The following is a 225,635-nucleotide window of genomic DNA, read 5'->3' as shown; positions in this document are numbered from 1 at the left end:
TCGGCCGGATCAGGGCCGCTCTCAACAAGTCCTGCGCTCGAAAGGGCGGAGATGATGGCTCCCATGGACTGGGGCCGCATTCCCTCCGCGCGGGCCAGCGCTGACAACGTGGCCCGGCCGTCGCGCTCCAAGTGGATCAACACAGCCTTTTGCGCATTCGTCAGGTTGTCCACTTGGGACTGCTCACGCAGCCGCCGAGTCAACTGGCCAATAAGGACACGAAGCTCGGCGGCAGCTTCGAGCATGCCCGCCGCGTCTGCATCCGGGTGAGGGTTCATGACGACGACGCTACCAGATAGTAAGGCAAACTGAAAAGGTTGCCTTACTATCTATATTTGCCGGGCCTAGACAGGTGGCGGGTTACGAGGGTTCAGCAATCTCCACGGCTTCACCGCTCACGACAATCCCGCCCAGCGGAGGAATGTCGACAGTAAGGACACTTGCGCGGCCGACGTGGCTACCTTGATGGACAATGACCCGGCTTGGCGTCTCCACGAGCGAAAGCAACCTGAGGTATGCGCCGAAGGCCGCGGCAGCCGAACCCGTCGCCGGATCTTCAGTGATGGTTCCCACAGGGAAAAGGTTGCGAGAGTCGAACTCGCCGGTACCGATCTCGCAGAGCGTCGTTACGGTGCCGGCCCAACCCTGGGCATCCATCAGCGCACGCATGGCATCCGGGTCGAAAACGAACGAGTCAAAGGTCTTCCGTTCGGCGAAGACAAGAATGGGGTGCCAGTTTCCGGCAAAAGCAACCATCGGAGGGTAGCCCGGGTGCAGTTCGCTTTGGCCCACGCCGAGCAATCCGAGCAGGGAGTCCAGAACACCGTCCGCGAACTCGGCAACTCGGGGCTCCACGCTCGTGAAGCTTGCCGTAACCGTAGCGCCGCGACCTGCAGTCTCAATCACAACGGGCCCTACCTCCGTATCGAACACAAAGGTTCCCGCACCATCACGCCCTGACAGCGCGACAGCCAAAGCGATAGTGGCATGGCCGCAAAACGGCACCTCGGCGATGGGGGAGAAGTACCGCACACGGTTTCGGCGGGCGTCCCCGTCAACACCCTTCTCGGTGACAAAGACCGTTTCCGCGTAACCGATGTCAGCAGCGATGGCCTGCATCCCGGCGTCGTCGAGGCTGCTTGCGTCGAGGACGACGCCCGCCGGATTTCCGCCGTCGGGCGTGACGGTAAAGGCGGCATAGCGGAGTACATCCGGTGTCTGTTCCATCCGGTTATCGTCGCACGGAGTCGCCGTCATGATCGAACAGCGATGGAACGGACTGGGCAGTATTTAGCGTTCGACGGCGGGGGTGGACCATGCCACTTCTCGAGACCGATACCGGGGACTACCCGATCGCGGAGTCGGGGGGTCGTTCGAGCCCCCCCATGACTCCGCTCCGATCAGTGCTTGTCATGCAGGAGCAGTCCCTCGGCGTCCACCATCCGCCGTTCCTTGTCGAGGTCGAGGCTGCGGCACAGCACGAAGTAAAGGATGCCGGCGACGGGCAGCCCGACGAAGATCGAGTAGTCGACGCTGCCCAGCCCCTGGGCGATCGAGCCCACGAACGGAGCCGTGACCATGAACGGGATCATGGCGGCGATGCCGACGACGTATGCAGTGGTGCCGCGCCAGCCCCATCGACCGTAGATACCGCCGGGGTTGAAGATCTCGCCAATGACGTACTTGCCCTTACGCACGAAGAAGAAGTCGACAAGGTTGATGGCGGTCCACGGCGTGAAGACGTAGGCGATGAAGATCAACACATTGCCGTAGAAGGCGTTGAACCCGTCGATCCCGACCACCTGCGAGATGACGAACACCAGCACGAACATCAGCCCAATCGTGATGGCCCGAAGCTTCAGGGTCGGCTTGACAGGCCGGAACGAGTCCAGGATCGAGATCATCGTGAGGCTGCCGCCGTACTGGTTGATGCCCATGACTGAGAGCAGGCCGACGAGCAGGGCTGCGATCACGATCCAGCCGAAGACGGGGCCGCCAAAGTTCACCGCGGCGGCAAGGAATCCGGTCACCGGATCGGCGTCGGGCGATGCGGCCGCCATGATTGCACCGAGCACAAACACCCAGATACCGGAGATCGCGCTCGGCAGGTAGGTCCACCAGAAGCTCGCCTTGACGCCGATCGACGAGGGAAGGTAGCGGGAGTAGTCAGACACGTAGGGCGCCCAGCCGAGCTGGAATCCGGCCATAATGACGAAGACTGTCATGAACGCCGGGCCGTTAAAAGCACCGAGTTCGAAGGCGCCGATCGGGAGCGCACCATTGGTCAATGCGGCCACGGTCAGGGTGCCCATGAGACCGATCAGCGGAAAGGTCAGCCACTTGTTCACCCTGTGGATCCAGTCGTAGCCGAAGAGGGCAAGCATGGCAGCAAGGACGGCGGCGACCGTGTAACCGATCCGAGGCGGCACCGCGAAAAGCAGATTCGTCGCAGAGCCGGACAGCAGCGCGTCGCTCGTGTTGAAGGTGACGTAGTTGACCAAGGCAGCGATGAAGACCGTGATGGCTGCACCGATGTATCCGAACTGAGGACGCGACTGCACTAGTTGCGGTAGCCCAAGCTGGGGGCCTTGCGCGCTGTGGAAGGCCATGAAGAACGTGCCGAAGAGAGAGCCGAGCACGGTTGCTATGATCGTCCACATCAATCCGGCTCCCACTGCAAGCGCAGCTGTTCCCGTCGCCATCGCGGTCAGGTTGATGTTTCCGACGAACCAGATGGCCCCGACTCCGCGCAGCTTACCGTGCCGCTCATTGTTCGGGACCCAATCAATCGACCTCTTTTCCATTCCTCTCGCGACCCGGGGAGCTGTCGACGTCGCCTCAGGCAGGGGGAGAGGGGCGACACTGCCCGGTAGCGGCTTCACCGGGACCGGAGCGCCTGACGGTGGACCTTGGTTAGCGGTTTGGCTCATGTTAGGGGCCTTTCTAGAGAAACAGAGGTTCCTGCGCGGAGACGTATAGTCCTGGCGGGCATGAGGGAGGGGTTCCGGCCTGGACCGTTCAATCGCAAACACTGCATTGAGATGTGCATCACAAAATGAATAGGGTTCATTTATTATGAACTCGAGACCTTCGGAGCGCAAGCAAAAACGAGAACCATTCGTTTAAATTTCGCTCCAACCGACACTGGAGGCGCTCACCGTTGACCATGAGGCACCCCTTGTCGCCATGGCGCGCCACAGGGGTCTGTTTCTTCGGGCGAAACGACATTACGTCGGCGCATCCAACGCCTCAGTCTCAAGCCTCCAGGTCGTGGATCGCTGCGGCCAAAAACGGACATTGCCGCAGGTCAGAGCAGTTTTCGGCGGGACGGCGCTGTCCCGTCTCAAATAAGTTGAACCACGTCGCCCAGGAAATGCGCGGTTGGGTCAACTCAAGTGAGACACGTTTCCCCTGCTTTGTCTCACTTGAGTTGACCCAAATCGTTTAATCCCGACCTGCGCGGTATCGACGCTCATCGACGCATTCTCGGACTCAGTCCCCGCGAACGCTTTCTGGTTTCTCCCAGCCTTCGCCGGCCGGCAGTGGGACGAGCTTCCTGGCAGCGTCGTTCTTCCGGTTGCTCCCCAGTCCGACTCTGAGTTGTTCAAGCCGCCTGTGGCCGGCCAAGACACCCACATCCTCTGGCTGCAGATGGGCCATGTCGAAAACCGCGACGCGGCGAAGAGACGGTGCAGTCAGCAGGGGCGACAGATCGGTGAGCCCCTTCATGGTTTCGAGCCAAACTGTCTCCAGCTTGGAAAGGCGCGTGAGATCAGGAAGTTGTGTGACCTGCTTCAGGGACTGGAGGAAGAGGTAGCGGAGATGCTTCAGTTCGGCGACAGGCGAGAGATCACTTAGGCCTCTGACCATCCATAGTTCTAGATAGTCAAGCCGCCCGATGGTGGGGAGGAGGGCGAGATCGCGCGTGCCACCGAGCTTGAGGTCTAGCGCTCGTAGTTGCGCAAGAGGCTGAAGGATTGACAGGTCGGGCAAAGTGATTGATCGGAGGGTGATGCTCCGCAAGGTCCGAAGCCCGGAGATAGTATCGATGTCTTTCGTCTGGCCCTCGAGGTAGAGCCGTTGGAGGCTGGTGAAGCGCCCCAAAGGTTTGAGTGAAAGTTTCTTTTTCGTCTGTCCGAGTCCGATCATCGTGGCCGACGACGGGAGGTAACCAAGACCTTCGATTGACTCGAGTGAGTGGTAGAGCGCATCAGCCGAGAACTTGTCAAGGTTCGGGAAGAACCTGAGGAAGTCTAGGTCGCGGATGGAACCGTCGCTGGAACTGTATGCTCGAAGGCTGACCGAGGGATATTGTGCAATCCACTCTGCAAGCACCCTGTAGTCGGTTTCGGTGAGTGCCCGGCGGAACTGTACTACTCGACAGCGCGGGTCAAGTGGGCGCAGCATATCTCCCGTGAGCGGGGACTCGACGTCTCGTATGAGCGGATAATCCCTGCCCAGGGCCAGCGTTTCAGCCACCTTTCCCCCTATCTATCGGTAGCCCAATGTTCCTTGGAAACCTTCGAAGTGGACTTGTTTGTCTATCTTTTGAAGATCACGGATCCCATAGTGCCAGAAGCTGGTACGGCGCCGCGGCCAGGCTTTCTGTTAAACACGGATCGGGCGGCGTACCGTGGTGGTGCCTCTTCATGGCGCAGGTCATCGAGGGGCAGACGGACGAATCGTGTCTGACCCTCGAAATCCTGGGAGCCAGTCTTCGGTCATCCAGTGGCGAAGCGGGTCGGAGGCTCCGCGCGGGTGCCATCCGTCGGTGATTTCAGCGCTGATCCGGTCCAGGAAGAGATCGGGGCGGCGTGAGTGTGCGATTTCAGCCCAGTGGGGCGAAGCCATGGCCGCGGTGAGGTTGACGATGGACGGGTAGAGCGAGGCTGCCACGATTGCGTGACTGTTGGCATGCCGCGGCTGTTTGGCTGCCAAGGCGTCGTATGTGTCCGTGGCGGCAGTGAAGTGGTGGAACCGGTCGTACCAGCGCCAGTTGATGACAGAGGCGATATGGAAGGCTTTGCGGACTCCGGAGCGTCCGTGCCGTGTGATGAGGTTTTTGTGATGGTGCCAGGCCGTGGTGATCTCGGGGGTATCGCGGATGGACAACTGGTCGGTGACCCCTGTGACACCGTCTCCAAGCCAGAGGCGATGGCGCGGGCAGATGACCTGTTCGTGGGTGCTGTAGATCTGCACGAAGCGGCCGGCGCCGCGGGCAAGGGTGCAGCGGTTGCAGGCGACGGTGTGGGTTGTGCGGGTGGGACGTCCGGCTAGTTTCCACCTCAGTGATGGATCCAGGTCGGGCTGGACAAACTGTGGCATCGCCAGCTCCAGTACGTCCGGGTCGCAGTTCGTCCATGCCGCAAGGCTTTCGATCCATGGGCGTCGGTTGCGCTTCAAGAGGGTTCTGAGCTGACCGGGCCGGAGGATGTTGGCGGTTTCGAGCCGCCAGATGAAGGAGGGCGTGGTCTCGTCCTTGTAAGGATGGACGGGGCGGGGTAGTGGTCGGGGTGTCATCGTGCGGACGGGGTGGTCGTGGCGGGTCGGGGTGCTAGGGATTCGGCTGCGTGGTCGATGCTCGTCTCGTTGAGTAGTTCGCGGTCTATCTTCTCGGTGCCGGTGAGGATGGCCATGATGGCGGCTTGGCGGATCAGGTGGGAGAGGCTGCTGATGCTGCCGCCGGTGCGGTAGTGCAGATGCTGGGCTTGGGCGGTGAGGGTGCCGGGTTCGTGGTGGTGCAGGCGCAGGCCGTTTTCGAGGGTGGCGACCAGGGCCTGCCATTCATCGGTGAACGGGAACGGGCCGGTGGTCTTGAGAACGGAGCGGGCGGAGATCTGCCGTCCGCGGAGACCGGTGAACAGTCCGGAGTTTTCGACGTTGATGCCGGCGTAGACGAAGGTGGCAGGCATGTGTTCGGTGAAGTATTTGAGGTGGTCGGACATGTCTTCCCCGGCGCTGGTGGCCAGGTTCAGGTTGTGGATCTCGTCCACGATCACGAGGTCTGTCTTGGCGTCCGTGAGGACCTGGCAGACGGCGTCGGCGATGTCGGTGACGTTCTGGCGGGGGCGTTGGGGCAGTCCGAGGAAGTTGGCGAATTCGCTGGCCAGTTTCCGCGGGGAGCCTTTCGGCGGGGTGGTGATGTAGACGACAGGGATGCGGTCCTGTCTGGGGTATTTGCGCCGGATGAGCAGCTCGTGAGTTTTGCCCAGGAGTTTGATAGCCGTGGTTTTGCCGGAGGCCCAGGGGCCGGAGACGACCAGTCCGCGCCGGGCGCTGATTTCACGCTGGTTAAGCATCATCAACAGCCGCCCCTGGTTGGTGATGGAGCGCACGGTTGAGGTTTCCACGATCACCAGTTCGGAGTGGTAGCTGATCCGCTGCTCGTCGTAGCGTTCCCGCGCAGCAGCATTCATAGCCGCCCGGGTTGCGGGATCGGGCGGGTCGATCGTGGGCGCGACGGAGGTAACGAAACTCCGCCATCCCTGCAGTGTGGTGGTCGGCGCCCGGCTGGCGCTGGGGACTTCTGCTGCTTCTACCACCATTCGTCGGCCCTTTCCTGGGGGTTATAGATTCTCAGCGGAATGATCTTGGCCAGCTTTTCGGGCCGGTCCGACTGTTCGTCTGGCGCCTTGGAGGACTCTGTTTCAAGACCGGGGGCCGTGCCGGTGCGGGATTGTGTAGCCTCGGGGGCGGGCACGGGCCGAGAAGGCGCTTCGACTGCCCTGCTCCGGGCGATGGCGCGGCGCACCTTCTTGGCTGTCTTGTGGGACTTCGGGGCTTCGGGAGATGCGCGGTCAAGAAGATTGTCGACCGCGGCCTTGATCGTTGCCTCGGACGGACTATCGGTCCCGCGCCCGGCAACCATTTGCCGTCCGAGCTCCCAGATCGTGTCGCCGAACGGCTGCGGACTGGCGTGGAGTTGCCGCCAAAACGCGGTGATCCAGCCACCGCCATGGTGGTTGCGGACCCAAACGCGGGTGACGTCGTAGGGGTCGTAGCGGATTTCCCAGAGCTGTCTAAGTGCCTTCATACCGGACTCCTGACCCCGGTAGGGATTGAGCTCTGCGCTGTCGTAGATCCGGTGGCGGATCTTGACACCGTAGCTGTTGATGACCCGTGTCACGGCTGGGAGCAGCTGGATATAGTGCTCCGCGTCCAATGGGACCGGCACGTAACCGGCGACATTGAGCAGGGCAGCGTATTTTTCATTCGGGCTGAGGATTCTGCCCGGGGTCAGCGGGTCGCGCAGCCCTTCGTGGGGCCGGTTTTGCCATGCGGTGATGATCCATTCGTCCAGGAGGTCCTGCAGCTCGAGCAGGGAGAAAACGGCCTGGAGGTCGGCGTTCTTGCCGCGGCGTTCAACGGAGGAACCAAGGTATCCGGTGACGTACTGGGCAAACAGCGTCCCCACGGATTGCAGGGTCCGCTCCACGATCGGTTTGTCCGTAGGGGTGTCGGGGTGGGCCGGTTGGAAGCTGATACCCAGACTTCTGCAGGCGTTCTTGAAGGTGTGGGATATGTAGGCCTTGCCGTGGTCGCAGACGATGGTTTCGGGCATGATGATCGGCTTCGCTGCCGCGTTTTGCAACCTGGCATCGATGGAGCGCATGGCCTGGTAGGGGAGTGCCGAGGCGGCCATGGACACCGCCTCGGACCAACCGGGCCGCATCGTTTCCGGGGTGACGCAGCGGGCCAGCAGCAAGGCAGCGTCGACCGCCTTCGTGGATGGTCTCAGCACGGCGGCGGGTATGCTGCGGGTGGCCACGTCGACGAGTGCGGTGAGCTCAACGCGGCCGGTAATTCCGTCCTCGAACTCGACGGCGATGTCCAAGGGAGTGGAATCGATCTGCATCAGTTCACCGGGACGGACGGGGTGGACGGCTCCGAACGGTCCATCGGGTTGCTGGGACAGCGTTCGTCGGGTGCGTGCCGAGCCGGTGGCATGGCGGCCCTGCGCCAGTTTCTTGACCAGGCGGTGGAAGGTTGCCCGGGACGGGATTTCCACGTCGCTCCCGTGTTCAGCCTGAACGTGCTTTTCCACATCCCGCCGGATCCGGTCCATGGACCCGGAGGACTGGTCCGTGTTGTGTTGCAGCACGATGGTGAGTGCATCGATGAAGCGTTGGTCCACCTGTCCGGCAGTCGGTGTCCGGCGGACGAGGCGCTGATCAACCAGGCCAACGATGCCCTGGGTTTCATAGGCGCGGGTCAGCCGCTTGAGGGTGCTGAGGCTTAGAGGATTTCCCGTCTCCTGGAGTTCGGCTTCCTTGGCCAGCAGCCGTTGCCGCAGAGATCGCGAGGTCACGTCGTAGTCCCGGCGGGGCCGGGTCCCTGGCTCGGATCCGGCTGAAACGCCGTCGAGGACCTCCGTGATGTGGTTCTCCAACCAGTGAGCCCGATCCTTGGCCGGGGCGCGCAGAGCCCCGAAGATCTTGGATTCGCCGAGACCTCTGCGGCGAATCCCGTCAACGCCGATCAGCTTGAATGACTTGTCGGTAAGGAGCGTCGTCATCAGGACGTTCAGTGGTGTTTCCTGGCCGGCCCTGAGTTCCGCGACCTCTCCGTTCAAGGCGGCGAAAACGTAATCTTTGCCGTCGAATTCGACCCGATCTCCGAGGCGGAGCATTCCCGTCTTGTGTGTCGTCACAGCTTTGCTTTCATAGTCACTTCGGAGTCCTGCCCGAGCGTCCGGGTGCTCAGCTCCGTGGTGAACGTGCCGGTCCAGAGCAGATGAAACAGAGTCGGCAACACGGTCACAGGGTGGCCGACGGCAGCGGTCAAGTGGTCGATTGTCCTCGGACCGTTGTACAGGCATTCCTGCATCGCCTGGGCATGGGCAGGATCCAGGCAACGCGGATGTCTGTAGCCAGACAACCAACGAAGGTTGGCAACGAAGGCCCGGGGGAGTCCGCCGACTCTTGTGTAGCCCCAGCCGACTGAGGCGCAAGCGGACTCCGTGGCCGTGAACACCTCCTGATCACGCTCACGAATGCGCTCATCCGGGCGCACATCAACGACGAGGCCAGTGCCATCACTCAGCCGTGCGAAGTAATCCGGTATGTGCCAGCGGTGCCCGCCGTCGAGCTCAAAATCGAGGCGGAATGGTTGTGAGGCGATGCCCACAACGGCGGGATCGAAGTCAAGGGCAAGTAGATGGTCCCGTTCCAACCAGGACTCGTAGCCAACCAGGCGGGCATTGGTGGCGCACCAGAGCAGACCGGTGAAATTGCGCTGTCCTTTGAAAGAAGGGAACACTCGGGCAGGCGAATAATCCTGGAACGGCAACCACCACGCCGCGTCAAGCGGTTGAGTCGTCAAGGAATCGGATTCGTACTCGCGCGCCGAGACATGGCACACGCTGGAAACGTAGCCCAAATCCTGCCTGACCGCTGACGAAGAAGCCGTCATGGGCCAACTGTAATGAGACAGAAACCACTAATGGCTCAACTGTAGTGAGACACGCCGAATAGATGGACTGACTGTGGTGAGACAGATTCATCTAATGGTCCATCTGTAGTGAGACTGGGCAACGTTAGATGAGACAGGACAGGCGCGAAGATCCCGCACGCGACATTGGGGGATGGGCGATCATGCAGCAGATGCAATAATCACGACTTTACTTTACATAATGTAGATTATCGGCGTTAAAAGTACGGGAGTAGAAGTGGTTGCGAGAACTCCTGTCCCATGACGAATCCGGCGTTTCCGCAGGTCACCATCGTTCCGCACCGCCGAGGCACCAGCCCAAGACTCGCCAAGCCCGGACAAGACCAAGCGCTCAAACAAGTCATCCACGACAACGGACTAGAAACACGCGACCGGGCCGCCGCGATCCTCATCCTCGTCTTCGGACAACAGGCTGAAAAAATCGCACGGCTGACCTGGGACGACGTCGCAGTCACCGACGAACTAGTCACCATTCAACTCGGAACCATCAAGATCTCGTTACCGGACCCGTTAGCCCAGCCATGGCGGGAGCTCGCCGCAAATCCGGGCCACGACCTCACCGCAGCACACCCGAACACCAAGTGGGTATTCCGCGGAGCATCACCCGGGCGTCACATCAATCCAAGCCACCTCACAACCCGCCTCAGTAAGCTTTTCAGCACCCGCGCCGCACGCCTGGGAACCCTCCCCGAACTCACCAAACTCGCACCAGTGGCCATTATCGCCGAAACCCTCGGCTACTCCCCCACAACCATCGAACGCCACGCCACCGACTTGGCCGCCGCCTACGCGCAATACATCGCGGCAGCCAGAGCGGCTCGCCGCCTTGGTCCGCCAGTGGCAGACTCTCACGCATGAGAAAAGATAGCCACGTCGTTCCATTCGATCTCGACGGCGGCTGGCCCATGGCCTTATCTGGTCAGTCTGTGATTGCTTGTGAGGCCGGAATCACGCTCGGATCCGTTGACCTCTGTGACGAGACTTGGCAAGTGTTGCAGGGGCGCGGCCTGGTCAGCCTTCGCGTAGACGAACATCCCGAGTCTTATGCATGGACGGTCACACACCCCGATGGCCGTAGTGAAACTCGAAACTTCGTCATTCCAACGACTCCGGTCGAAATACCCGACACGGCACTTCAAGACCAACGGTCTTTGACCGAGTGGGTGATGGACAGGCACGGCGATCTAGGTCGGCTTTTGATTTGGGATCACGTCGCAGACTGGTGGATCGTCAATGAACCGGATCTTGAGCTAACCCTGATCTGTTCAAAGCGATCCCAGTTTCAAGGCGAGTTCGATCAATGGGCCACAAGACCGTTCGCGTGGGTAAATGACGCGTTCTGGACCAACGAAGGAATCCGCACCGCGGTGGTCCTCTCTCGGAAATACTCGCTCGGTTGGAAACGGTAGCCAATCAACACCAACGTGGCTTGGTCCAAGGATGTTTGCGCTACGGGATCAGTCGCCTGAAGTTCGCGCCTTCATTTGCGAAGCTGCCGCTGCAGGCACTTCGACACCTGCGCATGCCAGTCTCAATCCCGGTCGGAAGACAGCGACCGGTGGCCAAAATACGATGGTAGACGAGCGAGAAATTCCTGAAGGGCCGGACCCAAGGAACGAGCGAGAAAATCCGCCCAGATTGCCGCATCACGTTCGTCGTAGTATGCGAACCAGACATCGCTTGAGTCGACCGTGGCTGTAGTCGGTGCAAAAGATCGGAGGTAGTGCTCCCGCACGTTAGCAGGGAGTTGGAATAGGAACTGCTCATCTGGATCCGGTAACGAGACGGCGACCCGGCTAATAATGTCGAGTGCCTCTCGCCGCCTGAGCTCATCAAGAAGGGACCACACGCGGGCCCGATTGAAGCCGGTTGCGCGCCTGGGCGTCTTTGATTGCTCAAACTCGACTACAAAACGGTTGCCTGCGCGAGGATCCCAGCCGCTTTGGCTGCATTGCACAGCAATGATGAGATGATGATCAGCCAAGGGCCGGGTCCAGCCGTTGCTGCCGAGCCGCTTGAACCCCTCGTCCTTCAACCAGGCTCCGAGACCCGCGCGAAGAACGTCAACCAAGTCACGCGATTTGAAGGTGTCTGCACGGGGCGCACGACGAACCAACTCGCCTTGACTCGCTCTTTTGAATCTCACGATGTAACGATACGGCGCCGGACGGTTTTCCGGCCAGCACGGCCGTTAGGAACCGGGCGGATCCGCCGCGGACCTGTCACTCCGATACTGCAGTACTCCCGGCCCATGAATACCCGCGCATGCCAGTTAAAGTACGGGAGTAGAAGTGGTTGCGAGAACTCCTGTGGATTCATAACTGTCCTTTTCCATCTAAGGTGTCGCAGGTCCACCTAATTTGACGCATTGTCCGTCGCTCCGGTCCGGTCGACCGCCTCATACAAGGGTCAGCGTAATTTCTCCGGCGAATGGTGGTGCTCAACCAACGGACGGATGGTTCCGTATGAATCGTGGCTTGAACGCGACCATCTGATGAGCATGGACCGCGCCCCGAAAATCATCGGCATCGCCTCCCAGCCGTTCAGGATCGATTTCAAGCTCGCGAAATCTTTGAGGCGACCGGTTCCCTCTGCGGTGGACTTGGTTGGAGGTACAAGCGTGTGGGTGGACTCCCCCGTGTCTATCTGGCAAATCTGAGATGGCTCTCGGGCTACCGACACGACGTGTCTGCTTAACCCCGCCCGTTCGTCGTCGGGAGATACTCGAATCTTGACGCGACTGGAGTTCTGGCGGGATTACGGTTCGGGACCGTTATGGACCGAGGAAGGCAAGCCTGTCGATTTGGAATCGCTCGCAAAGGCGGTGGCTTTAGTGCGGGCTACTCCCGTCCCACGAATACCCGTGCATGCCGGTTATCGATGTTCGGGACCATCTCGAAATTCCGTTTCGTGAGATGCCCCTCGTATGTCCGTTTTCGTGATGCTCCTTTGCGCCGTTCACGCTGAAACCTCGCACTCGCTCACCGTGAGTTCTGCCAGCACATCCACGTCCACGTCAACGCCAAGCCCTGGTTTTTCTGTGATCTGGACCTCTGGAATGTCGTACTGCAAATCGCCCGGCTCTTTAGCGAACCTCATCGGGCCGGACAGCTCCGTCGAAACGATATTCGGATGGCTCAGCGCCAGATGGAAGCCCGCGGAGGAGGCAATGCTTGTCTCCAGCATCGAACCGATCTGGACCTTGAGTCCCCCGAGTTCCGCTTGCGTTGCCAGCCGATGGCACGGCGTGATGCCGCCGCTCTTCATCAGCTTGAGGTTGACCATATCCACGGAACGGTCCCGGACGAAGTGCGCAAGATCGTGGGCATCCACCACCGCCTCGTCGGCCATCAGCCTCATCCCCGTGTTCTGCCGCACCAGGAGGAAGCCATCAATATCATCGGCAAGGATCGGCTGTTCCACCCAGTCAACGTCAAACGGTTCCAACGCCTTGATCATGGTGCGTGCCATGGCTGGGTCCGCCCAGCCTTGGTTGGCATCAACACGGATTCTCAGGTCGTTCCCGATGGCAGCCCGCACGGCCCGCACCCGCTCGATGTCCTGCCCGTCTCCCCCACCGAGCTTCATCTTGAGGTGGCGGTAGCCCTCGTGCTTGGCGTGGATTGCCTGCTCGGCGAGAACTTCCGGGGCCAGAATGCTCATGACGCGAGCGATGGTTGGCTGTTCGGGCCGGCGCCCACCCAGCAATGAGTAAATGGGACGCCCCGCGGCTTTGCCGGCAAGATCCCAACAGGCGATGTCGATTGCCGCTTTGGCGGCGCCACAGCCCTTGAGGGCTGCGTTGAGGCGCTGGTGAATGGCGGTGATGTCCCGCGGATCCAGACCAAGAACTGCAGGCAGCAGTTCTGTTTTGAGGGCTTCGACGGCGCCGGTCGGTGTCTCGCCGGTGATATGTCCGTCAGGCACGCTCTCGCCGTAGCCAACCAGCCCGTCATCGGTCTCCAAGGTGAGGATGACGCTGGGCATCGACGCGTAAGACGCGTAGGAGACCACAAAGGGCTCCAGCAACGGAACATCGATCAGAGTGATGGTGGCGCGAGAGATCTTCATGGGTGGCTCCTATCCACTAGTAAAAAATGCACAGCCAAACGCTCCTGTTTGACGAGGTCACGCGGAGCGGAGGGCCAGGATGCAGAGCTGGAGTGTGGCAGCAAAACGTATCTTTGGAGCGTCCAGGAAAGTCCGCCCACCCGGGCAAGGCGACGAAGCCGATAATGTCTCACGAGTAACTGAGCTGAAGTAACCACGTTGCTCTGACCGGGTGCCCTGCAAGACCGTGGATCTTGAGGAATGACGCCGTGACCAGAATCCAGAGTGAAACAACAACGCGCACAAGCCTTCGCGCCGCGTAGCCGGTCCATGGGCTATCGGTATTGACCGCCATGAAATCATGGTGGCACGAACATGAACCCCGACTGGGACATCCAAAAATTCCCCCGGCTCCGGGTCAAGGTCCTCATGAATTGGATTGTTTATAGCTGTTATTCGGCTACTGGGTGGTGGTTGAAGCAGGTGTGAGCTTGTACCAGCCAGTCCGGGTCACTCCCGAAGCGGCATAGCCGGATGCGAAAGCGGCCTCCAAAATTTCGCGGAGCTGCAACCGCCACAACGCTGCTTCCTGGGCGTCGGATCCCCTCAGCGCGACAATGTCGTGTGGCGCCCGGCACCAAAGGTTACCTTCCGATTGCAGGAGCGCCGGCTTTGAGTCAGGCCCGTATTCCAGAACACTGCTCAACGCACCCTGCGGCACGCTCACGTCGTCGGCCAGGCCTTCGCTGCACTTGATGCTCCGCGCCGAGGACAGCGGCCAGACCGCCACGAGCCTGTCCGATTCATCGTTGGCGTTGATGTCGTCCTGCATTGCGCCGTAGAAGTTCCTCTTGTACACGGAAGTAACAGCACCAAGTTTGGACAGATTGAAGCGCGCGTTCCGGCTGACCAGAGGATCGAAGGTCCATGTCATGGTTTCGATTCCGCGTGCCAGCGACCAAGCCCGTTGGTGTTGTTTGAGGGCGAAACCCACACCTTTGTCTGCAATGCCGGGAAGCACCCCGGCTATCAGCGAATACGTGGACCCCTCGGGAGAGATAATGGCCGCCGCGGCCCCGCACAGTGCTCCGTCCGGGGTGTAGGCCGCGGATACATTGCACCCGGCGTGGGAAATGCTGCGGAGCAGGTCAAACGGAATCGGGGCTCCATGGGGAGACCTCCCCCAGATGGCCACCAACAGCCCTTCGATGTCTTGGAGCCTTTCACGGTGGTGCTCGTCGACGATTCGGACGTTGGCCTTGGCCGCCGCAGAGGCAGCAGTGAACGTGGCCCGCTCGGCCAAAGAGCGGGCGTCGAGATTGAGTGACATGACTCCATCTTTGTTCGAATAGGGGCTTCTGGCTTTGGCCGTCCGGACCAACAGTTGCCGTACTGCTAGTCCGTGAGAACAACGCACCGTCGGCCTAGACCAAATTGTTGCTACTGCCGGTCGAAGTCCCGCTGACCTAATGACATGGTTGTTCCTTGGTGTGAGGGGACGAATTTGTGTCCAGAACCAGCTAAGCCAGTGCCTGGGTTAAGCCGGTTCTACTTTTCCCGGCGATCTCAACAATGAAGGCGAAGGACCGGCTGGCCGCTACTGTGCGCACAGAGCCGAATGACTTCCGAAAGGTGCCTTCCCCATGAACCCCGTCGTTATGGACCTGGCACTGGCACAGAGGCCAAGACTGGCGACACCGTGTCCACCCACGACGTCGGCGTTGGCCCACGGCTCCCGTGATTGCAGCGGAGTAGATCAAGTCCAACGAGGCATTGATTCTTCGTAGTTGTCCGCTAAGACACAAGCTTCAGCGCAAGGCACTCCCGACAGGTACCTTTGCGCCCGACAGGGTGGAAGGGCGGAGCAGTATCCGCCGACCATCAGGTGGTTTGGCGTCGCAGATCGAGTTGCTCTGTGTAACCAAAGGGGACAGCATTGCTGAGACCGACGACGAAGTGCCCGTCTCCGAGCCGGGTCACCAGGATGCCGCGCGTCTGTTGCCGTCCAGCGCTCTCGATCATCCGGTCGACCGCCGCAGTGATGCAGTAGTCCATGGAGGCCCTGTCATGGACCTTGATTTCGATGTGTTCAACCTCCTGCATGTTCATACCGTGCCGAGCTCGCTGGGTCGGATAGGTAGGACAACATAGCCGTGCGCTTTTTCATACAGGGTTCGAGGTTCGACGCCGCAGGCTTCCAGCCAGAGAGCGTCCGCAGCAGCGACGACGTCCTTGACGTACCCGGTCCGGATAGTTCGACCCTCTTTCTGAACTTGGACGTACTCCCCGGCCAAAGCCGCCCAAGCTGGATGCTCTCCCATGGAGATGCCCTTCTTATCGCAATTCTCTGAATTGATTGTGCCTGTGGCCTATTGGCCGGGAATTCCCAACCATCGCTCGACCCGGACCAGCATCTGCGGTCCGAGCCAAGAAGTATCTCGCTGTCACTACCGGCAGGTCGCGCTCCATGGCGCGACCCAGCCACGCCGCCAATTGGAAGACACGCTCTAGCGCGATAGCCGCTCGTCTGACAAGAGCATCGGGGTGGGAAGGTCTAATGTCCTTCCCACCCCGATGCTCCTTTACGGGTGGTCGCCTGTCCGTCCCCCAAATGCTAGTCGGACAGATTTAGACCTGCCGGCACACCAACCGGGACCGTATCGTCGCTCTGCCGCTGGTACCGCAGCCGGCCGGCGCCGTTACTGCTGACCAACAGGTCATCGCCATCCGGTCGAAGGACGATGCCTGCCGCGGAAAACGTACCAGCCGGTCCTGGCTCAACAGAAGCGACGAGATCCAATCCGATCTCAGCCATATCGTTCCCAGCCACCGTGATCAACGTCCCCAGTTCCGGGCTCCGGTAGACCGCGGGCGCTAAGGATGTATTGGCGAGGGGCGGCTCGCAGCGACGGTAACTACGATCGCGCCAAGGCGACGACAATATTCCCAACGTGAATGACTCCCCAGACCGCGACAGCCGCAAGCTTGCACCGTTACCTTGTCCGTACCACGTGCCATCTGCCGCCAACACAAACTCACCGCCCATGTGCCCGTTCGAGAGTCGGATACGCCCATTCTCGGCTTCGACCCGGACAAAGGCATCGGCGCCCACGTCCTGCCAGTAGCCGACCACGCCAGCCGCAGCGTTCGATCCGTCCAAAAACTCTTTCGGCTCGTCCGCAGACAGGCCAGTAGCCAGCAGCAGCAGTTCAATACCGATCCTCTCTGGGTCCACTGAAGAATTGTTGGTCAACAGCGCAACACCCAGGTTCCTGCTGGGCATAAAGAACAACTGTGACTTATAGCCCTGCACGCCACCGGCGTGGCCGAACACCGCTTCGCCGCCGATCACACTATGAATCAGGCCATGGGCGTACTCCCGAGGCTTCGATCCAGTTGGCCCCACCTGTGCCAGCAACCCGTCGCGGATCTCAACACCGAGTACCCGGCCGTCCTGCAGGAACCCGAACCACGGCCCGAGGTCGGCAATGCTGGTCACCAGGGCGCCGTCGCCAACCAGAGATTCCTCAGAATCTGCCCTGCGCACACCATGGTCGGTGACCTCATATCCATAGGCGAAGTCCCGCAACACCTCCCGGCTGTCATCCCGGAAGAACGTCTCGGCCATCCCCAGGGGCCCGAAGATCCGCTCGGCGGCAAATTCCCGCAACGACTTCCCGCTGATCCGGTGTATCAGCGAGGCGATCAGCACATAACCCGAATTGGAGTACGAGATGTCGGTCTCAGGCTCGAAGTTGATCTCAGTGAGCTCCGCGATGAAGGCAAGCACCTGATTCTGGGTGATCCGGGTCATCGTCCGGCCAGCCAACCGGCTCAGCGCCAGGTAGTCCGGCACGCCGCCCGTGTGACGCAAGCACTGCCCCACAGTCACTTTCGAGGTCAGCTTGAGCTCCGGCAAATAGGTACGGATGTCATCATCGAGTGAGAGCTGCCCGTCCCGGCACAACAACAACACCGCGGTGGCCGCAAAATGCTTACTCATCGAGGCAATATCAAACCGGGTGGTCGCCGCGACGGGTACGTCAAATTCAACACAAGCCAGCCCGGCCTCGGCATGCTCCAGGAGCTTGCCATCGGAGTAAACACCGACGGCCACCCCCGGCCAACCCGGTCGAACAACAGTGTCTAACAATTGGGATAACTGCGTCGTAAGAGTCATATCCCGATGTTCCCAGAGCTCCACGCCAGCCCGATTGTCCTAAGCTGCAACATTCAGCCCGACCACATTGTGCCGCACCACATCCCAACCGCCGCCCCAGCCAAGAAACGAGTCCCTGAATCTGGACAGGACCCCGTACTCCGAGGCCACCCGACGTAGATTTGCCAGACAGCACCGTCGCCCACCTTGGCAGGAAACATGCCAGCCACCTCGTCACAGTTGACCATCAGCGTGCTGTAGCTGCCGCCGTGGTACCTGAGGATTTTCGGTGACCTCGTACCGGAAAGCTGCTGGAAAAGGAACTCGTGCTGCACGAGTTCCTCCGGTTGGTGTCAGCCAATCCTCTTTGTATTGATCTCCTGCATCCGCAACTGCAAAGCCAGTGCCAGCCGCACATCGGGATCTTCGATGTCTACCACCTCGGCCATTCGGCGCAGCCGGTGCCGCAGGGTGTTCGGGTGCAGCACCAGCACCTCCGCCGCGCGGGGGATATCGCAGTGCGCCGCGATCCAACTGCGCAGCGTCTTGACGTAATCGGTGCCCTGCCGATGGTCGTGATCCGCGACCACGGACAGCGGTTCGGCGTCCAAGGCTGAACGGAATTGCAGGGCCTCAAACGCCTCCAAGAGGAACAACGACGCCCCCAAGTCCTTGTGCTGGCCGATCTCGCCCCGGCCGAATGGCCCGGACACGACTTCGTGGGCCTGTTTGGCCTGGGTGAATCCGACGGGCACGTCCGCCACGCTGTTCAGAGTGCGGCTGATTCCGGCCCGCCAACCACCTCCAACGCTCTCTGCAGAGCGGGCCAGCACCGTGGCAATAATCGTTTGCAGCACCGGAGAGTCAGCTGCTGTGCCGATGACAACAACCGCCTGACCCTCGAGTGATCCAGCGGCGGCCCGAAGCCGGTACGAAGACAACACCATCCTCAACAGATCGCTGACATTCTCCGCAGCTGATTCCGCCGACATCCCCCGCGAGTGGGACGGCAGGTTCTCAACCCGGCCGATCACCACCACCGTGGCCGGGGCGTCGAAGCGCAGCCCGAACGACTCCGCGACCCGCCGGTTCGGCCCTGTTCCTCGGAACAGCTGCCCCAACCGTTCCGCTCGCTGTCGGCGGTCGGTGTCCGCAGCGGCTTTCAGTCTGGCCAAGTGCGGAGCAGCCAGACGAGCGCCTTCGGCCAGCACCTCTGAGGCTTTCCCGGACAACGGCTTCTCGCCCTGCAGCAGCCAGATGCTGCCCAGTGCTTCGCCGCCGTCCCGGACCGCGATGGCCAGCCGAGGCCGGAACTCGGGCTGTTCTACGCTCCAAATCGCAGTTTCAGCGCGCAGTATGGAGGCGTAGTCCTCGGCATTGGCTGGGTGGTCCGGCACCCGTCGCCCAAGGATCCCGTCCCGCCGCAGATCGTCAACTTCCTGGCCTGGAATCGTCGAGTACGCCAGAACCCGCATCGACAGGTCCTCGATGGCAATCGCACCGCCTGCGCGCAAAGCGATGTCGTTGGCCAGTGTGAACAAGTCGGCCGCCCGCCGATCATCTTGTTCGAGCCCTGGATCACTGATCGCCCGCAGCGCGTCGATCAGCACATACAGCTGGCCCCAAGAAAGCTCCTCACTGCACTGCAACAGCGTCATACCGACGCGATTGGCCGCCGTCGTCAGCTGCTCCGGGTCGACCGCCCCGGCACGCACCACCACTGCAGCGACGTGCGCGTCCACAGCCAAATCCAGCAGGTCGGCGCTCGGGCGGCCCGGCACCAGCAACACAGTATCGCTCAACTCCACGTGAGTCTGGTCCGTGTCATGGATCGACGGCGACCCGATCGGCACCGAGGTGCCGTGTGGCAATGCCAAGGGCCGCACCATGTCCGGGCCCAAGCTATCGAGCAATACCCCCACCGTGATGCCTGCGGATGCCATCGATGCCTTCCTTGTTGACCTGCTCAAACGATTTCATCGACGGCCCGACCTCAGTATCTGGCCGCGTCGAGCTCCGGTGAACTCCCCGTCGACAATCACCGGCTCGCCATTCAAGAGCACGTGCACCATCCCAGTCGGGCGCACATCGGGCTCCTCGTAGGTACCCTCGTGGCCGATCCGCTCTGGGTCGAAGACCACCACATCGGCTGCTGCTCCGCGTCCGAGCCAACCTCGGTCCGTGAGGCCGAACTGGCCAGCTGTCGCCGAGCTCACCTTTCGGATCGCCTCCGCCAAGGTCACCACACCACGGTCACGGACATAGGCGCCGAGGAACTTCGGGAAGGTCCCGAAGGCACGTGGGTGGCTTGGCCCAATCGGCGAACCGTTGTCAGAACCAATGGCCACCAACGGATCGGCCATGATGGCCAGTACATCGTCCTCGTTCATGCTGTGACAGACCGTCCCGGCGTCGGGATCTTCCATCAGTACATCGCACAAGGCATCCCACGGTTTCCGGCCGGCCAGGACCTCGGAGAGCCGGCGGCCGGCTATTTCTGTATTGCCATGGGTCAAGATTTGTACATCCTCGGGATGTACTTCCCGCCACAAACCGACGCCGGTACCGTTGTCGGGGTTCTCGGCGATGGCTTGCAGCGAAGCACGGATCGCTGGGTCCGCCAGCCTCGCGCGCATCGCCTCGACGCCGCCTTCAAGGGCCTCAGGCGGCAGCATCGCAACAAGGCCAGTAGCGAAAGCCCGGTATGGATACTGGTCTCCGCGGACATCGACACCGCTTCGACGGCCAGCAGCCAGCTTGTCCAGGATCAACTGCGACGATCCGTGCATGGCCCGACCGGATGCCTTGCAGTGTGAGTACTGCAGCCGGATCCCCGCTGAGCGGGCAACATCAATGGCTTCGTCCATCGCTTCGGCCAGCCCCTCGCTCTCACTGCGGCTGTGGGTGGCGTACGTACCGCCGTATCGCCGGGCCACCCGTGCCATCGCAATAAGCTCCGCACTCTCGGAGTACGCACCAGGCACGTATTCCAGTCCACTCGAGAAACCAACCGCGCCAGCCTCAAACGCTTCTTCGAGAAGCTCGCACATCCGGTCAAGAGCACTCTCCGGTAGCTCCCGCTCCACACCCACCACCGTCTCCCGCACAGAGTTATGGCCAACCAGCCCGGCCAGATGGTTGGTGGGTCCCGCCGCAGCAGCCGCATTCAGATAGTCGCCAAAGCTCAGAAAGCGCTGCTCATCCGGCTCAGAGCTTTCGTCTGCATCTTTCGGATTGCTGGGGCCAAGGGAAAATCCGCAATTGCCAATGATTTCGGTGGTAACACCCTGGAACAGCTTGAATGGCTGTGCATCCGGCAGAAAAGGGACACCATCGGAGTGGCTGTGCGCGTCCACAAACCCGGGGGCAACCACCAAACCGGTGGCGTCGATGGTCCGCCGCCCGGGACCTAGATCGCTGCCCACCGCCACGATTCGTCCGTCGGCGACGGCAACATCTGCGATGACCGGCGGCGAACCGAACCCGTCGTGCACCTGTCCGTGCAAAATGATCAGATCGTGCATTCGGTGGATACCTCTCCATGATGAATAGCAATTTGCGCTGCGGGGGCCGGTGGTACTGAAGCCACCAACCGACGGCTGTAGCTGTGTTGGGGGTTGTCGAGAATATCTGCCGTGTCTCCAGTCTCCACAATTTCCCCGTGCAACAAAACGATAATGCGGTCCGTGATCTGGCGGACTACTGCGAGATCGTGGGTGACAAACAGCAGTGCGGTGCCGGATTCGGAACTAATGGTTCGCAGCAGTTCCAAGACGTTGGCCTGTACCGAAACGTCCAGGGAGGCTGTGGGTTCGTCGCAGATCAACAGGGCAGGCCGCACGGCCAATGCCCGGGCGATCGCAACTCGTTGTTTCTCACCGCCGGACAACTTGTTTGGCAGCAGTTTTGCGTAGCTGACCGGCAGCCCGACTAGCTCCAGCAATTCGTCGACGGTCCGACGATCGGCCGGCGCAGCTTGCCTTGCTGCCTCCCCGAGGGTGGCTCCGACAGTCATGGCCGGGTTCAGCGAGGTCGATGGATCCTGGAAAACGCACTGCACCAGGGTCCGCACCCGTCGGCGATCTGCTGCCGCAGACGTCCGGAGATTGGTGATGTCCATGCCGTCCAGGACGATCTGGCCCGCGCTGGAATCAACAAGACCGAGCAGACACCTGGCCAGTGTCGTCTTTCCGGAGCCCGACTCGCCTACCAGACCGATCCGCTCCCCGGGGCGGATGGTCAGGTCAATGCCGCCCAGCGCCGTCACCGGCCCGTAGCTCTTGCGCAGGCGGGTGACCTGCAGCAGTGGCTCTTCGGTGGCCACGGCGCGTGGCTCGATTGTTGTTGTTATCGCTGGATTTTCGGCCACTGTGAGTGGCAGCAACTCATAACGGCACGCGGTGAAGTGTCCCTCGGTCAATTCGCGCAACGCTGGCCGGCCAGTGGTGCAACCGTCCTCACGCTGCTGGCAGCGAGCGGCGAACGCGCACGTGTCCACGACGTCGGCTGCGCGCGGCACGGATCCTGGGATGCCCACCAATTTGGTGGCTGCACGCTCCACAGCGGGCAGTGCGCCGATGAGCCTGGCGGTGTACGGGTGCCCGGGCCGGGACGCGAGATCCTTGCTGACGCCCGATTCAAGCACCCTGCCTGCGTACATCACCTGTACACGGTCACACAGCGCAAACGCCACCCGCAGGTCGTGGGTGATCAGCAGGACTGCCATTCCGCGGGAAGCCTGGATTCGGCTGAGCAGCTGCATAATCTCATGTTGGATGGTTGCATCCAGCGCTGTTGTCGGCTCGTCTGCAATGAGCAGCTCCGGATCCCCTGCCAATGCCGCTGCGATCGCCACCCGCTGCCGCATTCCGCCGGAGAGCTGAAAAGGATACTTCTTAGCCACCAACGGATCTGTGATCCCCACCTCAGCAAGCCGACGAAGTACCTCCGAGCGATCTTTGCGCCGACCATGGGGCAACGACTCGGCGATATGCGCGCCTGCCGTCTGCAAGGGATTCAACATCGCGAACGGATCCTGCATCAGCAGTCCGATTTGCCGGCCACGTACCTTGCGCAGAACCGATTCCCGCGCACCAATCAGTTCCGTTCCAGCCACTTGCACGCTGCCTCCGGCAACCAGGGGTTGTGGCAGCAACCCGGCCACTGCCCGGGCGGTGAGCGACTTTCCACTGCCGGATTCGCCCACCAAACCGACTGTTTCACCGGGCGCAAGAGTCAGATCTATTTCGTCGACGATCCGCCGACCACCCAAGGACACCGACAATCCCTGGACTCGAAGCAGTTCCGTCATTGTGATACCGACTTTCCGGCACTGAGCCGCTCGAAGACTGCGTCACCGAGGACGGTGGCCGCAGTGGCAGTGATGGTGATGAGCACCGCTGGGGCGACTGAAGCCCATGGGTTGACATGAAGCAGTTTGAAGTTCTCTTGGATCATCAGCCCCCAGTCTGCGGTACCGGCCGGTAGCCCGATCCCCAGGAACGACAGCCCGGCCAGCGCCCCCAAGGCATAAACGAAGCTGAGTAGCAGATTGGCCGTCACCGTTGGCGCCAAGTTAGGCAGCAGATGCCGCAACATGATCCGGCGGTTCGTTAATCCGAGAGTGCGGGCTGCATCTACGTAGGCGAGTTCCCGCTGCCCCATCGCGAGGCTTCGGATCACTCGTATATCGGCAGGTGATCCGAGCACGATCAGCGCGATGATGGCCACCGCGTAACTGCTGCCGGCAACGCCCACGATGACAATAAGGATGAGCAGGCCAGGCAATGCGTACATCAGGTCAGTCAACCGCATCAGTATGGCATCGGGCCACCCTCGGCGATACCCTGCCAAAAGCCCAAGCGAGGTACCAATCACGGTGGTTCCCAGGGCGATGAGGACCGGAGCAAGCAAAGCAATGCGGGTAGCGACCATCAGCCGGGACAGCACATCCCGGCCCAGCGCGTCCGTGCCAAGCCAATGTGCACCGCTGGGTGAGGTCGATCCCAGTTTCACGTCTTGGGCTGTTGGATCGTAGGGAGCCATCCAGTGGCCGGTGAGGGCCACCAGTACGATGATCGCCAGTACCGCCAGACTTATTGTCGTGACCAACCGCCCGCCCGCCAGCTTGGGTCGTCGACCGCCCCTGACGGTCGACCGCGTCTCAGTGACAGTCATACGGATCCTCCGGACATTGGTTTGGTTCCTGTGGTCATTACTTCGATCGGATGTGGCCTCTGATACATGGTCATGCCGCCGTAGCGTGTCTGACGCGGGGGTCAACAATCATGTAGGCCACATCCACCAGCAAGTTCGCCAAGATCATCACCACCCCACCGAGCAGGACAAGTGCCTGCACCAAGGGGATGTCCTTCTGTCCCACTGCCTGGACCAGCAACGAGCCCAGGCCCGGCAGGCTGAAGGTCTGCTCCACAAACACCGCTCCGGTCAAGTTGCCTGCGGCGATAAGTCCGGCCACCGTCAGCACCGGAAGTGCGGAGTTGCGCAGTGAGTAGCGACCCCAAATCGGGCTCCTGCCAAGTCCTCTGGCTCGGGCAAAGGTGATGTAGTCCTGGCCGCCAATGTCCAGCGCGGCAGCCCGGGTTTGGCGCACCAGCACCGCAGCCTGGCCAAGTGCCAGCGCGATCGCCGGCAACGTGAAGTGGTTGAGGTCGCCAATGCCGTAGACCGGGAACCAGTTCAACGCGACCGCAAACACGTATAGCAGCAGCAGGGCCAGCGCAAAGGCCGGGGCAGACATGAAAACCAGCGACACCAAGGTGATGGTCTTGTCCACCAGCTTCCCTCGGCGCAACCCCGCGGCGAGTCCTGCGGGAATGCCGATGAGCACCGTTAATACGAGTGCGTAGAAACCCAGCGTGGCGGTGATCGGAAATCGCTGACCAATCATGGTCATGACCGGCTGGCGGGCCGTGATGGAGGTACCGAAGTCACCAGTGATGGCGTGGGTGAACCAGTTCCAATACTGCATGAGGAAAGGCTCATTCAGCAGGTACTTGGCGCGGATCGCTGCCAACACCTCAGGAGTGGAGGGTCTATTGCCCAGCAGGGCCCTTTCCGGCCCTCCCTCGGGCAATGCAAGCAGGGCAAAGGTGATGACTGAGAGCACAAACAGCACCACCACTGCCGCTGCCAGGCGGCGAACCACCAGTTTGGCGATGATCACCTAAACCACCGTTCCTTTACAAGGTGCCGACAGCACTCAGGATCCCGCGGGTCGGAGCGTTGTGAACGGATCCAAGGTCCAGACGTTCTGTGTTCCGATGAACTTCTTGCTCACTGCGTAGGCGTAGTCCGGGTAGGCAATCGGAATGTAGGGCACCTGATCGGCGGCGGTCTCCATCACCGAAGTAGTTGCGGCCTTGCGCGCCTCGCCGGTGGTTCCCAGGACGTCGTCGATTTTCGCGTCCATCGCCGGATTGGCGAACTGGGAGAAGTTGAAGCCCTGGGGCTGGGCAGCGACGCTACCGAGCTGGTCAGGCAGTACTTCACCCACGTCGGCGGTAACGTAGCCAAGGCTGGACAGGCCGAGGGTGAGGTCCTCGTGTCGCATCCTTCCCGCCCAAAACTTGTCCGCCGGAAGGGGATTGAGGGTGATGTTGATTCCGATCTTGGCCAGGTCGGCCTTGATCGCCTGCAGGGCATTGATTAGCGGATCAGCGGCGTCGTGGTTGACGGTAATGTCGAAACCGTTCGGGAATTTCGACTTCGCCAGCTCTGCCTTTGCAGCCTCGAGATTGTAGTCGTAGTGCGGTAGTCCATCGACGACCTGCTGGTATCCGTCGCCGTAGAGGTTCGTCAGCTGCGGTAACGGGACTATGGTGTCGGCTAGTTGGCCGTGACCATCAGTGGACAGACGCAGCGCGGCCTCACGGTCCACGGCATGGGCAATCGCCCGCCGGACATGGAGATCGGAAAGGTGCGGATCGGTCACATTCATCCAGAGTGACTCGATGCCGATACTGTGGATTTTCTGGAGGTTGAAGTTGGTCACGGACTCCCAATTCTGGAAATCCGTAGCTAGCACCGGCGCGTAGTCCACGTCCCCAGAGGTCGCGGCCAGCCGTAACGCATCCGGGCTGGTGATCGTGGTAGTTTTCACCTTGGCGATCGGCGCTTTTGTTCCCCAGTACTTGTCGTTGCGTTCCAAGGTCACCCCGTCCACAAGGGAGAAGTGCGTGATCTTGTAGGGGCCGGTTCCGATCGGGGGGACCTCGGGTGTTCCCAGGTCCTGTGGATGAGCTTCGGCGAGCTTCTTCGGAAGTACCTGCCACACGACGGGAACGTTGGCCAGGAAGGTCTGCGCTCCCTTGCTCAGGACCACCGTGACCTCGTCCGGGCCCGTGGCTTTCACCGATTGCACGGTTGCCACGATACTGGCCACCTGCGACGCCACCTTCGGATCGGTGTGCCGCTGCAACGAGAACGCCACATCCTCAGCGGTCATCGGCGTCCCGTCGGAAAACACCACGCCCTGGCGCAATTTGAACACCAAGGTATTCGGCGTTGGCTCACTCCATGACTCCGCGAGCCTGGGGATCAGTTTGCCGTCCGAATCGCGGCCCAGGACGGTGTCCATCACGGCGTTTTGCAAGGAGACATCCCAGCCGCCGGATATGACCAGAACCTGCGGGGCCGCGGACGTTGCAACCACGAGGGTGTCCGCTGGACTTCCGTTTGGATCACTGGCGGAGGACCCGCCACTACAGCCAGCCAGTAACAGCGCGCTGACCAGTACAACACCCAGACGGGTCCTATATCCGGTGAAGTGTTTCACCTTTGATGACGACATTGAGCTCTCCTAAGAGGACATAGTGAGTGGGAGAGGCCCCTCGGGGTTACCAGCGGCCACACGCGGCGGCAAACATCAACGCTGCGGAAAAGTTCTCTACACAATCCTGCGGCGGATGACCGAGATCGTGTGCTTCAGAACACAATCCCACATCAGCACAGTGAGGCTTTTGTCCGGTTCTTCAATCAATCCCGCTGACTCTTGAACATTTCTACAACACATCCCAGCCTGCACGGGGCGTAACGTCCACAGTGAGAGGTTGACTCGTGTCCGGCCACCGCCGTGATCAACCACGAAAGTGGAGCAGAACGGCTACCGTACCCCCGCTAGCTCCTGAAGCATGGGTGAAATCCCATCGCTCACTACGCATGCATTACGTACACTCACCCCTCATCGAAGGAGAATGATGCTGAAGAATTCATTGCCCGCCCATGCCTACGACAGGGCAGAGCGACTGTTGGGACACCACCGCCCGGAGTTGGTGTTGCGATCCAAGGTTTCCCCGGAGTGGATCGGTGACACGGGCCGGTTCACCTACCGGGTAGATACCGAGCGGGGCGGCGAGTTCGTCCTCATCGATCCTGCTACCGCGACCAAGTCCCCGGCGTTCGATCACGAACGCCTGGCCGCCGCGTTATCCGCGGCAGCCGATCAGGTGGTGAAGCCATATGCGCTTCCGTTCTGGTCCGTCGACGGCACGGACGACGCCATCGAATTCGGCGCATTCGACAGCCGCTGGCGCTATCAGCCGGCGGACGGATCGTGCACGCGGAAAACGGGGCCGGCCCAGTCGGACGAGTCTGGAGTGGCCTCGCCCGACGGTAAATGGGTTGCCTTCCGGCGCGATCACAACGTCTGGGTCCGTTCAGTCGACACCGACGAAGAGATAGCGATCACTACCGACGGGTCCGCAGACCTGAGCTATGCCTGCGACGCTGACTCCATCGGATCGCGCTTCCGACTGGCTAAATTGGGCTTGCGCGAACGTCCTCGCCTGACGTGGTCCCCCGACTCCTCCCGGATTCTGACTCATCAAATCGACCAACGCCAGATCGAGTGGATGCATCTGGTGGAGTCGGTGCCCGCCGATGGCAGCCGTCCCCGGTTGCACAGCTACCGGTACGCACTCCCCGGCGAACCCCTGCCACAGGCTGAATGGGTGGTGCTGGATGTCGCGGCCCGGTCTGTAGTTCGAGGTGCCGGGACGTTCAATCTGGAGTACGCCAGCCCGCTTCTTACCGCCGTGGCGTGGTGGGCAGCGGACGGCGCGACTGTGTACCACCTTGACACCGCACGTGATCAACTCACCTTGCGGCTGGTTGCCTTGGACCCAGCCACAGGCGAGTTGCGCACGCTGATCACTGAGTCAGACAGCACCCGGGTGGAGCCCGCCCAAGTCGGGCCTCCGTTGGTGAAGGTTCTGGCCGGCGGGCAGGAGGCTTTGTGGTACTCACAACGCGACGGATGGGGACACCTCTACCGCTACGACCTCGCCACCGGCGAACCGGTAGAGCAGCTCACCAAAGGCGAACTCGCGGTCCAGCAGATCCTGCACGTTGATGAGACAGAACGCGTTGTGTACCTTACTGTCTCAGGGCTGGTCCCGAGCGATCCGTACTGCCGGACGCTGGTCAAGGTCAGCCTGGACGGCGGTGAGCTCACCCGACTTACCGACGATCATCTCGATCACGAGGTATCGACGGACCCCACCGGCCACTGGTTCGTGGACTCCGCCTCAACCGTGAACACCCCACCAACGATCACCCTGCGGGACCGGATGGGCACAGTGGTGATGGAACTGGAACGAGCTGACATCACCCGGCTGTTGGCCGCCGGCTGGACCGCGCCCGAGCGGGTCCGGGCCCTCGCCGCGGACGGAGTCACCGAGATCTTCGGAATCCTGCACAAGCCCTACGGATTCGACGCGACCAAGAGCTACCCCGTGATCGACCACCCCTATCCCGGTCCCCAGGTTCATCGGGTCCGTCCAAGTTTCGACCAAGGCGGCTATGCCAGCGAGTCAGAAGCCATGGTTGCCTTGGGCTTCGCCGTTTTTGCCATCGATGGCCGCGGAACTCCCGGGCGGGACAAAGCTTTTCACGATTACTCTTGGAGAAATATGGGGGGTGCAGGCGGTCTCGAGGACCACGTTGCCGCGCTGAAACAGCTCGGAACCGAGCGGCCCTGGCTCGATCTGGATCGGGTCGGCATCTTCGGACTCTCCGGCGGCGGCTTCGCGACGGCGCGCGCGTTGCTGACGTTCCCTGATTTTTACCGGGTTGGGGTGGCCGAAGCCGGAAACCACGACAATCGGTTCTACATTGCTGGCTGGGCCGAAATCTATGATGGCCCTTATGACCCGGAAGCTGGTGCCCGGCTATCCAATACCGAACTCGCAGCCAACCTCACCGGCAAACTCATGCTGGTGCACGGCGACATGGACGACAATGTCACTCCTCATTTGACCATGCGACTCGTTGATGCCCTGATCGAGGCGAACAGGGACTTCGACCTGCTCATCGTTCCGGGAGTTGAACACACCTTCTATGGCCGCCGCCAGTACGTGACGCGGCGTCGATGGGACTATTTCGTCCGGCATCTGATGAACGTCGAACCGCCCACAAACTATCGCATACCCGAGGCTGCACTGTCCGCCGAAGAACTCGCTGCTGCGGCCAGCTGATACGGAGAATTTGATGACTAACTTTACTGCTGCGGATCTGCAGGACCTGTGCGACCGCCTGCGCCCGGAACAGGACGTCACCGGTGCGCAGATCGCTATCGCCCAAGGCGAGCAAATGGTGCAGGCCAGTTCCGGTGTTGCCAATGCCGAGCTCGGGCTTCCGGTCACGGAGCATACGGTCTTCCAGATCGGCTCAACCACTAAGGTCTACACCGCTGTGTTGGTGATGCAGCTGGTCGATGCCGGGCTGATCGACCTGGACACCCCGGTGACCGAGTACCTCCCCGACGTCCGGTTGGCCGCCGGAGAAGAATGGCGGAAGATCACCCCGCGGCACCTGATGTCCATGACCAGCGGCCTGGACAACGGACCATACTCGGATACTTCCCGCAATGACGACAGTGCTTCCGAGTACATCAATTTCATCGGCGACATTCCGTTGACCTTCCCACCCGGCACCGCATACGGATATAGCAACGCCTCGACGACGGTGTCCGGGCTGCTGGTGGAGCGAATGACCGGACAATGCTGGGATGAGGCCCTGCGCGACAGGCTGCTCCGACCCGCCGGTTTGACCGAATCAGTGTCCTTGTTCGAGGAACTGCCTTACCACCCGGTATCCGTCGGCCACACCCCCGAAGTGGCGCGCCCCTGGTGCCCGTACCGGGGCCTGGGCCCGGCTGGCACTACCCTGGCCACCACCGCCCGGGATCTGGCCCGGTTCGGGCAGATCTTCCTTCGCGGTGGCAAGTCTGCCGACGGCACCACGTTGATCTCGGAACAAGCCGTGGCCACCATGCAGACACCCCAGGTGTCCGTACCGTCAAAGGTGTTTGCTGACTCCTGGTGCGTCGGTCCCTACCGGAAGATCTGGGACGGGATCGAGATCTTCGGGCATTCCGGAACCACCACCCACGGATCATCCACCCTGCTCTGGGTCCCGGAACTGGGTCTGTCGGTGGCAACCGTAGTGAATACCCCACACCGCGGCTACCCGTTCGCCGATGCCGCTTTCTCCACGATCTTCCGTGACTGGCTCGGCGTCGCCAAACCGGCCCGCCCGGTCGCTGATCCGTCCCTGGCAGTGGACGCATCGCTATACGTCGGCGAATACGAACAACACGACACCAGCTACGTCGTCGGTACCAACGACGCCGGGCTGTTCCTGGAAATGAATCAGGGTGGTGAGATCCTGCGTACTGCCCTGGCACCAATCGCCGAGCATCGGTTCCTGCCAATCGATGACTCCGTCACCGGCAACCACACCTGGGACATCGCCTTCGGGCTCGGCCCGGGCGGACGATCCACGTTGCTGCATAACGGCGCATTCGCAGCTCGCCGCCGCTGACCATACCGCAATCTCTCGGATAACCGAGAGATTGCGGTATCAAACTGATATGGAGAATTTGATGACCAACTTTACCGCCTCAGACCTGCAGGATCTGTGCGACCGCCTTCGCCCGGAATACGACGTCATGGGGGCGCAGATCGCTATCGCCCAAGGCGAGCAAGTAGTGCAGGCCAGTTCCGGTGTTGCCAATGCCGAGCTCGGGCTTCCGGTCACGGAGCATACGGTCTTCCAGATCGGCTCAACCACTAAGGTCTACACCGCTGTGTTGGTGATGCAGTTGGTCGATGCCGGGCTGATCGACTTGGACACCCCGGTGACCGAGTACCTCCCCGACGCCCGGTTGGCCGCCGGGGAAGAATGGCGGCGCATCACCCCGCGGCACCTGATGTCCATGACCAGCGGCCTGGACAACGGACCGTACGCGCACACGTCCCGCAATGACGACAGTGTTGCCGAATACGTCAGTTTCATCGGCGACATTCCGTTGACCTTCCCACCCGGCACGGCCTACGGATACAGCAACGCCTCGACGACGGTGTCCGGGCTGCTGGTGGAGCGAATGACCGGGCAATCCTGGGATGACGCCCTACGCGACAGGTTGCTCCGGCCCGCCGCTTTGACCGAATCAGTATCCTTGTTCGAGGAACTCGCCTACCACCCGGTGGCTGTCGGCCACACCCCCGAGATGGTGCGCCCTTGGAGCCAGTACCGGGGCTCGGGGCCGGACGGCGGCACTCTTGCCACCAGCGCCCGGGATCTGGCCCGGTTCGGACAGATCTTCCTTCGCAGTGGCAAAGCTGCCGACGGCACCACCCTGCTCTCGGAACAGGCCGTGGCCACTATGCAAACACCCCAGGTCTCAGTACCGTCAAAGGTGTTCGCTGACTCCTGGTGCGTCGGCCCCTACCAGAAGATCTGGGACGGGATCGAGATCTTCGGGCATTCCGGGACCACCGAACACGGATCATCCACCCTGCTCTGGGTCCCGGAACTGGACGTGTCGGTGGCGACCGTAGTGAATACCGCGCACCGCGGCTACCCGTTCGCCGACGCCGCTTTCTCCACGGTCTTCCGTGACTGGCTCGGCGTCGCCAAACCGGCCCGCCCGGTGGGCGATCCGACCCTGACAGTGGACGCATCCCTCTACGTCGGCGAATACGAACAGCACGACACCAGCTACGTCGTCGGTACCGACGACACCGGGCTGTTCCTGGAAGCGAACCACAGTGGCGAGATCCTGCGGACGGCCCTAGCCCCCATCGCCGAGCACCGCTTCCTGCCAACCGATGACTCCATCACTGGAAACCACGCCTGGGACATCGCCTTCGCCCTCGGTGCGGATGGACGATCCACTTTGCTGCACAACGGCGCATTCGCAGCCCGGCGAGTGTAGTCCTGCATAGCGCCGGGCTCCCAAACGACCGGGCGCCCCAACCTTTCGATCCCGATTGGTTGGGGCGCCCCCAAGCCAGGCCCCGCACAGCGCAACTCATTGATCAGGAGACCCACACTGCCATCGCCCACAGCGCGGACACGATCACCGAGCTCGGGGAGCAGCCGAGCAGCTGCTCGGCTGCTCCCCGAGCGGATCGTGATCGAGGGACGCACCCACCTGCGCTGGCATTCGGCACCCCCGTGTTCTCGTACTCTGCCACCACTGACACGGTCTGGCCGAGCCAATCATTCTCGTCGTTCAACTGAAGGCGTCTCTCCACCCTGTCTGGTTCCTCGGTTGTGGAGGCGGCACAAAGCCCGCCAGCCTCCGACGTTCCACCTCCGACACCGGATTCGGTCCAAGAATGACCGGATCCCGCAAAAGCAGGCCGACGCAGCAGCCCTCTACCTGCCGACAGCGGCGCTTGCCTCCGTCATCGCTTCGCCATACTGGGAACAGATCGCCCATTTCAGGCACCCCCAACCGTTCCTCGACAGAATCGGGGACGTAGTCACCGCCACGGCCGTTCCTCAATGATCCATTCATATAGGGGACCAACCAGCCTTGTCATCGCCGGTGCCCGCGTTCATGATCGTTGTACCTAGCGGCGAACCAGGGAAGGACCGGCCATGGATCCCGAGGCCGACATGCGCAGCGACAGTCCCAGGCTGAGGATCCTGTGCGGGGCCGCAATGCTAGTCCTGGCGCTCGTTTCGGTCCTCGTCACCTGGCCGTACCTCCGGGAGGCGCCGGGGCTCAATCTGGTCGGACTGGGGATCATGGAAACGATGACCGTCCCGCTGGCCCTCATGTTGATGTCAGGCCGGGCCGGCCGGAAGAAAATCAGGCTGACCCTGACCCGGTCGCGCTGGAAGATCTACACCCTCATCGGAGCGGCCGCTGTTTTCCTCCCCTTGACCGTTCTGGAACTTGGATCGCCCCGTATGCTCCCGGTCGTCGGCCTGGGCCCGCTCTTGGTGGCCCTATGGCTGGCGCTCATACTTGAACAGCCGCGCAGCAGCGCGTCCGTCGGGCGGCCGACAGCAGAACAGATAGCGGCTTCGAAGAGGCTATTTATACCCCTGCTGGTCCTTGGAGCTGGGGTGTTGGCTGTGGGCATAGTGCTCGGGTTGACCGCCGGCACCAGCGATCCCCTCATCCTCATTCCCGTCGGGGTGGCCTTCCTGGCCGTGGGCATCGCTCCGTGGATGAGATCCGGAAAAGAGTTCCTGATCTTGGTCTTCAGCCTCGGGGTAGTGGGGGTGGTCGGGGGCATAGTCCTTGGGCTGGCCGTCGGCGCGTTTTACGCCCCCTTGCTCATCCCCATCGGGGCGACCTTCCTGGTCATGGGCGTCGCCGTGCAGATTGCGGCAGCGAAGCAGAGGAAGAACCATCCGGCCACCAAGCCCGATACAGGCATCGTTCCGCCCTGACGGCCTGTCTGGGCGAACGTCGGCACCGCGGCGCCGTGCAGGACTAGCCGATTTGCGTCAGGTGTAATGAACATTTCTCGCTGATCTGGTTTCAGTACAGTTGACGCACCGCTCCTCAAGCCGCCGATCTGCGCCAACTTAGGTGACACAGGACAGGAATCCAACTAACCGCCGAGGGCAACCGCTGCGGGGTTGCGTCCCGACCGAAGTAGTACCGTTCTGGGAAGCAGGCGTCCACCCTGATGTTGAACACACTCACACGGGGCTTGCGGCACCGAGGGTGATCTCTCGATCGCTTCGTCCGGATACAGAGTCGTCATGTGTCACGACGATGACGGCTTTTCCGGCCTCGGCCAGGGTTCTGGTGAGGGCCAGGACATGGTCTCGGTTGACGTTGTCGAGGGAACCTGTTGGTTCGTCGGCGAGGATCATCTGGCAGGGTTTGAGTATGAGTCGGGCGATGGCGAGACGCTGTTGTTCTCCGCCTGAAAGTTCATAGACTTTGCGATCCGGGTCAAGGTCGAGGCCTACCAGTTCCATCGCGCTTGCCCGGGATTCGCTTTTTTCCTTGCGCGTGCCCGGGGTGTACGTTTGTGCGATCTTGAGGTTTTCAGTCACGGTCGCGTTGTCGATCAGGGCGTAGTTCTGAAAGAGATATCCAAGGCGCAGCCTCAGGAGTAAGCGAGCGCTGCGGCTACCCGGACGAGGGGCACGGCGGCCGAATAACTTGATCTCGCCCTTGTCAGGGTGATCAAGCAGGCCAAGCATGTTAAGGACGGTTGTCTTCCCACTTCCGCTTGGACCTGTAATGGCGACGATCTCGCCTGAGTGCACCTTCAGACTCAGGTCCGAGATGATTTCATGGCCGCGGAAGCCTTTGTGGACGTTCAGGAGTTCGCATACAACGTCGGACATTAGAGTTCCCCTTTCAGGATGTTCGGAGTGCGCCGCCGTTCCGTGAGCCACAGGACGCCGACAGCGACGAGGCCCTGAACGGCGCTGACGGCGACAGCCGCGGTGAGCGTGGAGAGCGGCCCGGTGCCGGCATAGGAGAACGGCCGGAAACCGGCCAATACCAGCCCGGAACCGAGCCCGGCCTGGACAGCCCCCACAATTGCTCCAAGCTTGATGAACTCGTGGAAGCGCCTCCATGTTGACAGGCCGAACAGGCCACGGACAATGATCTTGCGCGCGAATCGCTCAAACGCGATCGTCAATGTCTGCGCGGTGACAATGACGAGCAATACCGCCAGAGCGGCCAGCACGATCGTGGTGTTGCGGAGGCTCTCCTGGAGGTGGCCGATCCTGGCGAGCTGATATTCGTTGATGGTCACCAGATGACGCAGGTTGTCGTCCAGGCTCAGTCGTTTGAGGAGTGGCTGGAGAGCGGTGATCGTGGCCTGGGAACTCCCTTCTACCAGCGGGACCTTCAATCCGGCGCTGGCGTCACCCGTGACGGCGTTGAGCCGGTCCACGCCCAGGCTGTTTGCCCGGGTGATGACTTCAACGATGGGGTCCTTTACCGAGCCGCCGGAGGATGCGGCGACGTCGGGGTTGAATGTGAAAATTCGCTGGCCGTTGTCCGTCCAGATGATCCGCACGCGGAGATCCTGCGCTGTCGCCCTAATGTCCCGGTGGAAGATCGCCTTCTCGGCAGAGAGCGCACTATCGCGTTGGGCCCGGAAATATGCAGTGACCTCGTGTTCCTGGGAGCGGAATTGCTCGGGCACGAGCAACACCCACGACGCTTCGCCCTCATTGACCGTGACCGGCTGGCCGTTTGTGTCACGGATCGGGTATGTGTGGAGGTAGGCAGGATTTACCTGCATCGATCGGTATTGTCCGGCCTGTTGACTTTGCTGGAGCGCTGTCTTTGAGAACGCGCCGGCGTAGACATACAGGGCCCCGCGGGCGCTGAGTGCGTCGTAGAGGTCTGTGGCTTGAACGATGGATGAACCGGGTTGGCCGGTCTGCAGGTCCACTGCATCGTTTCCGTTGCTCACCGGAGCGAAAACACCGTACCCGGTTGTCGAGGTCCAACGTTGCAGGGTTTCGCGTTCATTGTTGATCACATCAACGTTTGACCAGGCGCCCGCAGCTACCACCACGAGGGCCGCCGACGTCACAACGGACAGCGCGATTCCTGCACCAAACAATGCTCTGGTGTCACGTCGGTTCTTCAACGCGTCCGAGACCCGCATCCTTGCCACGTAGGGTATGGTCAGCAAGCTGGCGGCAGCGAGCAAACCCACGGCAAATATCTGGTCGAAGACAACAACTGCTACGAATCCGCTGTCCGCGCCAGACAGAAGTGCCGAGACGGAAACGACAGCAACACCGGAAGCAGTCCCGACGATGATCACCGGGCGCCCTGTGATCGTCCACCACACTCTGGTCGCACCACAGCCAAGCAAGCGCATCGCTCCAGCTCTCTTTGCCTCATACAACTGTCGGTAGACAGCAAGCACCGCGGTGAGGAGAAGCCCGGCGAGAACCGCGAGTTGCAAGTAGACCGGCGGGACATTTGTCGGGACAACCAACTGCTGATTCGATGCGTTCAAATCCGAGGCGATGAAGGTCCGTCCGGCAATGTGAGTGGTGAGCGCGGCAGCTGCTGCACCCACAAAGGCCGCGCACCCGGCGGGCCCGCACTCGGCATAGTAGGTTCCCGGCGCAGGCATCGTGTCGAACGCTGTGGGTAGTGGACGGAATGAGAAACGCTCCCCCTCCCCGAGGACCCGCAGAACACCAACCGTGTTCGGGCTGGTGTCCGATGACGCGACCCAAGCGACGTCTTCCTGCGACTCTTGGACGGTAAGGAATCTCCCTGATGAGAGGGCGGCCCCGTCGAAGACGCGAGTATCCGGCTGAGTCAAAAGCACGTACTGAGTCACGAACGCGTGGTCGTTTCCATCCACCCCGACCACCGTCCTGAAAACGTTGCTGCCGGTGGCTTCGGCTGCGCTTCTCAACGCGGACAGCACTGCATCAGGGTCCGATGCATCGCTCGGGACCGAAAACGCCTGTCCGGCATCAGCTGCCGCGCGCGCCATGGCCGTGCGTTCTTCGTTGATTCCGCTGACGAAGCTCACGCCAAATGTTGCAGCACACACTGCGATCACCAGTCCCAGCAGGACATGTTTCATCGGCATACCACACCTTCAACTCTTCGACATTTCCGTTCGCCGCGGACAAACAAAGGGGCCGGCGGGCCCGAAGAGGACCCGCCGACCGACAACCGATGTAACGGCATCTGCACATCGGGGATGGCTGTTGCTCAGTAGGTATTCCAATATTGGGCGGCATTCTCGCCGACGCCGCACTGGGTATCAGCGTTGGCCCAGTTATTGGCATTGGCATAGACCTTGACATTGTTCGGTCCGCCAATAGCCGTAGCGGAGTGGTACGCGGTTGGATGAACGTAGTGAGACCAGACGTTCTTGAACCACGGTGCTTGGAACGAGGTCCCGTAACTCCAGGTGCCGCCACCGACGTTGGTGATCGTTCCTGCAAGTGCGGGAGCTGCTGCACCGATCGTCAACACACCGACCAGGGCTCCCCCGGCCAGCAGACGCTTAACTTTCATCACAAATCCCCATTCTTCTAGCGACCGGAGTTGGCCCTTGCGGAGTAATGATTCGGCTCAGCCTTACCGAAGGATGGGCCCCAAGAGTACAAAGGACCACCCCCGTTTGCCCTTCAGCCGTTCGGAGAAACGGTTAAATGGGCTGCTACTAGATCTAGTGGCCCGCCGCCTCGGTTTATGACGCAGAAGCTCCGGAAATCCCCCGGGGCCGGTCGAGGTGCGGTTCCCCGGAAAACCGCCGATGCCCGTCCACATTTCCACGCTCTGACATTTTCAACTTCACCTGGGCGCACCAACTGTCAAATTCTTGACAGTTGAAGGCACTGAAAGCGTCTCGCTCAAACCCCCGAAAGCTTGAACCAAGCCCTTCTCACGGACTGCGATTTGTCCGGCTCTCTACAAACAGGACCACCCAAGGTGTGGTCATCGCGTATCAGGCGCGGTTGAAGAGAAGGGAAGATAAGTGAGTCAAAGAGGATTAGCACGAGACCTCGCCACAGCGCCGGGACAGACAAAGGGCTGGCGGGCGTTCGCCAAGACAAGGGCTCTGGCAGCCGCCGGCGCCCTGGCACTCTCCGCTATCGGGACCGGCGGCATCTTGGCAGCGCCTGCGGCGCATGCCGCAACCGATCTGCCGGGCATGCACCAATCGGGCATCACGGTCAAGGCTCCGCCGCCCCGGGCGTTTGGAGATTGGTCGATGTGGCTGGGATCCCTGAACCTAAACGGTGTCGCCGGAGGTCCCACGGCGTTCTGCTTTGATGTCGGGATTCCGGCCGGCCCGGCCGGATCCGGGGTGGTGGGTTCACTCGGCAACCCGCAGCTTAACTACGCGATCCAGAAGTACCAGGGTGACCCTGCTTACCATGCCGCCTTGGCTTACCTGGCGCACGAGCTCGCGGATCCTAGGTTCAATGTGCCGTGGAACGGCATCGGGGCTCCCTACCCTAACCTCCGGGACTCATCTGATCCGCAACTGCCCGGTGTCCGCGCCCAGGCCGCGGCGATGCTCGCCGACGCCCGGGCCAATTCCGGTCCGTACTCGACGCAACCTAAACTCTCGATGGACGCGAACGGTCGCGGCGGCACAGTCACCTCGACGGAACTGATTTCCGCAGCCGGGAACAAGCTGAGCGGCTTCTCGGCCCGCGCCATCCTGAACGGCCCCGCCGAGTGGGCAGGAACGAACTCCCAGGCAGTCAACCTCCACACCGGAGATCAGCTCGGCTTCGCGGCTACCGGAAACGGAACGGTGTCCGTCACGCTGACGATCGACGCGCCCGGGGTGTCGGCTACAACCTATTCGGTGTCGGGGTTCCAGAACCTTCTCGTTGCCGGCGGGGCTCAACCCGTCGCGGGAACATCGGCCGACGCCAAAGTGGTCTTCGACTTCCAGCCCGTGGCGACCTCGACTGCTGGCCGGTTTGTCGAGGGCGGCCAGCCACTGGTGGACGTCCTGCACATCAACACGTCCACGGGAAACACCAATGACTGGGCGTTCGTGAACGGCGGCCGCGTTCCGGCCCGCTTCGACGTCGACTGGTACTACAGCCCGGTCAAACTCGCCCCGACCGCCCAGATCCCGGCAGCTGTCGTGAAGGTTGCCTCCGGAACGGGCACCGCAACGGGACCGGGTGACGTCACGGTGACCGCAGACAAACCGGCGGACAAGGCCGGCTACTACTACCCGGTGGCCCGCTTCTCCAAGGCGGCCCAGCCCGCCGAGCTGCAGCAGTACTTCCGTGCTGACTGGACCGCCGGTTTCAACGATCCTAATGAGGAGACGATCCAGAAGTACCAGCCGGAGGTGGTGACCAAGGCATCGGTCATTGAAAACGGCAAGCTCTACGACGTCATCACCGTGACCGGCAACGAGCCCGGCAAGGAACTCTCTGTGACCACGGATCTGGTTCTGACCTCCGCTGCCCCGGTTGCCGGCGGCACCGACACCGCTCCGGCTGATGCCGAGGTCATCGGTACGGTCACCACGAAGGTCAGCGGCAACGGCGAGTTCAAGACCGCGACAATTGACGTTCCGTGGGAGAAGATCGTCGCCGAAAAGTGGGCCAAAGGCCTGAAAGCCAACCTGTACTTCTCCGAGAAGATCGACGGTACCGAGTCCACCAAGGCGTGGGACGGCAAGGAACTGCTGCCCGGCGAAACCGTCCCGGTCGAGAAGCCTTCCATCGTCACCAAGGCCTCCGAGAGCGGCGTCGTGCCTCTCGTCGCTCACGATATCGGCATTGTCACCGGCACCATCCCGTCAGGGAGCGGCGTCAAAGTCACGACGAAGGTGAGCCAGTACAAGTTCGACGACTCGACCGACGGTTCCGCCCAGGCCGTCTGCGCCAACCCGTCCTGGACCTCCACGGATCAGGACGTCACCACAACAGGTGAAATCACCTACCCGAGCCACACCATCGCACACAAAGGCACCTACGGGTACGTCGAGGAACTTAGCCTGACCATCGACAAGGGCCAGGACAAGGAACCATTCACCGCGCAGTTGCACAAGGGCAACTGCGGCGAAAAGAACGAAACTGTCATCGCCTTTCCCGAAGTCGTCATTGTCCCCGCGGACAAGCCGGCCCTGATGGTCAACGCCGGATTCGCGCCCACCACCGGCACGGCACAAGAAGCTGGAGCGAACATGCCGCTGCTGATTACAGGCGCCATCACCTTCGCATTGGCTCTCCTCGCCGGGGCAGGGCTGTTCTACCGCAAACGCTTCGCCAACCGCGGACTTGACGCGGCCAACGTCCACGCGGACGAACACGCCGACTAGAAACCCCTACCCGGCACGACTAAATAGATGCGGGGCACCCGGATCCAGCTATCCCGGCAGATCGGCCGGGTGCCCCGCCTCACACCCAAGGAAAGTCCAATGATCGAAACCCACAGCTATCCCTGCGATCGGTGGAACCGCGTTGCACTGACTGTGGTGGTCCTTTTTGGCGCGGCCGGAGCCACCGCCGGCGTCTTGGCTTTCTTAGCACCGCCCGCTCCCCCGCCGGCTCAGCAGGCAGCTGTCCTGGCGCCGTTTACTGCCGCAGGTCCGGACACCTACACAGGCCCGGCCGAGATCCCTAGCCTTCCGCCTGCCATGCTCTCCATCCCGGGCGTGGACCTCAATGTAGGGCTTGTGGACGAAGACCGTGACGGTTCCGGCTACTTGGCGATTCCGGAACCCTCCAAAGCCGCCCGCTACACAGGGTCCGCGGCTGTCTGTGCCGCGAAGGGATCGACCCTGCTGGCAGGGCACGTGAACTTCCCGGATGGGTCCCCGGCACCGATGGCTTCCCTCGTCCGGGTGACGAAGGGCATGCCCCTCTATGTATCCGACAAGGCCGGCGTGACTTGCCGGTACAAGGTCACTGGCCTGGAATCGCTGGCCAAAACGTCCCTGCCGGCAGATACCTTTGCTATCGAGGGCCCACCCCTACTGCGGGTCATCACGTGCGATCCAAGCAGCCCATTCGTTCCAGTCATCGGCCGAGCGCAGTTCGCCAACAACACGGTGGCCACTGCGATTCCTTGGCCATGACCCACCACGTCAGTCCGGAGCGAACTAGCTCACGCCGGGATGTCCTCACAGGAATGCATGTTTCGAGACGTGTAGCTCCTAGTCCGGGCGTTCTTGGGTCTCGTCTTGTTCCAGACCAGCGATGCCAACGCCTCCCGGACCCCGGGCAGGGCAAGGGCGTTGACAGGGGAAATTCCGTGGAGGCGGCCCCAGAGATATCCGCGGTCGCTGCACACGAAGTCCACAAGCGCCCTCTTGTGGCCCTTGGGCACGCAGCTCAACGCCCTGTTCGTTTCCAACCGGGATAGCGCGGCCCCAGGCTCTGAGCGGAATTCACCCTCCTCGACGTGCCGGGATGCTCGATGTTCGATCACCTGCAGACCCTGCTCTGCGACGTCGCGATCCCAGCCAGCCCTGATCAACAACGCCTTTAGTTCCTCCCAAAGAGGCGATGAACCGGCGGGCATGGGAGGCATGGCCAGCGGAATCTGAGCCCCATCGCACTCATGGCCGTACATCGCTACCAGCGGCGCCCCCTCCCCCAGGGCGTGGCTCTTCTTCACATCTGCCCAAACGCCGTCCCGCACATCACGCTCTGAGAGCCAGTGGCGATTGGTGATAGTCCAGGTTCGGAGCCCGTTGCGGACAACCGCAAGCAGCCATGCGCAGGCCGGCACGTCCGCGGGGATCCCGCTGTCGCAAAGAACTTCTGTGGCGTAGAACAGCGGATCTTCAGGGTCAATCAGGGGGAACTCGTACTGAAATCGAGACAACAGCGCCGGAAGAAATGAACCGAACAACTCCCGGGTCGATGGACCGTTTTGCCCTTCTCGCCGCCACCCCGCCACCAGGTCGCGCAGAACGACGTCGCGTTCGGCCGAACCCGAAAACTGGCCAAGGGTTCCGGGACTCACGCGGCAACACCCCACTGCCTCGCCACATCCCTCATCAGTTCCGCGGCCGCGTGGAACTGGGCGGCCAGCCGGCGCCGTCGTGCAGGATCCGCCTCGGGCAGGCGCTGGACGACAAGCTCAGAGGCCCCCATATTCCGGATGGAATCCATCAGCTCCCGCAGCTGGAGTTCCGCCAGCACAGCCGCGTCGGAAGGACCGTGATCCACACCCAAGGCGCCGACATCCGCAAGGAACCCTTCCACGTCAAAGATTCCCTCGTCGGAATCAGAGTGAACCAGTTCGCCTGCGATCACGTTCGTCGGTGCTGGGGGTGCACTGCGGCGCGTTTTACCGTCCAGTGACAATCTCACGGACGGCAGCGTTCCACCCTCTGCAACGCCCTTTGCGAGCAGGTTTTTCACGGTCTCGTGGGATACGCCCAGGACCGGGGCGATGGCACGAAGCGACAAATTTCCGGCCGCCAACTCCATGGCGACATTCACCCGTGCATGGCCTCTCAGGCGCGGAAGGACCAACCCCTCAGCCTCCACCAACTCAGCCCACGTACTCAGGCCGTAGGCCTTCCACGCCCTCGCCTCATACAGCTCCAAAGCAAGCTTCACGACCTGGCCGAGCAAACGGTCAACCACACCCACTTGGCGGTCAAGCTCAGCCAAACGCACGCGCAACCGGTTCACCCTGACACGCGCTCCCCCGACATCCAGCTCCCGCTGCATACCTGCGCACCTCCCCAAAAGTACTAAGGACCACTCTATTTGCCGGCCAGCCGCTTGGTGAACCCGTCAAATGAGCTGTTATTAGAACTAGTGGCTCGCCGCTTCAATTTGTGTCGCAGAAGCGTTGGAAGCCCTAAATGCGGTAAAGTCCGGGGCCACACCGGAAACAGGGGCAGCCGGCCCGAGACTCCTCAAAACGTCCACATTTCCACGCTCTCCCATTGTCAACGGCATCTTCGTCGCCAACAATGAAGCATGCCGGTCTACGTGAGGTCTCTGGAAACTGCCGTACCGCCCACAGTACTTGTGCAACAACAGGCACGCGACGTTTTTGCATCTCAACCCGGCCTGACACGGCTCGGATCCCGACTAGTGCGAACCTGCTTTGATTCAGCAGCGATCGACACCCGGTTCACCGCCGTCGCCGAATTGTCCTTGGATAACCACTCCGAGAATCCGTCGTTCTTTGACCCCGCTACGGGCCATGTACTAAGCCCCAGCACCAAGGTCCGCAACGAAATCTTTGCCGTCGAAGCCACCAAATTGTTCATTGAGGCCGCCAAAGCCGCCGTCGGAAAATGTCCCGATATCGATTTGCTTGACATAACCCATGTCATCACTGTTTCCTGCACCGGATTCTTCAATCCCGGCCCCGACTACAAAGTAGTCCGGGCACTCGGACTCAGCCCGGCCGTGCAGCGCTACCACCTTGGCTTCATGGGTTGCTACGCCGCATTCCCCGCCCTCCGTGCGGCCCGGCAGTTTTGCCAGGCCGATCCCTCTGCCGTCGTCCTCGTTATCTGCGTGGAGCTTTGCTCACTCCACGTCCGGACCTCAAATGATCCGGACACCATCATGGGATCGGCGATCTTTGCGGACGGCGCGGCGGCCGCCGTCGTAACCGCTCGTGAACCTGAGGGGCCGGACCCGGTGATCAGGCTGGATCATTTCGAGACTGTCCTGACGCCGGTCGGGGAAGAAGCCATGGCCTGGAATATCGGGGACGAAGGCTTCGAGATGGTTCTCGGCACGTACGTGCCGCACATCATCGAGGAACACATCACCGGCGCGCTTGAGCCGCTGCTTGCGCGGGACCCCTCCCTGGCCGGACTCCCCTACCGCGACATTACACATTGGGCCATCCATCCCGGCGGCCGCAGTATCCTCGACAAAGTCGAGTCGAAGCTTGAACTCACCGAAGAACAGCTGATTCCCGCGCGCGAAGTCCTTCGCGACTACGGCAACATGAGCAGCGCCACCGTACTCTTCGTCCTGAAGCACATCCTGGGACAAACTCCGGCACAGCGGGAGGAACGCATCTGTTCCATGGCATTCGGGCCCGGCCTCACCGTTGAGACGGGACTGTTCACCCGGGTTTCCCCGGATCTATGATGCCGGATTTGTGATGCTTGCCTTCCCCCGCCCAGGCAGCTTTCTCGGCGCACGGGACGTGGCCGCCGTGGAAGACATGGACCGCCCCGATTGCGAACTTGACCGGCTCAACCGGAGTTACGCGCGTTTTCCGGTCGTCAACGCTGTGGTGTCTGGCTGGCGGGACACCTACAGCTCACGGATCAAGCCATTACTCACGACGGCGGAGCCCACCACTGTCCTAGACATCGGTTGCGGCGGTGGAGACGTCGCCCGTAGCCTCGCCCGCCGGGCCGCGGCAGACGGTTACCGGCTGGAAGTCACCGGAATCGACCCGGACGAGCGGGCCTTCCAATTCGCGAACTCCGCGCCGCCCGTGGAGGGCGTGAGCTACCGAAAGGCCCTCAGCTCAGAGCTCGTGTCAGAAGGGCGCAAATTCGACGTCGTTATTTCCAACCACGTCCTGCACCACTTGACCGCCCCGGAACTCGCCTCGTTCCTTCACGATTCCGAACGCTTGTGCCGCCGGATTGCCCTGCACAACGACCTCACGCGCAGCCGCGTGGCATACGCACTTTTCTGGGCCGGATCCTGGCCGCTCGGCATTGGTTCCTATATCCACGGTGACGGCCTGACGTCCATCAGGCGGAGCTACACAGCGGCGGAACTCCGTGCCGCCACTCCCCCGGCTTGGACGGTAGAACCGAGCGGCTTGTGGCACAACCTCCTGGTCTACCGGCCCGGCGAAGCCCCCGATGTTTGACGTCGTGGTGGTTGGAGCCGGGCCCGTCGGGCTATTTATGGCAGCCCTGCTGCTGCAAAATGGGCACCGCGTCGCAGTCCTGGAAAGGCGCGCGACGTCGAGCCACCAGACCCGCGCCATAGGAATCCACCCTCCCGCCCTGGCGGCTTTGGACGCAGTAGGTGCCGCCCATCCGCTGCTCTCTTCAGGTATCCGGATCACCCATGGTGCCGCGTACAGCGGCGGCAGGAAAGTCGCCGACATGGACTTCGCCCGCCCCTCGGCTGAGTACCCCTTCATCCTTTCCGTTCCGCAATATCTCACCACCCACGCCCTTGAGTCCAGGGTGATCGACCTCGATCCGGACGCCCTTCACCGCGGGGTGCAGGTTGAGGAAGTCGTCGACGAAGGCGGGCACCTGCGTTTGCGGGGGCAGCAAGAGGGGGCTCCAGTGGAGTTTCTGGGCCGCTTCGTGGTGGCGGCCGACGGCGTCCATTCGGCAGTGCGCGAGGGGCTTGGACTGGAGCCACGCCTGCGAGCTTATCCCGACTACTATGTGATGGGCGATTTCCGGGATGAATCGATGTACGGCAACCACGCTGTCCTTTTCCTCGAGACGGGAGGAATCGTGGAGTCCTTTCCCCTGCCTGGCGGCATCCGCCGATGGGTGGTCCGGCTTGGCTCCCCGTGTCACGAACCCACTCCCCATGCGCTCGCTGCCCTCATCAAAAACCGGACCGGCAGCGTGGTGGACTCCGCAAGCAATACGATGATCAGTTCGTTCGGCGTGACCTCGCGACTGGTCTCACGGATGGTTCACGGACGGGTCGCCTTGCTTGGTGATGCCGCACACGAGATCAGCCCGATCGGCGGTCAAGGGATGAACCTGGGCTGGTTGGACGCCGTCGCCCTGGCGCCGATCATCAGCGAAGCATTGCGGACATCCGCGAGAGGCCCTGCCAGCAAGGAACTCGCGGGCTTCGAGCGGGACCGGCAGCGTGCGGCAAAGAAAGCCATCTGGCAGGCCAGCCTGAATATGGCGCTGGGCCGCCCCCTACCCCCGAAAGTCCTCAGCGCACGGAACGCCCTGATCGGCCGAGCCATCACCTTGCCGATGTTCTCGGAGCTTGTCGCCCGCAGATTCACGATGCACTGACACTAAGCTCAATCCATGGACTTTGAGACCCGCCCCCTGCCTGCCGGCCCGGACACGACGTTGACTGCCTCCGAAATCCGCAGCACAGTTCAGGATCTACTCGTTCTCGACGGCCTCCCGCCGATCGTGCAGGTCGGCCATCCCGTGCTGCGCCAACGGGCCGCGCCCTACGATGGCCAGCTCGAGGACACCGAATTGGCGCAGCTGATCGAGCGGATGCGGGATGTCATGCATGCCGCGCCTGGCGTGGGCCTCGCCGCTCCGCAGCTCGGCATCCCCTTGCAGCTGGCTGTGCTCGAAGACCATTTCGATGTTGATCCTGTTGCCTCGGAAATCCGGCAAAGGACGCCGCTGGGCTTCTTCGCGGTGCTGAATCCCAGTTATGAGCCCGTGGGGACTTCCACGGCGTCGTTCTATGAGGGCTGCCTATCGATGCGCGGATTCCAGGCCGTGGTCACGCGGCACCGCGATGTTCGGCTGCAGTACCAGCGTCCTGATGGCAGTGCGACCTCGGCCGAATTCTCCGGATGGCAGGCCCGGATAGTCCAGCACGAAACCGACCACCTGCACGGCGGACTCTATTTGGACCGCGCTGAGCTACGGTCGCTGGCAAACGATGGAGAGTACTCCGCCCATTGGGCGTACCCCGGAATCGACGAGGCACGGCGCGGGCTGGGTTTCCTCAGCCCGTAGCCGAACTGGTTTCGCGCTGCGGGTTTGCGGCGGAAGGCAGGTGCTTAGCCCACCACGCGAGGATCTGCTCGAAACGTTGGCGCCGGTGGTGTGGCGTGCCCGACCGCGATAGTTCGTGGTCTTCACCCGGGAAGAGGAGCAAAGCCGCCTCCACGCCCTGGGCCTTGAGGGCGGCAAAGTAGCGCTGGCCCTGTTCAACCGGGCATCGGAGATCGTTTTCGCTGTGGATCACCAAGGTAGGCGTCCGGACCGCAGTCACTACGGCCATGGGACTTTGGGCAGCCATCTGCTTCAGCGAGCCGCCCGTGTATTGGCCACCGAAGCACCATCCGATATCCGAGGAACCCGCAAAGCTGACCGGGTCAAGGAATCCGCGCTCCACAATGGCTGCCTTGAAGCGGTGTTCGTGGCCGATAACCCAGGCAGTCAGATATCCGCCGTAGGACCCGCCCATGATGCCGATCGAATCCCTGTCCATCGCAGGGAAGGCTTCCAAGGCACCGTCCAGGAAGGTGAGTACATCCGCCATGTCCACGGTGCCCATCTTTTCCTTGATGGCCCCACCGTGCGCCTGGCCGTACCCGGCAGAACCGCGCGGGTTGCACATCAGCACGGCGTATCCCGCCTCGGCGTACACCTGGGCTTCGTCGAAGAAGGCTGCCGTGTACTGGGCGAAAGGGCCGCCGTGGATGGTGAGCAGCACGGGATGGGGGCCACGCCCCTCCGGTAGGACTGCCCAGCCATGGACCGGGTAGCCATCAGTGCCGGTGGCAGTGAATTCATGCGGTTCAAGGATGGTTGCTTCGCCTCGGAGCGCCTTGGTGAAGTCGGTGAGCGATCGAAGTTTGCCATTCTCGAGGACGCCGACCTCGCCATTGCTGAAAGCGTCGCTGAAACTGACAGCCACGATGTCTCCCGCCGCGGAAGCCCCGATCGCCACCCGGGGTCCCTCGACGAGGACCTCGGGCGCCTCGCCGTCGGCCGTCCACTGGATCAGCTGCACGCTCCCACGGCTCGTGTTGAGCGCGAGCATCCCGTCCGCTCCAAAAGCTTCGAGGCGGCCGCTGATGTCCTGGGTTTCGACGTCGCTGAGCATCGTTGCTTTGCCGCCCCGGACCGGCATTGCGTACAGCGCCGTGTTCCTCGCGACGAAGTCCAGTCCGTCGTCGCCGAGGTCCTGTGCCGTAAAGAACAGCCACTCACCGTTCCCCGATTCGCAGACCTCTTGCACGGACTGCAGGGCAGCGTCCGGACGCAGGGCCGCGATCTCGCCGCCCCCAACCGGGACACGATAGAACCCCGAGGCGAGATCGCCGTCGTGCCCGTCGTGGAGCGACGCGACAAAGTAGATACTCTCGCCATTGCGGCTGAAGGACGGCGACGTGTGATCGGCTTCGCCGAACGTCAACTGCGCTGCCAGCGGCACCAGGCTCGCCGCATCAGCCCCGCTGGCTTTGGCGGCCCTCCCCACAGGAACCACGGGAGGTTCCGCTCCGAGCTCGGGGACGTCGACGACGAACAGTTGGGCGGGCTTGTCCGCGGTGTAGCCCAGTCCATTGAGCCTGTACTGGTTGTCGCTGATCAATCGGGGGTCCTCGCTGCCCGCCCCGACGCCGTCAACCGTTCCGTAACGGCCTTCTTCGGGAACCCGCGAGGAGAACACGATCCTGCGCGAATCGGGGGCCCAGGAAAACTCCGAGACGCCCAATTTCTGTTCCGTCATTGCTTGCGGCTCCCCGCCCCCGGCCTCCACCAGGTGCAGTTGTGGCTTGCCGTCCGGGGTCGCCCGGAGGAATGCCAGCACGGTGCCGTCGGGCGAGAAGGCGGGGGCGGTGTCCCGGAAGCCACGGGTGATCCGTCGGGGTGGTATCGCATGGTCAAAAGGAACACTCCAGAGCTGCCCGACGTAGGCATCGGCGTCGAAATCGGGCCGCGTGACGGACACGACGGCGCGTGTGCCGTCTGGATGGGTGGCGGGAGCGGAGACGGAATTCAGCAGTGGGAGTTGTTCGGCTTTCACGCTGGTGAGCCTAGCGGCCGTCACGGCATGACGATATGTGCCACTCCGGCCGCCGTAGGATTGTCCATATGCTTTCCGACGCCGTCTCATCCCTGCGCTGCCCGGTCTGCCAGGGTCCTTTCGGCCTGAGCGGGACGGCGCCGTTCTCGCTGAGTTGCGTCGCCGGCCACAGTTTCGACGCCGCCAAACAGGGCTACTTCAACCTACTCACCGGCAAAGGCACGGTATTCGAGGCCGACACGGCCGAAATGGTCGCAGCGCGCAACGACTTCCTGGGCGCGGGCCATTACGTTCCCCTCGCCGACGCCATCGCGGAGCTGGCGGCACCGGTCCTGTCCGCGCCAGGATCCCTCGTCCTGGATTCGGGCACCGGCACCGGCCACTATCTACGCACAGTGCTGGACCGCACGCCCGCGGCAGCCATTGGCATCGATATCTCGAAGTTCGCCCTCCGCCGGGCAGCACGGTTGAATCCCGGCGCCATCAATCTCGTGTGGGATATCTGGCGTCCCCTGCCGCTCGCGGACCATGCCGTGGATGCCCTCATCGTGGTCTTTGCGCCGCGGAATCCCCTGGAGTTTGCCCGCGTACTGCGTCCAGGCGGCCGGGCGATCGTGGTGACTCCCCGCGACGGACACCTTGGGGAGATTGCGGAACGGACTGGAATGTTGAGCATTGAGCCGGGCAAGGACGAGCGCCTTGCCGAGTCCATGCAGGAATTCTTCAATCTTGCGGACACCATTCAACTCGACGTAGACCTAAAGCTTGATGGGCGGGACATTGCCGATGTCGCGTTCATGGGACCAGCAGGCCACCACCTTGAGCGCTCCGCCCTCCTCGCGTCGACGGCCGCGGAGACGTCAGTGCATGCCACCGCGAAGTTCACCATCAGCGTTTTCACTGCGCCGGAGAAAGGCTCCTAACGGGAAACTTCGCACCGGGCTAGGATGGAAAAACAGCGACTGTGATCTTGCCGACGCTGCAGTCCGGATCAGGCCGGCTGCCGCCGCAAGTCCGGAAACAGGGGGAACGATGTTTGAATGGCTTGGCAGCAATTGGTGGGCTCTCTGGCTCACGGTGTTTCTCGCTTTCGCCGTGGTGGAGATGCTGACGCTCAGCTTCTTCTTCATCATGCTCGGGGCCGGCGCGCTGGCTGCCCTCGTCGCCGACTTTGCCGGAGCCGATCTCTGGTTGCAGATAGTCGTCCTGTGCATCGTGTCCCTCCTGATGATCGCGTTCGTTCGCCCTATAGCCCTGAAGCATCTGCGCAAGGGTCCCGCCGAGCAACGTACCAACGTGGACCGCCTGATCGGCCAATCGGCACTCGTCATGGAGCCCGTCAGTGCGACGGCGGGACTGGTCAAGATCGGTGGCGACGTGTGGAGCGCCCGCAGCGCGGCGGGAATCATCGACGCCGGCCAGACAGTGCAAGTCACCAGGATTGACGGCGCGACGGCGGTAGTCGCCTCCGCTGAAGAGTAATCGGCCCATTGCCGCACATAACCGCATCAAATACGTAACTGGGGAATGAAGGAGATGTATGGACAGCTTGGGAGGAACTGCAGCCGCGATTGTGCTGCTAGTTCTCGTCATATTCGTGATTATCGTTTTGGTCCGCTCGATCAGGATCATCCCGCAAGCGCGTGCCGGCGTCGTAGAACGCCTCGGTAAGTATCAGCGCACGCTCAACCCCGGGCTCACCATCCTGATCCCCTTCGTCGACCGCCTTCTGCCCCTCTTGGATCTTCGCGAACAAGTGGTCTCCTTCCCGCCGCAGCCGGTGATTACCGAGGACAACCTGGTTGTCTCGATCGATACCGTGGTCTACTTCCAGGTAACGGATCCCCGGGCCGCGACCTACGAGATCGCCAATTACATCCAGGCTGTTGAACAGCTGACCACCACAACGCTCCGCAACGTCGTGGGCGGCTTGAATCTTGAAGAAGCGCTCACCTCGCGCGACCAGATCAACGGCCAGCTCCGCGGGGTCTTGGACGAAGCCACCGGACGCTGGGGAATCCGCGTTTCACGCGTGGAGCTCAAGGCAATCGATCCGCCGCACTCCATCCAGGACTCGATGGAGAAGCAGATGCGCGCCGAGCGCGACCGGCGTGCTGCGATTCTGACCGCCGAAGGCACCAAGCAGTCGCAGATCCTCACGGCCGAAGGCCAACGGCAGGCGGCGATCCTCGCCGCAGAGGGTGACGCCAAGGCAGCCATCCTCCGCGCCGATGGCGAAGCCCAGGCCATCCAGAAGGTCTTCGACGCCATCCACAAGGGCAACCCGGATCAAAAGCTGCTGGCCTACCAGTACCTTCAGACCTTGCCGAAGATTGCGGAGGGATCATCCAACAAACTGTGGATTATCCCCAGCGAGGTCGGTGAGGCCCTCAAGGGTATCGGCGGTGCACTGGGTGGCGTCAACGGCGGATCAGGCGTCGCAGACTTGTTCAGCGATTCCGGGAAGCCGTCGGCTACACAAGAACCGTCACCTACACACGAACCGTCACCGTAATTGCGGACAGTTTGCTGCAGGGGGACCGGCCGGATTCCTGGCCGGTCCCCCTCGCTTTGTCCTGTTCGCTTCGATCCGCGTATAATGGTGTATTTGTCCGGCCGGTTCAGTCCGAACGGAACATTAACGCTTGGTCAGGCGTTTCATCTAGTGATGCAACGTGTGCAGACAGTAGTCCGGGCGACGCCATTGCGTCGTCCGGCTAGCGCGGAGCCTGGTTCCGCGAACAGACAGAGGGAGTAATCATGAGCGATCGCAGCCTGCGGGGCATGCGTCTTGGCGCCCAGAGCATGGAAACCGAATCCGGTGTGGAGCCGGCGCCGCGTCAGCGGGTTGAATACCGCTGCGCGGACGGAGAGCAGGTCTTCGTTACCTTCTCCTCCGAAGCCGAGATCCCTCCTGTCTGGGTTTCCAAGACCGGCAAGGAAGCGCTCCTGGTTGATGGCGAACGCCCCGTTGACACCAACGAGAAGGCCGTCCGCACGCACTGGGATATGCTGCTGGAACGCCGCAGCCTTCCCGAGCTTGAGCAGATCCTCGAAGACCGCCTGAACATCCTGCGCGAACGTCGTGGGGAACGCCGCTCGGCATAAGGGCATATTTCTACGACAATGGCCGGGACTCAAAAGAGTCCCGGCCATTTCCATTGCGCTTAGTACGTCTTCACCGCTGACGGCCGAGTTCGAATGTCCCGGCGCCTGGCGGCTGAGTGGTCCAGTCGGTCTCTGTGGCCCGCATCCAGGGATAGGGCAGGAGTTCCTCGAGACTGACGGTTCCCACCTCTCCCCCGGCATCAACCAGGACAGTCGCCTCGGCCCCATAGTTCCTCAGCAGCTCGCGGCAAACGCCACAAGGATTGGTGACCTGGGGCTCGCCGTGTGCGTCCATGCTGACTGCAACGGTCGATTCGATCGATGTTTCCTGCGCAATGCGGGCGTTGGCAAGAGCGCTGGATTCGGCACACACATTGATTCGCTTGGAGCCAATGTGAAGGCCCAGGTAGATGGCGCCGGAAGCGCCCCGCATGGCAGCGGCGACACGATGGTTCTCGGTGTGATGAGCCGTGAGGAGCAGTTGACGGGCCGCGGTGTAGAGCTCCACATCGGAATGACTGAGGTCAAACGAGATCACAAGTACCTCCGGAACCACATCGGCCTTGACGGAAGGTATCCATGCACGTTCCTAGCTTCCAATGAAGATGCCGTTTTTCCGCCGTGCCAGCACATAGAACACAATGCTCAAGGCGGACAGGACGGCGACGTAGACCGGGAAGATCCACGATGCATTCAGGGACTGGAGCCAGACCAGGAGGTAAGAGTCCGTGCCACCGAAGATGGCCACACCAATTCCGTACCCGAGGGAAGTTCCTGCGCCGCGGCAGGATTTAGGCATCAGGGAACTGGTGACGACGTTGTACAGGGTCATGTTCAGGACCAGGACAACCGAGCCGCCCAGGAGGACCGCGGCGAATCCGCCGATGCCCGGACGGACGTACATCAGCATCAGGAAGACCGAAGGAATGGACAGGGCGCGGGTGATCAGGAACCACTTGGAAATCGACTTGCCATCGGCGAGCTTGCCGACCACCAGGCTGCCGACGACCAGCACCACTCCAAGAATGGTGGTCAGCGCGAAGACAGCGGTCGCGTCTTCTTTGAAGCCGCTGCGGGCCGCGGTGGGCAGTCCCGTATTCCAGGCGTAGTTGTAGGCCTGCGCCGCTCCGACAACGAAGGTAATGGCCAGCACGCTCAGCCAATGTTTGCGTACCCCGCCCCAAACCGCTTTCGAGGAGTTCTCCGCAAGCTCTTCCGGCCGCATGGTTTCCGGGAGGGTCCGGCGAAGGTAGACGACGATGAAACCGAAGATTGCTCCCACAATGAAGGGAACGCGCCAACCCCAGTCGGCCATGACAGCCCCGCTCAGAATCAGGCTGCACAGGTAGCTGACCAGCGAGGCGAGGAGAATGCCCGAGTTGACGAAGAAGGAGATGATGCCTGCGACGAACCCTTCGCGTCCCACAGGAACCAGTTCGACGGCGTGTGCGGTGGAAAGCGGAGCCTCAACACCGGTGGAGATGCCCTGCACGATGCGGCAGACCAGGAGGATGACGCCGGCAGCGCCGCCGATCTGCTGGTACGTCGGACACAGGGCGATGATCAGCGTGGTGACTGCCATCATCATGATGGACCAGAGCATCACTTTTCGGCGGCCGATCCTGTCGGCGAAAGTACCGAGCAGGACGCCGCCCAGCGGGCGGAACGCGAAACCGACGGCGAAGACCGCCAAGGCGTTAAGGGTTGCGGCGGTGGGGTCCTGCGAGGGGAAGAACTTTGGCCCGATGAAGGCCGACAGGAGTCCGAAGACCATCCAGTCATACCACTCAAGGGTGTTCCCGAGTCCGAGGCCCAGCAGCCCACGGCGGATTTCCGGAGAGAGCCGGGATTTCCGGGCGCTCTCCGGGCCATTCTTGACGACAGTGTCAGTCATGATTCTTTCCTTCCTCCGCACCTTCGCGGTGCGTGAGGGTACGGATCACCGTTGACACCCAGGGGTGTGGACGGTGATCGAAACTATCATTTTGGCTTGGTCCGGCATGGCCGTACCAACTCACCTCATGGGAAGCGAGTTAGCCCAGATAGCTACGCGTGCCTCTTCGTAGCGCTTTGAAGCAAACGGGGACATCCAGTCCGGAAAAAGGGAGCATGGATGGCTTGCTTGGGTGTCGCAGGATCAGTATGGGAAACACGAGGGTGGACGTGGGGCTGGGCTGGGCCTTCCGCCAGAAGGCTGAAGCGCCCACGTCTGGCGATCGTGCTGCAAACTTCCCCACGTGATGCGACTCACTTAACTATATTGAAGATATTCACCAGGTCAATGCTTTTTGATAAATACCCCTCGCTACCCCGCCGGCAAGGGAGAGTCCGCTACCGCGAGGACGTCACTGAACCGGGAAGACAGAAAAATTTCACCAAACCATTGATTCGCTAAAATTTTTCACTATAGTTATGTGAGTCAGCTCACCGAGAGAAAGCTGGATCATGACCAACGAGATCATTGCGGCATCCTCACCGGCCGGCACGAGCGCGCTTCTTGCGACTGTCGGCAACAAGGTCCGCACGATGCGCAAGGACAAGGGGATGACCCTGTCCAAACTCTCGGAGATCACCGGTCTCAGCCCGGCGATCGTCAGCCAGATCGAACGTGGGCTGGCCAATCCGTCATTCACCACCTTGGCACAGCTGGCTCACGGCCTGGACATTCCCGTGGGGAAATTCTTCCTCGGCCAGGAAGAAACCAGGTCGCCGGTTGTCCGTAAGTCCGAGCGGCGAAACCTCAAAGGCGTCACCAAAAAGTCCGTGGGAGAGGCAGTCTATGAGCTCCTGACCCCGGATCTCAATGGCGCGTTGGAGGCTCAATGGATCGTGAGTCCGCCAGGCCACGACACCAGCGCCACTCCTTTTCGCCATAGCGGCGAGGAATTCGGCATCATCCTCTCGGGAAAGAAAGACATCTTCCTCGACGGTGAGTGCTACACGCTTGAGGCGGGCGATTCGATCACTTTCTCGTCGGATACGCCTCACTGGTACAAAAACAGCTACGAAGAGGTATGCGTAGCAATCTGGGTCAACGCCCCTCACGTGTGGTGATCAGCCGGCGCTAGCCGCCGCTCGCTGCCATGCACGTACGGACCCTTGGACGTCCGTTCGCAAACATCTCTCTTTCCGTGTCCAGGTCCCTTAGGACCTCTACTCGTCATGCCCTCCGCCAGGCCTGGTTCGCTGCGTGCTTCGCAGCGGGCTCCTCCTGAGCACCTCTTCTACACCCCGGCAACCGTTCCAACGGCATGCCTGCCGGGAAGTAAGGATCCTCCACCATGAACTCCTTTGCCACCACATCGTCACTGGAACTCAGTACGACGACGGCGGATCTCACCGCACCCGTCATCTCCCGCTCCGACGTCCTCGTGGTCGGCGGTGGGCCCGCCGGCGTGGCCGCCGCGGTCACCGCAGCACGATCCGGCGCATCCGTCACGCTCCTGGAGCGCTACTCCTCGCTCGGTGGCCTTGCCTCCGGCGGTATGGTCCTGGTGCTCGATGACATGATCAACGGCCAGGAAATCACGGTCACCGGCATCGTTTCGGAGTACGTGGAACGGCTGCAGAAGCTCGGCCTGGCGATTGTCCCGCCTGCCGATGACCGTAAGACCTCCGAGGAACTCTGGAACAAATGGGGCCGCTACGGCACCTTCGACTTCCACTCCCACACCACCCCCAAGCCGATCTGCTACGCCGCAGCCTTCGACCCCGACGGCTGGAAGCGGGTCTCCAACGACCTCGTCCGCGAAGCCAGCGTCAACCTCCGCCTGCACTCGTGGTTCTCCCGCCCGATCGTGGACAACGGCGTCATCAAGGGCGTCATTTGCGAAACCAAGTCCGGCCCGCAGGCGTTCATGGCGGACATCGTCATCGACACGACCGGAGACATCGACGTCGCCTCCCGTGCCGGCGCCAGCCACATCAAGGACAGCTACCTCACCACCCTCGTCTTCCGCCTCGGCAACGTGGACACTGCCGCAGCAGAGGCTTTCGAGCAGGCCAACCCGAAGGAAGCCCGTGCCATCAACCGCACCATCAAGCGCCTCCTCGGCGGCGCCTGGGAACTGTGGTGGCTCAAGACACCCATCGACGGCGTCGTCTGGTGCAACGCTCCCCACATGACCGGGTACGACGGCGTGGACCCGGCGGACATGACCGCCGCCGAGTTTGCCGCGCGGGACCGGATCAGCGAGGCCGTGGAGTACGTCCGCGCCCACCTGCCGGGCTTTGAGAACTGCTACATGCTCGACGTCGCCTCCCAGATGGGCGTACGGCAAACCCGCCTGCTCGAGGGCGAATACGTCATGACGAAGGACGACGTCACCTCCCGCCGCCACTTCGCGGACACCGTCGCCCGCGGCCGCGACTACTACTACCCGTACCGCTCGCTGCTTCCCAAGGAAGTGGACCAGTTGCTCGTCGCCGGCCGCCACTACTCGGCCACCCCGGAAGCACAGAAGATGTCCCGCGAGATCCCGCCCTGCATGGCCATGGGCCAGGCAGTCGGCGTCGCCGCCGCGCTGGCGGTCCAAAACGGTACCCTCGTCCGCGAAGTCTCCGCGCTGGACATCCAGCAGGGCATGCGCCGGCATGGTGCAGACCCGGGCGACGTCCCGTCGTCGAACGCTACCCTCGACAACGAAGCTGTGGTGGGGGCATGAGCACCGACATTCTTCTCGATGAGTTTGAGGAAACCACGACGGCGGTGGTCGCCGGCGCTGCCGCTCCCCAGACCGATGTCCAGCCCAATGCCATCCCGCTCCCCCTCCATGGCATCAAGATCGTGGACTTCACCCAGGTGTTCATGGGACCGTCCTGCACCCAGCTCCTGGGCGACTACGGCGCGGACATCATCAAGGTAGAGCGTCCGGGGGCCGGCGACATCTCGCGCAACTCGTTCCCGGACAAGGATGGCCAGGACAATCCCATCTTCCTGTCCATCAACCGGAACAAGCGGAGCGTTTCCGTGGACACCCGCACCGACGAGGGTAAGGCCGTCCTCCGCCGGGTCATGGCCGACGCCGACGTCGTCGTCAGCAATTTCCGTTCCGGCGTGATGGAGCGGATGGGCTTCGGCTACGAGGAGCTCAAAGCCGGGAACCCGGGCATCATCTGGGCCTCCGGCACGGGCTTCGGCCCGGTTGGACCCTACTCCCACAAGGGCGGCCAGGACGCGATCGCACAGGCTTACTCGGGCGTGATGTGGCGGCGCGAGTCGGACGACATGAAGCCGGCCATCTACCCCACCACCCTGTGCGACTACATCACGGGCATGCACCTCATGCAGGGCATCCTGCTGGCATTGCGTACCCGGGAGGCTTCCGGCGTCGGGCAAAAGGTCGAGGTGACGATGTACGACTCCATGCTCCACCTGCAGATGCAGGAGGCCTGCATGCAGCTCAACCGCGGCTATGAGGTCAATTGGGGCGCCATGCCGCTGAGCGGCGTCTTTGAAACCACCGACGGCGCCGTCTGCATGGTGGGCGGCTTCACCCCGGACCCGCTCGCACGGATTTCCGAGGCATTGGGACTGGACGAGGACCTTACCCAGCGGCCGGAGTTCGCCAACCTGGAGCAGCAGTTCAAGCACAAGCCAGCCCTGCAGGCGATCTTCCGGGAGCGCATCGCCACGAACACCACCGAGTACTGGACCAACCAGCTGGAAAGCCAAGGCCTGCTCAACGCGCCCGTCCACACCCTGGAACAAGCCCTGGCAGATGCCCAGACTGAGGCCAACGGGATGATCGTGGAAGCCGAGCACCCCGGCGTCGGCACAGTGAAGATGCTCAATGCCCCCATTCGCTTGTCCGCTACCCCGCCTTCCATCCGGCGCGTGGCGCCGCGGCTCGGCGAGCACAACGTGGAGGTCCTGCTGGAGAACGGTTTCGATGCCGAAACCATCGAGCGCCTGCAGAAGTTGGGGGTCCTCCGGTGACTGCTTCAACAGTAGAGAAGGTCGACCAGGTCACGCTGACCATCGAGAACCACGTGGCCACGGTGGTCATCGACCGCCAGCACGTGCTCAACGCGGTGGACGGGAGCGCCCAGGCCCGGCTCAATGACATCTGGAACCAGGTCGAAGCCGATCCTGACGTGCGCGCCGTCGTCATCACCGGGGCCGGCACGCGGGCGTTCTGCGTTGGGGCGGACATGTCCGCCTCTGCCGTGGACAAGACCGGCCTGCAGTACTGGGCGGAGCTTGACCCCAACGGGTTCGGCGGACTGAGCCTGCGGACGAGCCTGGACATTCCGGTGATTGCCCGAGTGAACGGCTATGCGCTTGGCGGCGGCATGGAGATCGTGCTCGGCGCCGACATCGTCGTTGCCGCGGACACGGCCCGCTTCGGCCTCACCGAACCGCGCGTCGGGCGCTTGGCGCTCGACGGCGGCATCCACCAACTGGTGCGCCGCGTCCCCTACACCCAAGCGATGAGCATGCTCCTCACCGGCCGGAAGGCCGAGGCTGCAGAGATGCAGTCGATGGGCCTGGTCAACGAAGTGGTTCCCACAGAAGAGCTCGACGCCGCGGTGCAGCGCTGGGTGGACCAGATCCTCGCCTGCGCGCCCAGCTCGGTCCGGGCTGTCAAGCAAATGGTCAGCAGGACCAGCCACCTGAGCGCCGCGGAAGCCCGCGGCCTCAGGTTGCCGGCCCTCATGGCCGCACTCGACAGCAAGGACTCCGCCGAAGGCGTGCGCGCCTTCCAGGAAAAGCGCCCGCCAGTGTGGCCGGGCCGCTGAATGCAGCACGAACAGATGCAAGACACCGAACCTCAGCACGAACGGAAGGACAATCCAATGCGGGAATCACTGGCACCCGGCGTGTGGGGCGTCGTCGCCACGCCATTCCAGGGCAGCACCCTCGATCTGGACACCGACAGCCTGGCCCAGTTAGTGGAGCACTATGAATCCATCGGCGCCACAGGGCTGACTGTCCTGGGTGTCTTCGGCGAGGCCGCTGCCCTGACCGCAGCGGAGCGCAGCCTGGCGTTGGAAGTTGTCGTGGAAGAGACCCGTTTGCCTCTCGTGGTCGGTGTAACCTCGCTCTTCACGGGCACGGCAGTCGAAGAAATCCGCGCTGCCCAGGCCGTAGCGGGAGACCGGATCGCGGCAGTCATGGTGCAGGCCAATTCGGCCCGGCCGGAGGTGGTCATCGCGCACCTGAATGCCATCCACCAATCCACCGGCGCCAAGGTTGTCCTGCAGGACTACCCGGTGGCCAGCGGTGTCAGCATCAGCACGGATGCACTCATTTACGTGGTCCAGGCGTGCAAGTTCGTTATCGCGGTCAAGGCCGAGGCCCCGCCCACCAGTGTGGCCATCGCCCAACTCGCGGTGGCCGTCGACGTCTCCGTATTCGGTGGGCTGGGAGGTCAAGGGCTTCTTGACGAGCTGGTGGCCGGCGCTGCCGGCGCCATGACCGGGTTCTCCTACCCGGAAGCGCTCGTTGCCTGCGTCCGCGGCTGGCAGTCGAGCGGTTACGACGCCGCCCGGGACGCACTGCTCCCGTACCTGCCGCTCATCAACTTCGAGCAGCAGGCCGGGATCGCCTTGGCGGTCCGGAAGGAGTGCTTCCGCGAGCGGGGCCTCATCAAGGACTCCGGCGTCCGCCCTCCAGCGGCTCCTTTCCCGGAGGTCCTCAGGAACGGAATGCTGGCGCATCTGGCTGAAGCGGCCCGCGCTTTGGATCTCTCGCTTACCCCAACCGCCCACACGGCAGGAGCGCTCTGATGGACTTCGGAATCAGCGGAAAGACCGCCTTCGTCGCCGCCTCCACAGGAGGGCTGGGACTAGCCGTTGCCCGCGGACTCGCGGCCGAGGGCGTCCGGGTGGCCATCACTGGCCGGCGTGGCGAACTGGCCGAGAAGATCGCGGCGGAGCTGCAGGCTGACGGCCACAGCGCCGTGGCTGTCGAGGCCGACCTGAGCACCCCGGACGGAGTGACCGCCGCCGTCGAACGCGCCGTGGACCTGCTTGGCCCCATCGATATCCTCGTGCTCAACGGCCCCGGCCCCAAGCCCGGGGCGGCCGCCAGCCTTGGCGCCGACGACATCGCGGCGGCGTTCGAGTTGCTGGTGAAACCGCACCACGCCCTTGTCACGAAGATCCTGCCGGGGATGCGGGAGCGGCGCTGGGGACGGATCCTGGCCATTGGATCCAGCGGAGTTGTGGCACCCTTGCCCAACCTCGCCGTCTCCAACACGGGCCGTGCAGCATTGGCCGGTTACCTCAAGACGCTTGCGGCGGAAGTGGCCCTCGACGCCGTCACGGTCAACATGCTCTTGCCAGGACGCATCGCTACCGACCGCGTCGCCGAACTGGACCGGACGGCGGCCAAACGCCGCGGCACCACACCGGAGGAAATCCAACTCGAATCGCGCAAGACCATCCCGGCCCGACGCTACGGCGAACCGGAGGAGTTCGGCGCCGCCGGCGCCTTCCTCTGCAGCGCCCCCGCTTCCTACATCACCGGCGTCGCGCTTCGCTGCGACGGAGGCCTGATCAGGAGCCTGTAGGCCCTGATCTCCTCCCGACCCGCCCTACAGCCCAATCCCAACTGCAAAGCCAAAAGGATTACCATGACTTCCACCGCCACTGAATCCGCAACATCCACCCACCAGGATGTTGCCGTAGCGCAGCACCTGATCAACGGCGAATGGGCCGGAGAGCCAGAAATCCAGCGAATCAACCCGGCCCGCCCGGATGAACTCGCTGCCCTCTCCCCCAGCGGCACCGCCGCCGACGTCGACGCGGCCATCACAGCCGCCGTCGCCGCCCAGCCGGCTTGGGCAGCCCTGCCAGCACCCGCCCGCGGCGCCATCCTCATGACCGCCGGCAACCTGCTCGCAGAACGCCAAAGCGCGATCGCCGAAAACCTCGTCCGCGAGGAAGGCAAGACCCTCGCCGAAGCCAAGGGAGAGGTCAAGCGCGCCTCGGACGTGCTGCGCTTCTTCGGCTCCCTCGGCTGGGCCGCCACCGGCGAAGTACTTCCCAGCGGCCTCCCGGACACCACCATCACCACCCGGCGCGAACCGCTCGGCGTCGTCGGGCTGATCACCCCCTGGAACTTCCCCATCGCCATCCCTGCTTGGAAGGCCGCCCCCGCACTCATCAGCGGTAACGCCGTGGTCATCAAGCCGGCCGAACTCACCCCGCTCTCCGCGACGCACCTTGCCCGCGCCCTTAAGGACGCAGGGCTTCCCGCCGGTGTCTTCAACGTGGTTCACGGCAAGGGCCGCGTGGTCGGAGACGCTTTGGCACGCGATCCCCGCATCGCCGGGCTGTCCTTCACCGGATCCACCAAAGTGGGGCTCGGACTCCAGGAAATCCTGAATGCCCGCCGCGCCCGCGTCCAGCTTGAAATGGGCGGCAAGAACGGCGTCCTGGTGCTCGACGACGCCGATCCGCAGAAAGCCGCCGCCGTAGTCGCAGCCGGCGCGTTCGGACTCACGGGCCAGGCGTGCACGGCAACCTCCCGCGTCTACGTCACGCCTGGCATCCGCGACGCGTTCCTCGAAGCCCTTGTTGCAGAGGCCGCCAGCTACACCGCCGGTGACGGGCTCGACGGCGCCAAGATGGGCGCTGTGGTGAGCAGCCAGCAGTTCGAGCAGGACCAGGCCGCGGTGCGCACCGCCGTCGAACGCGGCGCCACCCTCCTGCACGGAGAGTACGACGGCGACCCCTCCGGTGCGCTGCTCTTCCCTGCCGCTGTCCTCACCGACATTGCGTTTGACGACGCCGCCGTGACGGAGGAAATCTTCGGTCCGGTGGTTGCTGTCCTGCAGGTCCCCGATTACGAGGCAGGCCTGGCCGCGATCAACGACTCGCGCTACGGCCTCACCGCCGGCATCTGCACCGACTCTTTGGCCCTGGCCACGGACTTCGCCGCGCGGGCGCAGGCCGGCGTTATCAAGGTCAACCGGCCCACGGCGGGCTTGGACCTGAACGTGCCGTTCGGCGGCGTGAAGGACTCCTCCACCAACACCTTCCGCGAGCAGGGCAAGTCCGCACTGGACTTCTTCACCTGGGGCAAGACCGTTTACACCGGTGTGTAGCGCGCCATGACCTACGTGATCGCGCAGCCCTGCGTGGACGTCAAGGACAAAGCCTGTATCGACGAATGCCCGGTGGATTGCATCTACGAAGGTGAACGCTCGCTCTACATCCACCCGTCCGAATGCGTGGACTGCGGCGCCTGCGACCCCGTCTGCCCGGTCGAGGCGATCTACTACTCGGACGACGTACCGGACGAGTGGGCAGACTATGTCAGGGCCAACGTGGAGTTCTTCGAGGAACTCGGATCGCCGCAAGGAGCATCGGCGCTGGGGAACCTCGGGCGGGACCACCCGGTGGTTGCAGAAGTGCCCGTCTCAAGCTGAGGCTAGGCAACCAGCCTGGCCTGGATCGCCTGTCGAAGCGACTCCAGGCTGGGCAGGCCCGAGAGGCCCCCGGCCGTTCGGTAGACGCGACAACTCATGGCCGGCTCCGCCGTCGACGGGAAGAGGTCGATTCCGTCCACCATGAATGTCGGGGATCCGTGGAATCCGGAGGCTTCGGCCTCTTCGTCGCTCAGGATCTCCCTGGCCGCGATCAAGGCTGGATCGTTCCCTTCCAATTCCACGGCCCGGGAGAATAGTTCCCGGGCCGCGGAGCCGTGCGGACAATCCTGGATGGTGAGCAATTCGAAGTCCATAGCCCCATTATCCGGCCCCGTACCGTCAGTCTCACAGCAGGTCGGCGGCTTGAGGACCGATGCCCTGACTGAGCCGCCGTCCGTGTTTGGCGGCTAGTGGGCCTGTGTCCAGGTAGTTCCTCCGTCCGATGTGGTGTAGGTACTGCTGACGGTGATGCAGTTGTTCTTCCCGTTGGAGCATGTTGTGGCCGTGGTGTTGGCAGTCCCGTTGGCGCCGTCGCGGAAGTCGATTCCAATTGTGGTGAGACCGGCCGGTAGCCCGGTCATCGCGATGGTCTTTTGCTGGCCGTCGGCGGTGATTTCGAGGAGCTGGTCTCGGGCGGTCATGATGACGGCGTTGCCTCCGTAGGTGCTGGTGAGACCGTCGAGGGCCCCGGGCTGCATGCCTGTTAAGTTAACGGACACCGCCTTGGTGAAGGTGTTCCCGTCCCGGGCGGTGTAGACGGTTGCAGTGCTTGCGGTCCCGTTCTGTGCCAGCAGGACAGGCGCAGCCGCACCATTGAACTGGAGCACGGCGCCGATCACGGGAGCGTAGGAGTTCGCGGTTGGAGGAATACTGCCTTGGACTCTATCGCTGATGTCGTTGAACGACTGCCCGTCGTCGGTGCTGGACCACAGGCGGCCTCCATGCGCGCCTCCGCTCACGAGCAGAGTCGACCCGGCCCAGGCTGCGTGAGCGGCCGGCCCGGGTAGCGTGATGGGCTGGAGTTCGCCGCCGCCTGCCGGGACGTACGCCTTCGTGTAGCTTGCCGCTGCTCCTGGGCTGCCTTCATGCGGCGGTCCCACGAGCCAGTGCTCGCCGTCCCCTGAAAGGGCGACGTCTAGAGCATCTGGCGCAGGTGACCCGAGAGCGTGCTGGTGGGTCGCCCACGTTCTTCCCGAGTCGGCGCTGCTGGCGACGACGAGGTTGGCTCCCTGGACGCCGGCCGCGACTATCACTGTTCCTTCTTGGGCGATGGAGTGCCCTTTTGCGGGCTGGACTGGCACGGTGACGTTCGACCAAAGCGCGGACGTTTCGGTGCTGACCCCAACTCCGGTTAGTTTGAGGTCGTCCGCCGCGCCAGCGGTAGCCTGCCCGGTTGGAGCTGGGCTGCCGGATTGGCTCCCGGGTCCTGGAGTTCCGGCGGCCCCGCAGCCGGTGACCGTGAGTAGGATCAGGCCTGCAGCGCCGATGAGCATCTTCGATCGGGCAGTCCCCCAATCCGGCCTGTCTGGCGTGTTCACGACGAACAGTCTCACAACAGGTCTGCGTGATGCTCTGCGACGACGTTCGGGTGGGCCCGAAGCCGGTAACGGAGGGCGTTGTCCCCGTAGGTTTCCAGAATCGGGCTGTTCGTGGGGTCAACAGACAAGCCACGGGCTTTTGCCTGGAACTCCGGGCTCACGGCAAGCTGCGGCATGGTCGCATCAAGTGCAGGGTTATAGAAGAAGGGAAGGGAAATCCGATCCGTGCCTCGAAGCGGCGAGATGACGCGGTGCAGGGTCGCCTTGAGGTAGCCGTTTGTGGCGAGTTCCAGCATTTCGCCGATGTTGACCACGAAAGTCCCCGGCACTTGTGGAGCGTCGATCCACTTCCCCAGATATTCGACCTGGAGACCGCCCTTCCCGGGCTCAACCAGGAGAAGCGTGAGCACTCCCCCGTCACGGTGGGACCCCACGCCCTGTTTGGGTTCCGGGTTCGACTCCCCCGGATATCTCACAATCTTGAGGACAGGGAAAGCCCGTGCGTCGAATGCCGCATCAAAGGTGTCCTCGGGCGCGCCGAGGGAAACTGCGAGGGCGCGCAGCAAGGCCAGCGAGATGGTGCTCAGCCGTTCGGTCCATTCCGAGACAATCTCCCGCATTTCCGGCAGCGCGGCCGGCCAAAGGTTGGGCCCCTCCAGGCGCCAATATTCCGCGACACCCGGGCCCGGCTCAACAGCGTCACGCTCGACGCCGACGTCGATCTGCTCGCGCCAGTCGATCGCGCCGTCCGTAAGCTCGCCGCCAACGCGGGTGTAGCCGCGGAACTGGGGGCTGCGGACATTCTCGATGGCGAGTTTTTCTTCCTCCGGAAGCTCGAAAAAGCGGCGCGACACGTCGAGAATGGCGTCCGTCAACTCCTGCGGGATGCCGTGGCCGGCAAGGTAGAGAAAGCCAACCTCATGCATGGCATCGCGCAGTTCGTCACGGAACCGGGAGGCCTCGTCCGGGCCTGCATTCAGACGGGAGAAATCGATCACGGGCAATGTCTCGAGTGTCAATGCACTTCGTCCTTTTCATCGAATGTCGCAAGCGTGCGCAATATCCTGTCGCTTCAGCCCGGCTGTTTGGGACGCCACACGCCGAAACGGTTGCCGTGCGGGTCCAGGAGGTGCGCGAACTCGATCGCGCCGTTGTCGACGAACGGGATGGCTACACTCGCACCGAGCGACTCGGCCCTGGCAATTGCGGCTTTCACATCGTCGACTTGCACGTAGAAGATCGCCCACGATGTTCCCTCGAGCGAGGAAGTATCCCACAGCCCACCCTTGTCGCCATTCACCATCTGGTAGCTGGCAGGCGAGGATTCACCGAAAGTCCAGTCGAAGAGTGAGCCGTAAAAGGCCCGCGCGCTCTCGGGATCGGGCGAACCGACTTCGAAGTAGTTCACTGTGGAGGCCAAGACTGTTTCCTTTCCACTTCCGCGAGAATGGACGGAGGCCGCCCGCGAGACCTGGGGGCGGCCTTTTCGAATAGTTAAGGCATGACGTTGTAGAGATCGACTCCTGTCTCTTCAGGGGCCGACTCGAATCCTCCCTCTATGCCCGCCTGCATGCGCGGCATGAGAATGCCGTCGCGGAATTTCTCCCAACTTTCCTTCGACTCGTGGACAGCCATGATCGTCCAACCGCCGGCCGACGGGCCTGCGGCATGGAAAGTCTGACCGTCGGGCAGGAGCCCCTCTCCTGGGTGAACAGCGGCAATTGACGCCTCGTATTGGTCCTTGGTGCCTCCTGGGAAGAAGTGCACGACTCCGTAGGGCGCGGCTTCCATCTCTGCTCCTTGCTGGTGTGGATGGGTGTGGACATGCCAAGCAATAGACCCCGTTACTCGGGATGTCAATGAGTTTTCATTGCCGGGATCCAAATCCGATATTCAGGTCCAGAATTCGTCTGCCTTAGCCGTGTCCTCGAAGAACTCCCGGCCCTCAACAACCTTTCCGTCGCGGAGCACGAAGGAGATGGCGGTTGCAACGTCCAGGGTCTTTCCGTCACTTTCAGCGCGGCTTTGCTGAAGCCCCACAGTGTGGTTTTCTCCGCCGACGATGTCTAGGACCGTCGCTTGGAAGGAACCTTGGGAACGCGCTCCCAGCTCGCCGAAATACGCCAGGATGGCGTCGCGTCCTTGCTTCGTCCCGGACAGCACTCCATTTCCAGCTGCGTACCAGACTGCGTCCTCCGCGAACAGTTCGCTGAGTGTCGCCAAATCACCTGCGTTAAAGGCCTCATATCCCCGCCGGACCAATTCAGCGTTTTCCGTAGCTCCCATGTTCGGATACCTCTCCGTCATCCTCGTCGGTCAATGGGACGGCTTAAGGCTATTCCTGGCCAGGGTGCCTGTCGATGGGAAATGCCTCGAGTTCGGGGAACATGCCAAGGGCCGCTACCGGCAATTCAGTGGCAAGCTTGACCACAAGTGGCCGCAGCCAATTGGAGGGTAAGCCGTGATTGACACCGCTGAGGCCGTTCTTCACGACGGCACAACGATCCCCCTAACCATCCACGGAAACGGACGCGCCCTGATGGTACCTGCCCGCTTCGCCGCCTATCTGCCGGAAGAGGCCGAAACGATGCGCCGCTGGGGCGCTGATCCGGATCTGGGACCCAACTTGGTCAACGGACTCGCGCGATCACACCGGGTGGTCGTTGCCGATTACGAAGGTCACCGGATGGCACACCCCGCACCGGACACCCTTACTCCGGCGAATGTCACGGCTGACCTCCTTGCCATCGCCGATGCCGCTGAGGCCGGCACCTTCGCCTACTATGGCTACTCCTGGCTGGCACTCTGTGGCTTGCAGCTCGCAATCCGCACTGACCGGCTCTGGGCACTGGTGATGGGCGGATACCCACCCCTCGATGGGCCTTACGAGAGCATGTTGGCGGTCACCCGGGCAGCGCACTCGATGTCCACCCAATCTGCCGATCTGGTTCCTTCACCCACCACTGAAGTTGAGCCCGGAGACTGGGACTCCGTGCCCGTACAAACGAACGAAGCACAAACCCGCCAATTCGTCACCCTCTACGAAGCCCTTCAAGACTTCTACGATTCCTCCGCCGAAGTCCCGCCGGGTTTGCCCCGTCTTGCCTTCGCAGGGGCGGACGACCGGATCGATTACGGCCCGGCCTGGGGCAACGTTCAGGTAAAGATCGGTGAGCCCCTGACGACACACAAGCAAGCCCTGCTTGACACCGGGTGGGATGTCCAAGTGCTTCCTGGCCTCGATCACATCGGGGCGATGCATAGCTCCGTCGTCTTGCCTATCCTGACGGACTGGCTCCGGAAGGTCGGCTAAGCTTCCTTCTCATCAACGAGCCCGTCCCAGGACCACGCCGGGATGCGAAGTCCCTCCGGGACGTCGTCTGCGGAGCGGTGGTACCTGGACATGGTGGTGGTGGTCGCCCAGGCGAAGTAGTCGTGCAGCACTTCCCAGAGGAGGCTGCTTCCGGTGAGTCCTACATCCGCCAGTGCCTGATCGAAGCAGGCGATCGCCCTGCGGTCCATGTCCTCATGTGGCCCGTTGCCGCTGTGCATCCGCACCACTGATGTCTCGTCACCGTAAGCGCCGGTATACGCCTTGGGGCCGCCCAACGCCTCCACCCAATAGGCGGCCAGACGCCTCGTGTGCTCGGGATGGAACCCATGGCTGAACGCATGCCCTACTACCTCGTCCGCCATGACCCTGGCATGCCAAGCGTCCGCCAGCTCGAAGAAGAAGTCGGCACCGCCCGCCGCCTCGAATACCGTCTGCATGCTGCAACGATGGCACGCTCCTCCCCCAAATGCCACGGGAACGGAAGCACGTCCGCCCCCGGAAATATTCCACTCAGCACAAGCTCAGGCCCTGCCGGCCGCGGCCTCTTGAGACACGTCCGGACCGGTGGGACGATAAAGCGGTGAATCCCTTCCTCGATTTCGTCAGCCACTTCTGGTGGCTGGTCTTTCCGCTGAGCGGATTGGCTGGCGGTTGGGCGCGGTCCTGGTCCAGAGCCAGCGAACGGCGGCACCGCCGTCGGGTGGAGCTCTATCAGCTCCAGAACCGCGCGGCGCAAGCGGAGCAGGCCAGCCAGGCCGAGGTCCTGCGGCTGCAAGAGGCACACGACGCCGTGAACCGGCGATGGCTCGAATACGAACTTGACGTCGGTAAACTCATTGATTTTCCGGTCATGTCAGACGTCCGCGAGCCGCTCACCGTGGCGTTTCTTCGGACCAAACGGGAGGCTGACGGCTTGCGCCCGGCAACTCCGGGAGAAATTACGACGACGGCACGGCTAGCGGAATATCGCACGGCCGTCCGCAGCTTCGAACTGGCGTTCGACGTGGCAGAACGGGAAGCCAAACGCATCAAGGACAGCAATTTCACTGAGCCCGAGCGCCAGCGGCTGGCAACCGCCAGGAAGCTGCTCAGGATCGCTTCGGACAGCGCAGCGACGCCGGCAGAACGGCAGACAGCGTACAAGCGCGCCCGGCGCGAATTGGATGGTCTGATTGTCCTGCCCGAAGCGACCATCGCAGCCCTGGAAGAGAAGATCGCGGGAATACTCGACGCCCCAAAGGCTCCGGACTTCCATCAAAGCTGAGACGCGCAATCGTCCTGCCGAGGGGCTATCCACGGGACGGGCTATCCATGGGACCGTGCTAGGCGTAGCTTTCTTCTCATCCCGGCAAGTCTGTATTGACTGGCAGCCGGTACCTACCAGGAGGTCATCATGGACAACCTATTCGGACGCGGCGGACTCGAAGTCCCGGAACCCCTCCGACGATTCCTTCAAGGCGAATCTGATCCTTCGCTCCGCATCGAACAGTACCAGGACGGGGACACGCTCGTCGTCAGAGTGGATCTGCCGGGAATCGACCCCGAGACCGACGTCGACATCAGCGTCGCCGACGACACGCTGCATATCCAGGCGCGGCGCGAGGAGGATGCCGAACGCGTGGACATGAAGGGTTACCGCACCGAGCTCCGCTACGGGGAACGGTCCCGCAGCATCCCGCTGCCCCGCGGAGTGAGCCAAGACGGCATCCTTGCCACATACGAGGATGGGGTCCTCGAAATCCGTATCCAGCTCCCGGAACATTCAGAGCGGCAGACCACGAAAATCCGCGTTGTCCGTACGGGTGGCAGTGAAACCAATCAGTCTCCGGAGGAGCCGGGAAACTAGCCCAGCCGGGGGACACAACCCTAAGGGCCCCCATTCCGCCCGTTTGGTCGCCGCACTTTTTGGAGCCGCGAGCCCGGCCCCTTGCCTTGGGGAGCGGTAACCTCCAGGGCGGTGGCGGGCATTGCGATGACAGCGACGACGGTGAGCGCGGCGCTCACAAGCACGGCGAGAAATACCGCAGCAGAGGCGAATACGATCGCCTGCGAATTCTTCCCGCCACCGGGGCTGCCGGCGTAGATTGCGTTGGCCACGGCTCCGAAAACTGCTACGCCCAGCGAACTGCCGATGGATCGCGCGAAGAGGTTGGTGCCCGTCACTACTCCTCGTTCGTGCCATTCGACACTGGACTGGGCTGCGATCAGGCTCGGGGTTGCAAGTAGCCCGAGTCCGAGCCCGGCGACAAAGCAGCTGCCTGCGACGAACCCGAGGTTCGGCGTGTAGGCCGTGATGGCGAGGGCCGCCGAACCGATGAGGGTGACCGTGATCCCGATCAAGGCTGTTGCCCTGAAGCCGATCCGAAGGTAGAAGCGGCCCGACTGCGAGGCGCTGATCGGCCAGCCGATTGTCAGGGCTGCCAGGGATAGGCCCGCCGTGACCGGCGACACCGAAAGCGCGCCTTGAAGGAAAGTGGGAACGTAGGAGGTGAGGCCAAGCACGATTGCTCCGGCGCCGAAGGAGATCAGCGCGGTCGTGCCGAGAAGGCGCCTCGAAACGACCCACGGCGGAAGGACAGGTTCAGCTGCTCGCCGCTCGACCAGGACGAAGGCAACGAGCAAAAGTGAACCAATCGCGAACACAGCAATGCTGATCGGAGAGTCCCAGGCCCATGCCTGCCCACCCTCCAGGGCCCCGAGGATGGTCAAGGTCAGCGTGACCGTGAGGAGGGCGGCTCCAAGATAGTCGATGCGGTGCTTTACCCGTTCGATGTTCTCGTGGAACCTTTGAACCAGCATCCACGCAGCCACAAGGCACAGTGGAATGTTGACCAGGAAGATTCCGCGCCAAACTCCCAGCGAAGAGAACACCCCACCCAGTGTTGGACCGACAACAGATGAGGTTGCCCACACGCTGGCGAGGTAGCCTTGCACCTTTGCGCGCTCGGCCAGGGTGTAAATGTCGCCAGCGATGGTTATGGCAACAGGCAGGACCGCGCCGGCACCCAGGCCCTGCACCACGCGAAAGGCAATGAGCGTGGGCATGCTCCACGCCAGCCCGCAAAGAATCGATCCGAGCAGGAAGAGTCCAATGCCAGTGAGAATGATCGGCTTACGGCCTGCCATGTCGGAGAGTTTCGCGTAGACCGGAACCGAGACGGCCTGCGCGAGCAGGTACGCGGAGAAGAGCCACGGGAACGAAGCGAACCCACCGATTTCATGCACAATCGAAGGCACCGCGGTCGCCACGATGGTGGCATCGATCGCGACGAGGCCGCTCGAGAGCATCAGCGCTATGAGTACCGGGCCCCGTTTGGAACGGAAGCCTACGCCGTCGCTTTGAGTTGCCATGTCATGGCCCCCGCTTGGAAACACTCTTCGCATCGTTTCTTGTCTGATCACGCTAGGCGCATCCGCAGCGAGACGCAATCACCAGCGGAACCCCTGAGCCGGCGTGGCCGTCGTCGCGACAGGGTCCGGATCTTCTCATAAGCGCATCCAAGCCCTAGCGTGGAATGAGTACCCTTCGGAAATGACCAGAGAGGGCCCCCGGCCACTCAACAGAACCGAGACCCAGGAGGCGCAGTATGAGTCTGTACCAGCCCGAACCAGTAGAAATCTCGACCAGAATACGTCCCGGTGAGTGGACCGAAGAAAGTCTCGGCGTCTTGGTAGCTTCTTATCGCGAAGACCTGCTCGGCATGGGGGCGTCAGCTTCCGAGATTGAAATCGTGACTGAACGGGACGCGCGTGGCGGGGTCAACGTCGTCGCCACATGGAACAAATCCCCGAACGCTGATCTACCCCGGGCACCCGGGGACGAGGACAGCTAACCCGCGAACGGACCCTGTCATTCCCCTATGCCCGGGCGTATCCTGATGACGTTTCCGGCACCGGCCTCGGCCGGCTTTTTTCTCTGCCCCCACTCAGTTAGGCGTCATCCATGGAGATGAATATCAGGGATCACTGGGACATGCTCAGCCCCGAAACGCGGCATTGGCTAACCGACAACCCTGGATGCGTGGTCTTGCCGCGAACCATCACGGAAATAATCCACCAGGAAACGGGCATCACTCCGGATGCCGACCGGCACAGCCAGGTCAGCCTCTCCCCCGAAGATCTGAGCTTCATCCGGGCCAAGGCTGAAGAAGCCCCGGCCCGGCCGAAGTAAAGGACCCAGTCAGTCGTCGCCGTCTTCATCCGGTGGCGCTGGTTGATCGCCTTCGGGTCGATCGGCTGCCTCACGTAGCGGTCCCACTGCGCCGTCCGCGCCGTAGTCCCCCTCGGCGTACTGACCGATTTCCGACTCTGCTGTGCGCCCCGGAACCGCTCCCGCCTCGCCGAGGTCGGCTTTTGCGTAGCGCCCGGATTCCTTGGCTTTCTCACCCAGGGGTTCGGGCAAGCCTCCTTGACTGCCGGCCGTGCCGTAGTCGCCTTCGCTGTATTGGCCTTCTTCGTCTTCGGAATGCCGCCCGGCCTGCGTTCCCGTCTTCCCGTAGTCTCCCTCGACGTACCGGCCCCGGAGTTCCGGTTCCTCGGGAGCTCCGCTTTTCTCTTCTTCAGTGGGTTCTTCGACGCCGCTGCTGTCGGTCATGATCTTGCCTTTCCCGCAACCAACCTTGCGTCTCTTCGGCGCCTTCTAAGTCTATCGAGGGGCTTTACGGCACAACAGGGCGCCTCCCGAACACTGTCGCGTCCGGACCAGAGGTGTAGGCGTTCAGCCCTAAGGATTGTGAAGTACAGCCGCCAGTTTCGGCTCGTAGCTTTCAAGCCCGACGCTTGCCCTCACGAGCGCCCGTAGTTCGGACCGGCCACCCGTAACGGCTCCTGCCGCTCTGGCCTGAACCAGCACGTTCCCGAGCGCCGTGGCTTCCACGGGGCCGGCAACAACCGTCTTGCCGGTGGCATCCGCGGTGAGCTGGCACAGCAGCCTGTTCTGCGAACCGCCGCCCACGATGTGGACCACGGACGTCGGCTTGCCGGACAGTTCTTCGGCGCGCGCCAGGGTCCTGGCGTAGGCGGCCGCGAGGCTGTCCAGGATGCAGCGCACGACGGCGGCCGGCCGGTCCGGGAGGATGGCACCGCCGGCGCGCACCGCGGCTCGGATGCGGTCCGGCATGTTGTCCGGGGCGATGAACGCCGGATCGTCGGCGTTGATTTGGGGGCCGCCGGCGGGAAGTGCCGCCGCGGACTCCAGGAGCGCGGCGAGTTCCTGCCGGTGGCCTTCGGCGGCCCAGGTGCGTTGGCATTCGCTGAGCAACCACAGCCCACCCACGTTGCGCAGGTACCTGATGGTGCCGTCGACGCCCCGCTCGTTGGTGAAGTTCGCCAAGCGGCTTGCCTCACCCAGGACCGGGGTGTCCAACTCAACGCCCACGAGGGACCAGGTGCCGGAGGAAATATAGGCGAAGTCTTCCTGCCGGGACGGAACGGCTGCCACGGCCGAGGCGGTGTCGTGCGATCCCACGGCAACCACCGCAGTCTCCGCTTCGAGGCCCGTCCGGGCGGCGATCTCCGGCAGCAGCGTGCCTACGGTTTCGCCTGGCTGGATGATGGCCGGGAACAGTTTTTTGGGGAGGCCTAACGGCTTGAAGAATTCGGTGGCCCACTCCCCCGCGACGGCGTCAAAAAGCCCGGTGGTGGAAGCATTCGTGGCCTCGGTGCGGCGTTGCCCGGTCAATTTGAACGCGATCAAGTCCGGGATGAGCAACGCCTGGACGCCGCGCAGTTGCCTCTCGGTGGCGAGCTGGTAGATCGTATTGAACTGCAGGAACTGCAGCCCGGTGGTGGCATAGAGCCGTGCCGGGTCCAGCACCTTGTGGACGTTCGCGACGGCGGTGCGGCCGCGCTCGTCGCGGTAGCTGAACGGACGGGTCCGCAGGGCGCCGGAGTGATCCACGAGTCCGTAGTCGACGGCCCACGTGTCGATCCCGATACTGACGATCCGCTCCCCGCTTGCGGCGGCCGTTTCGGCGGCCGCCGCAAGTCCCTTGAGCACCTCATCGAACAGGGCGTCGAAGTCCCAGTGGAGTCCGCCGTCGAGCTCTACGACCCCGTTGGGAAAACGGTGCACTGTTTCGAGCTCGGCGCGCCCGCCGGTGACGCGGCCGAGCATGACTCGGCCCGATGACGCTCCGATATCGACCGCAGCGAAAACGCCGCCGGCGTTGAACTGTCCGCTCATCGCAGGAAGGCCGCGGCGACGCCCGCGTCCACCGGGATGTGCAGGCCCGTGGTGTGCGAGAGTTCGTTGCTGGTCAGCACGGCGGCGGCGTTGGCCACGTGCTCGGGCAGGACTTCGCGCTTGAGCAGGGTCCGCTGGGCGTAATACTTGCCCAGTTCCTGCTCGTCGACGCCGTAGACGGCGGCGCGCTTGGCGCCCCAACCGCCGGCAAAGATGCCGGAGCCACGGACCACGCCGTCGGGGTTGATGCCGTTGACCCGGATGCCGTACTCGCCCAGTTCAGCGGCGAGCAGGCGTACCTGGTGGGCCTGGTCCGCCTTGGTGGCCGAGTAGGCGATGTTGTTCGGGCCGGCGAATACCGAGTTCTTCGAGGAGATGTAGACGATGTCCCCGCCTAGGCCCTGGTCAATCATGACCTTCGCCGCGGCCTTGGAGACCAGGAAGGAGCCCTTGGCCATGACGTTGTGCTGCAGGTCCCAGTCCTTCTCGGTGGTTTCCAGGAGCGGCTTGGAGATGGACAGGCCCGCGTTGTTGACCACCAGGTCCAGTCCGCCGAAGGCCAGCACGGCTTCCTGGATGGCGGCGGCGATCTGGGCTTCGTCGGTGACGTCTGCCTGCACGCCGATGGCGACGTCGTCTCCGCCGAGTTCGCCCGCGACGGCCTGCGCGTTGTCCAGGTTGAGGTCCGCGATGACCACGCAGGCACCCTCTGCGGCGAGGCGGGTGGCGATCGCCTTGCCGATGCCCGATGCCGCGCCGGTCACCAGCGCGATGCGCGTGGCGTGGGACTTGGGCTTGGGCATCCGAGCGAGCTTTGCTTCTTCCAGGGCCCAGTATTCGATCCGGAACTTCTCGGATTCCTCGATCGGCGCGTAGGAGGAGATGGCCTCGGCCCCGCGCATCACGTTGATCGCGTTGAGGTAGAATTCCCCGGCGACGCGGGCGGTCTGTTTGTCCTTGCCGTAGGAGAACATCCCGACGCCGGGAACCAGGACGATGGCCGGATCGGCACCGCGCAGGGAAGGGCTGCTTTCGTCTGCATGGCGGTCGTAGTAGGCCTGGTAATCCTCGCGGTACGCCGTATGGAGTTCCTTGAGGCGTGCGACGCTCTCCTCGATGCCGGCGTCGGCCGGCAGGTCCAGGACGAGCGGCTTGACCTTGGTGCGTAGGAAGTGGTCCGGGCAGGAGGTGCCCAGCGCACCCAGTCGGGGGTGCTCAGCCCCTTCGAGGAACTCCAGGACACGCGGATCGTCGCTGAAGTGGCCCACCTGAGGCTTGTCGGCCGAAGCGAAGCCGCGGATGGCGGGAGCCAGGGCGGCTGCCTTGGCGCGGCGCTCGGCTTCTGGGAGCGCGGCGTAGCCGGGGAGTTTGGCGCCGAATGGCTCGGCTTTGCCGTTCTCCGCGATGTAGCGTTCGGCCTGCTCGATGATCCAGAGGGAGTTGGCCTCGGCCTCTTCGCTCGTGCCGCCCCACGCGGTGATGCCGTGGCCACCCAAAATGGTGCCGATGGCCTGCGGGTTGGCTTCCTTGATGGCTGCAATGTCCAGCCCTAGCTGGAAGCCGGGGCGGCGCCAGGGAACCCACATGACCTTTTCGCCGAAGACCTTGGAGGTCAGTGCTTCGCCGTCCACCGCCGTCGCAATCGCGATGCCGGAGTCCGGGTGCAGGTGGTCGACGTGCGCGGCGTCGACGAGTCCGTGCATCGCCGTGTCGATCGAGGGCGCGGCGCCGCCTTTGCCGTGGAGGCAGTAATCGAAGGCGCCCACCATTTCGTCTTCGCGCTCGACGCCGGGGTAGACGTTCTTCAACGCACGGAGCCGGTCCAGCCGCAGCACGGCCAGGTTTTCGGGCTTCAAGGTTCCTAGGTCGCCGCCGGAACCCTTGACCCAGAGGAGCTCGACGTCCTCCCCGGTGACCGGGTCCGTCTCGGTTCCCTTGGCAGAGGTGTTCCCGCCGGCAAAGTTCGTGTTCCGCTTGTCCGCGCCCAGGCGGTTGGAACGGGCGATCAGTTCTTCAACGGTCTTGTTGTTGCTCATGTTCCTAAGCGCCCCATCCGGCTTGCTGGCCGCCCACGCGGTCCTCGTTGATCTTCTTCTGGTAGCCACTGGCCTTGAACGCGGTCATCGGGTCCGCGGGCAGGCCGCGGGATTCGCGCCACTCAGCCAGGACCGGCCGGACATCGGTGTAGAAGGCATCGTTGAAAATGCCGTTCGCCGCCAGGACATCGCCTTCGCGCTGGGCCTCGGTGAGCGCGTCCGTGTCGATAAGCAGTGCGCGTGCCGTCATTTCCTGGACGTTGAGCACGGAGCGGATCTGGCCCGGGATCTTCTCCTCCAGGTTGTGGCACTGGTCCAGCATGAGGGCGACGCCGGAGTCGCTCCCGAATCCGCCGCCGCGGATGACCTCGTGCATGATGCGGAACAACTGGAAGGGATCCGCGGCACCGACGATCAGGTCGTCGTCGGCGTAGAAGCGCGAGTTGAAGTCGAAGGAGCCAAGCTTGCCGAGGCGCAACAGCTGCATGACGATGAACTCGATGTTGGTGCCCGGGGCATGGTGGCCGGTGTCCAGGCACACGAACGCCTTCTCCCCCAGCGCCAGCGTCTGCGCGTAAGAGGTACCCCAGTCCGGAACGTCGGTGTGGTAGAAAGCCGGCTCGAAGAACTTGTACTCGAGGACCAGGCGCTGTGTCTCGCCGAGGCCTGCGTAAATCTCTTGCAGGGATTCGGCCAGGCGGTCTTGGCGGCCGCGCATGTCGTCCTGGCCCGGGTAGTTGGTGCCGTCTGCCAGCCAGATCTTCAGGTCCCGGGAGCCGGTGGCGTGCATGATGTCGATGCACTCCCGGTGGTGGTCGATCGCCCGGCGGCGCACGGCTGCGTCGGAGGAGGTCAGGGAGCCGTACTTATATTCATCGTCTTGGAAAGTATTCGAGTTGATGGTCCCCAGACCGACGCCAAGCTCTGCCGCGTACTCGCGGAGTGCGGTGTAGTCATCCACCTTGTCCCACGGGATGTGCAGTGCGACGGTCGGCGCGAGGCCCGTGAGTTCGTGGACTTTCGCGGCGTCGGCCAGCTTCTCCTGGATGGTCCGCGGGGTGCCGGGCGCGCCAAACACCTTGAAGCGCGTGCCCGAGTTGCCGTAGGCCCAGGAGGGGACCTCGATGGCCAGTTCCCCGAGGCGGCCTAGGGCCGTTTCCGTGGTGTTCATGATTGTTCCTTCTGCGGTTGGTGGTTGCCCTCAGAGGCGTTGGCTGTGGACAGCTGGTCCTCGAGATTGAAGATTTCGGTGAGCTGGACGAATCCTTGGTCGGGTGCCTGTGCGTTGCCTTCGAACAGGAGTGCCATTTCTGCCTGCCAGCGGGAATTCACTTCGCTCAGGGCCATTCGGGCCCGTGCCGCGTCGAAGTCGTCGCACTCCACGTATCCCACCAGCAGCCCGTCGTCGGCGAGGAACAACGAATAGTTGTTCCAGCCGGCCGCTTTGAGTTCCCGGAGCATCTCCGGCCACACGGCGGCGTGACGGCGTCGATATTCGGGAATCCGGGCGGGTTTGACCGAGGAACGGAAGCACACCCTCATGTGGAGTTCTCCTTGCTCAACAGTGACTGAAGAATTTGTATTGAATCGATTCATCCATGAACCTACTCACACGTTAGGGCCTGCTTCCATGGCGTGTCAACAGGCAAACACGAGGATGGCCACTGTGAACGCCGTAACATTGATGAAACGGATTGATTCGATTCATCAATGGAGGTTCAGCGTGCCAAGCGGCCCGGGAGCAAAGCTGACAGACGTAGCCGCTCTTGCGAGAGTTTCGGTCGGCACGGTTTCGAATGTCCTCAACCGGCCGGACCAAGTGTCGTTCGACAAGCGAAGCCGGGTTCTGGCCGCCATCGACGAGCTGGGATTCGTGCGCAACGAATCGGCCCGTTCGCTGCGCTCTGGATCCACCAGGAGCCTCGGCATGCTGGTGTTGGACGTCCGCAACCCCTTCTTCACAGATGTCGCTATGGGAGCTGAAAACGTCGCCGAAGACCACAAGCACTCCCTGATCCTGGCCAATAGCGCCGAAGACGCCGGCCGCGAGCAGGCATATCTGGACCTGTTCGAGCAGCAAAGGGTCCAAGGCGTTTTGATCACTCCGTACGGACAGGTTCTTCAACGGCTCGAAAGAATGCGCGATCGGGGCATCCCTTCAGTACTCGTCGACAGGCTCGCAAGCACGGATCAGTTCTGCTCGGTCTCAGTGGACGACGTCGCCGGCGGTGCCACGGCCCTGGAGCATCTCGTCAGCGTCGGTTCGGTACGCCCGGCATTCGTCGGCGGTCCCTTCACACTGCAGCAGGTCGAGGACCGATACCGGGGCGCTGCCGATGCGGCAGCACGTGCGGGAGTCCCACTTCAACTTTTTGAAACGCCCGATCTCAAATTCGAGCGCGGGCGCCAGGTTGGCGATCTCATGGGGAATCTCCAGCCAGACAAGCGTCCGGACGCCGTGTTCGCCGCCAACGATCAATTGGCTCTAGGGCTCTTGCAATCTTTCGCGGCCAACGGGCTCCGCGTGCCCGAGGACATTGCAATCGTCGGCTTCGACGACATCGATTTCGCCTCCCAGTCGAGCATCCCGCTCACGTCCATCAGCCAGCCGAGGCAGCTGATCGGCGAGCGTGCCGCCCAGCTCCTCTTCGACGAAATCGACGACGAGCCCGGCCACGTGCACAGCCAAGTGGTGTTCACGCCGGAACTCGTGGCCAGGCAGAGCACCCGGCGCCGTTAAGGGGAACCCTTAGAGCCGCCCGTCGGCACCAGCGCGCCTTTTTCGGATGCAATGGGCGAAATATAGGTCTCCAGTTGGGACCGCAGCTGATCCGCTGAGTGGTGCTCGGGTGTCAGCGTGGCCGTGATTTGGGCACCGAGCGCGAACGTCATGATCCCGCCGACGATGTCGTCATCGTTCAGTCCCTCCTTCAGTTCGCCAAGTTCCCTGGCTTCACGGAGCTTGTCGAACAGGGCTTCACGCCATTGCTCCATCGAGGAGTCATGCAGCGCGGCTTTCGCCGGGTCCGTCAGTGCGCGCTGCCAGAAGGCGATAGCAATCCGGGCCTCGTTGAGCCTCTCGGCATCGAGCGGCAGGATTTCGTGGCAATAGCTGCGCAACGCAGACAGGCCTCGCCGGCCGGCAGTGGAGTCGCTCATGCGGGTATTCGTCTGGTTGAAGACGTGGCCGAAGGCAAACGTCAGGAGATCGTCCTTCGTGGGGAAATACGGCTTGAGCGCGCCGTTGGCAAAGCCTGCCTCCGTAGCTATCTCGCGCATGGTGGCGCCCTCGATTCCCCTGCTGGCGATGATCCGCCACGTGGCTTCGACAAGCTCCACCCGGCGCTTGTCGTGATCTACGATCTTCGGCACGCTTCCCCAAATCTTTTTTTCTACAACCGTTGTGACTCAGATTACACGATGCTATTCTCTACACACATAGAAAATAAACCCGCCACTCACAAAGGCCTTCCATGAGCACAACTTCCTCCCCAGAAATCGCCGAAACGGCTGGCCACGCCGGACTGTCTCCTTATGCATTGCCGAGTGCCGAAGACATCACGGCGGTCCGGGGTATCTTGGCCGGCGCCGAACTTTTCGACGAATCCACCCGGGTCGCCTACCTTGGCCTCGTTGAGCCACCGCGGAATGCGGAGGCTGTGGACCGCAGGTTCAGGGCGTTCCTGCACAACGTTTCGTCCGGTGCGGCACAAGACGTCGTGGTCTCGGTGACACATCAGGAAGTCGTCTCGCAAGTGGAACTCGATACCTCGGTGACGGGCGAGCTTCCGGTCATCGAAGAAGAATTCGAAGTGGTTGAAGAGATCCTCGCCCAGGACGAACGATGGCTCAAGGCCTTGGCTGACCGCAATCTCGATGTCAGCAAAGTCAGGGTCGCTCCCCTGTCGGCCGGGGTCTTCGAGTACCCGGAAGAGAAAGGCCGCCGGATTCTGCGAGGCCTGGCTTTCGTCCAGGAATTCCCCGAGGACAGCGCCTGGGCCCACCCCGTGGATGGGCTGGTTGCCTACGTCGACGTCGTGAGCAAGACCGTCGACCAGGTCCTGGATTTCGGACCGGTCCCGGTGCCGGAAGAACACGGCAACTTTACGGATCCTGAGCTGACCGGACCGATGCGCACCACCCAGAAGCCGATCCACATCACCCAGCCGGAAGGTCCTAGCTTCACCGTCCACAACGGAAACCACGTCGAGTGGGAGAAGTGGAGCCTGGACATCGGCTTCGATGTCCGGGAAGGCGTAGTTCTCCACAATGTGGCGTTCGACGACGCCGATCGCCGTCGCAGCATCCTCAAGCGCGCTTCGATCGCGGAAATGGTGGTTCCCTACGGAGATCCCTCCCCCGTGCGCTCCTGGCAGAACTACTTCGATACCGGCGAATACCTCGTGGGCCAATACGCCAACTCGCTCGAGCTCGGCTGTGACTGCCTCGGCGAAATCACCTACCTCAGCCCGGTGGTCAGCGACGCGTTCGGCCGGCCACGCGAAATCCGCAACGGAATCTGCATGCACGAGGAGGATTGGAGCATCCTCGCCAAGCACAGCGATCTCTGGAGCGGCGTGAACTACACGCGCCGGAACCGCAGGCTCGTCATCAGTTTCTTCACCACCATCGGCAACTACGACTACGGCTTCTACTGGTACCTCTACCTCGACGGCACCATCGAGTTCGAAGCCAAGGCCACCGGCGTCGTCTTCACCAGCGCCCACCCCGGAAAAGGCTACCCTTACGCCTCGGAGCTCGCTCCCGGCCTCGGGGCTCCCTTCCACCAGCACCTTTTCAGCGCCCGCCTCGACTTCGCCATCGACGGCCTGAGCAACAGGGTCGAGGAAGAAGACGCCGTCCGCGTACCCATGGGAGAAGGCAACGAACGCGGAAACGCCTTCGCGCGCCGTCGGACGGTGCTCAAGAACGAATCGGAGGCTGTGCGCGAGTCCGACATGGCGGCCGGACGGGCTTGGATCATCTCCAATCCCGAATCACTCAACCGCCTGGGCGACCCCGTGGGGTACAAACTCCATGGACAAGGGCATCCCATGCTCCTGGCCGACCCCGAATCATCCATCGCCCAGCGTGCAGCATTCGCTACGAAGGACCTGTGGGTAACGCGCTACGACGAGAATGAGCGCTACCCCAGCGGCGACTTCGTCAACCAGCACTCCGGAGGAGCCGGATTGCCGTCCTACATTGCTCGCAACAGGGACATCGACGGACAAGACATCGTAGTGTGGCACACCTTCGGGCTGACCCACTTCCCCCGCCCCGAGGACTGGCCGATCATGCCCGTCGACACGGTGGGATTCAAACTGCGCCCCGAAGGCTTCTTCGATCGGAGCCCCGTCCTCGACGTCCCCGCGTCGAAGCCCGCCGAAGGCGGCCACTGCCACATGGAGGCCCAAAAATGAGTTTAACAACCGGAAAAGAAACCACCGAGGCGGCCCACCCGCATCACAATCGACGCCGTCTCGGCGTCCCGGCGGTGACTTTCATGATCATCGCAGCATCGGCACCGCTCACCGTCCTCGCCGGCGGGGTGACGACGACGTTCGCCGTCACCGGGGTCACCGGCGTGCCGCTGTCCTTCCTGCTGCTCGGCGGAACCCTCGCTGTGTTCGCGGTCGGCTACGCGGCAATGAGCCGGTACGTCGTCAACGCGGGCGCCTTCTATTCCTACGTGGCGCAGGGCATCTCCCGGCCGGTTGGCGTCGGGGTTTCCATGGTGGCGCTGATGGCCTACAACCTGATGCAAGTCGGCATCTACGGGCTCTTCGGCTTCACCGTCTCGAGCCTGATCAACGAACGCTTCGGCGCCACGGTCCCCTGGTGGATTCCGGTGCTGGTCTGCATCGCCGTCGTCGCATTCCTCGGCGTGAATCGGGTGGACTTGTCAGCGAAGGTCCTCGGGGTGCTCGTCGGCCTGGAGTTCCTCGTGGTGATGGTTTACGACGTCGTCTCCTTTGCCGTGGCACCCGAGGGAGTCAGCGGAGCGCCGCTCAGCCCGCAGAGCCTCTTTGTACCGGGCGTAGGGGCGGTCCTCTCCTTCGGCATCGCGGCGTTCATGGGATTCGAGTCGGCCGCGATCTACGGCGAGGAAAGCAAGGACCCCAAGCACACTGTCGCCCGGGCCACGTACACCGCGGTGGCCATCATCGCCCTGTTCTACGCTGTTTCCTCCTGGGCCATGGCGGTTGGAACCGGACCGTCCGCGGTGGTCGATGCATCCGCAAAACAAGGCCCCGACCTGATGTTCGGCTTCCTGAGTGACCACGCCGGCGTCCTTCTGGCCGACCTGGGCCGCCTGCTCTTCGTCACGAGCCTCTTCGCAGCCTTGGTCAGCTTCCACAATGCCGCAGCGCGTTACTTTTTCTCCCTTGGCCGGGAGCAAGTCCTTCCCCGAAAGCTGGGTGCAGTACGGCGGCACAGCGGCGCCCCGTACGCCGGGTCGATCGCCCAGACGGTGATCGCCGTCGTGGTCACGGTGGCGTTCGCCATCGCGGGGACCGGATCGTCGCTGGGTGATCTCTACCCTGTCCTGACCATGTTCACGTGGCTGACGAACGACGGCGCGATGGGACTTGTCCTCTTGATGACCGTTGTTTCACTGGCAGTCATTGGATTCTTCCGCAAGAACAGGCATGACGCTGGAATCTGGACCCGCGTGATCGCCCCCGCCCTGGGGTTCGTGCTCTTGGCGGTGATCTTCGTTCTGATCGTGGTCAACTTCAACGTACTGCTGGGCCAAAACGAGACCAATGCCCTGACGTTCATCCTGCCGGCCACGATCATAGTTCCCGGATTGGTGGGGGTCGCCTGGGCGTTCCGCCTCCGCCGGAGCAGCCCTGCCGTATATCGGCGGATCGGGCACGGCGAAGAGGGGCCAGCGGCCGTCCACCTCGGAAACGAAGAAGGCTTGTAGCGCTGGGACTGATGATCGGTGACCAGCATGCACACAACCCTTTCGATAGTCATGTTGGCCTGCTGCGCCCTGGGAATCTGGAGCCCGATGCGCGAAGGCCTGGTCAGGAACCTCAGCCAGTGGGGACCGATGGCACTCATGCTGGTGGCGATGGCGGACACGACTGTCGGGCCGGGAATCATTCCAGGCGTTGTTTGGGGCCTGCTCTTGCTTCTCACGTCCCCTCTTCCGCTGGTGCTCCTGCCCAAGGATCGCCGCGGCGGCATGGAAATACACCGCTCGCTGTCAATCCTGTCCGTGTTCGCCATCCTCGTCACAACCCTTCCCACCGCCCCATCCGGTTCTGTACACCAAGCCCATGCGCATTCAGGACTTGGTGGAGCGAACCCCGTCCTGGCAGTTGCCCTCGCCGCAGCGGTCATCGCCTACTCGATCGTCCTGGCGGCCCAAACGGTTAGGCGAAACGGGCGCGGACACAGTCGTCACGCGTCTGCACCGCTTGAGGCCCTCTCCTCGGCGGGTGCCCTGGGCGCAATGCTCCTGATGGCAGTCTGAAAGACCGCCTTTTAGAACACCGTTCTTCGAAACCAATACCAACTCAGAGTGGAGTAACCCCTTGGAAAGCTACGACGCCCTCCTGGCTTCAATCACCCCGACCACCGGCGAAACCCGGACCATCCTCGACCCTGCCACGGGCACCGCTGTCGGCGAGGCCCCGGTTCACACCGTCGAGGACCTTGAGCGCGCAATCGCCGCCGCCCAGGCGGCCCAGCCTGCGTGGGCTGCGCTGGGCCACGACGCCCGCTCCGCCGCGCTCCTCAAGGCGGCCGACGCCGTCGAACGCTCCGCCGAAGAACTCGCCCACCTGCTCTCCCGTGAGCAAGGCAAACCGCTGAATGGCCCCAACGCCCGTTTCGAAGTCGGCGCTTGCGCCGCCTGGCTCCGCGCTGCCGCAGCCACGCCGCTGGACCCGGAAACCGTGGTGGACGACGGCGAAACCCGCGCCGAACTGCACTACCGCCCCATCGGCGTCGTCGGCGCGATTGGCCCCTGGAACTGGCCCATGATGATCACCATCTGGCAGATCGCCCCCGCCCTGCGCATGGGAAACGCCGTGGTCGTCAAGCCCTCCGAATACACGCCGCTGTCCGTGCTCGCCCTCGCCAAGGTCCTCAACGAGGAACTCCCCGAAGGCCTCCTCACAGTGGTCTCCGGCGGCCGCGACGTCGGCGCCCGCCTCGCCGAACACCCGGCCATCGGCAAGGTCATGTTCACCGGCTCCACCGCCACCGGCAAGGCGATCATCAAGTCCTCCGCGGACACCGTCAAACGCCTCACCCTGGAACTCGGCGGCAACGACGCCGGCATCGTCCTTCCCGACGCCGACCCCAAGGCCATCGCCGAAGGCCTTTTCTGGGGCGCGTTCATCAACACCGGCCAGACCTGCGCGGCACTTAAACGCCTCTACGTCCACGACTCGCTCTATGAGGCAGTGTGTTCCGAGCTTGCCGCCGTTGCCGCCGCGATGCCCATGGGCAACGGGCTCGACGAAGCCAACGTCCTCGGCCCCCTGCAGAACCGGCAGCAGTACGACATCGTCGCGAAACTCGTGGACGCAGCCCGCGACTCCGGCGCCCGCATCCTGCTCGGCGGCAACCCCGACGACAACCAGCCCGGCAACTTCTACCCCACCACCCTGGTGGCCGACATCGACAACAGCAACCCCCTTGTCGCCGAGGAACAGTTCGGCCCGGCCCTGCCCATCATCCGTTACAGCACCGTGGACGAGGCCGTCGCCAAGGCGAACGCGCTCGACGTCGGACTCGGCGCCTCCGTCTGGTCATCGAACCTGGACGAGGCCCGCGACGTCGCCGCCCGCCTCCAGGCCGGAACCGTCTGGATCAACAAACACGGCGCCGTGGACCCCCGCATCCCCTTCGGCGGCGCGAAACAATCCGGCTACGGCCTCGAATTCGGCGTCGAAGGCCTCAAAGCCCTCGGCGTCCCGCAGATCATCAACGGCTGACTCCCACCCAAGTAGCTCGCAGTTGTTGTCGTTATGAGCGCTCAAAACGACAACAACTGTCAGTCAGTTGGGCTGATCGCGCTGCGGCGTCGCCTTTGAATCTCCACGTACGCCGTGACAAGGAGCAAGACAACCACGGCAAGGGCCAAAACGACGGCGGCGGGAACCACAGCGCTCACCGGTATGAGCAAAACGGCGATCACCACTGTCGGCACCGCCCATGGCAGCACTGCGCGCGGCCGCCGACCGTAGCGAAGCGACACGATCGCATTGCACGCATAGAAGAGGGCTAAACCTCCGCCGAGCGAAATCCCGGAACCGAACGGCAAGTGCTCATAGGGAGCAGGAATGGCGGTCGCGATTGCGCCGGCAATCGCAGTCACGCCCAGTACCAGGAGAAACGGCAGGAACAACGTCGTCTGTAGGATCCCGGCGAAATCGGACCGGGCTTGTAGGCGCTCGAGCCCCGCGGTGATGGTCCCGGTGCCGTATTGGAAAAACGCCCAGCCGAGGAAAGCAACAACGAGGAATCCAAGCGCTCCGACCAGTCCCGCGCCCGGGCCCCAATCATCAGACACCTCAGTGACGATCGTGAAGATGGACTCGCCGAGGACAATGACGACGAACAAACCAAGCCGCTCGGAGGCATGCTCGATGTTGATGCCCCCGATGCCCCGGTCAGGCCAAAGGAGGGCGCTAACCGCCACCATGCCAACCTCGACGACGATCGCGGCAGCCCACAGGAGGACAGCAATGTGGAGCGGCAGGAAGGCCGCAATGAGCCAGAGGGCAGCCGTGCCGCCGTTGTAGGTCCAGATGCGCCACGGAGTTTCGGACGAATTTTCGCGGTGTTGGTACAGCCACAAGATCAGCAGGACAACGCGTATGGCAGCATTGGCCAGCGAAAAGGCCCAAGCCCGTTCGCCAAAGGCGCCGGGCGCGGCGGCGGCCATGACGCTCGCCGCCGCCATGGCAGCGAGCATCGCGACACCCAACGCCCGGGACGACAAGCCGGGCAGGAGGTTGACTACGGAAACAATGTTCACCCAAGCCCACCACGCCGGAAAGAAAAGCAGGACGAACGTACCGAATTCGGCCCATCCAGGATCGCCGTGGATCCCACGGGCAAGCTGCCCGACGAATGCCACAAAGACGAGGTCGAAGAACAATTCCATCCAGTGCACGCGGCGAGGGTCACGGGCAACCTCGTGTGTCAGCGCGCCAGAAGCCGACGACTTATCCATCATTGACCCATGCTATTGGCTACCGGACTTGCCTTTGAAAATGAGCGTGTCGGAGCCGCTCTTCCAGTTGAGCGTGCCTTGGCTAAATGACATTTCAATGGGTCGCTTCAGAAAATCCACGAACCACTGTTCCTGACTGGCGGCATCGCGGGCACACCCCATGGCGCCGATCGCGATCCCTCCGACCACTAGCGTGTTCCCCGTGATAGTGGCCGGTCCGCTGACAGGCGAGCATGGAGTTTTCGCGGAGACGTGGAGGGAACCATCCAGGGTACTCAATTTCACGGTGAGTCCCCCTGATGCCGCCCAGGGCAGGTCAACGCCGTCGGCTGCGCCGGCGATGCTGACGTACGTACTACAGGGAGCCGACGTCAGGAAGGCTGCGCACATTTCCCGCGGAGGCGCAGACGTTGTCACAAGGGACGCGGGGCCGGTCCGGGGAGGCGTGGGGATGGCCGTTCCGGGCTCGCGCGCCTGGTTGGACGCACACGAAGTCATGACCGTTCCGATAAGAAGCAGAAGAATTAGCTTTCGATGCAGACAACTTCTGCGCTTCAATGTGCCCCCTGGAAGATGACCGCTGGTCGGAGCATATATGCGGAAGTCGGCCCCGTCATCAGGTGTGATGCAACTCCGCGGACTTTTCTCTGCCTTGTGCGGTGCCCGCGGCCTGAGATAGTAGCATTTGTAATGCATGAATACTCTTGGCGAGGAGCGTCCTACGTGCAGGGAAAAATTGGGGGCAAGCAAAGGCCATGGATTCAGAACCGGTACAGCCCGAGGTAAATCCGCGGTTCAGCAACACCCGGAAGCAGAATACGGAGCTTGCGATCCAACAACTCATGGACGGCGGGTTCACCACGATTCAGGTCGATGAATTCCTTGAGACGCTGCACCGGATGGAGGCCGACCGTTCGATACTTGCGCCCCTGACGAACGCCCTCTTCGCCATGAACGTCTCAGTTCAGTGGTTGATGTAGCGACGATTCTCCCCGTACATTCTTTCCAACGTTGTAATCTGCAGGTTAGACGGATGCCGACTTGCGCGCGGAAGAAGGAAAAGTGGCAATTACCATGCGGGACGTGGCTCAGGCCGCCGACGTGTCAATCAAGACCGTGTCGAACGTCATCAACGACCATCCAAACATCAAAGCCGAGACGCGCGAGCGGGTTTTGCTCGCCATCGAGAAGCTTGGCTATCAGCCCAATCTCTCGGCCCGCGGATTGCGGTCGGGCCGTACGGACGTCATCAGCCTCATCATCCCGGATTTGAAGAACGCATACTTTGCTGAACTTGCCGACGCCGTAATGACGGCCGCCTCAAAGCGGGGGAAAGTGGTGATCATCGAGCAAAGCGGAGGCTCGCGGGCACGCGAGCTGGAGATCCTGCATGGCCCCCGGATGCGAATGGTCGATGGCGTCTTGTACAGTGTGCTCGGCCTGAGCCAGGAAGACGTGGGCCTCATTGACATCCCGACTCCCATGGTCCTCCTGGGTGAGCGGATCTTTAACGGACCCACAGACCACGTCACCATGCAAAACATTGAGGCTTCGCAAGCAGCTACGGAACACCTCCTGCAACGCGGACGAACGAAACTGCTCGCCTTTGGTGCCCACCGGAATGAAGTCATCGGTTCAGCCGGGCTCCGCCTGGAAGGTTACCGCCGCGCCTTGAAGAAGGCAGGGCTGGATTACCGGGACGAACTGGCAATCGACGCCCAGTCGTGGCACCGGTCCGACGGTGCCCAGGCCATGCGGCAGGTCCTGGAGTCCGGGCTGGACTTCGACGGTGTCGTGGCATTCAACGACTCCATCGCCCTGGGCGCCATGCGCGTCATGCAGGACGCCGGACTGAAAATCCCTGAGGATGTGGCAATCATCGGCTTTGACGACATCGACGAGACCCGGTATTCACTACCGACGTTGTCGACCATAGATCCGGGCCGGGGCGAGATCGCCGAGACCGCCGTCGCGATGCTCTTGGAACGGATCGACGGCGCGGCCGAAGCAACGCCCGCCCGCGAGTTTGAGGCAGGATTCAAGGTCATCAGCCGGGAGTCCACGGCAATCTGACACCAGCGGAACCTCCGCCCAATTTCTTCTTGACATGCAAGTCCCGTCACATCATCATGGATTTACAACGATTACTTACATCGATGTAAAAGCTTGGGAATCTACGTGAACAAGAATGCAATCGCAGCAGCACTGTCAGCCGCTGCCCTGGCCACCACACTGGCAGGGTGCAGTGGTGGCGCGGATGGTGCCAGTGCGGGCTCTGGGAGCAGCTGGCTTCGTCCAACAACGGGGGTGGCCACTCGCTCTGGAGCCTGATTGTCGTCGGTTCGTTCATTTCCATCATTCCCCTCGTGGTGGCATTCCTCACCCTGCAGAAGTACTGGCAGGGCGGCCCGTCCCCCGGCAGCCTCAAATAGGCATTCAAAGCACCCTTCCCTTCCCGCTCCCTCTCACTGAAAGCAGACCATGGTTTCCGCACGCCTTACGATCGACCCGCAATTCGCAGTGGGCACTGTCAATCCCCGCCTCTTCGGTTCGTTTGTTGAACACCTTGGACGCTGTGTCTACGACGGCATCTACGAACCCGGTCACCCCAGCGCAGACGCCGACGGTTTCCGCACTGATGTGATCGAGCTCGTCAAAGAACTCGGTGTCTCCACCATTCGCTACCCGGGCGGTAACTTCGTGTCCGGGTTCCGCTGGGAGGACAGTGTTGGACCCAAGGAACAGCGCCCTCGCCGCCTCGACCTCGCGTGGCACTCCACCGAAACCAACGAGATCGGCATGCACGAGTTCAGCACATGGTTGGAGAAGGTGGGCAGCGAACTCATGCTGGCCGTCAACCTTGGCACCCGTGGCACGCTGGAGGCTTTGGACCTGTTGGAGTACTCCAACATCCGCTCCGGGACGGAGCTGTCAGACCGCCGAGCCGTTCATGGCCGGGTGGAGCCTTTCGGCATCAAAATGTGGTGCCTCGGCAATGAAATGGACGGCCCGTGGCAGTTGGGCCATCGCTCCGCTGACGACTACGGCAAAATCGCATCGCAGACCGCGAAGGCAATGCGTCAGCTGGACCCTTCCGTTGAACTCGTGGTCTGCGGCTCATCCAGCGCACATATGCCCACCTTCGGAGAGTGGGAGCGGATAGTACTCACCCACTCCTACGAGGATGTCGATTACATCTCTTGCCACGCCTACTACGAGGAAAAGAACGGTGACCTGGACTCGTTCCTTGCCTCCGCTACCGACATGGACCACTTCATTGACTCTGTGGTTGCGACGGCGGACCACGTCAAGGCTGTCAACGGAAGCACGAAATCCATCAACATTTCCTTCGACGAGTGGAATGTGTGGTACCTCGAACGGTTCCAAAACGTCGACAAAATCGAAGGGATCGACAACTGGCCCAAGGCGCCGCGACTGCTTGAGGACACGTACTCCGTGGCCGACGCCGTCGTCTTCGGCAACCTGCTGATCTCACTGCTCAAGCACGCCGACCGTGTCACCTCCGCCTCCCTGGCGCAGCTGGTCAATGTGATCGCTCCCATCATGACCGAACCCGGGGGCCCGGCGTGGAAACAGACCACCTTTTTCCCGTTCGCGTTGACGTCAAAACTGGCCAAGGGAGTCGCCCTGGATGTGAGGCTGGAAGCCGACAGGTACAGCACGGACGCCTACGGCACCGTCCCGCTCATCGACGCCGTCGCCACGTTCGACGCGGACTCAACGACAACCGCCGTCTTCCTGGTCAACCGATCACGGAGCGAGGAAGCAACCGTAACCATAGACCTGGCGGCCCTTGGCAGCGCGATCGTCTTGGACGCGCAGACACTCTCGGACGCAGATGTATACGCCAAGAACACACTCGACGATCCGAACCGCGTACGGCTGTACCCGAATAAGAGTGCCGTAGCGTGTAACGGCGTTGTCGAAATCACCCTGCCTCCTGTGTCCTGGACGGCCCTCAACATAGCTTGAAAACCCAAGCAACACCCCGGCCTGAAGACCGGGGTGTTGCCGAAGTCGAGGACATGGCGCGCCGGGCTTCGGGCCAACCCTTTTGGAGACCGTCGCCCGGTGGGACGATTCTGATATGAGCGAAAACGAAGACCAAAAGCTCGCGTCCCCGGCTACCGGCCATAACCTTCCCAGGGAAAAAGGCATTCCCGCGGAGGAATACGAACACCCGACCACACACCAGATGCGCATCATAGGTCAGCGGCGGACCGAAGCCGAAGCCAAGCTCGAGCGGCAACAGCGCGAGGCTCGGAGCAAATTCCACGAATAAAGGGACACGCTTAGGCAGCCGGCGCCGACTCGCAGTCTTCGCCTGCAGCCGCATCGACCAATTCCGCGTGTCGCCTATTCGTAACGCAGCGAATCGATGGGGTTCTGACGTGCCGCGCGCCACGCGGGCAGCGTGCCGGCAATGAAGGCGATGATCATGACGAGGAGGACGACGGCGCCCACCGGGCCCGGTGCGAAGGCAAGGATGTGGAGTCCCGGCAGGTCGCTGAGCGGACCGCGGGCGAGGGCACCGCTGACTGCGGTGCCTACGCCGATAGCTGCGGCTGAACCGATCACGCTCCCGAGAAGGCCGATGAACGCCGCCTCCGTGCTGAAGAGCGCGAACACGGAACCGCTGCCCATGCCCATGGCTTTCATGAGGCCGATTTCGCGGGTGCGTTCCTGGACGGACATGAGCAGCGTATTGACGATGCCGAATCCAGCGGCCAGGAGGGCGATGACGGCGAAGGCGTCAAGGACACCGATGATCCCGTTGATCACGGTCTTGACGGTGCCGATCCGGTCGTCGAGGGTCTGGGCGGTGTAACCAGCCGCGGAGAGATTGGATTTCATCTCACTCACCTGGGCTGACGACGAAGTGGCGAAGGTCGCCGTCGCGTCCGTCCACGCGCTGGCAGCTGTGGAAGGGGCACCGGTGGCCTGGGCTTGGGTCAGGGCAGTGGAAAGGGATTTGTTCACTGCTATCCCGGAGCTGCTGAGAAGGCTGTCCTGCTCTACCCCGGCGATGCGCCCAGCCACGGTGTGCATCGTGCCGGTGGCGTCCGTGATGCCGATGGTCACGTCCTGGCCGATCGCCTGGCTGTTGTCGGCGAATCCGAGCGGGACGATGTAGCCGACCGGCAGGAGAAGCTGGGCCTGGCTGTTGGTGTCATCCAGGTTGGTGCCCGAAGCGAGCTGGGGCTGCGCCCCGGCGAGGGCGCTGACCGAAAGCTGGTATTTGTCGTGCGTGCTCCACTGGACGTAGTCCGGGTTGATCCGGGTGACGGGGGTGACGCCGGTGATGCCCGCAATGGCGCCGATTTTGTCGAGGTCGGATTGGTCCAGGGTGAGCTGTGAGGAGCCGGGCCTGCCGCCGGCAGCCACGCGCTTTATGGTGGGGTCGTACTTTTTGGGCCCGGATCCCGGGTTGCCGCTCGTGTCGGTCTTGCTGATCGTAAAGGCGTTGCCCGGTCCGACGGCGGCGAGCTGGGTGTCGATGTAGTTCGAAATCCCTGTGCCGAGTCCGTTGGTGATGGTCAGGGTGAATGCGCCCACGAAGATCGCCAGGACGGTCAGGGTGGTCCGGAGTTTGCTGCGGAAGCTGTTCGCGATGGCGGTTTTCAGTATTTCGAGCGGTTTCATGCCGCGTGCTCCTCGTCGGTGGTGATCAGCAGCCCGTCCCGGATGTACAGGCGGCGCTGGAAGCGCTCTGCGAGGTCGTGGTCGTGCGTGACGACAATCAGGGTAATGCCGTGGTTCTGGTTCAGGTCGAACAGGATGTCTTCGACGATCCGTCCCGTGGCGCTGTCGAGGTTACCCGTAGGTTCGTCCGCAAAGAGCACCTGGGGCTTGTTCACCAAGGCTCGGGCAATCACCACCCGTTGCTTCTGTCCCCCGGAAAGATTCGCGGCCTTGTTCCGGGCCTTGTCCGCTAGCTGGAGCTGCTCCAGGACCTCCATGCCCCGGCGGCGCCGTTCCCGTGCGCCGACACCGGCGATTTTCAGGGGAAGGACCACGTTCTCGAGAACGCTCGCCGCTGGGTTGAGGAAGAACTGCTGGAAGACGAAGCCGAACATCGCGTTGCGTAGCCCGTTGAGCCTGCGCCCGTTCAGGCTCTTGGCCTCCGTGCCGTCCACCGTGATGGTACCGCTTCCCGGAGTGTCCAGCAGGGCGAGAAGGTGCATGAGCGTTGACTTGCCGGAACCGCTTTTGCCGACGATTGCCACAGATTCCCCGGGCTGGATGTCCAGCGAGACACCCTTCAGGGCGTCGAAGCGGTCAGGACCTCGCCCGTAGCTTTTAGTCAGCTCGCGCGCGGTGAGAATCGGTACGGGCATGCGGTTTCCAATCAATAGCTCGTGCAGGTTACGGAGAACGCAGGATCAGTCCCTGAGGTTGACGTGCAGAACTCGCATATCCACAGCAAATGATTCGCAGTATGCACGATGGCATTGGTCACCCCCGCACGGGTAGCAACCAGCGCGTTCTCGTTCAGAAAAGGGACACTAGCACGCCAAACTGGAGAACAGACTCAGGGAGTGTGCCCCCCAAACTAGATCCGTAACCCGTTCACAGTCCGCTGGCGAGTTTGTAGTAGGCGGCGTTCCAGGCGAGTTCCTTTTTGAACTGTTTGATGGTGGTGTTTTCGTCGATGGTGAGCAGTTCGGTCCGGGCGATTTCGGCGAAGTCCTCGAACACGTCCATGCCCACCTGGGTGGAGAGCACGGTGTGGTGCGCGGCGCCCGCTGTGAGCCACGCGGCGGCGGAGGTCGCGAAGTCGGGCTTGGGTTCCCACAGTGCCCGGGCGACGGGGAGGTTGGGCAGGGGCTGGTCGAGGTCGACGACGTCGACGGCGTTTGCGACGAGGCGGAAGCGGTCGCGCATGTCCGAGAGTGCGACGACGACGCCGGGCCCAGCGTCGGTGTCGAAGACCATGCGGACGGGGTCTTCCTTGCCGCCGATGCCCAGCGGGTGGATCTCCACCCGCGGCCTGGTGGCGGTCAGGGAGGGGCAGACTTCGAGCATGTGCGCGCCGAGGATCTTCTCCTGACCCGGCACCAGGTGGTAGGTGTAGTCCTCCATGAGGGAGGCGCCGCCGGGCAGCCCGGCGCCCATGACCTTGGCGGCCCGGACCAGGATCGCGGTCTTCCAGTCGCCCTCGGCGCCGAAGCCGTAGCCGTCGGCCATGAGCCGCTGCACGGCCATGCCGGGCAGCTGGCGCAGCGCGCCCAGGTCCTCGAACGACGTCGTGAACGCGGCCGAGCCGTTCGCCTCCAGGAAGGACCGGAGACCGAGTTCGATCCGCGCGCTGTAGCGCAGCGAGTCGTGGCGTGCGCCGCCGGCACGCAGCTCTGGTGCCACCTCGTAGAGCCGCTCGTACTCGGCGACCAAAGCGTCGACGTCGGACTCCGGCGCGCCGTGCACGGCGTCGGCCAGTTCGTTCACGGACCAGGTGTTGACCGAGACGCCGAAGCGCAGCTCGGCCTCGGTCTTGTCCCCTTCGGTGACGGCGACGTTGCGCATGTTGTCACCGAAACGGGTCAGCTTCAGGCTGCGCACCGCGGCCCAGCCCGCGGACGCGCGCTGCCAGGCACCCACCTGGCGCGTGACGTCCGGGTTGGAGACGTGCCCGACGACGGTCTTCCGCGGAATGTTCAACCGGGACTGGATGTACCCGAATTCACGGTCGCCGTGGGCTGCCTGGTTCAGGTTCATGAAGTCGAAGTCGATGTCCGCCCAGGGCAGGGCCACGTTCGCCTGGGTGTGCAGGTGCAGGAGGGGCTTGCGGAGCAGGTCCAGTCCCTGGATCCACATCTTGGCGGGGCTGAAGGTGTGCATCCAGGCGGTCACGCCGATCACGGCGTCGTCAGCGTTCGCCTCGAGTGCGGTGCGGCGGATCGCATCCGCATCCGTCAGCACGGGCTTCCAGACCACCTTGACCGGGACATCGGAGGACGCGTTCAGGGCGGCGGCGATCTCCTGGGACTGCGCGGCGACCTGTTTGAGGACGTCCTCGCCGTAGAGGTGCTGGCTGCCGGTGAGGAACCAGACTTCGAAATGCTCGAGGGAGGTGTTGTGGGCATTGATGTTGTTGGCGTGGGACATGGGTTTCTCCTTGAAAGTTTGTGGGTGGCGCGGACTAGCGGCCGTAGACGTTTTGGTAGCGGTCGTAGAGGGATTCGATCTGGCCCGCGTCGATGGGCAGCGGCTCACCGAGTTGCCGGGAAATGTGGACCGTGCGGGCCACTTCCTCGCACATCACGGCGGCCTTCACGGCGGAGCGGGCGTCCTTGCCGATGGTGAACGGGCCGTGGTTCTGCATCAGGACCGCCGGCGAGTGGGAGGCCCGGAGCGTTTCAACAATCCCGCGGCCGATCGAATCGTCCCCGATCAGCGCGAACGGGCCCACCGGGATGGTGCCGCCGAATTCGTCCCCCATCATGGTCAGCACGCACGGGATCGGCTCACCGCGCGCGGCCCAGGCCGTGGCATAGGTGGAATGCGTGTGCACCACGCCGCCGACGTCGGGCATGTTCCGGTATACATAGGCGTGGGCGGCGGTGTCCGACGACGGCGACAGGTCCGGGTTGCCCCACTCGACAGTGCCGCCGCTCCCGGTGTTGATGCCGCTGACTGGTGTGCCGTACAGGTCCGTGACCACCATGAGCTCCGGAGTCAGTTCATCGTAGGAAACCCCCGAGGGCTTGATGACCATCAAGTCATGCCCCGGGACGCGGGCGGAGACGTTGCCCGCGGTCCAGACCACCAACTCGTAGCGGGTCAGTTCGGCGTGTAGCGCGCACACCTCGGCCCGGATCCGGGCAATCGTCTCCAGCAACGCGCTCATGCGGAGGCCCCTTCCAGGACGACTGACTTGTGTGCGTTCCGCTGGATCTTCTTGAGCCGGTGCATGACCTCGTTCGCTCCCCTGCCGAAGTAGTCGTGGAGTGTCCGGTATTCGCGGAAGAGCTCCTCGTAGGCGGCGACGTTTTCCGCGATCGGCGTGTAGACGGCGCCGGGTTCGGATCCCATGGCGGCAGCGGCCTGGCGGATGTCCGGGTACTCCCTCGCGGCGACGGCGGCGTGGATGGCCGAACCCAGCGCGGGACCCTGGGCGGAGCCGATCGTGGAGAGCGGTAGCCCCGTGATGTCGGCGTAGATCTGCATCAGGAGTGTGTTCTTCAGCAGCCCTCCGGCCACGATGAATTCCTGCACCGGCACCCCGGAGTCCCGGAACGCGTCCACAATGGTGCGGGTGCCGAAGGCCGTGGCCTCCAGCAGCGCCCGGTAGATGTCTTCCGGGCGGGTCGCCAAGGTCTGGCCCACGATCACCCCGGAGAGTTCGTGGTCCACCAGGACGGACCGGTTCCCCGAGTGCCAGTCCAGGGCGATGAGCCCGTGTTCACCGATCGCCTGGGTGGAGGCGAGTTCGGTGAGGTATTCGTGGATGCCCAGGCCTGCCGTTTCGGCGGCCTCGTGGTATTCGGGCGGGACACCGTACTTGGTGAACCAGCCGAAGATGTCGCCCACCCCGGACTGGCCGGCCTCGTAACCCCAGAGCCCGTCCACGATCCCGCCGTCGACCACTCCGCACATCCCCGGCACCTCGCGCAGGACATCCGCGTTCATGACGTGGCAGGTAGACGTTCCCATGATCGCGACGAGCTGTCCCGGCTCCACCGCTTTGGCTGCCGGGGCGGTGACGTGGGCGTCGACATTCCCGACGGCGACGGCGATGCCCTCGCGCAGGCCGGTCCAGGCGGCGGCTTCGGCCGACAGGTAACCGGCGACCTCTCCCAGGCGGCCGATCGTGTGTTCGAGCTTGGCGGACACGAAGTCCTTGAAGTCCGGGTTCAGTGCGGCCAGGAAATCCTCGGACGGGTAGGCGCCGTCCTGGTAGATGCCCTTGTACCCGGCGGTGCAGGCATTCCGGACATAGTTTCCGCACAGCTGCCAGACAATCCAGTCAGCCGCCTCCACCCAGTGGTCCATCGCCGCGTACGCGTCCGGATCCTCCTCCAGCAGCTGAAGGCCCTTGGCGAACTCCCACTCCGAGGAAATGAGCCCGCCGTAGCGCGGCAGCCAGGCCTCACCCCGCTCGCGGGCCATGGCGTTGATGCGGTCCGCCTGCCCCTGGGCCGCGTGGTGCCGCCACAACTTCACATAGGCGTGCGGCCGGTTGGCGAACCCAGGCAGTTCGCTCAGCGGAGTGCCGTCAGCCTTGACCGGCACCATGGTGCACGCCGTGAAGTCGGTGGCAATCCCGACGACGGCGGCCGGATCGATCCCGGCGTCGCGCACCGCGGCAGGAACCGCGTGACGCAACACCTCCCGGTAATCCTCCGGCACCTGCAGGGCCCAGTCACCCGGAAGCCGGACGGCTGGCGCGTCAGATACATCCGCCAGATCGGCCGGCAGGGCCTCCGTGATCACCGCGTGCGGATAGTCGAACACCCCGCTTCCCAGTTCCTTGCCGTCCCTGACCCGCACCACCACGGCCCTGCCCGAAAGCGTGCCGTAGTCCACGCCGATGACGTAATGCTCGTTGCCGTCCGCTGTGACGTCCATGAAGTCCTCCCATAACCAGCCCGCTGCCTTGCGGACTGAATCAATTGTGAGCGCTAACAATTCTCGCGTCAAGACAGCAGTGTCAAGGCAGCAGCGTCAAGGGCCCACCGCACACTTGAAACAAAAGGCGGTCAGGCGGGGGCGGAAGTACTTTGGCGAACCACCAACTCGGGCTCCACCACTGTGGTGCCGACGCTTTCCCCGTCCTCGATGCCGCCCAGCATGAGATCCATGCAGCGCCGCCCGAGTTCTTCGAAGTCCTGGCGCACCGTGGTCAACGGCGGCGTGAAATAGCCAGATTCAGGCTGGTCATCGAAACCCACCACCGAGACATCCTCGGGCACCCGGACACCGGCCTCGTTGAATGCACGCAGCAGGCCCAAGGCCATCTGGTCATTGCCTACAAAAATCGCCGTGGCAGTCCTTTCACCGGCAAGCTTCCTGCCGATGTCATAGCCGCTGCCCGCGCTCCAGTCCCCCACCACGAGCAAGTCATCCTCAAGGCCCGCGGCCCGCAAGGCCGCACTCCACCCTTCGGCCCTGGCCACCCCGTCAATCCAGTCCTGCGGGCCGGCCACGTGTCCTATGCGGCGATGTCCTTGCTCGACCAGATGCCTGACGGCCAGCTCCGCGCCCCGCCTCTGATCCACCATCGCACCCCCCACGGCCGCATCGCCCAGCGAACCCACGGCCACCACAGGAACCCCCGGGTTCACTTCCGCCAACGCCAGCAGGGTTTCTGAATGCGGCACAATCACCACGATCCCGTCCACGGACTGGTCCAGGAAGTGCCGGACCGCATCAAGAATCGCGTCCCGGCTCACCGTCCTCAAGGCCGCGATGCTGACGAAATAGCCGGCATCTTTAGCGGCTTGTTCGACGCCCAGCAAGGTGTTCGCCGGGCCGTATTGCGCCAGCTCGCTTGCCAGGACGCCGATAGTTTGAGAACGTCGCGTGACGAGGCTCCGAGCGGCAGTATTGCGCCGGTAGCCCAACTCGGCGATGGCCGCCTCGACGCGCTCCCGGGTGGCTTTGCTGACGTTGGGGTGGTCGTTGATCACCCGGGACACTGTTTGGTGCGAGACTCCCGCCCGTTCCGCTACGTCCTCAAGCCGTGGCAAGCGCCCGCTGCTTTTTGTCATGGGGCTATTCTGCTCGACGCAGAGGCCAAGCGACGAACGGGGCCGCAGCGGCTCCGAGCTGAGCTACCGGGCAGTACGAGACCACGGGCGCCGCGGGGATAGACTCGATCCCAGCCCAACGATCACCATTTGAGGAGCCCCATGCGCGCCACCATCATCCACGGTCCCGGCGACATCCGTGTTGAAGACCGTAACTACCCAACGGTCCAGCTGCCCACCGACGTCATTGTCAAAGTCACCGCTTCGTGCGTCTGCGGATCGGACCTATGGCCCTACCGCGGCGTCAAGCCCACTCATCAGCCCTCGGCCATCGGACATGAATTCATCGGCACGGTGGAAAGCATCGGCGACGACATTACCACCCTGTCGGTCGGCGACTTCGTCATCGCTCCCTTCCTGGTCAGCTGCGGCGCGTGCCCGCAATGCCTGGGCGGCGTCACGGTGGCCTGCGACCACTTGGCAGGTTGGGGCGGCAAGGACGACAGCGGGCACGCGATCGACGGCGGCCAGGGCCAGGCCGTACGAGTACCACTCGCCGAGTCCACCCTCGTTAAGGTTCCCGGCGTCACGCAGCCCGACGACGCACTCCGAGCGAGCTTGCTGACGCTCTCCGATGTGATGGCGACCGGCCACCACGCCGCCCTCGCCGCGAAGGTCGGCCCCGGCAGGACCGTCGTCGTCGTAGGCGACGGCGCCGTAGGGCTCTGCGGTGTGCTCGCAGCAAAGCGCCTCGGAGCCGAACGAATCATCGCAATGTCCCGGCACGCCGACCGCCAGGCGATTGCCCTCGAATTCGGGGCCACGGACATCGTCGCCGAGCGTGGCGAGGACGGCGTAGCCAGGGTCCGCGAGTTGCTGGGAGGCGTTTTGGCCGACTCCGTGCTGGAGTGCGTCGGAACCAAGGAATCCATGGAACAGGCACTGCACAGTGTTCGCCCGGGCGGCGCCCTCGGCTTTGTTGGCGTCCCGACGGGCGGGGCCGAAGCTCCGTTGCGCTACTTGTTCGACACGAACATCTCGATTGCCGGCGGAATGGCGCCTGCGCGCACGTACATCCCGGAACTGCTCGCTGACGTGCTTGACGGCAAGATCAATCCGGGCCGGGTCTTCGACACCGTGATGCCGCTCGAGGAAGCTCCCGAGGCCTACCGCGCCATGGACGAACGGCGTGCCATCAAGGTCCTGCTCACCCCCTGAGGGCATGGGCTGAACCCGAAGATTCAGGCCGGTCGCGTGGACTGTGGCGTGCGCGCGGGAACGGCGAGAGAATCCACATAGAAGGGTCGGCCTGAACCCGAAGGAGTGAACAGTCGTGCGCGCATGGTGGGTCGGGGAACCAGGCCCGATTGCCTCACGACCACTCGTTTGGGGCGACCGGCCTGATCCGCAACCGGGGCGGCGGGAACTCCTGGTCAGTGTGCGAACCTGTGGTGTCTGCCGCACGGATCTGCACCTGGCCGAGGGCGATCTCGCCCCTCGGATGCCGAATGTAGTACCCGGCCACGAAGCGGTGGGAATAGTCAGCGGGACGGGCGAAGGGTGTGTGAAGTTCCGGCGCGGTGACAGGGTCGGAGTGGCGTGGCTTGGCGGAACCTGCGGGAGCTGCGAGTTCTGCCGCCGTGGCGACGAAAATCTCTGCCTCTCCCCTGCCTTCACCGGATGGGACAGGGACGGTGGCTATGCCGAACAGCTCACTGTGTCCGAGGATTTCGCCTATGCCATCCCGCCCCAATTTTCGGACGAGCAGGCGGCCCCACTGCTGTGCTCCGGCATCATCGGTTACCGCGCCCTCAAACGCGCCGCTGTTCCGACTGGGGGCCGGCTGGGCATCTATGGTTTCGGAGGGTCTGCCCATCTCACGGCGCAGATGGCCCGCTATCAAGGGGCGCAGGTCTACGTGATGACACGCTCGGAGTCGGCCCGTTCACTCGCGCGTGAGCTGGGCGCCGTGTTTGTCGGCGACGCGTACGATTCCCCGCCAGACCCGCTCGACTCGGCCATACTTTTTGCCCCGGTCGGGGATCTTGTTCCTGTGGCACTCAAGGCCTTGGACCGGGGCGGAACCCTCGCCGTTGCGGGCATCCACCTGAGCGACATACCGCCCTTGAACTATTCCGCTCATCTCTTCTATGAGCGGCAGCTCCGTAGTGTTACCGCCAATACCCGGGCAGACGGCGAAGAATTCTGGTCCCTGGCCGCAGAAATTCCGCTAGCTCCGACCACGACGGCGTATCCGTTGGCTGAAGCTGATCTGGCGCTGCAAGACTTGGCCAGCGGCCGCATTGCCGGAGCTGCCATCCTGAGGGCCTGAAGCCTTGCTAAGAGCGGACTTCCGGTCTACAACGTAGTCATAGAGCAACATCGACGAACATTCCCGGCGTCGCCGGCTTGTCCGTCCAGAGAGGACCCCGTGATATCGAGTCGCTGGTCGTAAAGTCGCCAGTCAGCTCAGTGCTGACTAATCGACGTCCGTTGGTGAGAACCGCCGTGGCCTCCGGCGTGGACCTGCGTCCGGCGCCAACGCCCAGGTTCCGGCCCGACCCCGCCAGGTCGCCTGCAGTTGCAACCAATGGAAGGAAAGAAATGTTAAACAGGAAGGTCCCGGCACGAGGCGCCGGAACCGCCTTCATTGCAACCCTCGCTATCACGGCACTCGCCGCTTGCTCAAGCCCGAGCACATCACCTTCGCCAAGCGCCACGAGTTCCGGAGGAGCCGTACCGCAGATCTCGGCGGATGCGTTCACAGCCGATTTCTCAGCGATGAAACAGCTCACGTCGCTCGCTTCACAGGGCAAGGGATTGGTCGGCGTGCTGCTACCGGACACCACCACTTCCGCGCGGTATGTCACTTTCGATGCGCCGTACCTCACGAAGGCGTTCCAAGCCGCTGGACTCGACTCCTCCAAGTTCAAGATCGACAATGCGCAGGGCAGCGCAAGCACGATGCAGACGCAGGCCGAGGCTGATATCACGGCCGGGGCATCCGTGCTGCTCGTCGACGCCCTCGACTCCGGTTCGGGCGCGGCCATCGAGGCGGCTGCCAGCTCGCGCGGCGTGAAAGTGATCGACTATGACCGGCTCGTCAAAGGCGGGGCAATGGATCGCACCTATGTCAGTTTCGACAACGTCAAGGTTGGTCAGCTGATCGGCCAGGGCGAAGTCACTTGCATCTCAGACTGGAAAGTCACCAAACCAAACATCCTGGTCATGGACGGCGACCCGACAGATAACAACGCGAAGCTGTTCGCCCAAGGCTATAACGGCGTACTCAAGCCGCACTTCGACAATGGCGAGTACGTGAACGTAGGCGAGCCAGCGGGCACCTGGACACCGTCGGTGGCACAGACGACGTTCGCCCAGCAGTACACCGCGCACCCGAACATCAACGCGGTGGTCACGCCTAACGACGACAATGCCAACGCCGTGATCGCCTACCTGCAGAGCAAGCAAATTCCCGCCAAGACGTTCCCGACTACGGGACAGGATGCGTCCTTGTCCGGCCTGCAGAACATCTTGAAGGGGTACCAGTGCGGAACGGTGTACAAGCCGATCTACTTTGAGGCCCAGGCGGCCGCCGCAGCAGCCCTCTATCTGCGGGCGGGCGTGACCGTTCCGTCAACCCTCGTAAACGGCAAGACGACAGACGACACCGCGAAGTCCGACGTCGGATCGGTCCTGCTGACCCCGCTGTGGGTGACCACGAAGAACATGGCGGACACGGTAGTCAAGGACGGCGCTGTGACGAGTTCTTCACTGTGCATCTCGCAGGTGAAGGACGCGTGCACCGCGGCAGGTATCCAGTAGTTCGACAATGAGTGAGTTGGTAACGCCAGACCCCGCCGCCGTCGGGCCCCTGCTTCGGCTGGTGGGCATCGACAAGAATTTCGGGCCGGTGCAGGCACTGGTCGACATCACCCTTGAGGTGCCGACCGGCAAGGTGACCGCGCTTGCCGGCGACAACGGCGCGGGCAAATCGGTATTGATCAAATGCGTCGCCGGCATTCACGCCCCCGACGACGGGCAGCTGTTTTGGGAAAACCAGCCCGTCCGGTTCAACTCGCCGCACGAGGCCGCAGCGCTCGGCATCGAGACCGTGTATCAGGACCTGGCCCTGTGCGACAACCTCGACATCGTGCAGAACCTGTTCCTGGGCCGCGAACGCCTTCGCCATCGTCTCCTTGATGAAGAGAGCATGGAGATCGCGGCGCGGGAGACGCTCGCGAGCCTGGCCGTGACTACCGTACGGTCGATCCGGCAGCCCGTCGCGTCACTGTCCGGCGGGCAACGCCAGTCCGTGGCGATCGCGAAGTCGGTGCTGTGGAACTCGAAGCTCGTCATCATGGACGAGCCCACCGCGGCCCTCGGCGTCGCCCAGACGGAGGTTGTCCTTCACCTGATCCGCCAGCTCGCCGACCGTGGCGTCGCCGTGATCGTCGTCTCACACAATATGAACGACGTGTTCGAGGTCGCAGACCGCATCGCCGTGCTCAGGCTCGGGCAGCTTGTGGCCATCCGGCCCGTCACGGAAATGGACCGGCAGATCGTGGTCGACCTGATGACCACGGGGTTCTCCGATCGGGCACGGCCGGAACTCGCGCCGTCCCCGCCGCCGAAACGCCAGCTCACTTCTGCCAAGGGGCCGCTCCCGTCCGCAGCAGCTGCCCTCCAGGACGAGCCGACCACCGCGGCCGCAAAGCGGAAGGCCGCACTGGCATTGAACCCCGACATCACCGCGACGTCGCTGCCCGGATACTTCCGTGCCGCGCTGGCGCGGGTTCGGGGCGGCGAGAGCGGAGTGCTGCCGGTCCTCGCGGGCCTGTTGCTGATCTCTGTCCTGTTCCAATCGCTGAACCCGAACTTCCTGACTCCCGGCAACATGGTGAACCTGCTCATCCAGGGTTCGGTGTTCATGCTGCTGGCGATGGGCCAGGTCTTCGTGCTCCTGCTCGGCGAAATAGACCTGTCAATCGGGTACGTCGGTGGTGTGGGCGGCGTCATCATGGCCGAACTCGTCCAGGAGTCCACCGGCTGGCCGTGGTGGGCAGCGATCGCCGTCGGCTTGCTTAGCTGCGCCGGGATCGGGTTACTGCACGGCACTATCATCACCCGCCTCGGGCTGCCGTCGTTCGTGGTGACGCTTGGCGGCCAGCTTGGCTGGCTTGGCGTGATGCTCATCATCCTCGGCAGCGGCGGCGTGGTGCCCATCAACGACACCGTCATCAACAACATCGCGAGCGGCAACCTCAGCCCGGTCACCAGCTGGATCCTCATGCTCGTCGTCGTCGGAGCGTTCAGCACGTGGACGTGGCTGCGGGACGCCCGCCGGCGGAACACCGGACTCGTCGCGCCGCCCGCCAGCGTGAGCGCCCTGAAGATCGCGGCAGTGCTCGCCGCGGGTGTGGCCATCGTTTGGCTCTGCAATACCGACCGGGGCACCCTGGTCGAAATCAGCGGCGTGCCGTGGGTGCTTCTCGTGGTGCTGGGAGTCCTTGCGGCCTGGACACTGCTGCTCGGGCGTACGCGGTTCGGCCGCTACGTCTACGCTATTGGCGGCAACGCCGAGGCCGCACGGCGGGGAGGCGTGAACCTTGCGCGCGTTCGCACGCTCGCCTTCATGCTCGCTTCCTTCACCGCAGGAATCGGCGGAATTGTGTACGCGTCGCGGCTCCGTTCCGTCTCGACGTCGTACGACGGCGGCACGCTGGTGCTTTACGCCGTGGCGGCCGCGGTAATCGGCGGGACAAGCCTCTTCGGCGGGCGGGGCAAGGTGCTGCACGGGGTCCTCGGTGGGCTGGTGATTGCGACGATCGATAACGGCATGGGCCTGCAGGGTTACAGCGCACCGGCCAAGTACGTCGTCACGGCTCTGGTTCTCGTCGCGGCCGTGACGATCGACGCGGTCGCGCGCCGCGGCCGCTCCCGGATTTAAGGAGGCAACGATGACGGACTCTGGACCGGTGCTTGTGGTCGGCGGCACCGGGATGCTGGGCAGCCAGGTGGTTTCCAGGCTGCTAACGGGAGGAAAGCAAGTCCGCGCCTTGGTGCGGCCCGGTTCGGATGCGAGCCGCCTTGAAGAAGCCGGGGCCACGATCGCACGTGGCGACATGATGGATCCGGAATCGCTCGCGCGCGCCATGGAAGGCGTCGACGCCGTGATCACCTCAGCGGCGGGATACACCCATCACCGGGAAGGCGACAGCACCGTCATCGACACGGTGGGCAACATCAACCTCGTCGATGCCGCCAGCCGCGCCGGCATTCGCAGATTCGTCCTGACAAGCATCCTCACCTGCGATCAAACACCGGACCTTCCGCACTTCTGGCACAAGAAACTGACTGAGGATCGCCTGGAAGAACGCGGGGTCCCGTTCGTAGCGCTGCGTCCGGGCGCTTTCCTTGACCAGATCACTCGCTTCGGCGACCCCTTCAGCGAGGGGCGGATCACATGGTTCGGGTCATCGAGCGTTCCCCTGACATTCGTACTTACCCGTGACCTCGCCGGGTACCTTGCGGCAGCAGTCGACGCGAGCGGAGTCGATGGGCAGCGTATCGACATCGGCTGGGATCGGCCGGTAACCATGCAGGACATCGCTGATATCTCCGCCCAAATGCTCGGCCGACAGGTGCAGCTCGTAGTCAACCCGGTCAACCCAATCAACCCGATGGCGAAGGACCTGGGGGCGATGATGGACTGGTTCCAAACCGGCCGCTATGTCGCCGATACCTCACGACAACGCGAAGTATTCGGCCCACCGCCATCCGCCGAGGATGCCGTGGCACGCCTGCTCACCGGCCTCGGACACAAGCTTGCCTAAACCGGGCCCGACGGCGGCCGGACGGGGCGTCTGCTAACTCGCATTAGCCCACGGCGGGCAGCGCGTCGGGGATGCGCGGCTTGGCATTGCCGGCGAAGGTGAACTTGGCGTCGTCGCCTTCGCCGTCCACGTCAACCACCACGATGTCACCCGGGTGCAGCTCGCCGAAGAGGATCTTCTCGGAAAGCTGGTCCTCGATCTCGCGCTGGATGGTGCGGCGCAGCGGCCGGGCACCCATCGCCGGGTTGTAGCCGCGGGTGGCCAGAAGGACCTTCGCGGCGTCCGTGAGCTCGATGCCCATGTCCTTGTCGGCCAGATGCTGTTCCAAGCGACCGATCATCAGGTCCACGATCTCGATGATCTCGTCCTGCGTGAGCTGCGGGAACACTATGACATCGTCAACGCGGTTGAGGAACTCGGGGCGGAATTGCTGCTTGAGCTCCTCGGTGACCCGCGCCCGCATCCGGTTGTAGCCGGTGGTGGTGTCCGTGCCGGACTGGAAGCCCGTGGCCACGCTCTTGGAGATATCGCGGGTGCCCAGGTTGGTGGTCATGATGATCACCGTGTTCTTGAAGTCCACCACCCGCCCGTGGCTATCGGTCAGGCGGCCGTCCTCCAGGATCTGCAGCAACGAGTTGAACAAGTCGGAGTGTGCCTTCTCCACTTCGTCGAACAACACCACGGAGAACGGACGACGGCGGACCTTCTCGGTCAGCTGCCCGCCCTCGTCGTAGCCGACGTATCCCGGAGGGGCGCCGAAGAGACGCGAGACCGAATGCTTTTCCGAATACTCGGACATGTCCAGCGTGATGAGGGCCTCTTCGTCAGCGAAGAGGAATTCGGCCAACGCCTTGGCGAGCTCCGTCTTGCCGACACCGGTAGGACCGGCGAAGATGAACGATCCACCCGGACGCTTGGGGTCCTTCAGGCCGGCACGGGTGCGGCGGATTGCACGAGACACCGAGCTAATTGCCTCATTCTGTCCAATAACGCGCTTGTGCAGTTCCTCCTCCATCTTGAGCAGGCGGCTGGACTCTTCCTCGGTCAGTTTGAAGACCGGGATACCGGTGGAATTCGCCAGCACCTCGGCAACAAGTTCCTCGTTGACCTCGGAAATGCCGTTCATGCCGCCGGACTTCCATCGGAGCTCCTTCTCCCTGCGCTCGGCGACGAGATTCTGCTCCTTCGCACGCAGCGAGGCGGCGCCCACGAAGTCCTGGGCGTCAATGGCCGATTCCTTCTCCATCTTCACCTCGGCGATGCGCGCATCCATCGCCTTGAGCTCCGGCGGACGGGTCATGCGGCGGATACGCAGGCGTGCACCGGCTTCATCGATCAGGTCGATCGCCTTGTCCGGCAGGAACCGGTCCGACACGTAACGCTCCGAGAGGCTTGCCGCGGCCGCCAACGCGCCGTCGGTGATGGTCACGCGGTGGTGCGCCTCGTAACGGTCACGCAGGCCCTTGAGGATCTCAATGGTGTGAGCCACTGAGGGTTCCTGGACCTGGATCGGCTGGAAGCGGCGCTCCAACGCCGCGTCTTTCTCAATGTGCTTGCGGTACTCATCCAAGGTGGTGGCACCGATCGTCTGGAGTTCACCACGCGCCAGCAATGGCTTCAGGATGGACGCGGCATCGATGGCACCCTCGGCAGCGCCGGCACCCACCAGCGTGTGGATTTCGTCGATGAAGAGGATGATGTCGCCACGGGTCCGGATTTCCTTGAGGACCTTCTTCAGTCGCTCTTCAAAATCACCACGGTAACGGGAACCGGCCACCACTGAGCCCAAATCGAGCGTGTAGAGCTGCTTGTCCTTCAGGCTCTCCGGCACGTTGCCGCGGACAATTGCCTGGGCGAGGCCCTCGACGACGGCGGTCTTGCCGACGCCGGGCTCACCGATCAGCACGGGGTTGTTCTTGGTGCGGCGGGAGAGGACCTGCATGACGCGTTCCATCTCCTTCTCCCGGCCGATCACGGGATCAAGCTTGTTATCCCGCGCAGCCTGGGTCAGGTTGCGGCCGAACTGGTCCAGCACCGCCGAACCGGCAGGAGCTGCCTCAGGCTGGCTCGGTCCTGCAACCGTTCCACTGGGATCCTTGCCCTCATAGCCGGAGAGCAAATGGATGACCTGCTGGCGGACGCGGTTGAGGTCGGCGCCAAGCTTGACGAGGACCTGCGCGGCGACGCCTTCACCCTCGCGGATCAGGCCGAGCAAAATGTGCTCCGTACCGATGTAATTGTGGCCGAGCTGCAGGGCTTCCCGGAGAGCGAGTTCAAGCACCTTTTTGGCGCGCGGTGTAAACGGGATGTGACCGGACGGGGCTTGCCGCCCCTGGCCGATGATCTCCTGCACCTGCTCGCGGACGCCATCGAGCGAAATGCTCATCGACTCGAGCGCCTTGGCGGCAACGCCTTCACCCTCCTGGATCAGACCCAAAAGGATGTGCTCGGTACCGATGTAATTGTGGTTGAGCATGCGTGCCTCTTCTTGGGCAAGCACAACAACGCGACGGGCACGGTCCGTAAATCTCTCAAACATTTCGCCACACTCCTGGCAGCCGCTTACCTTGATGCTACGTCGCTGCGGGCCTTCTTGGGGGGGATTCGCCGGAGGCAGAATTTTGGATAGCGGACGGGCAGGCTGCATGGCTCTTCTGCACAGATGGGCCAGACCGTGAAGAATGAAATCAACCACCAAGGAGAGGGAAACACAATGAGCACCCTGAAGCAACGCCTGCATGCCGACGTCGTGGTTCACATGAAGGACCGAAACAAGACCGCGCTCACGACCGTCCGCAACGTCCTGGGCGAAATCGAGACGCGGGAGAAGTCCGGCAAGACACCCATCGAGCTGGACGACACCCAGGTGACGGCCCTGCTGCAGAAGGAAGCCGCCAAGCGCCGGGACACGGCCCGCATCTACACGGAGGCCGGCGAGGCCGAGCGCGCTGGGGCGGAAATCGCCGAAGCAGAAGTCATCGAGGCGTACCTGCCCAAAATGTTGACCCCCGCCGAAGTCGAGGACATCGTCGACGAGGCAATCGCTGCGCTGAAGGCCAGTGGCCAGGAACTCACGATCAGGCAGATGGGCGCCGTGATGAAGCCCGTCACAGCAAAGGTCGCTGGCCGCTTCGACGGCAAGGCCGTCAGCGAAATCGTCCGGACCCGACTCGCATAGCTGAACAGGCACGTAAGGAGGAGTAGCCATGGCAGCCATCATTCTGGGATGGAATCCAGGGCTCTGGAACGGCTGGAACTATGAGGCTGTGATGGAGCAGGTCGCCGAAACAGGTCTATTCCTGGACCGATGGGACGTCGGGAGACACCGGAAGATCCAAGCCGGCAACCACGCATGGCTTCTCCTGCAAGGCCGGGGCCAACACGGACGCGGGCTCATTGGACACGGCGTCGTCATGTCCGAAACCTACGAGGTGCCACAACGCTCCGAGCCGAACACTACCGCGCGGTATATAAGCGTGGCCTTCGATGCCTTGCTCCCCCTCGGCGGCCAGATACCGTCGAGTGTCCTCTCCAGCGAAGTGCCGGACGTGGCTTGGAACACCTTCCGCGGTTCCGGACGGCTCATCCCTTCAGAATCCGAACCGGGCCTCCAACGCGTATGGCGCGAGCACGGACCAGTCGCCTCCGAGCCATACCAGACCGTTCCAGGAACGTACCCGGAAGAAGCCGTCAGCCGGATTGAAACGAACCGCTACGAGCGAAACCCTGACGCCCGCCGGATCTGCCTGGCCTTCCACGGAACGTCTTGTGCCGTGTGCACTTTCTCGTTCGAAGTAAGCTACGGGGATATGGGCAAAGACTTCATCCACGTCCACCACGTGGTTCCTGTTTCACAGCTTGGCAGCGGCTATCGGCTGGATCCCATAGCGGACCTCGTGCCCCTATGCGCCAACTGCCATGCCATGGCACACCGGGGCGCAGGCACCCCTCGCACCGTGGCGGAGTTGCGGCGGGCCATGGCCGCCGCGGGACACTTGCCCGGCCAGATTGTGGACGACACGGCATTGGCCGCCCAAGACGCCGCACACCGGATCCTCGAGCAGCGGTGACCATACTCCCGTCCTGGTGCACTAGCCAGCCAAGGTTCTTCCCCGTATTTTAGTTAACTACACCGTGTGGCGAGCACCACACACTGTGAGTCAGATGATCCATTTGCCGGACCAAAAAAGCTGGGGCGCAACGCCGCGCCCCGGACCCGGCGAGACCTACCGGGCGTCACGAGCCGCCCGCTGTTCAGGAGGATACGCATGACCGGGATGTTTGAACTTTTCATCGACGAGGACACGAGCTTCAGATTCAGGCTCAAAGCGCCGGACGGAACAGTGGTAGCCGTCTCCAGGTCCTTTCCCGACAAGCCCGCCGCGGTGTGCGGCATCAGTGACGTTCGCGAATATGCGGGAATGGGCCTGATCACCGATCTATGCCCGGAAGTCCCACTCCGCGGTCCGTCGCCCACGCCTCCAGTTCCCGTTGCACGGCAAACCAGTCCTTCCGCAATGCCGCAGCTTCCCGCCCCGACCCGCCACCATAATCCGCTCCCCCAAAGGGATCGAACCGGCCGCCCCTGGCACACCCCGGCCTACGTGGACGCGTCCTGCACAGATTTAGTTGAGGCGTAGACCCTAAGAGCGGGCAGGATCGAGGGGACTCGGTGGCGGCCCTTGTCCCGGCCCGCGCCGCCGGGTGTAATGGACGCACGACGGCGACTCCCCGCCGTCGTGCGTCGAAGGAGCCGCAATGTTCACCAGCCCATACTCTGATGTAGAGATCCCCGAAGTCACGATTTATGAGTATCTATTCGGTGGGCTGGGCGTCGAGGACCTTGACCGGATTGCACTCGTGGACGGAACGTCCGGCGCGGAAATGACGTACCGGCAACTCGTCAGCCGAATCGACGCCACCGCAGGCTGGCTCGCGGGCCACGAGGCCGGCCCCGGGACCACTGTCGGGCTTTTCTGCCCCAACGTACCGGCGTTCGCCGTCGTCTTCCACGGGATCCTCCGCGCGGGCGCCGCGGTCACCACCGTCAACGCGCTGTATACCGCCGATGAAGTCGGCAGCCAGCTCACGGACGCGGGCGCCTCCTGGCTCTTCACCATCTCACCCTTCCTTGAGCGGGCGCAGGCCGCGGCGCTGGCTGCCGGCATCCCGGCGGACCGGCTCGTGGTGCTCGACGGCGGCGAGCTCGCTGCGTCAGCGGGGCATCCCTCGCTCGCGGACGTGCTCGAAGCCGGCCTTCCGGCGCCGACGCTCAGCGTCGATCCGCACGCCGCCGCCGTCGTGCCCTACTCCTCGGGCACGAGCGGCGCTCCGAAGGGCGTCCTGTTGAGCCAGTACAACCTCGTGGCGAACGTCGCTCAGTCCAGTGCCTTCTTCCGCGTCACTCCCGACGATGTGCTGCTCGCCGTCTTGCCCTTCTTCCACATCTACGGCCTGACCGTGCTGCTCAATCTCGCCCTCGGCGAGCGGGCCCGGCTCGTCACGATGCCGAAATTCGACCTCGCCGAGTTCCTCCGCATCACACAGGACCACCGCTGTACTTACCTCTTCATCGCGCCGCCCATCGCCGTCGCGCTCGCGAAGCATCCGCTGGTGGACCAATACGACCTCTCGTCCGTCCGCGCTGTGCTTTCGGGAGCAGCGCCCCTCGACGGCGAACTGGGGCACGCTGTTGCGGACCGGCTCGGCTGCACGATGCTCCAGGGCTACGGCATGACCGAGCTGAGCCCCGTATCCCATGCCATCCCGCGCGACGGCGCCGAGCGCGTCCCACTCGACTCGGTGGGCTATACCGTGCCAAATACGGAGTGCAAGCTCCTCGACCCCGCCACGGACGAAGAGATCGAAGTCCCGGCCGAAGGACCGAGCGCACCCGGGCAGCTCCTCGTCCGCGGCCCGCAGGTCATGCTCGGCTACCTGAACCGGCCCGACGCAACCGCTGCAACGATCGATCCGGATGGCTTCCTCCGCACCGGCGACATCGCGACCGTCACTGCCGACGGCGTCGTGACGATCGTCGACCGGCTGAAGGAGCTGATCAAGTACAAGGGCTACCAGATCGCGCCTGCCGAGCTCGAAGCGCTCCTGCTCACCCACCCCCGTATCGCGGACGCCGCGGTCATCGGGATACACGCGGACGACGGCGAAGAGGTGCCGAAGGCGTTCGTCGTCCGGCAGGCGGGTGCCGAGCTCGGGGATGGGGAGGTCATGGAGTTCGTCGCCGGAAGGGTGGCCCCGTTCAAACGCGTGCGATCGGTCGAGTTCCTCGAGGTGATTCCCAAGTCGGCGTCGGGGAAGATCCTTCGGCGGGAGCTGCGCGCGAGGGGTTAGGATGCGGGACTGCCGCTAACGCTTCGCGAGCGTTCGCAGGAGTTTCAGGGCCACCGAGATCGACGCGAGGTCTACCTGCCCGGGTTTGGTGACCTCCACGAAAGTGTCCTTGATCCTTCCCAGTTGCTCCTTGCGTCCGCTCTCCCACTCAACAATGCGGTCCACGGCAGAGGCGCCGGAGGCCCCGCTCGCCCGGGTCGTCCGCATGACGGAAATGGTGATGTCGACGACGGCGGAATAGGCGTCGTCACGCAGGGCTGCACGAGCCAGGGCTTCCCACCGGCTTTGCCGCGGCAGGTCAGTGATCCGGAGCAACAGCGTTCCCACGCCGATCCAATGAATGACCGTGTGGTACATGTCGGCGATGGTGGTGAGGGGTTCATCCACTTGCTCCGCCACTAGCGAGATGTCCAGGAGGGAGAAGCTCTCCAGCAAATCGGAGGCGCGCCGCCCCAGATCACCCGGCATCCCGACGTCGTTCCAATGCGCCAACCGTTGCTCGGCGCGGTCAAGGTCCGAGCCGCGCAGAAATTCCGTGGTCCGAGTCCGCAGCAGGTTCAAGGTCGGCCCGATCCTCTTCAGGGCTTCGGCGATGGGTTGGTCCCGATGGTCGTGTGTCACGTACCACCGGGCTGCCCGGTCGAGGAGCCTGCGCAGTGGAAGGGCCACCGCGGAGGCGTGTTCGCTGGGAAACCCGGGAGGCAGGCTGGCGACCCTGTCTGCGAACCGCTGCAGCTCATAAGCCTCGCGGACAACCACGAAGGCCCTGGCCACGGCCGCCGCGGTGGCCGTGGTTTCCTCGATGGCGCGGAAGGCGAAAGTGATCCCTCCGAGGTTGATCATGTCGTTGGCCACCACCGTGCAGATGATCTGCCGGCGCAGGGGGTGGGAGTCCATCTCAGTATCAAAGCGCTCGGACAGCTCGCGAGGAAAGTAGCTACGGAGAACCCGCTTGAACCAGGGATCGTCGGCGAGGTCGCTGGCAGTGAGTTCCCTGGCCAGTTCGATCTTCGCGTAGGCGGCAAGCACCGACAGTTCCGGCGAGGTCAGTCCGGTGCCTGAGCGAAGCCTGTCCTGGAGCTGTTCCGTGCTCGGCAGCCCCTCCAAGCCGCGGTCCAATTCCGCGGCGCTCTCCAGCCAGTCCATGATCCGCTCAAACCCAGGACTCAACTCCAGCGCCAAGTGCCGGTCGTTGAAAAGAAGGACGTTCTGGTCCATGTTGTTTGCCAGGACCAAGCGGCTTACCTCGTCGGTCAGGGAATGCAGGAAGCCCGCACGTTCCGGGGACCGCATCTTCCGTGCCGCTATCATCCGGTCAACGAAGATCTTGATGTTGACCTCGTGGTCCGAGCAGTCCACGCCGGCCGAATTGTCTATCGCATCGGTGTTGAGGAGGACGCCGTTCAGGGCCGCCTCTATCCGGCCGCGCTGCGTGACGCCCAGGTTCCCGCCCTCCGCCACGATCCGGGCCCTCAACTCCTTGCCATTGACCCTGATGGCGTCGTTGGCTTTGTCCCCGACATCCGTATGGCTTTCCGTGGCGGCTTTGATGTAGGTGCCGATGCCACCGTTGTAGAGCAGGTCCACGGGCGCCCGGAGAATGGCCTGCATCAGTGCGTGGGGAGTCAGCGAGACCGTCCCCGGCTCCAGGCCGAGGCACGTCCGGACCTGCTCGGTGATCTCGATGGCTTTGGCCCGGCGGGAGTGGACACCCCCGCCTTGGCTGATCAACGAACGATCGTAGTCGGCCCAGGACGAACGGGAAAGAGCAAAGAGACGCTTGCGTTCTTCGAACGACGAGGCCGCGTCGGGGTCCGGATCAAGAAAAATGTCCCGATGGTCGAATGCCGCCACCAGCCGGATGTGCGGCGAGAGCAGCATCGCGTTTCCGAAGACGTCGCCGCTCATGTCTCCGATGCCGGCCACAGTGAAGTCTTCGCTCTGTGAATCCATGCCGAGCGCGCTGAAATGGTGTTTAGCGGATTCCCACGCGCCACGGGCCGTGATGCCCATCTGCTTGTGGTCATATCCCACGGATCCTCCGGAAGCGAAGGCGTCGCCGAGCCAAAAGCCGTATTCCTGGGCCACGGAATTGGCTGCATCTGAAAACGATGCTGTTCCTTTGTCGGCTGCAACCACCAAGTAGTAGTCATCGCCGTCATGGCGCACGACGCGGTCCGGGGTCACCACCGATTCGCCCCGCTCTGAGGTGAGCAGATTGTCCGTGAGGTCCAGCATGCCCTTGATGAAGGTCCGGTAGCACTCGAGGCCTGCAGCGAGCCAGGCCTCACGGTCCATGACCGGGTCCGGCAATCGTTTGGGATAGAAGCCTCCCTTGGCACCTGTCGGGACAATGACGGAGTTCTTCACGTTTTGCGCCTTGACCAGTCCCAGGACCTCGGTCCGGAAATCCTCGCTTCGATCGGACCAACGCAAACCCCCGCGCGCCAAGGCTCCGAAACGAAGGTGGACGCCTTCCACCCGCGGCGAGTAGACCCAGATTTCGTACTTCGGCCGCGGAAACGGGGCATTGGCGATCGCAGCAGGATTGAGTTTGAAGCTCAGGTGGGCCTTGTCCAGGAAGTAGTTGGTCCGCGTTGTCGCTTCCACGAGGTTCATGAAGGTCCGCAGCAGACGGTCTGCGTCGAGCACCGGAATTTCGTCGATCGCGGCCAACAACTCTTCCTTCGCCACAGCCGTGTCCCGGACGCGGTCAGACTCGTCCAGTCCGGGATCGAACTTCGCTTGGAACAGTGCCAGGAGCGCGTGCGTCGCCCGGACGTTGCTGATCAGCGTGTCCGCGATGAATCCGTACGAGTTGGTTGTCCCCAGCTGTTGGAGGTACTTCGCGTAGCTTCTCAGGATTGCGGCTTGCCGCCACGCAACCCGTTCCCGGATGACGAGTGCGTCGATCCGGTCGGATTCGATGTCCCCCCGCATGGCGGCGGTGAAGGCTTCCGCGAGCAGTTCGCTGGTCTCCTCAGGGTCGACGCCGGGTGGATACTTCACGCCGAGGTCGTAAAGAAACACGTCCTGGCCGGTACCGCGCCGAAGCTCGAAAGGCCGCTGGTCCAGCACTTCGAGACCGAGGTTGTGCAGGAAGGGCAGGATCTGCGTGAGGCTCCTGGGCCTTGTCAGGTAAAGGCGGATCCGGGCGTCCTCGGCGAGCGTACTCGAGACGCCCTTCCTGACGTATACCGTGAGCAGCGGATCCCCGTATGGCCTGCCGCCTACTCCGTCCAGGTCGAACGTCTCGAAATTGATGATGTCCCCGATCGCGGCTTCCACGTCGTAGACCGCGCGATAGCTTGGCGGAAACGCTTCCGACCAGAGCCCGGTGAGCCGTGCGGCCTGCGCCGTCGGGAAGCGGTCGCGGATCGCGTCGTCGAGCCCGTCCGACCATGAGCGGGTAGCAGCTATCAGGCGCTGCTCGAGTTGGGAGGGGTCGACGACGGCGGCGCTGGCCACCGGGGCGTCCGGCGCGGCACCTACATGGATCCGGAAGAACACTCGCGCCATGGGTGACTCGGTCAGTCGGACCTCGAAATCGATAGACTCCGCCTTGAACTCCCGCCTGAGTTCTTCTTCCATCAACAGCCGGACTGCCGTGCTGTAGCGGCGGCGCGGGAAGAAGACCAAGGCTGACACGAACCGTTCGAAGCTGTCAGCTCGCAGGAATACGCGGATCCGCTGCAGCACCTCGACACGAAGAATTTCTCCCGCCAGGCGCGCGAGGTCATCCGCTTCAATGTGGAACAGTTCGTCCCTCGGAAAGGTCTCCAGGATTGCCATCAAGTCCCTGGCCTGGTGCGATCGGGGCGCAAATCCTAGTCTCTCGTTGACCGTCTGGACCTTCTCTCGGATGAACGGAATCCGCCGGACCGACTGGTGCGCGGCGCCGGGCGTGAACAACCCCAAGAAGCGTCGTTCCCCGGTGGCCCGGCCGGCCTCATCGAACATTTTCAGGCGCACTTCGTCCAGATACGAGCGCCTCAGGATGGTAGACCGCACCTCCGAGGTGGCAAAAGTGAGTACCGGGGATTCGCGGATGCCGGGTACGCCTGGCCCGGGCCTTCCTACGGCGTCCCCCTGCGACCGCCTCAGCAGACCCAGCGCGGAGCCTTGCCGTTCGGAGAGCATTTCCTGGCCACCCGCCGTCGTGCGTTCATATTCGGCGTAACCGAGAAACAGGAAGTTGCCGTCGTCAAGCCAGAGGAGCAGCTCACTGAGCTGTTCCGGTGGCGGCACTACAGCGCGCTGGAATCCGTCCACCGAGGCCGCGGCTTCGGCGACCTTGCCCCGGATGGCGGCCGCGTCGTCGGCGGCAACCCGAACATCATCCAGCACCCTCTGCAGGTTTTCCGTCAGTTCCCTTACGGCCGCTGCATCCGCCAGCCTGCCAACCTCCGCAGCTATCCAGACCTCGGTCCCCTCGGCCTCCGGTGCGGTTCCTGCCAAAGCGCCCTCCGCTGAAGTTCCGAGGCAGACTTCCAGTAACTCGTGGGACACCGGGTCCCGAATCACCCGAAAGCTTGGATGGACAAGGAGGCGGATCGACGTGTCGTCGCGAGTGAGCTCCGCCGTGACGGAGTGGACCAGATACGGGATATCCTCGGTGACCACGGCGACAACGCTGGCATCCAATTCGGTCAGGATCCCGACGACGGCCTGCCCGGGCGCCCGTGACGACGCCACTTTCAGATGGTGCTCAGCCCGCGCCCGGAGCGTCTCAGGACTGTAGCTCCGCAGATCCTCAGGGGGCACCTGGGCGAAGTATTCGGCCAGGAAAGTCCCACTGGGGTCAAGGGAAACTACTGATTTCGCCCGCTCCGCCGGCACCGATTTGCGTGTCATGTCACCGCGCCTCCACTGCGGGTGCCACTCGCAAAACTGCGGTTGACGATCCAGCCCCCGCGCCTCCCTTCATCATGGCGGGCCGCACTGACCCCGTCCAGTGCGTCGGAGCTGCTTAGATACCGGCCCCCTGACCACTCAGGAACCACGGATACGCGTCCCGTACCATGGGGCGGATGGTGTTCATACGGCTATACCGCGAAGGCAAACTCGAACGTAGCGATGTCAGTGCCCACGAGATCGAAGCCCTGGCCCACCAGGATGACGTGGTGCTGTGGATCGACTACACGAACCCGACGGCGGATGACCTGCTCGGCGTCGAAACGGTGTACGGGCTTCACCGACTAGCCGTCGAGGACGCCGTCCACGACTTTCAGCGGCCCAAACTGGACCGATACCCGAACCATCTGTTCCTCTCGGCCTACCAGGCGAGGTTGCAACCTGGCACCGGGGAACTGGCCGTCGCTGAGATCTCGGCATTCGTGACCCACAACGCCCTGGTGACGGTGCACGGGACCGACTTCGACACCGAAAAGCTGATGGCGCACTGGGACGCGGAAACCGACCTGGCCCAACACGGGGTGCCTTTCCTCTTCTGGGGCCTGCTGGACATGATTGTCGACGGCCACTTCGACGCCGTCCAGGAACTCGATGGCTATATCGATGCCCTCGAAGAGTCGCTTTTCGACGACCACTCCCCCGACCATGACCTGCAGCGGAAGACCTTCGAACTCCGCAAGAACCTCGTCCGGCTCCGCCGCGTCGTCCTTCCCATGCGTGAAGTCCTCAACACCCTCCTCCGGCGGGAGGACCTGGTCGGCTGCAGCCCCGCGATGCAGCCCTTCCTGCAGGACGTTTACGACCACGTGCTGCGCGCCTCGGAATGGACGGAATCGCTCCGTGACCTGGTCACCACGATCCTTGAAACCCACATCAGTATCCAGGGGAACCAGATGAACCTGGTCATGAAGAAGGTCACCAGCTGGGCCGCGATCATCGCCGTCCCCACTGCCGTGACCGGCTTCTTCGGGCAGAACGTGCCCTTCTTCGGCTTCCAGAACGATTACGGCCTCTGGCTATCCAGCGCACTCATGGCCGGCGGTTCAATATTCCTGTACCTGGCGTTCAAGAAGCGGGACTGGATCTAGCCAAGAGCCCCTGGCGCAGGAAGGGCCTCCGAGCTACTGCTCGTCCTTGCGGGCCGGAAGCACAAGGAGCGCATCCCCGATAGCACGTTCCGATCCGCCCGACGGGCTGTTCTGGACCTTTCCTTCGGCAACGGTTGTTGTTGATCCGCCGCCGTCCAGGTTCATCGCCTGAACCATGCCGAGTGACAGTGCGACGTCGGCCTCTTCCTTCAGGCTCAGTCCGAGCGAGGCGGTCGAGCGTCCATCCGCGGTGACAAGCAGGGTCTTGCCCTGGGCATCGGTCCCGGCGAAGGTCCGAGGGTTCCGCTTGTGGACCCAGCCGTAGTAGAAGCTGTTTCCGTCGTTGGGATGCACCATGCCGTCATGCCGGGCAGTCACGTCTTCACTGCCGTCCTTGACCAGCACCGGGCCGCCGTTGACGACGCTCGTGGCCTTGTTGGTGTGCAGTGGCTTCCCGTCCTGGCCGAGCAGTCCGACGTCGATTTTCAGCTTGGCGCCCACGGGAGCGAGTGCGCGGAGCCGTGCGACGTCGGTTCCGGTGGCCTGGATGGCGTGTCCGCCCGAAGGGACGGACGCGCCGCGGGTTTCAGCGATGGAGGTAACGGTGTCGTGGCTGTCCACCATCACTTCAAGGCCCGGACCGGCAGGCGTAGACGGCCCGAACTCCGGAGTGAAGGTGACGAGCTCGTTGGAATTCGTGCAGGTGACGTCTTGGAGTGGGCCTGAGGTAGGCAGGTCGTTGGCGCCGCCGCAGTTGCGGATCAGGCCAGGTACCCGGTCGATGCCGTCCAACGGCGCTTCCCCGGAAGAGGAGGAGATTTTCCCTGCCCAGGTCAGTCGCTGGATGCTGCTGGCATTCTTCTTTCCGTCAATGACAAGGGCCGGGCGGTCCGCCACAGGTTCGCTGAGGGTCTTGCCGCCGTAGACACCGACCCCGGCAGGGTCACCTTCCGCACCGGCCTTCGGATCGAAGACGAAGAAGCCTGCGTTCACAGCGGCGATGGCGTGGGCGTCGGATGCTAGTTGGCTGGTTGTCTCCCGCTTCTCCAGGTCCGGGCCGAAGGAGGCGGCGAGCTGGCCCTGGTACGTCGCAGGGTCGATCGTGATGACTTCAAGATTCCACGGTCCGCGCGTCTTCGTGCTGGTCTCGGCGTCGCCGTCCCAACCTGTGTAAATCACTGAGGAGGCAAAACCGGCGGCCTTGATCTTCGCGACGACGGAGGCGCCGTCGGCCTGGGCGGCGAGGTGGCCCGCGCGGACCCGGTAGCCCAAATCGCCTCCGGCGTCCGCAAGCTGCGGCGACTGGACATGTTCAACGCGGGCATCGACGCCGGCGGCCTTGAGCTTGTCCGCCGTGCGCTGCGCAGTGACCTGGCTTGAGAGCGCCGACGTCGGAGCATCCGGATCCGGCGAGTCAGAGGGAATGGCCACCTCGGCCGTCCAGAAAAGCGAAGAGTCAGCTTCGCCTCGGCTGATTTTTGTTAGCGTGACCCCGGGGGCGAGCGTTGTCACTGTCCGGTTCTCGGGAAGGTCAGCGGCGCCAAGGTTGAGGTGGGAACTCTGATCCGTGCCGTTGTCACTCTTCCGGACATCATCCGCATGGGTGGGGCCAACGGGGCTTAGGAGAGCTGAAAAGACGGCCAGAACCAGCCCGCCAGTGAGGGCACTACGACGCTTTAGGGAGGCATTCATGGGTCCACCGTATAAAGGCTGGACGGTCAGCCGGGCCGGTTTTCCGGCTTCGCGACACCTATTGACCGAACCTTCATGCCACGTTCACTTGCACGCGGAAGGCAATCCGAAGAAGGAGCATTGGCTGTCCGCGGAATTATCCCAAGGCAGAATGGAAGGCATGCCCCTTACTACGTTCGCCCTCGTCCGCCACGGCCAGACTGACTGGAATGCCCAGCGCAGGCTGCAGGGATCCACCGACATTCCACTGAACGACGTCGGCCGCGGCCAGGCGCGCCACGCCGTCGGCGCCCTGTCCGGCTACGAGTGGGACGTCATCGTTTCGTCACCGCTGAGCCGTGCAGCGGAGACCGCCGACCTGATCTCCGCGGGGCTGGGGCTTAGCGTGGACCGGCGCGTGCCGGAGCTCACCGAGCGTCGCTTTGGACCTGCCGAGGGCCTGCAGGCAGGACCTGAACTGGACGCACTGCGCATCCCCGGTGGCTTCCGTGGCGCGGAAAGCGAGGACGAGGCGGCCTCCCGCGGTTTGGCCGCCCTGGAGGCGCTGGCCGAAGAGTTCCGCGGCCGCCGCGTCCTTGTTGTCGCCCACGGGACGCTACTCCGCGTGAGCCTCGGGCGCGCAGTCGGCCGCACTCTTCAAAGCATCGACAACGCCGTGCTCAACCTCGCCCACCACCATGCCATTGATGGCTGGCAGCTCGAATACTTCAATGGCGAACGCGTTATGGCCTCCGTTCCAGCCTGAGCGGCACGGCTAGCTCCACCTGCTACCCCTTGAAATTTGCGGCGTCGAGTGCGGCCTGCAGTGAGTTGAGGTAGCCCTGGCTGGTATACGTTGCCCCTCCCACCGTGTCCACGTTGGCTGATTGGCTTGAGAGCACCTCGGATTTGAGCATCGGCACGGCCTGCTGGTCGATTTCGCCGGACAGGGACCCGACGTCGGTCAACTGCAACGGCACGACGTCGGCGATCTTGCCGCCAGATATCACGGCCTGGACCTGCACCGTGCCATATCGGGTCTGGATCTGGCTGCCATCGAAGGTTCCGTCTTTGGCGCCCGTGGCGGCCGGACCCGCAAGACCGGAGCTGGTGCCGGCCGCCGATCCAGTGCCCGACGGCGGAGCGCCTGTTCCCGCGGGCGTCCCGGCGCCCGACGGCGGTTTGGCCGCCTTGGCGGTAGCGGTCCCTGTAGTGGAATCTGCCTGGTTTCCGGCGTGCCATCCGATCAGGAGAACGGCGGCGGAAGCGAGGCCGGCCAGTATTGCGCTGCGAGCTCTCACCAGCTGAACCTTTCGTAGTGGATCCGGAACCTCGGCACTCCGGCCTGTCTCGCGTCCTCGACCACGAGGTCAGTCCAGTCGCGGGGTCCGCACACGAACACGTCGGCGTCCCGGACGTCGGGAACGATCGTCGAGAGGCTCATGCGGTGGCTGGCGTCCCGGGCCGGCAACCAGCTGTCGTGGCCCCTCTTCGGCCGACGCCCCAGGCGGACATAAAGCACTGCCGACTTCTTGATGCACAGCTTCTGAAGCTCCTGGTAGAGGTAGAGGCCTTTCTCGTCCGGCGCACGAACTATCACCGTCATCTCGCCGGGAGCGAAATCGCCCTGCTCAAGCAAAGAGATGATGGGCGTAATTCCGATGCCGGCTGCGACGGCGACCGCCCGCCGTGTAGTGCGGGCCCGGTCCGTAAAGAGCCCATAGGGTCCCTCGATACTTACCCTTGTTCCAATCCTGAGCGAACTGAGCTCGGCGGTTCCGCCGCCGAGTTCACGGACGGTCACTTTCAGGCGGAGGATCCCCGGGGCCGCCGAGAGCGAGAAGGGGTGGGCGTGCCACCATAGCCCGCGCGACCAGAAGCGCCAGATGAAGAATTGCCCGCCGCGGACCTTTAGATCCGCCAGGGAACGTCCGGTCATCTCGATTGAGTACACGCCGGGCGCCTCCGTGACGATATTGCTGACCCGAAGATCGTGGCGCAGAGTCCGCAACACGGGAATGATGAACCGATAGACGAGCAGTGCGGCGGCGACCCCAAAGTAGAGAGCTAGCCAGTAGTAGCGCGCCCAGGTTCCATCCGCGAACAGTTGCCCGGTGCTGAACTGGTGCGGCAGGGCGGCGAGCACGGCAGCATAGGCAAGAAAATGCACCACGTGCCACGCTTCGTAGGAAAATTTCCGCCGGACAAGAACCAGTGAGGTGATCACGACGACCGCCAGCAGCGCATACCCCAGATATGCGACTTTCATGTCCGGTAACGAGATGAACATGTCCCAGATCTCGGCGAACACGTTCAACCGTGCCGTCAGCGCGTAACCGATCCACAGCAGCAGCACATGTGAGGAAATAACGTAAAAGACCGGTTTGCCCAACCGCTGGTGGACCAGCAAGGCCCGGTCGTGGCCAAATGCCCGGTCAATGACCGGGAGCCGCGCTGCCAGGAGGAGTTGGATCAGCATCAGGTCGGTCCCCACGAGTCCTGCGATGATGCCGACGGCGGTAAAGGCGCCCGGGACGGTTTTGAATTCCACCAGTCCGCTGTCTGCCAGAAACAGTGCCAGTACGAGCGCCACCGACAACCAGACAATCGTCTCCAACAGGTCCGCCAAACGAGCCCGGCGCAGATAACGCGCCCGTTGTGGCACCCGCCGCTGACTGGCCGTCCTGCCCGTTGCTCCCGCCCGGGCCGTCATCTAGTCACTCCCGCGATGGACCATGGTCTGCTCATGCCGCAATGCTAGGTTCGGGTTCTTAGAACATTCTTCGAAGCCTGGAAACCACGGCGCGGACCCGGGCCCCGGGCGCAGGAGAGTGCCCGGGATTTCCTCGGATCATCGGCAGATGCACAATGATGACCGCTCCGGATGGTTGCGTGCCGATTTCCACCCGGCCGCCGTGCTGCGCGGTCACTTCAGCGACGAGTGCGAGTCCCAGACCGTAGTGGCGCGGCGCGGTGCCGTCCTCGGGTGCGGCGTCGGCAGGCGCCGAGGTTGCAAACCGTTCGAAGGCCCGCGTCTTGACGTCGTCGGCAAATCCGGGCCCGTCATCGCGGACCGTGATGACCAGCGTCCTCGAGTCTGTCGATACACCCACGTCCACGCGTGACCGGGCGAAACGGACGGCGTTGTCCAGCAACGCCACGAAAAGCCGGCGCAGCGCCGTCGGAACGGCGGTGATCCCCATCGGGCCGGCTATTCCGTTTCGCTCAACCACGACGCCACGGCGTGCGGCAGGGGCCGAAAACGATTCGACGACGTCCTCCGCCAGCGCCACGACGTCGACGTCCGTTAGCTCGACCCTCCGCGCATCCGCAGAGATGAGCAGGTCTTCGAGCAATCGAGTCAGTGAGCGCGAATCCTCGATCATGGCGTCCACGTCCGCCTCGATGTCCGCCGGCGGCTCCAGCGGCGACGAAGAAGCCATGCGTCGACGCAGCATTTGAGCACGCATGCTGAGCAACGTCAGCGGGGTGCGCAGTTCGTGGCTTGCATCAGCGACGAATCGCCGCTGCCGGTCAAGAGCCTCAGCCATGGGCCGCATGGCGCGCCGGGCCAACCAGACGGCCAGGAGGCTCGCCAAAACCACCGCTCCCCCGCAGGTCAACAGGAGGGCAACTCCCAGCCGGTTCAGCTCCTCCAGATTCTCGTGACGATCGAATACCGCTTGGACTACCCGGGCGCCGGAATCTGCGGTACGGACGGTATACGAGCGGCCCCCGATTGAAACGTCCTCCTCGGCGGCCACTCCGTTGGCGGCAACAGCCTCCATGGCCTTCAGATCAGGTAGCCCAGGCGGCATGCCGGGGGAAACCGTCAACACGCCCTGGCTGGATATCGCCAACCAGGTTCCCGCGGGAGCGTCCACGATCGAATCCACGTGCTCTGTGGCAGTGGTCAGGAGTCGTTGGGCTGCGGTGGCCTGGCTCGCGCTGACAATCAACAGCACCGATCCGGCAATCGCCACCAAAAGCAGCACCAGCAAAGCTCCGGTCTGCAGGGCCAGCCGCCAGGAGGACCGCTGCAGCTCATCCTCGGCTTGGCCCTTCATGCGAGCGTGCCGATCCTGTAGCCGACGCCATGAACCGTCCGCACGCTCCCTCGTCCCAGCTTCCGCCGGAGGTAATGGACATAGGTATCCACCACCCCTGCTTCTTCGGCGTTCGGAAAGACGTACTCAAGAATCTCGTCGCGGCCGAACACCCGGTTTGGCCAACGTGCCAACTCCTCCAGCAAGGCGCTTTCCCGTTCCGACAACACCACGACGGAACCATCAGGGCGGACTACACTGCGCGATTCGAGGTCAAAACGACCACCGGTGATCCGCAGGGTCGTCGCCGTGGTGATATGCCGGCGTCGTAAGGCACGCAAACGCGCCAGAAGTTCATCGACGTCGAAAGGCTTCGACAGGTAGTCCTCTGCCCCGGCGTCGAGTCCCTCAACCCTGTCCGCCGGATTGCCCAGTGCGGAGAGTATGAGCGCGGCAGTCTCGACGCCTTCCCTGCGCAATTTCGTCAACAGGTTCAATCCGTCCATTACCGGAAGGCCCCGGTCCAGGACCAGGACATCGAATTCGACGGTCAGGGCGAGATGGAGGCCTTTTTGGCCATCCGAAGCGCTGGACACCTCGTAGCCCTCGCCAACTAACAACTCTTCCAGCATCGCCCGAAGCTGCACGTCATCCTCGACCAAAAGAATGCGTGGCTTCGTCTCATTCATAGTCGGAGTATAGGCGCCGGAGCTGGGGCGATACCTTCACCCATGAAGGCTGAGCGCCTGTGTGGGGCAGAGCGCTCTGGCATCGTGGGCCGCGGATTCGAGGTTTTGAGGTATCGCGATCTCGGATCCGCCACGGCCCACCGGGTAGCCCCAATCGTCGCGGGTGAGTAGTTCCGGAAGCAATTCAATGCATAGACCCCGGCCGTCGCAGCGGGTCCAGTCGATGTGCATTCTCATGCGAGGCGCCCCTGGCCCGTTCAACGCAACGCCTCGCATCGCCCGCGCAGGTGTGCTTCGACGTCGGAGCCAAATGCCATCAGGGCACTAGAGGCAAGCCGGGCTGTCCCGTCCGGATGGGCGCAGCTACCCCGGCCGGTTACCAAGGCGGCGAGCCTCCTGATCTCCTGCGGAAGTTTCCCGTCGGTGTCCCCGTAGGCCAGACGCTCGACGAGGCTCGCGATGGCGGGTAGGCCATTGGTGCAGGGTCCACACTGGCGTGCTGACTGGCGAGCCAGGTACCCGAGGATGTCCGCAGTTGCTGCGAGGCCACAGGACCCGGACCCCAGCGTCATAATGATTCCGGCACCGGTCCGGGCACCCAACGGAGCCAAGCCTTCCTTCGAGAACGGTGCGTCGAGTTGTTCCGCGGCGAGCCACGTGCCGTGGTATCCACCCACGAGGGCTGCCTGAACAGTGTGCGGGTCGATGCCGATGCTCAGCAGGATATCTGTCAATGCCATGCCGCTCGGGATCTCGTACACCCTTGGCCCGCCGGCGTTCCCTGACAGGGTGACGAGCCGGGTTCCTGGCGCGGAGCCGGTTCCGAGGCTACGGAACCAGGCCGCTCCGAAGCGGGAAATCAGTGCGAGGTGGGCCAGTGTCTCCACGTTGTGGAGCAGGGTGGGGCGGCCATTCAGGCCACTCTTGGTCAGCCGCTCCGTTCGGTCGCGAGGGATCGGCGTGCCGCCGGCGATAGCGCTGACCACTGCCGTTGCTTCGCCTGAGATGAACGTACCGGGCGCTTCATGCACGCGTATGCGTGACTCCCCGCGCTCTTTGAGGGCGCGCGCGACAGGATCCAGCTGCTCGGCGCCCGCATAGAGATGCAGCTCCCTGGCGCCAAGGCTCTGGCCTGCGATCAGGAGTCCGTCGATCACCAGGTGCGGGGCGTTGTGGAGCAGGGCCGCGTCCTTCTTGCTCAGCGGTTCGCCTTCCGCCCCGTTGGCAACGATGGCTGGGTGTCTGCCATCCGCCGGGACTGAGGACAACTTCTGCCAGGCCGCGAATCCAGCCCCTCCGCGGCCGTCCAGCCCGGACCGCAACAGTTCGTCAATCAGGGAAGCCCGATCCATTTCCGGCAGAGGGCCAAAGGCCGCGTGGTGGCTGCCGAAATCTGCGGTGCCCGCGGCGAACAGCCTGATGACGCCTGTTGGCCCTGCGATGCGGCCCCGGACGCTGGTGGTTCCCTGATCCGGTGTCATGGGTTTTCCTGGCTGCGCACGTTCCGGTACTCGACGAAATTCTCGTGCAACCTCCACGCGAGGGCCCCGCCAACGGCAGCCAGGCAAAGCATCGCAATGACCAGGAACCAGGGCTGGAGGCCGTTCGTGCCGTTTCCCATGGCATGAACCAGCGACACAGGCCACATCGCGTAAACCAGCCAATGTACGGCTTTGAACACCCGGGGACCGATCCTGTTGCGTAGCAGGCCTGTGACCGTCACGACAACGAGGAGATCGAACGCGATCGTCCCCAGCCCGAGCCAGAAAGGCTTGAACGCGCCGAGGAACGGAACGAAGAAATCGACCAGCCTCAGCTGGGCAAACGGATCAAAGAGCAAGGAGACAACATGGACGACGACAAAAATGAGCGAAAAGAGGGAGACATTGCGGTGCACCAAAGTCACGGCAAAACGCGGGATCCCGACGACGGGCCGCCCAGACCGGGCGCCTATGCCCAGCAGGACCGAGAGTGTCAGCAGCACCATGGCCACCACGCCGGAGCCGCGACCCACGGCCCAAAGAGCCTGATCGAATACCGTGTTCATGATTGATCCGCCAACTCATCCGGAGGCCAACTCCCGAAAGTGGATACTCTGCCTGCACTGTCTACCAAGCGGGCAGGCACGCCTAGTTCCCTTAACCACGACGGCGCGCGGCGCCCGCGCACAACGCATGCGGTCGCGATTGTATTGGCGTCCGCGCAGCTTTTCGCTGCAACCGTGACCGTCCGCCATACGGCTTCCGCAGGCAATCCGGTGTGCGGATCGATGATGTGATGGACCTCCCGACCGGAATGGTTCCAAAGGCGCTTTTGCGTGCTTGACGTGGCCAACGCATAGCCAGAGCTGAGCCCCACACAGACCGAGGGATCGCCCGGCAGATCCTGGACCAGCACCACCCAGCCCTCCGGCGGCGCCTCCCCCGCAGTAGCCAGATCGCCACCAAGACTCACCATCGAACCGCATCCAAGCCTCGACGCAATCCGGTCCGCGGCCCAGTCGGCTGCCAAGGCCTTGCCGATTGCACCAAAGTCGAGCAACAGGCCCGTGGGTACTCTCAGCCTGTTTCCGGCAAGTACTATCCGGGTCCACCCCGGTGCAACTGGTGCGACAGCAACTGCCCCCCGCGACTCCGGGCCGAGGCTGCGCGGCACACCGAGAAGAGAAAAATCCCGGTCATACCCAAGGCCAAGCAATACGTTCCCGAGTGTCGGATCCACATCGCCGTCGGTCATTTCCGCCGCAGCCAATGCGCCGCGAACGATGGCCGCGAGGACGTCGCTTATTTCCCGGCCGTCGCCCAGCTGACCCCGCAGGAGCATGAGCTCCGAATCGTCGCGGAAACGGCTGCACGCCATCTCAACTTCAAGGCATACATCCTTGCTTAGATCGACTGCCGGGTCGAGCATCGATGGCTCGGTGACGACAACGCAGGCCTCGGTGCTCCATAGCTCCCAGCGTCGCGCCGCCGTTACCATCAGGACCCTGACGTCTGGCCCTGCGGGCCCGCTGATCCGGGCCCGACGGGCTGTACCGGCGATGTGGAGGAGTTGTGGTGGCGCGAGCCATAGTTCGGTGCCGTCGTCTGCCCCGTGTTGCCGGAAGACGTGTCACCGGTGGATGTGTTGCCTGTGGACGTGTTGCCTGCCGCGGCTGGGGCCGAGACGGCCGCTCCGACAACCACCGCGCCCGCCACGCTCGCAGCCCCCACCCACGATGTCACTTGCCGGGCGATCCTCTGACCGTTTTCCCTGGAGTTCATCGCGGCCTCCTCGGCTGATGCTTGACTGGCGTCGCTGTTAATTCTAGGACCGCGCGAGTTAACCCCCGCTAGGCGTTTCCTGTATAAATGCTGTGCAAATGTGCGCCCCTCAAGGCGTAGCGACCGGGACTGAGGCGTGGGAGACTGTTCAGCACGGACAGGAACTCTTTTCGAAGGGGATGGTCACCGTGGCGGTAACTGGTCTCAACGCCGTCCAGCACATCGTCGTATTGATGCTTGAAAACCGCTCGTTCGATCACATGCTCGGATACCTCTATGCCGATTCCGGCAATGTATCCCCCGGGGGATATTCGTTTGACGGACTGACTGGCACGGAGTCCTGTCCGGGCACCGATGGCAGTCCGGTCGGCGTCTATCGGCTGACTCCCTCGACCCCTGACGTCTACTTCATGCCGGGCGCCGACCCCGGGGAGGGATACCAGGCAAGCAACGACCAGCTCTACGGCAGCACCAGCGCGCCGAAGGCCGGGGCTGTACCGTCCATGACCGGCTTTGTGACCAACTATGCCGGCGCCATCAAGGACAACCTGGCCAAGGGCTGGCATGTGGTACCCGGGACAACCGAGCAAATGATCATGGGCTGCTACACCCCGCAGACACTGCCGGTGCTGTCAGCGATGGCGAAGGGATTCGCCGTCTGCGACGCCTGGTTCGCGTCAGCTCCAACCATGACGATGCCCAACCGGGCCTTTGCCTGCGCCGGCACCAGCCAAGGCAACTTGGATGACAAGGCCAAGCGGTTCACCGTTCCGAGCATTTTCGGGCACCTGAGCAACCATGGCATCCCGTGGAGAATCTACGGCGAAACGAAGTCGCCCCTGACGAAACTGGACTTCGACGACACCCGGCACGCTCCGGCGTCGAACATTGGCCTGTTCACTGACTTCCAAGCCGACGCGGCAGCCGGGAAGCTCCCGGCGTACGCGTTCCTTGAGCCGTCCTGGTCCTCGACGGGCAACAGCGAACACCCCAACTACAACGTCGCGCTCGGGGAGCAGTTCCTGCTCGACGCATATCGCGCCGTCCGCGACGGGCCAGCCTGGGACTCCACCCTGCTCATCATCACGTATGACGAACACGGAGGATGCTACGACCACGTCGCACCGCCCTGGGGGGCGACGCCGCCGGACAACACCCCTGGGGAATTCGGTTTCGATTTCACCCGATTCGGGCTGCGGGTGCCAACGGTACTGATCAGTCCACTCATCCCGGGTGGGACGGTCTTCCGAGCCCCTGGTCCTGTCCCCCTCGATCACACCAGCATCCTTGCGACCATCGAACATCGTTGGAATCTCCCGGCTCTGACCCGCCGCGATGCGGCGGCACCTGATGTCAGCGGGGCCTTGAGCCTCACCGTCCCCCGCACCGACGACCCCCTCGCCGGCGTTCAGGCACCCAGTCCCCCGCCGGCCACGCGGGCACTTGAAGAACAACCGTCCCACCTGCAACAACTGCACGACGAGCTCCTCGCCCAACCGTAGGATCGAGCTTTGGCGGTGAGTCCTGTTCAGGCCACGGTTCCATCGCTGGGGTCGATACCAGCGGAACCTGGCTCGCCGCGCCCGGTCCACGTCTTGATGGCAGTCCAAGCAACGGCGGCGGTGGGTACGGCCAACAAGGCACCGATAATGCCTGCGAGCATCGTGCCAATGGCCAAGGCCAGCAAAATGGCCAGTCCATGAATGCTCAGGACCTTACCCATCAAAACGGGTTGAAGGAAATGGTGCTCAAGCTGGTTGGCCGCGATGAGGACAGCGAGGACGATGAGTGACGTCACGGGACCGTTGGAGATCAGGGCGACACCCACAGCGAGGGTACCGGCCGCGGTGGAACCAACGATGGGAATGAACCCGCCGATAAACACAAAAACGCCCAGAGGCAGGGCAAGCGGGACACCGAGGATGGCCAGGACTGTCCCTATGATCAGGCCGTTCACTGCTGCGATGAGAGCCGTTCCCCGGACATAGCCTCCCAGAACGGTGGTGCTCCGTTCCGCAGCCAGATGGGCCTTCCCGCGGTGACCCGCCGGAAGGAATCCGAAGAGGAAGGTCCTGATCTTCTCACCGTCCTTGAGGAAGAAGAACAAGATCACCACCATGAGGACCAAGCCGGCCAGAATTTCACCGACAGTACGGGCCCCGGTGAGCGCTTCGGCACCGAAGGTACTGCTCGTGAAGAAGCGCTGGATGGAATCTGCCACGGAGCGGAGCTGCTCGTCGCTGACCCTGAAGGGTCCGTTGTTCAGGAATTGGTGCAGTTGGTCGATGCCGGCAGTGAATTTCACGGCAAGCTCCTTGGATTGCGCCCTGATAAGAAAGACGATTCCGGTGATGACTCCGCCGAAGACGGCAAGAATCCCCACGAACGATGCTGCGACCGCGAGGGCCCGGGGCCACCGGCGAGCAGTCAGCCAACGCACGAGAGGCGAGATTGCCGAGGCAAGAATGAGCGCGATCGTCACCGGTATGACGACGAGCGGCACGCTGGTCATCGCCCACACAATCACTGACACCAGAGTGATGACCAGGAGCATCTGCCCCGAACGAATCCCGGCTCGGCCAAGGCCGTCGGACCAAATCGCTGACATCGTAGGTTTGTTGGGGGAATTGTTGCCTTCAGTCATTGGATTCCTTCCTGGTCCTGGTTCCGGCAGTGAATGCCTCGCCGTAGTGCATTAAGAGTCGTGCATCAGGAATGGCCGCCTTAGCTTTTGCCCGCAGCTGTATCGATCCTGACGTTCCCTGCGGCTGCAAGTACCTGCAGTTCCCGAAGGATTTCCAGTTGCTGACTGTTGATGGCCATGAGCAGGTCGATCTCCTCTTTGGATTTCACGTTGGTGTCGTGATCGTGCCGGGACATCACCGCGGCAATCGCATCCTGTCGCTTGGCGGCGATGAGAAGGATGGCTCCCTGCAGCCCTGCCAGCATCGAGAGGAAGAGATTCAACAAGATGTACGGATACGGATCCCAGGCGTTGTTCGCCAACGCCCAGCTGTTGATGGCTGCCCAGAGGATCATGAACCCGACAAAACCGCCGACGAATGGCCAACTGCCCATCCCGTTCCGCATGACATCCGCGGCGCGTTGACCCTTCGTCAAGGATTCCTTGTGGTTTTCGTGCCAGGTCTTTCCCTTATCGCTCATGCCTCACCCTAACGGCGCACTCCGATGGAGCCGCAATTTCGACCGACCGCAGCGGCATGCCCCACCTTGGTCGGGATTCGCTCACATTAGAAGACGGCGGCTAACTCGCAACGAGGGTGGCAGTCCCTGCGTCTGCCCTGATGTATGGTTCGCCGGGGTCCCGGTGATCAACGGGTTCTAGGTGGGTAACGCCAGTTGCATATGCGACGACTCCGGCGAGACTGCCGGTGCGTTCGTGGGCTTGCCGTTGCCGGGCGGCTCCCGTGCCTTGGCTGAGGATCCTTTGCAATCCCTCCTTGGCGTAGTGCGCGTCCCCGGTCTCTTCGAGAGCATCGCGGACGTGGGAGTGGAGTGCGGCGAGGACATGCCTTGCAGCGTCGGGCTTATGGGTATTCGGGTCGAGCAGCTCTCCGTGCAGGCCGAACCGGCTCGCTCGCCAGGCGGCCTGACGCAAGACAGTGGCAGAAACCATGTCCGGCCTTTGACCGGCCTCCCATTCCCTCGCAGCGGTGTCCACCAAGGCACGCACCAAAGCCGCAATCAGCACGGTATCCCGGGCATCAAGGCAAACATCCGAGACACGGACCTCGACGGTAGGGTGCCGGGCGGACAGGCGAGCATCAAAGTCCGGGCTCATGACCACTCCGGTCCCCGACAAGGCCGCCACCAACGAGTGATACGCCTGAGCAGATCCGAAGATATCCGTGGGACCGGAGCTGGACCATCGGTTCCAGGCTTGGGTCCGGAAACTGGCGTAACCGCTGTCGACCCCGTTCCAAAACGGGGAATTCGAGCTCAGTGCAGTCAGGACCGGAAGCCAGGATCTGATCCGGTCCAAGACTGCGACGCCTTCCTCATCCGAATCAACGGAAACATGGACGTGATATCCGCAAGTCAGCTGCTCTCTGGCCGTCAGAGCGAACTTTTCCAGGAGTGCGTCGTAGCGCTCGGTTTTTGTTGCATGCGGAGTGACCGGCAGCGGCGACGTCGCGAGGGCGGCGATTCTCGCGCCCGCCTTCCGGGCAAGCGAATCGGCGTAAGAGCGTCCAGCACGTATTTCAGCGGCGAGTGCACTCAGGCTGCTGTGCGGAGAGGTGATGACTTCAAGTTGTTCCTGCTGAAGCTCGATCGCCAACGTCGGGCGGAAAGGAGGAGCCATCCCCTGGGGACCCGCGCTATGAAGGCGCAACACATCGCCAGCGAGAGGTACGGGGCTGCCGTTGTCAGGATCCACGACCAGAAATTCTTCTTCAACACCAAAAGTACGCACCTGCCAAGTGTGGGCCACAAAAGCTGCCACCAAAGACCACAAGTCGCAGGACCCCCAAAATCAAACGTTTTCTGGTCAGTTCCGGGGACGCGCCACTGCCGCTAGCTGGCCGGCGTCACGACGTCTTCCAGCATTGACCTGTCGAAGAAGCGGATCTCGCCTGTTGCCTGGAAAAACACGGGAACTACCGAAGTGTTCGCGTCCTTCGAGGTTTCGTAGATCTCCGGCGCGCTGCCGTGTTTTCGCGCGATAGTTCCAACCAACTCGGTGCCGCGAACCCGGACGGTTCGATATTTGTAGCTCATCTGGACCCTTTCGTCAGCCAGGCAGCCCGCGTGGACTCGAATGATCCCACGGGGTCTGCGCGTTGAACTTGATTATCCTTCGTCGCAGAGCAGGTGGTACCAGCTGTCAGCGAGCACCTCAAGCGCATGGTCGCGATTTGGCTCGAGCTTGCGGCGCGTCCAAAGCGTGGCCACAAAGTCGAGCTGCGTGAAGGCGAGTGTTCCGCGGATGCGGTGCGTCTCGTCCGAGAAACGTCCGGCGAGTTGGAGGCCGCGGACGATGTCGGAGATGACCTCCTCATGCCAGCCGTCCACCAAGTCCCGAACCTCGCGATCGACCGCGGCAGCTTCGTCGAGCACGTCAAGGTACGGACGGAAGACCGGCCAAAGCGCGGCGCGCGACTCGAGCCAGGCAAGGATTCCCTCGAGCTCGCCGACGCGGACGACGTCGACCAGATCGGCGGCGGTCGACGCGCTGTCAGGGCCGTCCGCCCGGTCGAGGACGGCATTGACGCGCGCCATGAAGTCCTTCATCAGATCGCTGCGCGAGGGGTAGTAAGCGTAGAAGGTGACCCGGGTGGTGCCGGCCGCCGCGGCGATCTCATCGATGGTGGTCGCGGCGTAGCCCTTCTCGGTGAAGAGCGCAAGCGCACGTTCTACGATGGTGTCGCGTGTCAGCTGCTTCTGGGCTTCTCGCAGTGAGGACATAAGGCAATCCTATCGGTGGTGTGAGGCAACCGTCCGCAGAAAGCGCGAAAGATGCGCGACGGCAAGCACCCTGACATGCCGTAAAGGACGGAACGCGTCCTGGTGGTTTAGCCGTATATGTGAGCGAGCGTCCTGGAATTTGGCCGTATATGTGAGCGAGCGTCCCTGTTGATGTGCTGGCGTCGCTCCGCTAGCGCTCGACGGCGGCAGTCCGGTCGCAGTGTCTTCTCGCCGTTGCGCCGGTCCCCTCCAGACGCTCGCTCACCTTTGGGGTGTTTTCTGCCGACGCTCGCTCACATGATGTGAGCGAGCGTCCCGGAAATTGGCCGTATATGTGAGCGAGCGTCGCTGTTGATATGCCGGCGTCGCTCCGCTAGCGCTCGACGGCGGCAGTCCGGTCGCACTGTCTTCTCGCCGTTGCGCCGGTGCCCTCCAGACGCTCGCTCACCTTTGGGGTGTTTTCTGCCGACGCTCGCTCACATGATGTGAGCGAGCGTCCTGGAATTTGGCCGTATGTGTGAGCGAGCGTCCCTGTTGATGTGCTGGCGCCAGGGCTTCAGGGCGCCAGGGCTTCAGAGCTTCAGGGGCGCCTCGTGACTGAGCGCTCCGGGACCAAAGTCGGCCAGGCGGCGCAGTCTTGGGATCGGGATCCGGTATGTGCTGCGCCTTTACCCGTTCGCCAACACCTTCAAACCCGGTCACCGCCTCGTGGCAGAACTATCCAACGGCGAACCGCTGGCCGACGAGCACAATGCGCTGCTCCCGCCGGACGCCTTCCACCTGCCGGTGGGCCGCCCCGTCACTCACAAGATCTACCGCGACGCCACTCACCAGTCGCGGCTCGTCCTGCCGTTCACGATGGTTAATGCCTGAGAAACCAGGGCTTCTTTCCTGGCCTTCACATGACCGCGGTCAGGTGAAAGCCAGGAAGCGGTACCTAGGCCGACCAGGCAAAGGGAGCCGAGAAGGAGTTCTTTCCGGCGTTATCCCAGGTCATCCCGAACGCGTCCACGCGGGCCGTGCTGGCTGTGCCGGCGGCCAGGGTGTCGGCCGGGAATCCGATCCCGCTGATTTTCACTCCGAGTCCTGTGGCGTCCAGCGGAGACACGAAGTCCTCAACCGCCATGTCGACGGCGCTGCCAATTCGGACCTGGTGCATGCGGCCGTCATCGGCGTAGGCCATTTCCAGGGATTCCATCCCGGCCATTTCACCGATCAACGGTGTCAGGCCCTCCATCGGTCCGCCGAGCTGGCCACCGAAGACGCCACCGAGCGCTTCGGCCTGCTCGGGCGAGGCAGCAGCATCCATCAGGACACCGATCTTCCAACCCCCGTCACTCATGAGGGCGGGAGTATCGGCGACGATGCAGACTGTCAGGCCTCCGACGTCGACGCCGTTTATGTCACCGGAGTCCACATGGAAGGCCAGGGCCACGTTGCAGCGATCGTTATCCGCCGGTGCGGTCAACCCGGAAGTGGAACACGGGCAGACCATGTCGCAGTTGCAATTCTCAAAATACGTACCCTCGACGTGCCACGACATCTGGGGCTCCTTTCGACGAGGCATCCCCACAAGAAAGTCTCCTCGCGGCCCTTAACAGTGTCAACGCTCCCGGCATCCGTCACGGGTCCATGGGGCGAACCTCGATCGGCCACAGCCTGGCCTCCCCGAACTTGCCGGCAATTTCCACGGCCCGGGCCATGTCCACACAGTCGACCACGTAGTAGCCGGCCACGATTTCCTTCGTCTCGATGAACGGACCGTCGGTCACCGTAGACCCGCCGCCGTTGTTCCTCACGAACTTCGCTTCCTCACCCAGTTCGTGGGCCTCCACAAACTCTCCGGAGGCCCTGAGTTCCAGCTGCAACGAGGCATGCGCCTGCATGATCGCCTCGATCTCGGACGCGGGAAGGGCGTTCCAGGTGTCGAAGTTGTTTTGAATCAGCAATAGGTGTTTAGTGGGTATCCGGTTAGCTCAGGTAGTCTGGGTAAATGTCGAGACCGGATTTTCCGCGGACGATTCTGGAGTTTCAGGCGCGGTTTGGCGACGAGAAGGCGTGTCTGGACTATCTGCTTGAGTGCCGCTGGCCGGAGGGCTACGTGTGTCCGCGGTGTCAAGGCCGGTCTGCCTGGCCCCTGGCGGCGCGGGGACTTTGGGAATGCGCCGCCTGCGGTTACCAAGTCTCGCTGACGGCCGGTACGGTGCTCCACAAGACCCACACAGCGCTGCATTTATGGTTCTGGGCGGCCTACCTGATGACGACGGGCACCCCGGGGATCTCCGCCCGGCAACTGCAGCGACAGCTCGGATTGTCCCGGTACGAGACGGCGTGGACCATGCTGCACAAGCTGCGCCGGGCTATGGTCAACCCGGAACGCACCTTGCTGACCGGTGAGGTCGAGGTGGACGAGTGCGAGGTCGGCGGTCCTGAGATCGGCCGGCGCGGCGGCAGGAGCCTCACAGCCCGGGCCGCGCACGTCGTCGTTGCCGTGGAGGTGCGCGGCCAGGGCTCGGGACGGGTGCGGATGAAAGTGATCCAGGATGCCTCCGGTGACACTCTGACCGGTTTCGTGATGGACACCGTGGCTCGTGGGGCCATTGTGCATACTGACGGCTGGATGGGGTACGCGCCGTTGGCCAAAAAGGGCTACACCCACCGCCCTCGCTCCCAGCGGGCTGCCAAGAAGGCCGGCGACACCGATCCGGTCCTTCCCCGCGTGCACCGCGCCATCAGCAACCTCAAGACCTGGCTGCGCGGAACCCACCGATCCGTAGGCGATGAACACCTACAGGTGTACCTCGATGAATTCACGTTCCGCTACAACAGGCGCGGCACGCCCATGGCGGCCTTCCAGTCCCTGCTCGGCCTCGGAACTACCCAAGCACCGACCACCTACCGCCAAATCACTGCCCACGATTCGGGGCCGGACCCCGCCACCTGAGCTAACCGGATACCCACTAGGTGTTTTATTCTTCTCCTTCGTAGGTAATGGCGGGCGCGGTCTCCGCCAGGCGTTTGCCAAGATAGCGGCGCTCGGCCTCGGATGGTGCGAGTTCCCGGGCCCGCTGGTATTCGTCGCGGGCCTCTAACTTTCTGCCCAAGCGGCGCAGGAGGTCCGCTTTCGCGGCAGGCAGAAGGTAGTACCCCTCGAGCGACCGGGATCGGTCCAGCCGGTCGATGAGTGCAAGCCCGGCCTCCGGCCCTTGGGACATTGCGACGGCGACGGCGCGGTTGAGCTCGACGACGGGCGACGGAGCAATTTGCGCAAGGGAGTCATACAGCCAGGCCACCCGGGCGAAGTCCGTACTGCCGGGGGTGCGGGCGGTCATATGGCACGCCGCAATCGCGGCCTGGACACGGTAGCTCCCCGGCCGGGAACGGCGTGAAATGCCGACCTGTTCGGCAGCCGCAAGCAGCGCGGCGGCCTCCGCAATCTCGGCCTGATCCCACAAGTCCCGGTCCTGCTCCTCCAACGTCACCAAGTCCCCTGCGGAGTCCGTTCGCGAGCTTCGCCTGGCGTGGTGGAACAGCATGAGCGCCAGGAGACCCACAGCCTCCGGTTCGTGCGGAGAACCGGCGAGCAGCGAAACGAGCAAGCGGTTGAGGCGTATCGCTTCCCGGGCGAGGGGCTCGCGGATCAATGATTCGCCACCGGTGGCCGAATAGCCTTCGTTGAACATGAGATAGAGCACGGCCAGGACCCCGGACGTGCGTTCAGCTCTCAGCTCCGGCGGCGGAACCCGATACGGGATGCCTGCGTCCCGTATCTTGGCCCGCGCGCGGACGAGCCTTTTTGACATGGTTGCTTCCGAGACAAGGAACGCACGCGCAATCTCACCCGTCGTCAGCCCCGCGACGGTGCGCAAGGTCAATGCCACCCTTGCGTCGAGCGGGAGGGCAGGGTGGCAACAGGTGTAGATCAGCCGCAACCTGTCGTCTTCCGCTGCCGGATCACTGCTGCCCCCTTCTTCCATGCCTTCGAGTTGCGCGATGATCGCGAGCTCACGGACCGCCCTTTTTTCACTCGCCGCACTCCGCATGCGATCGATAGCCCTGTTCCTGGCCACGGTGGTCAGCCACGCCCCGGGGTTCCTTGGAATGCCGTGCTCCGGCCAGTCGACCAGGGCCCGCGCGAACGCATCCTGGACACAATCCTCTGCCAGGCTCCAGTCGCCGGTCACGCGGATGAGGGTTGCCGTGATTCGTGCGGTCTCCTCGGCGGAGGCGGCCTCGACGGCGGTCCGTGCGTCCGTCAGTCCTGGTGTCACTTCATCCCCCAATGATCATCAATTCCAGCCGCCGGGCGGACGGCTACACCCCTAGCGGCCACACTGGCCTGATCTCGATCTTGCCGAATCTTGCCATGGGATGCTTGGACGCCACCTCGATAGCCTCGTCGAGATCGGCACACGCGATGATGTCATAGCCCGCGATCCATTCTTTCGTCTCCGCAAACGGCCCATCCGAGACAACTACCTCGCCCGCCCGCACCGTGACAGTGGTCGCGTCCTCGACGGGACGCAGCCGGTCACCGTGGCGGCTCACGCCCCGGGCTTCCATCTCGGCCACCCATTCCACGATATTGTCCTCGGCGGCCACATATTCCGGCGCTGCAGGATCGCTGCAAATGAAAAGCATGTACTCCACGATGACTCCTTTTCCTATCGGTTGATACACCATGACGACGGTCGAGACGTCGCGAAAAGGACACTGCTTGGGAAATTCTTTTGCAATTCAAAGTGGCCATGATCTTGCCCCCTTGACCATGTTGACACCCACAATGCCGCGGACGAGACTGATCTTAATCCGCGTCCTGCGACCTGCGGACGTCTGGCCCTAAGGGGTGGATAGTGCAGATTCCGGCTCCATTTGATTATGAGCGCGCGAGCGATGTGGCTAACGCGCTGGCACTCCTCGAACGCCACGGTCCCGAGTCCCGCATCATCGCAGGCGGACACAGCTTGCTGCCGATGATGAAGCTGCGCCTGGCGCGGCCGGAGTGGCTGATCGACATCAACGACCTGGCGGAACTGGAATTCATCCGCCGGGAAGGTGACCAGTTGCGCGTGGGCGCCTTGACCCGCCACACAGCGCTCCTCGAGTCCACCGACGTCGCCGGGCTCTTTCCGATAATTCGCGACGCCGAGCAGGTGATCGCGGACCCTGTGGTCCGCAACCGTGGCACGATCGGCGGCTCGCTCTGCCAAGCGGATCCGGCCGAAGACCTATCTACTGTCTGCGATGTCCTGCGCGCCCAGGCCGTAATCCGCGGGCCCGACGGCGAACGGATCGTCGCCATGTCGGACTTCCACCGCGGCCCTTACGAAACCGCGGTGGCCCAAAACGAACTGTTGTACGAAATCCGCTTCACGATCCGCCCGCGCTCGGGCAGCGCCTATGAAAAGGTGGAACGTCGGGTGGGTGACTGGGCAATCGTCGCCGCCGGCGCCGCCGTCGGGCTCTCCGAAGACGGCACCGTGGAAGAGGCCGCAATCGGGCTGACAGCCGTTGGGCTGGACGGCACTGTCCCCGAGGCCGAAGCCGTGCTCCGCGGACAGCAGCCCCATGAAGACCTGTTCGTCGAGGCCGCCCGCATCGCAGCCGCCGCCTGCCACCCGGTCGACGACCAGCGTGGACCGGTCGACTACAAACGGCATCTGGCCGACGAACTCACCCGCAGGGTCCTGCGGCGTGCGTGTGCGCGCGCCGCAGGTGCACAGGAAGGCTGAAAGCAATGCAGATCAGCATGACGGTCAACGGGGACGAGGTGACCCGGGAGATCGAACCCCGCGTGTTGCTCGTCCACTTCATCCGCGAAAACCTTGGATTGACCGGCACGCACTGGGGATGCGACACAAGCAACTGCGGAACCTGCGTGGTCCTGATGGACGGACAGCCGGTGAAATCGTGCACCGTGCTGGCAGCCATGGCCGACGGACACGACATCCGGACCGTCGAGGGACTCGCCGCCGGCGGCACCCTCGATCCGGTGCAGCAGGGGTTCATGGAGGAACACGGCCTGCAATGCGGATTCTGCACTCCGGGAATGATGCTCACCGCCAGGGCCCTGTTGGACCGCAACCCGCATCCCGACGACACCGAAATCCGCCAAGCCATTTCCGGCCAGATTTGCCGTTGCACCGGTTACGCGACCATCGTCCGCTCTGTGCAATGGGCCGCCGCCCACCCGCCCGGTTGGGACACAGAGACGGGCGCTGGGACGGACGACGGCGGTGCCGGAGGGGCCGTTGCAGAAGAGGTGACGGCATGACCACCACCCAGGAGCATGCACCCAACCCGGCGGCCGGAGACCCGGGCCGCCCGATCGGGTTCGGCCGCCTCCAGCGCAAGGAGGACCCGCGGTTCGTCCGCGGCAAGGGCACCTACATCGACGACATCGTGCTGCCCGGCATGCTGCATGGCGCCATTCTGCGCGCACCCGTTGCGCATGCCCGGCTGGTTTCAATAGATACCACCGAAGCGTTGGCGCACCCCAAGGTACTCGCCGTCATCACGGGCAAAGACCTGCAGGCCCTCAACCTCGCGTGGGCACCCACCCTGTCGGCGGACGTCCAGGCAGTCCTCGTCACGGACAAGGTCCGATTCCAGGGCCAGGAGGTCGCTTTCGCCGTCGCGGAGGACCGCTACGCCGCACGGGACGCCCTGGAGCTGATCGACGTCGAATACGACATGTTGCCGCCGGTGATTGATGCCCGCCGCGCCCTCGACCCCGGCGCGCCGGTCATCCGTGACGATGTCGAGGGCCGGACGGACAACCGGATCTTCGATTGGGAGATCGGCGATGCGGCTGAAACCGAGGCGGTGTTCGCCACTGCCGACGTCGTCGTCGCGCAGGAGGTTGTGTATCCGCGCGTGCACCCGGCGCCCATGGAAACCTGCGGTGCCGTTGCCGACTTCGATCCGATCGACGGCAGGCTGACCCTCTACGAAACAACCCAGGCCCCGCATGCCCACCGGACGCTGTACGCGATAGTCGCCGGTATTCCGGAGCACAAGATCCGGATCGTCTCCCCCGATATCGGTGGAGGCTTCGGTAACAAGGTGGGAATCTATCCCGGTTACGTCCTGGCCGTCGTCGGCTCGATTGTCACCGGCAAGCCGGTGAAGTGGGTGGAGGACCGCTCGGAAAACCTGATGTCGACGTCGTTCGCCCGCGACTACATCATGCAGGGCGAGATCGCGGCCACCAAGGAAGGCAAGATCCTGGCAGTCCGGACCAACGTGCTGGCAGACCACGGGGCCTTCAATGCCACTGCCCAGCCCACCAAGAACCCGGCCGGCTTCTTCTCCATCTTCACCGGGAGCTATGACCTGCAGGCGGCCTACTGCAAAGTCACGGGCGTCTACACCAACAAGGCGCCCGGGGGCGTAGCCTACGCCTGTTCCTTCCGCGTGACGGAGGCCGTCTACCTGGTGGAGCGCATGGTGGACATCCTGGCCCGGAAGCTGGACATGGATCCGGCAGAGCTGCGGCTGAAGAATTTCATCAAGCCGGAACAGTTCCCTTACGCCAACAAGACCGGCTGGGTTTACGACTCGGGCAACTACGAACCAGCCATGCGCTTGTCCATGCAAATGGCAGGGTACGAGGATCTCCGGCGCGAGCAGCTCGAAAAGCGCGAGCGCGGCGAGCTGATGGGCATCGGTGTCTCCTTCTTCACCGAGACAGTCGGTGCCGGTCCGCGCAAGCACTTTGACATCGTCGGTCTCGGCATGGCCGACGGCGCCGAACTCCGCGTCCATCCCACCGGCAAGGCCGTCGTCCGGATCTCGGTGCAGAGCCAAGGGCAGGGCCACGAAACCACTTTTGCCCAGATCGTGGCCGAGGAGCTCGGCATCCCGCCGGAGAGCATCGACGTCGTACACGGCGACACTGACCAAACCCCCTTCGGCCTGGGCACTTACGGCAGCCGGTCGACGCCCGTCAGCGGCGGCGCAGTGGCGCTTGTGGCGCGCAAGGTCCGGGACAAGGCGAGGTTCATTGCCGCCGCCATGCTTGAGACCCGGCCCGAGGACCTCGAGTGGGAAAAGGGCCGCTGGTTCGTCAAGGGCGATCCAAGCGCCGGCAAGACAATCGCCGAGATCGCCTTCGGCGCCCACGGCACCGTGGCACTGCCAGAGGGTATCGACGGCAACCTCGACGCGGAGGTGACCTATGACCCTCCCAACCTGACGTTCCCGTTCGGCGCCTATATCTGCGTTGTGGACGTCGACGCCGGGACCGGCCACGTCAAGGTGCGGCGCTTCATCGCGGTGGACGACTGCGGGACCCGGATCAACCCGATGATCATCGAGGGCCAGGTCCACGGTGGGCTGACCGACGGCGTCGGGATGGCGCTCATGGAAATCATCGCGTTTGACGAGGAGGGCAACTGCCTCAGCAGTTCGTTCATGGACTACCTCATTCCGACGGCGATGGAAGTCCCGGACTGGGAGACCGGGTTTACCGTCACGCCTTCGCCGCACCACCCCATCGGCGCCAAGGGCATCGGCGAATCCGCCACGGTGGGGTCCCCGCCGGCCATCGTCAACGCCATCGTGGATGCTTTGGCCCCGTATGGAGTGACGCACATGGATATGCCGTGCACGCCGGCCCGGGTGTGGGAGGCCATGCAGGGTCGAGCCAGGCCACCGGTGTGACATGCCCCTGCACGGAGAAGCCTTGGCGGCGAGGGCGCAGGAACTTGTAGAACGCCGGGAGCCGTTTGTGCGTGCCACGGTGGTGCGCGCCCAGCACCCCACCAGCGCCCACGCCGGGGACACCGCCCTGGTCCTGGCCAACGGGGAAATCGACGGGTTCCTTGGCGGCACGTGCGTCGAGGCCTCCGTGCGCGAATACGGCCTGCAGACGCTGTCCAGGCACGAACCCCTGCTGCTGCGCGTCGTCCCCGGCGAGCCGTCCCGCATCCGCGAGGAGGGCGCCGTGGAAGTCGCAAATCCCTGCCTCAGCGGCGGCGCGGTGGAGATCTTCCTTGAACCGCAAATGCCCGCTCCCCGGGTGGTGGTGGTCGGCGCGACCCCCGTGGCACAGGCCTTGGGCGCCTTGGGTGCCATCCTCGACCTGGACATGGAACTCACCGACGGAACCGCGGCGGAACCGCGGGCCGACGACGCCGCCCTCATCGTCGCCTCGCAGGGCCGGGACGAGGAGCCCTCCTTGGAGTCCGCACTCCGGCTAGGGGTGCCATACGTCGCCCTGGTCGCCAGCCGCACGCGCGGCGCCGCCGTCCTGGCCTCACTCGACGTCGACGACGGCCAGCGTGCGCTGGTACACAGCCCGGCCGGACTGCTGCTGGGCGGCCGGACGCCTGCCGAGATCGCGCTGTCGATTCTGGCGGAGCTTGTGTCCGTGCGCTACCTTGGCCGGTCCGAAGCGATTACGACGGCGGAGACTGCGATGGCGGATCCGGTGCCCGCGAGCGCCGAGCCCGCGAGCGCCGAGCCCGCGAGCGCCGTGGACCCCGTCTGCGGCATGAGCGTCGCGGCTGTGGAGTCCACGCTGCACGCCGAGTACGCCGGAACGACTTACTACTTCTGTTCCGCTGGATGCAGGAGGGCCTTCCTCGCCGATCCGGAGCGCTATGCCACTGCGTCTTGAGCCCCGGACCGCCGAATCCATTCCGGCGATCGGAAGGTCCGGCCCTTCGCGGGCGGCTGCCCAGCTGGATACTGTCCGATGACCGGGCCGGTGCGGGCGGGTGCGGAAGACGAGGTGCGGCGTCTTGTCCCGGACGTTTCCGCGCTCATGTCCGCGCTCGACGACGGCGACTACCTCGCCGACGTCGGACTGGCGACCGCATTGTTCCTGTCTGTCCGCCTGCCGCAACCCATCCTGTTGGAGGGTGAGGCCGGCGTCGGGAAGACCGAGGCGGCGAAGGCGCTGGCCAAGGTGCTCGATACTCCCCTGTATCGCTTGCAGTGCTACGAGGGCATCGACGTCGGCGAGGCGCTTTACGAGTGGAACCATCAACGCCAGCTTCTGGGCATCCGCTTGGCTGAGGTCCGGGATGTCCGTGTGGAGGAGGCCGATCTTTTCGGGGAACAGTACTTGCTGCGTCGCCCGCTGCTGAAGGCGATCGAGCATCCCGGCCCGCGTCCGGCCGTCCTGCTCCTGGACGAGATCGACCGGGCCGACGCGGAGTTCGAGGCCTTCACTTTCGAGCTGCTGGCCGAAGCCGCGGTGACGATTCCCGAACTGGGCACTATCCGCGCCACGCACCCGCCCGTCGTCGTCCTGACATCCAATCGGACGAGGGACCTGCACGACGCACTGACCCGGCGCTGCCTGTACCACTGGATTGACTACCCCCGGCCCGAGCGCATCGCCGCGATCGTTCGCCGGAGGGTGCCTGGGAGTGCCGAGCCGCTCGCCCTGGATGCGGCGTCGGCCATCACGAGGCTGCGTTCCTTGGACATGGCCAAACCCCCGGGGATCGCGGAGGCAATCGACTGGGTGTCTGCGCTGACGGTGCTTGGCGTGGACCGGTTGGATCCGGCTGCGGTGAAACAGACCTGGGGTTCGGTCCTGAAGAATCGCGACGATCTGGACATTGCGTGGGCCCGCGGCCCGGCATGGGTGGCCGGCGGCCATGACTGAGTACGCGCCCAGGGATGGCCGGTCCGGCGTCGATGCTGCGGCTTTGGCGGTTGGGTTCAGCACGGCCCTGCGCCGTGCTGGGCTGCCGAGCTCCCCGGACCGCGCGGCCTGGCTGGCCCAGGCGCTCAGGATCGTTCCCCCTGCTGCCCGTGAGCCGCTGTACTGGACGTGCCGGGTGGCACTCGTCTCCTCGCACGAACAACTGCCGGTATTCGACGCCGTGTTTTCGGCCGCATTTGACGGGATTCTCGATCCGGCAGAAACCCGCGGCGATGCCAACAATCCGCCGGCGATCGGCCTGGAGGAGCACGCCCGGGCGGCTCCAAGCGAGCGACGCCTGGCCCATGCCGACGGTCACGTCCCGGCTTCGCGGGCACCCGTCGCCGTTCCCGGCGCAGGGAGCGACGACGAATCCAACGCACCCGGGTTCGAGGCAATCCTGGCCATGGCCTCCGCTGACGAGCACCTGCATGAGAAGTCCTTCGCCGAGCTGACCCCCGAAGAAACTGCCCAAGTGCGCCAGCTGGTGCGGCGGATCGTGCTCGCTACCCCCGAGCGCCGAAGCCGCCGGACACGCCAGTGGGCGCACAGCGGCGCAAAGCTCGACCTCCGGCGCACCATCCGCGCGGCCCGGCGCAGCGGGGGCGACGCAAGCTCCTTGGTGTATGCCCGCCGTCGTCCGCGTCCGCGCCGCCTGGTGTTCCTGTGCGACGTGTCCGGTTCCATGGAGCCGTACACCCAAGTCTTCCTTTCCCTGCTGCAAGGCGCGGCGGCCGGCGCCCAGGCAGAGGCCTTCGTGTTTTCCACCCGGCTCACCCGACTGACCCGGCAGCTTTCGAACCGGAACGCAGACCAGGCCCTGGCCCTCGGAGCCGCCGCCGCCACGGACTGGGCGGGTGGCACAAGGCTGGCGGAGAGCCTCCGACGCTTCATTGATGGCTATGGACGCCGCGGGTTGGCCAGGGGCGCGGTTATCGTGGTGCTCTCCGACGGTTGGGCCCAGGACGCACCGGACCTGGTGGATGCCCAGATGGCGCGGTTGCGGCGGCTTGCCTACCGGATCGTCTGGGTGAACCCGAGGAAGGCCGGCATGGACTACCAACCGTTGGCGGGCGGGATGGCCGCTGCGCTGCCTTACTGTGACGCCTTCATCAGTGGGCACAACTACGCCGCTTTGACGGAAGCGGCGACCGCCATTCGCGCCGGGCGGTCACGTCCGGCAAGGAAACAGGGGTAGTGCAATGCAAGGCATGACCGAAACGGCCATTGAGCTCATAGGCGTCACCAAGCGATTCGGCTCCTTCACCGCCGTCGACGACCTCAGCCTGCAGGTTGAGCGCGGGGAGATTTTCGGCCTCCTCGGGCCCAACGGCTCGGGCAAGACGACCACCATCAACATGATCAGCGGCTTGAGCCTCCCCACTTCCGGCGCCATCACCGTCCTCGGCATCGACGTGCTGGCAGATCCCCGCAGGATCCGACGCTCCCTCGGAACGGTCCCCCAGGAGAACGCACTTTACGAAGAACTCACGGCCGAGGCCAACCTCCGGTTTCATGCCGACCTCTTCGACGTGCCCAAGCATGGTCTCGAAAGGAAGATCACCTCGCTGCTCGAATTGGCGCAACTGGAGGAACGCCGGAAGAGCCGCGTCGCCACGTTCTCCGGCGGCATGAAGCGCAGGCTGGCACTCGTCCGGGCAATGCTCCACGAACCGGAGCTGCTCTACTTCGACGAACCGACCCTTGGAGTCGACGTGCAGAGCAGGCATGCCCTCTGGGACCGGATCCTCGAACTCAAGGAGAGCGGTACCACCGTACTCATCACCAGCAACTACCTTGAGGAGGCGAATGCCCTTTGCGATCGCTTGGCCATCATCGACCGCGGACGACTGGTGGCGCTCGATTCGCCGTCCAAGCTGCGCCGTAGTTTCGGTGACACAGTGCTTGAAATGCGCACACATCCGGCGCCTGGGGAAGACATCGTTCGAAAGGTCCGCGCACTCCCCGGCGTTGTCTCGGCAGTTGCTTCCAACAGTTCGCTGAAGGTCACTGTAGAGGGCGGTGCCGACGTCACAGGCAAGGTCGTGACGGAAGTCGTCGGAGTGACAAGCCTTGAAGATATCCAGAGCCGCGAGCCAAGCTTGGACGAGGTATTCCTGAGCCTGACAGGCAAGGAGCTCCGGGAATGAGCGCCCGCCATAACCTCCGTGTGATCCGGGCGGTGGCGGCCACGGACGTCCGGCTCACCCTCCGCGAGCCGCTCTTCGCGATCATCGGGGTCCTCATCCCGATCAACTTCCTGCTGCTCTTCCTCCTCTTCGCAATCAGCGGGGGCCAGGCGCCGATCGCCGTGGTGATGAATGACCACGGGCCGCTAGCGGAACGCTTCGTTCAGGCCATGGGCGGCTCACATTCGTTTATCATCCACGCTGCTTCCTCGGCCGAAGCGGAAAGTGAGATCCGGGCAGGCAACATCGTCGCCGTCGTCACCGTGCCGCAAGAGTTCGACGCCGCGCTCGCCGCCAAAGCGCGAATCGACATTCCCGTGGAAGTCAACAACTTGAACGTCGACTTCACCAACGACATCCGCCGGGCCGTTCCGCTGTCCATAACGTCCTTCTACGCGGATGCCTTCCCCGACCAAGTGGTGGTGACCGCCCGCGAATCCGACGTCCAAGTCCAAGACACCGGCTACATTCCCTACCTCGCCGTAAGCATCATGGTTGCCGGCCTGATGCTCGCGTCCCAACTGCAAGGCAGCGTCAATACAGCGCGGGACTACGAACTCGGGACCATCAAGGAACTCGCATTGGCGCCTGTGAGCCGTTTGACCATCGGTGTAGGCAAGGTACTGGGAGCCGCCGTCCTCGCGGCAGCGTCCGCGCTGCTGCTACTCGCCGTCGTGGTCCTTTTTATTGGAGTCCACCCGCTCCATCCCCTCGAAGTATTGGGCTTCGGACTCCTGATACTGGCGGCGTTCCTCGCCCTCGGCGTCCTCGTCGGGACGCTGGTCCGTCGGCGACAGCAGGCAATCCCCCTGTCCATCGCGGCCGTCCTACCCCTGTTCTTCTTGAGCGGACCGTTCGGGCCGGCGAACTGGCTCGGCGCAATCCCCGGCGGGATCGCCGCGATATCGCCCCTCACGTATGCGATCGCCGCCTTCCAGCACGCCTTCCACGGTTACCAGACCGCTCCGCAAGGCCTGGCCGTCGACGCGATCGTGCTGGGGGCCTTCACCTTGGTGGCCGTCGGGTTCGCGGCATTCGTGTTCGGGCGGCGAGGATCGAGGCAGTGATGGGAGCGCGACGCGCGGTTCTCGCAATTGCGGCTAAAGACATCCTGACGTGGTTCCGCACGCCGACGGCGATTCTGGCCAGCCTGCTGCCGCCCGTCGCGTTCCTGCTGATCATCTTCGTGGTGGCCGGGGCGGTCGGCCGGAACCCGGTCGCGCTAGTGGTCGAGGACAGCGGGCCGCAGGCGCAACGACTCGTATCCATCCTTGAGGACTCGAACGCCTTCCGCGTCCAGCGTGCCGACCCCGTTGAAGCAACGCATCTGTTGGACACCCTTCAGGTTGCGGCGGTCATCACGGTACCCGCCACGTTCGACGACGACTACGGTGCACAGCGGCCCGACCCCGTCAGCGTGCAGATCAACAACCTTAACCTCGACTTCACCAACGATCTGCGCCGTTCAGTGCCAGCGGCCATTACCAACTTTTATGCCGGCCAGCCGGACACGCCGATCATGGTCGGCATCGCCGAATCGGACCTGAGGCCGCACGACGTGGACCTGGTCCAGTTCCAGCTCGTGCCGATCCTCGTGCTCCTGCTCACGATCATGGGGATCGTCAACGGCGGGCTGGCTGCCGCCCGCGAGTTCGAAGACCTGACCATCAAAGCCCTGCTGCTCGCCCCGATCGGCCGCGGGACGCTGATCGCCGGGAAGATCCTGGCGTGCTGGGTAACAACGATGCTGGTGGCGGCGGTGGTTCTGGTGTTGTCGTTCGCCTTTGGGGTCCTCCGGCCTGCCGGCTGGTATTGGTTGCCTGCGCTGGCCGCGATCGGACTGATCGCGCTGGCCGCCGCTGGGCTCGGTACTGCTTTGGGAGGTGCGCTGCGGCGCTTCTCAGCCGTTGCCGGGGCCGGAATCAACCTCTCGATCTACCTGTTCTTCCTCAGCGGAGGAATCAGTGTTGCGGCGTTCCTGCCGGATTGGATCCAGGCCATAGCGCACTTCACACCGACGTTCTATGGGGTGGATGCGCTGGAGGCTGCAATCTTCTACCAGTCGACCGACAACCTGGGCCGGGACCTGACGGTGCTGCTGGCGACGGCCGTAGTCGGGCTCGTTTTGGGCACCGTGTCGCTTCGGCGGCGGCTAGTCGCTTACTGACCTCCGATGCCCGCCCTCCGTTCCCGTGACCTTTGACACGAAGCTATGGATGGAAGAGAAGATGCAATTCTTTCAACGGCCGACACCGGTAGAAGCGGTACCCCGGCTAGCTGCGGCCCTCGGCATCCCACGAGACCGGTTGGTCTTCAAACGCGATGACCTGATGGGCCTTGCGGGCGGTGGAAACAAGGTGCGTAAGCTCGAAATCACCATGGCGGACGCTGTAAACCACGGTGCACGCGTCCTCATCACCACTGGCGCTCAGCAAAGCAATCACGCGCGGCTCACGGCTGCCGCGGGAGCGCGCCTTGGAATGCAAGTGATACTCGTGCTTCGAGGAGAACGCCCGGAGAAACTCACTGGCAACCTCCTGCTCGATCAAATCTTGGGCGCTGAGCTTGTATTCGCCGGGACCTCCGACACTGAAGGCATCGCCGCAGAATTGGCGACCGCACGCGACGCGTTTCGGATACCTTTCGGCGGAACGAACGCACTTAGCGCGGAGGCGTATCGGCAAGCGGGAATGGAGCTACTTGAGCAGGTACCTGATCTGGGGAGCGTCACCGTGGCAGTAGGCTCGGGCGGGACGATGGCCGGCCTCGTCGCAGCGATTGGGGCGGAGCGCGTACTTGGCGTTGACTCTGGAGCTCTCAAAGATGCGCGAGCCACGGTCGCACGCCTCATCGACGAGATGGGTTTTGCCAGCGGTGCGCTTCGCATTGATGGGGAGCAGGTCGGCGCCGGATACGAGTACCTCACGGAGGCGGCACGAGAAGCGATAGATCTGACCGCTCGGATGGAAGGCATTATCCTCGACCCGACATATACCGGGCGTGCTATGGCCGGCTTAATCAGCGCGGCACGCCACGATCGTCTACCAGAAGGCACAGCAGTATTTCTCCATACAGGCGGGCTGCCAGGTCTTTTCGGCAACGAGCAAATCCACTCGTAGGGGTGCGAACTGTCGACCGCTCGGCGGAAACGCATCACGCTTGCTCTCCAGTGGTTTGGGGCCAGTGGGTTTCGGTAGGCGGTATTCGCCACCCGGCCGCCGAGGCACCGTCGATCAACGTTCGGGTCGCGCTCGTGACCATGGGCCGCGTGTCATCCGCGCGGTGCAGCAGATCCCAAGCCCACAACGGTACAGGGGACGTGACAGGCCGGCGGGTCAAGGTGGGCGGCATCGGCGCCGCGTGACGTTTGGGCGACTGGAGCACTGGCCTCCTCAAACGGGCCACGTGCTCAAAGAATGCGGGTCCGGTAATGCCGCCGTCGTCGATGTGTGTGACGGACGCCCCGCTGGCTTCCGCGAAGGCCAACGCGTAGCGGTTCCACGAGTCCCAGGACGCTTCGTCAACATCGACGAGGACCGTGAGTTCGGCTGCTGGCACACTGTCGTGACGAGTCGCGTGGTGGGTGCCTGGCATGACCGCTTGCAGTCGCTCGTACTTTAAAAGCTCGGCGGCCAGGTTCTGCCGCGCAACGTCGGCCTTCTCAATCCACGCGATGGCAAGGTCGAGGCTGCCTTCGGCCACCCGCGCTGCCTGAGTGTGGGATGGCAGGACCCACTCGTCGATACGGATCCGAAGGTTGGGCATTGTCGCGATCCCTGGGGGCAGCCAACTGACATAGCCCAGCCGCAGCGGCAACTGTCGGTCGCCGTTGCGAGCCCGGTCGAACGCTCGTGCGGCGGCGGCCAAGACCTCCCGGGCATCAGTCAGGAACTCGCTACCGGCGGGCGTCAACTCGACGTGCCTGCGATCGCGGATGAGGAGCCGAGTCCCGAGCTCGCGCTCGAGGTTGATGATCTGCTGGGAGAGCGACGGCCCGGCAATGTGTAACCGCTCTGCGGCTCGACCGAAATGCAGCTCCTCGGCGACAGCGACGAAGTAGGTGAGCTGCCGGAGTTCCACGAGATTGATTGTACAGCCGGGATGACCGGTGAGAGGCGGGGCCTACCAGTGTTCGGATACAAGTCGTGGACTGCAGACGGGCACACGGGTTGACTCAGAGAAAGGGCACCCGCCCGGCAACCAACAAACACAGAAAGCGACAGATAGCCATGAGTGCAAGCATCCCGATGAACCTCGAGGTCCAGGTCATCGCGGTATCGGACCCCGACCGATCCAAGAAGTTTTACGAGCAACTGGGTTGGCGCCTCGACGAGGACGCCGCCCCGATGGAGGGGTTGCGCATTGTCCAGTTCACCCCGCCGGGCTCGAGGACCTCGGTCGACTTCGGCATAGGTCTGAACTCTGCCAAGCCGGGCTCAGCCGTGAACACGCTCGTCGTGTCCGACATTGAAGCTGCCCACCACGAACTCGTCGGGCGTGAAATTGAGGTGACTGACATCTGGCACGGTCCACCGTTCCCCGTTGAGGCGCGGCAGCCCGGCGTCGACCCAGAACGCACGAGCTACGGGTCCTTCTGCTCCTTCGAAGACCCCGACGGCAATCTGTGGGTCGTCCAGGAAGTCACTGATCGCCTCCCCGGCCGCATCTAACTCGACTGAACAGGATGTCTCGCGGAATTAGATCGTTCGTCCGGTGAGGAATGTGAAATGACCGAATCAGCCAAAGTTGCGATCATAACCGGCGCGTCGCGGGGAATAGGAGCTGGCCTGGTGGCTGGGTTCAGAAGCCTGGGCTACTCGGTGGTGGCCAACTCCCGCTCCATTGGAGCGTCCGGGGAGCCGTGGATCATCTCAGTGGCCGGTGATATTGCCGAACCTGCCATTGCCGAGAAGGTGGTGGCCTCGGCGATCGAGCATTTCGGACGCGTCGACACCCTTGTGAACAACGCCGGTGTCTTCGTCGCCAAACCCTTCGAGTCCTATTCGGCGGAAGACTTCGAGAGCGTCCTGCATACGAACCTTGCAGGGTTCTTCAACGTCTCCCAGCTCGCGATAATGCAGATGCTGAAGCAAGGATCCGGACACATCGTCAATGTAACGACGAGCCTGGTAGAAGTAGCCGATTCAAAAGTCCCATCGGTCCTCGCCTCCCTCACCAAGGGCGGCCTCGCGTCGGCGATCAAGTCGCTCGCCATCGAATACGCATCGCGAGGTATCCGCGCGAACGCGGTCTCACCCGGCATCGTCCAAACCCCGATGCACGACCCCACGACCTACGAGGGACTCGCCGGCCTCCACCCATTGAAGCGGATGGGAACGATCGACGATGTTGTGCGGGGTGTGCTCTATCTCGAGCAGTCACCCTTTGTGACAGGGGAGTTCCTTCACGTCGACGGTGGACAGAGTGCAGGAAGATAAGCCCCAAATACCGGTTTACCTCACTTTGATCACCGAAGAGGGCGCCACTTCAACAACTAGAAAGAAAGCAGTCCCATGGAATTCCTCACCACCCTCACCACGAACGTCCCACATGGAACCCGAGAATCGATTGTCGACGCTACCAAGGATCGCGAGGCTATCCGCGCTGCCGAACTGGCGCAGATGGGCCACCTCCTGCGCTTGTGGAGGCCGCCCACAGAGCCGGGTGAGTGGCGCACTCTCGGCCTCTGGAGCGCCGACACGGAAGCCGATCTCAAGGAAATCCTGGCCTCGCTCCCGTTGCACGTGTGGATGACTGTTGAGATCACGCCACTAAATCCACACCCGAACGATCCCGTGGCGGCGAAGGCCTGACCAGCATCGCGGGTACAGACGAAAGAAGCGCGTACTCCACATGTCCCTTGCCATGAAATCTCGGCACATGGCCACGAAAGGCCCCAACTCGTCGCCGTGGAGTGTCGTTGGGCAAGCTGCTGCAGCCCTCGCCGTCGGGATGGGCGTTGGCCGTTTTGCCTACACACCCATTCTGCCGCTCATGATCACCCAAGCCCACTTGTCGCAGCAGGCCGCCGGGCTGATCGCCACCGCCAACTACTTCGGATACCTGCTAGGCGCGATCGCCGTAATCATCCTTCCGCGGCTTTTGGAGTCGACATTCACACTACGAACGTCACTAGTAGTCCTCACCGTGACCCTGGCAAGAATGCCGCTAGCGGACAACGTCACGGACTGGCTGTTGCTGCGGATGGTTGCGGGCGTCGCCAGCGCTTTGATATTCATAATCGCTGCGAGCTCAATGTTCACCCGCCTCCACGAGTACGGCAGCCACCTAATCGGTTGGGGTTTCGGCGGAGTCGGGGCGGGGATCGCAGCATCCGGATTACTGGTCTCGCTGCTCCGCGACCTGTCGAACTGGGGCACTGCTTGGATTGCTTCTGCGGCGCTGGCCGCGATCTTTTCCACTCTCTGCTGGACACTAACGACCCGCCCGCCAGTTTCCACAACAACCGTGACCCCGACGCCGACGCACCCAGGCCCACTCCTCTGGTTCGTCCTCATCTTGATCAGCTATTCCCTTGAAGGAGTCGGCTATATCGTCGCCGGGACGTTCCTCGTAGCCGCGATCGACCAGTCGGCGCCGGGCTTGATCGGCGCTGACGCCTGGACGCTGGTCGGCTTGGCGGCCCTCCCATCGACAGCTTTTTGGGCGTGGCTCGCATACCGATTCTCGCGAGCGACACTGCTGGTTGCTGCCCTTGTCGCGCAGGCGATCGGTATCGCTCTTCCTGCTTTATTTGCAGGCGCAGTGCCGGCACTAATTTCCGCGTTTCTGTTCGGCGCGACATTCCTGGGTATCGCAACGCTCGCCCTCGGCATCGGCTCTCACCTGCAGTTCCCACGCGCCATCGCACTTCTCACAACGGGATATAGCGTCGGCCAGATTCTCGGTCCACTCATCGTCACGCCCTTCGTGAGTCACGGCTACCGTGAGGCGTTACTTCTCGGTGCGGCCGCGGTAGTCGCAGCCGCGGCCGCCGCCGGGGCTTTGCGGATGAAGGCACCAGATGCGTGACTCTTTGACCGACCGTGGCCAGCACTCACACCCCGGCGAACCTGCGGAGCGGCCTGAGACGATCGCCCACGTCACCGACCCCGACTTGTTCGTCCGGGACCGGCCCGTTCCTGCGCGGCCCCTCGCACCTGCCCGTCGACATCGACGGCGTCGTGGCAGGCCACTAGGGCGTGTTGCTAAACCAAGTTTTCCGTTCGATGGGGTTGACTTGGGCGGTGGGCAAGCGCGATCTGATCACAGACGATGTCTGGGCGGTATTGGGCCCTTTCTTCCCTGCGTGGAAGGGCAACGGGCGTCCCGTGGCCGACCGCCGTCTGGTGGTGGAGGGCACCGCGTGGAAGTTCCGTACCGGCTCTCCGTGGCGTGACATGCCCGAGCGGTTCGGGAACTGGAACACCGTGTTCAAGAACTTCAATCGCTGGGCCAAGGACGGCACGTGGGCGAGCGTTTACGAGCACGTGCTGTCGCGGGCCGATGTCGCTGGCGAGTTGGACTGGGTCGCGTCGATCGACTCCACCATTGTGCGTGTCCACCAGCATGGTGCTACGCTTCCGCGCCACACAGGGGGCACCGTCGAATTACAGGTTTCTGGGACCTGAACCACCGGACCATGCGATCGGCCGCTCATGTGGGGGCCTGACCAGCAAGCTCCATCTGGTCTCCGACGGCAAAGGCAGGATGCTCGGCGCGGTGCTCACAGGCGGCAACGTCAACGACACGACGATGATGGCCGAGACGATGGACACGATCCGGGTTCCGCGCGCAGAGCGGGGACGGCCTCGGACCCGCCCCGACCGGGTCCTCGCAGACAAGGGCTACCCCTCCAGGGCCAATCGGGCCTGGCTGTCCCGGCGCCGCATCAAAGCCACCATCCCTAAGAAACGCGACCAGGTGTCCAACCGTCGAAGGAAAGGCTCCTCCGGGGGTCGCCCACCGACCTTCGACCCAGGAATCTACAAGGGCCGTAACGTCGTCGAACGGTGCTTCAACCGCCTCAAGCAGTGGCGAGGCATTGCCATGCGAAGCGATAAGACCGCCCGCAACTACATGGCCGCCGTCCATCTCGCATCAACACTGATCTGGCTCAAGACCAGCTTCAGCAATACAACTTAGCCGGTGACCTCAGGGACGCTCTGCGCAGCGAAGTGGTGAACCGCCATGTGTCGTCAAGTCGAGAGCCTGCTATCTCCAGACGATCCGGCTCACGACGCGCGCCTCAGCGTCGCGCATCGCTGCATCGATCGTGTCGTAGCCGGCCGAGTCCGGCCACGTTCGCTCAACTGTCTCCCCGGCGTGCCGAAACCGCGCGTAATAGAGCAACCCCTCGTCGCCAAGCGCTTGGGCTGTCTCATCTGGCTCGAGCTGCTCATCAACCCGAGCCAGCTCATACCAAAAGTCGTATGGCAACCCCACAATGTCGACCGGCATCGCAACTTCCCCTGCGTAGACCCAACTCCCGCTTCTGATAATCACCACAGACATAGCATGCCGCCACACTCCATTGGTTGGCCAATGGGTTTAGCAACACGCCCTAGGGCCGAAAGCGCTCAGACCCTGCTTCGGCGTCCTCTGACCAGGCCGAAGATCAGCAGCACGATGATGGCGCCCAGGATGGACAGCAGCCAGGTCCTCAGATCGAAGAAGTCTCCTAATCCGCCGCCGAAGACGAGGGAACCGATCCAACCACCAAGAAACGCCCCGACAACTCCCAGAAGAAGAGTAAGCAGCAAGCCGCCGCCTTGCCTTCCAGGAATAATGGCCTTTGCGATGGCGCCCGCAATCAGGCCGAGCAGAAGAAAAGCGATAATTCCCATTGCGCATCTCCTTTGCAAGCGAAGGCAGCGCCAGTCCGGCGCTCCGCCTCTGAGTTAATCAGCATGCTTACTGACAGGCAAGGCCCCGCTCAAGAAATAGCCAGCCGTCATCTCCCCCGATCACGATGGAACCCTTCACGTAGCTGGCTGAACTGAACAACCAGCAAGGCCCGGTAGACTTTCGTGCCATCCTCTACCCCTTGCAGGGGTGATCGCACGGGACGAGAACCGAAAGCAGACCGATGGACACTCCAACACCACCGACCTCGCCTAGGCTTCCACAGCCGGGGAGGCGCCATTCAACGTGGCGCACTGAGCCCGCGCGGGCGAAAGTCATCAGCTACCCAGTGCCTGTCCCCTTGGAACCACAGGGACCTGTGCCTGAGCATGTGAAGCCGTATGCGACAAAGCCGGATCAGGCCCAGCCGCCGGTTCCCTCAGACGGCAAGAAGGCCAAGCGATCCAAACGGAAGTGGCGCCGCAAGCTCCTCCTGGCCCTGATCGCTCCGTTGGTTCTGATCCAGATCATCGCCTTCATGTTCAGCATGGGCGTGACCCCGCCCCGCACCGCGTACATGCTGGAGGCGGGCGAGCCCAACGTCTACCAGTTCGTCTCGATCAACCACATGAGCCGGCACTTGCTGGCTGCGACCATCGCCCATGAAGACGAACAGCTCGGCACACGCAGCGGGGCCTTCGACGTCGGAGACCTCCAGGCGAGGGCACAGGCATATTTCCAGGGAAAGCCCGACCCCAGCGGTTCCACCATCCCCCAGCAGCTGGTCAAGAACATTTTCCTCTGGGACGACCAAAACGCCGTCCGCAAAGGGATTGAAGCCGTCCTGGCAACTCAATTCAGCTTCACGTTGAGCCCCCAGCGCACCTTGGAGCTCTACTTGAACTATGCCCAGTTCGGCCCCCATCTGTACGGCGTCTGCGCCGCCAGCTGGTACTACTTCGGAACTCCGCCGTGGAACATGTCCGATTACCAGTCTGCGCAGCTGATGGGCGTCCTTCCCCTGCCGGATCTGGTCAAGCGGGACCCCAACGGAGGCATCTACCTGGGTGCGGGCGTCAAGCCCGCTGTGTGGAACCTTGTGAACGGAGCGGCAAACGTCTGGGTCCCCCGGCAGCTTGTTGGCCTAGGCGGATGGCAGGCGGCCGTCGCGACGGTCGGCATCACGGACACGGCCGACAGCCATGCCAACCAGCGCTCCGACAACGACGCGTGCTCGTCCATGCCCCAAAGCGTGAAGGACCGCATCCAGAGCGAGGCCGGCTAGGACCGCGCCCCACACGGCCGGCGTCGTAGCCGGGCTCAACCGCGCGGCGCCGGCAAGTCCAGGTTCCAGTGGCGCGAGACCATCAGCAGCCAGTCGAGGTCGTCCTCGTGGCCAGGTCCGCCGGGTCCTGGTGTGATGAAGAAACGGGACACAACGCGCTGCGAGCCTTCGGCGTCTCCGTAGAGGACATCGACAGTGAAGCCGTCGCCGGCCGCTCCCGCGGTTGCGTTGCGGAAGTCGGCCGACTCCGGGTCCCGGATTGCGACCTGGCAGAATCCGGCGTCGTTGGCCGGCACGTAAATGTCCCGAGTCAGCCGGTGGAAGTCCTCCACTGGCGACAGCGGAGCCCTGGCGTCCGGCGGCAGGTGCCAGCCGTGCAGGACCGCCACTCCTGCACCCGCGTTGCGCACAGACATCAACAGGTACACAGCGTCGTCGCTGATCTCGAGAGTGGCATGGCCACCGCGCACCACCATCCACTTGCCTTCCATGAACCGCACTTTCTGCGGGGCGTCGGACCAGTTGGAGGGCAGCAGGATGGGACGCAACCCATTCAGCAGGGCGCGCTCCGCCAGCCGCGCCGATCGGTTGGCCGATCTCGTGGAAATGAACGTCGCGACGGCGAGAACAGTCGTACCGAGCGCGGTGCCGAGGTTGGAGAGCAGAACCCAGTCGACCATAAGCCACATTCAACGCCTGTCCTGCCTCGTGGGCAATGGACCTCGGGTGTCTACGGAGTCGAATCTGGCGACTGGCGTTACCGGCCGCCCTCGATCTTCCGGCTGCGCTGACTCTGGGCCATCGGACCGTAGGGATAGACGCCCACCCGAGGCTGGCTGACGTGTGTGAGCCGATCGGTTTCCTCGGGGCTGAGTTCCAGGTCTGCCGCGGCCAGGTTGTCCGCCAGCTGCTCCGTGGTGCGGGCGCCGAGGATCACGGAGGTCACGGCAGGCCGGTCCGCCAACCATGCCAGTGCAACCTGGGAAGCACTGACGCCATGATCCGCTGCGATCTTTTCCACTGTCCCGATAACGTCCCAGGTGCGGGGGTCCTCGTTGCGGGCCTGCCACGCCTCCATGCCGCGTTCCGGGTTTTCACCCAGGCGGGTGGCACCGGTGGGCGGTACGTCGCGCTTGTACTTACCGGAGAGCCAACCGCCACCCAAGGGAGACCACGGGAGCAGCCCGATGCCCGCATCCAGGGAAGCCGGAACGATCTCCGATTCGATCTCACGGACCAGCAGGCTGTACTGCGGCTGCAGGGTCACCGGTGCGCTCCAGCCAAAGGCCTTGGCCAGGTGGACGGCCTTGGTCAGCTGCCACCCCAGGAAGTTGGAAAACCCGTAGTAGGCGATCTTGCCGCTGCTGACGGAGTCGTGCAGGAAGCGCAGCGTCTCCTCCAGGGGTGTAATCGGGTCCCACGCGTGCATTTGGTAAAGGTCGATGTGCTCCACGCCAAGGCGGCGCAGCGAATCGTCCAACGCCCGGTTGAGGTGGCGGCGGGAGGTGCCGACGTCGTTCGGCGCAGTCCCCATGGGGAAGCGGCCCTTGGTGGCCAGCACCAGGTGGTCCCGTGTATCGGGCCGTTCGGCCAGCCAGCGGCCGATGATCTCCTCCGATACCCCGGCGCTGTACACATCGGCGGTGTCAATGAAGTTGCCGCCGGCCGCGACGTAGCTGTCCAGGATGGCGTGGGACGTTTCTTCGGTAGCTTCGGCCCCGAATGTCATGGTTCCCAGAGCGTAGTTCGAAACCACGGCGCCGCTGTTGCCCAAAGTGCGGTATTGCATGATGTTCCTCAATCCTCGGTGGGGGTAGTGCGGTTCGAATGGTAGGTGCGCCACGTGTGTTCGGGTTCGAAGCCCAGCAGTCGCCTGGCCTTATCGATGGACAGCATGGTCTCGTGCTCTTCCAGCTTCTTGATCACCTTCACGTCGGGGAACACCTCCGCAGCCAGGCTGGTACTGGACCGGCTCATGACTGTGTCCGCGTTCGCGATGATGAATGCTTCGAACCCCGGCTTGCCGTTTTCGAGGGCCCGCGCCACAGCCTGCGCACCGTCCCTGCCATCGATGTAACCCCACAGGTTCCATTTACGCAGCCTGGCGTCGGAGTCGAAGGACGGAAACCGTTCGTAATCTTCCACGTCCATGACATTTGAGAACCGCAGCCCCACGATGCTCAACTCGGGGTCCCAACGCGTCAACTCGATGGCCATCTGCTCTTCCAAATGCTTCACCAGCGAATAGGTGCTTTCCGGCCGGGCCGGGTATTCCTCATCCACCGGGATATAGGGAGGGTCGACGTCGAACGGCAGGCCCAGCACCGTCTCACTTGAGGCGTAGACAACCTTCTTGATGCCGGCCCGGCGGGCCGCCTGGAACACGTTGTACGTCGAAAGCATGTTGTTCTCAAACGTCGCAGCATCCGGGACGATACCGGGTGCTGGAATGGCCCCCAGATGCACCACGGCATCGAAGCCACTGTGCCGGTCGTCCAGCCCCAAGAACACATCCAGCACCTGACCATAGTCACGCAGGTCAACGATCGCCAGACCCGGGCTCCTTTCGCCCGCACGGTCCAGGTTCAACACCTGGTGCCCGTCCCCGCTGAGCCGGCGCACCACGTGCCGGCCCAGTTTTCCGCTTCCACCAGTGACTGCAATTCTCATCGGTACTCCCTCGATATAGCTCGGCGGTTCCAAATCGAGACTAAGGCAGAACCCGGCTCCGGCGCGTGGCCCTCCCGGTCCTAGGACAGCCAGACACCCCGTTCCCGGGTGATTGCGTTCCCGGATGTATTTCGCCGACACGGCCAACTTTTTCGGCATTTCAACTTGTGCCCCAGCCGCCGATCATCCAAACTGACTACAGATCCGCAGGAAAATGCTTCCGCCGATCAAGCCCGCCGGACTCTACGGCCAGCCACCGCCCCATCACAGAATGCCGGGCAACCCCTCTCGAACCACCGCTTTCCACCTCCCCGGGTGCGCCCGGCCCCGGAAGCCCGTGACCGCCGAGAGCCCCGGCACTTCCCAGCCGAGAAAGAGACCACGATGATAAAACGCCACTCGGACGTCGTCCTGGAAATCACCGCACACGATCCCGACACCATCGAAAACGAGCTGAACACCGCCGTCGAAATCGCCCGCGAACATGCCGTCAAGGAGCGCCGTCACGGCATTCTGGTTACCCAGCACGGATACACCAGGTACACCGTCGCCATCAGCCGCGACGTTCCCTACGGGCAGACACACGAACGGCGCGAATCGCCGGGGAGCCCGCAGACGGAGACCGAACCCGGCTGCTGAGTTGGCCGCACCGGCACTCCCGTGCGGTCAAAGCAGGTGGGAGGATGGGCGCATGGAACTGCACATTACCGGCGACCCCGCCGCCGACCAACTGCTCAGCGATGACGCGTTCGCACTTCTCATCGGCATGCTGCTAGACCAACAGGTGACCATGGAGTCTGCGTTTGCCGGACCCGAAAAGATCCGGACGCGCATCGGGTCCATGTCCCCTGCCGCAATCGCCGAATATGACCCTGCGGGCTTCGTTGAGGTCTTCAAGGAGCGTCCGTCCGTCCACCGTTTCCCTGGCTCCATGGCCGGCCGCGTCCAGGATCTGGCCGCAGTCGTTCAGCGCGATTGGAATGGAGACGCAACTGCGATCTGGACCCAGGACGACCCTGATGGCCAGGAAGTGCTCCTCAGGTTGAAGGAATTGCCCGGCTTCGGAGAGCAAAAGGCAAAGATCTTCCTGGCGCTACTCGGCAAGCAGCGCGGACTCCAGGCACAGGGTTGGCGTGAGGCTGCCGGCGCCTACGGACAGGAGAGCGCATTTCTTTCTGTCGCCGACATCGTGGATCCGGAGTCGCTGAGAAAAGTGCGCGCGAACAAGCAGGCTGCCAAGGCAGCCATCAAGGCTGCGAAGGCATCCGGGAGCTGAGAAACACGGGGCGGGGGCTTTGTTCCCGCCCATATCGTGAAACGCTTGCAGCATGGATCTCGAAGTGTCGCCCGCGCTCACGATTCCGACGTCGGAACTCGGCTGGCGGTTCTCCCGCTCGTCGGGGCCAGGCGGTCAACACGTCAACACCTCGGACAGCCGAGTCGAACTGTCATGGAATGTCGCCGACTCCGCGGCGCTTTCCGATGAGCAACGGCTGATGCTGGTCACGCGTCTTGGACCACGCCTCATCGCCGGTGTGATCACCGTGGCCGCCTCCGAGCAGCGGTCCCAGTTGCGCAATCGCGAGATCGCCCTGGCCAAGCTCTCCCGCCTCGTGGCGGAGGGTCTTGCTCCCGAAGCCGCTGCCCGCCGGGCGAGCAAACCAACCCGGAGCTCGAAGCGTCGTCACCGGGTCGCAAAGGAACACAGGGCGGCGACGAAACAACAACGAAAACGACCGTCCGCCGAATAGCTCGACTTAGCGAATCCCGCTGTCAACAACCAGCGTGACGTGAACGGGAGTGTCCGAGATGACCACCGGCTCGGAAGCCGTCGAAACGTAACCGCCGACGTTGCTCGCTTTGATCACGTAACGACCGTCAGGCAGCGTGAGGTGGAAGGCGCCGGTGCCATCGGTCAATGTTGAGCTCCGGACAGCTTCCCCGTCCAAGGCGACAACGGCGGCCCCTGATACGGGGCGCGGCGGGCACTCCTGACCGACACGTTCGACGGGACACACCGGGGCGGTCAGGACGTAGCCGGTGACAACCCCGGAATTCCCAGTGTCGGGACCGCCTTGACCGCCGCATCCGCACAACCACAGGACCGCGGCCAGCAGGGCCAAGACGAATCGCTTCACTTCACTCACCAACATGTGTCGGTTCAGGGAGCCGGATGAATGGGATCGATCCAGCGGACTTCTTCCGGGGGCTCTGCGGACTCGATCTCCAGATTAATGACTATTGGGTCCTGACCGCTGCGGACAAGTACGCAACTGAGAAGCTCGGTCTTGCTCGCGTTGATCTCTTGATGGGGTACGAACGGCGGAACAAAAATGAAGTCGCCCGGCCCAGCCTCCGCGACAAACTCCAGGGTGTCTCCCCATCGCATTCGTGCCCGCCCGCTGACAACGTATATGACGCTCTCCAGTTCTCCATGATGGTGGGCCCCGGTTTTAGCGTTGCCATCAATGGTGACCGTGCCTGCCCATAGTTTGCTCGCCCCCGCCCGGGCATGTGTGATCGCTGCCGCCCTTGACATACCAGGCGTTTGCGCCGTATTCGTATCGAGCTGCGAACCAGGAATGATTTTGACTCCGTGGTCGCGCCAGTTTGGCTGTGGCTCAGGGTTCATTTCATCCCTCCGCAAAGCAGTGGTGGCACCCCTGAGACAATGATAGGCGCGTCAGATAGTGACCGCAGTTGGACCAGCCCACCGCGCCTCGCCTGGTTTCGCTCAAGCCAAGCCAAGCCAAGCCTCAGGAACAGGTTTTCAGGAAGCTCGTGGCACCAGCACGTTCGTGGAAGGTGACCGTGTGGCCGCTGCCGTCATGGAAGACTGCCCTTTGGCCTTCCACGGTGATGGTGCCCGGCTGGTAGGGGTTGCCCCAGCCTGAAGGCGGATTGCCGTGACCGTCGTCGAGCGGCTGGTCGGTAACAAAGAAGGAGCCTTGTACCTGTGCCTCGTAGATGCCACAGTGCGTGAAAAGGGCGAACGGGACGCCCGGGGCAGCGGATGTTGTCGGACCTGTCGGGACGTTGCTTTGCGGCGCTGCCGGCAACGCACATCCGCTCAGCACCGCCAGCGCGGCTGCCGCGGCGGCGATGCCTCGGCCGTATCGAGTTGCCATGCGCCAAGCCTCCCTGGCGACAATCGCGCGGTCAATAACCTGGGATCCAGAAAGCCAGCGTTCGCGAAACGCTCACAGGGACTGCTCGTTCAAAATGCAGTCTTTCAGAGGTAGCTGCAGATCCGGTCGGCGTCGCACGTATCCGGGTCCGCGGCAGCCGCGACAGCGTGGTACTCGGCGACGGTGGCGCGCAGCGCGACGAGTTCGGCGATCTGAGCGTCGAGTCCGGCCAGCTGACCGGCCAGAAGGTCGCGCACATGGGTGCAAGGGGAACGGCCGGCGTCGCGCAGAAGCAGGATCTCGCGGATCTGCGCCAGCGCCAGCCCTGCGGCGCGTCCACGGCGAATGAAGTCGAGCCTGTTGATGGTTTCGGCCGCGTAATCGCGATATCCGTTGGCGTTGCGCTCCGCAACCGGCAGCAACCCGTGCTCTTCGTAAAATCTCAAGGCCTTGCTCGTCATACCAGCCGCTTGGGCGGCTTCACCGATTCGCACCATGCACCTCGTCTTCCCCCATTGACTCCCACTCTAGGGGAAAGGCGTTCATGGGGTGAAGCAGGATTAGCGCAGGTAATCAGCGAATTCCATCTCGAAGTACCGCTTCGCGCCGACGCCGATCACGGAGACTCTTCGTTCGCCGTCCTTGAACAAGAACACCGACGGAACAGAGCTAACCCCGAAGGCACCCGCTGTTACGGGATTTTCATCGACATTGACTTTAACAACGTCGATTTTGTCGGCGTATTCGAGCGCGAGCTGTTCCAAGACCGGGGAAAGCCTGGTGCAAGGTCCAGACCAATCCGCCCAGAATTCAACGACGACGGGTTTGGCTGACTTCAGCACTTCGGCGTCGAAAGACGCGTCAGTGACCGCCTTGGTTCTTTCCATGCTTTTCCCCTTATTGAATCCCCTGCACTCCACCTTTGCACCTTCCCCTAAGGGATAAGTCAAGGGGACGCCGGCGATGGGCAACGGCGGCCGGACTGGCGACTTGCGCGAAAAGCCTTCAAGCTAGGTAGGGGGTAATGAGGGACGAACGCACTCCCTCCGCACAGGAAGGCCCCGCAATTCCTAGCCCAAAACGTCCACTCAATCCATGGATCCGCACTTACCTCAAACGCAGCTACTCAGGCCGCCCAGATCCCAAAGGCCTCGGCAGTCTCAAACCTGTCGAGCCGGCCGCTCGACGGGAGGGCAAGCCCCTCCTCGGCGAAGACCAGGTTTACGTCATGAAGTACGGGGAGGAGTACCACCCGGCCTGGTGCCACATCGTGTCCGACAAATGGAGCAGCGCCCCAAGGGGGCTGCTTGTGACCCTTTTGGCCGACGTCGGGACGCGGGCCAGGTGCCAGGAGTGCGATCGATCCCTAGAGTCAGTTACGGAATCCTTTGCGAAGGAACACGAAAGACACTCCAAGCCCACCCGGCAGCCTGACACGGTAATCCCGTTACGAGTCGTCGGGGTCTCCCATGGAATTCTGTTCTTGGCGGCGGGGCCGAAATATCAGGACCTCCTCAAGCAGACCGCGGTGGAGCCGGCGACCCCGCTGCTCGTCGATGGTCGGCGGCACGGCATGCTGCTGCGGGTGGACGCATCCCGCCAAGAGCCACTCCTGGTAATCCAGATGGATCCGCGCGCCAAATTCCGGAATGGCCCTTATCAGGTGCGCTTGCGTCTTCCGTTGCAGCGCTCGGCCACCAAACCCTATGCCGTGGACTCCGTTGAACCGGCCGCGCGGGCCAGGCACGCCGCTCTACACCCGCCGGCCGCTGACGACATGGGAAGTTGAGCCCGCACCGGCAGCGTCACCTCCGGACGGTACCGGGTACCTGCTCGGTGAGGAACTCCTCCCAGGTCCTCCGCCCAACGGCCCTGTCCTCGGACAGGTTGGCGCCCTCCCGGATGGCCCTGGCAGCCCTACCTGCCATGGGAACGGGAACGAGGAGGCGTCGCTGACCGGCTGCGGCGAGATAGGAGCGGATGAGGTCACCCATCGGGTAGCAGATCGGCCCGGCAAGATCGGGCACGAGGCCGGCGGGCTGACCGAGAGCGAGCTCGACGAGCCGGTCCGCGACCTCGCCAGCGTCGACGGGCTGGAACCGGAAGCCCCTCGGGACCGGTATGACCGGGAGCTTGGACATAGCCCGCGCGGTCAGGAGCGTCAGCTCGAAGAACTGGGTGGCGCGGAGGGTACTGAAGGGGATGCCGGACCCGGCCACAACCTCTTCCGCATCCCGCTTGGACGCGAAGTAGCCGAAAGCCGCACGGTCGAAGCCGCTCACGACCGGGATCGTGTCTGCCCCCACGACGGAGATGAACACAAGGTGCGTCACACCCGCGCGGGATGCCGCGGCGACGAGGCGGCGGGCTTTGTCGCCGTCGCCCTTCTGCGCGCCCGCGCAATGCACCACTGTCCGGACACCGCTCAAGGCTGCTTCGACACCGTCGCCGGTGTCGAAGTCACACCGCGCGAATTCGATGTCCCGCTCGGGTGGAGGGGCATGGCGTCCCGCCACGCGCACGGCGTGGCCCCCGTCCCGCAGGCGCGAGGCCACGAGCCGCCCGAGCGTGCCGGTTCCGCCCGTCACTAAAATCGTCGAGTTCATGGCCGCTTCCCTTTGGATTGGTTCACGTCGGGCCGCTGCCCGGCGGATCGCTGAGAACGGTGGGGACGTACTCGAGCAGCTGGAGCCGACCATCGAAGGTCCTGCTCTCCACCATCTCGAGCGCGACGTCCGGATAGCCGTCGTAGATCCGCTCCCGGCCGGTGCTGCCCGTGATCACCGGGAAAACGACCACCCGGAACCTGTCCACGAGTCCAGCGGTCAGCAGCGAGCGGCAAAGGCTCAGGCTCCCGAGAGTGCTCAACGGCCCGGTCCAGGTCCGTTTCATCTCCGCCACGGCCTGGACTGCGTCCCCGGTGACCAGCTCCGAGTTCGGCCACGTCAGGGGCGCCTGCAGCGTGGAGGAAAAGACGACCTTCGGCACGGCAGCAAGGCCGGTCAGGGTAGCCCCCTCATCCTCGGAGAATCCCGAGCCCTCGCCCCCGGCCTCCTCTGACATCCTGGACATCAGCCGGTAGGTGTTCGCCCCGAGAAGGAAGGTATAGCCCTTCTCCCCCTCCTGCCCGAGCCACGCCAGATATTCCGGCCCCTCCAGACCCCACCAGCCGGGCCATCCCACGGCTGAGGCATACCCGTCCAGCGATATGATCAGGTCGACCATCAGGTCCGCTGATGACGCCTCCGCCGTTGTCTCGCCCATGGCCGTCTCCTCGAATTTGATCGACGTCAGTGTCCGCCAGTCCCCTCTGCTAAGGACGGTCGGGTGCCGTGGCGGCAATGGTAGTCCCGGAGCGATCAGACGTTCAAGGGGACCGAGGTAGCACTGTGTTAGATGTGTAGCGCCTGCAAGACCTAACTAACGACGGCGTTCTCAACGGCGAGGTCAAGGCGGTTCGGGGCCTGAGCGACGTTTCGGCCCGCGAGTCGGCCGGAGACCATCGCCCATCCGATATGCAGGCCGTGGTTGAGGAGCTGGAGGCCTCCCTGGCCTGTGGAACCGGCGGCCCACAGCCCCGGTATTGACTCGCCGTCGGCCTGTGTCACACGCAACTGTGTGTCAACGGCAAGGCCGCCGTCGGCAAGCGTGATGTAGGCGTTCATCGGGCCCAAGGCGTAGAACGGCCCCTCGTTGACTCCGTTGCCGAGGTGCTGCCGGCCAAAGCCGCGGTCCTTTCCGTTGGCGAGATCGGCGTTCCATTCCTCGACGGTGGATTTCAGAACCGAGGGCGCCACCCCAAGGCTCGCGGCGAGCTCCTCGATGGTTTCAGCCCGGTGGTAGACGTCGGGACGGTAGCGCTTGTAGTCGTCGACATAGGCGTAGGCCACGCCGGGGAAGGTGGAAACAGGATGGGGCCACGCGGAGAACTTCCTCGCCACGCGTTCATCGAAGATCATGAATGCTGTGTTCTTCTCATCAGCGGCGGCGGCGCGCGCCATGAGTTTGTCGGAATCCTCGTTGGCTATCCGTTTCCCGGAATGCCCTATCAAGATGGCGCCAGCCTGGTACATCGTGTTGTTCGGGCCCACCCAACTGGTCAGGGCGCCACGGATGACGTAAGCGAGCAGCTTCTTTGGCAGTCGCTCGACAACGAGGCGCATGGCTTTGGCCAGCAGCGGGTGCGAGGGCAGGATCTTGATGGGGTCGGGCCGTTTTGAGGGGGCGAACCGCAGTCCCTCGTAGAGCCGGTCCATCTGGATCATGACTCCGCCTGCGTCGGTGCCCAGCTTGAACCCGTCCCCGGTGTTGTTGGGGTTTACGGGGGGAATCTTGGCGGCCGCCTCTCCGACGAACTCGGCTTTCATCTCGGTGGACGCAGAGTAGTCACCGGTAGCCAGGATGACGCCGCGGCGGCCGTAGAAGTCCGCGCCGTTCGCCCGGGCTCCGATGATCTCGCCTGCCGCGTTGTGCAAGAGCTTGTCCACACGCATGGACGTGCGCACCTCAACGCCGCGCTTCTTGCATTCACGCAACAGGGCTGAGGCATACGCGGAGGAGTTCGGCAGGACGTTGTGCATACGCGGCTTCTCATACGGCGGCTCCTGCGTCGGGCCGAGGAACTGCACCCCGATACTGGACAGCCATTCCACGGTGGGCCCGGCATTCTCGGCCAGGATCCTGCGCAACTCCTTGTTCTCACGGTCCTCGAACTCGCCGTTGGCCACCTTCATGTCCTCAACGAACAGCTCGATGCTGTCGTTGACGCCTGCGCGGTACTGGTACGAGGTGTTGGCCGCCGTGAATGACCCGACCGACATTGCGGTGCTGCCCCCGACCTTGGGGCACTTTTCGAGCAGGACCACGGTGGCTCCGCTCGTCGCTGCGGAGATGGCCGCGCTCATTCCCGAGCCGCCGCCGCCGATGACGAGGACATCTGCGGTGATGGTCATGCTGTCTCTCCGTGTGTCGTTGATTGTGCTGCATTGATCAGTGCCGGACCGCGCTTCAGCTGAACGGCGGCCGCCTGTTGGGATGCGGTTCGCCCTGCCCAGCGTCCGGTGATGTATCCCGGCGCAAGGCCTCCGGCGTAGCCGTAGTTGGACAGCCCTCCGATGTCGGCCCCGGCGGCGTAGAGGCCGGGGATCGGCCGGCCGTCGTAGTCAAGGGCCTCGCCGTCGGTGTTGGTGCGAACTCCTCCGAAGGTAAAGGTAATGGAAGGCTGGACCATCAGGGCATAGAACGGTCCTTGTTGCGGGGCGCGGGCCGCGGCGGAGACTTTGATGCCGCGGGCGACTCCGCCGCCGGAGGCCACCGCATCGGCGTAGGCGTCCAGGGTAAGGCCCAAGGCTATGCGGTCGATTCCCCAGGCCGCGACTTGGTCCAGGAGTTCGGAAAGGGTGTCGGCCACCGCGTAGGTGCCACCGGCGTCGACGGCGGTGGCGAACCGGTCGGTGGCTCCGAGACCTGGGAAAGGTTCTTCGATCGCCTCGGTGCTGCGCACGTGCTCGTCGAAAATCAGCACGCCGCGGGCCTGGGGTTGGAAAGTGACGGCCTGATTGAGCAATTCATCGCCTTCCGTCTCGTCCGTGAACCGTTCTCCGAGCAGGTTCACCAGCATGGTGGACCCGGAGTAGTACTGCGAGTACGGCAGGTAGTCCTCCGGCTGGAACCGGTCAACGGGATAGGGAAGGAGGTGCCCGTAGAAGGTGCTCATCGCCTTGGTGCCCCCGGCCCCGGCAGCGCGGGCCAGCCGGAGGCCGTCGCCGACACTGCCGGGATTGGACCGCAGCATCAGTCGGTCGGCGTTGGGTCCGATCTGCAGGGTCAGCTCATCGCGGGCGCCCTGGAAGCCGCCGGTAGCAAGAATGACTGCTTTAGCTTCGTAGCGCACCAGGCGGTTCCCGTCCTCACGGGCAACCACCCCGGTGACCCTTCCGCCGTCGTAAAGCAGTTCGATCACCGGCGAACTGGTGCGGACCTGGCCTCCGGCCGCAACCACTTCCTCCCGGCACCAGGCAAGGATTGCGTGAATGTCGGTTGAGTAGCCGATGCCGAAGGTCATGATGTCCTGTTTGGGCTCATCGGCCACTCGCACGCCCGAGGCGCGCAACTCGGCGAGGGCATCCGCGTAGTCTCCGACCAAGCGGGCACCCAGCTCCAGGTTTCCCAGGGGGATGCGTGCCTGGTAGGCCTCGACGGTGGGCGCCGTCCAGAACATGCCGGCGGACAAAGCGGCAGATCCGCCGAAGGTCTCCGATTTCTCCAGCATCGCCACTCTCGCCCCGGACCGGGCCGCAGTCATGGCCGCGGATGAGCCGCTGACCCCGGACCCGACGACGACGACGTCGACCTCGCGGGTCTCTTCAACGCTTTCATGATGTGAGATGGAAATACTCCTCTGTTTCGATCTCATGCGACGCTGACGCCAATCCTTGAGGATGCGTGCTCGGCCGCGATGCGGCCGAAGACGGCTCCCTTGCCCAGGGAAGTGCCCGTCATGTAGGCCGCGCCGTGGAATCCGCCGGTGACCTCTCCGATGGCGTAAAGACCGTCGATCACCTCGCCGTCGACGTCGCGGACCTGCCCGCGGTCGGTGATTGTCACGCCGCAGTAGGTGGTGGTCATGAGGGACTTGGCCGGGTAGGCGTAGAACGGCGCCTGGTCGATGGGCAGCAGTTCGCCGACCCCGTGGCACAGGCTGCTCCGACCGAGCTCGTCCGCTTGCTCACCGGCAATTGCGGCGTTGTATTGGCGGATCGTCTCGGCGAGAACGACGGAGTCGATGCCGGTGATTTCGGCCAGTTCCTCGAGGGTGTCGGCCTTGTACACGTGTCCGATGTCCTCGAGGGTATCGATGTCCTTCAGCGGGATGCCCCGGTGGGACTTCGCCCGTACTCTTGCGTCGAAGATTTCGAAGCCAAGTCCCTCGGGCTGGTCCAGGACCACCCGGCCAAGCGTCTTGTAGTCCTGCGATTCGTCGACGAAGCGCCGGCCGTGCTTGTTCACGATGACGGCCCCCATGTAATAGGCCGTCAGCAGTTCGTGGAACTCCTCCCCTGTGTCCGGGTGGGAACCGTACGTCCCGCTGACGAATGACATGTCCGCCATGCCGGCCCCGAGCTTCCAAGCCATCCGCAGCCCGTCCCCGGTATTGCCCTTCCCCCCGTAAGGGATGGCGCTCAGTTGCTCCGGCGCAAAGGTCTTCAGCAGCTCTGTTCCTCGGCTGAATCCGCCGGTGGCCAGGATGACACCGCCGGCGGCGGTGAACTGCTCCTCGGATTGTTCTGACTGGGTGATCACCCCCATGACGCGCCCCGAATCGTCCTGCACCAGCCGCACTGCCCGGTGGTTCAGAAGGGTCTGTCCTCCGGCGGCCGTGAAGTCGCGATGGAGAGAAGCCAGGACTTCTTTGATCACTGAGTTGTGGCTGCGACGGGCCGACTGCCCGGAACTGATCTCCACTTCCCGGAACTCCACACCGTGTTGCTTAAGCCACCGGTAGGTCTCCTGCTGGTGGGTGAGGTAGGCCTGTAGCAGGGATCGGTCGTTGTGGTACTGGCCGACCTCGAGCATGTCCCGCAGGAACAGTTCGGGAGAGTCCTCGATGCCCTCCGCTTCCTGCTCTTCGGTACCGGTGAAGGCGAACCAGCCGCCGCTCATCGCCGAAGACCCGCCGAGGCTTGCGGTTTTTTCCAACAGGACCACTTTCAGTCCCGCCTCGGCAGCCGAGGTTGCGGCCGTCTGCCCGGCGATGCCGGAGCCGACGACAATCAGATCATATGTATGTTCGGGCATGGTGGTAGTACACGCTCGCTTTCAGATGTATTTCGGAAGGTTGAACGGTGACCGCGGTGTTCGGGGCGGCGTGTCCGCGTGGCGATCAGCAGGTGAGCCAACCGCCGTTGATGTCGAGACTGATGCCGGTGATGTAGCTGGCTTGCTCGCTGATAAGGAAAGCGACGGCGTCGGCGATCTCTTCGGGCCTCGCGAAGCGCTTCATCGGCACTTGGCCCAGGAGCCTTTCATCCACAGGAACCTCGCCCATCATTGGGGTCTGGACGAAGCCGGGCGCGATTCCGTTGACGCGGATGCGCCGGCCGGCCAGCTCATGGGAAAGGCTGGCGGTCAGGTTTTGCAGTGCTGCCTTTGACGCCCCGTAGGCCGCAGTGCTGGGCAGGAATGGACCGAAGCCGGCATCGGCTGGACCGCCAGTTCCCAGCTTGGCTGTAATCGAGAGCAGGTTCACGATGCTTGCGCTGCCGTCTGTAGGCATGTGCCGGAATGCCTCTCGGATGAGAAAGAAGGGGGCGCTGACGTTGACCGCCATCACCTTGTTCCATTCCTCATCGCTGAGCTCGAAGAAAGGGATCTTCCGGCCGTTGCGTTTCGGGGAAATGCCGACGGCGTTGACCAGGACACCGATGGGCGCTGTCTCGGCGGCGAGGGCTGCCAGTTCACGGTTGACCGCGCTGCTGGTCAGGTCGCCGGCGAAACCGCGGTGAGTCGCGCCGTCGATCTCGGGAAGGCCGGCCGCCGCCTGATCGGCAGCGTCCTGATTGATGTCGGCGACGACGACGGCGTAGCCCTCCGTCGCGAGGCGGCGGCTGATCGTCCGGCCGATACCGCCGGCCCCGCCGGTAACAATTGCCGTCCGGGTGAGGGTGCTGCGTTCCTCGACTTTCCGGTCAGTGGTTTCGGGGATCGTGAGTTCCATGACCCGCACCTCAGTTCCGGGTGAACGCCGTGTTGGCGTCATCGACGTTGGCCGCGGCCTGGACGTCCGGATCACCGGTTTCGACTGCCGGTACATTGCGACCGAATCGCTGCGACTTCCCTTCGAGGGTTTTGCCGTCACCCATCAGTCGCATGTTGATCAGCGCGGCAACGATGGTGACCACCCAGAAGATCGTGATCGCGAGGGTGCTGCCGTTGCTGATGGTCATCAGCCACGAGGCGAGGAAGGGAGCAGGTGCCGCGAAGATGAGGTTTGATCCCGTCAGGGCGAGTGCGGATCCGGTGTAGCGCATGTGGGTCGGGAAGGCTTCGGCGAAGAGCGCTCCCTGGCCGGCATTGCCGAACTGCGCCGAGACGAGGGCGAAGGCGACCACGGCAAGTGTCAGCGGGAAGCTGCCGGTATTTGCGACCGGGAAGAAAATGAGGGCCGCAAGCAGGGTGCCGGCCGAGCCGATCATGAGGATCTTGCGACGACCGTAGACGTCGGACAGCCGGCCGCCCCACCAGATCGCGATCACGGACAGGAAATTGGAGATCATGATGATGGTAAACGTCTGGCTTTGGGTGAATCCGTGGCTGGTCAGGTAGCTGATGCCGAAGACGGAAACGATATAGAACGTGATGACGATCGGGGCGAAAGCAAGGATCAGCCGCAGAATGGTCACGCCCTGCGTCTTCATCACGATCGCCGGGGTGCTCTGCTCGCTCGCAAGCTCCTTCACCCCCTCCTTGAACACCGGAGTCTCTTCAACCTTGAGGCGGATGTAGATGCCCACGGCCACGAGGACGATACTGAGCAGGAACGGCACTCGCCAGCCCCACGAGAGGAAGGCTTCCTCGCTCAGCACTCCGGAGAGGACTGCAAGCATGAGGTTCGCCAATACCTGGCTGATGGGCGAGCCCATCGCCATGAGGGCTCCATAGAAGGAACGCCGGTCTGCCGGGGCATGCTCCATCGTCATGAGTTGAGCCCCTGTGGCCTCACCGCCAAGCGCCACGCCCTGAATGAAACGCATGAGGACCAACGCGAGCGGTGCGATGAATCCGATGGAGGAGTAGGGCGGCAGCAGCCCGATGATCATTGACGCCACACCCATGAGGACGAACGTGGTCAGCAGGATCTTTCGGCGTCCGAACCGGTCTCCCAAATGACCGAAGACGATGCCTCCCAGCGGGCGGGCGAAGAAGCCGACGCCGAAGGCAGCGAACGAGGCCAGCAAACCGATGCCGGGGTCCAGCTTGTTGAAGAACACGGCGGGAAAGACGGTTGCTGACATCGCTCCGTAGATGGCGAAGTCGAACCATTCGAGTGCCGAGCCGAAGGTTCCGCTGACGACGGCCCTTTTGGCCTGGGCTGAAGCTGGTGTGCGGGTCCGCGACGGATGTTTTACGTAGGGGTTGGGGGTGGGCTGACTCATCAAGACTCCTTTGTCGGGTGAGCGGATTTTTGGAGGTGCCAGGTGTGGCGGTCGGTCGAGGGCTCTTGGCCCGGTTCTCCGCCGTGTGTACCTGGAAGTGATGTAACCGTAGCCCCGCTATTGTCTGTGACGCAATAGATGTTAGAGTAATTGCGTGATACGCAATGAAGACTCTTCCCGGGTCGAAGCCGTCCATCGGGCCTTGGTCCTGTTGAAGCTGATGGCCGAAAACGGCTCCCTCAGCGTCACGGAGGCCGCAAAGGAACTTGAAGTCAACCCGTCGACGGCGCAACGACTGCTCGCCACCCTGGTCGGAGACGGCTTCGCGCGGCAGGGAAAACAAAAACGCTACTCCCCTGGCCCGGAGTTCCTGCGCCCGGGCATGATGCAACCGGTACCGCCCCTCCGCCTCCGCGCTCGGCCCTATCTGGAGCGCCTCTCTGAACGCGCCGGCGAGACGGTCCACCTTGCGACACTCGTCGGCACCGAAATCCACCATCTCGATGGCATCGAAGCCACCACAAAGGCTTTGCGTTTCGGCCTGAGGACCGGCGTCGTACTTCCAGCCCATGTCACCTCAGCAGGCAAGGCAATGCTCGCGGATCTGACTCCGCAGGAGGTCGATGCCCGATACAAGATCGCATCCGCGGGCTCCGCGCGACGCGACATGAAAATCGACCTCGCGCGAATCCATGCGGATCTGGAGAAGACCCGCCGGGCAGGAGTGGGAACGAACTACGAGGAAAGCGAGGACGGGGTCGCCGCCGTCGCAGTCTCCCTCGGAGTGATCGACGGCGAACATGCCGCCTTCAGCATCGCCCTGCCAAGTGCACGGTTCACCCGGGAGGACGCGAAACGCCTTGCCAACTGCCTCGTCCAAACAGCCAAGGAGTTCAAGGAACACGAAATCGCTGCCCCGGTCTCATGACCCGGCTCCCTGCCCGCCCTATCCTTGCGACAGGTACTCAACAAACCAGTCCCTGGCGAGAATCGCCGCCGCCTCCAATGTTCCTGGTTCTTCGAACAGGTGGGTGGCCCCCGGGACAAGCTCCAGCCGGTTCGGGCAGCCCATCACGGCTTGCGCCCGGCGGTTGAGTTCGAGCACCCTGTGATCCGCGCTGCCGACAATCAACAGTGTCGGGGCGCGGACAAAGGCAAGCCTCGCGCCAGCCAGATCCGGACGGCCTCCCCTTGAGACGACTGCGCCGATCTTCCCTCCCAGTTCGGCCGCCGCCCACAACGCGGCCCCGGCACCGGTACTCGCGCCGAAGTATCCCACGCTGCGTGGAGCCGTGTCCGGCCTTCCGGCGAGCCACCCAGTTGCCGCGGTCAGCCTGCGCGCAAGCAGCTCGATGTCGAACACATTGGCACGATTGAGCTCCTCCCCCGGGCTGAGCAGGTCAAGCAGCAAGGTCCCCAGGCCCGCCCGCTGAAGCGTTGTGGCCACGAATCTATTTCGTGGACTGTGGCGGCCGCTACCGCTTCCATGGGCAAACACCACCACTCCGGCTGTCGATCCGGGGAGGTGAAGGTGTCCTTGAAGCCACAACCCGTCCGAGGGGATTTGGACCTCTTCATCGAGGCCATGGTCTCCTGCGGTTGAAGACGCATTTTGCAGGCGCTCGGCAGCAGCGTCGAGCAGCCAGACCACCTCGTCGTCGCCCGTCGGTGAGAAGTCACGGTAGTGGTAGCCGACAGCCGTGAGCCGTGGGGGCGTGGCAAGGCACACCACCTCGTCCGGCTCCGTCAACCTCGCGAGGACGTCGGCCGAGGCAACAGGAACAGCCAGAATCACTCTGGCAGCCCCCAAGTTCCGTGCAATGCGGCATGCCACCCTGGCGGTTGACCCAGTAGCGATCCCGTCATCGACGACGACGGCGATGCGGCCTTTCAGATCAACGCGGCCTCGGCCAGCACGAAATCGTGCCACCCGGTCCTCGAGGATAGCCCGCTCCCGCCGCTCAACGGACAGCAGTTCTTCCTGTTTGACCCTTGTGGCTGAGAGGACGCTTCGTTCAAGCGCATGCGCGCCATCCTCCCCGATGGCGCCCATCGCGAGTTCGGGCTGGGACGGTACTCCGAGCTTCCGCACAACGATCACATCCAGCGGCGCGTCCAGGGCCGCTGCAACTTCAAAGGCGACCGGGACCCCGCCGCGTGGCACCCCTAGGATGACTGCATCCTGGCTACGCAGATGCGCCAACCGCAGCCCCAACTGCCGCCCTGCATCCGCCCTGTCCTGAAATATTCCCATCGCGGCGACGTTCCCATCAAAGCTGCCGCACGCCACGTCCAGACCGGAAAACAGCAAGAAATACACGCGGGAGCGGCCTCCTGATCCAACTATCCCCCACGAATCTGGACCAAGCGAGGTCTTTGCGCGAAGAACCGCTGAAGCGGCACTCCTTCGGGTTCGACCGCGGATATCGCGTAAGGCGGTTGACTGGCACCAGGCCACGAAGCGGCCCATCCTGATAGCAAAGAGCTGCGACGTTGGAGGTGGAGAGTGCGGATTGCGCTCCTCGGGGATGTCATGCTCGGTCGGCTGGTCAACGAGCAGCTCAAGGTGGCTGCTCCCGACTATCCCTGGGGCGACACCCTCCCGGTCCTCCGGCAGGCCGACATCAGTTTCGCTAATTTGGAATGCTCGAATCTGGCCGCCGAGCCGTGGTCCGGCGGGTGGGACCAACTACGGTCGGCTTTATTGCCTTCACCGACAATGAGCCGGGCTGGGAGGCAACCGCACGGGCTCCAGGAATCTACTATGTCCCTGTGGACACCCGCGGCCGCTGGGTGACGGAATTGCTGGATCTGGTCCGTCGGACGAAAGACCACAACCAGCTACTGGTCGTTTCCGCACACTGGGGCGCCAATTGGGGGTCCAAGGTCCCGTCCGCGCATCAGGGTTTGGCCCGGGCATTGATAGACGCGGGGTCCGACGTCGTGTTCGGGCATTCGGCCCACATTTTCCGCGGCGTCGAAATCTACAGGAACCGGCCCATTGTCTACAGCGCCGGCGACTTTGTGGATGACTACGCCGTTGACCCGGATGAACGCAACGATCAGTCATTCGTCTTCCTCCTGGAGACAGATGGAACCGTACCCCGCACGTTGCGCCTCCATCCGACGAACATCGCCCGCCTACAAACCCGCCTGGCGAGCCGGAGCGCGGGGAAAATCGCCGAGCGGATGCAACGGCTGAGCATGCAGTTCGGCACGCGGAGCAGGTGGATCGAGGGCGACAGAGTCTTGGAAATACCGATCGAGACAGTCTCATGAGCGCGGAAACTGCTGCATGTGGGAATCATGCCGGGTTCCCGTCCGTTCTCTCACTTAATGACCTGCTTCGTAGGCGGGAACAGACACGACAGGAAGCTTGGGGACAGACCATGACGTTGAACGAAACAATTGCCCGTCTACGGGCCGGACACCTCATGGTCCGCGACGCCCAGGAGTGGGACGAGCTATCCACAGACCTGGGGCGCGCTTACGACAGCAACGACGACGAGCTCATTGAACAGCTGCAGCCACCGTTCCTCCAGTCTTGGAGGACAGTCACAAGATACGTCCTCCGTGACACATTCGACGCTGTAGGCATCGCAGTCACCGACCCCAGCCATCCTTGGGGAATCGCAACGCTCACCGCGAACGGAACCAGTTGCGAGCCGCTCCTTTGCTACGCCGACGAAGCAGACACCGAAAGCACAGCGGCCGCTACCTACCGGGGACTCCAACTGCTCAACTTCGCGGATGCAATGACCAACTACACCGACTGCCTGACGCTCCTGTTCGACGAGCTGGACTGAGCGGCGCTATCCAACTCGACGGCCCGACGTCGGACGCTTCCTTCCGGTATCCGCGGGACGCGCGACAAGGGTCGACGGCGGGGGCGTCCCCGGGCAAGCTCGGCGGAAAACCGATGCTTGGCAGGGATGTTTAGGGCAGACTGGTGGCGTGAGCGGAATCCGGTGGGTGCTGCACGTCGATCTCGACCAGTTCATCGCGGCGGTCGAAGTGCTCCGGCGGCCGGAGCTTGCGGGCAAGCCGATCATTGTCGGCGGTCGGGGCGACCCCACGGAACGGGCTGTTGTGTCGACCGCATCCTACGAAGCCAGGGCGTTCGGCGTGGGTTCCGGGATGCCCTTGCGCATTGCCGCCCGGAAAGTGCCCGACGCCGTGATCCTGCCCGTCGATCAGGAGGCCTACCTCGCGGCGTCTGAGACGGTGATGGCCACCCTGCACGCGCAGCCCGGGGCCACCGTGCAGGTGCTGGGTTGGGATGAAGCCTTTGTAGGCATTGAGACAGAAAATCCGGAAGCCTACGCCCGGCGAGTGCAGGCCGCCGTCCTGGAGCGAACGCAGCTGCATTGCAGCGTGGGCATCGGAGACACCTTGGTCCGGGCCAAGGTCGCCACCGGTTTCGGCAAGCCGGCCGGCGTCTTTCGCCTCACCGCCGGGAACTGGCTCGACGTCATGGGCAGCCGGCCCACCAAGGACCTGTGGGGCGTCGGAACCAAGGTGTCGGGCAGGCTGGCCAAGCTCGGCATCAACACAGTCGCCGAGCTCGCCGCGTCCGACCCCCAGGACCTGGTCCCGGAGTTCGGCCCCAGGATGGGTCCTTGGTACGCGCAGCTCGGACGCGGGGACGGCACCAGCGTCGTGGACGACACCCCGTGGGTTGCCCGCGGACACAGCCGGGAAACCACCTTCCAGCAGGACCTGAGCGATCCGGCCCAGGTGGAGGACGCTCTGAGGGAGTTGACGGCGCGTGTCCTTGAGGATGTTATGGCCGAAGGAAGGCCCGTGGTTGGGCTGACCCTGAAGGTTCGATACGCGCCGTTCTTCACCACGACCCACGCGAGGAAGATTCCCGAGACATTCGACAGGAGCGAAATCCTCGCTCGGGCCTTGGACCTCGCAACCGGAATCGAGGCGGGCCGTCCGATCCGGCTCCTGGGCCTGCGGGCCGAAATGGCAATGCCAGACGATGCCCGGAAGGGACATACGCCCACGCGCGGGGGTTGGTGACGAGGTCGCACCCTTCCTTACCCATTCTTGCCCTACAAACACGCCCCGATCCATTCGAGGGCGGCGGCGGCGGCTGTCCAGGCCTGGTTCAGGCTTCCCAGCGGTTCTCCGGTGAAGGGTTCGTAGTATTCGCCGAACCGGAGGTCGGCCAACTGATCAAGGGACGCGGTCTTGAGTGCTTCGTAGATCTCGTTTTGCCCGTCGCGGCGCGATGCCCAACCGAGAAGGAGATTCAGGAAAGGCCAGACGGGGCCGCGCCAGTATGTCCGGGGACGGAAGGCGGCGCTGGACGGGGAGGTGGACGGTGGAAGAGCGAACCGCAGGCGAGGATGCCCCATCCAGTCCGGCCCAAGAAGTAACTTCCTCTGCGCCGCGAGCAACACCCCGTCGCCTCCGGACACCAGCGGGGCAAATCCGGAGACCGTGTCGGTGGAAATCCACTCCCTGGCCAGGATGTCGTAGTCGCGGGCAAGCCCGCTGACGGGGTCAATCGTGGAGGCCACACCGTCGCGGAAGCGCCGGGCAAAACCTCGCAGCTCCTCGGCGTCGGAACGGCGCCCGATTTCTTCGCCCAAGCCGGCCAGGACATCGCTGGAAGCGGCCATGATGGCGGAAAAGAACACGTCCCGCACCCGGAAGCCGACGACGTTCGGCACGGCGGCGTCGTCGTACGCTACGGAGGCCATCTGTTGGACGAGCCATAGATACTTTGTGTATTCGCTGTCGTCGGGCCGCTCGCTGGTATCTGCAACGTGCAGGGTGTCACGCCGTGTGAAAGCGGGGACGGTGCCGGGCTGGACCCGCGTGTAAGGCCCGTCCCACCGTGGGGAATTATCGAATCCGGACTCCCAACCATGGTGAATTTCAATCAGCCCGGTAGCGTCCGGGTCACGCACGGTGGCCAGCCACCGGTGCCACGCCAGCCAGCTGTCGAAGGATTCGGCGAGGAAGGACTCTGCCGCTTCCTGGTCAGCGCCGCCGTTCTCCCTGCCCCGGTCCAGGATGTGACGCAAGGCGATCGCGTGGACTGGAGGCTGGCAAATGCCGCTGCTCTTGATGCCCGAAGGGCGTGCTTGCGCGGACTCGGTGCCCCAACGGTCAAAACCAGGAAAGTAGTCGGTGCTGTTCCCGCTGAAGACAATGTGCGGGATCATTCCTGTGGACCATTGGGCGGCCAGCAAAGTACGGAGTTCGGTGATGGCACGCCTGACATTGACCCGCGCCAGTACGCGAGCGCACGACAACTACCAAGCTACTGCAGCGAGCATGACCCGGTCAGGCTTTGCTTAGTGTCTAGACCCTGACCGGCCGTTGCCCTATCGTTGGGGAACCGAGCACAGTCGGCTTGAGACTCCGCATCGGAGGTACATGGTGGGCATCATCTCGTCTGGATTTCACGGAAGACGGCAGACCGGCAATCCAGCGTTGCCACCGGGCCAATACGAGACCGCCAGCTTCCCGGTCCTTACGGCCGGCCCCGCTCCCCGGATCCCCATTGGCGACTGGGAATTCTTCATCAGCACCGAGGCAGGGCAGCGTCATGCGTGGTCCTGGGACGCCTTCATGGCATTGCCCCAGATGGACATCCATACGGATATCCACTGCGTGACCAGCTGGTCCAAGCTGGGCACCACGTGGCGCGGAGTGTCCCTGGACACTCTGTTTGAGAACGTGGAAACAAGCTCGAGGTTCACGATGGCCCACTCATACGGCGGATATACGACCAATGTCCCACTCCCGGACCTTCTTGGCGGCCGGGCGTGGGTGGCCTGGGAATTCGACGGTGAGCCGCTTGAACGCGCCCACGGCGGACCTGCCCGTCTCCTGGTGCCGCACTTGTACTTTTGGAAGAGCGCAAAGTGGATCAACGGCATCGAGTTGACACAGGATGACGTTCCTGGTTTCTGGGAATCCAACGGATACCACATCCACGGCGACCCGTGGCGGGAGGAGCGCTACTCATGAGGTCCGCCGGATGAGCACGTTGTGGCGCGTGGCCGACGTCGTCAGCAGCATGCCCGAAACGGAAACCGCCCGAACCATAGGCTTGCGGGTGAACGGCTTGAACGGCAACCTCGCCGGACAACACATCGACATTCGCCTCACGGCGGACGACGGCTATACGGTCGTGCGCTCATACTCCGTGGCCGGGGCGGGCATGGACGAAACCTTGGAGATCACCGTTGACGAATTGGCCAACGGAGAAGTCTCCCCCTATTTGGTCCGGGAACTGGCAGTCGGGGACCAGTTGGAGATCCGCGGGCCGGTGGGTGGCTGGTTCGTCTGGAAACCCACTGACACAAACCCCGTTCAGCTGATTGCCGGAGGATCCGGCATCGTGCCGCTCATGGCCATGATCCGCGCACACCATGCATCGGAAAATCCGGCGCAGTTCCGGCTGCTCTATTCGCTCAAGTCACCCGAATCAGGGTTCTATCGGGAAGAACTCCAAACCTTGGGCCAGGAATCCCGAAAGCTCAGCATCGACTACGTCTACACACGCAAGGCGCCAAAGGGTTGGCCGACTGCCCCGCAACGTCTCACTCCAGAAACCCTGCTGGCCAGCATCTTGCCAACGGACCCCGCCCCGGACATCTTCATCTGTGGCCAGACTGTCTTTGTGGAAACGGTCGCGGAATGGCTCGTGCAGGCGGGATATCCAGCCGCCTCGATCAAGACCGAGCGCTTCGGCGGAACGGGAGGAACACGGTGAGTGGGAACAACGGCTCCGAATCTGCGGGCGCCAAAGATCCGAGCTTCGAGGATCAGGACATCGCTGGAATCGCAGGCAATGCAATACCGCATCTGGACGGAAACGCCGTGGCCGGACCCCTGGGGGAACTGTTCCGCTTCGATATCGTCGCAGCGATCGGACGATGCAAGCACTGCGGCGCGGTCCGCGTCTTCGGAGAGACGATGGTGTACGTTGACGCTCCGGGAATCGTTGTCCGCTGCGCTTCCTGCGAGGGCGTCCTGCTCCGCCTTGTGGAGACTCCCACGCGGTACTGGCTCGATGTGAGCGGGCTCAGCTACCTGCAAATCGACCGCGAGGGCTAAGGTAACGCTCCGCCTGTCCCAGCGGACCCGTTCCGGACCCGTAAGGATTCCAACCGCGACGCCGGACGCCGACGTTGGCATGATGGGGTCATGTCATTGCTCCCCGAACCCCACGCAGAACCCCGCGCACGGATCGGACTCATTGGCGGCACGGGCCTGTACAAGCTGCCCGGGGCCGTCGTGCTCGACACGCTGGACATCCCGACGCCGTTCGGGCCTCCCTCCAGTCCCGTCACTGTCGCCCGGCTGGCCGCACCAGACGGCCCCGGCGGCGAGGGCAACGGCGGCCCGGTGGTCGCATTTCTGAGCCGGCACGGCCGCGGGCACAGCGTTGCCCCGCAGCAGATCAACTACCGCGCCAACCTCTGGGCCCTCAAGAGACTGGGCGTCGAAGCCGTTATCTCCTCCGCGGCCGTTGGGGGCCTGGTTTCCAGCCACGGAACCGGCACTTTTGCCGTACCCGATCAGGTCCTTGATAAGACCTGGGGCCGGGCGGACACCTTCTACGACGGCTCGCTGCCCACCGGGGTGCAGCACCTGCCCGCCGCCGAGCCCTACAGCGCCCTGTTGCGCGCGGCACTCATCGCCGCCCTGGAGCGCCAGGGGGAAGACTTCGCCGGGGCGGCCACCGTGGCCGTCATCAACGGTCCGCGCTTCTCCACCAAAGCGGAGTCCGCGGCCCTTGTTCAGTCCGGTGCGCATCTGATCAGCATGACCCAGTACCCGGAACCGATGCTCGCGGCGGAGTTGAACATGCACTTCGCCGCTCTGGCATTCATTACCGATGCCGACACGGGACACGACGGCTCCGAGCCAGTGACTGCGGAACTGGTGCTGGGCCGCCTGGAGGCCGCGCAGCCGCGGATCCTCGCGGTGTTGTCCGACGCGGTGCGGAATGTGTCCGCGCGGCTGGCCGGCGCTGAGCCAGCGGACGACGGGCCGTGGCGGATGGCGCTCATGCCGGCCGCAGCCGTGGCCACCGTGATGGGCAACGCCGGCCCTGTCCGCCCCGGCACGGGACGAAAAGTGCCGTGAGGATATTGGTCACCGGCGGGGCCGGTTTCATAGGCAGTCATGTCGTCGAAGCCGCCGTGGCCCGCGGCTGGGAGGTCCGGATCCTGGATTCCTTGGATCCGGCAGTGCACCCGGTTCGACCGCCGGGACTTCCCGGAGTGCCTCTGTTCGTGGGCGACGTCGGAGACCCAGCCTCCGTGGCGGAAGCGCTCGCGGGAGTCGACGTCGTCGTCCACCAGGGCGCCAAGGTGGGCCTCGGCGTGGACTTCTTCGACGCTCCGGACTACGTCCGCAACAATGACCTGGCCACGGCTGTGCTCCTGGCAGGCATGGCGGCCTCCGGCATCGACAAGCTTGTCCTGGCTTCCTCCATGGTGGTCTACGGTGAGGGCGCCTACACCGATTCAGCAGGCGGGCCGGTGCGCCCCGGCCCGCGTCTGGTGGAGGACCTGGAGCACGGAATCTTTGACCCCCGCAACCCTGCCACCGGCGAGCTGCTGCTGCCGGCCCTGGTAAGCGAAGACGCGGCCATGGATCCGCGGAACGTCTATGCAGCCTCCAAACTGGCGCAGGAGAATCTGGCTTCCGCGTGGGCGCGCTCAACCGGAGGCACCGCCGTCGCCCTTCGTTATCACAACGTCTATGGCCCTCGGATGCCCAAGAACACCCCCTACGCGGGCGTGGCTAGCCTGTTCCGCTCTGCGCTGGCCCGCGGGGAGGCAGCGCGAGTGTTCGAGGATGGCGGCCAGCGCCGCAGTTTCGTCCATGTAGGAGATGTCGCTGAGGCAAATCTGTTGTCCATTGACGCGTTGGCGGGAGGCCGGATTTCGTCGGGCAGCCTGAGGGCATACAACATCGGCGCCTCAGAGGTCCACACCGTAGGACAGGTGGCGACGATCCTGAGTTCTTTTGCCGAGGGGCCCGAGCCGGTGGTCACCGGCGAATTCCGCCTAGGCGACGTCCGGCATATCACCGCCAGCTCGGCCCGGGCCCGGGCCGAGCTGGGTTGGATCCCCCGGCATGGTTTTGATGACGGAATGCGCGAGTTCGCTACTGCCCCGCTACGCGGGGATCAAAGCTAGACGGCGTGGCCCGGCTTCAAAGCCAGGCTTGGTTGGTGCCCTCCGCAAGCGGCCCGTTCGGGGCCGTCAGAGCACAAACGTCCCGGTTCCGTAAGGATTTCCGCCTGTCGCACCGGGCCTGCGGATTCTACGGTCAAAGGGTGGAGAAAGAGCAAAGCGGTTCACGCGATTCGCACCATGGAATCGGCATTTCCAGCATCCCAAATGGACCGGAGGACGACGACGGCGGTCCACCCTCCGCGCTGGTAGACGTGGTGTTGCCATGCCTCAACGAGCGTTCGGCCCTTCCCAAGGTGCTGGGGGCCTTGCCACCCGGATATCGCGCGATCGTCGTGGACAACGGATCAACTGACGGCTCCGGTGCCCTGGCCGAGAGTCTGGGGGCCACCGTCGTCGACGAAGCGAGGCGCGGCTTTGGCGCGGCGGCGCATGCCGGACTCCTGGCGGCCACGGCCGAGTTTGTGGCCTTTTGCGATTGCGATGGTTCGCTGGACCCTGCCCAACTGGCCCCGATGCTGGAGCTCGTACGCACCGGGCGTGCCGATCTGGTGTTGGGTGCCCGGCGTCCAGCCCGCGGTGCCTGGCCGATCCACGCCCGACTGGCCAATATGGCCCTGAGCCGGCGGTTGCGCCGGCTCACGGGCATCCCTGTCACAGACCTTGGGCCCCTTCGACTTGCCCGGCGCAGCGCACTCCTCGGCCTCGACCTCAGGGACCGACGCAGCGGCTATCCGCTGGAGATGTTCCTCAAAGCCCACCGCGAAGGCTGGCTGGTGACCGAGGTCCCTGTCGACTATGCCCCGCGTCTGGGGAAGTCCAAGGTCACGGGGACACTCCGCGGAACCGTCACGGCCCTCAAGGATATGGGGACGCAGTTGGCATCCGCTTCGCAGCGGACTCAGGCGTTGAAGGGCCGCGGACCGGCGAGCCGACCACCGGCAGATCCCCATGGAGCAACGCCGTGAATCTCACCATCGCCGTCATTGCCAAAGAATGCATCCCGGGCATGGTCAAGACACGACTCATTCCCCCGCTCACCCCGGAGCAGGCCGCAGCCCTGGCTCAGACCAGCCTGAGCCAGACGCTGGAAACAGTGCGATCCCTTCCTGCGGCCCGGCGTTTGCTGGTGTTTGACGGCACGCCGCACCACGGGGACGCTGCTGGTTTTGAAGTATTCGCCCAGAGTGCCGGCGGCCTGGACGAACGACTGGCGGCCATCTGTTCGCTGACGGACGGACCGCTGCTGATTCTGGGCATGGACACCCCCCAGTTATGCGGGGACCAGTTGGCACCCCTGCTGGCGGACTGGGTAACTCCCGCTCCGGTAACGCATCGCGGCGCGTGGTTCGGCCCAGCGTCGGACGGTGGCTTCTGGGCGTTGGGCCTGTACCGGCCCGACGGCGGTCTGCTCCGCGGGGTGGACATGTCCACCCCGCAAACCGGGGCGCACCAATTGGCCCGGCTGGCCGGCGCCGGCCTGGACGTGGGACTGCTACCAGTCCTGAGGGATGTGGACTACTTTGCAGATGCCTTCGCTGCCGCCAGGGAATGTGCCGGAACGCCGTTTGCCCTCGCGGTGGAGAGCCTGGCCACGGGGCGGCCAGCGGCGAGTGTGCCGGTTAAGGCCCTGTCCGCTGCCGCACCCACCCAAAGGGGTGCCTCGCGATGAGCATCCAGGCAGTCCCCAGGGGTCCCCGCGCCCGGGCTGACGGTTTTGCTGCGGGGATGGGCCCGCTTGCCTTGTTTGGCCAAGGCGGGCACGAACCTTACGCCCGTAGCCTGCCCCTCGGCCTGGGGCGCCTGACGCTGCGTCCGGAATCGCCTTGGCGCGAAACCATCGGGCGCGTCCATTTCAACATGCTCGGTTGGTCCGGCCCCGCCACGGCAGACGAACGCGAACTGCTTCGCACCCTCCGTGGGCCCGTTCTCGATGTGGGCTGCGGCCCGGGCCGGATGCTTGAGGCCGCCCGGGAACTGGGGCTAGCCTCCATGGGCGTCGATTCGAGCCCAGCCGCGGTGAAGCTGGCCACCGACCGCGGCGGCGCGGCCATCCTTGGCTCCATCTTTGACCCCGTCCCGCACGAGCGGGGTTGGGGTTCGGCACTGTTGCTGGATGGCAACATCGGCATCGGCGGAAACATCCGGGTGCTGCTTGAGCGTGTTGCCTCACTGCTCGCGCCGGGCGGGCAAGTGCTGGCTGAGGCCGAAGCCCCGGATTTCCTCGATGTAGCCTATCTGGCCGTGCTGGAGGATTCAGACGGACGCGCAAGCGCGGCCTTTCCCTGGGCCCGCGCCGGGTCGAAAGCGCTCGCCTTCCACGCGGCGCGGGCGGGGCTGGATGCCGTGGCCACCCGGACCGTTCAGGACCGGGTCTTTCTGACCTTGGAACGGCGGCCGTAAAGTCCGACGGCGGCCACAACAGCCGCCGAGGCCACCGCCAGGACCACCCAAAAGACACCCAGGGCCAGCGCATAGTCCCCCTGCAGCACGGTGCCGTTGACGCCGCTGCCCGGACCGCTTGGCTCGAGCACCTGCTGGGCGCGGATCAGCGGGGCTGCCACCAATGTCACCAGCGCCCCCACCAGAAGGGCTCCGCGCACTATCCCCTGTTGAACGGGGCCAAGCCCATACGTCAACCTCGACAATCCGCCCCCGGCCAGCGTTGTCAGCGGGACCAGCACGCCGTCGTGCACCAACAACGCCACGGCAAGCCAGGCCGCCACGCCGATCAGCTGGACAGGCGGCACGTTCGCCAGGAATCCGAAGATCGCGTAACCGAGGGCAGCCAGGCCCAGGACGCCCAATGCTGCCCGTACCCACCAGACGGTCCTGCGTCGTGCCGGTGCCGACGGACCCACCACGGGCAGTCGCATCAGATCACCTCCACTTTATGCACCCATTTGGTCTGCAGGACTCCGGGACGGCCGGGGGCGATGATTCGTGCCGGATAGCCATGGTCGAGGTCCAGTGGTTCGCCGTTGAGTTCGAGCGCCAGCAATGTCTGCTCGTCCTGGCTATACGCGGCGGGCATGAAGGATCGCCCGTAGACGCCGCCCTTCTCCATGCTGGAAATCTGCAGTTCGGCATCAGCCGGGGCGCCCACCGTTGCCATCAGGTCCCTGATTCGGACACCGCGCCACTGGGCTCCTTGGCTCCAGCCTTCCACGCAGGCGATGGGCAATCCGTAGCTGTACTGCGGCAACGCGGCGAGCTGTGCCAGCGTGAACGTCTTCTGCACCGGTCCCGAGGACACGGTCAGGACCCAGTCGGGGGCAAGCGCAGCGTCCGCCACACCGGCCTGGGCGGCGGTCCTGTTGATGGGGACGGCCTGCGGGCCGGTATCCATTCGGCGCGCCGCGAAGAGGTTCAAGCCCGACAGCCAGGCGAAGGACTGGCCCGCAGTCGTCAAGACGACGACGCCGGTGCCCGCGGTGATTGCCGTCAGGAACCCCCTGCGGCTCCAGCCGTGCCCGGGTCCAGGCTTCACGGCAGCCGTAACTGTTTTGCCGTCCGGCCCTCCCCCCTCCGTGTCCGCGGCGATAGCGGCCTCGTCCGCTCGGCGGCTCCAATGCGCCAGGATGAGGGGCATCTTGACAGCGATATGAAGCGCCAAAGACCCGATGATGACCCAGGCCAGCCAATAGTGGACATCCCTGAAGGAAAACGGCCAGGGATACCACTGGAAAGTGTTGAGCAATCCGATGGTGACTTCCACCAGCGAAGAAGCCACAAAGAGCGCGATCGAGACCCGCTCCAGTGAGTGCACCACGGACTTTAGCGGCGGCCAGCGCAAGAGTTCGGGATATACGGACCATAGCTTGGCCGCCAGGAGGGGGATGGAAGCTATCCCGGTGGTGACGTGGATGCCCTGCGTAGCCACGTAAAGCCACACGGGACGGGTAAGGAAAAACATCCAAGCCGGCGGATCCTGCAGAAGGTGGCTGAACAGCCCGGTCAAGAAGCACACAGTGAAGGCAAGGCCGAGCCAACGGCCCAGCACCACCGTCAGCCGCCTGCTGCGCAAGGGCGAGGAGAACCGTCCGTTCACCGCTTCCATCCGCTGTTGGAGGAAGTGGTCAATCTGTCCATACCTCGATCACACCACCAAGACCCTCCCGTCGTCCCGGTCCAGACCTTACGAAAGGCAAACAGTCCCTTGGATTCGTCGCCCGCCGGCCTGCAAGTGATGCAGGATCAAAGAGTGAGCGAATCAACACCCGGGCGCGCGTCCGGCCCAGTCGGGAGCAGCTCGGCCGGGAGCAGCTCGTCGGGAATGCGGCCGCCACACACCGGCACTGCGGCTGCGGCGGTGGCACTCGCTCTGGTCGCATTGCTGGCCGGGGTCCTCTGGTGGACGGTCACCAACGACCCAGCCGCGGAATGGGTGTCCCCCCTTGGCACGCTGGCCGCCTGGACCGTCTTCATCCCGGCGGCACTGGTGGCGCGCCGGATCACGGCACGGTACGCCGCCGCCGTCGTGCTCCTCGGGTCCCTGTTGGTGGGAGCCGCCGCCATCGCGGCACCGCCGGCCACCAGCAACGACTCTGCGCGCTATGCGTGGGACGGCATCGTCCAGAAAGCCGGAATCTCCCCTTATGCCCACGTTCCGGCGGACGAGATGCTGCGGCCGCTGCGGCCGGCCTGGCTGTTCCAGGACCCCGGACCGGACGGAACCTGCCATGCCAATCCCTTCCCGACGGGCACCGAGACCACCACCAACATTCCGGGCGGCGGCACCCTGTGCACGGCCATCAACAGGCCCGCCGTGCCCACCGTCTATCCGGCGGCGGCGGAGCTGTATTTCCTGGCCGTGCGGCTCATCCCCGGTTCCGAAGTGGGGTTCATCGCCTTTCAGCTGGCCGGGCTGCTGCTCAGCCTCGCCATAACGGTGGCGCTGCTTGCGTTCCTCCGCCGCACCGGAAGGCCCGTACACCAAGCCGTGTGGTGGGCATGGTCTCCGCTGGTGGCCTTTGAAGCCATCAACGGTGCGCACGTGGATGCGTTGGGCACCGCTCTGGCCTTGGCGGCGGCGCTGCTGCTGGTGGGCGGGCGCACACTGGGTTCCGGAGCGGCCTTTGGCGCGGCGGTGGCCACCAAGCTCATTCCGGCCATCAGCGCCCCGGCGATGCTGTACCGGCGGCCGCTCCGCTTCGTGGCTGCGGCCGTGGCTACATTCGCCGCGGCCTACGTGCCATATGTCCTCGCCAGCGGTTGGGCAGTAGTGGGCTTTCTGCCCGAATACCTTCGCTCGGAGGGATATGACGGGCAGGACAGCCCGCGCTTCACCCTGTTGAAGCTGGTGCTCCCGTCTAGTTGGGCAGCGCCGGCCGCCTTGGTGCTGCTGCTCGGCCTGTCCTTTTACGTATGGCGGACCACCGACTCGGTCCGGCCTTGGGACGGGCAGGTCTTGATGGTCGGAGGAACGCTGCTGATCGTCTCGCCCAGCTACCCCTGGTACGCGCTGCTGCTCTTGCCGTTCGTGGTGCTGAGCGGTCGTTACGAGTTCACGGCCATCGCTCCCGTGCTGGCGCTTATGTATTTCACCGGGGCCGAACCCTACGGCCAGTTGACAGCGAGAGTGGGCCTGGGCGCCGTCGTCGTTCTTCTGGTGGTTGCCACGGTGGCGAGGCGACGGTCGCGGCAATTCCGACGGGTTAGTAATCCATCAGATGGACTAAATGCTTGCCTGTCGTACTGGGATAAGGGATGATTCACGGACTGAGGGTGCACGTGACTCAAAAGGACGTTTACCGCGGAATATGACGGAACTTTCGGGGGGACCTGATCCGGGACTCCGCCCGATACCGTCTGTGAGGGACGAGCCGTCCTTGATGGGAGGCCAGCAATGGCTGGCATGTTTGAACTGTTCATCGATACGGACCGTTGTACCGGTTCCGGTTGAGGTCGGGGGAATGACTGAGCCTTTTTCGAGCACGCCCGTTCTTTCATACCGTGATCTGCTCGAGGGATCGCCTGACCCGCTGCTGATGATCGATTCCGGCGGCGCGATTCGATTCTTCAATGCCGCAGCCGAGCGTCTTTTCGGCCATCGACGGGAGTGGTTGCTGGGCCGGCACTACCGCACGCTATTGCCGGGCCGGCTCCAAGGACGCAGTGAAGGCCAATGGGACGTTTTCGCCGGCGATCCGCGGATGCGGCTGGCCAATGCGGGTCTGGAACTATTCGGTCTGCGGCGTGACGGCACAGAGTTCCCCATGGAGGTCAACCTCGCACCGGTGACCGCTTCCCTGAACAACGTTGTGGCGACGGTCCGGGACGTAAGTGAACGCAAACGCAGCGACGCTGCGCTGCGCGAGGCGCTGTCATTAGTCAGCGCAACGCTTGAATCTACGGCCGACGGAATCCTGGTCGTGACCGCGGGCGGGAAGATCGCAGGGGCGAATGAACGGTTTGCCACCATGTGGGGCATCAGCAAGGATCTTCTCGACTCCCACGACGACAGCAAAGTCATGGCCTTTGTCCTGAACCAACTCACAGACCCGGAAGCCTTCGCGGCGAAAGTCCAAGACCTTTACGCCGATCCAGGCGCCGAGAGCCTGGATTTGTTGCACTTTCGCGACGGACGCACTTTTGAGCGGTATTCACGGCCCCAAAGGGTATCCGAATCCATCGTCGGGCGGGTCTGGAGCTTCCGCGACATCACCGCCCGGACTCAGGCACAAGACCAGGCCCGGACGGCGCTGGCGGAACTTGCCCGTCAAGCCGAAGAGCTCAAGCTTCTCGCCTTCCGGGACCACCTCACGGGGCTGGCCAACCGGGCATTGTTCCGTGACCGGCTTGAACATGCACTGGCCTCAACCGACCGTCTCGGGATCCATGTCCTGCTCCTCGATCTAGATGATTTCAAGGAAGTCAACGATGTCCTGGGCCATCAGGCCGGAGACGAGATGCTCATCGAGGTCGGCCGCCGGTTGCTGCCCTGCGTGGGCCCGGGCGATACTGTCGCCCGGCTAGGCGGAGACGAATTCGTCATCCTCCTGACCTCCACTCCGGACCCGGCACCTGTGGCGGCCCGCCTCGTGAATGCGCTGAACGTCCCCTTCATCCTTCACGGGCGCGACCTCCGTCCCGGCGTCAGCATCGGTCTGATCAGCGCCGACGACGTGCTTCATGCCCCGGATCTGATGCGGCGTGCGGACATTGCGATGTACGCAGCAAAGGCCGCGGGCAAGAACCGTTGCCTGCGCTTCCATCCTGACATGATGACGGCCCTGCTCGCCCGCACAGACCTGGAAGCCGGGATTCGGACCGCGGTTGAACACGGAGAAATCACGGTCCATTACCAGCCTGTGGTCGACGCTGCGTCCGCCACGGTCACCCAGGTCGAAGCACTGGTCCGTTGGGAGCGCCCCGACGGGCTCACCCCGCCCTCGGACTTCATTCCCGCAGCCGAAGCCTCAGGGCTGATCAATGCGATCGGCCACGAAGTGCTGACCCAAACCTGCACCCAGTTGCAGCCCTGGCTCCTGAAGAACGGCAACCGTGCCGTGGCCGTGAATGTTTCAGCCGTCCAGCTGCGCGAACCCGGCTATGCCCGCGGCGTCTTGGAAACGTTGTCTGTCGCCGGAATTCAGGGAAACCAGCTGATCCTGGAAGTCACCGAGAGTGTCTTCCTTGACCCCGCACCCCACATCACCGCCCAGCTGACTCTGCTGCGGGGTAAAGGCATCCGGGTTGCCTTGGATGACTTCGGCACAGGCTATTCCTCTCTTGGACGTCTCCAAGAGTTGCCGGTCGACATTCTCAAAATCGACCGCTCGTTCGTCTCCGTCATTCACACCGGAGAGGAAGACCTGCCAATCCTGGCCTCGATGGCAGTGATGGCCCACCATCTCGGACACCGCATCACCGCAGAGGGCGTCGAAACCCCCGAACAGGCGCGACACCTGCTCCAGCTCGGCTGCGACTCCCTCCAGGGCTACCTCTTCTCGCACCCGGTACCACCCCTAGAGCTTCCCGCCGCCATCCGCGACGCCACTGAACGCATCAAAGACCTTCGCCTCACGATTTAGTCCGGGACTGAGTTGTCCTGCGGCCCCATTGGGGGCATTCCCTCGCATGACACTCACGGGGCCTGGACGGGAAGCTGACTCCTACTTCAGCAGGTGAACGACCGTCGTTTCAGTGTGTGCCGGATCGGGTGTCGGATCTCCGTAGATCTCCCAGGAGTGTCCGGCAGACTCCCTATGATTCGCCGCCATCCACTCCTCGATCGCGTTGTATGCCTCGTTCATGCGGTGGTACGGCCCATGATGGACTGCTACGGCAGCCTCGCCCCCGGGCGTTTCGGTCGCGTACACCTCGCCCGCCGTTTCAAAGGTGCGCGTGACTTCGACGCCGAAGTCGCACAGAAGGGGCGCGCCAGGCTTGATCGAGTGGTGGTAGACGAAAATGTTGTGGCCGTCCGTCCACAGACCCGGCTGACTGCGAATGAAGTCCCAGACTTTGCCTACCGCAGGCCCCCATGCCGAGCCAGCTTCATTCGGTGGGACCTCACGCCGGACAGCGGCCAGCGGGCGGGGGTGGACAGTCTGTACGACGACGGGGACCGACATGCCGCGAGTGTACCTCACACCGCCCGCGCCACGTAGGGATCGGCGCGGTCCGTCGGCTAGTACTTGTCCGCAGAGTCGACGGATTCCCCCACGGTGATCTCGGGAGCCACGTTCGGGTCGCCGCCCACCGAACCGATGAATGCCTGGATCTCGGGATCACCGAAGAATTTCTGGAATGCCTCTGTCGATTCCCATTCGTCGACCACAAGGACGAACCCGTCCCCGACCGCGAACTGGTGGTGTATCGCGCCTGCCGCCCGACCGCGCTCGCCCCACTGGCGGTACTCGTCCGCGCGCTCCTCGAGCGATTTGGCGAAAACGCTCGTGTCACCGGAAATTTTGCTCGCAATGATGACGGACATGATTTGACCTCCTATGGCCTGGACTCAGCTCGTGGCAGCCGGCCACACGACGATGCGCCTGAACGGTCTGACACGTGGAAGAGCGTACTCACTCCGCGTAGCAACCGCCTGAGTGGCCACTACTTGTCATTCGCCGCGATCTGTCCAGGGGTTCTCTAGTTACTGAACCCGGATAGGATCTCTGGGAACCCTGCTCCCCGAACGATCCTGAAAGAACAGCGCCGCATGCCGCACCTTGACCCCGCCCTCCCGCTCCACACCTTGCCGCAGATGCTCCTGGACGTTGCCGCCGTCGAGCGCAATATCGACATCAAAGAGGCCTGGACACGAGAGCGGGGCATGGTGCTGGCCCCGCACATCAAAACCACCATGACGGGCGAGATTGTCCGCCGGCAGTTGCCCGGCTCCTGGGGCGTGACCGTGGCGACCACCGCTCAGGCCGCGCAGGCCATCGAGTGGGGTGCCACCCGGATCCTCATCGCGAACGAGATGCTGTTCCGCGGCCACCTCGAGCAGTTGCGTGCCTGGCTGGCGGCCTCGCCGGAGCTGGAGATTTACTGCCTGGCCGATTCGGCGGTGGGCGTCCGTGCCATGGCCGAGGTGTTCGAGGGCTCGCCGCGGCCGTTGAACGTACTGATCGACGTCGGAACCCCCGGCGGCCGCACCGGGATCCGCAGCGAGGCCGAGGCCGGGCCCCTGGCCGATGAGATTCTCGTCGCCAGCGGCCTGCTGCTGGCCGGCGTCAGCGCCTACGAGGGTGTGGCACCGAACACCCGGACGGCTGAAAACCTGGCCGGGATCGATTCGCACTGCCGCTTGGCCCGCGACATTTTCGATGAACTGCACCCCGCTTTCGAGGTGGAGCTGCCGGTCTTCAGCAACGGCGGCTCCGCGTTCCAGGACCGTGCGGCCGCTTTCCTGCCGCACAGCGCCTCCGTCAATGTGTTGCGTTCAGGCTGCTATGTAGTGCACGACCACGGCACTTACCAGAGCGTCTCCCCGGTCCCCGGCCTCACCGCCGCGGCGGTGGTGCGGGCGCTGGTCATCTCCGCCCCGGAAGCCGGGCGCGTGGTCCTGAACGCGGGCAAGCGCGAGTTGGCGTACGACGCCGGCCTGCCGGTGATCGTCTCCCGGTACCGTAACGGGGCCTTCCTGTCCGCCGGTGCAGGCGCCAGGCTGACGCGCCTCTTCGACCATCACGCCATCGTGGACGACGCCGAAGGCCTGCAGGTCGGCGACACCGTGGACCTGGGCATCTCGCACCCCTGCTCGCTGTTCGACCGCTGGCGCGAGGTAGTGGCAGTCAGCGATGACGCCGTCGAAACTTGGCGGCCTGTGTTCTAAACGGTGCTCCAAGCAGCTGACATCCGGAGGTGTGCGAAGCCCCGCGACTAAGAGGGTCCATGGCAGAAACTATCGGCCATTGCCATACTCTTTGGTTTCCCAAGGGAAGGATTCGACGCGCTTCAGTCCCTTCTGAATCTCCTTGGCTTGCGATTCAAGCCCGAGATCCGCAAGGTGTCCTAAGCCGTAGGTGAGCCACTTTCGTCCGAATTCCCTCTGCACCAGCGACAGGGCAGGCTTCCTTGAGGTCCAGAGCCCGTACGACACGCTGGCGAGGCGTCGGCCGCGCATCGAACCATCCCTGGATCAGCTCTGCCGGAGAGCTCTTCACCGTGACGCTGAGCTGCGCATGGCGGACCGGCCGACTCCGAACCAACTGCGAATAGAGTTCGCCCCCAGACCGATCAGCCAATTTACACACTGTAGCAAAACAGCGAAATTTCATTACAGTGTGCGTATTTCAGGGTTCTTCTATCAACTCCAAACTAGGTACGTACCACTCAGCGATTACCGCGCTGAATGCAAACTGAAGGAGAACCTTGAACATCACCGAGCACTGGATCAACGGACGCTACTTCCCGGCAGCCGGACGAACGGCACCGGTCACGAACCCGGCAACCGGAAAGGTGCTCGGCGAAGTCGCCTTGGCTACCGAGGACGAGAGCAATGCCGCCATCGCCGCCGCGACGGCAGCCTTTCCAGCGTGGCGGGACACGTCCTTGACCCGGCGCACCCAAATCCTTTTCGCTTTCCGGGAGCTACTGAACGCCCGCAAGGGCGAGGTCGCGGCCATCATCACTTCAGAGCACGGGAAAGTCTTGGATGATGCCCTCGGTGAAGTCACGCGCGGTCAGGAAGTTGTCGAATTCGCCTGCGGGATCGCACACCTGCTTAAAGGCGGTTACACAGAGAATGCATCCACGAAAGTGGACGTCCACTCCATCCGCCAGCCCTTGGGGCCCGTAGCCATTATCAGCCCCTTCAACTTCCCCGCCATGGTACCGATGTGGTTCTTCCCCATTGCAATCGCAGCGGGCAACACAGTGGTGATCAAACCCAGCGAAAAGGACCCTACGGCTCTCAATTGGATCGCGGAACTCTGGAAGGAAGCCGGGCTGCCTGACGGAGTCTTCAATGTCCTCCACGGCGACAAGGTGGCTGTCGACACGCTGTTGACGCACCCGGACATCAAGGCCGTTTCTTTTGTCGGCTCCACCCCGATCGCGAAATACGTCTACGAGACGGCCACCGCCCACGGGAAGCGGGTTCAATCCCTGGGCGGTGCGAAGAATCACATGATCGTCCTGCCCGACGCAGACTTGGACCTCGCCGCCGATGCAGCTGTCAACGCCGGGTTCGGCTCTGCCGGCGAGAGGTGCATGGCGATATCCGCGCTTCTCGCCGTCGGCGACATTGGCGACGAGTTCGTGGCGAAGATCGCAGCTCGCGCCAGCTCGCTTCGCACCGGTGACGGTCTACGGGGCTGCGACATGGGCCCTCTCGTCACCGCGGCACACCGCGACAAGGTGGCCGGCTACATCGACGCCGGCGAGGCTGCAGGCGCCACCATCGTCGTCGATGGCCGAGGTGTCTCCCCCGATTCAGACGGGGAGGGCTATTTCCTCGGACCGACGCTCTTCGACAAAGTGAGCACGGACATGTCTGTTTACACCGATGAGATCTTCGGCCCCGTCCTCTCTGTCCTCCGCGTCGAGTCATACGACCAGGCCCTGGAGATCATCAACGCCAACCCTTACGGCAACGGGACCGCGATCTTCACGAACGACGGCGGAGCCGCCCGCCGCTTCGAGAACGAGGTGGAGGTCGGCATGGTGGGCATCAACGTCCCGGTCCCCGTTCCGATGGCCTACTACTCATTTGGAGGCTGGAAGAACTCGCTCTTTGGCGACACCCACGCGCACGGCAGCGAAGGCGTCGGTTTCTTCACGCGCGGCAAAGTGGTTACCTCCCGCTGGTTGGACCCGAGCCATGGTGGCATCAACCTCGGCTTCCCTCAGAACGCATAAATCAGAACCTCTCAGAAGCTTTCCGACAGGACAACCCCCCCATGACCTCCACCCTTGAAGCCCCCCGCGTCTTCGGACAAGCCGAACGCCATGCTGCGCTCCACGCCTACGAGATGGACCGCAAACACGTCTTCCACTCCTGGTCCGCGCAGGACACCCTCGATCCGATGGTCATCGCCGCCGCCGAGGGCGCCTACGTCTGGGACGGAGGCGGCAATAAATATCTGGACTTCTCGTCCCAGCTGGTCAACACCAATATCGGCCACCAGCACCCTGCCGTCGTCGCCGCCATCATCGCACAGGCCGCGAAACTCTGTACCATCGCCCCAAGTTACGCCAACGACGCTCGCTCCGAAGCCGCGCGTCTCATCGCCGAACGCACCCCCGGAGAGCTGGACCGGATCTTCTTCACGAACGGCGGCGCAGACGCCAATGAGCATGCTGTCCGGATGGCAAGGCTGCACACCGGACGACAGAAGGTCCTCTCCGCCTACCGCTCCTACCACGGTGGTACGCAGCTCGCAATCAACTTGACGGGCGACCCCCGTCGATGGTCCAGCGACACCGCCACTACAGGCACCGTCCATTTCTTCCCGCCCTACCTGTACCGCACGGCATTCCACTCCACAACGGCGGAGGAGGAAAGCCAGCGCGCTCTGGAGCACCTCGAACAGCTGATCAGCTTCGAGGGGCCAGCCACCATCGCGGCACTCATCCTCGAATCAATTCCAGGCACCGCGGGCATCTACATGCCGCCGCCGGGCTACCTGCAGGGAGTCCGCGAACTGTGCACCAAGGACGGTATCGTCTTCATCGCCGATGAGGTCATGGCCGGCTTCGGCCGCACGGGCAAATGGTTTGCCGTAGAGCATTTCGACGTGGTCCCGGACCTGCTCACCTTCGCCAAGGGCGTCAACTCCGGTTACGTCCCGCTCGGCGGCGTCGCGATCAGCCCCGAGATCGCCGCAACGTTCGGTAAACGCGCCTACCCCGGCGGCTTGACCTATTCGGGACACCCACTCGCTGCGGCAGCGGCCGTCGCTACCATCAACGCGATGGAGGCGGAGCAGATTGTCCAGCACGCGGCACACCTAGGTGAGGAAGTCATCGGCCCTGCCCTTCGAGGATTCACGGAACGCCACCCCTCCGTCGGCGAAATCCGCGGAACCGGGGTGTTCTGGGCCATCGAACTTGTCAAAGATCGCGTCACCCGCGAACCAATGGCCCCCTACGGAAGCACCAGTCCCGAGATGAATCAACTCGTCACCGAGTGCAAGGCGCGGGGACTTCTGCCATTTGCCAATTTCAACCGCATTCACGTCGTTCCCCCCTGCAACATCACCGTGAAGGATGCTGACGCAGGCCTGAAGATCCTGGATGACGTGCTCTTCATTGCGGACTCGAACACAGCCGGCGCCTAGCAGGCGGTCAGGCCGAGTCGGCCAGGAAGTCCACCAGGACTTCCGCTGCGATATTGACTCTCTGGCCCGGGTTTAGCTTGTGTAGACACTGTGTATCGATAAGGGCGTGGATTTATACACTATGTTTATGCTGATTGATCTGGCCCACATACTTGCCCTTCCGGTCGTACAGAAGGGGGATCCGGAGATCCTGTCCGGGCAGGACAGGCTTGATGCGCCCGTGCGATGGGTCCATGTGGCGGAACTGCGCAACTTGACCGGATTATTGGAAGGCGGAGAGCTCGTGCTGAGCACCGGTCTTGCCTTCGAGGAATCCGCGGTCGAAGCAGGTCAGTATCTGGGAGAGCTCGCTTTGCATGGGGCCGCAGGAGTCATAGTGGAAATCCTGGAGGACAGGCCTGCGGCAGCCAAAGCGCTCCGAATTGCTGCGAGTTCCGCTGACATACCGGTCGTCCTGGTGAGAAAACCGGTCCGTTTCGTCGAAATCACCGAGAATGTCCACAAGCTCATCGTCGGTGCTCAACTGGAACGTGTCGAGAAGGCCCGACATGTCCATGAGGTCTTCACACTGCTGAGCTTGGAAAGTGCGAGTGCCGATGAGATCGTAGCCCAGGCAGCGCAACTGATTGGGGCCCCCGTTGTCCTCGAGAACATTTCTCACTTAGTGGTTGCCTTCGACAGCGCAGGCATTCCCGCCGGTGAGATACTTCGCGACTGGGAGAGTCGCTCTCGAGTCGTGCATTTGCGAGAGGAAACAACCCGTTCGGGCGAGGAAAACTGGCTGCAGACTCCTGTGGGCCTCCGTTCGCAACGTTGGGGACGCCTGATCGTACCGGTGGCACTCTCGAATGATCCAGAAGCGTCGATGGTTCTTGAACGGGCCGGCCAAGCCCTGTCAATCAATAGGCTCGCCGAGCGGGACCAGAGGGAGCTGGGACACCAAGCTCGTGCCGGTTTGATGCATGAACTCCGTCAGCCTCGATCACTCACCGAATCTGAAGCACAAGCGAGGGCCGGAGCACTCGGCCTGCGAAGTTCGACATCTTATGTCCCGGTGGTCTTTCGCCTGGATCCAGTGAGCAGCGAGGGTCCTATCGCGCTTCAACGCCGGGAACGCGCGCTCTTGGAATCAGTTAACCGCTCCCTTCAGTCACTCAAGTTCTCAGCCCTGGCCGCCAGCCTGCATACAGGCACGGTTGCCGTCTTGCTCGGCCTGCAACCTCAACAGACGGAAGACCAGACCGTGGCCCGAATATGCTCAGAGCTCGATACTTCCGCCGCCGAGAGCGCGGAAGATCTGCGGTGGGTGACCGGTATTGGGCGTCCTCGAAGCTCCCTGCTGCTTTCAGCAGCTGGGCTTGATGAGGCGAACCATGTAGCAGAAGCTGCGAGCACCCTGCAGAAGAGGGACAAACCCTTCTACAAAACCTCTGACATCCGCTTGCGGGGACTGCTTGCCCTTCTGCTGAATGACCCCCGCGTCCAAACCTTCGTGGAGGGCGAGTTGGGCGGCATTCTTGGAGCCGACGAGACGGAGGAGTTGGAGCTGCTTGAGAAGTTCTTGGAGGTTCAGGGCAACAAAGCGGAACTCGCCCGGAGCAGCTATCTGAGCCGCCCCACCCTTTATGCACGCTTGGTTCGGCTCGAGAAGCGGCTGGGCGTGCAGCTGAACTCGCAGGAGTCTCGAACCTCACTCCACGTCGCCCTCCTGCTCTACCGCTTGCGAGGCCTTTCAACGTAGTACTGGGCATGCCGATGCCCTGCTGGGTCTTGCCAGCAGGGCATCGGCATGGAGTCTGGCACAGCGGTCGCGCCGGCTAGCTCAGCTAACGTTGCCGGCTTTTCCGCGCTTGGATACCAGGAGTCCGGCGACGAAAGCGGCGGGAGGGATGAGGGCGAGGACCACGCTCACCTCGGGAGGGCAACTCGTCACAAGAACGAAATTGGTGAGGACGAGAATCATGCAGCCCGTGACGGCCACGGTGGAAATCATGGGAGCAACGCGCCCCTTCCAGATCGACGTGGCAAGCTCCGGGTGGGCAGCAAAGAACTTCACTACCGCAATGGATGTGACAATGAGCAGCATCATCATCCCCACCGTTGCTACGCCTGCCATGGAGCCGAATACGATCACCAGCGGGTCAATGGAAAAGACAGAAAAGACGCCAACAAGCAAGGCCGCTGTGAGGCTCTGGACGAGCGAAGAAGTAGACGGGGAGTCATGCTTGGCATGCACGGTGGCCAGCCTGGCAGGCAGGTGCTTTTCGCTGGCGAGTGTGAACTGGTAGCGAGCGATGACGTTGTGGAATGACAGCACGCACGCAAAGAGGCTAGTCAAGAGCAGGATGTTCATGATGTCATGCCCGACCGTGCCGATATAGGTCTGCGCAGCGTCAAGCATGAACGAGCCCGGATTCGCCGTCGCTTCCTGCACGACGCGGCTGGGACCCCATCCTTCGACGAGCGCCCAGCTAGATATTGCATAAAACACCCCAATGACAGCCACCGCAATGTACGTAGCGCGCGGGATTGTCTTCTCAGGCGTCCTTGCTTCGTCACGGAAAACCGCGGTGGATTCGAAACCCATAAAACCGGTCAACGCGAAGAGGATGGCGACTCCAATTGGGCCCGAGAAGATTGCGGCCGGGGTAAATGAGACCGCACTCAGGCCTTCTGCCCCTCCGCTCAAGAAGATGGACGAATCCATAACAAGAACGATGCCGATCTCCAAGACCAGGGCAACTCCTAGAACCTTTGCGCTGAGATCTATGTTGCGGTAGCCCAGGTAGGCGACCACTAGCAAGGCCAAGCCGCTGTACAGCCACCATGGAAGGGTGGGCCCTCCGAGTGATTCCACAAAGGCCGCCACGGACCCGCCTAAGTATCCATAGACTCCAACCTGGATCGCCGTATACGCCACGAGCGCTACGTACGCCGTCCCAAGGCCGAAACGATCCCCCAGGCTTTGCCGTACGTACGCGTAAAACGCACCCGCGCTCTTCACATGGGGGGTCATGGTCAAGAAGCCCACCGAAAAGACTGCGAGCACCAATGCAGCTATCACGAAGCCTGTAGGGGCGCCGGCGCCATTGCCGTTTGCGATGGCGAGCGGAACGTTGCCGCCTATGACCGTCAAAGGGGCTGCGGCCGCTATGACCATGAACACGATGCTCGCCGTTCCGAGCTTTCCGGAGAGTCTGGCCTGCGGAGCGACCCGCGATTTCAAGGTGGTTTCCATTTTTCCATTTCCTAGACGTGTGACGCGGGTCTCAGTCACTTCAGTGTGGTGGAGAAAGGACAAGGCGGATAGCTGCACCTTGTAAATGCCCGCTTCATTTTTCATGCAGGTTGTAAAACAAGTCTCATGATCTTATGGACGGAGCGAAAAGGATCCCGTAGCCGCGGCGAAAGCCGGATGCTGCGGACCCCTGGCTCCTTCGGAAGAAACGGTCCCTCGACGGAATCCGGCTAACGGAGAGCGCGCTTAAGGCCGCGCCTCGAGGGCTTGGCAGAGAGGCTTCGACCCAACGCTCAAGCCGCCACCCGGCTCAGGCAGTACCGAGCTGCGGGTCAGGTCCCCTGAACATTTCAATGCGAAGGTCCTCAAGATAGGGGTTTTCCTTCTGCCCTCTCGCAACGACGTCGGTGTCGATGTCCGCGATGATCAATGCCCGATCTCGGTCAGCACGTGCAAGCACCGTTCCGTCTGGACCGCAGATACTGCTTCCGCCGACGTACGCAGTTGAACCCTCTTGTCCAATGTGGTTGATATAGGCGACATACACCTGGTTTTCCCAGGCGCGGACTCGGATGAGATGGTCTGCCACGAACCTGAAAGGTTCCATCTGTGCGGTTGGTACGGCCACCAGATGTGCGCCCTCGAGCGCCGCCGCACGCACATTTTCAGGGAATTCCACGTCATAGCAAATGAGCAGAGCAATTTTGACTCCTGAATACTCCACCATGGAAACCGGGGCGCGGCCTTGAATGAACATCGATCGATCCAGGTCACCGAACAAGTGCGTCTTGGAATGCGCTACCAGCGGGACCCCAGATGAATCGATCAGCACGGCCGCGTTCACGACGCCTTGATCAGTGCCCAAGGGCAATCCAACCAATATTGCAATTCCGTGTCGTTTCGCAATCTGGGCGACTAGGCCGACTAAGTCCAGCCCGGCAAACTCAGCAACACGGGCTTCTCCGATGTCATAACCAGTGACGAACATCTCTGGGGTGATGAGCAAACCGGCGCCCGCTGCGAGCGCCTGGGCCGCTGAATTGTCGAGTTCATCTAGATTGGCTTGCAACTGCCCGGGGCTGCCAGCAGTCTGCAGACCTGCAACGCGTAACACAGACATTTTCATCCTCTCCTGTCGCAAAGGACAGGCTTTGGGAGCTCACAGTCGGGCAGAGGTTCCGCCCAGCCAGCCCATCCCAAATGATCCCCTGCGGAGCCGTGGTTCCAGCACTGGGCGTCGGAACCATCCGCGCCCCTGTCCCTGTTGCTTATTCGTCTAACAGCCATGAGGAGCATCATCTAATGATCGGACAGCCCGGGGCCGTCAGCAATTTACAGGGTGTCACACAGCGGGTCAGATATCTTACGCTGTGACGACCGGCGCTTCGTGTTCCAGACCTGCTCCTTTCTCAATGAGCGAGCAGGGCACCTTGAGCCGGAAGGCGCGAAGGAAGTGGAGACCTCCATGAGCTACGACCTGTCGAGCACAGCGATTCTGCTGGTCGACCCATACAACGACTTCATCAGCGAGGGCGGTAAGCTGTGGCCTCGGGTGAAGGCGATCGCCGAGGAGGTGCGGCTGCTCGAACATCTTCACGCGGTGGTTTCGACCGCACGGGCTCGGGACTACAAAGTCATCTTCGTTCCCCATCACCGCTGGGAGCCGGGTGACTACGTCGCCTTCGACAACCCAACGCCCTACCAGCTCGGATCGGCCAAGGCCCAGGTCTTCGCCAAAGATAGCTGGGGCGGATCATTCCACGACGCCTTCCAGCCCCGGCCGGGTGAAATCGTCATCCACGAGCACTGGGGATCGAGCGGCTTCGCCAACACAGACCTCGACCTGCAGCTCAAGCAACACGGCATCCGCCGTATCGTCCTGATCGGTCTGGTCGCGAACACCTGCCTTGAAGCGACCGGTCGCTTCGGTATGGAACTCGGTTACCACGTCACCTTGGTCACCGACGCGACCTCCGCATTCAGCCCGGAAGCGATGCACTCCGCCCACGCCATCAACGGGCCCACCTACGCCCACGCGATCATCACGACCGACGAACTGATCGCGCAGCTTTCGGCCTGAACGCCACACCTAGGCAGCCTGGGGTGGGTGTGTTCCAGCCTTATACCCAGTCAGTGCAGCCGCTGCTGCCAGTCAGCCGGGACGCGTGAGGCTGGGGCCGGAACGCCTTGATCGAGCGGGTGATGCGCCGGGGGTTCAAGTTCCGGTCCGGCGAAAAATTCGGAGCTGGGATAGTTGAAGAACCAGTCCTCGCCCGGTTCGAAGCTGCGGATGACCGGGTGGCCGGTGGATTGTGCATGGGCTGTAGCGTGTTGCCCTGGCGAGTTGTCGCAACAGCCGATGTGCCCGCACTGGGCGCACCGCCGCAGATGCAGCCACCAACCTCCGATGGCCTCGCATTCAACGCAACCAGGTCCGCTGGGTGGAATCGACACATCGATTCCTTGTTTTGCATTCATTGTGGCTTCCCTCGTATTGGAGTGCCTTTAGACCACCCACTACTTTACGCCCCGGCTATTCCGCGCGGAGGGAGCGTCGGCCGAACGGCGAACCGTCCCCTGGTCCCGACTGTTGGCCTTGTCGCCCGCGTCGCCAACGGGCCGGATCCGCCTCCAGAGCGGCGCGGTCCCAGTGTCCCGTTTTCGCGGCCGCCTCATAGGTGGATTGCAGGAACCGCAACAGCATCCGGTCGGGGTCCGACGCCGTGCGGACGTTCTCGTACGGGAGGAGGTACAGCCTGCCGTCATTGTTGTAGGCGGCACCGTCGGCGTCGTTCACATATTCGGCGTAGCCGGAGGGCTCAGGATAGGAATAGGAATAGAAGGCTCCTTCGTCCCCTCCCCCGGGCCAAAACCCGCAGCTGCTTAGCTCGTGGGAGTAACCCTCCACCATCACCCAGTCGGCGCAGTTCGGGACTCCTCCGGGGTGGGTGGGCGCCTCCCGTCCGGAGAAGCGGGCGTAGGCCAGGTCCATGCCTCCCCAGAAGAAGTGGACGGGACTGGCCTTGCCCCTGAAGCGCGATCTGAATTCATTCAGGACCCGGTCCGACTGGACCAATTGCTGCCAGAACAACGCGATAGCCTCCGGATCGTAGGAGGCATGCTGATGGTCCTCGGCGAAGGGTATGGCCGGGTCCACCTCGTTCGGGATGCCGCGGATGGACGCCTCGATACCGAGCCGGCCCAGGGCCTCGAATACCTCGGAATGGAATTCGGCCACCGACTTGGCTCCGAGAACGACGAATGCTGAAGTTCCGTTGCTGGAGCGTATGTGCAGCCGGTGTTCAAGGAAATCGAATTCGATATCGTAGGCACCGCGGCCGTACGGGATCATTGATGTCGTCAGTCCGCGCGGGGTGACGTACAGCGTCACCTGCCACCAATGGTTCAGCATTGGTGCGTGCGCCATGCGGATTTTTCCGATGATCTGGGTCCACATGTGCACGGTCTCCCGGGTCGGGGTCCAATCATCGGCCCGAAGCCGGGGCCATCCAGGGTGAGCCATCTGGCCTCCAAACTGGTCCAATCCAGGTCCTTCCGCCGTCGCGGCGGGGAATGGCTACGGAGTGCCCGAATGGGCTTTGTGTGGACCTCCCGAAGTCGTGCCATGGAGCAGGGCCAACGCCCGCGTGACCGATATGTCCGCCCGGGCGACGAGCAGCGCTGTCAGCAAGGCTGCGGCGACGTGCATATCCAGCATCAAATCCGGTGAGTGCCCGGACGCCACGAAGGGCGTCGCGGCCAGCTGGCCAGCCTGCAATCCCGACGCTCCATGCTGATGTTGGGCAGGCGCGACAACCGAGAAGCTCCCGGAGAGCCGGTCGAAGGCCAGATGCAGAACCTGCTGGGCCACGCCGCAGAGAACGAGCAGTAGCCAATTCGGTAGGTTTATCCGGGCGAGCAGCGAAGCGCACATACTCAACAGAGCGGTCAGCGCAAACAGCAACGGAACCCCGGGAGACACGCCGCCCGAGACCAGGTGGGCGACCAGGCCCAGTCCGACCGCCACCGGTCCGACTTCCCACGCCGGGAATCTCGGATGTCGGCGGGATCTCTGCTCATCCACGGCGCCTCTCCCTTCCATCGTTGGACGGGTTCTGCTTTCATTCATGGTGCCGCTGTTTCGCACCTGAAGGAAGACGTTCCTGGGAACTTCCAATCCGATTGCCCTGACTCAGGGGATCTTGCGCACGTCGTCCGGTCTCAACAAGGCCGGACCCGCGTCAGGAAGACCACGCCGCTTGCCGTCGTTTCCGGTCCCAGACAGTCCAGGCGATGAGGGCGGCGAAAACGATCACTGCCAGGGCGGCAGAAACCCCCACCATGACATCAATAGGCAGCAGATAGACCAGGACGGCCCGCGTGCTGGCTTCAGCAATCAATCCCACACCCCAAACGGCGGAAATCTTCAGGTGCCAGCGGTGCGCCGCCGGGTTGCTGTGGAAATCCCGGTCCATTTCCGCGGCGCGCTCCGGCCTCCACGTCTTGGCTGCGTCCAAAGTCAGGGGATGTCCCAGGGCGGCAAAAACGAGGAACGAAATACCCAGGCCTCCGGTGATAGCCGAGTCCTTGAGCAGCAGAAACCGCGGGTCACCGGTGAGGAAAGACAAACCCAGGCCGAGTCCGAAGATGATGACCATCAGCATCGCAAACGGGTTCAGGGAATGTCGCTTCAACGCCGTCCACAACAGCCGGCAGCCGGCGGCTCCGGTCGCCGCCAGCAGTGCGGCCCAGTCCGTGGCACCGGCCAAGTGCAGGACATAGTAGGCGGCCAGCGGTAACCCCACATCCCAAGCCAGACCGCGCACCAGCGTACGCATCATCGACACTGGACGTTCCCGTCCCGAAGCCTGCTCAGCGCTCATCGGGGCTGCTCCATCCTTTTCCGGATGCCGGCTCTTTGAGCGGCGCACCGGCTCCTGCATTCTTCCCAAGAAGACCGACGACCAAGCAGTCAGAAGCGCGATCGTGGGGCGCCCCCGCACCCGTGACGGGGACTCACCGCAATGGGGACCGCGCCGAAATCGGTGATCACCGGAGCCGCCATCTTCAGCTCCCCTCCGCCTATGACAAAGAGCTTCACAGGCCAGCAACGCCATGGTAGGTCCGAGCAGGAAGCCTCGTCAACAAGCACCTCAACCGCTTGAATCGTCCCGGATTTTCGCCCCCGGAAGCCACGGGATGCCCTCCTCCAGTTTTGGCGACGGCTGCCAGGGTACGGCCCGTTATGCTCAGCATATGTCGCCCGATCGCTACCTTACCGAGCTGGCCAGCAGCCTCGACCGGCTTAGCATCCTTGCGCGCCAGTCCGAGGAAGTACTAGCTCGCCGCGTTCCGGCCTGTCCTGGCTGGACGCTCGAGGATCTCTTCGGGCATCTGGGTTCAATCGAACGTTGGGCAGCGGAAATAGTTCTTGCGGGAGAGTTCATCGAGGAACCGGCGCCACCGACCACCGGCGCCGTAACGTGGTTCCTCGAAGGGGTGGACGCCTTTCTCGGGACAATGGCGGCGCTCGATCCCGAAAGGCCGTGCTGGAACTTTGGCCCTCCCCCGCGCAAAGCCGGGTTTTGGCGTCGGCGCCAGGCACATGAACACGCCGTTCACCTCATCGACGCGTGCCAAGCATCAGAGTTGGCGGTCCCCTCCTTCGCAGCAGATTTCATGCTCGACGGAATCGACGAGATCCTGACAATGTTCACACCGCGCCAGCTTCGGCTGGAACGGATGCCGCAGCTAGAGGGGTCGGTGACCTTCCAGGTACCAGGGGCGCACAGTTGGAAACTCGGCCAAGGGGCCCCCGAAGCCTCGATCACCTCGCCGCTGCGCGGGATGTACCTGGGTCTCTGGGGCCGCTCCAATCTCTCAGAAACAGCGATCATCGAAGGCGACAAAGCCCTTGCGCTCCGCGTTCTGCAAGGCCCCCTCACGCCCTGAACAGACACCATCGGGTGCAAGTGAAAATGCGAGCGAGTGGACATTTCCTTGGCAAGTCCGTCTTCCAAACGCATTCACCATCGACGCCGGAACCAGCAGTCCCATCCGGTACCTCTGCGGCTACGAACTAGTTTCAGAGAGCGAAAGCGAAGGTGACCATGAGTGTCCAGCAGAAAAGCGCCCCCACGCTGCGGCGGCATGTCTTTCCCACGGAGCTGGGTCCCTGCACGGTGCGTGTCCAGCAGGGTGCCCGGGGACCGTGTGCCACGTCCGGCATCCCGGATGTCTACCTCCACGGCGCCGCAGGTTCCTGGACCACCTTCCGGCCCCTGCTTTCCGGGGCACCGGCCAATGACCGGGTCCTGTTTGATCTGCCGGGCTGGGGCGAATCCACGAACGGTGCCCGGCTGGAACATTTCAGCGTCGACGCGATGGCACGCACTGTCACCGGGGTACTGGACGCGCTCGGCTACCGGCGTTGGAACCTGGTGGGCCACTCCATGGGAGGCTTCCTGGCCTTGCACATGGCCGCGGTATGGCCGGAACAGACCGCCAGCGTAGCCGCCATTTCGGCCACCACATTCGGCGTGTCCGAGGCGGCACGGACGCCATTGCGCAGCCTTCACAGATTCCCGTCGTTCGCCGGCATGCTGCTGGCCATGCGCTCCATGGCAGCCCTCGGTCCGGCAGGGACGGCACTGGTCCGTGCCATCGCCGCCACACCCCTGATGGGACCACTGATGTCCCCGTTCTTCGCAGATCCGGCAGCCATTCCCCCGACGGTGTTCCGCGATCTAGGCGATGACGCCCGGCCGGCCAGCTTCTCCGCTGCCGCCAGGGCAGCCGCCCACTACGATTTCGGCCGGTGGCGCGGCATCCTCTGCCCGGTGCTGGCAATCCGCGGCGACAGCGATGTGTTCACGCCTCCATCCGACCTTGCCCGGCTGGCCGAAATAGTCCCCCACGCCCGGCTGTCGACGATCCCGCACTGCGGCCATTTCGCCAACATCGAACGGCCCGAGCAAGTACAGCGGCTGCTCGACGACCTGTGGTCACGGGGAGGTGTGCCAAGACCACCATCGATCCTGCTGAGCAGCACTCGGAGTCCGGCACTCTTCACGTGAAGGGTGCCGGACTGCGGTCGTTGAGTTCCAGGGTCTATCCGGGGGCCAGCGGTTGGCCGTTGGTGGCTTCCAGTATCAGGCCGTCCAGGCTGGGACCCTCCACGCCCGCAATCCGCACAGCCGATGCGCCGGCGCCGTTGGCGATGATCTTCCCACCGACATCCAGCCTGCCGACGGGACCTTCCAGGTCCACGGTGGCCAGGCCGTCGCCGTCGGTGGAGATGTCCATCCCGATGTCCACGGAGCCGATGTGCCCGCCGGGCTTCACGCTGAGGGCGATGGCCGCCAACGGCATCAGGACGCCCTTGACCAGACTTTCACCGGTGCCGCCGGAAGTGGTCAGGCTGCCCTTGATGGTCAGTTTGGGCAAGTCGCGGCTGACCTGCACGCCCACGGACCCGTCCCCGTGCGTGGTGATCGAGTCGAACACGGCTTCGCGCAAGGTGCCATCGTAGACGTTGAATCCGCGGGCACCCAGTCCGGTGGTTTCAATGGGGGCCTCCACGGTGAGCACGCCGATGTCGCCGAAGTTGACGAAACCGATGCCGCTGGGACCGTGCGAGGTGACCTTGGCCTTGGCCGTCCAGTTCTCCACGGCGCCCCAGTTGTCCAGGACCATGTCGTTCTGGCCGAACGTGGTGGTGGTGCCCAGGTTCACCACGTCCGCGGCATTCGCGCCGCTGATGATGAAGACACCGCCGCTGATCAGATCCGGTGTACCAGGGGCGATGCCGCCGTCGGAGAAGACGTCCCCGGTGGAGAGCACTTCGACGGCGACGGCGCCGCCGTCGGCCTTGCCGGCCGCATCGCCGTGGCCGCCGACGAACACGCCGCTGCCGCGCACGGGCTTCTGCGCGCTGCCGGCGGAGATGTTCTCCAGCCGTGCGGTGAGCACGACGGCGGTTTCCGGCTGCCGGTTCCAAAGGGTGAAGGCGCCCTGCATCGCCTCGACCCCGAACCCGGTGGGTCGGTCCGCCCGACCGCGCGTGTCCGCCTCCGCGACGTGCACGCCGTCGGCCTCGATCCGACCGGCCCGGATGCTGCCTTCCGCGCTGAGATAGACCTGCCCGTAGCTGGTCACGTTCTTCAGTCGAAGCGTGCCCAGGTCCTCCACCGAGGGGTCGTTGTAGATGGCGAGCTCATGCGCCGGGGTTCGCACAGTGATGTTTTCGACCGAGTTATCCCGCGTCAGCCGCAGGCCTTTGGCCCCGAAGACGAACTCGCCGCCGCGCAGCGCCACTCCGGGAGGCAAGGTCACCGAGGGCATCCCCTTCAGTGTTCCGGATACCTCGATTTCCTTGGCCCCCTCCGCCAGCGCCTCGTTGAGCTGAGCCACATTCGATACCTGTGTCCAGGACACGACATCACCACCGTTCTTCGAATCGGAAACTTGGGCTGGCGGCCTCATTGGGTGCCGTCCCTCGCATGATACTCCCGGAGCTTAGACGGGAAGAGGGTCATCGGAACTGCGATGGCCAACCCTGCCGAACCATTTAGCGGGCAGATCTACCGGCCAGCACCTGGCAGATTTAATGGCGACCAGCGGGCCATCGACCTGCCGCCCGTGAGGTCCCTGCCTGAAACGCAGAGACCTCGTCAGAGGGACCCCAGCAGGGTCAATGCAGACACCGTAAAGCACACATTTCAGTCGTCGTGTCCGTCATGAGTTCCATGGTGGTGCTAAGGATACGTTCCTAGATGAAGTGCACACCGACAAATGCCAGAGCTGCGATGAGACCCCAGGAGAGCATCGCTGCGATGATGGCCCTGCCACTGGTTTGGAGCAGAGACCGGACCTGCACTGACGCCCCAAGCCCGCACAGCGCTGCGGCAAGCAGCAGGTCCTGGACCGTGCCGGCAACTTCGAGGACAACGGGTGGCAGGATCCCCAGCGTCCGCAAAACGATCATCGCCATGAACCCGGCCACGAAGAGCGGGATCAGCGGAGGAAGCTTGATGCCGGTATTCTCAGCGCCGTTGTCCGTCCGTCGGCGGCGGAAGCGTTCCACCAGCGCGGCTCCGGCGACCATCGGCGCAAGCATCAGCACACGGGTGAGCTTGATGATGAGCGCCCCGGCAAGGGAAGCAGCGCCCGCCGTCTGCGCCGTTGCCACAACCTGCCCCACATCGTGGACACTGGCTCCCACCCAGTATCCGAACTGAACAGCGTCCAGGCCAAGGGGTCCCTTGAGCGCGGGAAGGGCCGCGATCGCCAGCGTTCCGCACAGGGTCACAAGGGCGATTGGAACAACAGTGTCGCGGTGATCCGTTTTGGTGACCCCGCTCATGGCCCCAATGGCGGACGCGCCGCAAATGGAAAATCCTGTGGCAAGAAGCAGGGGCTGATCGCCCGGAAGTTTCAGTGCCCTGCCCAGGACCAGCGTTCCCATAAAGGTCAGCAGGACAATGCCAACCACGATCGCCAGCGTCTTCCAGCCCAGCGCAGCCACATCGATCAGGCTGAGTTTGAGACCCAGCAGAACGATTCCCAGCCGCATGAACCGCTTGGCGGAAAGCACCAGCCCGGGCTGCAGGACTCCTTCCACGGCGGTACTGATCCCGGGGAGATTCGCAGAAAGAATTCCCAGCATGACTGACGCCGTCAGGAAAGGCATCACCGGGACGGTCAAATGGATCAGCCAGGCAACGGCGACCGCGGCCGCTGCCGCCGCCAGTCCGGGCAACCGCTTGCTCCGCAAGCCCCGGGGAAGCAGCGTATCCTGCCGTCCGTCTTTTGCGGGTGCGGCAACGTCTTGTCTCATGCTTGTCTGCGTTCCTTCCGGAGCCGGCATGGGCCAGGCTCTGGCTGGATCTCCTGGCTGCTCATCTCCCAATTCTCGCCAGAGATATGGTCCCGGGATAGCCGTCTTCTTGGCATGGGGATATATCAAAATCGCAACACGCTTCGCATCGTTATATGCTTAGCGCATGGCAAAGTGGCCGGATCTGACCGTACTGGAGCTAGTAGTTGGAGTGGACGATTACGGAAGCCTTAGCGCTGCCAGTCGACGGGCGGGCCTGGCTCAACCCAACGCGAGCCGATCGATCAGGGTGCTGGAGCGCCAGCTGGGCATGACGTTACTGCAGCGCAGTCCAGCAGGTTCCACGCTTACCCCCCAAGGCACGGTCGTGGCCCACTGGGCGCGAAGGATCCTCGCCGAAGCGCGGCAGATGCTGCAGGCTACCGATTCCCTGCGCGCCGAGAGGCGGACCGCACTTACGGTAGCTGCCAGCATGACTGTCGCCGAGCACCTGGTACCCAGTTGGCTTGGCACCTTTGGAATGCTGCACCCCGAAGCGCGAATACACCTTCTAGTCCATAATTCCGCGCAGGTTTTCGAGGATGTGACCAGCGGAGCCTGCGATATAGGCTTCGTGGAATCTCCGACCATCCCCCGGACCCTGCATAGCCTCACGGTGGCCCGCGACGAACTCGTCGTTGTCGTTCACCCTAAACACCCGTGGACCCGGCGGCGGGAGCCCATCTCCGCTGCCGAACTAGCATCAACATCATTGATCGTCCGCGAACCGGGGTCAGGCACCCGGATCACGCTTGACCTTGCATTGGCCGAGTACCCGCGCGCGGCTCCCTTGCTCGAACTGGGCAGCGCGGCCGCCATCCGTACAAGCGTTTTGGCCGGCATGGGCCCTTCAGTGATGAGCACCCTCGCAGTGGCAGACCAAGTAAGGACCGGAGAACTAAAGATCATCCCGGTCCAAGATCTTGTCCTGCACCGGGCGCTGCGTGCGGTATGGAACGGCCCCCGTCAACTATCAGGCCCGGAAGCAGAGCTCGTGCGGCTCGTTCGCAGCCCGAGAACATCCCAAAACTAGACCTCACGACCAACACCCGGCCGGCCGGGGCAAGACTTGGAGGACTCGCGTCTCAACACACAGTCGCCATCGTCGCGGAGGTTGCCGCACTACGCCGGCCGCAGACTCGGCGCGATATTCACCCCACGTCTTCCCCGGGCCAAAGGTTGGCCCGCCGATGTTGAAGGAGCCCTCATGCCGGACACCGAATTTTCAAACGATACCCCGGAGGCCGATACCCCGCGGGGTGTTCTGGTCCACAGCGCGGGACCGGCCGAGAGCGCCAGGCTCGCTGCAACCCTGCGCAGTGCCGCAAACGCAGTGGCAGCCCTCGCTCCGGGTGTCACCGTTGAGGTTGTTGTTCAGGGCCCGGGAGTGGGTCTGCTGGTCACAGGTTCAACGTTGGGGAAGCCCATCGGTGAAGCAATCGGTCAAGGCATCCGGATCCTTGCGTGCCGGAATAGCCTGCGTTCCGCGGACCTGACACCGGGGCAGCTCCTCGCAGGGGTCGGATCCGTGCCGGCGGCAATAGCCCATCTCGCGACGCGCCAGTGGGAAGGGTGGGCGTACATCCGATTGTGACACCCGCTACCACCTCCTGCACTGTTGCGGGAACCTTTACGTGGCATCCCGAAGCGGGCGTCTAAGCGAGGAACGAGCGCGCGGGCCCGCGCGCCGTCCGGGCCCTCTGACCGAGGTCTTCTCGCCATCCCGGCGGCAAAGGGGTGTGCACATTGTGCGCACCCTTCCTATTGCGCACCGGCCGGCGATCGAGGCCATCGACGTCCGGTCGGCACCCTCCCTAGGGCACGGCCAAAGGCACCGCCTGGGATCGCCGGAACTCCTCGATCTGCTTACTAGAGGCAACCCCTCCCCGCGGGCCCTCAATGGTTACGGCTCGGGATGCTGCGGCTACGGCAAACTCCACGGCCGAGCGCAGATCTGTAGATTCCGCTAGCGCAAAGACCAAGGCTCCACCAAACGTGTCCCCCGCTCCGGTCACGTCGACCACAGGTACGGTGTAGCCAGTGACCGTCTGGACACCGGCGCCGTCGTAGATTTCCGCTCCTGCCGCCGCCAGTGTGCGGATGATGGTCCGGACCTCGTTGCTGCGCATCCAGTCATTGACGGCGGCCAGATCCTGTCCGCCAAAGGAAAGCCCAAAGCCGATCTCGTTCATAATGATGACCTCCGATCCGCGTAGATACGCCACCTCCTCGGCAATAAAACCGTCCACATCGAGGTCAAACACCAGCCTGCGGCCGTGGCTGCGCAGATCTGCCAGCACCTCGTCCGCGGCTAGCTCCCCGCCGTCGTTGCTGGCCGCCCGCAGGCGCTTGGCCCGGGATAGCGTCGTGTACAGGTGGCCCGGTGAGCGCAGGGCCACCATCATTGCAGCCGGGACAGCCATGGGTAGATTTCCCGCCTCAGCGTACAGGACCACATGCTCGCCGCCGACGAGGAAGATCATGTTGCGGGGGTCTGGAACCTCCGGGTGGTAGAGCATGTGCATGGTCTTCAGCCCGTGGTTACCCAGGTCCTCAAGCAGCCGTTCGGTCAGGGCTCCGTGGTTCAGCAGTGAAACGAACTCCGTGGACCCGCCCAGCCCCGCGTGGACTGCCGCCGCGTTGGCAATGCTGCCGCCCACATAGCCGCCGGTTTCCTGGAAGGATGCCTTGTCGGCCAGGCCCGGCCAGCGCTCCGCCGTGTAATACACATCCAGTGCAACATCGCCGATGAAGAATGCCGTCGGACGCCGTGTCGCGTTATCCATTCTCGGCCCCTGTGTTGCTTGCATCGACCGAGATGTGAACCGGCCCGCCGCTGACATCGGTCCAGGTCGGCCCGCCGTCGCCGCCGCAGGTTGCCATCCAGTAGTAGTGGGCTTCCCCGTCCAGCCCGTGGCAGGCGTCATGCCAGGTGCCCTGGTGCAGCACGACGGCGGTGCCTGGCTTGATGATGAAGGCCCGCACCGCATGCGCCTCGGGGTACCTCCCCTCGTTGGGCGGCGCGACAGCGAGCACGACGGCCGAACCTGCGGTGAACAACGCCTCCTCGGTGGCCAGGTGGCGTTCCATCTGACTCGTGGCAAACGGCAAACCAGCACCAAGGGTCATCCCGAGGCTCCCATTGGTGCTGATGAGCGGGTTGGCGGTGTAGGCATCGGACCAGCCATCGCCGGCGGAGACCACCAGGCGCGCCGCCGGGTCCTCGGGCTGGATGGCCGGGGCCATGGCGTGGACCCGCCCGAAGGGTGCGAAATCCTCCGCCCGCACCTCAGTTGCTAGCACCCTCACCGTACGGCCCGCCCATATACGCCAGAGTTGGCCGTGCGCACTGCCAGGACCTGCGCCACTAGTTCCTCCACGTGGGGGCCGAAGATCCGACCGGTGTCCACGTGGGTGTCCTTTAGGAAGCTGCCCACGATCGCGCCATCGGCCGCCTCCAGCTGTTCCTGGACATTGGCAGCAGTCAATCCCGCGCCAATGATCAGCGGGAAGGAATCGCCGACCACGGAGCGGAAGCGCTGCACCTTTGACACATCGGTCTCCTGGCCCGTGGCGTCGCCGGTGATGACGAACGCATCGCAACGATCCATGCCACTCACCAGATCCTCGGCCTCCGTGCGGCCGGAATTGACCGGCTGGTACTTGAACCGCACGCCGCCAAACAACACCGAGGAGACCTGCCCGCGGAGTTCGGCCAGCTCCACCGCGAAGTCCGCATCGGCGTCCGGCAACAGGTGCCCTGCCACCGAGTCCATCTGGATGAAGTCGACGCGGAATTGGCGGGCCAGCTCGAAGGCGAGCCGGTGGTCATGCAGAACGTTCACGCCCACCAGCAGGTCGGGGTGCTTGCCCTCCAACCATTCCAGAACGTTGCGGACATCGGTCTTGTCGCCGAAGTAGTTCTCCACAACGACGCCGTCCATTCCCCGGCTGCGGAGGATCTCCAGTTCCCCTTGGGCATTGTCGAGCCGTTCCGCGGCGGACTCCCCCGCGAGGTGGAGCATGCCAAGAATGGGCTTGGGTTGGTTGAAGGTCCGGGTAAACCGGCTGTCTCCGATGTTCAAGGGAATGTCCTAACTCAATATTGGGTGTCCCGGCAGTTGCCGGAAATGGAAGGCCTAAACCGACCGCCGCGGTTTGGCCTGCGCTGGGGTGGTTCCGTTCCAGGACGTGCCGACTCGCATTTCCAGCACCGGCGAATACACCACCGAGGTGTGCTCGACCAGTTCATCGTCGCTGCTGTATACGTCGCCGCTGGCGCAGATGAACCCCGGGACGTCGGGAAGCTGGCCGAACACTTTCCGGGTCAGCTCGGACGGCAGCGCCACGGACAGCGTGAGTTCGGAGCGGACCGGAGCCACACCGTAGTGCTCACGCAGCACCTGGTATAAGGACAGCCTGTCGAAACTGAAGGCCTCCAGACCAGGAAACCGGCGAAGATCTAACACTGACGTGTCAAGGTTCAGGAACGTGGGGTGCTGGTCTGTGGCCACGCCACGCGCACGGACAAGCCTTAGCTGGGGCCCCGAGGGGCCTTCCTGGATCTCCTGGGTGAGGATCTCGGTGACGGGCTTCTCGTTAAGGCTTCGGGTGAAGTCCGTGAAGCCGCCGAAGTTCCAGATGCTGTGGTTGATGGGCGTGTAGGAAACAATTGTCCCCTTGCCCCTGATCTGGCGGACCAGCCCCTCGGAGACCAGCAGGGACACTGCATGCCTGACAGTGCTGCGGGTGATGCCGTGCAAATCCCGCAGCACCGTCTCCGAGGGGATGGCCTCTCCTTCCGCGTATCCTCCGTCAAGAATCCGCTGCCGCAGGTCCCGGTAGAGCTGGGCATAAAGCGGTGCCGGATCCTTTGGATCGAGCGCAAACTCAGCTGTCATGCGTACTTGTCCCCCTCGCCTGTTTCTTTACTTGCCGTCGTTGGCGGTAATAGTCTCCAGCGCGCCAGCCTTGAGTCCATACTGGTCCAGAATCTTGCCATAGGTCCCATCGGCCTTCATGGCCGCCATAGTGGCCTTGATCGTGTCGTGAAGCGCGGTGGAGCCCTTGGCGACGGCGATGCCGTAGTTGCCCGGCTCCAATAGGTTGCCGATCGTATAGAACTTGTTGGGCTGCTGCTTCTGCAGGTCAAGTATGCCCTCGAAGCCAATGAGCGACGCCTGCGCGCGGTCCTGCTGCATCTGCAGGATCTCCTCGGCCTGGGTGGGGATCTGGAGGATCTTGATGGGGTTATCGGCCGGGCAGGTCGACTTGCTCAGTTCCTCGGTGGATGCCACCCAGCTGGTTCCGGTGGAGACCGTCACCGTGCGCCCGCACAGGTCCGCAAGGGTCTTGATATCCTTCTGGTTCTGGACCGGTGCAAAGAACTGGTTGCCGGTCCTAAAGTAGTCGACAAAGTCGAGCTGGCCCTGGCGCTTCTGCAGGTCCGAGAAGGCCGTCCAGATGAGGTCTGCCCGGCCGGTGGTCACTGAGACGATTAGCTGGGAGAAATCGACATTCTGGAAGTTGGGCTTAAGCCCAAGCCGTGACGCTACCTCCTTGGCCATGTCGATGTCTGCTCCCTTGAGCTCCGAAGAACCGGCGTCGGAGTATTCCATCGGCGGGTAGGCCAGGCTGATGGCAATGTTGAGCGTGCCGGCATCGCGGATCTTGGCCGGCAACATGGCCCGCAATTCCTGGCTGGCGGTGCTGGTAGCGCCGGCCTGGCTCGGGGCCGAGGCGTGGGTGTTCCCACCGCAGCCGGTCAGTGCCAGAGTGACGGCCAGGGCCAGAATGGCCGGGCCTGCGGTCCGGTTTGCCGTCTTTGTGGTCCAAGAAAGCATCGTCATTGTTGATTCCTTTTCTAAGGTGCAGTGATTTCGATGAGAGAAGCGATGGTGGGTTAGTTCAGAACACGCGCGAGGAAGTTGCGCACACGCGGGTCTTGGGGATTGGCCAGCACGTCTGAGGGTGGCCCAATCTCGCGGATGGTCCCGTCGACCATGATCGCCACACGGTCCGCCACGTCCCGGGCGAAGGCGATTTCGTGGGTGACCACGACCATCGTGGTGCCCGAGGCGGCGAGCTTGCGCATCACGTCCAAGACTTCGCCCACCAGTTCCGGGTCTAGCGCGGAGGTGGGCTCGTCAAAGAGCATCACTTTGGGATTCATGGCCAGGGCCCGGGCAATGGCCACCCGCTGCTTCTGCCCGCCGGAGAGCTGCGAGGGATAGGCTCCGCCTCGGTCGCCCAGTCCGACGGCCGCCAGCAGTTCCTTGCCCCGGGCCGTGGCCGCTGCCCGCGGCTCCTTGCGCACCTTCACCGGGCCCTCGATCACGTTCTGCAGTGCCGTCATGTGGGGAAAGAGATTGAAATGTTGGAAGACCATGCCAATTTCCCGCTGCTGGTGGCGGACCTTGCGGGGTGGGAGTTCCCGCAGCACACCGCCGGCGCGCAGTTCATAGCCAATGATCGAACCATCAATCCAGACCACGCCGTCGTCGAGGGTCTCCAGATGGTTCAGGCAGCGCAGCAGCGTGCTCTTGCCGCCGCCCGAGGGTCCCAAAATGCACAGGACCTCTCCGTCGCTGACGTCCAAGTCAACGCCGTTCAATACCGCTTGCCCATTGAAGCTCTTGTGGACGTTGATGGCTTTGACGACTGTCGTCATGACCGCTCCTCGTTGGCCGGCCGCGGTGCCGTGCGGGACAGGCCAAAGCTGAATCGGAAAGGTGGACGGCTTGCAACACCCGCCACGCCACGGCCGTAATACCGCTCGATGTAGAACTGGACAATGTTCAACACAGTGGTGCCCAGCAGGTACCAGACGGCACAGACCAGGAGCAGTTCGATGACAGCGCCGTTGACGAAATAAACCTGCTGGGCGGCATTGAGCATTTCCGTGAATGAAATGGCGGTGGCCAGGGAGGAGAACTTGAGCATTCCGATGGCCGAGTTCCCCATCGGCGGAATGATCAGGCGCATTGTTTGGGGCAGGATGATCCGCCACAGTGTCTGAAATCGCGACATGCCGATGGTCTTGGCGGCCTCGGTCTGGCCATGGTCGACGGAGCTGATGCCGCCGCGGACCACCTCCGTCATGTAGGCGCCTTCGTTGATGCCCAACCCAAGCAGTGCAGCCACAAATGGCGTTACCACGTCCACCGTCCTGGCCTCGAACAGCCCCGGAATGGTGATGGTGGGAAAGACCAGCGCGATGTTGAACCAGATCAGCAGCTGCAAAAGCACCGGAGTCCCCCGGAAGATCCAAACGTACAGCCAGGCGACAAACCGGGTCACCGGATTTTGCGACAGGCGCATCACGGCGAACAATGTGCCCAGCCCGGCGCCAAGGATCATGGCGAAGAAGGAAATGAGGAGGGTGTTGGCAAAGCCGCGCAGAATCACTTCAGCGGTCAGGAACTTTCCCACCACATCCCACTGGATCTTGCCGTCCGCAAATGCCTTGACCAGAAGTGCGAGCAGAATCACCACTGCCACGCCGGACAGCCACCGCCCGGGGTGCTTGAGCCGGACGATCTTGTAACTGCGCTGTTGCAGCGCATCCGCCCCGACACGGTTCGTGTCCGGGGCCGCTTGAGAAAGCATCGGCATGGCCCTCAATTTCTCAGTTGTATGGTCAGGTGTACAACTTGAACCTAGAGTGGCACAGACCACAAGTCAAGTCTCGATGGAATGTGACCGTCGAGCTTCGGCGGTTCCGACAGAGGGTCGCAATGCAGATTAAGGGGATCAAACGCCAAAGCCGGTTCCTATGGGAGTCCGTCACCTGCAGGCGCAAATGGTTAGCTTGAGACGGTACCAAACAGTCAGAAAGTGGCCCGGGCAGGCTCTTGTAGAGGTCGCTGCGGGAAGATGCCCACGAAAGCTTTCCCTACGTCATGTTGGAAGCCACGATTCCCGCGATGAATAGACATAAGGCAGAAAACCGGACCACCGACCCCGGGAGGCGAGGTCCCCCGATGGTCAACAACAAGGGCAACCCACACGCCATGGACCCGTAAAGCCGAGCCAAATCGCCGCGCCAAACGGAGTCAGTATCAACACCTTGGCGCGTTTTGTGCACAGGTCGAGGCCCAAAGACCCCTGAGCTGCGGAAACGCTGTGCCCGAGGTGGGACCCGAACCGCATTCGAACCCTTTAAAACACAGGGAAGTCCAGAAAACATGCCGAGTCCGGGCCAGTCCGGCCTACGTACGCCCTAGGCCGACGGGCAGGCTGTGCACATTGTGCACACCCCGTCGATCCACAGCAGCAGGACCATCAGCGTCCAGGCGGTGCCTTTGTTGCGGTCGATGAGCGGATGAAACCTAGCCAGGGACTCGAGTAGTGCTGCCGCCTTCAGTGCCAGTTGAGGATAGGCTTCGACGCCCATGACCGTCGTTGCGGGGCGCGCCAGGGCGGAGGCGAGAAGCCCGACATCACGGCTCAGACCGCGCTGGCCAGAAAGGAGATGCTTCGCCGCGAAGAACCCACTACCCTTGGGACCCCAGGCCGCCCACCATGTGCCCGTCCCGGTTAGATGCTGTCGCGGATGATGATCTCCGGAGGCAGTAAGGAGCCTGCCCCGGCAGGCTCCCCACTCTGCACCTGAGCCAGTAGCCGGGCCATCAATTCGCTGGCGATGCTCCGCAGCGGCATCCGGACGGAAGTCAGCCGCGGTGACAAGAGCCCGCACAGCGGCAGGTCGTTGAACCCGACGACGGCGATGTCCACGCCAACGCTGAGGCCCTCGCCGCGAACTGCGTCATAGGCTGCCAGGGCCAGCAAATCGGCGGCCGCGACCAATGCACTTGGACGTTCCGCAGACTGCAGCAGACCTCGGACGGCCGCCGTGAGTTCTTCGCGGAATTCCCCGGACTCCGATGGTTCAAATACGGTGGCGACTTCCAACCCGAATTGGCCGGCCCCGCGGCGGAATCCTTTGTAGCGGTTGCTCATCCAGGGCACGCCTGTGGACGATCCGATGTACCCGACCCTACGGTGGCCCCGGGCCGCCAGCAAAGCAGCAACGTCGTACATTCCCTGTGCATTGTCCGCGTCAACCCAATCCTGCGGCCGGCCTGGGCCCGTCTGGCCAAAGGCGACAAACGGAAACCCAAGTTCGCTGAGGTGGTCCACCCGCGGATCGTCGAGGAGGACGTCGGAGAGGACGAATCCGTCCACCTGCCGGGCTGCAATCAGGTCGTCGAAGGCTTTGCGCGGATCCGATACGGCCGACTGGGGCCGGAATAGGAGCACCCTGTAGCCCACCGCCGCCGCGGCATCGCACAGCGCGGTCAGGAAACCACCCATCACCGGATTCGGGTTGAATGGATCATCGTCGGGCGCCAGGTAACCGATAGTGTAGCGCAGTCCGGTCTTAAGACTGCGCGCTGACTGGTCCGGCTGGTAGCCGAGGCCCTCAATGACGGCCGTGACCCTTTTCAGGGTTTCCTCGCGCACCCTGTGCGGCGCATTGAGCGCATTGGAAACGGTCTGCCGGGAAACTCCGGCAACGCGGGCCACATCCTCGATGGTGACCCCGCTGCCGGAGCGTCCCCGGCTGTTTCTAACTGTCATTCACCCTCAGATGTCCGATTGGCCAAGGTCAGCAGTCCGCCCGTGGGCACGCAGACCTCCGTGATGCTCCGCTCGAAAGATACCATCCCGCGGGACACCGTCCGCCCCCGCGCGTCCTGCACGGTGGCGTGAAGCTCCCCCCGGAAGTCCCCGATCAGCAGCACACGGGTGTCGTGGTCGGCGTTGGCCACGAGGAAATGTGTCCATCCCGTAGCCGGCACCTCGACGGGCAGCGGAGCATATCTGGCGACAACAACTGTGTCCGCGCCGCTGACCCGCACCAGCGGATAACCCAACTCGGGCCGGGCAGGTTGGAACCGGCCCAATTGAAGGACATCTCGGTTGCTGCGGAACTGGCCCAGCCAGAACCTGAGCGCTTCGAGCTGCTCCGGCGTCTGTGTGGTCAGGTCCACCGAAATCTGCGGCACCGAGAAGAGCACATTGATCAAATGCACACCGACCTGCTCCGGCGTTTCGCTCGGATGCCACATCAGCATGTCCGCATGGACGGCCAGCGGCCCGGAAGTCAACCGCAGATCGACGGTGCGCTGGCGGTTTTCAGCGGGGCTCAGCGGACAATCGGTGGCACGGATCATGGAGGCGTACGGCCACAGTCCATGGCTCACATAGGGCTGGCGATGTTCCACCATGGCCTCCGGGTTGGCAGCGGTGATGCGGCCGTGGATGGCGGCCAGCAGGCGCTCGACGCCGTCGGCGACCTCCTCGCAATCGGCCTCGGGTCCCGGCGCGGGGGCATCGGGCGCTGCGAACCAGTCCACAAAATCGATCTTGAGTCCGTCCATGCCCCATTCCTCGACGGCGCGGACGAGCCGGCCCACCAGGTAGTCCCTCACTGCCGGGTACCGGGGGTCCACCACAATGGCCTGCATGTGTTCCAAATTGCGCAGCGCGTAGGGCTTGAACCGGTCCCACACTGCACTGTCCCAGCCAATGAACGGCAGTGCATACCAGAGCACGTAGGCCATGCCCTGGTCGTGGACCCGCTGGACGTGCTTTCCCGTCTCCGGCAACGACAGCGGCTCCCAGTCGCCGCAGTGCCCGTATCCGCGCGTCCGGTCCGCCGTCATCCAGCCGTCGTCGACAATGATGACATCGCACCCGAGGTCTTTGGCCAATGCGGATTGCGTTTCCACAGCGGCCGGGCTGATGTTTTGGTGCATCGAGTACCAGGTGGAGTAGGCAGGCATCCGTGCAGCATCGGGAACATGCTGGGCACCTCCGCCGGACCACCATGAGGCGACGTCGGCCAGAGTCTGGGCGTAGTGCCGGGCAGATAAGTCGATCCGGACCGTCAGCCGGCCCCGTGCCTGGACCCAGACCCGGAATTCCCCCGATTCCTCGGCGACGCCCGCGCTGGCCAAGGCGATGGTCTGGGCCGCGGCGAAGGTGCAGATGGCCTTGTCCCCGGAGCCGATGAGCGAGCCTACGGTGGATCCGTTGGCGAGGGTGCTGGACTGGGGTTTGGCCCATGCCGCCGGCAGCCAGCGCGAGCTGGAACCGCCAGGGGTCCAGTAGGCCGCGGCCTCTGTGCACGGCAGGCGCCATTCCAGGCGCACATCGGCGTCACCGGTGACGTCGATTTCCATGACGCCAAGGGCGACCCGGCGGCTGGACGCAGCGCCGCCGTAGACGTTCAGGGCGAGTCCGTCGAGCTCTATCGATTCAGGCAGCGCAGCGGCCTGGGGGGCATGTGGTTCCCACAGTGTAATCATGTGTCTATCCTTTGGTTGCGCCGGCCAGCAGGCCGGAAATGAACTGTCGTTGAAGCACTACAAAGAGGATCATCATTGGCACCGTGGAAACGGCAGTCCCCATCAGGATGGCGCCGTAGTCGGTGTTGGCCTGCATGCCGTGCAGGGAGGCCAAGGCCACCGGAAGGGTCTGCATTGCCGGGCTCCGCAGGGTGATGAGCGGCCAAACGAACTGGTTCCACGCGCCCAGGAACAGGAACACGGAGAGTGCCGCCATGACCGGCCGCATGACCGGGACAACGATGCTCCACAGCACGCGCAGCTCCCCCGCGCCGTCCACCCTGGCCGCGTCGAGCAGTTCATTGGGCATGCTGCCCAATGCCTGGCGCATGAGGAAGATGCCGAAGGGGACGCACAGCCCCGGCAGGATCACCGAAGGGTAGCTGTCCATCAGGCCGAATTTCATCATCATTTCGAACAGCGGCACCAGCATCACCTGGTCCGGCACCACCATGGTGGAGAGCAGGAGCACGAAAAGGACGGTCCGTCCGCGGAAAGAGAACTTCGCGAACGCGTATCCAGCCAGCAGGCTCACGATGAGAGCCCCCAATGTTTGGGAACCAGCGATCAGCAAGGAGTTGCCAACCACCCGGAGCAACCCGATCTTTTCGTCTAGCACCATCAGGTTCGCCACCAGGTTTGCGCCCGGAAGCAGCTTCGGTGGCCAGGCAAAGATGTCGTTGCTGTTCTGCGTGGACATCACGATCAGCCAGTAGAACGGGCCGATGGACAGTCCTGTCACGGCCGCCAACAGCAATGTCAGCGGGAGACCCTTAATCCTCGGGAAGGCCTTATTCTTCATTTTTCTCTCCCATGAACTTCATTTGGAGCGCACCAAGAATCACCACAATGATGGTCAGCGCATAGGCAATCGCGGAGGCGTAGCCGAAGTCGAAGTAGCTGAAGCCATTGGCATAGAGGTACATCGACACTGTCATGGTGGCGTTGTCCGGGCCACCGCGAGTGAGCACGAATGGCTCGTCGAATAGCTGCAGGGTGCCGATCGTTGACAGCACCACTGTGAACAGCAGGATCGGGCGAAGATGCGGAATGGTGACCGAGACAAATCTGCGGATCGGCCCCGCACCATCCGTCATGGCGGCTTCATAGAGTTCCTTCGGCACGCCTTGCAAGCCCGCCAGGTAAATGACCGCATAGTAGCCCGTGTAATGCCACGTCAGCACCAGGACTATGGCCATGCGTGCCCACACCGGGTCTCCCAGCCAGTCGACTCCCGGAAGCCCCACCAGCGACAGGAGCCAATTCAATGCACCTTGGTCCTTGTTGAGAAGGAAGGAGAAGATGATGCCGGTGGCCACCAGACCTGTCACGGACGGCATGAACACACCCAACCGCCAGACAACCCGGAGCCGCACATAGATCGAGTTGATGCCCAACGCCATGAGGATCGCCAGCCCGAGCATGACCGGTACCTGGATCACCAGGATTTCCCCGGTGTTCCGCAGCGACGTCCAGAACAATGGATCCGCCAGCAACCGCTGGTAGTTGTCCAGGCCCGCGAAATGCCGTGCCGCTCCCGCCCCGGAGGTCAGGCTGATCCACATGGACGCGACGATCGGGTAAGCCTTGAAGATCGCAAACGTCAACAGGGCCGGCAGAAGGAACAGGTACGGCACCAGCCAGCGCGCGGTGCGCTTCTTCGGGCGGGCCCTCCTCGGGGCGAGTGCTGGAGCGGGCCTGGTCTCCGTTAATGTCATGCGATCTTCCGACCGGTCTGCTGGGCGAGCTGTGCTGCAGCGTCCTTCAAGACCGTTGCCGGGTCGCCGTTCTTGAGGAAGACCTTGACCTGGGCGTCGCTGACCAGTTTGAGTGCGCGGGCGTAGTCGCCGGAGTAGTTGGTGGCGTCGGCGCCCTCCGCAAGCAGTCCGGTGAACGTCTTGAGCACTTCCTGGCCGCCGTAGAACGTCTCGGGCTGGCTGAACACCGGGTCGGTGTAGGCGGAAGTCAGGGCCGGGAAGACACCACCTGATTTGAACATCGTGTTCATGGCGGCCGGGGTGGTCAGTGCGTACTGGATGAACTTCCATGCTGCCATCTTGTTGGGGCTGGACCCCGCAATCGCCAGGTTGGTCGAGTTGACGATGGCGGCCCGCTTGCCGCCCGCGGTGACGGCCGGCGGCTGGGCCAGACGCCACTTGCCCGTTTGGTCCGGGAACTTAGTGGCCAAGTAGTCTGCCGCCCACGCCGGGTACGGGGCAATGCCCACTTTGTTGGCTCCGACCAGCCGGCTCCAGCCGTGCTCACCGGCCGCATCCCCCACCAACCCGGCGTCGTTGAGCTTCTTAATGATGGTCATGGCGGCGATGGCCTTATCGGAGCCCAGGGTGATCTGGCCATCAAGGGTGAAGTAGAACGCGCCCTGCAGCTGAAGCAGCGACTGGAAGAAGTCGAGGTCCGGTGAACCCGAGGCGGGCTTGTCGATGGCGATCATGGAGGCGTCGGGGTTGGCCGCCTTGAAGTCCGGACCAGCGGCAATGACGTCGTCCCAGGTCTTGAAGGCCGTCGGGTCGATGCCAGCTTTCTTGAAGAAGTCCTGGCGGTAGAAGAAGCCCAGCGGGTTGACCTCCCACGGCAGGGCATAGATCCCGCCGTCTTTGCCCGTTACGGTGGGCCAGAGGCCCTGGACAAAGTCAGCTTTGTGGTCGTTGGCGCCGTACTTGGCCAGGTCGGCCAGCCCGCCCGGGAATTTTTCCATGTACCCGGGAAGGTAGTCGCAACCAATGTGCAGGACATCGGCCAGCCCCTGCCCGCCTGCGGCCATTCCCACGGTGATCTTGTCCCAGATGGCGGGGTTGCCGATGTCCTGGACGTCGACGGTGATGCCCGGGTTGTTCTTCTCGAAGTCGGGGACGACGCCGCGCAGGGCCGCGGCGGCACTGGTCCAACTCCACACGGTGATTTTGCCGGTGGCGCCGTCGCCACCGGTGGAGCCGACAGCGGTGGACCCACAAGCGGCCAATGATCCGGCAGCTGCGAAGGTAAGCAGCCCCGCCCCTGTCAATCGGAGCATGCCGCGGCGGGAAAAGTGTTCCATGAATATCTCCTTATGGGTGGTGGTTGTGCCGCACATCGGGCGGCGGCCCGCCTGGTGGTCAGGATGGCTGGGACTGGTTGGCCAGGACTCTGGCCAATACATGGACAATCTGGGGATCGGTGGAGGCATGCGGCGACAGTCGGATCCATCCATCACGGATAGTGGTGGTCAGACCAGCATGCTCAAGGGATTGGTGCAGGCCGGCGGGGTTTGCCCCGGGGATACTGAAGGAGCCGATGCCGCCGCCGGGCCGCGGGTCCCGGACATGTGCCCTGTGCGCCGCGGCCGTGTCCAGGAGCGCCGCCAGGGTATCGGTGATCCGACTTTGGATCCGCCGGATGCCCATCTGCAGGACGAGATCGGCGGCGACGCCATAGGCAGCCACCGCCGCCGGATCCGGGTTGGTCAACGTATGCGCAGCGGCGCCGGGAAGCGGCGGATGCGGGTGCGGTTGACCGTCGAGGGGATCCTGCACACCGGACCAGCCGCCCAGCCCGGGCGCAAGCATCCCGGACACCCGGTCCCTGACCAGCAAGGCCGCGGCCCCCCAGCCGGCCCGGAGCCATTTCTGCCCACCGGAGGCCAGCACATCGGCCGCTTCCACGTCGAACTCGACAGCACCCAGGGCCTGCACTGCGTCGACCACCAAAACCCTCCCGGGGCCGATCAGTTCCTTGATCGTCGCCAGCGGCGCGAGCACACCAGTGAAGGAATCGACGGCGCTAACCGCCACAGCGGTGACTTGCCCGTCCAGCAGGGGGCGGATCGTGTCTGCTGTCACCGGACCATCAATCCACCGGACCTGCGGACCGCCTCGCTCGGCCGCCCGCAGCCAGGGATAGATGTTGGACGGGAAATCCGACCGCGGCACCAGCACCACGCCGGCGCGGTGGCTGAGCGCCTGTGCCGCCGCGAACAACCCATGGCTTGTGGAACTGACGAACGCCACCTCGGATTCGGCCGCCTCCAGCAGCCGGGCAACCGCTCCACGGGCCTGTCCGTGAAGGGCTTCCAGCTGCTGCAGTCCGCCGGCGCTCTGTGTATGGACGGTTCGGGCCGATTCAGCCATCCGGCCGGAGACGGCCGCCGACACCGGTCCAAAGCGGGCAAAGTCCAAATACCCCTGGGGTTCAGCGAACTGCCGGAGATAGGTGTTCATCTTCAGGTTCGGGCTTGCAATATGAACGTTCAAATTTCTTCCACTTCTAAAACGCTTTTCAGAGGGAATGGTGTGTATGAACGTTCAATTTAGCAGGACATGAGCTGGATCACAAGCATGGCTTTCCAGGGGTGGTGCAGCCGCCGGTCGGCTCAGGCCACGGTGCGCCCGTGCTGGATGACCGTACGGGGCCGCGCCTCGTCCCACAGCACCGACGGGTCCTCAAAGGGATTGCCGTCCAGGAGCACCGCGTCGCCCACGGAGCCCGTCCCGAGCCGCCCAATATCAGGGTTCTGCAGGAGCTCGCTATTGACGGCCGTCATCGACCGCAGTGTCTCCAGCACACCGGCGGCCTCGATTTGCAGGCGCACGCCCGCCAGCTGGTCATCCTCCAGATCACCCATCAGGTCCGAACCAAAGCCCACATTGACGCCCGCCTGCAGCGCCAGCACGATCGCCTCTTTACCGGCGGAGAGCACCTCGGCATTCTTGGCCTGCGAGATCGGATTCAGCCCCAGGTCCTCGCCGCGCCGGTCCATCGCGTCGTAGGCTGCCAGCGTGGGCACCAGGAATGCCCCGCGCTCGGCCATCAGCGCCGCCGTCGGACGGTCCAGCAGGTTCCCATGCTCAATGGAGCGAACACCGTTCTCCACCGAATGCACGATGGCCTCCGGCGAATAGGCGTGCGCCGCCACGTAGCTACCCCTGCGAGTGGCTTCGTCCACCACCGCACGAATCTCCTCCGCGGAATACTGCGGAAGTCGGATCGGATCCGTCAGGGACACCACCCCGCCGGAGGCCATGATCTTGATGGCGTGGCTGCCAGTGCGGAACCGTTCCCGCACGGCCCGCCGGAGGTTGTCAGTTCCGTCCACCACGGCACACATGTGGCCATGGCTGAAGCAGATGTCAACGTCGGCCGAACGGGGATCCCCGTGGCCACCGGTCTGGCTGAAGGCTGGCCCGGTGAAGAAATAGCGCGGCGCAGCGAAGAGTCCGGCGTCGATGGCGCGTGCCAGCCCGATGTCGCCACCGGCCACGTCACGGACGGTGGTGAACCCGCGCCGCAGCGCCGCCCCCAACCGTTTGGCCCCCACCAACGCCGCATAGCTCAGCGGGCAGCGCTCCACCTCAAATCCACCCAACCCCACAGCGTAGGCATGGAAGTGGGCGTCGATCAGACCAGGCACCACCACCCTGCCCCCGGCATCAACCACCTGGCCCTGCTCGGCAACATCCCCCATCTCAGCGACCCGACCGCCGCGGAAGACGATGGATCCTTCGGTGAGGTCAGGCGAGGAGCCGTCGAAGATGAGGGCATTGACAAGGGTGAGGGGCTGTTCGTGGGTGGTATCCATGGTTATTTCTCTCCTGGTCTGCGCCCCACTTAGGCCTCTGGCCACCGGAACCGCATGCTGTCGAAAAGGGGTGCCATGGAACGACGGGGTTGCGCAGGGTCCTTGAGGAATTCTATGCGGTCCCCTAGTGACAAGACCATCAGATGCATGCACCATAGGGCTTCTGTGGAGTCGCCCTGGAACCTGAGCTGCGAGACTTCCGCCCGCCTATTCTCTCCCCCGCCGAATACTTTCCGACGACTCAGCAGGCAGTCGATTAAGGAGGGTTTCGCTTTTGATGACGTTGACCATTGGTGAAAGTAACTCCAAAAGGTTTAGCGTCTGGGCATGCACAGCGTCGTTCTGGCCTGCGCAGGCGTCCTCGACCACCGTCACATATCGGCCTGCATCAGCGGCTCCTAGTGCGGTAGCCAAGATGCAGCAGTCGGTTGCCACACCGGTGAGGATAACCTCTTCCCCGACGGGAATCCGGGCCGCCAGCGCTTCCCCCCATTTGGAGAACGTCGGAAGGTCAATCGAGCCGCGGGCCTCAACGCCCGGAAGGTCAATGTGCCAAATGGGATCGGCGGGATCCAGGCGCATGCTTCGCCATCGGTCGTAGTACGAGGACCATGAACCTTCCTCTGCGGGGTCGGGGACAAAGCGTGTGATGATCGGTTCCAGTCCGGATGCTGCCAGACGCGCGATGGTTCGGGCCGCTTCGTCGTACCGGGGAATGTACCAATCTCCCGCTTCGCGGAAGGCACGTTGCATGTCAATTACGACCAGGTGGCCTTTTGCCCCACTGTTTGAGGTCTTGCTGCTAATCACGATTTCTGGCCTTCCTAGCTGGAATAAGGATCGGCGATGCCGGACTCGATCTGGGCCAGGTGGCTCCCCAGCTGTCTGTGGGGAGCCACCTGGCCTTACAGGAACTGCTCGGCATCTTAGAGGGTCTGACCTGCGTCGCTGCGGTCCAGCATGTCGTGTCCGGAGAGGCGCTGACGCCGGTGGGTGAGGAAGTACACGCCCGTCGCGACGGCTGCTCCGACGTAATAGGAAAGGTCACCGATTTGGGGGAACGCGGCGGCGATGGGGCCGGTGTAGATGGATGACATCCAGAACGGGGACGAGAGGACGACACCGGCGGCCCAAGCCACGAAGCCCCATTCGAACTTCCGGCTCTTATCGAAAAGCTCACGCAGTCCGCGCTCAGTTCGGCGACCTCCGAACAAGTAGTCGCACACGAGGACTGCGACGTACGGGGCGATGCAGTATGCCGTCAGGTTGAGGAATGCCGTGAAGCCTTCGTTGAACCCGCCTTGGCCCCAGAGGGCCACGAGGTACGAGACGATGCAGATGAAGATGACTCCGGTGTGGCGTTTGACGGGCACGCCCATCGTCTGGATGGAGATGGCACCGCCGTAGACGTTGAGGAAGTTTTGCGTGAAGGAAGACAATGCGACGACGCCCAGGCCGATCGGCGCCCACGGGCCCATGAGTTCCTTGAGGGCTCCGATACTGTCAGTGGCGGTCGCCGTTGACCCGAGGAGTGTGCCGAGGATGCCCATCCATATCAGGGTGACGCCGTTGCCGAGCATGGTCGCCCAGCCGGCGCCGCGGCGGTTGCCGGGGGTGTTGGGGAGGTAGCGGGAGTAGTCGGAGGCGAACGGCATCCACGCGACGATGAAGGAGAAGAACCAGCCGAAGAAGACGATCCATCCGCCGATGCCGTCGAAGCCCGGGGCAGATGTGTTGACAGTATTGACGATGTGTCCGTTGGCAGCAGCGACGACGGTAATGAAGACGAAGCCGATCACCAGGACGAACGAGAGGATGCGCTGGAGGAAGTGAATCAGGTTGTATCCGATGACCGCGACGCCAAGCTGGATGCCCATGAG

217 protein-coding genes and 2 pseudogenes (2 of these 219 cut by a window edge) are annotated in these 225,635 nt (G+C 63.4%); 97 read left to right on the top strand and 122 right to left on the bottom strand.

The features are described 5' to 3' along the window. The 8 genes from NFJ07_RS01615 to NFJ07_RS01580 all read right to left on the bottom strand — a co-directional run. On the bottom strand, nucleotides 1–278 hold the 5' portion of the coding sequence (locus NFJ07_RS01615) for a MarR family winged helix-turn-helix transcriptional regulator (protein WP_269992000.1). Its footprint begins 172 nt before the window's first position; 278 of the gene's 450 nt are visible here — the first part of the coding sequence; its start codon is at nucleotides 276–278; its stop codon lies beyond the left edge, outside the window. An 82-nt stretch (nucleotides 279–360) separates the two neighbouring features. Further along, nucleotides 361–1,227, bottom strand: a complete 867-nt coding sequence (locus NFJ07_RS01610) for a PhzF family phenazine biosynthesis protein (RefSeq protein WP_269991998.1) — start codon at nucleotides 1,225–1,227, stop codon at nucleotides 361–363. A 173-nt stretch (nucleotides 1,228–1,400) separates the two neighbouring features. Beyond that, nucleotides 1,401–2,930 carry a purine-cytosine permease family protein gene (locus NFJ07_RS01605; RefSeq protein WP_269991997.1) on the bottom strand — a complete coding sequence of 510 codons (1,530 nt, stop codon included), beginning with the start codon at nucleotides 2,928–2,930 and terminating at the stop codon, nucleotides 1,401–1,403. A gap of 562 nt (nucleotides 2,931–3,492) precedes the next feature. Further along, on the bottom strand, nucleotides 3,493–4,479 hold the full coding sequence (locus NFJ07_RS01600; RefSeq protein ID WP_269991995.1) for a hypothetical protein: 987 nt from the start codon (nucleotides 4,477–4,479) through the stop codon (nucleotides 3,493–3,495). Nucleotides 4,480–4,659: 180 nt separating this feature from the next. Further along, entirely contained in the window at nucleotides 4,660–5,520 is an 861-nt protein-coding gene (locus tag NFJ07_RS01595; RefSeq protein WP_269991993.1) for a hypothetical protein, read from the bottom strand. Beyond that, nucleotides 5,517–6,545, bottom strand: coding sequence for an ATP-binding protein (locus NFJ07_RS01590; protein ID WP_269991991.1), 1,029 nt, complete (start codon nucleotides 6,543–6,545; stop codon nucleotides 5,517–5,519). Before NFJ07_RS01590 ends, NFJ07_RS01595 begins: the two co-directional genes overlap by 4 nt. After that, nucleotides 6,536–8,650: a Mu transposase C-terminal domain-containing protein gene (locus NFJ07_RS01585; protein WP_269991990.1), complete on the bottom strand. Its 2,115-nt coding sequence runs from the start codon at nucleotides 8,648–8,650 to the stop codon at nucleotides 6,536–6,538. Before NFJ07_RS01585 ends, NFJ07_RS01590 begins: the two co-directional genes overlap by 10 nt. Then, complete coding sequence (locus tag NFJ07_RS01580) at nucleotides 8,647–9,411, bottom strand: TnsA-like heteromeric transposase endonuclease subunit (protein ID WP_269991989.1); 765 nt, start codon at nucleotides 9,409–9,411, stop codon at nucleotides 8,647–8,649. Before NFJ07_RS01580 ends, NFJ07_RS01585 begins: the two co-directional genes overlap by 4 nt. A gap of 279 nt (nucleotides 9,412–9,690) precedes the next feature. On the opposite strand from NFJ07_RS01580, the gene NFJ07_RS01575 reads away from it, so the two are divergent. Beyond that, nucleotides 9,691–10,308: a hypothetical protein gene (locus NFJ07_RS01575; RefSeq protein ID WP_269991988.1), complete on the top strand. Its 618-nt coding sequence runs from the start codon at nucleotides 9,691–9,693 to the stop codon at nucleotides 10,306–10,308. Beyond that, nucleotides 10,305–10,859, top strand: coding sequence for a hypothetical protein (locus NFJ07_RS01570; RefSeq protein WP_269991987.1), 555 nt, complete (start codon nucleotides 10,305–10,307; stop codon nucleotides 10,857–10,859). Before NFJ07_RS01575 ends, NFJ07_RS01570 begins: the two co-directional genes overlap by 4 nt. 122 nt (nucleotides 10,860–10,981) lie before the next feature. Here the strand turns inward: NFJ07_RS01570 and NFJ07_RS01565 are convergent, their stop codons facing one another. From NFJ07_RS01565 to NFJ07_RS01505, 13 genes are all read right to left on the bottom strand, one after another. Then, on the bottom strand, nucleotides 10,982–11,596 hold the full coding sequence (locus tag NFJ07_RS01565) for a hypothetical protein (protein WP_269991986.1): 615 nt from the start codon (nucleotides 11,594–11,596) through the stop codon (nucleotides 10,982–10,984). A gap of 812 nt (nucleotides 11,597–12,408) precedes the next feature. Then, entirely contained in the window at nucleotides 12,409–13,521 is a 1,113-nt protein-coding gene (locus NFJ07_RS01560; RefSeq protein ID WP_269991984.1) for a mandelate racemase/muconate lactonizing enzyme family protein, read from the bottom strand. Nucleotides 13,522–13,690: 169 nt separating this feature from the next. Further along, nucleotides 13,691–13,855 (bottom strand): hypothetical protein, encoded by a 165-nt coding sequence (locus NFJ07_RS01555; protein WP_269991982.1) that lies wholly within the window; start codon nucleotides 13,853–13,855, stop codon nucleotides 13,691–13,693. 105 nt (nucleotides 13,856–13,960) lie between these two features. Beyond that, nucleotides 13,961–14,830: a hypothetical protein gene (locus tag NFJ07_RS01550; RefSeq protein WP_269991981.1), complete on the bottom strand. Its 870-nt coding sequence runs from the start codon at nucleotides 14,828–14,830 to the stop codon at nucleotides 13,961–13,963. Nucleotides 14,831–15,381: 551 nt separating this feature from the next. After that, nucleotides 15,382–15,603, bottom strand: coding sequence for a hypothetical protein (locus NFJ07_RS01545; RefSeq protein WP_269991980.1), 222 nt, complete (start codon nucleotides 15,601–15,603; stop codon nucleotides 15,382–15,384). A gap of 2 nt (nucleotides 15,604–15,605) precedes the next feature. Next, the gene (locus tag NFJ07_RS01540) at nucleotides 15,606–15,821 is read right to left on the bottom strand and encodes a hypothetical protein (protein WP_269991978.1); all 216 of its coding nucleotides are present in this window, start codon (nucleotides 15,819–15,821) and stop codon (nucleotides 15,606–15,608) included. Nucleotides 15,822–16,114: 293 nt separating this feature from the next. Beyond that, nucleotides 16,115–17,680: a serine hydrolase domain-containing protein gene (locus tag NFJ07_RS01535; RefSeq protein WP_269991976.1), complete on the bottom strand. Its 1,566-nt coding sequence runs from the start codon at nucleotides 17,678–17,680 to the stop codon at nucleotides 16,115–16,117. Nucleotides 17,681–18,012: 332 nt separating this feature from the next. Then, nucleotides 18,013–19,602, bottom strand: coding sequence for a PucR family transcriptional regulator (locus NFJ07_RS01530; protein WP_269991975.1), 1,590 nt, complete (start codon nucleotides 19,600–19,602; stop codon nucleotides 18,013–18,015). Between the two features lie 33 nt (nucleotides 19,603–19,635). Next, on the bottom strand, nucleotides 19,636–21,183 hold the full coding sequence (locus tag NFJ07_RS01525; RefSeq protein ID WP_269991974.1) for an N-acyl-D-amino-acid deacylase family protein: 1,548 nt from the start codon (nucleotides 21,181–21,183) through the stop codon (nucleotides 19,636–19,638). Further along, complete coding sequence (locus NFJ07_RS01520) at nucleotides 21,171–22,970, bottom strand: ABC transporter ATP-binding protein (RefSeq protein ID WP_269991973.1); 1,800 nt, start codon at nucleotides 22,968–22,970, stop codon at nucleotides 21,171–21,173. The genes NFJ07_RS01525 and NFJ07_RS01520 overlap by 13 nt, the downstream gene beginning before the upstream one ends. Further along, nucleotides 22,967–23,836, bottom strand: a complete 870-nt coding sequence (locus tag NFJ07_RS01515; protein ID WP_269991971.1) for an ABC transporter permease — start codon at nucleotides 23,834–23,836, stop codon at nucleotides 22,967–22,969. The genes NFJ07_RS01520 and NFJ07_RS01515 overlap by 4 nt, the downstream gene beginning before the upstream one ends. A 70-nt stretch (nucleotides 23,837–23,906) precedes the next feature. Continuing rightward, entirely contained in the window at nucleotides 23,907–24,845 is a 939-nt protein-coding gene (locus tag NFJ07_RS01510; protein WP_269991970.1) for an ABC transporter permease, read from the bottom strand. A 36-nt stretch (nucleotides 24,846–24,881) separates the two neighbouring features. Continuing rightward, nucleotides 24,882–26,471, bottom strand: a complete 1,590-nt coding sequence (locus NFJ07_RS01505; protein ID WP_269991969.1) for an ABC transporter substrate-binding protein — start codon at nucleotides 26,469–26,471, stop codon at nucleotides 24,882–24,884. A gap of 406 nt (nucleotides 26,472–26,877) precedes the next feature. Here NFJ07_RS01505 and NFJ07_RS01500 point away from each other — a divergent pair, with 406 nt between their 5' ends. The 3 genes from NFJ07_RS01500 to NFJ07_RS01490 all read left to right on the top strand — a co-directional run bounded on the left by NFJ07_RS01500 (nucleotide 26,878) and on the right by NFJ07_RS01490 (nucleotide 31,898). Next, nucleotides 26,878–29,154 (top strand): S9 family peptidase, encoded by a 2,277-nt coding sequence (locus NFJ07_RS01500; RefSeq protein WP_269991967.1) that lies wholly within the window; start codon nucleotides 26,878–26,880, stop codon nucleotides 29,152–29,154. Between the two features lie 13 nt (nucleotides 29,155–29,167). Further along, nucleotides 29,168–30,502 carry a serine hydrolase domain-containing protein gene (locus NFJ07_RS01495; RefSeq protein WP_269991966.1) on the top strand — a complete coding sequence of 445 codons (1,335 nt, stop codon included), beginning with the start codon at nucleotides 29,168–29,170 and terminating at the stop codon, nucleotides 30,500–30,502. Between the two features lie 61 nt (nucleotides 30,503–30,563). After that, the gene (locus NFJ07_RS01490) at nucleotides 30,564–31,898 is read left to right on the top strand and encodes a serine hydrolase domain-containing protein (RefSeq protein WP_269991965.1); all 1,335 of its coding nucleotides are present in this window, start codon (nucleotides 30,564–30,566) and stop codon (nucleotides 31,896–31,898) included. 103 nt (nucleotides 31,899–32,001) lie between these two features. On the opposite strand, the gene NFJ07_RS01485 is transcribed toward NFJ07_RS01490, so the two are convergent. Then, complete coding sequence (locus NFJ07_RS01485) at nucleotides 32,002–32,220, bottom strand: hypothetical protein (protein WP_269991964.1); 219 nt, start codon at nucleotides 32,218–32,220, stop codon at nucleotides 32,002–32,004. Nucleotides 32,221–32,569: 349 nt separating this feature from the next. On the opposite strand from NFJ07_RS01485, the gene NFJ07_RS01480 reads away from it, so the two are divergent. Next, nucleotides 32,570–33,373, top strand: coding sequence for a hypothetical protein (locus tag NFJ07_RS01480; RefSeq protein WP_269991962.1), 804 nt, complete (start codon nucleotides 32,570–32,572; stop codon nucleotides 33,371–33,373). A 255-nt stretch (nucleotides 33,374–33,628) separates the two neighbouring features. Here NFJ07_RS01480 and NFJ07_RS01475 read toward each other — a convergent pair whose 3' ends face one another. The 3 genes from NFJ07_RS01475 to NFJ07_RS01465 all read right to left on the bottom strand — a co-directional run bounded on the left by NFJ07_RS01475 (nucleotide 33,629) and on the right by NFJ07_RS01465 (nucleotide 36,959). Then, nucleotides 33,629–34,288 (bottom strand): ATP-binding cassette domain-containing protein, encoded by a 660-nt coding sequence (locus tag NFJ07_RS01475; RefSeq protein WP_269991960.1) that lies wholly within the window; start codon nucleotides 34,286–34,288, stop codon nucleotides 33,629–33,631. After that, nucleotides 34,288–36,525 (bottom strand): hypothetical protein, encoded by a 2,238-nt coding sequence (locus NFJ07_RS01470; RefSeq protein ID WP_269991958.1) that lies wholly within the window; start codon nucleotides 36,523–36,525, stop codon nucleotides 34,288–34,290. Before NFJ07_RS01470 ends, NFJ07_RS01475 begins: the two co-directional genes overlap by 1 nt. 125 nt (nucleotides 36,526–36,650) lie before the next feature. Beyond that, nucleotides 36,651–36,959, bottom strand: a complete 309-nt coding sequence (locus NFJ07_RS01465; protein WP_269991957.1) for a lactococcin 972 family bacteriocin — start codon at nucleotides 36,957–36,959, stop codon at nucleotides 36,651–36,653. Between the two features lie 463 nt (nucleotides 36,960–37,422). Between NFJ07_RS01465 and NFJ07_RS01460 the strand changes: the two genes are divergently transcribed. Next, nucleotides 37,423–39,744 carry a hypothetical protein gene (locus NFJ07_RS01460; RefSeq protein ID WP_269991956.1) on the top strand — a complete coding sequence of 774 codons (2,322 nt, stop codon included), beginning with the start codon at nucleotides 37,423–37,425 and terminating at the stop codon, nucleotides 39,742–39,744. A 99-nt stretch (nucleotides 39,745–39,843) separates the two neighbouring features. Further along, entirely contained in the window at nucleotides 39,844–40,503 is a 660-nt protein-coding gene (locus tag NFJ07_RS01455; protein WP_269991955.1) for a class F sortase, read from the top strand. A 29-nt stretch (nucleotides 40,504–40,532) separates the two neighbouring features. On the opposite strand, the gene NFJ07_RS01450 is transcribed toward NFJ07_RS01455, so the two are convergent. Both NFJ07_RS01450 and NFJ07_RS01445 read right to left on the bottom strand, forming a co-directional pair. After that, nucleotides 40,533–41,396, bottom strand: a complete 864-nt coding sequence (locus NFJ07_RS01450; RefSeq protein WP_269991953.1) for a hypothetical protein — start codon at nucleotides 41,394–41,396, stop codon at nucleotides 40,533–40,535. After that, nucleotides 41,393–42,112, bottom strand: coding sequence for a hypothetical protein (locus NFJ07_RS01445; RefSeq protein ID WP_269991951.1), 720 nt, complete (start codon nucleotides 42,110–42,112; stop codon nucleotides 41,393–41,395). Before NFJ07_RS01445 ends, NFJ07_RS01450 begins: the two co-directional genes overlap by 4 nt. A gap of 255 nt (nucleotides 42,113–42,367) precedes the next feature. On the opposite strand from NFJ07_RS01445, the gene NFJ07_RS01440 reads away from it, so the two are divergent. The 4 genes from NFJ07_RS01440 to NFJ07_RS01425 are packed head-to-tail and all read left to right on the top strand — an operon-like array spanning nucleotide 42,368 to nucleotide 46,074. After that, nucleotides 42,368–43,504, top strand: coding sequence for a type III polyketide synthase (locus tag NFJ07_RS01440; protein ID WP_269991949.1), 1,137 nt, complete (start codon nucleotides 42,368–42,370; stop codon nucleotides 43,502–43,504). 13 nt (nucleotides 43,505–43,517) lie between these two features. After that, nucleotides 43,518–44,246, top strand: a complete 729-nt coding sequence (locus tag NFJ07_RS01435; RefSeq protein ID WP_269991947.1) for a class I SAM-dependent methyltransferase — start codon at nucleotides 43,518–43,520, stop codon at nucleotides 44,244–44,246. Further along, nucleotides 44,239–45,381, top strand: coding sequence for an FAD-dependent oxidoreductase (locus NFJ07_RS01430; RefSeq protein ID WP_269991945.1), 1,143 nt, complete (start codon nucleotides 44,239–44,241; stop codon nucleotides 45,379–45,381). The genes NFJ07_RS01435 and NFJ07_RS01430 overlap by 8 nt, the downstream gene beginning before the upstream one ends. Before the next feature lie 15 nt (nucleotides 45,382–45,396). Then, the gene (locus NFJ07_RS01425; RefSeq protein ID WP_269991943.1) at nucleotides 45,397–46,074 is read left to right on the top strand and encodes a peptide deformylase; all 678 of its coding nucleotides are present in this window, start codon (nucleotides 45,397–45,399) and stop codon (nucleotides 46,072–46,074) included. Here the strand turns inward: NFJ07_RS01425 and NFJ07_RS01420 are convergent. Further along, the gene (locus NFJ07_RS01420; RefSeq protein ID WP_269991941.1) at nucleotides 46,064–48,094 is read right to left on the bottom strand and encodes a S9 family peptidase; all 2,031 of its coding nucleotides are present in this window, start codon (nucleotides 48,092–48,094) and stop codon (nucleotides 46,064–46,066) included. The genes NFJ07_RS01425 and NFJ07_RS01420 overlap by 11 nt on opposite strands. A gap of 68 nt (nucleotides 48,095–48,162) precedes the next feature. On the opposite strand from NFJ07_RS01420, the gene NFJ07_RS01415 reads away from it, so the two are divergent. From NFJ07_RS01415 to NFJ07_RS01400, 4 genes are all read left to right on the top strand, one after another. After that, nucleotides 48,163–49,017 carry a putative RNA methyltransferase gene (locus NFJ07_RS01415; protein WP_269991939.1) on the top strand — a complete coding sequence of 285 codons (855 nt, stop codon included), beginning with the start codon at nucleotides 48,163–48,165 and terminating at the stop codon, nucleotides 49,015–49,017. Nucleotides 49,018–49,126: 109 nt separating this feature from the next. Then, complete coding sequence (locus tag NFJ07_RS01410; protein WP_269991937.1) at nucleotides 49,127–49,576, top strand: NfeD family protein; 450 nt, start codon at nucleotides 49,127–49,129, stop codon at nucleotides 49,574–49,576. 58 nt (nucleotides 49,577–49,634) lie between these two features. Next, on the top strand, nucleotides 49,635–50,609 hold the full coding sequence (locus tag NFJ07_RS01405; protein WP_269991935.1) for an SPFH domain-containing protein: 975 nt from the start codon (nucleotides 49,635–49,637) through the stop codon (nucleotides 50,607–50,609). 245 nt (nucleotides 50,610–50,854) lie between these two features. Further along, the gene (locus NFJ07_RS01400) at nucleotides 50,855–51,202 is read left to right on the top strand and encodes an RNA polymerase-binding protein RbpA (RefSeq protein WP_059389983.1); all 348 of its coding nucleotides are present in this window, start codon (nucleotides 50,855–50,857) and stop codon (nucleotides 51,200–51,202) included. Between the two features lie 70 nt (nucleotides 51,203–51,272). On the opposite strand, the gene NFJ07_RS01395 is transcribed toward NFJ07_RS01400, so the two are convergent. Continuing rightward, a complete protein-coding gene (locus tag NFJ07_RS01395) occupies nucleotides 51,273–51,740 on the bottom strand; it encodes a hypothetical protein (RefSeq protein WP_269991931.1) in 468 nt (155 codons plus the stop codon). 51 nt (nucleotides 51,741–51,791) lie between these two features. Then, nucleotides 51,792–53,096, bottom strand: a complete 1,305-nt coding sequence (locus NFJ07_RS01390) for an MFS transporter (RefSeq protein ID WP_269991930.1) — start codon at nucleotides 53,094–53,096, stop codon at nucleotides 51,792–51,794. Nucleotides 53,097–53,647: 551 nt separating this feature from the next. On the opposite strand from NFJ07_RS01390, the gene NFJ07_RS01385 reads away from it, so the two are divergent. From NFJ07_RS01385 to fdxA, 8 genes are all read left to right on the top strand, one after another. Further along, nucleotides 53,648–54,256 carry a helix-turn-helix domain-containing protein gene (locus NFJ07_RS01385; protein ID WP_268021727.1) on the top strand — a complete coding sequence of 203 codons (609 nt, stop codon included), beginning with the start codon at nucleotides 53,648–53,650 and terminating at the stop codon, nucleotides 54,254–54,256. Nucleotides 54,257–54,483: 227 nt separating this feature from the next. Then, on the top strand, nucleotides 54,484–55,866 hold the full coding sequence (locus NFJ07_RS01380) for an FAD-dependent oxidoreductase (RefSeq protein ID WP_269991926.1): 1,383 nt from the start codon (nucleotides 54,484–54,486) through the stop codon (nucleotides 55,864–55,866). Then, on the top strand, nucleotides 55,863–57,140 hold the full coding sequence (locus NFJ07_RS01375) for a CaiB/BaiF CoA transferase family protein (protein WP_269991925.1): 1,278 nt from the start codon (nucleotides 55,863–55,865) through the stop codon (nucleotides 57,138–57,140). The genes NFJ07_RS01380 and NFJ07_RS01375 overlap by 4 nt, the downstream gene beginning before the upstream one ends. After that, nucleotides 57,137–57,943: an enoyl-CoA hydratase-related protein gene (locus NFJ07_RS01370; protein WP_269991924.1), complete on the top strand. Its 807-nt coding sequence runs from the start codon at nucleotides 57,137–57,139 to the stop codon at nucleotides 57,941–57,943. The genes NFJ07_RS01375 and NFJ07_RS01370 overlap by 4 nt, the downstream gene beginning before the upstream one ends. Before the next feature lie 57 nt (nucleotides 57,944–58,000). After that, a complete protein-coding gene (locus NFJ07_RS01365) occupies nucleotides 58,001–58,933 on the top strand; it encodes a dihydrodipicolinate synthase family protein (RefSeq protein ID WP_269991923.1) in 933 nt (310 codons plus the stop codon). Beyond that, on the top strand, nucleotides 58,933–59,718 hold the full coding sequence (locus NFJ07_RS01360; RefSeq protein WP_269991920.1) for an SDR family oxidoreductase: 786 nt from the start codon (nucleotides 58,933–58,935) through the stop codon (nucleotides 59,716–59,718). Before NFJ07_RS01365 ends, NFJ07_RS01360 begins: the two co-directional genes overlap by 1 nt. A gap of 63 nt (nucleotides 59,719–59,781) precedes the next feature. Continuing rightward, nucleotides 59,782–61,257 (top strand): aldehyde dehydrogenase family protein, encoded by a 1,476-nt coding sequence (locus tag NFJ07_RS01355; protein ID WP_269991919.1) that lies wholly within the window; start codon nucleotides 59,782–59,784, stop codon nucleotides 61,255–61,257. Nucleotides 61,258–61,263: 6 nt separating this feature from the next. After that, a complete protein-coding gene (gene fdxA / locus NFJ07_RS01350; protein WP_269991918.1) occupies nucleotides 61,264–61,581 on the top strand; it encodes a ferredoxin in 318 nt (105 codons plus the stop codon). A gap of 2 nt (nucleotides 61,582–61,583) precedes the next feature. On the opposite strand, the gene NFJ07_RS01345 is transcribed toward fdxA, so the two are convergent. The 6 genes from NFJ07_RS01345 to NFJ07_RS01320 form a co-directional block, all read right to left on the bottom strand. Then, a complete protein-coding gene (locus NFJ07_RS01345; RefSeq protein WP_269991917.1) occupies nucleotides 61,584–61,895 on the bottom strand; it encodes a hypothetical protein in 312 nt (103 codons plus the stop codon). A 93-nt stretch (nucleotides 61,896–61,988) separates the two neighbouring features. Next, on the bottom strand, nucleotides 61,989–63,119 hold the full coding sequence (locus NFJ07_RS01340; RefSeq protein ID WP_269991915.1) for a hypothetical protein: 1,131 nt from the start codon (nucleotides 63,117–63,119) through the stop codon (nucleotides 61,989–61,991). Between the two features lie 11 nt (nucleotides 63,120–63,130). Continuing rightward, the gene (locus tag NFJ07_RS01335) at nucleotides 63,131–64,138 is read right to left on the bottom strand and encodes an isopenicillin N synthase family dioxygenase (RefSeq protein ID WP_269991914.1); all 1,008 of its coding nucleotides are present in this window, start codon (nucleotides 64,136–64,138) and stop codon (nucleotides 63,131–63,133) included. A 53-nt stretch (nucleotides 64,139–64,191) separates the two neighbouring features. Beyond that, nucleotides 64,192–64,539, bottom strand: coding sequence for a VOC family protein (locus tag NFJ07_RS01330; RefSeq protein WP_269991913.1), 348 nt, complete (start codon nucleotides 64,537–64,539; stop codon nucleotides 64,192–64,194). A 74-nt stretch (nucleotides 64,540–64,613) separates the two neighbouring features. After that, the gene (locus NFJ07_RS01325; RefSeq protein ID WP_269991912.1) at nucleotides 64,614–64,910 is read right to left on the bottom strand and encodes a hypothetical protein; all 297 of its coding nucleotides are present in this window, start codon (nucleotides 64,908–64,910) and stop codon (nucleotides 64,614–64,616) included. Between the two features lie 102 nt (nucleotides 64,911–65,012). Continuing rightward, nucleotides 65,013–65,405 carry a nuclear transport factor 2 family protein gene (locus tag NFJ07_RS01320; protein WP_269991911.1) on the bottom strand — a complete coding sequence of 131 codons (393 nt, stop codon included), beginning with the start codon at nucleotides 65,403–65,405 and terminating at the stop codon, nucleotides 65,013–65,015. Nucleotides 65,406–65,580: 175 nt separating this feature from the next. On the opposite strand from NFJ07_RS01320, the gene NFJ07_RS01315 reads away from it, so the two are divergent. Next, nucleotides 65,581–66,432, top strand: coding sequence for an alpha/beta hydrolase (locus NFJ07_RS01315; RefSeq protein WP_269991910.1), 852 nt, complete (start codon nucleotides 65,581–65,583; stop codon nucleotides 66,430–66,432). On the opposite strand, the gene NFJ07_RS01310 is transcribed toward NFJ07_RS01315, so the two are convergent. Next, entirely contained in the window at nucleotides 66,429–66,890 is a 462-nt protein-coding gene (locus NFJ07_RS01310; protein ID WP_269991909.1) for a group II truncated hemoglobin, read from the bottom strand. The genes NFJ07_RS01315 and NFJ07_RS01310 overlap by 4 nt on opposite strands. A gap of 143 nt (nucleotides 66,891–67,033) precedes the next feature. Here NFJ07_RS01310 and NFJ07_RS01305 point away from each other — a divergent pair, with 143 nt between their 5' ends. Both NFJ07_RS01305 and NFJ07_RS01300 read left to right on the top strand, forming a co-directional pair. Then, the gene (locus NFJ07_RS01305; protein ID WP_269991908.1) at nucleotides 67,034–67,717 is read left to right on the top strand and encodes a hypothetical protein; all 684 of its coding nucleotides are present in this window, start codon (nucleotides 67,034–67,036) and stop codon (nucleotides 67,715–67,717) included. Nucleotides 67,718–67,846: 129 nt separating this feature from the next. Then, entirely contained in the window at nucleotides 67,847–68,299 is a 453-nt protein-coding gene (locus NFJ07_RS01300; protein WP_269991907.1) for an Hsp20/alpha crystallin family protein, read from the top strand. Nucleotides 68,300–68,319: 20 nt separating this feature from the next. Here the strand turns inward: NFJ07_RS01300 and NFJ07_RS01295 are convergent, their stop codons facing one another. Beyond that, nucleotides 68,320–69,804, bottom strand: coding sequence for an MFS transporter (locus NFJ07_RS01295; protein WP_269991906.1), 1,485 nt, complete (start codon nucleotides 69,802–69,804; stop codon nucleotides 68,320–68,322). A gap of 236 nt (nucleotides 69,805–70,040) precedes the next feature. Here NFJ07_RS01295 and NFJ07_RS01290 point away from each other — a divergent pair, with 236 nt between their 5' ends. Both NFJ07_RS01290 and NFJ07_RS01285 read left to right on the top strand, forming a co-directional pair. Next, nucleotides 70,041–70,286, top strand: coding sequence for a hypothetical protein (locus tag NFJ07_RS01290; protein WP_269991905.1), 246 nt, complete (start codon nucleotides 70,041–70,043; stop codon nucleotides 70,284–70,286). Between the two features lie 110 nt (nucleotides 70,287–70,396). Further along, a complete protein-coding gene (locus NFJ07_RS01285; protein WP_269991904.1) occupies nucleotides 70,397–70,624 on the top strand; it encodes a hypothetical protein in 228 nt (75 codons plus the stop codon). A gap of 9 nt (nucleotides 70,625–70,633) precedes the next feature. On the opposite strand, the gene NFJ07_RS01280 is transcribed toward NFJ07_RS01285, so the two are convergent. The 5 genes from NFJ07_RS01280 to NFJ07_RS01260 form a co-directional block, all read right to left on the bottom strand. Further along, nucleotides 70,634–71,047, bottom strand: coding sequence for a hypothetical protein (locus tag NFJ07_RS01280; protein WP_269991903.1), 414 nt, complete (start codon nucleotides 71,045–71,047; stop codon nucleotides 70,634–70,636). A gap of 129 nt (nucleotides 71,048–71,176) precedes the next feature. Beyond that, nucleotides 71,177–72,637 (bottom strand): rhamnulokinase, encoded by a 1,461-nt coding sequence (locus tag NFJ07_RS01275; protein WP_269991902.1) that lies wholly within the window; start codon nucleotides 72,635–72,637, stop codon nucleotides 71,177–71,179. Continuing rightward, complete coding sequence (locus NFJ07_RS01270) at nucleotides 72,634–74,673, bottom strand: bifunctional aldolase/short-chain dehydrogenase (protein WP_269991901.1); 2,040 nt, start codon at nucleotides 74,671–74,673, stop codon at nucleotides 72,634–72,636. The genes NFJ07_RS01275 and NFJ07_RS01270 overlap by 4 nt, the downstream gene beginning before the upstream one ends. 4 nt (nucleotides 74,674–74,677) lie before the next feature. Next, complete coding sequence (gene rhaI, locus NFJ07_RS01265; RefSeq protein WP_269991900.1) at nucleotides 74,678–75,844, bottom strand: L-rhamnose isomerase; 1,167 nt, start codon at nucleotides 75,842–75,844, stop codon at nucleotides 74,678–74,680. Next, nucleotides 75,841–76,215, bottom strand: coding sequence for an L-rhamnose mutarotase (locus NFJ07_RS01260; protein ID WP_269991899.1), 375 nt, complete (start codon nucleotides 76,213–76,215; stop codon nucleotides 75,841–75,843). Before NFJ07_RS01260 ends, rhaI begins: the two co-directional genes overlap by 4 nt. A 181-nt stretch (nucleotides 76,216–76,396) precedes the next feature. Between NFJ07_RS01260 and NFJ07_RS01255 the strand changes: the two genes are divergently transcribed. After that, a complete protein-coding gene (locus tag NFJ07_RS01255; RefSeq protein ID WP_269991897.1) occupies nucleotides 76,397–77,413 on the top strand; it encodes a LacI family DNA-binding transcriptional regulator in 1,017 nt (338 codons plus the stop codon). Here the strand turns inward: NFJ07_RS01255 and NFJ07_RS01250 are convergent. Next, nucleotides 77,410–78,045 carry a TetR/AcrR family transcriptional regulator gene (locus NFJ07_RS01250; protein ID WP_269991896.1) on the bottom strand — a complete coding sequence of 212 codons (636 nt, stop codon included), beginning with the start codon at nucleotides 78,043–78,045 and terminating at the stop codon, nucleotides 77,410–77,412. The genes NFJ07_RS01255 and NFJ07_RS01250 overlap by 4 nt on opposite strands. Nucleotides 78,046–78,146: 101 nt before the next feature. Here NFJ07_RS01250 and NFJ07_RS01245 point away from each other — a divergent pair, with 101 nt between their 5' ends. From NFJ07_RS01245 to NFJ07_RS01230, 4 genes are all read left to right on the top strand, one after another. Beyond that, nucleotides 78,147–80,096 (top strand): primary-amine oxidase, encoded by a 1,950-nt coding sequence (locus NFJ07_RS01245; protein WP_269991895.1) that lies wholly within the window; start codon nucleotides 78,147–78,149, stop codon nucleotides 80,094–80,096. Then, nucleotides 80,093–81,607: an APC family permease gene (locus NFJ07_RS01240; protein ID WP_269991894.1), complete on the top strand. Its 1,515-nt coding sequence runs from the start codon at nucleotides 80,093–80,095 to the stop codon at nucleotides 81,605–81,607. Before NFJ07_RS01245 ends, NFJ07_RS01240 begins: the two co-directional genes overlap by 4 nt. A 27-nt stretch (nucleotides 81,608–81,634) precedes the next feature. Next, nucleotides 81,635–82,162 (top strand): hypothetical protein, encoded by a 528-nt coding sequence (locus tag NFJ07_RS01235; protein ID WP_269991892.1) that lies wholly within the window; start codon nucleotides 81,635–81,637, stop codon nucleotides 82,160–82,162. A 61-nt stretch (nucleotides 82,163–82,223) separates the two neighbouring features. After that, entirely contained in the window at nucleotides 82,224–83,633 is a 1,410-nt protein-coding gene (locus tag NFJ07_RS01230) for an aldehyde dehydrogenase family protein (RefSeq protein WP_269991890.1), read from the top strand. A gap of 59 nt (nucleotides 83,634–83,692) precedes the next feature. Here NFJ07_RS01230 and NFJ07_RS01225 read toward each other — a convergent pair whose 3' ends face one another. Both NFJ07_RS01225 and NFJ07_RS01220 read right to left on the bottom strand, forming a co-directional pair. Further along, the gene (locus NFJ07_RS01225; RefSeq protein WP_269991888.1) at nucleotides 83,693–84,880 is read right to left on the bottom strand and encodes a low temperature requirement protein A; all 1,188 of its coding nucleotides are present in this window, start codon (nucleotides 84,878–84,880) and stop codon (nucleotides 83,693–83,695) included. Nucleotides 84,881–84,889: 9 nt separating this feature from the next. Then, the gene (locus NFJ07_RS01220; protein WP_269991887.1) at nucleotides 84,890–85,375 is read right to left on the bottom strand and encodes an META domain-containing protein; all 486 of its coding nucleotides are present in this window, start codon (nucleotides 85,373–85,375) and stop codon (nucleotides 84,890–84,892) included. Nucleotides 85,376–85,632: 257 nt separating this feature from the next. On the opposite strand from NFJ07_RS01220, the gene NFJ07_RS01215 reads away from it, so the two are divergent. From NFJ07_RS01215 to NFJ07_RS01195, 5 genes are all read left to right on the top strand, one after another. Beyond that, complete coding sequence (locus tag NFJ07_RS01215; protein ID WP_269991885.1) at nucleotides 85,633–85,857, top strand: hypothetical protein; 225 nt, start codon at nucleotides 85,633–85,635, stop codon at nucleotides 85,855–85,857. 82 nt (nucleotides 85,858–85,939) lie between these two features. After that, a complete protein-coding gene (locus NFJ07_RS01210; RefSeq protein ID WP_269991884.1) occupies nucleotides 85,940–86,950 on the top strand; it encodes a LacI family DNA-binding transcriptional regulator in 1,011 nt (336 codons plus the stop codon). Nucleotides 86,951–87,117: 167 nt separating this feature from the next. Then, nucleotides 87,118–87,309 (top strand): hypothetical protein, encoded by a 192-nt coding sequence (locus NFJ07_RS01205; protein WP_269991883.1) that lies wholly within the window; start codon nucleotides 87,118–87,120, stop codon nucleotides 87,307–87,309. Between the two features lie 49 nt (nucleotides 87,310–87,358). Further along, nucleotides 87,359–88,870, top strand: a complete 1,512-nt coding sequence (gene arfA / locus NFJ07_RS01200) for an arabinosylfuranosidase ArfA (RefSeq protein ID WP_269991882.1) — start codon at nucleotides 87,359–87,361, stop codon at nucleotides 88,868–88,870. Nucleotides 88,871–88,985: 115 nt separating this feature from the next. Then, nucleotides 88,986–89,180: a hypothetical protein gene (locus tag NFJ07_RS01195; protein ID WP_269991881.1), complete on the top strand. Its 195-nt coding sequence runs from the start codon at nucleotides 88,986–88,988 to the stop codon at nucleotides 89,178–89,180. A 74-nt stretch (nucleotides 89,181–89,254) separates the two neighbouring features. Here NFJ07_RS01195 and NFJ07_RS01190 read toward each other — a convergent pair whose 3' ends face one another. From NFJ07_RS01190 to NFJ07_RS01165, 6 genes are all read right to left on the bottom strand, one after another. Beyond that, the gene (locus tag NFJ07_RS01190) at nucleotides 89,255–90,541 is read right to left on the bottom strand and encodes an ABC transporter permease (RefSeq protein ID WP_269991880.1); all 1,287 of its coding nucleotides are present in this window, start codon (nucleotides 90,539–90,541) and stop codon (nucleotides 89,255–89,257) included. Then, nucleotides 90,538–91,236, bottom strand: coding sequence for an ABC transporter ATP-binding protein (locus tag NFJ07_RS01185; RefSeq protein WP_269991879.1), 699 nt, complete (start codon nucleotides 91,234–91,236; stop codon nucleotides 90,538–90,540). Before NFJ07_RS01185 ends, NFJ07_RS01190 begins: the two co-directional genes overlap by 4 nt. 232 nt (nucleotides 91,237–91,468) lie before the next feature. Beyond that, nucleotides 91,469–93,004 (bottom strand): L-arabinose isomerase, encoded by a 1,536-nt coding sequence (gene araA, locus NFJ07_RS01180; RefSeq protein WP_442865263.1) that lies wholly within the window; start codon nucleotides 93,002–93,004, stop codon nucleotides 91,469–91,471. 34 nt (nucleotides 93,005–93,038) lie between these two features. Beyond that, nucleotides 93,039–93,746, bottom strand: a complete 708-nt coding sequence (locus NFJ07_RS01175; protein ID WP_269991877.1) for an L-ribulose-5-phosphate 4-epimerase — start codon at nucleotides 93,744–93,746, stop codon at nucleotides 93,039–93,041. Continuing rightward, the gene (gene araB, locus NFJ07_RS01170; protein ID WP_269991876.1) at nucleotides 93,743–95,467 is read right to left on the bottom strand and encodes a ribulokinase; all 1,725 of its coding nucleotides are present in this window, start codon (nucleotides 95,465–95,467) and stop codon (nucleotides 93,743–93,745) included. Before araB ends, NFJ07_RS01175 begins: the two co-directional genes overlap by 4 nt. Nucleotides 95,468–95,598: 131 nt before the next feature. Next, nucleotides 95,599–96,609 carry a LacI family DNA-binding transcriptional regulator gene (locus NFJ07_RS01165; RefSeq protein ID WP_269991875.1) on the bottom strand — a complete coding sequence of 337 codons (1,011 nt, stop codon included), beginning with the start codon at nucleotides 96,607–96,609 and terminating at the stop codon, nucleotides 95,599–95,601. 141 nt (nucleotides 96,610–96,750) lie between these two features. Here NFJ07_RS01165 and NFJ07_RS01160 point away from each other — a divergent pair, with 141 nt between their 5' ends. The 5 genes from NFJ07_RS01160 to NFJ07_RS01140 all read left to right on the top strand — a co-directional run bounded on the left by NFJ07_RS01160 (nucleotide 96,751) and on the right by NFJ07_RS01140 (nucleotide 103,424). Continuing rightward, nucleotides 96,751–97,806: a zinc-dependent alcohol dehydrogenase family protein gene (locus NFJ07_RS01160; protein WP_269991874.1), complete on the top strand. Its 1,056-nt coding sequence runs from the start codon at nucleotides 96,751–96,753 to the stop codon at nucleotides 97,804–97,806. Nucleotides 97,807–97,921: 115 nt separating this feature from the next. Further along, nucleotides 97,922–98,920 carry a zinc-dependent alcohol dehydrogenase family protein gene (locus NFJ07_RS01155; protein ID WP_269991873.1) on the top strand — a complete coding sequence of 333 codons (999 nt, stop codon included), beginning with the start codon at nucleotides 97,922–97,924 and terminating at the stop codon, nucleotides 98,918–98,920. A 272-nt stretch (nucleotides 98,921–99,192) separates the two neighbouring features. After that, nucleotides 99,193–100,413 carry a sugar ABC transporter substrate-binding protein gene (locus tag NFJ07_RS01150; protein ID WP_269991871.1) on the top strand — a complete coding sequence of 407 codons (1,221 nt, stop codon included), beginning with the start codon at nucleotides 99,193–99,195 and terminating at the stop codon, nucleotides 100,411–100,413. A gap of 7 nt (nucleotides 100,414–100,420) precedes the next feature. Then, the gene (locus tag NFJ07_RS01145; RefSeq protein ID WP_269991870.1) at nucleotides 100,421–102,538 is read left to right on the top strand and encodes an ABC transporter permease subunit; all 2,118 of its coding nucleotides are present in this window, start codon (nucleotides 100,421–100,423) and stop codon (nucleotides 102,536–102,538) included. A gap of 10 nt (nucleotides 102,539–102,548) precedes the next feature. Continuing rightward, nucleotides 102,549–103,424: an SDR family oxidoreductase gene (locus NFJ07_RS01140; protein ID WP_269991869.1), complete on the top strand. Its 876-nt coding sequence runs from the start codon at nucleotides 102,549–102,551 to the stop codon at nucleotides 103,422–103,424. A 43-nt stretch (nucleotides 103,425–103,467) separates the two neighbouring features. Here NFJ07_RS01140 and NFJ07_RS01135 read toward each other — a convergent pair whose 3' ends face one another. Then, on the bottom strand, nucleotides 103,468–105,963 hold the full coding sequence (locus tag NFJ07_RS01135) for an ATP-dependent Clp protease ATP-binding subunit (protein ID WP_269991868.1): 2,496 nt from the start codon (nucleotides 105,961–105,963) through the stop codon (nucleotides 103,468–103,470). Nucleotides 105,964–106,137: 174 nt separating this feature from the next. Between NFJ07_RS01135 and NFJ07_RS01130 the strand changes: the two genes are divergently transcribed. From NFJ07_RS01130 to NFJ07_RS01115, 4 genes are all read left to right on the top strand, one after another. Further along, entirely contained in the window at nucleotides 106,138–106,602 is a 465-nt protein-coding gene (locus NFJ07_RS01130; protein WP_269991867.1) for a GatB/YqeY domain-containing protein, read from the top strand. A 28-nt stretch (nucleotides 106,603–106,630) separates the two neighbouring features. Continuing rightward, the gene (locus tag NFJ07_RS01125; protein ID WP_269991865.1) at nucleotides 106,631–107,494 is read left to right on the top strand and encodes an HNH endonuclease; all 864 of its coding nucleotides are present in this window, start codon (nucleotides 106,631–106,633) and stop codon (nucleotides 107,492–107,494) included. A 198-nt stretch (nucleotides 107,495–107,692) separates the two neighbouring features. Continuing rightward, on the top strand, nucleotides 107,693–108,064 hold the full coding sequence (locus tag NFJ07_RS01120) for a YegP family protein (RefSeq protein ID WP_269991864.1): 372 nt from the start codon (nucleotides 107,693–107,695) through the stop codon (nucleotides 108,062–108,064). 118 nt (nucleotides 108,065–108,182) lie between these two features. Then, complete coding sequence (locus NFJ07_RS01115; protein ID WP_269991863.1) at nucleotides 108,183–109,775, top strand: AMP-binding protein; 1,593 nt, start codon at nucleotides 108,183–108,185, stop codon at nucleotides 109,773–109,775. Nucleotides 109,776–109,790: 15 nt separating this feature from the next. Here NFJ07_RS01115 and NFJ07_RS01110 read toward each other — a convergent pair whose 3' ends face one another. After that, on the bottom strand, nucleotides 109,791–114,629 hold the full coding sequence (locus tag NFJ07_RS01110) for an NAD-glutamate dehydrogenase (RefSeq protein WP_269991862.1): 4,839 nt from the start codon (nucleotides 114,627–114,629) through the stop codon (nucleotides 109,791–109,793). 176 nt (nucleotides 114,630–114,805) lie between these two features. Between NFJ07_RS01110 and NFJ07_RS01105 the strand changes: the two genes are divergently transcribed. Beyond that, complete coding sequence (locus tag NFJ07_RS01105) at nucleotides 114,806–115,777, top strand: magnesium transporter CorA family protein (RefSeq protein ID WP_269991861.1); 972 nt, start codon at nucleotides 114,806–114,808, stop codon at nucleotides 115,775–115,777. A 33-nt stretch (nucleotides 115,778–115,810) separates the two neighbouring features. Here the strand turns inward: NFJ07_RS01105 and NFJ07_RS01100 are convergent, their stop codons facing one another. Continuing rightward, on the bottom strand, nucleotides 115,811–117,469 hold the full coding sequence (locus NFJ07_RS01100) for a phosphodiester glycosidase family protein (RefSeq protein ID WP_269991859.1): 1,659 nt from the start codon (nucleotides 117,467–117,469) through the stop codon (nucleotides 115,811–115,813). 160 nt (nucleotides 117,470–117,629) lie between these two features. On the opposite strand from NFJ07_RS01100, the gene NFJ07_RS01095 reads away from it, so the two are divergent. After that, the gene (locus NFJ07_RS01095; RefSeq protein ID WP_269991858.1) at nucleotides 117,630–118,214 is read left to right on the top strand and encodes a histidine phosphatase family protein; all 585 of its coding nucleotides are present in this window, start codon (nucleotides 117,630–117,632) and stop codon (nucleotides 118,212–118,214) included. Nucleotides 118,215–118,236: 22 nt separating this feature from the next. Here the strand turns inward: NFJ07_RS01095 and NFJ07_RS01090 are convergent, their stop codons facing one another. From NFJ07_RS01090 to NFJ07_RS01050, 9 genes are all read right to left on the bottom strand, one after another. Then, nucleotides 118,237–118,749 carry an FMN-binding protein gene (locus tag NFJ07_RS01090; protein ID WP_269991856.1) on the bottom strand — a complete coding sequence of 171 codons (513 nt, stop codon included), beginning with the start codon at nucleotides 118,747–118,749 and terminating at the stop codon, nucleotides 118,237–118,239. Further along, nucleotides 118,746–120,065 (bottom strand): ferredoxin reductase family protein, encoded by a 1,320-nt coding sequence (locus tag NFJ07_RS01085; protein WP_269991855.1) that lies wholly within the window; start codon nucleotides 120,063–120,065, stop codon nucleotides 118,746–118,748. The genes NFJ07_RS01090 and NFJ07_RS01085 overlap by 4 nt, the downstream gene beginning before the upstream one ends. A 154-nt stretch (nucleotides 120,066–120,219) precedes the next feature. Further along, nucleotides 120,220–121,515 (bottom strand): sensor histidine kinase, encoded by a 1,296-nt coding sequence (locus NFJ07_RS01080; RefSeq protein WP_269991853.1) that lies wholly within the window; start codon nucleotides 121,513–121,515, stop codon nucleotides 120,220–120,222. Further along, complete coding sequence (locus NFJ07_RS01075) at nucleotides 121,512–122,183, bottom strand: response regulator transcription factor (protein WP_269991852.1); 672 nt, start codon at nucleotides 122,181–122,183, stop codon at nucleotides 121,512–121,514. The genes NFJ07_RS01080 and NFJ07_RS01075 overlap by 4 nt, the downstream gene beginning before the upstream one ends. A 36-nt stretch (nucleotides 122,184–122,219) precedes the next feature. Then, entirely contained in the window at nucleotides 122,220–122,420 is a 201-nt protein-coding gene (locus tag NFJ07_RS01070; RefSeq protein ID WP_269991851.1) for a ferredoxin, read from the bottom strand. Between the two features lie 20 nt (nucleotides 122,421–122,440). After that, nucleotides 122,441–123,664: an NADH-ubiquinone oxidoreductase-F iron-sulfur binding region domain-containing protein gene (locus NFJ07_RS01065; RefSeq protein WP_269991850.1), complete on the bottom strand. Its 1,224-nt coding sequence runs from the start codon at nucleotides 123,662–123,664 to the stop codon at nucleotides 122,441–122,443. Then, nucleotides 123,661–124,230 (bottom strand): ferric reductase-like transmembrane domain-containing protein, encoded by a 570-nt coding sequence (locus NFJ07_RS01060; RefSeq protein WP_269991849.1) that lies wholly within the window; start codon nucleotides 124,228–124,230, stop codon nucleotides 123,661–123,663. The genes NFJ07_RS01065 and NFJ07_RS01060 overlap by 4 nt, the downstream gene beginning before the upstream one ends. Continuing rightward, on the bottom strand, nucleotides 124,227–125,162 hold the full coding sequence (locus NFJ07_RS01055; protein ID WP_269991848.1) for an FAD:protein FMN transferase: 936 nt from the start codon (nucleotides 125,160–125,162) through the stop codon (nucleotides 124,227–124,229). The genes NFJ07_RS01060 and NFJ07_RS01055 overlap by 4 nt, the downstream gene beginning before the upstream one ends. Continuing rightward, a complete protein-coding gene (locus NFJ07_RS01050) occupies nucleotides 125,162–125,446 on the bottom strand; it encodes a hypothetical protein (RefSeq protein ID WP_269991847.1) in 285 nt (94 codons plus the stop codon). Before NFJ07_RS01050 ends, NFJ07_RS01055 begins: the two co-directional genes overlap by 1 nt. 98 nt (nucleotides 125,447–125,544) lie before the next feature. Here NFJ07_RS01050 and NFJ07_RS01045 point away from each other — a divergent pair, with 98 nt between their 5' ends. After that, the gene (locus NFJ07_RS01045) at nucleotides 125,545–126,948 is read left to right on the top strand and encodes an alkaline phosphatase family protein (RefSeq protein WP_269991845.1); all 1,404 of its coding nucleotides are present in this window, start codon (nucleotides 125,545–125,547) and stop codon (nucleotides 126,946–126,948) included. A 26-nt stretch (nucleotides 126,949–126,974) separates the two neighbouring features. On the opposite strand, the gene NFJ07_RS01040 is transcribed toward NFJ07_RS01045, so the two are convergent. From NFJ07_RS01040 to NFJ07_RS01020, 5 genes are all read right to left on the bottom strand, one after another. Beyond that, entirely contained in the window at nucleotides 126,975–128,090 is a 1,116-nt protein-coding gene (locus NFJ07_RS01040) for an AI-2E family transporter (protein WP_269991844.1), read from the bottom strand. A gap of 80 nt (nucleotides 128,091–128,170) precedes the next feature. Next, nucleotides 128,171–128,611, bottom strand: coding sequence for a DUF1003 domain-containing protein (locus NFJ07_RS01035; RefSeq protein ID WP_269991843.1), 441 nt, complete (start codon nucleotides 128,609–128,611; stop codon nucleotides 128,171–128,173). A gap of 100 nt (nucleotides 128,612–128,711) precedes the next feature. After that, entirely contained in the window at nucleotides 128,712–129,881 is a 1,170-nt protein-coding gene (locus NFJ07_RS01030; RefSeq protein WP_269991842.1) for a carboxylate-amine ligase, read from the bottom strand. A gap of 101 nt (nucleotides 129,882–129,982) precedes the next feature. Next, nucleotides 129,983–130,186, bottom strand: coding sequence for a hypothetical protein (locus NFJ07_RS01025; RefSeq protein ID WP_269991841.1), 204 nt, complete (start codon nucleotides 130,184–130,186; stop codon nucleotides 129,983–129,985). A 72-nt stretch (nucleotides 130,187–130,258) separates the two neighbouring features. After that, nucleotides 130,259–130,873, bottom strand: a complete 615-nt coding sequence (locus NFJ07_RS01020) for a TetR/AcrR family transcriptional regulator (protein WP_269991840.1) — start codon at nucleotides 130,871–130,873, stop codon at nucleotides 130,259–130,261. A gap of 657 nt (nucleotides 130,874–131,530) precedes the next feature. Between NFJ07_RS01020 and NFJ07_RS01015 the strand changes: the two genes are divergently transcribed. After that, nucleotides 131,531–131,746 carry a hypothetical protein gene (locus tag NFJ07_RS01015; RefSeq protein WP_269991838.1) on the top strand — a complete coding sequence of 72 codons (216 nt, stop codon included), beginning with the start codon at nucleotides 131,531–131,533 and terminating at the stop codon, nucleotides 131,744–131,746. Between the two features lie 64 nt (nucleotides 131,747–131,810). Here the strand turns inward: NFJ07_RS01015 and NFJ07_RS01010 are convergent, their stop codons facing one another. Then, nucleotides 131,811–132,416 carry a DUF1326 domain-containing protein gene (locus NFJ07_RS01010; RefSeq protein WP_269991836.1) on the bottom strand — a complete coding sequence of 202 codons (606 nt, stop codon included), beginning with the start codon at nucleotides 132,414–132,416 and terminating at the stop codon, nucleotides 131,811–131,813. 79 nt (nucleotides 132,417–132,495) lie between these two features. Continuing rightward, the gene (locus NFJ07_RS01005) at nucleotides 132,496–132,822 is read right to left on the bottom strand and encodes a YciI family protein (protein WP_269991835.1); all 327 of its coding nucleotides are present in this window, start codon (nucleotides 132,820–132,822) and stop codon (nucleotides 132,496–132,498) included. Nucleotides 132,823–132,866: 44 nt separating this feature from the next. Between NFJ07_RS01005 and NFJ07_RS01000 the strand changes: the two genes are divergently transcribed. Beyond that, on the top strand, nucleotides 132,867–133,817 hold the full coding sequence (locus tag NFJ07_RS01000; RefSeq protein WP_269991834.1) for an IS1595 family transposase: 951 nt from the start codon (nucleotides 132,867–132,869) through the stop codon (nucleotides 133,815–133,817). Between the two features lie 25 nt (nucleotides 133,818–133,842). On the opposite strand, the gene NFJ07_RS00995 is transcribed toward NFJ07_RS01000, so the two are convergent. Beyond that, a complete protein-coding gene (locus NFJ07_RS00995) occupies nucleotides 133,843–135,144 on the bottom strand; it encodes an RNA polymerase sigma factor (RefSeq protein WP_269991833.1) in 1,302 nt (433 codons plus the stop codon). Nucleotides 135,145–135,187: 43 nt separating this feature from the next. Beyond that, on the bottom strand, nucleotides 135,188–135,514 hold the full coding sequence (locus NFJ07_RS00990; RefSeq protein ID WP_333482028.1) for a YciI family protein: 327 nt from the start codon (nucleotides 135,512–135,514) through the stop codon (nucleotides 135,188–135,190). Nucleotides 135,515–135,726: 212 nt separating this feature from the next. On the opposite strand from NFJ07_RS00990, the gene NFJ07_RS00985 reads away from it, so the two are divergent. From NFJ07_RS00985 to NFJ07_RS00940, 10 genes are all read left to right on the top strand, one after another. Beyond that, nucleotides 135,727–136,605, top strand: coding sequence for an FAD binding domain-containing protein (locus NFJ07_RS00985; RefSeq protein ID WP_269991831.1), 879 nt, complete (start codon nucleotides 135,727–135,729; stop codon nucleotides 136,603–136,605). A 5-nt stretch (nucleotides 136,606–136,610) separates the two neighbouring features. After that, entirely contained in the window at nucleotides 136,611–137,147 is a 537-nt protein-coding gene (locus NFJ07_RS00980; RefSeq protein WP_269991830.1) for a (2Fe-2S)-binding protein, read from the top strand. Continuing rightward, entirely contained in the window at nucleotides 137,144–139,537 is a 2,394-nt protein-coding gene (locus NFJ07_RS00975; protein ID WP_269991829.1) for an aerobic carbon-monoxide dehydrogenase large subunit, read from the top strand. The genes NFJ07_RS00980 and NFJ07_RS00975 overlap by 4 nt, the downstream gene beginning before the upstream one ends. Nucleotide 139,538: 1 nt before the next feature. After that, nucleotides 139,539–140,495 carry an XdhC family protein gene (locus NFJ07_RS00970; RefSeq protein ID WP_269991827.1) on the top strand — a complete coding sequence of 319 codons (957 nt, stop codon included), beginning with the start codon at nucleotides 139,539–139,541 and terminating at the stop codon, nucleotides 140,493–140,495. Between the two features lie 78 nt (nucleotides 140,496–140,573). After that, nucleotides 140,574–141,494, top strand: a complete 921-nt coding sequence (locus NFJ07_RS00965) for an AAA family ATPase (protein ID WP_269991826.1) — start codon at nucleotides 140,574–140,576, stop codon at nucleotides 141,492–141,494. Then, the gene (locus NFJ07_RS00960; protein WP_269991825.1) at nucleotides 141,487–142,731 is read left to right on the top strand and encodes a vWA domain-containing protein; all 1,245 of its coding nucleotides are present in this window, start codon (nucleotides 141,487–141,489) and stop codon (nucleotides 142,729–142,731) included. Before NFJ07_RS00965 ends, NFJ07_RS00960 begins: the two co-directional genes overlap by 8 nt. 13 nt (nucleotides 142,732–142,744) lie before the next feature. Beyond that, the gene (locus NFJ07_RS00955; RefSeq protein ID WP_269991824.1) at nucleotides 142,745–143,683 is read left to right on the top strand and encodes an ABC transporter ATP-binding protein; all 939 of its coding nucleotides are present in this window, start codon (nucleotides 142,745–142,747) and stop codon (nucleotides 143,681–143,683) included. Beyond that, nucleotides 143,680–144,789, top strand: a complete 1,110-nt coding sequence (locus NFJ07_RS00950; RefSeq protein ID WP_269991823.1) for an ABC transporter permease — start codon at nucleotides 143,680–143,682, stop codon at nucleotides 144,787–144,789. Before NFJ07_RS00955 ends, NFJ07_RS00950 begins: the two co-directional genes overlap by 4 nt. After that, entirely contained in the window at nucleotides 144,789–145,889 is a 1,101-nt protein-coding gene (locus NFJ07_RS00945; protein ID WP_269991821.1) for an ABC transporter permease, read from the top strand. The genes NFJ07_RS00950 and NFJ07_RS00945 overlap by 1 nt, the downstream gene beginning before the upstream one ends. Before the next feature lie 49 nt (nucleotides 145,890–145,938). Further along, on the top strand, nucleotides 145,939–146,841 hold the full coding sequence (locus NFJ07_RS00940; RefSeq protein WP_269991819.1) for a pyridoxal-phosphate dependent enzyme: 903 nt from the start codon (nucleotides 145,939–145,941) through the stop codon (nucleotides 146,839–146,841). Nucleotides 146,842–146,875: 34 nt separating this feature from the next. Here NFJ07_RS00940 and NFJ07_RS00935 read toward each other — a convergent pair whose 3' ends face one another. Beyond that, complete coding sequence (locus NFJ07_RS00935; RefSeq protein ID WP_269991818.1) at nucleotides 146,876–147,802, bottom strand: LysR family transcriptional regulator; 927 nt, start codon at nucleotides 147,800–147,802, stop codon at nucleotides 146,876–146,878. Between the two features lie 149 nt (nucleotides 147,803–147,951). Between NFJ07_RS00935 and NFJ07_RS00930 the strand changes: the two genes are divergently transcribed. The 5 genes and pseudogenes from NFJ07_RS00930 (at nucleotide 147,952) to NFJ07_RS00910 (ending at nucleotide 151,867) form a co-directional block, all read left to right on the top strand. Next, nucleotides 147,952–148,392 (top strand): VOC family protein, encoded by a 441-nt coding sequence (locus NFJ07_RS00930; RefSeq protein WP_269991817.1) that lies wholly within the window; start codon nucleotides 147,952–147,954, stop codon nucleotides 148,390–148,392. A gap of 57 nt (nucleotides 148,393–148,449) precedes the next feature. Beyond that, entirely contained in the window at nucleotides 148,450–149,160 is a 711-nt protein-coding gene (locus NFJ07_RS00925) for an SDR family NAD(P)-dependent oxidoreductase (protein ID WP_269991816.1), read from the top strand. 75 nt (nucleotides 149,161–149,235) lie between these two features. Beyond that, on the top strand, nucleotides 149,236–149,535 hold the full coding sequence (locus tag NFJ07_RS00920) for a muconolactone Delta-isomerase family protein (RefSeq protein ID WP_269991815.1): 300 nt from the start codon (nucleotides 149,236–149,238) through the stop codon (nucleotides 149,533–149,535). A gap of 67 nt (nucleotides 149,536–149,602) precedes the next feature. Next, nucleotides 149,603–150,754 carry a YbfB/YjiJ family MFS transporter gene (locus NFJ07_RS00915; RefSeq protein WP_269991814.1) on the top strand — a complete coding sequence of 384 codons (1,152 nt, stop codon included), beginning with the start codon at nucleotides 149,603–149,605 and terminating at the stop codon, nucleotides 150,752–150,754. 197 nt (nucleotides 150,755–150,951) lie between these two features. After that, nucleotides 150,952–151,867: pseudogene (locus NFJ07_RS00910) on the top strand (IS5 family transposase). Between the two features lie 69 nt (nucleotides 151,868–151,936). On the opposite strand, the gene NFJ07_RS00905 reads toward NFJ07_RS00910, so the two are convergent. Together NFJ07_RS00905 and NFJ07_RS00900 are read right to left on the bottom strand one after the other, a co-directional pair. Continuing rightward, the gene (locus NFJ07_RS00905) at nucleotides 151,937–152,230 is read right to left on the bottom strand and encodes a hypothetical protein (RefSeq protein ID WP_269991813.1); all 294 of its coding nucleotides are present in this window, start codon (nucleotides 152,228–152,230) and stop codon (nucleotides 151,937–151,939) included. 71 nt (nucleotides 152,231–152,301) lie between these two features. Continuing rightward, the gene (locus tag NFJ07_RS00900; protein ID WP_269991812.1) at nucleotides 152,302–152,568 is read right to left on the bottom strand and encodes a GlsB/YeaQ/YmgE family stress response membrane protein; all 267 of its coding nucleotides are present in this window, start codon (nucleotides 152,566–152,568) and stop codon (nucleotides 152,302–152,304) included. A 377-nt stretch (nucleotides 152,569–152,945) separates the two neighbouring features. Here NFJ07_RS00900 and NFJ07_RS00895 point away from each other — a divergent pair, with 377 nt between their 5' ends. Further along, entirely contained in the window at nucleotides 152,946–153,851 is a 906-nt protein-coding gene (locus NFJ07_RS00895; protein WP_269991811.1) for a transglycosylase domain-containing protein, read from the top strand. A 35-nt stretch (nucleotides 153,852–153,886) separates the two neighbouring features. Here NFJ07_RS00895 and NFJ07_RS00890 read toward each other — a convergent pair whose 3' ends face one another. The 3 genes from NFJ07_RS00890 to NFJ07_RS00880 all read right to left on the bottom strand — a co-directional run bounded on the left by NFJ07_RS00890 (nucleotide 153,887) and on the right by NFJ07_RS00880 (nucleotide 156,521). Then, the gene (locus NFJ07_RS00890) at nucleotides 153,887–154,531 is read right to left on the bottom strand and encodes a hypothetical protein (RefSeq protein WP_269991810.1); all 645 of its coding nucleotides are present in this window, start codon (nucleotides 154,529–154,531) and stop codon (nucleotides 153,887–153,889) included. 77 nt (nucleotides 154,532–154,608) lie between these two features. After that, nucleotides 154,609–155,640, bottom strand: coding sequence for an aldo/keto reductase (locus NFJ07_RS00885; protein WP_269991808.1), 1,032 nt, complete (start codon nucleotides 155,638–155,640; stop codon nucleotides 154,609–154,611). Nucleotides 155,641–155,648: 8 nt separating this feature from the next. Next, nucleotides 155,649–156,521 (bottom strand): NAD-dependent epimerase/dehydratase family protein, encoded by an 873-nt coding sequence (locus NFJ07_RS00880; protein WP_269991807.1) that lies wholly within the window; start codon nucleotides 156,519–156,521, stop codon nucleotides 155,649–155,651. 384 nt (nucleotides 156,522–156,905) lie between these two features. Here NFJ07_RS00880 and NFJ07_RS00875 point away from each other — a divergent pair, with 384 nt between their 5' ends. Genes NFJ07_RS00875 through arfB form a run of 3 tightly spaced genes read left to right on the top strand, consistent with a single transcriptional unit; the run spans nucleotide 156,906 to nucleotide 158,272 of the window. Further along, complete coding sequence (locus NFJ07_RS00875) at nucleotides 156,906–157,160, top strand: hypothetical protein (protein WP_269991806.1); 255 nt, start codon at nucleotides 156,906–156,908, stop codon at nucleotides 157,158–157,160. A gap of 52 nt (nucleotides 157,161–157,212) precedes the next feature. Continuing rightward, nucleotides 157,213–157,797: an HhH-GPD-type base excision DNA repair protein gene (locus NFJ07_RS00870; RefSeq protein ID WP_269991805.1), complete on the top strand. Its 585-nt coding sequence runs from the start codon at nucleotides 157,213–157,215 to the stop codon at nucleotides 157,795–157,797. Between the two features lie 52 nt (nucleotides 157,798–157,849). Continuing rightward, nucleotides 157,850–158,272: an alternative ribosome rescue aminoacyl-tRNA hydrolase ArfB gene (gene arfB / locus NFJ07_RS00865; RefSeq protein ID WP_269991804.1), complete on the top strand. Its 423-nt coding sequence runs from the start codon at nucleotides 157,850–157,852 to the stop codon at nucleotides 158,270–158,272. Between the two features lie 6 nt (nucleotides 158,273–158,278). Here the strand turns inward: arfB and NFJ07_RS00860 are convergent, their stop codons facing one another. The 5 genes from NFJ07_RS00860 to trxA form a co-directional block, all read right to left on the bottom strand. Next, nucleotides 158,279–158,659 carry a carboxypeptidase-like regulatory domain-containing protein gene (locus NFJ07_RS00860; RefSeq protein ID WP_269991803.1) on the bottom strand — a complete coding sequence of 127 codons (381 nt, stop codon included), beginning with the start codon at nucleotides 158,657–158,659 and terminating at the stop codon, nucleotides 158,279–158,281. 23 nt (nucleotides 158,660–158,682) lie between these two features. After that, complete coding sequence (locus NFJ07_RS00855) at nucleotides 158,683–159,153, bottom strand: cupin domain-containing protein (RefSeq protein ID WP_269991801.1); 471 nt, start codon at nucleotides 159,151–159,153, stop codon at nucleotides 158,683–158,685. Nucleotides 159,154–159,277: 124 nt separating this feature from the next. Beyond that, nucleotides 159,278–159,649 (bottom strand): hypothetical protein, encoded by a 372-nt coding sequence (locus NFJ07_RS00850; protein ID WP_269991799.1) that lies wholly within the window; start codon nucleotides 159,647–159,649, stop codon nucleotides 159,278–159,280. Between the two features lie 104 nt (nucleotides 159,650–159,753). Next, nucleotides 159,754–160,143 carry a heavy metal-responsive transcriptional regulator gene (locus NFJ07_RS00845; RefSeq protein WP_269992145.1) on the bottom strand — a complete coding sequence of 130 codons (390 nt, stop codon included), beginning with the start codon at nucleotides 160,141–160,143 and terminating at the stop codon, nucleotides 159,754–159,756. A 66-nt stretch (nucleotides 160,144–160,209) separates the two neighbouring features. Then, the gene (trxA, locus tag NFJ07_RS00840) at nucleotides 160,210–160,536 is read right to left on the bottom strand and encodes a thioredoxin (protein ID WP_269991798.1); all 327 of its coding nucleotides are present in this window, start codon (nucleotides 160,534–160,536) and stop codon (nucleotides 160,210–160,212) included. 137 nt (nucleotides 160,537–160,673) lie between these two features. On the opposite strand from trxA, the gene NFJ07_RS00835 reads away from it, so the two are divergent. Continuing rightward, nucleotides 160,674–161,438 (top strand): hypothetical protein, encoded by a 765-nt coding sequence (locus NFJ07_RS00835; RefSeq protein WP_269991797.1) that lies wholly within the window; start codon nucleotides 160,674–160,676, stop codon nucleotides 161,436–161,438. Between the two features lie 16 nt (nucleotides 161,439–161,454). Here NFJ07_RS00835 and NFJ07_RS00830 read toward each other — a convergent pair whose 3' ends face one another. From NFJ07_RS00830 to NFJ07_RS00800, 7 genes are all read right to left on the bottom strand, one after another. Beyond that, nucleotides 161,455–162,255: an SDR family oxidoreductase gene (locus NFJ07_RS00830; protein ID WP_269991795.1), complete on the bottom strand. Its 801-nt coding sequence runs from the start codon at nucleotides 162,253–162,255 to the stop codon at nucleotides 161,455–161,457. A 22-nt stretch (nucleotides 162,256–162,277) separates the two neighbouring features. Then, entirely contained in the window at nucleotides 162,278–162,913 is a 636-nt protein-coding gene (locus NFJ07_RS00825; RefSeq protein WP_269991793.1) for a dihydrofolate reductase family protein, read from the bottom strand. A gap of 152 nt (nucleotides 162,914–163,065) precedes the next feature. Further along, a complete protein-coding gene (locus NFJ07_RS00820) occupies nucleotides 163,066–164,601 on the bottom strand; it encodes an FAD-dependent oxidoreductase (protein ID WP_269991791.1) in 1,536 nt (511 codons plus the stop codon). Beyond that, nucleotides 164,598–166,064: an FAD-dependent oxidoreductase gene (locus NFJ07_RS00815; protein WP_269991789.1), complete on the bottom strand. Its 1,467-nt coding sequence runs from the start codon at nucleotides 166,062–166,064 to the stop codon at nucleotides 164,598–164,600. Before NFJ07_RS00815 ends, NFJ07_RS00820 begins: the two co-directional genes overlap by 4 nt. Beyond that, nucleotides 166,061–167,446 carry an FAD-dependent oxidoreductase gene (locus tag NFJ07_RS00810; RefSeq protein WP_269991787.1) on the bottom strand — a complete coding sequence of 462 codons (1,386 nt, stop codon included), beginning with the start codon at nucleotides 167,444–167,446 and terminating at the stop codon, nucleotides 166,061–166,063. Before NFJ07_RS00810 ends, NFJ07_RS00815 begins: the two co-directional genes overlap by 4 nt. An 85-nt stretch (nucleotides 167,447–167,531) precedes the next feature. After that, nucleotides 167,532–168,365, bottom strand: coding sequence for an SDR family NAD(P)-dependent oxidoreductase (locus tag NFJ07_RS00805; protein WP_269991786.1), 834 nt, complete (start codon nucleotides 168,363–168,365; stop codon nucleotides 167,532–167,534). 10 nt (nucleotides 168,366–168,375) lie between these two features. Beyond that, a complete protein-coding gene (locus tag NFJ07_RS00800; protein ID WP_269991785.1) occupies nucleotides 168,376–169,803 on the bottom strand; it encodes an MFS transporter in 1,428 nt (475 codons plus the stop codon). 154 nt (nucleotides 169,804–169,957) lie between these two features. Between NFJ07_RS00800 and NFJ07_RS00795 the strand changes: the two genes are divergently transcribed. Further along, nucleotides 169,958–170,731 carry an IclR family transcriptional regulator gene (locus NFJ07_RS00795; RefSeq protein ID WP_269991784.1) on the top strand — a complete coding sequence of 258 codons (774 nt, stop codon included), beginning with the start codon at nucleotides 169,958–169,960 and terminating at the stop codon, nucleotides 170,729–170,731. Nucleotides 170,732–170,749: 18 nt separating this feature from the next. On the opposite strand, the gene NFJ07_RS00790 is transcribed toward NFJ07_RS00795, so the two are convergent. Then, on the bottom strand, nucleotides 170,750–172,057 hold the full coding sequence (locus NFJ07_RS00790; RefSeq protein ID WP_269992144.1) for a phosphoribosyltransferase: 1,308 nt from the start codon (nucleotides 172,055–172,057) through the stop codon (nucleotides 170,750–170,752). Nucleotides 172,058–172,336: 279 nt separating this feature from the next. Between NFJ07_RS00790 and NFJ07_RS00785 the strand changes: the two are divergent. From NFJ07_RS00785 to NFJ07_RS00770, 4 genes and pseudogenes are all read left to right on the top strand, one after another. Continuing rightward, a pseudogene (locus NFJ07_RS00785) lies at nucleotides 172,337–172,414 on the top strand (hypothetical protein); the annotation flags it as partial. A gap of 32 nt (nucleotides 172,415–172,446) precedes the next feature. Then, nucleotides 172,447–173,082 carry a CapA family protein gene (locus NFJ07_RS00780; RefSeq protein ID WP_269991782.1) on the top strand — a complete coding sequence of 212 codons (636 nt, stop codon included), beginning with the start codon at nucleotides 172,447–172,449 and terminating at the stop codon, nucleotides 173,080–173,082. A 110-nt stretch (nucleotides 173,083–173,192) separates the two neighbouring features. Further along, nucleotides 173,193–173,609, top strand: a complete 417-nt coding sequence (locus NFJ07_RS00775; protein WP_269991781.1) for a hypothetical protein — start codon at nucleotides 173,193–173,195, stop codon at nucleotides 173,607–173,609. A 148-nt stretch (nucleotides 173,610–173,757) separates the two neighbouring features. Next, complete coding sequence (locus NFJ07_RS00770; protein ID WP_442865262.1) at nucleotides 173,758–174,831, top strand: DNA polymerase IV; 1,074 nt, start codon at nucleotides 173,758–173,760, stop codon at nucleotides 174,829–174,831. A 32-nt stretch (nucleotides 174,832–174,863) separates the two neighbouring features. On the opposite strand, the gene ggh is transcribed toward NFJ07_RS00770, so the two are convergent. Beyond that, the gene (gene ggh, locus NFJ07_RS00765) at nucleotides 174,864–176,075 is read right to left on the bottom strand and encodes a glucosylglycerate hydrolase (RefSeq protein WP_442865261.1); all 1,212 of its coding nucleotides are present in this window, start codon (nucleotides 176,073–176,075) and stop codon (nucleotides 174,864–174,866) included. Between the two features lie 124 nt (nucleotides 176,076–176,199). On the opposite strand from ggh, the gene NFJ07_RS00760 reads away from it, so the two are divergent. The 8 genes from NFJ07_RS00760 to NFJ07_RS00725 all read left to right on the top strand — a co-directional run bounded on the left by NFJ07_RS00760 (nucleotide 176,200) and on the right by NFJ07_RS00725 (nucleotide 182,384). Further along, the gene (locus tag NFJ07_RS00760) at nucleotides 176,200–176,796 is read left to right on the top strand and encodes a sulfite oxidase-like oxidoreductase (RefSeq protein ID WP_442865260.1); all 597 of its coding nucleotides are present in this window, start codon (nucleotides 176,200–176,202) and stop codon (nucleotides 176,794–176,796) included. A 10-nt stretch (nucleotides 176,797–176,806) separates the two neighbouring features. Beyond that, entirely contained in the window at nucleotides 176,807–177,544 is a 738-nt protein-coding gene (locus NFJ07_RS00755) for an FAD-binding oxidoreductase (protein ID WP_269991777.1), read from the top strand. Beyond that, nucleotides 177,541–177,888 (top strand): DUF6510 family protein, encoded by a 348-nt coding sequence (locus NFJ07_RS00750; protein ID WP_269991776.1) that lies wholly within the window; start codon nucleotides 177,541–177,543, stop codon nucleotides 177,886–177,888. The genes NFJ07_RS00755 and NFJ07_RS00750 overlap by 4 nt, the downstream gene beginning before the upstream one ends. A gap of 90 nt (nucleotides 177,889–177,978) precedes the next feature. Continuing rightward, nucleotides 177,979–178,923, top strand: coding sequence for an MTAP family purine nucleoside phosphorylase (locus tag NFJ07_RS00745; RefSeq protein ID WP_269991775.1), 945 nt, complete (start codon nucleotides 177,979–177,981; stop codon nucleotides 178,921–178,923). Further along, complete coding sequence (locus NFJ07_RS00740; protein ID WP_269991774.1) at nucleotides 178,920–179,984, top strand: NAD-dependent epimerase/dehydratase family protein; 1,065 nt, start codon at nucleotides 178,920–178,922, stop codon at nucleotides 179,982–179,984. Before NFJ07_RS00745 ends, NFJ07_RS00740 begins: the two co-directional genes overlap by 4 nt. Before the next feature lie 140 nt (nucleotides 179,985–180,124). Continuing rightward, a complete protein-coding gene (locus tag NFJ07_RS00735; RefSeq protein WP_333482027.1) occupies nucleotides 180,125–180,949 on the top strand; it encodes a glycosyltransferase family 2 protein in 825 nt (274 codons plus the stop codon). Continuing rightward, the gene (locus NFJ07_RS00730; RefSeq protein WP_269991773.1) at nucleotides 180,946–181,653 is read left to right on the top strand and encodes a TIGR04282 family arsenosugar biosynthesis glycosyltransferase; all 708 of its coding nucleotides are present in this window, start codon (nucleotides 180,946–180,948) and stop codon (nucleotides 181,651–181,653) included. The genes NFJ07_RS00735 and NFJ07_RS00730 overlap by 4 nt, the downstream gene beginning before the upstream one ends. Further along, nucleotides 181,650–182,384, top strand: a complete 735-nt coding sequence (locus tag NFJ07_RS00725; protein WP_269991772.1) for a class I SAM-dependent methyltransferase — start codon at nucleotides 181,650–181,652, stop codon at nucleotides 182,382–182,384. The genes NFJ07_RS00730 and NFJ07_RS00725 overlap by 4 nt, the downstream gene beginning before the upstream one ends. On the opposite strand, the gene NFJ07_RS00720 is transcribed toward NFJ07_RS00725, so the two are convergent. Further along, nucleotides 182,345–182,857, bottom strand: coding sequence for a hypothetical protein (locus NFJ07_RS00720; RefSeq protein ID WP_269991771.1), 513 nt, complete (start codon nucleotides 182,855–182,857; stop codon nucleotides 182,345–182,347). The two genes, NFJ07_RS00725 and NFJ07_RS00720, sit on opposite strands and share 40 nt — an antisense overlap. Continuing rightward, nucleotides 182,857–184,041, bottom strand: coding sequence for a molybdopterin-dependent oxidoreductase (locus tag NFJ07_RS00715; protein ID WP_269991769.1), 1,185 nt, complete (start codon nucleotides 184,039–184,041; stop codon nucleotides 182,857–182,859). Before NFJ07_RS00715 ends, NFJ07_RS00720 begins: the two co-directional genes overlap by 1 nt. A gap of 144 nt (nucleotides 184,042–184,185) precedes the next feature. Here NFJ07_RS00715 and NFJ07_RS00710 point away from each other — a divergent pair, with 144 nt between their 5' ends. Then, a complete protein-coding gene (locus NFJ07_RS00710) occupies nucleotides 184,186–185,694 on the top strand; it encodes a glycosyltransferase 87 family protein (protein ID WP_269991768.1) in 1,509 nt (502 codons plus the stop codon). Between the two features lie 202 nt (nucleotides 185,695–185,896). Continuing rightward, nucleotides 185,897–188,017: a putative bifunctional diguanylate cyclase/phosphodiesterase gene (locus NFJ07_RS00705; RefSeq protein WP_269991766.1), complete on the top strand. Its 2,121-nt coding sequence runs from the start codon at nucleotides 185,897–185,899 to the stop codon at nucleotides 188,015–188,017. Nucleotides 188,018–188,098: 81 nt separating this feature from the next. Here NFJ07_RS00705 and NFJ07_RS00700 read toward each other — a convergent pair whose 3' ends face one another. Both NFJ07_RS00700 and NFJ07_RS00695 read right to left on the bottom strand, forming a co-directional pair. After that, on the bottom strand, nucleotides 188,099–188,560 hold the full coding sequence (locus tag NFJ07_RS00700; protein ID WP_269991765.1) for a GyrI-like domain-containing protein: 462 nt from the start codon (nucleotides 188,558–188,560) through the stop codon (nucleotides 188,099–188,101). Nucleotides 188,561–188,616: 56 nt separating this feature from the next. After that, nucleotides 188,617–188,922: a hypothetical protein gene (locus NFJ07_RS00695; RefSeq protein WP_269991764.1), complete on the bottom strand. Its 306-nt coding sequence runs from the start codon at nucleotides 188,920–188,922 to the stop codon at nucleotides 188,617–188,619. Between the two features lie 225 nt (nucleotides 188,923–189,147). Here NFJ07_RS00695 and NFJ07_RS00690 point away from each other — a divergent pair, with 225 nt between their 5' ends. From NFJ07_RS00690 to NFJ07_RS00675, 4 genes are all read left to right on the top strand, one after another. Further along, on the top strand, nucleotides 189,148–190,266 hold the full coding sequence (locus NFJ07_RS00690) for an alanine racemase (protein WP_269991763.1): 1,119 nt from the start codon (nucleotides 189,148–189,150) through the stop codon (nucleotides 190,264–190,266). Between the two features lie 539 nt (nucleotides 190,267–190,805). After that, a complete protein-coding gene (locus NFJ07_RS00685) occupies nucleotides 190,806–192,293 on the top strand; it encodes a CoA-acylating methylmalonate-semialdehyde dehydrogenase (RefSeq protein WP_269991762.1) in 1,488 nt (495 codons plus the stop codon). Nucleotides 192,294–192,334: 41 nt separating this feature from the next. Further along, nucleotides 192,335–193,714 (top strand): aspartate aminotransferase family protein, encoded by a 1,380-nt coding sequence (locus tag NFJ07_RS00680; RefSeq protein ID WP_269991761.1) that lies wholly within the window; start codon nucleotides 192,335–192,337, stop codon nucleotides 193,712–193,714. Between the two features lie 127 nt (nucleotides 193,715–193,841). Next, nucleotides 193,842–195,455: a PucR family transcriptional regulator gene (locus NFJ07_RS00675; protein WP_269991760.1), complete on the top strand. Its 1,614-nt coding sequence runs from the start codon at nucleotides 193,842–193,844 to the stop codon at nucleotides 195,453–195,455. Nucleotides 195,456–195,536: 81 nt separating this feature from the next. Here NFJ07_RS00675 and NFJ07_RS00670 read toward each other — a convergent pair whose 3' ends face one another. Together NFJ07_RS00670 and NFJ07_RS00665 are read right to left on the bottom strand one after the other, a co-directional pair. Continuing rightward, nucleotides 195,537–196,952, bottom strand: a complete 1,416-nt coding sequence (locus NFJ07_RS00670) for an APC family permease (RefSeq protein ID WP_269991759.1) — start codon at nucleotides 196,950–196,952, stop codon at nucleotides 195,537–195,539. A gap of 310 nt (nucleotides 196,953–197,262) precedes the next feature. Continuing rightward, the gene (locus tag NFJ07_RS00665) at nucleotides 197,263–198,072 is read right to left on the bottom strand and encodes a carbon-nitrogen hydrolase family protein (protein ID WP_269991758.1); all 810 of its coding nucleotides are present in this window, start codon (nucleotides 198,070–198,072) and stop codon (nucleotides 197,263–197,265) included. 333 nt (nucleotides 198,073–198,405) lie between these two features. Here NFJ07_RS00665 and NFJ07_RS00660 point away from each other — a divergent pair, with 333 nt between their 5' ends. Continuing rightward, complete coding sequence (locus NFJ07_RS00660) at nucleotides 198,406–199,032, top strand: isochorismatase family cysteine hydrolase (RefSeq protein ID WP_269991757.1); 627 nt, start codon at nucleotides 198,406–198,408, stop codon at nucleotides 199,030–199,032. A 50-nt stretch (nucleotides 199,033–199,082) separates the two neighbouring features. On the opposite strand, the gene NFJ07_RS00655 is transcribed toward NFJ07_RS00660, so the two are convergent. From NFJ07_RS00655 to NFJ07_RS00640, 4 genes are all read right to left on the bottom strand, one after another. Then, complete coding sequence (locus NFJ07_RS00655; RefSeq protein ID WP_269991756.1) at nucleotides 199,083–199,430, bottom strand: UBP-type zinc finger domain-containing protein; 348 nt, start codon at nucleotides 199,428–199,430, stop codon at nucleotides 199,083–199,085. A 55-nt stretch (nucleotides 199,431–199,485) separates the two neighbouring features. Beyond that, nucleotides 199,486–200,475 carry a DUF5996 family protein gene (locus NFJ07_RS00650; RefSeq protein ID WP_269991755.1) on the bottom strand — a complete coding sequence of 330 codons (990 nt, stop codon included), beginning with the start codon at nucleotides 200,473–200,475 and terminating at the stop codon, nucleotides 199,486–199,488. Nucleotides 200,476–200,529: 54 nt separating this feature from the next. Beyond that, nucleotides 200,530–201,036 carry a hypothetical protein gene (locus tag NFJ07_RS00645; RefSeq protein ID WP_269991753.1) on the bottom strand — a complete coding sequence of 169 codons (507 nt, stop codon included), beginning with the start codon at nucleotides 201,034–201,036 and terminating at the stop codon, nucleotides 200,530–200,532. 157 nt (nucleotides 201,037–201,193) lie between these two features. Then, on the bottom strand, nucleotides 201,194–201,835 hold the full coding sequence (locus NFJ07_RS00640; RefSeq protein WP_269991752.1) for a VC0807 family protein: 642 nt from the start codon (nucleotides 201,833–201,835) through the stop codon (nucleotides 201,194–201,196). A 373-nt stretch (nucleotides 201,836–202,208) separates the two neighbouring features. Here NFJ07_RS00640 and NFJ07_RS00635 point away from each other — a divergent pair, with 373 nt between their 5' ends. Continuing rightward, the gene (locus tag NFJ07_RS00635; protein WP_269991751.1) at nucleotides 202,209–202,904 is read left to right on the top strand and encodes a maleylpyruvate isomerase family mycothiol-dependent enzyme; all 696 of its coding nucleotides are present in this window, start codon (nucleotides 202,209–202,211) and stop codon (nucleotides 202,902–202,904) included. Nucleotides 202,905–203,062: 158 nt separating this feature from the next. After that, a complete protein-coding gene (locus tag NFJ07_RS00630; protein ID WP_269991750.1) occupies nucleotides 203,063–204,028 on the top strand; it encodes an alpha/beta fold hydrolase in 966 nt (321 codons plus the stop codon). A gap of 34 nt (nucleotides 204,029–204,062) precedes the next feature. Here NFJ07_RS00630 and NFJ07_RS00625 read toward each other — a convergent pair whose 3' ends face one another. Beyond that, complete coding sequence (locus NFJ07_RS00625; protein ID WP_269991749.1) at nucleotides 204,063–205,364, bottom strand: hypothetical protein; 1,302 nt, start codon at nucleotides 205,362–205,364, stop codon at nucleotides 204,063–204,065. Nucleotides 205,365–205,722: 358 nt separating this feature from the next. Then, complete coding sequence (locus NFJ07_RS00620; RefSeq protein WP_269991748.1) at nucleotides 205,723–206,790, bottom strand: YeiH family protein; 1,068 nt, start codon at nucleotides 206,788–206,790, stop codon at nucleotides 205,723–205,725. 166 nt (nucleotides 206,791–206,956) lie between these two features. Between NFJ07_RS00620 and NFJ07_RS00615 the strand changes: the two genes are divergently transcribed. Both NFJ07_RS00615 and NFJ07_RS00610 read left to right on the top strand, forming a co-directional pair. Continuing rightward, complete coding sequence (locus tag NFJ07_RS00615) at nucleotides 206,957–207,862, top strand: LysR family transcriptional regulator (RefSeq protein WP_269991747.1); 906 nt, start codon at nucleotides 206,957–206,959, stop codon at nucleotides 207,860–207,862. Nucleotides 207,863–208,036: 174 nt separating this feature from the next. Next, nucleotides 208,037–208,423: a DsrE family protein gene (locus NFJ07_RS00610; RefSeq protein ID WP_269991746.1), complete on the top strand. Its 387-nt coding sequence runs from the start codon at nucleotides 208,037–208,039 to the stop codon at nucleotides 208,421–208,423. A 220-nt stretch (nucleotides 208,424–208,643) separates the two neighbouring features. Here the strand turns inward: NFJ07_RS00610 and NFJ07_RS00605 are convergent, their stop codons facing one another. From NFJ07_RS00605 to NFJ07_RS00525, 17 genes are all read right to left on the bottom strand, one after another. After that, nucleotides 208,644–209,615: a carbohydrate kinase family protein gene (locus NFJ07_RS00605; protein ID WP_269991744.1), complete on the bottom strand. Its 972-nt coding sequence runs from the start codon at nucleotides 209,613–209,615 to the stop codon at nucleotides 208,644–208,646. After that, complete coding sequence (locus tag NFJ07_RS00600) at nucleotides 209,608–210,132, bottom strand: ureidoglycolate lyase (RefSeq protein ID WP_269991742.1); 525 nt, start codon at nucleotides 210,130–210,132, stop codon at nucleotides 209,608–209,610. Before NFJ07_RS00600 ends, NFJ07_RS00605 begins: the two co-directional genes overlap by 8 nt. 2 nt (nucleotides 210,133–210,134) lie before the next feature. Next, the gene (locus NFJ07_RS00595; RefSeq protein ID WP_269991741.1) at nucleotides 210,135–210,914 is read right to left on the bottom strand and encodes a BtpA/SgcQ family protein; all 780 of its coding nucleotides are present in this window, start codon (nucleotides 210,912–210,914) and stop codon (nucleotides 210,135–210,137) included. Between the two features lie 54 nt (nucleotides 210,915–210,968). Further along, on the bottom strand, nucleotides 210,969–211,730 hold the full coding sequence (locus tag NFJ07_RS00590; protein WP_269991740.1) for a GntR family transcriptional regulator: 762 nt from the start codon (nucleotides 211,728–211,730) through the stop codon (nucleotides 210,969–210,971). Between the two features lie 27 nt (nucleotides 211,731–211,757). Then, entirely contained in the window at nucleotides 211,758–212,678 is a 921-nt protein-coding gene (locus NFJ07_RS00585; RefSeq protein ID WP_269991739.1) for an ABC transporter substrate-binding protein, read from the bottom strand. A gap of 53 nt (nucleotides 212,679–212,731) precedes the next feature. After that, complete coding sequence (locus NFJ07_RS00580) at nucleotides 212,732–213,499, bottom strand: amino acid ABC transporter ATP-binding protein (RefSeq protein WP_269991737.1); 768 nt, start codon at nucleotides 213,497–213,499, stop codon at nucleotides 212,732–212,734. Further along, nucleotides 213,496–214,443 (bottom strand): amino acid ABC transporter permease, encoded by a 948-nt coding sequence (locus NFJ07_RS00575; protein ID WP_269991736.1) that lies wholly within the window; start codon nucleotides 214,441–214,443, stop codon nucleotides 213,496–213,498. The genes NFJ07_RS00580 and NFJ07_RS00575 overlap by 4 nt, the downstream gene beginning before the upstream one ends. A gap of 607 nt (nucleotides 214,444–215,050) precedes the next feature. Then, complete coding sequence (locus NFJ07_RS25990; protein WP_442865267.1) at nucleotides 215,051–215,464, bottom strand: Fic family protein; 414 nt, start codon at nucleotides 215,462–215,464, stop codon at nucleotides 215,051–215,053. Then, nucleotides 215,368–216,411: a LacI family DNA-binding transcriptional regulator gene (locus tag NFJ07_RS00565; protein ID WP_269991734.1), complete on the bottom strand. Its 1,044-nt coding sequence runs from the start codon at nucleotides 216,409–216,411 to the stop codon at nucleotides 215,368–215,370. Before NFJ07_RS00565 ends, NFJ07_RS25990 begins: the two co-directional genes overlap by 97 nt. Next, nucleotides 216,408–218,144 carry a glycoside hydrolase family 36 protein gene (locus tag NFJ07_RS00560; protein WP_269991733.1) on the bottom strand — a complete coding sequence of 579 codons (1,737 nt, stop codon included), beginning with the start codon at nucleotides 218,142–218,144 and terminating at the stop codon, nucleotides 216,408–216,410. The genes NFJ07_RS00565 and NFJ07_RS00560 overlap by 4 nt, the downstream gene beginning before the upstream one ends. A 4-nt stretch (nucleotides 218,145–218,148) precedes the next feature. Further along, a complete protein-coding gene (locus NFJ07_RS00555) occupies nucleotides 218,149–218,985 on the bottom strand; it encodes a carbohydrate ABC transporter permease (RefSeq protein ID WP_269991732.1) in 837 nt (278 codons plus the stop codon). After that, on the bottom strand, nucleotides 218,975–219,901 hold the full coding sequence (locus NFJ07_RS00550) for a carbohydrate ABC transporter permease (RefSeq protein ID WP_269991731.1): 927 nt from the start codon (nucleotides 219,899–219,901) through the stop codon (nucleotides 218,975–218,977). The genes NFJ07_RS00555 and NFJ07_RS00550 overlap by 11 nt, the downstream gene beginning before the upstream one ends. Next, nucleotides 219,898–221,238 (bottom strand): ABC transporter substrate-binding protein, encoded by a 1,341-nt coding sequence (locus NFJ07_RS00545; RefSeq protein WP_269991729.1) that lies wholly within the window; start codon nucleotides 221,236–221,238, stop codon nucleotides 219,898–219,900. The genes NFJ07_RS00550 and NFJ07_RS00545 overlap by 4 nt, the downstream gene beginning before the upstream one ends. Before the next feature lie 58 nt (nucleotides 221,239–221,296). Then, a complete protein-coding gene (locus tag NFJ07_RS00540; RefSeq protein WP_269991727.1) occupies nucleotides 221,297–222,430 on the bottom strand; it encodes an aminotransferase class V-fold PLP-dependent enzyme in 1,134 nt (377 codons plus the stop codon). A gap of 119 nt (nucleotides 222,431–222,549) precedes the next feature. Continuing rightward, nucleotides 222,550–223,755 carry a metal-dependent hydrolase family protein gene (locus tag NFJ07_RS00535; protein WP_269991725.1) on the bottom strand — a complete coding sequence of 402 codons (1,206 nt, stop codon included), beginning with the start codon at nucleotides 223,753–223,755 and terminating at the stop codon, nucleotides 222,550–222,552. 207 nt (nucleotides 223,756–223,962) lie between these two features. After that, a complete protein-coding gene (locus tag NFJ07_RS00530) occupies nucleotides 223,963–224,565 on the bottom strand; it encodes a cysteine hydrolase family protein (RefSeq protein ID WP_269991723.1) in 603 nt (200 codons plus the stop codon). A gap of 116 nt (nucleotides 224,566–224,681) precedes the next feature. After that, nucleotides 224,682–225,635, bottom strand: the 3' portion of a protein-coding gene (locus tag NFJ07_RS00525; protein WP_269991722.1) for a purine-cytosine permease family protein. Its footprint extends 480 nt past the window's final position; only the last 954 of its 1,434 coding nucleotides appear in the window; the start codon falls outside the window, past its right edge; the stop codon is at nucleotides 224,682–224,684.

This window comes from Arthrobacter sp. B2a2-09 (genome assembly GCF_027587375.1).
Taxonomy (GTDB): Bacteria; Actinomycetota; Actinomycetes; order Actinomycetales; family Micrococcaceae; genus Arthrobacter.
Note: the sequence above shows the minus strand (reverse complement) of the source record. Positions and strands in the feature narration are given on the sequence as shown.

What these genes read in the sequence shown, in the direction of transcription:
- NFJ07_RS01000 (WP_269991834.1), top strand. Translation starts at nt 132,867, where the DNA reads ATGTCGAGACCGGATTTTCCGCGGACGATTCTGGAGTTTCAGGCGCGG.
- NFJ07_RS01190 (WP_269991880.1), bottom strand. Translation starts at nt 90,541, where the DNA reads ATGAAACCGCTCGAAATACTGAAAACCGCCATCGCGAACAGCTTCCGC.
- NFJ07_RS01525 (WP_269991974.1), bottom strand. Translation starts at nt 21,183, where the DNA reads ATGCACGATCTGATCATTTTGCACGGACAGGTGCACGACGGGTTCGGT.
- NFJ07_RS01130 (WP_269991867.1), top strand. Translation starts at nt 106,138, where the DNA reads ATGAGCACCCTGAAGCAACGCCTGCATGCCGACGTCGTGGTTCACATG.
- NFJ07_RS01325 (WP_269991912.1), bottom strand. Translation starts at nt 64,910, where the DNA reads ATGGAAGCCGCGCCCTACGGAGTCGTGCACTTCTTCCCAGGAGGCACC.
- NFJ07_RS00890 (WP_269991810.1), bottom strand. Translation starts at nt 154,531, where the DNA reads ATGGTCGACTGGGTTCTGCTCTCCAACCTCGGCACCGCGCTCGGTACG.
- NFJ07_RS01535 (WP_269991976.1), bottom strand. Translation starts at nt 17,680, where the DNA reads ATGACTCTTACGACGCAGTTATCCCAATTGTTAGACACTGTTGTTCGA.
- NFJ07_RS01045 (WP_269991845.1), top strand. Translation starts at nt 125,545, where the DNA reads ATGTGCGCCCCTCAAGGCGTAGCGACCGGGACTGAGGCGTGGGAGACT.
- araA (WP_442865263.1), bottom strand. Translation starts at nt 93,004, where the DNA reads ATGTCCCACGCCAACAACATCAATGCCCACAACACCTCCCTCGAGCAT.
- NFJ07_RS01465 (WP_269991957.1), bottom strand. Translation starts at nt 36,959, where the DNA reads ATGAAAGTTAAGCGTCTGCTGGCCGGGGGAGCCCTGGTCGGTGTGTTG.
- NFJ07_RS01430 (WP_269991945.1), top strand. Translation starts at nt 44,239, where the DNA reads ATGTTTGACGTCGTGGTGGTTGGAGCCGGGCCCGTCGGGCTATTTATG.
- NFJ07_RS00875 (WP_269991806.1), top strand. Translation starts at nt 156,906, where the DNA reads ATGATAAAACGCCACTCGGACGTCGTCCTGGAAATCACCGCACACGAT.
- NFJ07_RS00720 (WP_269991771.1), bottom strand. Translation starts at nt 182,857, where the DNA reads ATGCGACTGCCCGTGGTGGGTCCGTCGGCACCGGCACGACGCAGGACC.
- NFJ07_RS00650 (WP_269991755.1), bottom strand. Translation starts at nt 200,475, where the DNA reads ATGGCTCACCCTGGATGGCCCCGGCTTCGGGCCGATGATTGGACCCCG.
- NFJ07_RS00630 (WP_269991750.1), top strand. Translation starts at nt 203,063, where the DNA reads ATGAGTGTCCAGCAGAAAAGCGCCCCCACGCTGCGGCGGCATGTCTTT.
- NFJ07_RS01280 (WP_269991903.1), bottom strand. Translation starts at nt 71,047, where the DNA reads ATGACCGACAGCAGCGGCGTCGAAGAACCCACTGAAGAAGAGAAAAGC.
- rhaI (WP_269991900.1), bottom strand. Translation starts at nt 75,844, where the DNA reads ATGAACACCACGGAAACGGCCCTAGGCCGCCTCGGGGAACTGGCCATC.
- NFJ07_RS00725 (WP_269991772.1), top strand. Translation starts at nt 181,650, where the DNA reads ATGAGCATCCAGGCAGTCCCCAGGGGTCCCCGCGCCCGGGCTGACGGT.
- NFJ07_RS01610 (WP_269991998.1), bottom strand. Translation starts at nt 1,227, where the DNA reads ATGGAACAGACACCGGATGTACTCCGCTATGCCGCCTTTACCGTCACG.
- NFJ07_RS00930 (WP_269991817.1), top strand. Translation starts at nt 147,952, where the DNA reads ATGAGTGCAAGCATCCCGATGAACCTCGAGGTCCAGGTCATCGCGGTA.
- NFJ07_RS01435 (WP_269991947.1), top strand. Translation starts at nt 43,518, where the DNA reads ATGCTTGCCTTCCCCCGCCCAGGCAGCTTTCTCGGCGCACGGGACGTG.
- NFJ07_RS00755 (WP_269991777.1), top strand. Translation starts at nt 176,807, where the DNA reads ATGAGCACGTTGTGGCGCGTGGCCGACGTCGTCAGCAGCATGCCCGAA.
- NFJ07_RS01560 (WP_269991984.1), bottom strand. Translation starts at nt 13,521, where the DNA reads ATGAAGATCTCTCGCGCCACCATCACTCTGATCGATGTTCCGTTGCTG.
- NFJ07_RS00555 (WP_269991732.1), bottom strand. Translation starts at nt 218,985, where the DNA reads ATGAAGAATAAGGCCTTCCCGAGGATTAAGGGTCTCCCGCTGACATTG.
- NFJ07_RS01025 (WP_269991841.1), bottom strand. Translation starts at nt 130,186, where the DNA reads ATGAGCTACAAATATCGAACCGTCCGGGTTCGCGGCACCGAGTTGGTT.
- NFJ07_RS00870 (WP_269991805.1), top strand. Translation starts at nt 157,213, where the DNA reads ATGGAACTGCACATTACCGGCGACCCCGCCGCCGACCAACTGCTCAGC.
- NFJ07_RS01160 (WP_269991874.1), top strand. Translation starts at nt 96,751, where the DNA reads ATGCGCGCCACCATCATCCACGGTCCCGGCGACATCCGTGTTGAAGAC.
- NFJ07_RS00835 (WP_269991797.1), top strand. Translation starts at nt 160,674, where the DNA reads ATGAGGGACGAACGCACTCCCTCCGCACAGGAAGGCCCCGCAATTCCT.
- NFJ07_RS01505 (WP_269991969.1), bottom strand. Translation starts at nt 26,471, where the DNA reads ATGTCGTCATCAAAGGTGAAACACTTCACCGGATATAGGACCCGTCTG.
- NFJ07_RS01110 (WP_269991862.1), bottom strand. Translation starts at nt 114,629, where the DNA reads ATGACACGCAAATCGGTGCCGGCGGAGCGGGCGAAATCAGTAGTTTCC.
- NFJ07_RS01295 (WP_269991906.1), bottom strand. Translation starts at nt 69,804, where the DNA reads ATGGCAACTCAAAGCGACGGCGTAGGCTTCCGTTCCAAACGGGGCCCG.
- NFJ07_RS01400 (WP_059389983.1), top strand. Translation starts at nt 50,855, where the DNA reads ATGAGCGATCGCAGCCTGCGGGGCATGCGTCTTGGCGCCCAGAGCATG.
- NFJ07_RS00715 (WP_269991769.1), bottom strand. Translation starts at nt 184,041, where the DNA reads ATGGAAGCGGTGAACGGACGGTTCTCCTCGCCCTTGCGCAGCAGGCGG.
- NFJ07_RS00550 (WP_269991731.1), bottom strand. Translation starts at nt 219,901, where the DNA reads ATGACATTAACGGAGACCAGGCCCGCTCCAGCACTCGCCCCGAGGAGG.
- NFJ07_RS01520 (WP_269991973.1), bottom strand. Translation starts at nt 22,970, where the DNA reads ATGACGGAACTGCTTCGAGTCCAGGGATTGTCGGTGTCCTTGGGTGGT.
- NFJ07_RS00805 (WP_269991786.1), bottom strand. Translation starts at nt 168,365, where the DNA reads ATGGAACTCACGATCCCCGAAACCACTGACCGGAAAGTCGAGGAACGC.
- NFJ07_RS00545 (WP_269991729.1), bottom strand. Translation starts at nt 221,238, where the DNA reads ATGGAACACTTTTCCCGCCGCGGCATGCTCCGATTGACAGGGGCGGGG.
- NFJ07_RS00665 (WP_269991758.1), bottom strand. Translation starts at nt 198,072, where the DNA reads ATGTCTGTGTTACGCGTTGCAGGTCTGCAGACTGCTGGCAGCCCCGGG.
- NFJ07_RS01095 (WP_269991858.1), top strand. Translation starts at nt 117,630, where the DNA reads ATGCCCCTTACTACGTTCGCCCTCGTCCGCCACGGCCAGACTGACTGG.
- NFJ07_RS00815 (WP_269991789.1), bottom strand. Translation starts at nt 166,064, where the DNA reads ATGAGATCGAAACAGAGGAGTATTTCCATCTCACATCATGAAAGCGTT.
- NFJ07_RS00800 (WP_269991785.1), bottom strand. Translation starts at nt 169,803, where the DNA reads ATGAGTCAGCCCACCCCCAACCCCTACGTAAAACATCCGTCGCGGACC.
- NFJ07_RS00970 (WP_269991827.1), top strand. Translation starts at nt 139,539, where the DNA reads ATGCCCCTGCACGGAGAAGCCTTGGCGGCGAGGGCGCAGGAACTTGTA.
- NFJ07_RS01105 (WP_269991861.1), top strand. Translation starts at nt 114,806, where the DNA reads ATGGTGTTCATACGGCTATACCGCGAAGGCAAACTCGAACGTAGCGAT.
- NFJ07_RS01220 (WP_269991887.1), bottom strand. Translation starts at nt 85,375, where the DNA reads ATGACTTCGTGTGCGTCCAACCAGGCGCGCGAGCCCGGAACGGCCATC.
- NFJ07_RS00535 (WP_269991725.1), bottom strand. Translation starts at nt 223,755, where the DNA reads ATGGATACCACCCACGAACAGCCCCTCACCCTTGTCAATGCCCTCATC.
- NFJ07_RS01500 (WP_269991967.1), top strand. Translation starts at nt 26,878, where the DNA reads ATGCTGAAGAATTCATTGCCCGCCCATGCCTACGACAGGGCAGAGCGA.
- NFJ07_RS01055 (WP_269991848.1), bottom strand. Translation starts at nt 125,162, where the DNA reads ATGGTAACGGCGGCGCGACGCTGGGAGCTATGGAGCACCGAGGCCTGC.
- NFJ07_RS01480 (WP_269991962.1), top strand. Translation starts at nt 32,570, where the DNA reads ATGGATCCCGAGGCCGACATGCGCAGCGACAGTCCCAGGCTGAGGATC.
- NFJ07_RS01135 (WP_269991868.1), bottom strand. Translation starts at nt 105,963, where the DNA reads ATGTTTGAGAGATTTACGGACCGTGCCCGTCGCGTTGTTGTGCTTGCC.
- NFJ07_RS01215 (WP_269991885.1), top strand. Translation starts at nt 85,633, where the DNA reads ATGGATTCAGAACCGGTACAGCCCGAGGTAAATCCGCGGTTCAGCAAC.
- NFJ07_RS01410 (WP_269991937.1), top strand. Translation starts at nt 49,127, where the DNA reads ATGTTTGAATGGCTTGGCAGCAATTGGTGGGCTCTCTGGCTCACGGTG.
- NFJ07_RS00990 (WP_333482028.1), bottom strand. Translation starts at nt 135,514, where the DNA reads ATGCTTTTCATTTGCAGCGATCCTGCAGCGCCGGAATATGTGGCCGCC.
- NFJ07_RS00615 (WP_269991747.1), top strand. Translation starts at nt 206,957, where the DNA reads ATGGCAAAGTGGCCGGATCTGACCGTACTGGAGCTAGTAGTTGGAGTG.
- NFJ07_RS01300 (WP_269991907.1), top strand. Translation starts at nt 67,847, where the DNA reads ATGGACAACCTATTCGGACGCGGCGGACTCGAAGTCCCGGAACCCCTC.
- NFJ07_RS01425 (WP_269991943.1), top strand. Translation starts at nt 45,397, where the DNA reads ATGGACTTTGAGACCCGCCCCCTGCCTGCCGGCCCGGACACGACGTTG.
- NFJ07_RS01320 (WP_269991911.1), bottom strand. Translation starts at nt 65,405, where the DNA reads ATGGGAGCTACGGAAAACGCTGAATTGGTCCGGCGGGGATATGAGGCC.
- NFJ07_RS01060 (WP_269991849.1), bottom strand. Translation starts at nt 124,230, where the DNA reads ATGAACACGGTATTCGATCAGGCTCTTTGGGCCGTGGGTCGCGGCTCC.
- NFJ07_RS01245 (WP_269991895.1), top strand. Translation starts at nt 78,147, where the DNA reads ATGAGCACAACTTCCTCCCCAGAAATCGCCGAAACGGCTGGCCACGCC.
- NFJ07_RS01445 (WP_269991951.1), bottom strand. Translation starts at nt 42,112, where the DNA reads ATGCAGCGGGAGCTGGATGTCGGGGGAGCGCGTGTCAGGGTGAACCGG.
- NFJ07_RS00610 (WP_269991746.1), top strand. Translation starts at nt 208,037, where the DNA reads ATGCCGGACACCGAATTTTCAAACGATACCCCGGAGGCCGATACCCCG.
- NFJ07_RS01405 (WP_269991935.1), top strand. Translation starts at nt 49,635, where the DNA reads ATGGACAGCTTGGGAGGAACTGCAGCCGCGATTGTGCTGCTAGTTCTC.
- NFJ07_RS01225 (WP_269991888.1), bottom strand. Translation starts at nt 84,880, where the DNA reads ATGATGGATAAGTCGTCGGCTTCTGGCGCGCTGACACACGAGGTTGCC.
- NFJ07_RS01365 (WP_269991923.1), top strand. Translation starts at nt 58,001, where the DNA reads ATGCGGGAATCACTGGCACCCGGCGTGTGGGGCGTCGTCGCCACGCCA.
- NFJ07_RS01145 (WP_269991870.1), top strand. Translation starts at nt 100,421, where the DNA reads ATGAGTGAGTTGGTAACGCCAGACCCCGCCGCCGTCGGGCCCCTGCTT.
- NFJ07_RS00950 (WP_269991823.1), top strand. Translation starts at nt 143,680, where the DNA reads ATGAGCGCCCGCCATAACCTCCGTGTGATCCGGGCGGTGGCGGCCACG.
- NFJ07_RS00940 (WP_269991819.1), top strand. Translation starts at nt 145,939, where the DNA reads ATGGAAGAGAAGATGCAATTCTTTCAACGGCCGACACCGGTAGAAGCG.
- NFJ07_RS00955 (WP_269991824.1), top strand. Translation starts at nt 142,745, where the DNA reads ATGACCGAAACGGCCATTGAGCTCATAGGCGTCACCAAGCGATTCGGC.
- NFJ07_RS00700 (WP_269991765.1), bottom strand. Translation starts at nt 188,560, where the DNA reads ATGTCGGTCCCCGTCGTCGTACAGACTGTCCACCCCCGCCCGCTGGCC.
- NFJ07_RS01075 (WP_269991852.1), bottom strand. Translation starts at nt 122,183, where the DNA reads ATGAATGAGACGAAGCCACGCATTCTTTTGGTCGAGGATGACGTGCAG.
- NFJ07_RS01270 (WP_269991901.1), bottom strand. Translation starts at nt 74,673, where the DNA reads ATGAGCAACAACAAGACCGTTGAAGAACTGATCGCCCGTTCCAACCGC.
- NFJ07_RS01310 (WP_269991909.1), bottom strand. Translation starts at nt 66,890, where the DNA reads ATGCAGACGGTATTCGAGGCGGCGGGCGGTGCCGACTTCTTCTTCGAG.
- NFJ07_RS01455 (WP_269991955.1), top strand. Translation starts at nt 39,844, where the DNA reads ATGATCGAAACCCACAGCTATCCCTGCGATCGGTGGAACCGCGTTGCA.
- NFJ07_RS00820 (WP_269991791.1), bottom strand. Translation starts at nt 164,601, where the DNA reads ATGACCATCACCGCAGATGTCCTCGTCATCGGCGGCGGCGGCTCGGGA.
- NFJ07_RS00790 (WP_269992144.1), bottom strand. Translation starts at nt 172,057, where the DNA reads ATGGGAATATTTCAGGACAGGGCGGATGCAGGGCGGCAGTTGGGGCTG.
- NFJ07_RS00585 (WP_269991739.1), bottom strand. Translation starts at nt 212,678, where the DNA reads ATGACGATGCTTTCTTGGACCACAAAGACGGCAAACCGGACCGCAGGC.
- NFJ07_RS01120 (WP_269991864.1), top strand. Translation starts at nt 107,693, where the DNA reads ATGACCGGGATGTTTGAACTTTTCATCGACGAGGACACGAGCTTCAGA.
- NFJ07_RS01070 (WP_269991851.1), bottom strand. Translation starts at nt 122,420, where the DNA reads ATGAGAATGCACATCGACTGGACCCGCTGCGACGGCCGGGGTCTATGC.
- NFJ07_RS00810 (WP_269991787.1), bottom strand. Translation starts at nt 167,446, where the DNA reads ATGCCCGAACATACATATGATCTGATTGTCGTCGGCTCCGGCATCGCC.
- NFJ07_RS00880 (WP_269991807.1), bottom strand. Translation starts at nt 156,521, where the DNA reads ATGAGAATTGCAGTCACTGGTGGAAGCGGAAAACTGGGCCGGCACGTG.
- NFJ07_RS00960 (WP_269991825.1), top strand. Translation starts at nt 141,487, where the DNA reads ATGACTGAGTACGCGCCCAGGGATGGCCGGTCCGGCGTCGATGCTGCG.
- NFJ07_RS01150 (WP_269991871.1), top strand. Translation starts at nt 99,193, where the DNA reads ATGTTAAACAGGAAGGTCCCGGCACGAGGCGCCGGAACCGCCTTCATT.
- NFJ07_RS00690 (WP_269991763.1), top strand. Translation starts at nt 189,148, where the DNA reads ATGCCGCACCTTGACCCCGCCCTCCCGCTCCACACCTTGCCGCAGATG.
- NFJ07_RS00945 (WP_269991821.1), top strand. Translation starts at nt 144,789, where the DNA reads ATGGGAGCGCGACGCGCGGTTCTCGCAATTGCGGCTAAAGACATCCTG.
- NFJ07_RS00605 (WP_269991744.1), bottom strand. Translation starts at nt 209,615, where the DNA reads ATGGATAACGCGACACGGCGTCCGACGGCATTCTTCATCGGCGATGTT.
- NFJ07_RS01570 (WP_269991987.1), top strand. Translation starts at nt 10,305, where the DNA reads ATGAGAAAAGATAGCCACGTCGTTCCATTCGATCTCGACGGCGGCTGG.
- NFJ07_RS01575 (WP_269991988.1), top strand. Translation starts at nt 9,691, where the DNA reads ATGACGAATCCGGCGTTTCCGCAGGTCACCATCGTTCCGCACCGCCGA.
- NFJ07_RS01390 (WP_269991930.1), bottom strand. Translation starts at nt 53,096, where the DNA reads ATGACTGACACTGTCGTCAAGAATGGCCCGGAGAGCGCCCGGAAATCC.
- NFJ07_RS01235 (WP_269991892.1), top strand. Translation starts at nt 81,635, where the DNA reads ATGCACACAACCCTTTCGATAGTCATGTTGGCCTGCTGCGCCCTGGGA.
- NFJ07_RS01080 (WP_269991853.1), bottom strand. Translation starts at nt 121,515, where the DNA reads ATGAAGGGCCAAGCCGAGGATGAGCTGCAGCGGTCCTCCTGGCGGCTG.
- NFJ07_RS01185 (WP_269991879.1), bottom strand. Translation starts at nt 91,236, where the DNA reads ATGCCCGTACCGATTCTCACCGCGCGCGAGCTGACTAAAAGCTACGGG.
- NFJ07_RS01540 (WP_269991978.1), bottom strand. Translation starts at nt 15,821, where the DNA reads ATGGGAGAGCATCCAGCTTGGGCGGCTTTGGCCGGGGAGTACGTCCAA.
- NFJ07_RS01580 (WP_269991989.1), bottom strand. Translation starts at nt 9,411, where the DNA reads ATGACGGCTTCTTCGTCAGCGGTCAGGCAGGATTTGGGCTACGTTTCC.
- araB (WP_269991876.1), bottom strand. Translation starts at nt 95,467, where the DNA reads ATGGACGTCACAGCGGACGGCAACGAGCATTACGTCATCGGCGTGGAC.
- NFJ07_RS01515 (WP_269991971.1), bottom strand. Translation starts at nt 23,836, where the DNA reads ATGACTGTCACTGAGACGCGGTCGACCGTCAGGGGCGGTCGACGACCC.
- NFJ07_RS00705 (WP_269991766.1), top strand. Translation starts at nt 185,897, where the DNA reads ATGACTGAGCCTTTTTCGAGCACGCCCGTTCTTTCATACCGTGATCTG.
- NFJ07_RS01475 (WP_269991960.1), bottom strand. Translation starts at nt 34,288, where the DNA reads ATGTCCGACGTTGTATGCGAACTCCTGAACGTCCACAAAGGCTTCCGC.
- NFJ07_RS01285 (WP_269991904.1), top strand. Translation starts at nt 70,397, where the DNA reads ATGGAGATGAATATCAGGGATCACTGGGACATGCTCAGCCCCGAAACG.
- NFJ07_RS00640 (WP_269991752.1), bottom strand. Translation starts at nt 201,835, where the DNA reads ATGAGCGCTGAGCAGGCTTCGGGACGGGAACGTCCAGTGTCGATGATG.
- NFJ07_RS00580 (WP_269991737.1), bottom strand. Translation starts at nt 213,499, where the DNA reads ATGACGACAGTCGTCAAAGCCATCAACGTCCACAAGAGCTTCAATGGG.
- NFJ07_RS00915 (WP_269991814.1), top strand. Translation starts at nt 149,603, where the DNA reads ATGGCCACGAAAGGCCCCAACTCGTCGCCGTGGAGTGTCGTTGGGCAA.
- NFJ07_RS00830 (WP_269991795.1), bottom strand. Translation starts at nt 162,255, where the DNA reads ATGAACTCGACGATTTTAGTGACGGGCGGAACCGGCACGCTCGGGCGG.
- NFJ07_RS01440 (WP_269991949.1), top strand. Translation starts at nt 42,368, where the DNA reads ATGCCGGTCTACGTGAGGTCTCTGGAAACTGCCGTACCGCCCACAGTA.
- NFJ07_RS01125 (WP_269991865.1), top strand. Translation starts at nt 106,631, where the DNA reads ATGGCAGCCATCATTCTGGGATGGAATCCAGGGCTCTGGAACGGCTGG.
- NFJ07_RS01470 (WP_269991958.1), bottom strand. Translation starts at nt 36,525, where the DNA reads ATGCCGATGAAACATGTCCTGCTGGGACTGGTGATCGCAGTGTGTGCT.
- NFJ07_RS01345 (WP_269991917.1), bottom strand. Translation starts at nt 61,895, where the DNA reads ATGGACTTCGAATTGCTCACCATCCAGGATTGTCCGCACGGCTCCGCG.
- NFJ07_RS01490 (WP_269991965.1), top strand. Translation starts at nt 30,564, where the DNA reads ATGACCAACTTTACCGCCTCAGACCTGCAGGATCTGTGCGACCGCCTT.
- NFJ07_RS01355 (WP_269991919.1), top strand. Translation starts at nt 59,782, where the DNA reads ATGACTTCCACCGCCACTGAATCCGCAACATCCACCCACCAGGATGTT.
- NFJ07_RS01275 (WP_269991902.1), bottom strand. Translation starts at nt 72,637, where the DNA reads ATGAGCGGACAGTTCAACGCCGGCGGCGTTTTCGCTGCGGTCGATATC.
- NFJ07_RS01035 (WP_269991843.1), bottom strand. Translation starts at nt 128,611, where the DNA reads ATGAGCGATAAGGGAAAGACCTGGCACGAAAACCACAAGGAATCCTTG.
- trxA (WP_269991798.1), bottom strand. Translation starts at nt 160,536, where the DNA reads ATGGAAAGAACCAAGGCGGTCACTGACGCGTCTTTCGACGCCGAAGTG.
- NFJ07_RS00695 (WP_269991764.1), bottom strand. Translation starts at nt 188,922, where the DNA reads ATGTCCGTCATCATTGCGAGCAAAATTTCCGGTGACACGAGCGTTTTC.
- NFJ07_RS01290 (WP_269991905.1), top strand. Translation starts at nt 70,041, where the DNA reads ATGAGTCTGTACCAGCCCGAACCAGTAGAAATCTCGACCAGAATACGT.
- NFJ07_RS01010 (WP_269991836.1), bottom strand. Translation starts at nt 132,416, where the DNA reads ATGTCGTGGCACGTCGAGGGTACGTATTTTGAGAATTGCAACTGCGAC.
- NFJ07_RS00850 (WP_269991799.1), bottom strand. Translation starts at nt 159,649, where the DNA reads ATGGCAACTCGATACGGCCGAGGCATCGCCGCCGCGGCAGCCGCGCTG.
- NFJ07_RS00675 (WP_269991760.1), top strand. Translation starts at nt 193,842, where the DNA reads ATGCTGATTGATCTGGCCCACATACTTGCCCTTCCGGTCGTACAGAAG.
- NFJ07_RS01595 (WP_269991993.1), bottom strand. Translation starts at nt 5,520, where the DNA reads ATGACACCCCGACCACTACCCCGCCCCGTCCATCCTTACAAGGACGAG.
- NFJ07_RS01240 (WP_269991894.1), top strand. Translation starts at nt 80,093, where the DNA reads ATGAGTTTAACAACCGGAAAAGAAACCACCGAGGCGGCCCACCCGCAT.
- NFJ07_RS01550 (WP_269991981.1), bottom strand. Translation starts at nt 14,830, where the DNA reads ATGTCACTCAATCTCGACGCCCGCTCTTTGGCCGAGCGGGCCACGTTC.
- NFJ07_RS00745 (WP_269991775.1), top strand. Translation starts at nt 177,979, where the DNA reads ATGTCATTGCTCCCCGAACCCCACGCAGAACCCCGCGCACGGATCGGA.
- NFJ07_RS01495 (WP_269991966.1), top strand. Translation starts at nt 29,168, where the DNA reads ATGACTAACTTTACTGCTGCGGATCTGCAGGACCTGTGCGACCGCCTG.
- NFJ07_RS00775 (WP_269991781.1), top strand. Translation starts at nt 173,193, where the DNA reads ATGACGTTGAACGAAACAATTGCCCGTCTACGGGCCGGACACCTCATG.
- NFJ07_RS00680 (WP_269991761.1), top strand. Translation starts at nt 192,335, where the DNA reads ATGACCTCCACCCTTGAAGCCCCCCGCGTCTTCGGACAAGCCGAACGC.
- NFJ07_RS00575 (WP_269991736.1), bottom strand. Translation starts at nt 214,443, where the DNA reads ATGCCGATGCTTTCTCAAGCGGCCCCGGACACGAACCGTGTCGGGGCG.
- NFJ07_RS00920 (WP_269991815.1), top strand. Translation starts at nt 149,236, where the DNA reads ATGGAATTCCTCACCACCCTCACCACGAACGTCCCACATGGAACCCGA.
- NFJ07_RS00635 (WP_269991751.1), top strand. Translation starts at nt 202,209, where the DNA reads ATGTCGCCCGATCGCTACCTTACCGAGCTGGCCAGCAGCCTCGACCGG.
- NFJ07_RS01590 (WP_269991991.1), bottom strand. Translation starts at nt 6,545, where the DNA reads ATGGTGGTAGAAGCAGCAGAAGTCCCCAGCGCCAGCCGGGCGCCGACC.
- NFJ07_RS01065 (WP_269991850.1), bottom strand. Translation starts at nt 123,664, where the DNA reads ATGACACCGGATCAGGGAACCACCAGCGTCCGGGGCCGCATCGCAGGG.
- NFJ07_RS00975 (WP_269991829.1), top strand. Translation starts at nt 137,144, where the DNA reads ATGACCACCACCCAGGAGCATGCACCCAACCCGGCGGCCGGAGACCCG.
- NFJ07_RS00965 (WP_269991826.1), top strand. Translation starts at nt 140,574, where the DNA reads ATGACCGGGCCGGTGCGGGCGGGTGCGGAAGACGAGGTGCGGCGTCTT.
- arfA (WP_269991882.1), top strand. Translation starts at nt 87,359, where the DNA reads ATGGTTTCCGCACGCCTTACGATCGACCCGCAATTCGCAGTGGGCACT.
- NFJ07_RS01415 (WP_269991939.1), top strand. Translation starts at nt 48,163, where the DNA reads ATGCTTTCCGACGCCGTCTCATCCCTGCGCTGCCCGGTCTGCCAGGGT.
- NFJ07_RS00620 (WP_269991748.1), bottom strand. Translation starts at nt 206,790, where the DNA reads ATGAGACAAGACGTTGCCGCACCCGCAAAAGACGGACGGCAGGATACG.
- NFJ07_RS00925 (WP_269991816.1), top strand. Translation starts at nt 148,450, where the DNA reads ATGACCGAATCAGCCAAAGTTGCGATCATAACCGGCGCGTCGCGGGGA.
- fdxA (WP_269991918.1), top strand. Translation starts at nt 61,264, where the DNA reads ATGACCTACGTGATCGCGCAGCCCTGCGTGGACGTCAAGGACAAAGCC.
- NFJ07_RS01605 (WP_269991997.1), bottom strand. Translation starts at nt 2,930, where the DNA reads ATGAGCCAAACCGCTAACCAAGGTCCACCGTCAGGCGCTCCGGTCCCG.
- NFJ07_RS01115 (WP_269991863.1), top strand. Translation starts at nt 108,183, where the DNA reads ATGTTCACCAGCCCATACTCTGATGTAGAGATCCCCGAAGTCACGATT.
- NFJ07_RS00560 (WP_269991733.1), bottom strand. Translation starts at nt 218,144, where the DNA reads ATGATTACACTGTGGGAACCACATGCCCCCCAGGCCGCTGCGCTGCCT.
- NFJ07_RS00670 (WP_269991759.1), bottom strand. Translation starts at nt 196,952, where the DNA reads ATGGAAACCACCTTGAAATCGCGGGTCGCTCCGCAGGCCAGACTCTCC.
- NFJ07_RS01165 (WP_269991875.1), bottom strand. Translation starts at nt 96,609, where the DNA reads ATGACAAAAAGCAGCGGGCGCTTGCCACGGCTTGAGGACGTAGCGGAA.
- NFJ07_RS00855 (WP_269991801.1), bottom strand. Translation starts at nt 159,153, where the DNA reads ATGAACCCTGAGCCACAGCCAAACTGGCGCGACCACGGAGTCAAAATC.
- NFJ07_RS00655 (WP_269991756.1), bottom strand. Translation starts at nt 199,430, where the DNA reads ATGAATGCAAAACAAGGAATCGATGTGTCGATTCCACCCAGCGGACCT.
- NFJ07_RS01140 (WP_269991869.1), top strand. Translation starts at nt 102,549, where the DNA reads ATGACGGACTCTGGACCGGTGCTTGTGGTCGGCGGCACCGGGATGCTG.
- NFJ07_RS00825 (WP_269991793.1), bottom strand. Translation starts at nt 162,913, where the DNA reads ATGGGCGAGACAACGGCGGAGGCGTCATCAGCGGACCTGATGGTCGAC.
- NFJ07_RS00900 (WP_269991812.1), bottom strand. Translation starts at nt 152,568, where the DNA reads ATGGGAATTATCGCTTTTCTTCTGCTCGGCCTGATTGCGGGCGCCATC.
- NFJ07_RS01385 (WP_268021727.1), top strand. Translation starts at nt 53,648, where the DNA reads ATGACCAACGAGATCATTGCGGCATCCTCACCGGCCGGCACGAGCGCG.
- NFJ07_RS00590 (WP_269991740.1), bottom strand. Translation starts at nt 211,730, where the DNA reads ATGACAGCTGAGTTTGCGCTCGATCCAAAGGATCCGGCACCGCTTTAT.
- NFJ07_RS01175 (WP_269991877.1), bottom strand. Translation starts at nt 93,746, where the DNA reads ATGAGCGCGTTGCTGGAGACGATTGCCCGGATCCGGGCCGAGGTGTGC.
- NFJ07_RS00980 (WP_269991830.1), top strand. Translation starts at nt 136,611, where the DNA reads ATGCAGATCAGCATGACGGTCAACGGGGACGAGGTGACCCGGGAGATC.
- NFJ07_RS01555 (WP_269991982.1), bottom strand. Translation starts at nt 13,855, where the DNA reads ATGGCGGTCAATACCGATAGCCCATGGACCGGCTACGCGGCGCGAAGG.
- NFJ07_RS01375 (WP_269991925.1), top strand. Translation starts at nt 55,863, where the DNA reads ATGAGCACCGACATTCTTCTCGATGAGTTTGAGGAAACCACGACGGCG.
- NFJ07_RS01260 (WP_269991899.1), bottom strand. Translation starts at nt 76,215, where the DNA reads ATGAGGGTGTGCTTCCGTTCCTCGGTCAAACCCGCCCGGATTCCCGAA.
- NFJ07_RS01380 (WP_269991926.1), top strand. Translation starts at nt 54,484, where the DNA reads ATGAACTCCTTTGCCACCACATCGTCACTGGAACTCAGTACGACGACG.
- NFJ07_RS01545 (WP_269991980.1), bottom strand. Translation starts at nt 15,603, where the DNA reads ATGCAGGAGGTTGAACACATCGAAATCAAGGTCCATGACAGGGCCTCC.
- NFJ07_RS01530 (WP_269991975.1), bottom strand. Translation starts at nt 19,602, where the DNA reads ATGGCATCCGCAGGCATCACGGTGGGGGTATTGCTCGATAGCTTGGGC.
- arfB (WP_269991804.1), top strand. Translation starts at nt 157,850, where the DNA reads ATGGATCTCGAAGTGTCGCCCGCGCTCACGATTCCGACGTCGGAACTC.
- NFJ07_RS01195 (WP_269991881.1), top strand. Translation starts at nt 88,986, where the DNA reads ATGAGCGAAAACGAAGACCAAAAGCTCGCGTCCCCGGCTACCGGCCAT.
- NFJ07_RS01050 (WP_269991847.1), bottom strand. Translation starts at nt 125,446, where the DNA reads ATGAACTCCAGGGAAAACGGTCAGAGGATCGCCCGGCAAGTGACATCG.
- NFJ07_RS01100 (WP_269991859.1), bottom strand. Translation starts at nt 117,469, where the DNA reads ATGAATGCCTCCCTAAAGCGTCGTAGTGCCCTCACTGGCGGGCTGGTT.
- NFJ07_RS01020 (WP_269991840.1), bottom strand. Translation starts at nt 130,873, where the DNA reads ATGTCCTCACTGCGAGAAGCCCAGAAGCAGCTGACACGCGACACCATC.
- NFJ07_RS00780 (WP_269991782.1), top strand. Translation starts at nt 172,447, where the DNA reads ATGCTCGAATCTGGCCGCCGAGCCGTGGTCCGGCGGGTGGGACCAACT.
- NFJ07_RS00760 (WP_442865260.1), top strand. Translation starts at nt 176,200, where the DNA reads ATGGTGGGCATCATCTCGTCTGGATTTCACGGAAGACGGCAGACCGGC.
- NFJ07_RS01360 (WP_269991920.1), top strand. Translation starts at nt 58,933, where the DNA reads ATGGACTTCGGAATCAGCGGAAAGACCGCCTTCGTCGCCGCCTCCACA.
- NFJ07_RS00565 (WP_269991734.1), bottom strand. Translation starts at nt 216,411, where the DNA reads ATGACAGTTAGAAACAGCCGGGGACGCTCCGGCAGCGGGGTCACCATC.
- NFJ07_RS00885 (WP_269991808.1), bottom strand. Translation starts at nt 155,640, where the DNA reads ATGCAATACCGCACTTTGGGCAACAGCGGCGCCGTGGTTTCGAACTAC.
- NFJ07_RS01040 (WP_269991844.1), bottom strand. Translation starts at nt 128,090, where the DNA reads ATGACTGAAGGCAACAATTCCCCCAACAAACCTACGATGTCAGCGATT.